The following is a 230,686-nucleotide window of genomic DNA, read 5'->3' as shown; positions in this document are numbered from 1 at the left end:
ACGCCAGAAGGCAATCGCAAATTCCTTACGATTGCCGAACTGGCAGAAACAGACGAAAAGCAGGACCGTTGCCGGGCGGTTCGCCGCCGTCTGGCTGCTCTGCCCCATTTCGTACGACGTACATATGCACAGAAGCTGGAGCAAGTAGACCGTAAAGGTAAAAAAGCAGCTGATGCCTGGCTGCTTAATACCTTTGAACGTTATGTATTGAGCCGCATCGATCAGGTTAACGAACAGTACCTGCCGAGGGGTAATTTCCCTGCGGTCTTGATGCCATTGCGAGACCAATTCTGGCGTTTATTGTGGTCAGGAAAGCGGGAGCTAAAACGACTGGCACATAGTCTTGCTGATGTTCTTTGCAGCGAGTTTATGCGCGAGTGTGATTTTCAGTTAAAACGAACCTCAGATCCGCACTTTTCTGCCCTATCCGGCTATGGCCGCATAGGGTTTCTGGCGTCCCATCTCAATACTCCGATTCCATGCTGGTCAGCCTATTGCAAGGAAGAACTGGAAGGCGAAGAGGCATTAAATGCAGTCGCTCGTCTGCAGTCGCCTCAATGGTGGCTAAATCGCCTTCGCCGCATACATGCGCGCTGGCGTGAGCATCTGATGATTGCTGCTGGTTATGTCCATAAAAAAGCCGCTGCATATTGCAGTGATCCCTGCCTTCAGGAATGGACGGCGCAGAAGAAAGCTAACCGCGAGTTTCTGAAAGCGTATGAACTGGAGGATGAAGACACTGGCGAGCGCATATCGCTAATCGACAAAGTGGCCGGAAGTGTTGCCAATCCAGCAAACCGTCGCCGCGAGCTTATGGCCAGAATGCGAGGATTTGAAGATATTGCGAATGAGAAAAACCTCGCAGGTGCCTTTTTCACCCTGACCGCACCATCGAAGTTCCATTCCATGCAGTACGACGGTCGTCGCAATAATAAATATTCAGGAGTGTCACCACGCGATACTCAAAAATATCTCTGCAAAGTCTGGGCGCGTACACGTGCTGCGTGGTTACGTCACGGAATTCGGGTGTTTGGCTTCCGCGTTGCAGAGCCTCACCATGATGAAACCCCGCACTGGCATTTGCTGCTGTTTATGCTGCCAGAGAACATTGAAATGGCTACCTCTATATTCCGGGGGTATGCCATGCAGGAGGATGGAAACGAGCCAGGTGCGGAAGAAAATCGCTTTGAAATGAAGCCAATAGATAAGGAAAAAGGCAGCGCCACCGGTTATATCGCGAAATACATCTCAAAGAACATTGATGGTTTCCAGCTTGATGATGAACTGGATGACGAAACCGGGAAGCCACTGAAAGAGATGGCTCGCCGCGTTAGCGCATGGTCATCACGCTGGTCTATTCGCCAGTTCCAGCAGATCGGTGGTGCGCCGGTAACAGTATGGCGTGAACTCCGCCGCCTGGGTAACCGTGAGTTGGTATTGCACCCTGAGATTGAACCTGTGCGACAGGCAGCTGATGGTAGTGCATGGGATCTATATGTAAATGCCCAGGGCGGTCCGCTGGTTTCCCGAGACAAGCTCCGAGTACGTCTTTGCTATGAAGTTACCGAAAACGGCAACATTTATGGTGATGATGTTTCAAAAATATCCGGCCTTTACTCTCCTGTTGTAGGTGCCGGTTCGCAGATCTACACCCGCACCACAAAATACAAAATTGTCCCGAAACGGCAAAACAATGACTCATCTGGTTTTGACGTTGATTTTTCAGGCGGCGCAGCCGCCCCTCGGAGTTCTGTCAATAACTGTACGCGGGAGCCGCGAACGGTGGAAAAAACGGCAGAACTCAATATTGAAAGCCTTGATCTCAGCTCTCTGAGCCGTAAAGAGAAGAAACTCATCGCCAGACGTTTATCTGATGAGGTTTCAGCTTCAGAACGGAGCCGTAAAGAACGTGCATTTTCCACAGAACGGCGCTATCAACATGGACAACCGGCAGAAAAAATCCGCGATTTTGCTCAGTCAATTGGCTGGGATATTGGGGAAACGGAAATAGGCCTGCTTCTTTCTGGCCAAAAAATCGCACTAGATGGCGTGTTCTACGAATCCACCAGTGACGGCACTCTCTATCGAATCCGGGGCAAGGCCCCTAAATCCAACATGACAACCATCAATACCTGGCTTGAACGGCTGGGGACTTCATATCGTTACAAAGGAATAGACAAATGAAAGCACAACAGGCTGAGGACTAACCCATGACAACCAATACCAATAACAGAATGAACACAGAAGAAGTAAAAGAACGCATCGCCGAAGGTAACGAAGATGCCTATGACTTGCTTTCTGACAAGGTTCCTACGGCATATCGCCGCTTTCACCGTCTGGAAGCTGCACTTGCAAAACTTCTTGAAGAAGTACGAGAGAGTTACCCGGATGCAAGGTATTACACAACTGGCGGCGATGGGTTCGCGCTATTGTTGGGGGAGTCACATAGCGGGCGCGGTGCTGCACCAAATAATGAATTAATGGCACTATCGGCGGCAAAGTTGACCGTTCAGGGCGGGGACTGGTAAATGACAACTAACAACCAAATCACAGACAGACAGCTTGAAGTATGGATTGATGACGCTAACAGCGTACTCAATGACGGCGGTGCAACGGTAGATGAAACCTCAGCGGCATCAACAATTTTAGCGTTATGTGAAGCATTACAGGCGTCCCGCAAGGCTGATAGTTCTGAGCCTGTTGGATATACCGACGCAGAAGAATTGCGGTCTGCCGATAATGATATCTGGATGTGGAAGAGTCCTCATGGATTTGGGAAGGATATTCCGCTCTACTCTGCCCAGCCAGCGCCATTAATGCCTGATGAAATGGCTATTTCTGACGACATGAATCTTTATCAAAAAAGCTTTGCGCAAGGTCATAACGCCTGCCGCGCCGCCATTCTCGCATCAGCACCGCCGCGGGAGGTGAAGCGTGGCTAACCTGCAACTGGCAGTTAACGGTGAATACTTCGACCAGATGAAGCGTGGAGAGAAAGTCGAAGAGTATCGACTGGTGAATCCATACTGGGGTCGCCGCATCCACGGCAAGGACTATGACAGACTGATCATCACCAGAGGATACCCGCGAAAAGATGACGCCAGTCGCCGGATTGATATCCCGTATGACGGGTATGAAATCAAGGTAATTACACACCCTCACTTCGGTACCGAGCCTGTGAAAGTGTTCGCTATCAAGGTGAATATCAATGGCTAAATCCGCAGCGGAGCGTAAAGCAGCTCAACGTGCCCGTCAGTCTGCCGCTGGCGAACGCAAGATTGAACTGGTGATGGACGAGCAGGAACTGGAGATGCTGGCGCGGAACTGCGCCGCCCGTCGCCCTGGTCGTGCGCCGTATGAAATGGCTGAATACATTGCGATGCTCATTCGCCAGGATGATGCGCGCGTTCGTGGTCGTATCAAATCAATCAGCGCCAACCAGTGCGGGAAATGCGGCGATACTCTGCCTGTTGATAATTGCTGCATGCAGGGTGATTCACAATGCTGGGTAACGAATGGCTGGCATCTGACGAAGTTATTACTGTGACATGTCACGAAAGTAATGTATCCAATAAGACCCTTAGGGGGCTTTTTTGTCATTGCATGATCGTTTTTAACGATCAATTTCATACCATCGATCTATTAAAGCGATTAATTAGTAAACGGAGGCAATCAACATTATTCCAACCTGTCACCCCTTTTGCTTCACATCCAGGCATGCATAATTGACATTGCGTGTCGTCAATTTTGATTATCTGACTGTGAAAGAAGCCTGAATCAAATAGTTAACTTCGTCACTTTTGCCACATGTGAGGTGTTAAATATAACGATCGTTTTTTACACATTGGTAAAGAGAAAAATTATTCAATATCAGTGAGATAAATGCCCTTGATTAACTATCGCGTTTTTGTGCATACTTGTTTCAAATGAATATTACTGTTTATTTATACAGTGCTTTGAAGTAAAATTTATGAACTGCCCAAATTAGTTCTAACTTTCTTCCGGCAAACCTATTAGGTTTTTTGAGCAATTTGGTAAATTGGCTTTATGTGGGGCCGTTCGCCTGTCGGTTGATTGATATTGTTGATAGCAAAGCATAGAGGGGGTTATGTGTCTGAAGGTGATAGTGCGCAAAAGATTATGGCCTGTGTCAGGTCGGTAGCCGAGAATGCGGTTATGGTGAGCAAGGTCCAGGATGAAAATACGTTAGCGCTGGAATCCATCATTTACATCGCCAATAACTTTCTTATGCAGGAAAAAATGTCAGAGTCCCAACACCAACAGGCCAGTATCCCCTCACCTATTGACGGTCCATGACCAGTGCATGTCTATGCTGCATGAATGCGCATGATCGTTTGAGGATCGTTTTACCAGTAGCCCGCCAGTAATGGCGGGCTTTTGCTTATATCAGGCACATGCATGAAAACTATTACATGAAGCGGGCAGGCGTGGCGGGGCTACGATTGCGCGCGCGCTGTTTTAGCCCTGCCGGAGGGGCAAAAAGGCGGTGGCAGGCTGCCGCTGCGCTTCGCTGTCGTGGTGTCGGTGTGCAGGATGAGAGAATGGTCAGGGTTTGGGTGAGGCGCACAGCGTTGCGCTGAGGAGCGCTGATGAGTGTAGGCATAAAAAAACCGCCCAGTGGGCGGTGAGAACAGGGTGAAATGCTTACGCTGTGGGCATATTAATCACGATGGGATTGTCACCCATCAGAGCATCCAAGCTATAGGGACTAAACCGGATCACATCCTCACCCAACCATTCGTTCAGTTCTGCCATTCGCAGTTGCAGTGTGGTCAGTTCGTTACGCACAAACACGACGCTCGCTTTACCAACATCACCAAACCCGCCAGCGTTCTGTGGAATGATGCCCATCATCTGCGGTGGCACGCGGTGGGCAGCCAGCATGTCATCGCGCGATACGTTCTTGATATTAAGGAACTCATCTTTAGCCGCTACCTCTGACAGTGGGATGATTTGGATACCATCCTTTTTCCCGTTCGGCGAATACATGAACAGGTTGCGAAAGTTGCCGGGTCCCTTTGACTGGCGCAGCGCTTCGCGAATGTTATCGACATCAGACTGATTCTGCGCCGGGTCGCTCATATACATAATGAATCCGGCATGTGAGCCATTGAGATAATATTTCCGCCGAAACAGCGTGGCCGACTCATTCAGCAACGTGGAGGGAATAGAGCTGAGGTACTCAGGAAGGCCATATACTTCCTGATTGAGATCAGGCTCCATCAGGTGGAATACCTTACCGGTTTCAAACTGATAGGGTTCGGTACCAAAGCCATACTGCACAAACCAGTAGGTATTAAAGTCGATACCGCGGCGTGTAAATTTGGCCAGTGTCGGTTCAAGTGACAGCGTCTGTCCAAGACGGTTGGTGCGGCGCTCAAGATAGGCATTGCCAAATACCAGAAAGTCCAGAGCAAAACGGCTGAATGCCTGCTGGCTCAGCAGCTTATGGGGAATGAATGTAGACGCCAGAATATTACGTTTTACGAACAACGCAGAGCTGTGATGCACGGCGGCACGGAATGTACGCGCCAGACCTTCAAAGCTGATTGGCGGTTCATACCAGCGATCCATCTGCGCACATTCCAGATAGTCGAGCATCTCGCGACGGTCCAGCACCGGCACCGGATCGCCAAATGAAAAAGCCTCAGCGCGTGTCTGTTCCGGTTGAGTGCGCAGCTGTGCTGGCTTGCTGTTTTTACGCTTGCCCATCAAAAAATCTCCACGATATTGGTATTACTGGCGGTAATTCCTTCCAGCGGTTCGTTGAATAATGCGTGCATGGTTGCCCATGCCAGGTCGGCGTGACTGGCTTCCTCACTACGGCTGGCTTCATAGGTCGGGCGGTTACCACTGGCGGTGGTGGATCTGCGAATGGCCATAAATGACTGGGCAATATCGGTGTGACCTGCATCAAACTCCAGACGGCGGTGACTGATAATGTCGTAGGCTTTCAGCACCAGGGCGTTTTTCACATTCGGGTTGTACACAAATTCACGCGCTGCTGGGAAAAAGCCTTTCACACTTTCATATACACCATGGCCAACGCCGGTCGAGTCAATCCCGATATAGGTCACGTTGTATTGTTTGGTCAGGTTCTCAATGGCTGCAGCCTGTGCACGAAAGTCCAGACCGCGCCACTGATGACGTTCAAGAATGCGGAACTTGCCACCGGGAACAATCGGAGGGGCGATCACCACGCATCCGGCACTGTCGCCATTTTGCGTCCCCTTGGCCGGGTCATAACCAATCCATACAGGACGCCAGCCAAACGGGCGAACCATCAGCGGTTCAAAGTCGTCCCACACTTCCCAGCTGTCCACCATGCATGCCTGCAAATCAGCCAGCGGAAATATCGACGCCAGATCGTCGATAAAGTCACACATCAGCAGGTTCTGGTATTCATCCGGGCTGTATTCGAGGCGCAGCTGGTCGAGGTCAAACAGATTACAGCCACCGTTGACCGCATCCTCCACAGTAACAATCTGGCGGTACTGCCCATCCGGGCACAGAATGCCACGAGCTAAATGTGTATGAGTCAGGTCGATATCAACACGGTCTGATTTGGCGCGCCCACGGTTATAGAGCGCACCTGACCAGAACGGATATGCACTGTGAGTCAGGCTGGACGGAGTGGAAAAATAGGTCTGGCGCCATTTTTTATGCAAAGCCATCCCTGATGCCACTTTTCGCAGTTCAAGGAACTTGGGTATCCAGAAGTATTCATCCAGATACAGATTGCCGTGATAGCTCTGTGCAGTACGGGCGTTGGTACCGAGAAAATACAGGCTGGCACCGTTGCTCAGCGTCATCGGGTCGCCTTTCAGCTCCACCCCAACTTCGCGCGCAAACTCCAGTATGTATGTTTTGAAGACATGCGCCTGGGCTTTACTGGCAGACAAAAAAATCTGGTTGCGGCCGGTGGTCAGCGCATCCAGTAGTGCTTCGCGGGCAAAGTAGAATGTTGCACCGATCTGACGGGACTTGAGCACGTTGCGAATACGGTGTTTATTACCCGCGTCCCACCAGGTGCGCTGATAATCAAACAGAGAATCGTGAAAAATCTCCTGCAGCTTTTCTATTTGCTCATCACTGAAAACGTTCTTTTCAGGGGGCTTGCGGGTGCCGCTGTTGCGATTGGCCACGTTCGGATTGAGGTCAGCTTCGTTGCCACCGTTGTTATATTTCCCGATGCGGGCATGCCGCTCAGCCTGGCGCGCCAGCAGGTCGATCTCTTTATAGTCTCGCCCTTCCTTTGCGGATTTCATTACGAGCTGACAGTACCGTGCCGCCGTGGTGAGCTGCATTTGATCCAGTGGTCCGTAACTGCTCCACTTGTCTCGCTTCTTCCAGCTGTGTACGGTTGCAGGCTTCTCTCCCAGCATTTCAGCAATGCGGGCAATGCGTAACCCCTGAAAGTACAGGAACATAGCCTGACGGCGGGGGTCGAGGTCCGGGTTTACAGGTGTCGTTGTCATGCCGTCAGACTACGGCCCGCCGCGCTCCCTTTCTGCCTCCCCCTGTTGTGCCAGCACTGGCACAATGGCAGTGCGTTGTCTCAGACTGCGGCGACCGCAAACATAAAGGCTCTGACGACAAACCGGAGCCTGAACAATGGCAAAGAAAGCAAAGCGTTTCCGTATTGGTGTTGAAGGTGCCACCACTGACGGGCGCAAGATTGAGCGCAACTGGTTAACCCAGATGGCCGCGAATTATGACCCCGCCACGTATACCGCCACCATTAACATGGAGCACATCAAAGGTTACACCGCTGACAGCCCGTTCCGGCGTTATGGCATCGTGGAAAAGCTGGAAGCCGAAGAAATCACCGAAGGCGCACTGGCCGGGAAAATGGCGTTATATGCCACGATCACCCCGACTGATGACCTTGTGGCCATGACGGCGAAAATGCAGAAGCTTTTCACCTCAATGGAAGTTAACCCGGAGTTTGCTGATACCGGCGAAGCCTATCTGGTTGGTCTGGCCGTCACCGATGACCCCGCAAGCCTCGGTACCGAAATCCTGCAGTTCAGCGCTGGCGCAAGCCGTAACCCGTTGGCCTCCCGCAAACTGGATGCCGGAAACCTCTTTTCTGCCGCAGAAGAAACCCTGATTGAATTCGAAGATGCCGCCGACCCAAAACCGTCGCTGTTCTCGGTCATTAAAGAACTCTTTGCAGGGAAACAAACTTCTGATGATGCCCGTTTTGGTGATGTGCATAAGGCTGTTGGCCTGGTTGCAGAAGAGCATCAGAACCTGTTCACGAAGGTTGGGGAACAGGAAAAAACGATCACCGGATTCGCTACCCAGGTAAAGAAACTGGGAGAGCAACTGTCTGCCACCCAGGACGAACTGGCTACCCTGCGCCAGGAATTGTCCACCCAGGACAATAACCCTGAACGCCGTAAGTTTGCGACTGGTGGTAAGCCGGGCGCAAGCGAACTTACCAACTGCTGATGGAGCATCTGCACAAATGAAAAAAGAGACCCGCTTTAAATACAATGCCTATCTGACGCAGGTGGCAAAACTGAACGACGTCGCTATCGATGATGTGACATCCCGTTTCACCGCTACTCCATCAGTTGCCCAGACGCTGGAGGATTTGATTCAGCAGTCATCTGCATTTCTGACCATGGTCAACGTGGTGCCTGTGGCTGAACAGGACGGGCAGCCGCTGGGGCTGGGTGTCGGTACGACTATCGCAGGTACCACCGATACGACCAGTAAAGACCGCACCCCGACCGATCCGACAGACCTTACTGGCGTAGCGTATAAATGTACGCAAACCAACTTCGACACCGCGCTGCCATACACAAAGCTCGACATGTGGGCGAAGTTCCAGGACTTCCAGGTTCGTATTCGTGATGCCATCGTGAAACGTCAGGCTCTGGACCGCCTGATGATCGGTTTTAACGGTACCAGCCGCGCCGCCACCTCAAACCGCACCACCAACCCGAAGCTTCAGGATGTGAACACTGGCTGGCTGGAGAACATTCGCGTCAATGCTGCTGCACATGTTATGGACAGCGTGACCAATGCGGGTACTCAGCGCAATGAGATCCACATCGGCAAAAAAGGGGATTACGAGAACCTCGACGCGCTGGTGATGGACGGTGTCAACGAACTGGTTGATGAGGTTTATCAGGACGATGACGGGCTGGTTGTGGTCTGTGGCCGTGACATGCTGGCCGACAAGTATTTCCCGATTGTCAATCAGCAGCAGGCTAATACCGAGGCGCTGGCCGCCGATCTGATTATCAGCCAGAAACGTATGGGCGGCCTCCAGGTAATCCGTGCGCCATTCTTCCCGACTGGCACACTGTTAATCACCCGCCTGGATAACTTGTCAATCTACTGGCAGGAAGGTACCCGCCGCCGTGCAGTGATCGACAACCCGAAACGAGACCGTATTGAGAACTTCGAATCGGTCAATGAGGCGTATGTGATCGAGGATTACCGCGGTGTGGCGCTGATCGAAAATATCAAGGTTAAAACCGACTGGAGCACAACGTAATGACTTCTCCCGCACGTGCACACCGCCTGCGGGTTGAAGCTGAACTGACTGCCCGAAAGGGCAGTCATCAGCAGCCTCTTAGCGGTTATAACCAGATGCTGTTGCAACTGTCGGAGGATTTGCGCCGCCTGAAAGGGGTGCAGTCCACTGAAAGAAAAGCTGAGCTTAAACGCGAAATTCTCCCGAAATATGAACCCTGGGTGACCGGGATTCTGACGGGTGACGGTTCAGGCCAGGACGATGTGGTCATGCACATCCTGATCTGGCGTATTGATGCCGGTGACTACACCGGCGCGCTGGATATTGGTCGCCATGCCCTGAAATACGGGTGGGTACTGCCAGCACGTTACAACCGCACCACCGCCACCGCGATTGCAGAAGAGTTTGCTGATGCCGCACAGCGGGCGTTCGTGGCAAAGCAACCTTTCAGTGCGGCTTTGCTGACGCAGGCGCTGGATCTGGTTGATGCTCACGACATGCCAGATCAGTCACGAGCGCGACTGCATAAGGCTTTGGGATATGCGCTGCGTGATAACGATCAGGCCGTGGCAGCCATGAACCACCTGAACCGGGCGCTGGAGCTGGACAATCGGTGTGGTGTGAAAAAAGACATTGAGCAGCTGACCCGTCAGTTGCGTAACGCCAGCAATGGCTGACAGGACGTGCACCCGCGCGGGGCGGCACGGGGTGGCGACAGGCTGTAGCCGCATCAAAACCCCGTCCACCGCCCAACTATAAGGGGGAGCCATGCAAGCGATGAAATTTGTTACACCAGAGCAGGCACCGGACAGCGGGAAAGACATCATCACCAATACCCCGTTCTGGCCAGACCTCGACATTACTGAGTTTCGGGCAGAAATGCGCACTGACGGCACGGTGACTCCGGCACGACTGAGGCAGGCGGTACTCACCGCTATTGCGGAAGTGAATGCCGAGTTACATGACTTCAGGCTGCGGCAGGTGTCAGCGGGTTATGCCTCGCTCGCTGAAGTTCCTGCTGATGAAATCGACGGAGAAAGCCAGCGCCTGCAGTTATACCGTCGCGCGGTCTGGTGCTGGACAAAAGCCACGCTGACCGAGCGTTACCGTGATTTTGATGCCACAGGCAGTGGTAACAAAAAAGCGGATGAACTGGTTACCACTGTGGACGATTTGTGGAGGGATGTTAACTGGTCACTCAGCCGGTTGCAGGATAAACCACGTATGACGGTGGAGCTTATCTGATGAAAGTACGGGCGCAGCAGTATGACACGGTCGATGCCCTTTGCTGGCGGCATTATGGCCGTACTCAGGGATTGACCGAACGCGTACTGGCTGCAAATCCGGGGCTGGCAGATATTGGCCCTGTTTTACCCCACGGTATGGAGATTGAGCTGCCGGACGTTGCACCGGCAGCCATCGCCCAGACCGTACAGCTTTGGGACTGACCATGACAATCGAAAAAGTCACGGCCTTCATTGTGTACTGGATAGCGGTATTTCTTGCCTGGCTGGGTGGATGGTCCATTCAGGATGCGGCGGCCGCAGTGGGTATGGCCCTCGGGGTGGGGATGTTTGCGGTGAGTACGTATTACCGCCGCAAAACCTTCCAGCTACTGGCAAAAGGGCAAATCAGCCAGGAGGTCTATGAACGCGCAAACCGTTAAACGCTGCATTGTCGGCGTAGTGCTGGCTCTGGCTGCACTGATGCCGGATTACCAGCTATTGCGAACGTCACCAGAGGGGCTGGCACTCATTGCCGATTTTGAAGGGTGTCGGCTTGAACCATACAAATGCAGTGCCGGGGTCTGGACCAGCGGAATTGGCCATACAGCCGGGGTGAAGCCTGGAAAATCCATAACCGAACGGCAGGCTGCTGACAATCTGATCAGCGATGTGTTGCTGGTAGAAAAAAGGCTTGATGCCTGCCTGTCTGTCAGGCCACCACAGAATGTCTGGGATGCGCTTGTCAGTCTGAGTTTTAACGTTGGAACGGGAGCGATATGCCGTTCAACGATGGTGGCATTTGTTAACCGTCAGCAGTGGTGGCAAGCATGTGATCAGCTACCTCGCTGGATTTATGTCAATGGTGTCAGGAGCACGGGACTTGAGAACCGCCGTATGCGGGAACGGGACTGGTGTTTAAAAGGGGCAGAAAAATGAAAAAATGGTTTAAGTGGATTTTTGATATTTCGTTACTGGTGATGATTTCACTGGGGTTTATGTACCCGCATAGTTTCGCCACGACAGTTGTTGCCATCTGGGCATGGTTTGGCGTCGGTGTCTGCGCGACATTGGTTTGTGTTGGTTTTGCCTGTCAGATTCTGTGGAAACACGCCGGGAAAACAGGCTTTTCGGATATTGCCCGAAAGGCTTTTGGTCTTGATGTTAAGGTCAGATTGCGCAACCAGTTGCGCTTCGTGGTAGTGACAGCGCTAATAACTGCATGCTTACTCAATGCCGGGCAATTATCGACCTCGTTGTGTTATCTGGCAGCAATGCTGAGTTTTCGTTTCCTGCGTTCGGTATTTCTGTTGCTGACAGGTAATCCACTATGTCGCGAATCCTCAGTGTAGCAATGATAGCTGTCATTGCGCTTTCAGCTGTTCTTGGCTGGCAGTTGCATAAACGCAATACCGTTATTTCCCAGCAGGATCGGGACATTGGGACACTTAACCAGCAGCTCTCAGACAAGACAGGCCAGCTACTGGCCGTTGACCTGATGGCGCGCGCCAATGACAGCCTGCAACTCAGGCTGCAACAGCGCAATGCGGAGCTGACTGCGGCAGTCGCCAGTCGAGACCAGAAAATAAAGGAGCTTATCAATGAAAATCCTGAAGTTAAACGCTGGGCTGATACTCGCCTCCCTGATGATGTTATCCGGCTGCAACAGCGCCCCGCCATCACCGGCGCTGCGGGTTATCACGCTTACCTGTCCGGCGATAACCCGCTGCACGCTGCCAGCAAGTCAGCCGGAAACAAACGGTGATTTACGGGCTGAAGTGGATGTAGCCGGTAATGCCTGGGCGCAGTGTGCCGCACGTGTCGATATGATTGTGGACTGTCAGGAGCAACAGCATGAAAAAGCCAGAATCACTGCGCCGAACGCTGACTGAAGCGATAAGCCATCTCCGCGAGAACCCAGACAATCTGCATATTTTTGTCGATGACGGAAGTCTGGTCAGTACGCTGGCACCGTCATTATCCTGGGAATATCGTTACACCCTGAATGTGATGGTGACTGACTTTGCCGGTGATCAGAACCTGCTGATGGCAACGGTTCTTGCATGGATGCGTGAACATCAGCCGGAGGTCATGGCCAATCCCGAACTGCGAAACAGCAGCATTTCGTTTGAAGCGGTGATCCTCAATAACGGCACCTGCGATCTGAGTATCGACCTGAAACTGACGGAACGCATCCTGGTATCGCCATCCGGTGAAAACATGGTGGTCTGTGCCGTTCCTGAACCAGAAACCCCGGAGTGGCGCGATGATTACTGGCTCACAGCAAAATGATGCACTGAATGTTGACCGCGCACTGGTAGCCCTGCTGGAGAAGCTGACCGGTCGTAGTCGTCGGCAGCTTGCCCGTGAAATTGCCCGCGACCTGCGCCGTACGCAGATAAAACGCATTGAGGCACAGAAAAACCCGGACGGAACCGCATTTACCAGGCGTAAAGCCAGATTTATCACTGTCCAGCAGGGTATGCGCTTTCTCTGGCGTGGAGAAGTGCGCAATCTTAAAAACTGGCAGTCTCGAAAGGGACGCCGGGGAGACATGATCACCGGCTATGATATCGAACGCAGCGCTGTACGCTCATTCTATAAACGCGATATTGACCGGTTTATTGAGATGAAAACAGCGCGTATCAGGACAAAGACCATAACGCGACAGACGAGGATGTTTAAAAAACTGGCGTCGGGTCGTTACCTGCTGGCGCAGTCAACTGCTGACGGAGCCGCTGTTTACTTTACCCCACAGGTACAGCGTATCGCGCAGGTTCACCAGTACGGACTGAAGGATCGCATACGTCCAAATGTGGAAGTGCAGTATCCATCACGTCAGCTACTTGGATTTACCCAAGCAGACATGCAACATATTGAATATCAAGTTATTTCTTGGTTAACTAGGGAATGATTTAAACACCATTCTCAATTAAAAGAGGATGGTGTTTAAAAATCACACTAATATAAAGAAAAAATCTCGTCAGCAGGAATGTTCTTTAATTTATCATGAGATGCAAGCAAAACAGATCTTCGTTCCTTAAACTGAGAGAATAACGCTATAAAATCAAGATCAGGCATTATTTTTTTTATTCCCACTAGCTTCTGAAATGCAATCAGTTAACGAAATATAGATTGAGGTCTGCATCATATACAACTCAAAACATTCACTAATTAAAAATGTCAGATCGTTACGATACTCAGTTTTATATTCTACTCGCCAACGATTAAGTGTGGAAGAGTTAGAGCTTGCAAGATAACTATAAGCAAGCCCTTTTTGTGTTTTATCTTTGTAGTCATCAAGGTATTTTTTAAATGTATCCGAGTTGAAATTACCACTAGGATAATAGGCATTTATTGTAACTAGTTCAATATAAACCCCCTCAATTTCTGATATTGCCATATCAAGATTAATCAATAAGTCATCTATTTTATTAACTGCTTTTTCATAAATTCGTTCTTTAAAAAACTTTCTATAAGCAAATATTGCGATGCATACCAAAGCACTATTTGTTGCGGCAATGATAATATCACTTGCTGTACCTGTAAACGCAGGGGTGCTTGTGTAGTGATTTAAAAGCACGTACAAAAAATCAGCAACAGCAAAAAATATCAACAGAAATACTAAAATCATTAATGCCTTATTGATTAATAGCAGTTTTTTCACGTTATCAACCTGTAGAAAAGAGTCCCAACCAGACATGAACCAAAGCAATTAAGCGTATTGTATTGTCTTTCATACAATAGATCACACTTTCATTTGCACGTAGTTCCGCGAACTATAAGCTAATGAACTCAAATCTGACTGAAATTTATCGCCTGCTTACCAACATTATCCGCACCGGAACGATTCTTGAGGTCGATCTCACTCGCGGGTTGTGTCGGGTACAGACGGGCGAACTACAGACTACCTGGCTGAACTGGCTTACGACCCGCGCCGGTCGCTCTCGCACGTGGTGGGCGCCATCAGTTGATGAGCAGGTTCTGCTGCTGAGCATTGGCGGCGATCTGACCACTGCATTTGTGTTGCCGGGTATTTTTTCCGATGACCATCCCGCCCCCTCAGCCTCTGCTGAAGCTCTGCACATCACGTTTCCTGATGGGGCAGTTATTGAGTATGAGCCGCAAACCAGCGCACTTTCCGTCAGCGGCATTAAAACCGCCAGTGTAACCGCATCAGAATCCATCACTGCCACCGTTCCCGTGGTGATGGTTAAAGCTGCCACGCGGATCACCCTGGATACGCCGGAGGTTGTCTGCACGAACAAGCTCATCACCGGCACGCTTGAGGTGCAAAAAGGCGGAACCATGAAAGGCAATATTTCCCACAGTGATGGTGAGCTGTCTTCAAACGGAAAAGTTCTGCACACCCATAAACACAGCAATGTGAAATCCGGCACTGATGAATCAGGAGGGCCTGTCTGATGCTTTATCTCGGCATGAATCAACAGAACGGTAAACGCATGACCGAACTTGACCATGTGCGCCAGTCTGTACGTGACATTCTGATAACGCCGGTTGGCAGTCGGCTTGTACGCCGTGATTATGGTTCGCTGATCCCGGAGCTTATCGACCGCCCACAGAATGATGCTCTTCGCCTGCAGATGATGGCGGCGACCTATGGCGCAATTTGTCGGTGGGAGCCGCGCATCAGGCTGAATAAAATCCAGATTGCCAGCGCAATGGATGGAACCATGACAGTGGATCTGACCGGCTCCCGCGTTGATGGTTCGCCTGTGAATATTTCTGTCGGACTGGGAGTAGCATCATGAATGCCGTTGATTTGTCACAGCTTCCGCCACCGCAGGTAGTGGATGTTCCGGTGTTTGAAACCCTGCTTGCCCAGCGTAAGGCTGATTTCATCGCGTTATATCCGCCCGAGGAACGTGCCGCCGCTGCAGCCACTCTGGAACTGGAATCTGAGCCGGTGGTGAAACTGTTGCAGGAAAATGTTTACCGGGAAATTCTGCTGCGCCAGCGGGTAAATGAAGCCGCGCAGGCAGTCATGGTGGCCTATTCACTGGGTTCTGATCTGGACCAGTTAGCCGCTAACTGTAATGTTAAGCGACTGATAATTACCCCAGAAGACCTCAATGCGATACCGCCAGTTAATGCCGTCATGGAAGACGACAGTGATTTGCGTCAGCGCATACCCGCCGCATTTGAGGGAATGAGTGTGGCCGGACCGTCTGCAGCCTATGAATTTCACGCCCGCAGTGCTGATGGACGTGTGGCGGATGCTTCAGCGACCAGCCCTTCTCCGGCCAACGTAACGATTACGGTTCTGTCCAGGGAGGGTGATGGCACAGCGCCATCAGACCTGATTGCTGCCGTAAACAGTGCGCTGAATGATGAGAATATTCGTCCGGTGGCTGATCGGGTTACCGTCCAGTCAGCCACTATCGTTAATTACACCATTGACGCAAAGTTATACCTCTACCCTGGACCGGAAGCCGAACCGATTAAGGCGGCGGCAATTGCTCGCCTGCAAAGTTATATCCAGGCACAGTCAAGACTTGGGCGGGATATCAGGTTGTCGGCTATTTATGGCGCCCTGCATGTGGAGGGTGTGCAGCGTGTTGAACTGACCGCGCCGACAGCAGACGTCGTTCTGGACAAAACAAAAGCTGCCTACTGCACCGCATCCACAGTCACTATCGGGGGAACGGATGAATAGTCTGCTTCCACCTGGTTCATCTGCACTTGAACGTCGCCTGGCGCAAACATGCGCAGGTATCAGCGATATCAGCGTCCCCCTGCGTGATTTGTGGAATCCGTGGACCTGTCCTGTTGTTTTTCTCCCGTATCTGGCGTGGGCCTTTTCGGTTGACCGCTGGGATGAGAAATGGGCGGAGAACGTTAAGCGCAAGGCGGTAGCAGATGCCTTTTTCATCCACCGCCGTAAAGGCACTATCGCAGCAATACGCAGTGCAATTGCTCCGCTCGGACGCATTATTTCCGTAACCGAATGGTGGGAAAGCAACACGACAGCGGGTTCATTCGAACTGGATATTGGCGTACCGGAAGACGGAATGACGCCGGATATGAATGCGGAAATGGACAGGCTTATAAGCGACGTGAAACCCGTCAGCCGCCACTGCTCAATCAGTATCGTTCAGGAAACCCCGGGCTGGTTGTTCACGGGAGGAGCTATTTACGACGGCGACATAATTACGGTTTATCCAGGGTAACAACATGCCAAAATTCAAAACAGTCATTACCACAGTCGGTGCCGCTAAAATTGCCGCCGTTCTGGCAGGAACAGGTAGCATCGTGCTGGACAGTAACGCCCGTATGGCAGTAGGTGACGGAAATGGCACCTTGCCCACGCCAGACCCGGCACAGGCTGCGCTGGTCAAAGAGGTATACCGTGCAGCACTTAACACCGCCAGTATTGATGCCAGTAACCCGAAAAATATCATCGCAGAACTCATTATTCCACCGGATAAGGGCGGTTTCTGGATGCGTGAAATGGCGCTTTATGACGCCGCGGGCACCCTGCTTGCTGTCGGAAATATGGCGGAAACCTACAAACCATCGTTGAGTGAAGGTGCTGGCCGTAAGCAGGTCATTCGAATGGTGATAGCTGTAAGTGATGTCACTGCGGTAACTATCACGATGGACAGCAGCACTGTGATGGCAACGCAGGATTACGTTGACAGTAAGCTCAGTGACCATGAAAAATCACGAAAGCACCCGGATGCCACGCTGACGGATAAGGGGTTTACGCAGCTCAGCAGTGAAACAGACAGCGTATCCGAAGCGAAGGCTGCGACACCAAAAGCGGTAAAGACTGTGATGGATGCAGTCACAACCAAAGCGCCGACAGCCAGCCCGGCGTTGACAGGAACGCCTACTGCACCAACTGCGCCATCCGATACCAACTCTACGCAACTGGCGACCACTGCATTTGTGGTGGCCGCACTCGCACGTCTGGTGAATTCATCCCCAGCAGTGCTCGATACGTTGGGCGAGCTGGCAGCGGCACTCGGTAACGATCCGAACTTTGCCACCACCATGACCAACGCGCTGGCAAATAAGCAGCCACTGGATGCAACCCTGACTTCACTGGCAGGATTGGTAAATGGTGCAAACAAGCTGCCATATTTCACCGGTACAGACCAGATGGCAACGGCAGACCTGTCGGCGTTTATCCGTACCATGCTTGGCAAGGGAGATGCTGCGGCCGTTCTGCAATACCTTGGATTAGATATAGCTCTTGCAGCAAAGCAACCACTGTCAACGCAGTTGACATATTTTGCTAACCACAGTGACACTGAAATTCTGCAATACCTTGGCGTACCTTCCGTAATTTCAGCGGCGATATCATCCCTTGTAGACTCATCGCCAGCCGCACTGGATACCCTTAATGAGCTTGCTGAGGCGCTGGGGAATGACCCGCATTTTTCGACAACGGTCATTAATGCATTAGCAGGTAAACAACCACTTGATGCCACGCTGACAGGACTGTCAGGAAAAAATGACGCAGGCCTGCGGGCGTATTTGTCCCTGAAATCGGCAGCTACGCGTGATGTCGGGAGCGTGAATGGGCAACTACCTGGAATGGATTTGTTCGCGTCAACGATTGCAGGGACTGGTGAAAAGGCACTTCCCGATTCCAGCACTGGAACTGGCATGTTCATACTGAAGTGGGGTGCTATTGCAGCTCCTACCACTTCTCAGGATATTACAACGCCGTTTCAAACCCCGTTTCCCAGCAAATGTCTGCGCGTGTTCGCTACAGCGGATTACGAGCCGGGAACAGGCAATGCAATGTACATTGCCGTTAATAACTCCACCCTCCAACGGGACCGATTTGTTGCCCGTTTTGCAGGGTCAGCGAACTATACATCTGGCGTTTATTTTGCCCTGGGGTACTGATGAAAAATTATATTTATTCAGCAAAAAATAACGCGTTTTTTGAGTTAGTAAAACGTGAACTGTACGACCGCGCCGACTGGGATTTGTCAGATGCTATTGAAGTTGATGATGCGGTGTTTAATGAGTTTACCGCGCTACCGCCGGCTGGGAAAACCCGCGCATCTGGAGCAGACGGAATGCCTTGCTGGGTTGATGTGCCACCGCCAACCCCGGAACAACTGAGGGCAGATGCTGACGCCAAAAAACTGGCATTAAAAAACGCAGCTGATTCAGAAATTGCGTGGCGACAGGACGCGGTTGATGCTGATATCGCGACTGCATCGGAAATCACAGCGCTCGCCGCCTGGAAAAAATATCGCGTGTTATTGATGCGCGTAGATACAGCAAACCCGGCGTGGCCAGATATTCCAGCAGAATAGGAACCTTTTGTAGAATTGTCGAAGCCTCCATAGTGAGGCTTTTTTCTGGATATTGTGTGGACGGTGGCACAATGGCAGGAACGTGAAGGTAGCAGGATTTGGCCGCAACATGCAGTGGTAACCTCATGAGGAGAGCCACTGCATGCCACAGGATTATCATCACGGTGCCCGCGTCATCGAAATCAACGAAGGTACGCGCACTATTCGCACCATTTCAACTGGCATTATCGGTATGGTCTGTACCTCCGATGATGCTGATTCTGATTTTTTCCCGTTAGATAAACCCGTCCTGATCACCAATCTGACCACAGCGATGGCGAAAGCCGGTCGCCAGGGGACGCTGTATAAATCTCTGAGTGCCATTAATGACCAGACCAGCCCTGTTGTCGTTGTCGTTCGTGTGGCCACAGGGTCAACTGATGCTGATACAACCAGCAATGTCATCGGCTCTGCCGTGGCCATTGCAGCAACACCTGCCACATCAGCTACTCTGACCGGTTCCGCACTGACTGCTGCAGAGCTGACGTTTGCTAAATTTAAAGCCGTGCAAAAGGGTATTCTCAAAGCCAGTATCGATGGCGTAGTGAAGACCTTTAATGATATCGACCTTTCGGCTATCGCCAGCGGAACTGATGCAGCCAATATGGCAGCGGTTGCATCCGCCATCACGTCAAAACTGACGGGTGCAACACTCACGTGGAACGGAACCCGTTTTGTTCTGGAATCATCTACCACCGGCATTCACTCCATGCTCAGCGTGGCGATGACAGTCAATGCAGTGACAGATACTGGCCCGTTGCTCGGCCTTGATACTGCTCATGCACCGGTTGCCGTGGCAGGTGTGGCGGCGAGTGGTAACGATCCGGCGACCGCAGGCACCCTGTCCAGCCCGGCGCTGACCTCAGCCGAAAAACAAATTGCCCGTTTTAATGCCGTTAAAAACGGCTCACTGAAGTTGACCATTGATGGCGCTCTCAAGACCATCACCGGCCTGGACTTCTCTGCATCCGCTGATCTTGCTGCTGTAGCCGCCGCAGTGACCGCAAAACTGACGGGTGCCACTGTGGCATGGGATCAGGCTGCCGGGAAATTTATTGTGACATCCGGCAGCACTGGCGCGAACTCGGCCATTGGTGTTGCGCAGGCGGTAGTCAGTGAAATCGATCTGGGGCCGTTGCTGGGTCTGGATGCTGCACATACCCCGGTGGTAAAAAATGGTGCGGCAGCAACACCTGCTGTCACCTCTCCGACCGGACTGAAAGCACTGCTGACAGCCCAGCAAAAACTTAATGTTAAGCCACGAATTCTGGGTGCTCCGGGTCTGGACAGCCAGCCGGTCGCGGCTGAACTGATCGCCACCGCGAAAAAATTACGCGGCTTTGCTTATATTTCTGCCTGGAATTGTGCCTCTGTCGTCGAAGCGATGAATTACCGCGACAACTTCGGTGACCGCGAGGGAATGCTCATCTGGCCTGATTTCCTGAGCTGGGATACCAGCACCAGTGCAGAAGAGACAACCTGGGCGACAGCGCGTGCACTTGGTCTGCGTGCGCTGGTCGATGAACAGACGGGATGGCACAAGTGCCTGTCAAACGTACCTGTTCAGGGGGTCACCGGCATTTCAAAAGAGGTGTTCTGGGATTTGCAGGACCCGAATACTGACGCCGGGCTGCTCAACGGTAAGGATGTGACGACACTTATCCGCCGCGACGGTTTCCGTTTCTGGGGCGTTCGCACACTGAGCGCCGATCCGCTGTTCCAGTTTGAGTGTTACACCCGCACCGCTCAGGTGCTTATGGACACAATGGCCGAAGCGCATTTCTGGGCAATGGACCAGACACTGACGCCATCTCTGGCCCGCGACATTGTCGAGGGTATCAATGCAAAACTGCGTGAACTGGTGACTCAGGGATACCTTCTGGGCGGTGAGGCATGGATCAGCGATGGCGCCAACAGCAAAGACACGCTGAAAGCCGGGAAGCTCACCATTGACTACGATTACACGCCGGTTCCACCGCTGGAAAATCTGATGCTGCGCCAGCGCATCACGGACAGCTATCTGATGGACTTCACCAGCCAGGCTAACGCTAAGGGGTAATACATGGCTCTGCCACGTAAAGTGAAATATCTGAACCTGTTTAACAACGGGATTAACTGGGTGGGAATTGTTGAGTCCCTCACGCTGCCGAAGCTGACCCAGAAATTTGAGAAGTACCGGGGCGGCGGTATGCCAGGTGCGGTGGATATCAGCCTGGGTCTGGATGATGGCGCTCTCGATACCGAATTTACCATCGGCGGTACAGAAGCACTGCTGTTTAAGCAGATGGGCACCGTGACCGCAGACGGCGTGATGCTGCGTTTCACGGCATCAATCCAGCGCGATGACACTGCTGAAGTGCAGGCGCTGGAACTGGTGACCCGTGGTCGCCATAAAGAACTGGACTCAGGGGAGTTCAAGCAGGGTGACAGCTCAACGACCAAGGTGTCATGCACCAACACGTACGCCAAGCTGACCATCAATGGTGAAGTGGTCTATGAAGTGGACCTCATCAACATGGTCTGGATCGTTGATGGCAAGGACTTGATGGAAGCACACCGGGCAGCCATCGGTCTGTAATCACCACGGGCGCGAACGCTGCGCCCGAACCCTATTTCTGATTTAAACGGATGACACCATGAAAGATGATATTGCGATTACCGAATCTGTACGCCCGCCAAAAACGGAGGCAACCATTACTCTGGATACCCCTCTGCACCGTGGCAATACCACCGTAACAGAGGTGACTGTGCGTAAGCCCAACTCTGGCGCGTTGCGCGGTACCCGTTTGCAGGCACTGCTGGATATGGATGTGGAATCCATGATGACCGTACTGCCACGTGTAACCACCCCGACATTGTCAAAAACTGAAATTATGCTGATGGAGCCAGGCGACCTTCTGCAACTTTCGGTGGAGTTAGTCACTTTTTTGTTGCCGAAGTCGGTGATGTCGGATTCCCCGCAGAACTGACAATTGAAGACCTGGTGGCGGACATCGCCACCATCTTTCACTGGCCGCCCGCTGTAACCGGTGAAATGTCACTGACGGAGGTTCTGGCGTGGCGGCATAAAGCAATCATGCGAAGCGGAGCCGCCACAGATGAATGACCGTAACCTGCGTTTGCAGGTCGTAATGAGTGCGATCGACAAACTCACCCGCCCTTTTAAACAGGCGCGCGCCAGCACACAGGAGCTGGCCGCGTCGGTCAAACAATCCCGCGATGCCTTAAACCAGCTCAACCAGACAACCGCTAAACTCGACGGGTTCAAAAAACTCCAGGCTGAAAACCAGAAACTGGGGGAGCGCCTCAACTATGCCCGCCAGAAAGCCAGTCTGATGAATCAGGAGCTGGGCGCATCAGGTCCACCGTCGCAGCGTCAGATTCTGGCACTGGAGAAGCAACGCCTTGCTGTTCAGCGACTGGAAGAACGTCAGGGTAAGCTACAGACGCGCACCGCTCAGGTTCGCGCTGAACTCTACCGGGCAGGGATTTCTGCAAATGACGGAGCCAGCGCCACCGCGCGTATTACGCGTGAAACCGAACGCTATAACCGCCAGTTAGCCGAGCAGGAGGCAAGGCTGCGTCGTGCCGGAGAACAGCAGCGGAAGATGACCGAAGCCCGCAATCAGTACAGTAAATCACTGGAAGTTCGCGACAGGGTTGCCGGAGCCGGGGCTGCCATGACTGGCGCGGGCGTTGCGATGGGAGCGCCGGTCGTTGCCGCAATTAAGGATTACGCAAGCCTGGAAGACGCAATGAAAGGGGTCGCCAAGCAGGTAAACGGCCTGCGTGATGCCAGCGGAAACCGGACGGCGCAGTTTTATGAGATGCAGGCCGCTATCAAAAGTGCCAGTGAACAACTGCCGATGCAAAACGGAGCCGTAGACTATGCGGCGCTCGTTGAAGGTGGTGCCCGCATGGGGATTGGTGCCACTGCGACATCTTGGCCAGAGCAGAAAAAGCAGTTACTGGATTTTGCTGCCACGTCAGCAAAAGCGTCAGTGGCGTTTGAGCTACCCGCTGACCAGCTGGCTGAAAGCCTGGGTAAAATTGCGCAGCTCTATAAAGTCCCAATCAGCAACATTGAGCAACTCGGCGATGTTATCAACTACCTTGACGATAACGCGATGTCCAAAGGTGCGGACATCATTGATGTGCTGCAGCGCATGGGCGGTTACGCTGATAAGCTGAATTATCAGAACGCTGCCGCACTGGGTTCCACGTTGCTATCATTGGGAACAGGTGCGGAGGTTGCAGCCACTTCCGCAAACGCAATGGTGCGTGCGTTATCCAGCGCGACTACTGGTGCTAAATCATTTCGGGAAGGTATTGCTACTCTAAAACTTGACCCTCTGAAGCTGCAAAAATCCATGGTCAAGGATTCCATGGGGACCATTATTCAGGTTCTTGAGCAGGCAAAAAAATTACCGGATTACATGCAAACCCCACTTCTGATGCAGATTTTCGGTAAAGAATTTGGTCCCGCCGCCGCCAAACTTGCCAACAATCTCCCTGAATTGCGACGCCAGCTTGAACTTACGCAGGGTCAGGTTGCAAAAGGTTCTATGCAGAAAGAGTCAGACATCAATAAGGACTCACTCTCAGCGCAGTGGATGCTGACTAAGGCAGGAGCTGAAAACGCGATGAGTGGCCTGGGTGAATCACTGCGCCCGCCCCTGATGGAGATTATGCGCAATATTCAGCCGGTCATCAGATCAATTCGACTTTGGGTGGAGCAGAATCCTCAATTGACCGCAACCATCATGAAAATTGTTGCAGCATTGGCTGCAATGGCTGTGGCACTCGGAACTGTGATGATCGGTGTCGCCGCTGTTATCGGTCCGTTGGCTGTGATGAAACTGAGCATACAGACACTCGGTATCAGACTTATCCCCACAGTGATCTCTGCAGTCAGCCGCTTAGGTGGGGCGCTGTCGTTTCTGCTGTCACCAATGAATCTGGTTCGCTCGGGACTGACCTTCATTGGTGGTGCTATGGGGTTACTGTTATCGCCTGTCGCACTGGTTATTGCTGCTCTGGCCGGTGTTGCTCTCGTTATCTGGAAATACTGGCAGCCAATCACCGCGTTTCTGGGTGGGGTCGTTGAGGGTTTTAGTGCAGCAGCAGCGCCTATTCTGGCCGCTTTTGCTCCATTGCAACCTGTGTTTGGCTGGATTGCCGATCAGGTAAAAGCTCTGTTTGGCTGGTTTGGTGATCTGCTGACACCGGTGAAGTCCACTGCTGCAGAACTGGATAATGCGGCAAATATGGGTAAGCGATTTGGACAGTTTCTCGCTGACGGCCTGGCCATGGTTATGAGTCCGCTGGATACACTCAAATCTGGCGTGTCGTGGTTACTGGAAAAACTGGGGATCGTTAATGCTCAGGCAGCATCGGCAAAATTGCCTGCCGCTACAGTTGGTAGTGCGGGCAATCCGGTGGCGTGGAGCGCCAGGCCTTATGGCATTCCAATGTTTGATTCAGGGGGATACATACCACGCGGACAGCTGGGAATTGTGGGGGAAAATGGTCCTGAACTGGTCAATGGCCCAGCTAATATTACCAGCCGCCGCCGCACTGCCGCGCTGGCGGGTGCCACAGCGCTGGCATTTGGCAGTCTGACTACACCTGTAGCGGCTAAACCGCTGCATCCATTCAGTCTGCCGGTTCAGGAATATCGTGATAATGCGCAGCCTGATTATCAGAGCGGAGGCACTACAGGAACGGGGACGCTGCCACCAGTCGTGATTAACATTCATCCAGCGCCAGCCCAAAGCCCGGCTGATATTGCCCGCGAAGTTGCACGACAGTTAGATGAGCTAAACCGTAAGGCGGCGGCCAGATCCCGCAGTAGTTTCAGAGACCAGGGGGGATATGACTCATGATGATGACATTGGGTTTTTTTGTTTTTATGTTGAAAACCGTGCCATATCAGGAGCTGCAATTGCAGCAACAATGGCGACATGCCAGCAACAGCCGTGTTGGATTTCGTCCGGTGTTACAGTTTTTGGGGCCTGATACCGATACGATAACTCTGTCAGGAGTGTTGATGCCATTTATCACAGGTTCAACCTTCTCAATGCTGACGCTACAGACGATGGCTGAAACAGGTAAAGGCTGGCCGTTGCTTGAAGGTACCGGGATGATTTACGGCATGTTTGTCATCGAAAGCATTAACCAGACAAAAAGTGAATTTTTCAGTGACGGATCACCACGCAAAATTGAATTTACAATCACCCTCAAACGTATTGATGAATCGCTGGCTTCGATGTTGGGTGATATGAGGGGTCAGCTAATTGAACTCAAAGATAGCGCATTAAATGAAGTGGGAGGGTTGTTGTCATGACGGACTTTAGCATGGTGACAGGCTCAGCGCTGATTCCGGCATTCAGGGTTTCGCTGGATGATAACGACATTACCACGTCACTTGAAAAGCGTCTGATTTCACTGACGCATACTGATAATCGCGGATTTGAAGCTGATCAGCTGGACATAGAGCTGGATGACTCTGATGGCCTGCTGCAACTGCCGCGTCGCGGAGCTGTGCTGTCGCTGGCTCTGGGCTGGAGAAATGAACCTTTAATCGTTAAAGGGGAGTTTACAGTAGATGAAGTGGAGCATAGCGGGAGCCCGGACAGGTTGACTGTTCGTGGCCGTAGCGCAGATTTCAGAGAAACATTGAATATCAAACGTGAACGTTCATGGCATGAAACCACTGTTGGCGCCGTGGTCAATGAAATTGCTGCCAGGCATAAGCTCACTGCAGCACTGGGGAAAGAGCTGGAAACAAAACAGGTGGAGCATTTCGACCAGACCAATGAATCTGATGGTAGCTTCCTGATGCGTCTGGCTAAAGAGTACGGTGCCATTGCTGCAATTAAAAATGGCAGCCTTCTTTTCATTCGACAGGGACAGGGTAAAACAGCCAGCGGGAAACCTTTGCCGGTGATGACCATAACCCGATCTGTTGGCGACGGGCATCGTTTTAGCCTGGCAGACCGTGGGGCGTATACCGGAGTGCAAACCAACTGGTTAAACACCCGGGAACCTAAGAAAAAAGAAAAGGTGAAGGTTACGCGCCGGCGCTATAAACCCAGAGCCAAAACAACAAAAGCACCGGAACCAAAGCAAGGGGAGTACCTTGTAGGTTCTGATGAAAATGTACTTGTGATCAGTAAGCAGTATTCCAGCCGCTTTTACGCAGAACGAAGAGCAAAAGCTGAATGGGAGCGCATACAACGGGGAGTTGCCTCGTTCTCCATCCAGCTCGCTAAAGGTCGTGCTGATTTATTCCCTGAATTACCCGTCAAGGTAACCGGGTTTAAGCAACAGATCGACGATGCGGCATGGATTATCACAACGGTCACAAATAGCATCAATGACAGTGGGTTCACGACAGCGCTCGAACTGGAAGTAAAAATTGAAGATTTAGAGATGGAATGACGATTCTGTTAGTTTTAATTCAATAAATCACGCATTTTGGTTATCATATCTTAAATATTTAAGATGGAGATTCGCAAAATGATGAATTGCCCGCTGTGCGGATACACCGCACACACGCGTAGCAGCTTTCAGGTTTCGGAGAAGACGAAGGAACGTTACAACCAGTGTCAGAACATCGAATGCGGTCATACATTCATCACTCATGAAACATTTGTCCGTTCAATTGCGATCCCGCAGAAGGTATGTGCCGCCCCACCACACCCGAGCACAGGCGGGCAATGCCATATGAACTACTGATAAAACCCCCGCCGTTGCGGGTGTTTTTTTATGTATGGTGGTCACTGTCCATAAAGTCGTGGGCATTTTATGGACATAATCAACAAAAAAGGGGTTAGCCATTGGCTAACCCCTTGTTTTCTAACACGCTTTGGATGTAGCGTGAAAGCGTTCTTAGTTAAGACGCTCTTTGATACGAGCAGACTTACCAGTGCGCTCACGCAGGTAGTACAGTTTAGCTTTACGAACAGCACCACGACGTTTAACAGCAATGCTGTCAACTACCGGAGAGTGAGTCTGGAAGACACGCTCAACGCCTTCGCCGTTGGAAATTTTACGAACAGTGAATGCAGAGTGCAGACCGCGGTTACGAATAGCGATAACCACGCCCTCGAATGCCTGCAGACGTTTTTTGGAACCTTCAACAACCCATACTTTCACTTCCACGGTATCACCCGGACGGAAGGAAGGTACGTCCTGCTTCATCTGTTCTTGTTCAAGTTGCTTAATAATGTTGCTCATAATTTAATCTCTTATCCTGGGTAAACTGATATTGGGGGCTTACGCCTGCCCATCATGTTTATGTTGCTGTTGTGCGTGTTCCTTTTTGAACTCCGCCAGCAACCTTGCTTGCTCTTCAGTCAGAGCCAGGTTTTCCAGAAGTTCAGGTCTTCTAAGCCAGGTCCGGCCCAGCGACTGTTTCAAACGCCAGCGACGTATCTCAGCGTGGTTCCCCGACAGTAACACTGCCGGTACTTCCATCTGCTCTAACACTTCAGGTCGGGTATAGTGCGGGCAATCCAGCAACCCATCAGCAAAAGAATCTTCGATTGCCGAAGCTTCATGACCCAGAACTCCCGGAATAAACCGGGAAACGGAGTCGATCAGCGTCATTGCTGGTAACTCACCACCGCTGAGTACGTAATCGCCGATTGACCATTCTTCGTCAATTTCGGTTTGAATCACGCGCTCATCTATTCCTTCATAGCGACCACATACCAGAATCAGCTTTTGATTCGTGGCCAGTTCGCTAACGCCCGCTTGATCAAGCTTGCGTCCCTGAGGTGACAGATAAATCACCTTTGCGCCTTCACCAGCCGCAGCTTTTGCTGCATGAATGGCGTCCCGTAAAGGTTGCACCATCATTAACATCCCCGGTCCGCCGCCGTAAGGACGATCGTCCACGGTACGGTGCCGGTCATGAGTAAAGTCACGAGGACTCCAACTCTGGATGTTCAGCAGGCCATTTTTTACTGCCCGGCCAGTTACCCCGTAATCGGTAATTGCGCGGAACATTTCTGGAAACAGGCTAACGATACCTATAAACACAAGCCAATCCCCATAACGCCGACTTTTACCGTTTATCCGGTGGTTTAAAAACCAGGATCCCAATCTACTTCGATAGTACGAGTAGCGAGATCGACTTTCTTGATAACCTGCCCATCGAGGAACGGCACAAGACGTTCCTTGATACCAAACGCATCTTTCAGGTTTGCCTTGATGACGATGACGTCATTCGAACCGGTTTCCATCATATCGACGACTTTACCGAGATCGTAGCCTTCAGTAGTCACTACCTGGCAGCCCATAAGGTCTTTCCAGTAGTAGGAACCATCTTCCAGCGCTGGCAACTGCGAGGAATCCACGACAATTTCGCAATTAGTCAGTAGATTCGCCGAATCACGATCGTCAACGCCTTTCAGCTTGATGATCAGATCCTGATTGTGGTGCTTCCAGCTTTCCAGCTGTACTTGCTGCCACTGACCCGCCTTCTGGATAAACCAGGGCTGATAGTCAAAAATGCTTTCGGCGTCTTCAGTGGAAGAAAACACTCTGAGCCAACCACGGATACCGTAAGAAGACCCCATTTTCCCCAAAACGATGGGTTCCACAGGAGCCTGTGCGGCGAGTTGCTTGCTCATCATGACCACCGTGACAGATTAAGCTGCTTTGTTTACTGCTTTGATCAGCGTAGCTACGCGATCAGAAATAGTCGCGCCCTGGCCAACCCAGTGAGCGATGCGATCCAGATCCAGGCGAGTGCCTTCTTCTTTTTCGCTAGCGATTGGGTTAAAGAAGCCAACGCGCTCGATGAAGCGACCGTTGCGTGCATTACGGCTGTCGGTAACAACAACCTGGTAGAACGGACGCTTTTTAGCGCCGTGACGAGCTAAACGAATAGTAACCATAACATCCTCTTGTGTGAATAAAACACCCAGGCCCCATCGAGGAACGGAGCCCGGGTGTCATATTAAAAGCCCGAAAATTTTACTGATTTCTGGGGAAAATGCAATCAGCAGTTGATAACTCTGCTATAAAAGGCCGTTGGCGGTGCCATCAGTTCGGCGCCGGCGTGCGCGCAGCCACCGGAGCGTACACGCAGTACGTGAGGATGGCGAGCACACCCCGGTGCCGAAATGGCAAACAAGCCAGGCCGATTAGCGGCCTGGGAATCCTGGGGGCATCATCCCCTTCATACCACGCATCATCTTCGCCATTCCGCCCTTCTTCATTTTCTTCATCATGCGCTGCATGTCGTCGAACTGTTTCAGAAGGCGGTTTACGTCCTGTACCTGCATACCGCAACCGGCAGCGATACGGCGTTTGCGGGAACCTTTGATAATTTCCGGCTTAGCGCGTTCTTTCATCGTCATCGAGTTGATGATGGCTTCCATACGCACCAGCACTTTATCGTCCATCTGCGATTTCACATTGTCAGGGATCTGACCCATGCCCGGCAGCTTGCCCATCAGGCTTGCCATACCGCCCATGTTTTTCATCTGGTTGAGCTGTTCAAGGAAATCGTTGAGATCGAATCCATCGCCTTTTTTCAGCTTGCTGGCTAATTTTTCTGCCTGCGCGCGGTCAACCTTGCTTTCGATATCTTCGATCAGCGACAGCACGTCGCCCATGCCGAGAATGCGCGAAGCAATCCTGTCCGGATGGAACGGCTCCAGTGCTTCGGTTTTCTCGCCGACGCCGAGGAATTTAATCGGCTTACCGGTAATATGACGAATAGAGAGCGCCGCACCGCCACGGGCATCACCATCAACTTTTGTCAGCACTACGCCGGTTAACGGCAGCGCTTCGTTAAAGGCTTTTGCGGTATTCGCGGCATCCTGACCGGTCATGGCGTCGACCACAAACAGCGTTTCTACCGGCTTGATAGAAGCGTGGACCTGTTTGATTTCGTCCATCATCGCTTCGTCAACGTGCAGACGACCGGCGGTATCCACCAGCAGCACGTCGTAGAATTTGAGTTTGGCTTCTTTCAGCGCGGCGTTAACGATATCGACCGGCTTCTGGCCGACATCCGACGGGAAGAAGTCGACACCGACCTGCTCGGCCAGCGTTTCCAGCTGTTTGATCGCCGCCGGGCGATAAACGTCCGCAGAGACCACCAGCACTTTCTTCTTGTGCTTCTCGCGCAGGAATTTACCCAGCTTACCGACGCTGGTCGTTTTACCCGCACCCTGCAGGCCCGCCATCAGCACCACGGCTGGCGGCTGTGCAGCCAGATTCAGAGTCTGGTTTTCTTCGCCCATTGCCGCAACCAGTTCGTTACGGACAATCTTGACGAACTCCTGACCCGGCGTCAGGCTTTTGTTAACTTCATGACCAACCGCTTTCTCTTTTACGCGATTGATAAACTCACGCACTACCGGCAGCGCTACGTCAGCCTCCAGCAGCGCCATGCGCACTTCGCGCAGCGTCTCTTTAACGTTGTCTTCAGTAAGGCGTCCACGGCCACTGATATTGCGCAGCGTGCGCGACAAACGATCGGTTAAATTATCAAACATTGTCTCTCGCCTGGGGTGGAAACGGTCGGTCGCGACAGCGACACATCAACAGAAATTTGTCGCAGTATAACATGAAGCCGCCTTTGTTGTTATGCAACGGTTGGAGCAGCGGTCACGTAACGCTATACTGCTTTTCTTTATCACTGGCCAACTGTCGACACCTATATGCCCGTTTTTGCTCTGCTCGCCCTTGTCGCCTACTCAGTCAGCCTCGCGCTGATTATTCCCGCTCTGCTGCAAAAAAACAGCGGCTGGCGGCGTATGGCTATTCTCTCTGCGGTCGTTGCGCTGGTAAGCCATGCTATCGCCCTGGAAGCGCGTATCCTACCCGGCGGTGAAAGCGGACAAAACCTGAGTCTGTTGAACGTCGGCTCGCTGGTAAGCCTGATGATCTGTACGGTAATGACCATCGTCGCGTCCCGCAATCGTGGCTGGCTATTGCTGCCCATTGTCTACGCCTTTGCGCTGATAAACCTGGCCTTCGCCACATTTATGCCTAACGAGTTCATCACCCATCTCGAAGCTACGCCAGGCATGATGATTCACATCGGGCTATCACTGTTCGCTTACGCCACGCTGATTATCGCCGCGCTCTACGCGCTACAGTTGGCATGGATCGATTACCAACTGAAAAACAAGAAACTGGCCTTCAGCAATGAGATGCCGCCACTGATGAGTATTGAGCGGAAGATGTTTCATATCACCCAAATTGGCGTGGTTCTGCTGACGCTCACCCTGTGCACTGGCCTGTTTTACATGCATAACCTGTTCAGTACCGAGAACATTGATAAAGCCGTTCTCTCTATCGTGGCATGGTTTGTCTATATCGTTCTGTTGTGGGGACATTACCATGAAGGTTGGCGCGGACGTCGCGTCGTATGGTTTAACGTCGCAGGCGCAGGCATTCTGACGCTGGCCTATTTCGGCAGCCGTATCCTGCAGCAGTTCGTGAGTTAAATCTTTAAGGAACCCTACGTGGAACACATCTCCACCACCACGCTCATTATCACGCTCCTCATCATGGTGGTCATTTCCGCCTATTTTTCCGGTTCTGAAACCGGAATGATGACCCTGAATCGCTACCGCCTACGCCATCGGGCCAAACAGGGAAATCGCCAGGCAAAACGCGTTGAAAAGTTACTTCGCAAGCCGGATCGCCTGATAAGCCTGGTGCTCATCGGTAATAATCTGGTGAACATTCTGGCCTCCGCACTCGGCACCATTGTCGGTATGCGCCTGTATGGCGATGCTGGCGTCGCCATTGCCACCGGGGTACTGACGTTTGTAGTACTGGTTTTTGCCGAAGTATTACCAAAGACGATTGCCGCGCTGTATCCGGAAAAAGTCGCCTATCCAAGCAGCGTCCTGCTGGCTCCCCTGCAGATTCTGATGATGCCCTTGGTATGGCTACTCAACACCATCACGCGGCTGCTGATGCGCATGATGGGCATCAAAACGGATATCGTAGTGAGCGGTTCGCTGAGTAAAGATGAACTGCGAACGCTGGTGAATGAATCGCGCTCGCAAATCTCACGCCGTAACCAGGATATGCTGCTGTCAGTGCTGGATCTGGAAAAAGTCAGCGTCGATGACATCATGATCCCGCGTAATGAAATCATCGGCATTGATATTAACGATGACTGGAAATCAATCGTGCGTCAGCTTTCGCACTCCCCGCACGGTCGTATTGTGCTGTATCGCGACTCGCTCGACGATGCCATCAGTATGCTGCGCGTACGTGAAGCCTGGCGATTGATGGCCGAGAAAAAAGAGTTCACCAAAGAGACCATGTTACGCGCCGCCGACGAAATTTATTACGTTCCGGAAGGCACACCACTCAGCACCCAGCTCATTAAATTTCAGCGCAATAAGAAGAAAGTGGGCCTGGTCGTTAATGAATATGGCGATATTCAAGGACTGGTTACGGTCGAGGATATTCTGGAAGAGATTGTTGGTGACTTCACGACCTCAATGTCACCGACGCTTGCCGAAGAAGTCACACCGCAGAATGACGGTTCGGTGATCATTGACGGTAGCGCCAACGTTCGTGAAATCAATAAGGCGTTTAACTGGCACCTGCCGGAAGATGACGCACGTACCGTGAACGGTATTATTCTTGAAGCGCTGGAAGAGATCCCGGTTGCCGGCACACGTGTGCGTATTGGGCAGTACGATATCGATATTCTCGACGTGCAGGACAATATGATTAAACAGGTGCAGGTGTTGCCCGTCAAACCGCTGCGGGAAAGCGTATCGGACCAGTGAGAGTAATCCAGACCGGGTAGCGCATCAGCATTACCCGGTCTGAGGCTAATTAGCCTTTGGCTTTCGCCACAGAGACCATCGCCGCACGGATGGTACGTCCGTTCAGGGTATAGCCTTTCTGCATAACCATCAGCACATTACCGGCAGCAACGTCATCAGACTCTACCATTGCAATCGCCTGGTGCACGTTCGGGTCCATCGGCACGTCGATATCTGCAACCACCTGTACGCCAAACTTCGCCACGACATCCAGCATTGACTTACGGGTCAGCTCAATACCTTCGACCATAGCCGCCATAGCGTCATTGCCTTTGTCCGCAACTTCCAGCGCACGGTCCAGGCTATCCAGCACCGGCAGCAGTTCGTTGACGAATTTTTCCAGTGCAAACTTATGCGCTTTTTCTACGTCCAGTTCGGTACGACGACGCAGGTTTTCCATTTCCGCTTTGATACGCAACACGCTGTCGCGCTCGCGCGTTTCGGCTTCAGCAAGCTGAGCTTCCAGATTCGCAATTTTTTCATCGCGCGGATCCACCTGCTCAGCAGAAGCGTCTGGTTCAACCGCCTCAACTTCTTCGTGCTGATCCATGATAATTTCTTCCGGGGCTTGCCCCTCAGGCGTTTTCTGTTCTTTACTACTCATGAATTTCTCCGCGTTTTTTTCGCATTCATCTCGCTAACTTGGCTTATTATGGGGATCAGATTCAGGGATTCAAGGGAAGTACTCACATTGTCACTAATCTTCGTTACAAGGACCTCGAGAAAATGAACAAACATTTCAAGTGTATTGGCATTGTGGGGCATCCACGTCACCCCACTGCACTGACCACACATGAAATGCTCTACCGTTGGCTGTGCGCCAAAGGTTATGAGGTTATCGTTGAGCAACAAATCGCCCACGAGCTGCAGCTGAAAAATGTGAAAACCGGTACGCTCGCAGAGATTGGCCAGCAGGCAGACCTCGCCGTGGTAGTCGGCGGCGACGGCAATATGCTGGGCGCCGCACGCACCCTGGCACGTTATGACATCAAGGTTATTGGCATTAACCGCGGTAATCTCGGTTTTCTGACCGACCTTGACCCAGACAATGCTCAACAACAGTTAGCTGACGTGCTGGAAGGCCACTACATCAGCGAAAAGCGCTTTTTACTTGAAGCCCAGGTGTGCCAACAGGATTGCCAGAAGCGTATTAGCACTGCGATCAATGAAGTTGTGTTGCACCCCGGAAAAGTGGCGCACATGATTGAATTTGAAGTCTATATCGATGAAATTTTTGCCTTCTCCCAGCGTTCGGACGGCTTGATTATTTCCACACCGACCGGCTCTACCGCCTATTCGCTCTCTGCCGGAGGTCCGATCCTGACGCCTTCGCTGGATGCTATTACGCTGGTCCCGATGTTCCCGCATACACTTTCCGCACGACCGCTGGTGATCAACAGTAGCAGCACCATTCGCCTGCGCTTCTCTCATCGCCGTAACGATCTGGAAATCAGTTGCGACAGCCAGATCGCCCTGCCTATACAGGAAGGTGAAGACGTATTAATTCGCCGCTGTGATTATCATCTGAACCTGATACACCCAAAAGATTACAGCTATTTCAACACATTAAGCACTAAACTAGGCTGGTCAAAAAAATTATTCTAATTTAACGCCAACCTCTTTACTGTATAAAAAACCAGTTTATACTGTATGTAATTACAGTTATGGTTTTTCATACAGGAAAACAGCTATGTTGGCACAACTGACCATCAGCAATTTTGCTATCGTTCGTGAACTTGAGATCGATTTCCAGAACGGAATGACCGTTATTACCGGTGAAACCGGTGCGGGTAAGTCCATTGCGATTGATGCTCTCGGTTTGTGCCTGGGCGGACGCGCAGACGCCGACATGGTACGTGCAGGCGCCACGCGAGCCGACCTCTGCGCACGATTCGCCTTAAAAGACACCCCCGCGGCTCTGCGCTGGCTGGAAGAAAACCAGCTTGAGGAAGGCCGTGAATGTTTGCTGCGTCGTGTTATCAGCAGCGATGGACGTTCACGCGGCTTCATTAACGGCACTGCCGTACCGTTGTCACAGCTGCGCGAGCTGGGCCAGTTGCTTATTCAAATCCACGGTCAGCATGCGCATCAGCTCCTGACAAAATCAGAACACCAAAAGTCTCTGCTGGATGGTTACGCCAATGAAGCGTCCCTGACTCAGGAAATGGCTGCGCGCTACCAGCTGTGGCACCAAAGCTGCCGTGACCTGGCGCATTATCAACAACAGAGTCAGGAACGAACAGCCCGGGCGGAACTGTTGCAATACCAGTTAAAAGAACTGAACGAATTCAACCCGCAGCCGGGTGAATTTGAGCAAATTGATGAAGAGTACAAGCGTCTGGCTAACAGCGGGCAATTGCTCACCACCAGCCAACAGGCGCTGGCTATCCTGGCGGATGGCGAAGACATCAACCTGCAAAGCCAGCTGTACACTGCAAAGCAGCTGGTCACTGAACTGGCAGGCATGGACGGCAAACTTTCCGGTATCCTGGATATGCTGGAAGAGGCCACGATCCAACTCAGCGAAGCCAGCGACGAGCTGCGCCACTATTGCGATCGTCTGGATTTGGACCCTAACCGTTTGTTCGAACTTGAACAGCGTATTTCCAAACAAATCTCATTGGCCCGCAAGCATCATGTTGCCCCTGAAGCGCTGCCACAGTTCTATCAGTCATTGCTGGATGAACAACAGCAGTTAGACGATCAGGCCGACTCGCTCGAAACCTTAACCCTGGCGGTGAGCAATCACCACCAGCAGGCTCTGGAAACGGCAAAAATGCTGCACAAACAGCGCCAGCATTATGCTCAGGAGCTGGGACAACTGATTACAGAGAGCATGCATACTCTCTCAATGCCGCACGGTGTCTTTTGCATTGATGTAAAATTTGAGGAACATCATCTGAGCGCAGACGGTGCCGATCGCGTAGAGTTTAAAGTGACCACTAACCCAGGCCAGCCGTTGCAGCCGATTGCGAAAGTCGCTTCCGGTGGGGAACTGTCGCGCATTGCACTGGCTATTCAGGTTATTACCGCACGCAAAATGGAAACACCGGCGCTGATTTTCGATGAAGTGGATGTCGGTATCAGCGGCCCGACTGCTGCGGTAGTGGGAAAAATGCTGCGTCAGTTGGGCGAGTCAACTCAGGTAATGTGCGTTACTCACTTGCCGCAGGTTGCTGGCTGTGGTCATCAACACTTCTACGTCAGCAAAGAAACGGATGGCGCGATGACCGAAACACACATGCAGCCGCTTGATAAACGCGCTCGCCTGCAGGAATTAGCCCGCCTGCTTGGCGGTAGCGAAGTAACGCGCAATACCCTCGCAAATGCAAAAGAACTGCTGGCGGCATAAACTTTTTTACCTTGTTAAGGTCTGAGTTCAACATAAAATCGCCGACCGACCCGACAGCAAAAGGTTTTAAAGTGGTGAAAGGTCTATTATCATCGGCATATTACATATGAGCCGCGTACTGCTCGGGCCCGAAAAGGAATCAAATCACTATGCGCTGTAAAACGCTGACTGCTGCTGCAGCAGTACTACTGATGTTGACTGCAGGCTGTTCCACTCTGGAGCGAGTGGTTTACCGCCCTGACATCAACCAGGGAAATTATCTGACACCTACCGATGTCGCAAAAGTGCGCACGGGTATGACGCAACAGCAGGTTGCTTATGCTCTGGGTACACCAATGATGTCCGATCCTTTTGGCACTAACACCTGGTTTTATGTGTTCCGTCAGCAACCTGGTCATGAAGGCGTAACCCAGCAAACACTGACGCTGACCTTTAACAGCAGCGGCATTTTGACGAACATTGATAACAAACCTGCTTTGACCGACAACAAGTAGGATTAACAGATCAAAAAAAGGTGCTCAATGAGCACCTTTTTTATTGTCTGCTATTTTTTAGCAGATTTCTCTGCTCGCTGTCTGCGCAGCTCTTTCGGATCGGCAATCAGTGGCCGGTAAATTTCCACCCTATCACCGTCCTGGAGAACATCAGCAAGCTTTACCGGACGGCTGTAAATGCCCACTTTATTTTTGCTGAGATCGATATCGGTACGTAATTCCAGCAGCCCGGAAGCTCGGATAGCCTCTTCCACCGTAGCGCCCTGTTGCAGCGTCACACGCTGTAGATACTGTTTCTCGGGCAGCGCATACGCCACTTCAACGACAATTTTAGCTGACGCTGACACTGTAAACCTCTTTCGCGCGGACCGTGAAGGCCTGCACCATGTTTGAAGCCAGCTCTTTAAAGATACGACCAAATGCCAGCTCGATTAACTTATTGGTAAACTCAAAATCGAGATGAAATTCAATGCGGCACGCTTCATGACTCAGTGGCGTAAACTTCCATCCGCCAATGAGTTTCTTGAACGGTCCGTCGACCAGATGCATCAGGATGCTCTGGTTACTGGTCAATTGATTGCGCGTGGTGAACGTTTTGCTAATCCCTGCTTTCGAGACATCCACCGCTGCGGTCATCTGTCCCGGAGTCGACTCCAGCACACGGCTACCGGTGCATCCCGGTAAAAACTGGGGATAGGATTTAACATCATTCACTAGCTGATACATCTGTTCCGCACTGTAAGGTACTAAAGCGGTCCGGCTAATCTGAGGCATAACAATTTCCATCAATATCAATCACACAAATAATACCATTTATCCCCCGCTAAAAAAAACGCTATAGCCTAACTCGTGCTAAGATAGCGCCTTGCGCCCCGCTGGATGAAATGGGGTGTTTTTCGATTCCAGATTACCTATACTGAGCGGCATTATGACGAAGAAAAAAGCACACAAACCTGGCTCAGCCACAATCGCGCTTAACAAGCGCGCACGACACGAATACTTTATTGAAGAAGAATTCGAAGCAGGACTCGCTCTGCAAGGTTGGGAAGTCAAATCCCTGCGGGCGGGTAAAGCTAACATCGGCGACAGCTACGTCATCCTTAAAGACGGCGAAGCGTTCCTGTTTGGCGCCAACTTCACGCCAATGGCTGTTGCCTCAACGCATGTGGTATGTGACCCCACCCGTACCCGTAAGCTGTTGTTAAACCAACGTGAGCTCGACTCCCTGTATGGTCGAATGAATCGTGACGGTTATACCGTTGTTGCGCTTTCACTGTACTGGAAAAATGCCTGGTGCAAAGTGAAAATTGGCGTCGCGAAAGGTAAGAAACAGCACGACAAGCGCTCCGATGTGAAAGAACGCGAATGGCAGTTAGATAAAGCGCGTATTATGAAAAATGCTGGTCGCTAAACGCTATTCTCCTGTGACCAGTCTCTCATCCTGAGACTGGTTCTTATTTTTTAGTTATTGAAACCCACTCAATACATTCATCAGGTTTATGGTTTATTTGTGCTGAATCGTTCAGGTATGAAATAAACTCCCCTGGCATTACCGTAGCGCCCCATAGTCTAATAAAATAAAACTTCAAGACCATGCCACCTATATTCAAACTTATTTAATAACACTATTATTACTGTTGTTTATTATATCACCTCTCATTTCGATTAAAATACAAAATCTTTAAATACAACAAGTTAACCAAAAACAAATCATTAAACACACACCGGAAAGTATACTTTTCAATTAGCTAAATATATTTTTAATATGGATAAGTTGCAGAATACATTCTTTCTGACTATATCATCTAATACGAAAGAACTATTCAGCTAACAGGGCCCGAACGTATTTGATAAGTAAATGAACCTCTGCATGACCTAATCAATGTAATTACCTGTGTAAATTCATCTTTATGGTGAACGGGGCCCCTGTCTGCTCATTTTCCCAGCGCGCTGTTGCGGATTAATACTCCCGACATGCCATCAGGAGTGAACATATGCGTCTACTCGCCGTTGTATCAAAATTAACTGGCGTTTCCACAAATGTTGAATCCTCTGAAGTTACGCTCAGTTCGCCTTCTATCGTGAAACTGTCGGTGTCACGTGAGGAGGTAAGTCAACTGACTCGCGTGAATCAGGATCTGGTTGTCACACTCCGCTCAGGTGAAACCATCACCCTTAAGAACTTCTATGTCGGAAAAGGTGATGCGCAAAACCAGCTTGTTCTGGAAGACAGTAATGGCGCGCTGTGGTGGGTTCAGGATACTGATGGGGCATTCCATTTCCAGCATCTGGACGATCTCACTCCGCTAATGACTGCCGAGGGAAGCCATGAAGGCGGCGCCGTCTGGCCGTGGGTTCTTGGTGGGATCGCGGTCGCAGGCGGAATTGGCCTCGCGGCGGGCGGTGGAGGTGGCGGCGGTGGTGGCGGCGGGAGTGATAATAACGCCGGCAACGGAAATGGCGGAAATGGCAACGGTAATGGCAACGGTGGTAATGGGGATGGTGGTTCACCGCCAACAACAACCCCTAACATGCCTGACGTACCCGTTATCACCAGCGTAATCGATAACCAGGAGCTGATTACTGGCCCTGTTAATCAGCAGGAATCCACCAACGATAATACGCCTACTCTCCAGGGCACCGGCCCCGCAAATGCCACATTGCATATTTTTGATAACGGCGTCGAAATAGGCCAGGTCACTATCGATGCCAACGGCAACTGGTCGTTTACGCCATCCTCTCCACTCGCAGACGGTACCCACAAGTTTACCGTCAGTGCATCAGACGGTACGGGCAGCAGCGACATGTCGGACAGTTGGGAGATTATTGTCGATACGCTTGCCCCCGACGCCCCTGTGGTCACAGAAGTAACTGACGATTCAGGTTCCATTAAAGGCTTGATAGGTAATAACGGTGTAACCGACGATGCCACGCCAACACTCACAGGCACTGGTGAAGCGGGCTCTTACATCAGCATTTCTGATAATGGCATTCTGATTGGCATGGTTCAGGTGGATGACAATGGTAACTGGACGTTTACACCTGACACGCCGCTTAGCGACGGTGTTCATAATCTGACGCTGACGCAAACTGACGATGCGGGTAACGTGAGCGCGGAAACGAGTGTACCGACATTCACCATCGATACTACCCCGCCTGAAGGCGCGGTCATTTCCTCCGTAAACCTGCAAGGCACCGAGGTAACCGGTAGTGCTGAGGTAGGAAGCCAGGTCATTATCATCGGTAGTAATAATCAGGTTTTGGGTTCAACTACCGTTGATCAAACCGGCAATTTCGTCATCGCGATTTCACCTTCACAGACGCACGGTGAAGCGCTGATCGCGAAGATTCAGGACCAGGCAGGCAACGTCGGGCCAGACACGTCCTTCAATGCCACCAACTCTGGCTACCCGGGCGTGCCTGTTATCATCAGCATTGTGGATGATGTTACCCCCTCAACTGGGCCATTGAACAATAATCAGGCCACCAACGACCCAACGCCTACGATCTCGGGTACCGCAGACGCCAACAGCACGGTTAACATTTATAACAACGGCGCGCTTGTTGTAAGCGTGCTTGCCGATTCCAGCGGCAACTGGACCTGGACCTCCAACACCAACTTGCAGGACGACTCATACTCCTTCACCACCACAGCAACCAACCACCTGGGCACGGGAGGAACGTCAGCGGCATTCAATATCACTATCGATACTCAGCCACCGTCAGCGCCGGACGATCTGAACGTATCTGCCGACGGCTCTGTCGTCACCGGTACAGCCGAACCAGGAAGTACCGTGACCATCAATAATAATAACGGTCTTCAGATCGGCAGCGGCGTCGCCGGAACGGATGGCTCATTTACCATCACCATTAACCCGCCTCAGACCAATGGTGAAACCATTACCGCTATCGCCACCGATCCTGCCGGGAACCCAAGCCTACCGGAAACCGCGCTCGCGCCAGACATCACGGCCCCGCTGCCGCCAGCTAATCTGGTGATTAATCCTACAGGCGATCAGGTTACCGGCATGGCGGAACCCAACAGTACGGTACATATTCTGGATCCTGGTGGCGCGATAATTGGAACAGTAACCGCCGGCTCGAACGGAGAATTCACCGCCACGCTGGTTCCGCCGCAGACCAACGGAGAACATCTTGTCGCCAACGCGACGGATGCTGCTGGCAATACCAGCGGCAACAGCGCGATTACCGCCCCGGATACCACGGCGCCTGACGCGCCAACCGGCGTCACCGTCGCCGGGGACGGTGGTTCTGTAAGCGGACATGCTGAAGCGGGAAGCACCGTCACTGTAAAAGACAGCAATGGTATTCAGATCGGCACAGGCCAGGCCGACAGCGGCGGCAACTTCACGGTGTCGATTACGCCGTCGAAAATGAACGGCGAAACGGTAAAAGTTACCGCAACGGACAGTAGCAATAACGAGAGTCAGCCAACTTCCGCGGTGGCTCCGGATATTACCGCCCCTGGAACGCCCATCATCACCGCCGTGACGGATGACCAGCCCATGTATCAGGGCCCTCTCAATAACGGCGATGTCACCAACGATAGCAAACCTAAGCTGGAAGGCACCGCCGAAGCAGGTTCTCAGGTCAAAATTTACGATAACGGCACCCTGCTGACGACCGTTGTCGCTGATATCAACGGTAACTGGAACTATACGCCAGTCTCGGCGCTAAGCGAGGGCGCTCACATCTTCACGGTGACCTCCACAGACGCCGCGAATAACACCAGCAGCGCGGCAAGCTGGAAAATAATTGTCGATACAATTGCGCCAACTGTTCCAGTGATAACGTTGGTTAACGATGACGTTGGCAGCATTACGGGCAGCGTTGCAAATAACGGTTGGGTCACCAACGACAATACGCCAACCATCTCGGGTACCGGTGAGCCAGGTTCACTGGTAAACCTGTACGATGGCATTCAGTTATTGACGGTTATTCTTGTCGACAGCTCGGGTACCTGGAGTTATACCGTTCCGGGGAATCAGGTGCTCAGCGATCGCACCCATCAGTTTACGGTATCGGCAACTGATGCCGCCGGTAATGTCATCACCTCACCCACAGTGGTCAGCGTTACCGTAGATACCCAACCGCCAGGCGCTCCTGTCATTTTGGCTGCTACCGACGACGTTGGGAATGCACCGATCGATCTGCCTACCGGAAGCCGTTCAAACGATACCTTGCCAGAGCTGAAAGGAACCGGAACAGACGGTTCTAAGATCACTCTTTATGATGGAGCTACGCCAATTGGAAGCACGACTGTTTTGCCCGGAGGCACCTGGAGTATTCAACTCGACCAACCGCTCAGTGAAGGAACACACAATTTATCCGCTATTGCCACGGACGTTGCAGGCAACGCCAGCAATGCCGGAAACTTTACGCTAACGATTGATACCACTCCACCAGCAGCCCCGGTTATCAGCTCCGCAGAAGGTCTGATTGGGACAAACCTACAAACGCTGAATAACGGCAGCAGTACCAAGAGCTCGAATCCCGAACTCTCCGGAACCGGCGAGCCCGGCGCGAAGATTACGATTTATGATAATGGTGGTCCTATTGGCACCGTCACCGTACAACCAGACGGCACCTGGACATTTACCCCAACCTCACTCGCCGACGGGTCGCATAAATTCACCGCCACGGCGACCGACGTCGCGGGCAACACGGGGATCCCATCAGCCGGCTTTACCCTGACGGTAGACAATACGCCTCCCGCACAACCAGCCGCGCCAATCATTACCGACAATGTGGCTCCGGTAACGGGTGTGGTCACTAACGGCAACACCAACGATACCACGCCAACCTTTAGCGGCACGGGGAATGTCGGGGATTTGATTACCGTTTATCTGAACGGCACTCCCCCTTTACAGGGAACCGCAACAGTAGGTGCAGACGGAACCTGGAGCTTTACTCCGCCAGCACCGGTTACTCCAGGTACTTACCAGGTAACCCTCACCGCAACCGATCCTGCAGGCAACGTCAGCCAGCCATCAACAGCTATAACACTGAACATCGACACGACGCCGTCTGCGCCGCCGGTGATTATCGCCGCCAATGATAACGTCGGCGATATCATGGGTGACCTTGCACCCAACGCCGTGACCGATGACACCACGCCAACCATTCGTGGTACAGGTGTCAATGGAGACATCATCACTCTGTATAACGGCGGTACGGTGATCGGTACTGCAACGGTGGCAGGCGGTACCTGGAGTATTACCCCCGGGACTGCGCTGGCAAACGGGAGCTACACATTAAGCGCTACCGCAACAGACCCCGCAGGTAACGTCAGCGACAATTCAAACAGCATTTCGTTTACGGTTAACAACACGAAGTTAACGTTGCCGCAGGTCACGGATATCCAGGATAACGTTGGCGTCTTTACCGGTTCGCTAACCAGCGGCAGCGTCACGGACGATACAACGCCAACCATTAGCGGTACCGGCACACCGGGCAGTACGGTTTTGATTTTCGATGGTAACAATCCCATCGCCATTGCGACAGCTACCGTTGCTGCTAACGGCAGTTGGAGTGTGGATGTCCCCCTCACGTCCAATATCACTCACACACTGACTTTCGGCGCCGTGGATGACGCAGGTAACTCACTGGCAGCAGATAACCCGCTGACGTTGATTGTCGATACCCTGCCGCCTGCAACGCCTACGGTTACCAGCGTAGACCCGAACGGTACGCTGGTTAGCGGCTCTGCCGATCCAGGCAGTACCGTCATCATTCGCAGCGGTACTTCGATCCTCGGCCAAGGGATCGCTGACGATTCAGGTAACTTCGCTGTCACAATTTCGCCAGCGCAAACAACCGGTCAGGCGCTCAACGCCATCGCTCAGGATCCCGCCGGAAATCAAAGCGACCCGACAACGTTTAGCGCTGCTACCTCCAGCGTTCCTCATCCACCAACGCTTGAGATCGTTGATGACATCGCGCCCATCATGGGGGTGATTGGCAACGGTAAAACCACCAATGACACCTTACCACTGCTGCAAGGGACTGCCACTGCAGGAGCGACTGTTAATATTTATGTAAATGGTGTTTTGCAAGTTCCATCGGTAATAGCCGACGTTGTTTCTGGCGCATGGAGTTATCAGTTACCCGCCCCACTAACTAACGGTGCAACTTATAACTTCACTGTGTCGCAAACCGTCGGTGGCATACCCAGCGGTCAGTCACCCAACTACGCTATCACCATCGACACGACGGCACCGCAAGCGCCAACGATCACCAGCATTATCGACGATGTTGCCCCCGGCACTGGATCGTTGGATAAAGGGCAAATTACAAATGATTCACGTCCGACGCTCAACGGAACTGGCGAACCCGGGGCAACCATTACCCTCTACGATAACGGTGTCGCTTATGCCACAACGACCGTAAACAGTAACGGATTCTGGAGCTTTACCCCGACAGCACCGCTGGGAGAAGGCGATCATCTCTTTACCGCCCGCGCAACGGACGCCGCTGGCAACCAGGGAGATCCATCCAGTGATTTCCGGATCATTGTCGATACCCTGGTACCGAATGCGCCATCTATTGTGACGGTCACGGACAACGTTGGTACGATCCAGCCCCTGACCTCCGGGCAGTTGACCAATGATAATACCCCAACGCTTGCTGGCGTTACCGAGGCGGATTCGGTTGTTACCATCCGTGATAATGGCACGGTAATCGGCACAACCACCAGCGACGAAAATGGCAACTGGAGCTTTACGCCTGCCCCTGCTCTCGGAGAAGGAAGCCACTCGCTGACTGCCAGCGTTACAGATAACGCGGGTAACATTAGCCCGACAACGCCACCATTTGTGGTCGTCGTCGACACGCTGGCGCCAGCCGCACCGAGCATTACCTCAGTAATTGACGATCAGCCCGGCAATACCGCGCTGACCAACGGACAGCTTACAAACGATGCGCAGCCTACCCTGAACGGCAAAGGCGAGATTGGCGCCATCATCACGATCCGTGATAACGGCGCTGAAATAGGTACAACTCAGGTGGACGAGTCAGGTAACTGGAGCTTCACTCCGGATGCTCCGCTGGGACAGGGGCAACATAATTTCACCGTCGTTGCCACAGATCAGGCGGGAAACACAGGCGGAGTATCATCATCGTTTACTATTGAGCTGGACTCTATTGCCCCGTCAATACCGGTCATCAGTTCGGTGCAGGACAATACTGCGCCGACAACCGGGCCTATCTCCAACGGGCAAATCAGCAACGAAAGTCGCCCGGCGCTCAGCGGTACCGGTGAAATTGGCGCGACGATTACCGTCCTGAGCGATGGTCAGCCCATTGGCACCACCATCGTCGGCGCAGGCGGAAGCTGGAGTTTTACGCCCTCCGCGGCATTGGGTAACGGCCAGCATACTCTGACCGTCACGGCTACAGATAGCGCAGGCAATACCAGCCTGCCTTCTGGTGGCTTTACCTACACCGTCGATACTCTGGCACCGACAGCACCAGTGATTACTCAGGTTGCAGATGATGTCGGCCCGCTGATTGGAAATCTGAACAACGGTCAGGCCACGAACGATCCACTCCCGACGCTTAGCGGTACGGCTGAAGCCAATTCCACGGTGAGAATTTACGATAACGGATCGTTTATCGGCTTTACCACAGCGGATGGTACGGGCGCCTGGACCTTCACACCGGGAACCCAACTTGGCAACGGTAACCACGCGCTGACGGTAACAGCCACCGACGCGGCTGGAAACGTCAGCCCGACGTCTGCGGGATTTAACATCGTTGTTGATACCGTCGCCCCGCTTGCGCCAACGATTATCCAGGCGTTTGATGACGTGCAGCCGGGAACCGGAACGCTATCGAACGGAGCCTTTACCAACGACACCCGTCCCGTACTCAGCGGTTCAGCGGAAGCCGGTGCCCGGGTAGCCATCTACGATAATGGCGCGCTGCTGGCAACGGTGACTGCGACGATAGACGGCACCTGGGAATATCTGACCACCACACTTGGCAACGGTCAGCATGTGTTTACCGCCATCGCCACCGACGCCGCCGGGAACGTGGGCCCTGTCTCAGACGGGTTTACGATTAATGTCGACACCATTGCACCATCCGTCCCGCTGCTGGTCTCGGTGGTGGATGATATTGCAGGCGGCGTGTTCAATGCAGCGCTCAGCAACGGACAGTTGACCAACGATGCACGCCCGACGCTGAACGGCACCGCCGAGGCAGGCAGCACCATCAGCATCTATGACGGAAGCACCCTGTTGGGTACCGCGCTGGTGCAAAGCAATAACAGTTGGTCGTTTACCCCAACCACACCGCTGGCTAATGGATCGCACACCTTCACAGTCACCGCCACTGATGCGGCGGGCAACACCAGCGGCGCGACGGCAGGCTTTAGCGTGGTGGTTGACACCACGGCGCCGACGCAACCTTCAATCAGCAGCATTATTGACGATGTCGGGCCAAACACCGGGCCGATTGGCAGCAATCAGCCGACCAACGACGCGCGCCCAACGTTAAACGGCATCACGGAAGCCAACGCGCGAGTTGATATTTATGATAACGGCAGCTTTGTCACCAGCGTAACGGCGGACGGCAGCGGCAACTGGAGCTACACCCCGACTACCGCGTTGGCACAAGGTACCCACTCGTTTACCATCACTGCAACGGACAGTGCGGGTAATACCAGTGGCATATCGTCTGCGGCAGCGATCGTGGTCGATACCGTTGCCCCGGGTATCCCAACCGGGCTGGCGGTAAACGCCAACGGCACCGCGCTCACCGGCGTTGCCGAACCAAACAGCACGGTCATTATTACCTCCAGCGGCGGAACGGTGCTCGGCACGGCAACCGCCAACGCCTCCGGTAATTTCACCTTCACTCTGAACCCACCGCAAATCAGTGGGCAAACTCTGATGGTCAGCGCACAGGATGCCGCAGGCAACATCGGTACGGCGGGTAACGTGCTGGCACCGTTTACCGGCGTACCACCTGCGCCTGTTATTGCCAGCGTGCTCGATGACGTCGGCACTATCATGGGACCCGTCGCTCCCGGTAAAACCACCAATGACACCCTGCCAACGCTCAGCGGAACGGCGCAGGCTAACGCCGTCATCAATCTGTACAACAACGGCGTGCTAATGGGCTTCACGACCGCAGACGGTAACGGGGTCTGGAGCTTTACCCCATCCGGTGCACTCAGCGAAGGTAACCATGCGTTTACCGCCACGGCAACCAACGCCAACGGCGCAAGTGGGTTGTCCGGTTCGTTCAGCGTGATCGTGGACACCACGCCACCGACCGCGCCAACGCTCCTGATCAGCGCCGATGGCGGTACCGTCAGCGGCGTCGCCGAAGCGGGAAGCACGGTCACCATTTCTCTGCCCGGCGGCACCAGCGTGACGGCAATCGCCAACAGCAGCGGTGTCTACAGCGTCAACCTGCCGGTTCGCCAGATTGAAGGGCAGTCGCTGTCCGCCACGGCGACCGATGCGGCGGGAAATACCTCATCGCCGACAAGCGCTCTCGCACCAGTATTGCCGCTGCTGGCTGAAGACAATATCACCAGCCTGCCGCTACAAACCGATGTCACCGTCAGCACCGAGCATCAAAGCGATTATGGTTTCCTGTTGGTCAATGCGCTGGGAAATGTCGCCAACGTGCTGGGGAACGATACGGCAAGCGTGAATTTCAGCATCGCTTCTGGCGGCAGCGGATCCATTACAATCAATGCCGCAGCGACCGGCGTGGTGCTGTCGCTGTTAAACACACTTGAAGTCGTCATCCAGCGCTTTGACACCGCGCTGAATGCCTGGGTGACGGTGGTGGATACCGGGAAACCAGACTTTGCCAGCCTCCTCACTCTGGGCGCCTCAGGCGTAACGCTCAATTACAGCGGACTGACTGGTGGTGATTACCGCGTGGTCAGCTACAACACCAACCTGCTGGCGACCGGGGCATACACCAGCCTTGATGTCTCAGTGGTAAAAGCCAGCGCAGGAACCATCACCGGCGGTACTACTGAGTCTGGCAATATCATCACCGATATCGATCCCGCCAACGGGCAGGATAATGCCCCTTCCGGCACGCTGGTTACCGCCATCACCGACGGTAACGGCAACGTCGTGAACATCCCGTCGGGCGGCATTGATGTGCAGGGGAAATACGGCATCCTGCATATCAATCAGAACGGTAGCTACACCTATACCCTGACCGATACGTCAATCTCGGTGTATGGCCGTTCTGAAAGTTTCACCTACACGCTGACACATGGCAGCGATCACTCCTCGGCAAAACTGGTGGTAACGCTCGGTCAGGCGCCAACCACCAGTACGGTAACCGCGGCAGACGATGTGGCTGCGCTGACTTACGGGACGCAGGTCATCGCGGTTGATCATGGCACATCACAGCAAACCGGCTTCACCCTCGCCAACATCGGACTGGGTAATGTGCTGGATGTCAGTCTGGTTAACGGTTTAACCAATCCGATCAAATTTAATGTGGATGATGGCGCAACCCGCACGCTGACCGTCAAGGCCAGCGTTCTCGGCGTCACGGTTGGCGGTTTTGACCTCTATGTTTATCGCTTCAACGAGTCCATTCAGCAGTATGAGCAGTTCCGCGTGAAGCCCAACTGGGTCACGGCGCTGCTAGGAGGTAGCTCAACGGATTACACCATCACCCTGCCTGGCGGTGACTATCTGTTCCTGCTTAACGCCTCCGGCGGTCTGACGCTGCTGACCAGCTATACCCTGAATATACAGGCCGATCACACCTACGCCGTCGACAGCCTGAGTGCGACAACCAATGGAAACCTGCTGGTCAACGACTCGGCTCCGGCCAATACCGTTATCACCGAAGTTAACGGTGTCACCATAAACGGAACGGGTACAACCACCATTAACGGGCAGTACGGCACGCTGACTATTGATGCGAAAGGGAACTACACCTACACGCTGAGAAGCGGACTGGGCGCAGACGGTATCAATACGCCGGACAGTTTCGTGTATAAGGTCAAAGCGCCAAACGGCGATACCGGCAGTGCATCGCTGAATATCAAACCAACCCCACAGGCGCTGGATGCAGTAAATGACGTCAGCAGCACGATGGCGGTTAGTACCCAGGCGGATACTTCCCGGTCGTTTACCGACGACAGCGTCGGGAACGCCAGCTGGAGTGCCCAACTCCTTTCACCCACCTCAAAAAGTGGTACTGGCGTCATTGAAATCGCTACGGGAACGGCGGTGCAAAACGCCATACTGCATTTTAACGTCGCGTCAGGTCTGACGCTGGGCGGGCTGACCGTCACCTGGGCGCTGTATGACAGCAACAACATCAAGATTGCCGGTAACTCTTTCAATGGCGGATTGCTGGTTGGTGGCAATATCGATATAGCCTTGAGCGGGATCGTACTGCACCCCGGCAACTATCGCCTCGACTATACCGGAAGCGTCGGGGGGCTGGGGCTGGGGAATATCACCATCACCCCCAGCGTGAAAGGTACGATAATCGACCTGCAAAACTTCGAGACTTCCACAGCGAACAGTGTCACCGGCAATATTTATGACGGAGACCATATTGCCAGCGTGCATACCTTGCTGACGGTGAACGGCACGGGCGGCAGTACCGTCACGCTTGATCCGCTGAGTAGCACGACCAGCGCCATCATTAACGGGTTGTACGGCAAACTGACCATTGGCATTGATGGTCATTACACCTATGCCCTCAACAGCGATGTCTCGCTCTCCACCATCGTCACCAAAGAGACATTTACCTACACCCTTAACGACCAGAATGGCCATACCGATACCGCTACGCTGACCATCAATATGAATCCGCAAGTGGTGAGTACCGTCGATGCCGATCGCCTGACTGGCAGCGCCTACGGCGATACGCTGATTTATCACCTGCTCAACGCCAACGACGCTACCGGCGGCAACATTAGCAATGGTGCTACCGACACCTGGACCAACTTCTCACTGGCCCAGGGTGACAAAATCGATATCGGCGACCTGCTGGTGGGCTGGAACGGGCAGAACGCTACGCTCGGCAACTACCTCACCGTAACCACCAGCGGTAACAACACGGTGATTGCCATCGACCGCGACGGTACGGGCAACACATATCACTCAACCAATCTCATAACGCTGGAGAACGTACACACCACGCTCGATGAGCTGGTGCAACAAAATCACATCGTGCCCTGACGTTAACGCAATGCGTTAAAGCGCCATAACTACAGCCCCGGATGCCATGACGTCCGGGGCAATAACAGTCGTCGCTGCCGTATTTTGTAAGGGATAAACTATGAGAAATGTCGCGCCTGTTGCATTACTTCTGGCATTAACGCTCTGTACCCTGCGGGTGAATGCCGAAGATGAACCGCAAATTATTACGCCGGAAGGACTGGCCACCAGCCAGATGCTTCCCTCGCTGGACGGCGCGGTTGCCGATCTGCCGCTGAGCGCTGCCGCCCCCGGCAACCTGATGCTCAACGACGCGGTAAGTCGTGCCGTGAGCTGGCATCCTTCTATTCGTGAATCGATCGGCAAACTGCTTTCGCAAAACGAACAGATCGACGTGGCGAAATCGAAATATTACCCGCAGGTTTCTGCCGGAATGAATAACGGTTACAGCAATACCTATACCGACCACGGCTTTAGCCCGGCGCTGGTTATTTCGGTGTCACAAATGCTGTACGACTTCGGCAAAGTGGCAAGCCAGGTCCGCGCCGAGACCGCCGGAGCCGCACAACAGCAGGCGAATGTGTTACTCAGTATTGATACCATCGCCCACGCAACCGCCAACGCGATAGTCCAGGTGCAGACGTGGCAGCAAATGGTGGACGCCGCCGAAGAACAGCTCACCGCCTTAAACGACATTGGTCGACTGACCCGACAACGCAATGATGAAGGGGCAACCTCGCTGTCCGACGTGGTGCAAACCGATGCGCGTATCGAGTCTGCACGTTCTCAGCTGGCGCAGTATCAGGCCAATCTCGACAGTAGTAAGGCCACATTGATGAGTTACCTCGGCTGGAACTCACTTAACGGCATCAGCAACGAATTCCCGGCCAAACTGGACAGCAGCTGCGATGTGGTCAAACCGGAAGATAAACTGGTTCCCGCGGTTCTGGCGGCCTGGGCGCAAGCGAATGTGGCACAGGCAAATCTCGATTACGCCAACGCGCAGATGACGCCCACCATCTCCTTGGAACCGTCGGTTCAGCATTATCTCAACGACAAATACCCCAGCCATGAGGTGCTCGACAAAACCCAGTACTCCACGTGGGTAAAAGTTGAGATGCCGCTGTATCAGGGGGGCGGACTCACCGCCAGGCGCAACGCCGCCAGCCATGCGGTAGAGTCTGCACAATACTCCATCCAGCGCACCCGACTCGAAGTACGACAAAAATTACTGGAGTCCCGCAGCCAGGCAATGAGCCTCGCCACCGCCCTGCAGATTCTGCGCCGCCAGCAGCGACTGAGTGAACAAACGCGCGAGCTTTATCAACAGCAGTATCTGGACCTCGGTTCGCGCCCGCTGCTCGACGTACTTAACGCCGAGCAAGAGGTGTATCAGGCCCGTTTTGCGGAACTCCAGACTCAAAACCAGCTGCGCCAGCTCCAGCTGAACTGCCTCTATAACACTGGCTCGCTTCGCCAGGCGTTCGCCTTAAATAATCGCAGCATTCAATCGGTGGAGATCAAGCTATGAGCGACCTCGATTCACATGCAAAAGATGCGATTAGCGAACACGCTCTTAGCCAGTGGGCGCAGGCGATGACGCATATTGCCAATCACTATCGCGTGGCCTGTTCTCCCGGCGCAATCCAGGCCAACGCCCCGTGGTTTGCGGGAAAAAGCCGGGCCACAGCCCTGTCGCAACTGGCGCGTCAGGCGGGACTGTCATTTCATGCGCTGAATACCGCCACGCAGGTATTCGGTCAGTGGCGTCTGCCGGTGGTGGCGGAACTGCGCGACGGCCAGCTAATGGTGATAGAACATTTCAACGGCGAAGATGCACTGGATGTGTTTATCATCGCCGAAGAGGGCCAGCGTAACCGGCTCACGGTCGCAGAGCTTCTGCCGGAGATCGTGAGTATTACCGCGATGCGCCCGCTGTCGGCGCTGAAGGACAGTCGGGTAGACCGCTATATTTCGCGCTTCAAGCCCGACTGGATGCGCGAACTGGTGTTAAAAGACATTAGTCCTTATCTGCCGGTCATGATTGCCGCCTTTCTGATTAACGTTCTGTCGCTCGCCGGGATTATCTTTTCCATGCAGGTTTATGACCGGGTGATCCCCGCCCAGTCTTATCCAACGCTGTATGTTCTCTCCACTGGCGTTCTGGTGGCGGTGCTGTTTGGCTTTTTGCTGCGCGAAGCGCGTACCCACATAATGGACCTGCTCGGCAAACGCGCCGATATGCGCATTTCCGATCGCGTGTTCAGCCATGCATTGCGCCTGCGCAACAGCGCCGTCCCCCGCTCGACGGGGAGCTTCATTTCTCAACTGCGCGAGCTGGAACAGGTTCGCGAGATGATCACCTCCTCGACCATGTCGACCATTGTCGATCTGCCGTTTTTCTTTTTGTTTATCGTAGTGCTGGCTTTTATCGCCCCGCCGCTGGCATGGATAGCGCCCGTCGCGGCCCTGCTGATGATCCTGCCCGGTTTGCTGTTACAGAAGAAGCTGGCGGTGCTCGCCAACCAGGCTGCCCATGAATCCACCCTGCGCAACGCGGTGCTGGTCGAGAGCGTTCAGGGGCTGGAAGACATCAAGCTGATGCAGGCGGAAAACCGCTTTTTACAGCAGTGGAACAGCTACATCCGCATTACCGGAGAGTCCGGGCTGCGCACGCGCAGGCTGACTCAGGGGCTGATTGGCTGGGGCATGTCGGTACAAAGCCTGGTCTACGCCGCGATCATTATGTTCGGCGCGCCGATGGTCATTGAAGGCACGATGACCACCGGCGCCGTGGTGGCCGCTTCGATGCTCGGTTCCAGAATGATTGCCCCAATGGCAAATCTGTGCGGCGTGCTGGCCCGCTGGCAACAGGTCAAGGCGGCGAAGATGGGGTTAGACAGCATCATGCAGCTTCCCACCGAAACGCAGTACGACGAAGACCGGGTGCATCAGGAGATTTTTCACGGCCATTATCTGTTTGAGAACGCACACTTTCGCTACCACAGCGACGATCAGCGCGTTCCGCTGCGCATCTCGCGCCTGGAGGTCATGCCCGGCGAGCGCGTGGCAATCCTCGGGCGTAACGGTGCCGGGAAATCAACCCTGCTGCAGGCCATGGCGGGCGGTGTGGAGATTATCCAGGGCGATGTCCGGCTCGACAACCTGAGTCTGTCGCAGATCGATATGGCTGATTTACGCCGCAACATCGGTTTTCTTAGCCAGAACGCGCGGCTGTTTTTCGGCACCCTGCGCGAGAATCTGACCCTCGGCGCACCGCACGCCAGCGACGCGCAGATCTTCGAAGCACTGGAGGTCAGCGGCGCGGCGGCTTTCGTTAAACAACTCGCCAAAGGGCTGGCACATCCCATTATGGAGGGCGGCAACGGTTTGTCCGGTGGACAACGGCAGTCGATCCTGCTGGCAAGAATGCTGCTGCGATCGCCCAATATCGTGCTGCTCGACGAACCCAGCGCCTCGCTGGATGAACATACCGAGCGGGAGTTTATTCAGCGCCTGAACCAGTGGCTGGGCAACCGCACATTGATTGTCGCCACTCATCGCGTACCGGTTCTGGAGCTGGTCGAACGCGTGGTGGTATTAAAAGAAGGCCAACTGGTTATGGATGCCCCGAAAGCGCAGGCATTAAATGCGAGCCGGGCACCCGCCCCAACTCACGGTCGGGAGTGGAAAAATGAAAACCAATCCGCATGATGCCGCCATGGACGACCTCGATATCCGCCGCGAGCACCGTTTTTCCGGGGCCAGCCGTATTATTCTGCTCAGCACGCTGCTGTTTGCCGTCCTGGGTATCTGGGCATATTTCGGCAAGCTGGATGAAGTCTCAACCGGCAGCGGGAAAGTGATCCCCAGCTCGCGAGAGCAAGTCTTGCAGTCGCTGGATGGCGGCATTCTCGCCGAGCTTACGGTACGCGAGGGAGATAAAGTGCAGGCCAATCAAATAGTCGCCCGCCTCGACCCCACCCGTTCTGAGTCCAATGTTGGGGAGAGCGCAGCCCGTTATCGCGCCTCATTGGCTTCCAGCGCAAGGCTTAATGCCGAAGTTAACGATCTGCCGCTGGTCTTTCCCGATTCACTGCGCGCCTGGCCGGATCTCATCGCCTCCGAAACTCGTCTGTATAAAAGCCGTCGCGCGCAGCTTGCGGATTCAATGGCAGAACTTCAGGATGCACTGGTCTCAGTAAATAAAGAACTGGCCATCACCCAACGGCTGGAGAAAAGCGGTGCCGCCAGCCACGTAGAAGTGCTGCGCCTGCAACGACAAAAAAGCGATCTGGGATTAAAAATCACCGACCTGCGCTCGCAATATTTCGTGCAGGCGCGGGAAGCGCTGTCAAAAGCTAACGCCGAAGTGGACATGCTGGCGGCTATTTTGAAAGGACGCGAGGATTCCGTCACCCGTCTGACCGTTCGCGCGCCGATGCGCGGTATCGTGAAAAACATCCAGGTCACCACCATTGGCGGCGTAATCCCGCCTAATGGCGAGATGATGGAGATTGTGCCGCTGGACGATCATCTGCTGATAGAAACTCGCTTGTCGCCGCGTGATATCGCGTTCATCCATCCTGGACAACGGGCGCTGGTGAAGATTACCGCCTATGACTACGCCATTTACGGCGGCCTGGAAGGCGTAGTCGAAACCATCTCTCCGGACACCATTCAGGACAAAGTGAAACCTGAAATCTTCTATTACCGCGTGTTTATCCGCACACATCAGGACTTCTTACAGAACAAACTGGGACGCCATTTCTCCATAGTACCGGGCATGATTGCCACAGTGGATATAAAAACAGGTGAAAAAACCATCGTCGACTATTTAATCAAACCGTTTAATCGCGCAAAAGAAGCGCTGCGCGAGCGCTAAATCCTTGAGGATTAGGGGTTGCGGGGGCTGGTCACGCGTGTCACAAGTCTGTTATACTTGCTCTAACACATTGGGGCTGATTCTGGATTCGACGGGATTCGCGAAACCCAAGGTGCATGCCGAGGGGCGGTTGGCCTCGTAAAAAGCCGCAAAAAAATAGTCGCAAACGACGAAAACTACGCTTTAGCAGCTTAATAACCTGCTCTGAGCCCTCTCTCCCTAGCTTCCGCTCTTAAGACGGGGATCAAAGAGAGGTCAAACCCAAAAGAGATCGCGTGGAGGCCCTGCCTGGGGTTGAAGCGTTAAAACTAATCAGGCTAGTCTGGTAGTGGCGTGTCTGTCCGCAGGTGCCAGGCGAATGTAAAGACTGACTAAGCATGTAGTGCCGAGGATGTAGGAATTTCGGACGCGGGTTCAACTCCCGCCAGCTCCACCAATCATGATTGGATAGTGCCAGGACAGCACTAGCAATAACAGGAAGTTAGCAGTCTCAGTTGGACACCGACCAGACGGTGAGGAGACAAAAAAGATACGCAAAGGAGCCGCGGCTCCCGAGTGACATAAAAGCCCGCTTATGCGGGCTTTTTTATGCTCTTTGCCCCGTCCTGAAAGTGTTGACACGTTCCAGACTTAGATCCGGAGAACGTGATGATAGCTGAATACGAACAGGCAGATTAATTTCCTGAGAACTCTTTTTATTTAACAGTGAACGACCATGGTTAAATAATATCCCTACAAGCTTAAAATCGTCACGATAAAAATAAACGTATTTTTTAAATACATTCGTCATTTAAACGTTCGACATCGTTAGCCAGCCCATAATGCCGCATAGTGTAAAAATATCCAGTTAACTTCTCCATGAACAACTCTTGAATTTTCCTACTAAATACATATATTACGCATCCCGTTCAGTACATGGAATAACCTTTGATTTTTTTAATTGATATTGGAGTTATAAATGTCAAATAAGAAAATTTCGCGGAGCAATGGGGCAACAGGCCCCGTTAATAAGGTTGTCGCATGGTCAACAATCGCTTTGCAGGCTCTGTATCCTGCCATTCTTAGCTTCACGCCAACCATCAGCCATGCGTCAGCCGTTAAGGCATCGCAGGCCGCCGCAGAACAGCAAGAACTGCGCGGCCTGTCTTCTCTCGCCGCGCAGGCTGGCAGAAGTATTGAAAACGGCCATGCGGGCAGTTTTGCTGCCAATACCGTCTCAGCACAGGCAACGAAGGAGGTGGTAGAGTGGCTACAGAAGTACGGTAATGCGCGTATTCAACTCAACGTCGATGACGCTTTCTCGTTGAAAGATTCGGCGTTCGATTTCCTTTATCCGTGGGTTGATACAAAGCAGCATGTTTTATTTAGCCAGACATCGCTTCACCGTACCGATGACAGAACCCAAACTAATATCGGTATGGGTTATCGCTACTTCACGGCGGATAATTCAATGCTTGGCGCAAACTTATTTTATGACTACGATTTAAGTCGTCATCACGCACGTATGGGTGCAGGCGTTGAGTATTGGCGAGATTATTTACGCGCAGGCGCAAATGCTTATTTAAGATTATCAAAATGGAAGAATTCCCACGATCTGGATGATTATCAGGAACGTCCGGCGGATGGATGGGATATCTATACCCAAGGTTGGTTGCCATCGTATCCGCAACTGGGCGCATCGCTTAAATATGAAAAGTATTACGGCAAGAATGTCGGCCTCTTTGGCAGCGATCATCTTCAGGAAAATCCGTACGCCTTTACAGGCGGGATCAGCTATACGCCGGTTCCGCTAGTTACGCTTTCCGCTGAACACAAGCAGGGGCAGAGCAATACTCATGATTCACGCTTCGGCATAGAGATTAACTATCGCCCCGGCATCCCGCTGGCGAAGCAGTTGAACAGCGACAATGTTGCGTTAATGCGCGAAGTTCAGCACGGACGCTACGATTTTGTCGAACGAAATAACAATATTGTTCTGGAATACCGCAAAAAATCGGTTCTGAAAATCCGCCTGCCTGAAAGCGTACAGGGGGAAGGTGGCGCCGTTATTCCGGTGACTATTTCGCTGGATAAATCCCACTGGGGCATTCAGTCGGTAGAGTGGAACGATAGCGCATTTACCGCCGCTGGCGGACGCATTTCCGGTAGCGGCACATCATGGCAACTGACGTTACCCGCTTATACACCAGGCGGCACTAATCATTGGCAAATCGGTGCAACGGCACGAGATGTTAAAGGAAATGTCTCTAACTATGCGGTGATGAACGTGACGGTGACGGGGAGTTCAGCCTCTGTCGGCACAATGGATTTTACATTGAACGGCGAGCAGCAACCGATCATCGCGGCTGACGGGAAGTCACAGCATCCGGTTACGTTGGTGCTTAAAGATACCAATGGTAATCCGTTAACAGGGCTTGCACATGACATTGAGTTGTCTTTAGCGTTTACGCCTGACGCACAGAGAAATCGTGAGCGTTCGGCACAGGCTCCAAAACTTGGTGAAGTGCAGGAAACCCGCTCCGGGGTGTATACCGCCACGCTGACGCCGGGTTTAACAGCGGGGACGGCACGCATCACCGCTAAAGTCCTGGGTAAAACAGAAACCCTGACGGTGAAACTAAAAGCGGTTTCCGCAGAGGCGGCAAAATCGACATTCACGGTAATGCCCATGGAGCAGGTCGTTGGACACCCGATTAGCCTGGCGTTAGAAGCAAAAGATAAAGACGGGAATGCCATCACCGGCGACGACAGCTTACGTTTTTATGCAGTTTCAGCCAGCGGCGAGGTCCGTTTTACTGCAGTAGAAGAGAAAGACGGCGTGTACAGCGCTAAGGCAACGTCTGAACTGGCTCAGGCGACACGCATTGGTGTGAAGTCACAAAAACATGATTTCTCTGGGCTGGAAAAACAAGCCAACTGGATTGCCGACAAAACGCAACCGGTGGTGCAGGCTTTTAACCTGACCAAGGACAATGCACTGGCGGATGGCAAACAGAGTAATATCGCGGTCGTTACCCTGACCGACCGTTATGGGAACCCGCTGTCCGGATACACGGTCACTCTGGCGTTACCGCCACAGGTTAAGATCGCGAATGGGGAGAACGTTGTGAAGACCGATGCCAAAGGTGAAGCAAGATTCTCACTGACCAGTTCAACGCCGGGAACTTATGATATTACGCTAAGCGCGGGGAACATCAGCTCATCGCTAAGCGTAACATTTGCCTCTGCAATGGAGGGGGCAACATTGTCTCTGGCGGCCAAAGACAATGGCGCAATCACCAATATTGCAGCAAACGGTCGCGATGGTGCCACGCTTGAGATCATGCTCAACAATACCGCCGCGTCGGTTGAAGGACAGAAAGTGGAGCTTATCGTAACGCCACAAGGGCTCGTGTACCCGGACAAAATCACCACCAATAAAGATGGTTACGCGACGGTAACGTTAACTACGGTTAAGGCAGGTCATTACACCGTTAATGCCAGGGTTACAGATGGGCAGCACAGCGTTGAGTCCTCAAGCGTTGACCTGGAATTCGTACCTGATATTAACAGCGCAGTGCTGAATATGACCGCACCGTCTGAGAGCATTGTGGCAAACGCATCAGCGGCACATGAAATTCAGGTACAGGTTGTCGACGGTGAAAACAACCCATTTAGTGGTGACGTGCACCTGACCAGTTCCCCTGCCAGTGGATTAAAACTGGGCCAGTCCGAACTCACATTGGATGAGAAAGGAATGGCATCAACAAACTTTATTGCCGCAGAAGCCGGGCACTATCAATTGCAGGCAACCTTCATCAAAGAGGGTAAACGCGTTACGGCGAGTAAGGCGATTGAGGTGGTATCGGATCTGCAAAATGCCGCGTTGACGATCGAACCGTCAACGACATCCGCCGTAGTCAGTGATGTGGATAACGTGGCGTTTACCCTGCATCTGACCGATACATCAGGGAACAGCGTCAGCAACCGTAAGCTGAAAATTACGGCTACAGGCCCATCGCCACGCGATCCTCTGGTGATTGACAATACGCTTGTCACCACCAATGGTTCCGGTACTGCGACTGTAAATGTCCACGGTAATAAGGCGGGTCGTTACACGCTGACCGCCACATTGGCTGAACACGGTAGCAATGTCTCGGCAAATGCTTCGCTAACGCTGAATGCCGATGCCCAGAATCCAGTACTCACTCTGGAGCAGGATCCTGGCTATGCCGTTGCCAACCTTGAGCCGGTAGGCTTTATGGCCCGGTTGCAGGATAAATTCGGTAACCCGTTAAACGGCAGTGTCGAATTTAGCGCAGGCAGCAAAGCCAAACCCGGTAGCGGAACCTTTACGATGACGCCGGATAAAACCAACTTTAAGTTAGGGAATGCTTACTCTGAACTGAGAACGGATACGGCCGGTGTAAGTTGGGTGAGAGCGAAGGCAACGATGGGAGATAAAACATTGGAAAAAGTACTCACCGTCTGGGTAGTTGAGAACCATCAACCAAATTCCTGATCGGGATATAAACAAAAGATAGCCGGGGTGTTTTCGAGAGCACCCCGGCAACTGCCATAACCTCAAATATATCGACGCTTGCATTATTCTCATGGCCAGGCGAGCTATGAGAATAATGAGCACTTAAATAGCGCCAACCGTCATCCCATTCTTCCCCCTTTTACTCATCAAAAGGAGGGAAAAAAACGACTCACTTTTAACAAAGCCATTCATGACCTTACTTATCAACCGGATAATCCCTGTTAATCCACGCATGTTCATCTTCCCAGGTAAACATCCATTTGCGAACCGGGCCGGCCATCACGTTAAGGTAGTAACTGTCATATCCCGCCAGGGTTGCCACCGGGTGATACCCTTTCGGCACCATCACCACGTCGCGGTTATAGACTGCCATACACTCGTCAAGTGACCGGTCGTCGGTGTACACCCGTTGCATACAGAATCCCTGCGGCGGGTTGAGGCGATGGTAGTAAGTCTCCTCCAGATAGGTTTCCTGCGGGGGATTATCTGTGTCATGTTTATGGCTTGGGTAAGAACTGGTACAACCTTCGTTGGTCCACACCTCCACCACCAGCAGGCTATCAGCGGGTTTATCTTCCGGTAAGATGTTGTGCACGTAGCGCTGGTTGTGACCTTTGCCGCGCGCTTCCCCGTCGATATCCTTAGGTGCGATCAGCCGTGTTGGGTGCGTGCCTTTCCCCGGCGCAGCGCAGACTGCCAGCTCCAGTCTGGTCACCGCCTGAACCTGTATGGTTTCACCAGCAGTGACATAAACCGCCCACGGTTTGATGCGTTCGAACGGGCTCATCCGCTCACCGATATCCGTAAAAGTTGCGCCCGGCGTGGTGATGGTCGCGCGTCCGGCGACCAGTACCAGGCAGCGTTCTTCGCTGACGGCGGGCAGCGTAAGCTGCTGCCCTTCCTCCAGTTCATACGCTCTAAAGCCAACATATCCCCAACCGGCGCTTTCCGGTGTCACTGACTGCGTACACCCTTGCGCGTCCGGCTGCTGCCAACGTGATAATAAACGTGACATATCACCTCCTCAGATAAGCCCGGCATCCCGCGCCAGACGGCTAAGGTTGTTATAGCCCAGACGCGCATACGTCAGCGGATGCGCGATGGCTGGATCCTGCTCCGCCTCCACCACCAGCCACCCCTGATACTGGTTCGCCTTCAGCAAGGCCATGATCGGCGGATAGTCAACGCAACCATCTCCCGGCACGGTAAAGACGCCGCTCAGCACCGCATCGAGGAAGCTGGTTTTGCGGTTTTTGACATCCGCCAGCACGTCGGCACGTACGTCTTTGCAGTGAACATGGTTGATACGTGATGCCCAGCGCTGCGCCACAGCTAACGGATCGGCACCCGCAAAGGTCAAATGCCCGGTATCGAGCAACAAGCCAACTTCATCACCGGTATTCGTCATCAGATTATCCACATCTTCAGCAGATTCAATCACCGTTCCCATGTGGTGGTGATAGGCAATCTGTACCCCCTGCTGCTGGGTGTAGCGCGCAAACTCGGTGAGTTTTTCACCGTACTCTTGCCAGCGCTCTTGCGGGAAGCGCGGACGCAGATGTACCGGCGTCTGCTGCTCGCCGTGAATGCAGCCACTGACTTCGGCAAAGACCAGCACCTTCGCTCCCAGTTCGCGCAGTAACGTCAGGTGCGATTGCACAGCGGCAATCTCCTCCTCCACGCTGCGTTCCAGCAGACGTCCGGAGTACCAGCCGGAAACCAGTTGCAGGTCGTGGCGCTGCAAAATGGGGCCGAGCAGTCGCGCCTCGCGCGGGAATTTATTACCCAGTTCGAAACCAGCAAATCCAGCCTCTTTGCCCTCGCTCAGACACGTATCAAGCGACGTCTCAGCGCCCAGTGAAGGAAGATCGTCATTCGTCCATGTCAGTGGATTAATACCTAATTGTACCGTCATCATCTTCTCCTGAATTATGCTTGTCCGCGCTCGCGCCACCAGGCGATAAGCTGCAGGTAGTTATCTTTAATGCGCGCCACCAGCTGCGCATCGTCAATATCGTGTTTCAACCACGCGCGGGAAGCGTCGCCGAACAGCGTGCGTCCCACGGCAAATCCTTTCACCACCCCATGACCCGCAGCCGCTTTAAAATCAGCACGCAGTTGCTCTGCCGGAGCGTCCAGACCCAGGATCACCACGCCACGGCAGTGCGGATCGCGCCGTTCGATAATGTCACTCAACGCCGTCCAGCCAGCAGACGTCAGCGGTGGGAGTTTCCACCAGTCGGGGTAGATCCCTAAGTTGTAGAAGCGGGAAATGGCGCGCAAATACAGTTCATCACTGCGCGGCATACTGGCCGGTAAAATCACCTCCAGCAGCAGCTCATGACCGGACTGGCAACAGGCGCGGTACACCTCAGCGATTTTTTGTTCTTGTTCCAGACGCAACGCGTGGGCATCTTCCGGATGGAAAAAGACCAGACACTTCACCACATGTTCCTGCGGCCAACTAATGAGCTGCGAGCCTATATTGCCGTGTTCCATCTCCAGCGGGCGTGACCCCGGCAGTTCGATAGGGCGACCTATCCACCAGCCCTCTCCGGTTATCGCATTCAGCGCATCCTGACCAAACGTACCATCGCACAGCAGCCCGGCCTTGCCCTCCAGCCCGGCACTGTTGGCCGCTTCACGGCTGGCCTGCAAAATAAGCTGTTTCAATGCCGGAATACGCTTCAAAGACGCGCCGCACTGCAACGCCATCTCTTCCAGTTGGCTACGGTGATCGAAGGCCATCACGCACAGTTCCGGCCATGTGCGGCGGCGAGTCGTCACGCGATGTAAATGGTTGAGATGCGGATCGAGATCCGGACGTGGAACCTCTGCAGCGCGAGAAAGATAATCATCAAGCTCAACTTTGCTCGGCATCGCCGGTGCACAGCCGTGACGTGATACCACCAGCGCGCCGCAGGCATTTGCATAGCGGCACGCCTGTTCCCACCCTTCATCGTTAAGATAGCCGCGCAGCAGACCAGACATAAACGCATCCCCCGCCCCCAGCACGTTCAGCACCTCTACGCGTACGCCGGTGACCGTCAGGCCATCGTCCAGCCGGGCCGGGATCGCGTCGGTATACACCGAACTGCCAAGCGCACCGCGCTTGCAGACCAGCGTCGCGTTACTCACGCCGCGAACCTGCGACAGCGCCTGCAGCGTATCGGTACTGCCGCCCGCGATATGAAATTCCTCCTCGGTGCCGACAATTACATCAAAAAGATGCAGCACCTCCTGCAACTGGCGGGTGACCTGATCGGCGGCGATAAAACGTGTTTCGCCGTCGCCTAAGGAAGTAAGTCCCCACAGCACCGGGCGATAATCGATATCCAGCGCCGTACGCACGCCGTGACGCCGGGCGTAAGTGAGCGCCGTCAACACCGCCTCGCGGGTTTGCGGATGAGAAAGATGCGTCCCGGTGATGGCAAGACAACGAGCAGAAGCGATGTACTGTTCATCAACATCGCTGGCGGTAATCGCCATATCCGCGCAGTTATCACGGTAAAAAATCAGTGGGAAGGTGTCCCGGTCTTTAATGCCGAGTAGCACCAGCGCCGTCAGGCGGTCTTTATCAGTGATCAGATGGCTGGTATCGCAGCCTACCTGGTTTAATTCTTCACGCAGGAAACGGCCCATATGTTCGTCGCCAACCCGCGCCAGCATTGAAGAACGCAGTCCCTGGCGTGCCGTGCCGTAAGCCACGTTGCCGGACGAACCACCAAGATATTTGGCAAAGCTCGACACATCTTCCAGGCGCGCGCCAATTTGCTGACTGTAGAGGTCAACCGCCACGCGGCCCATGCATATCACATCAAACTGCTTTTCCACGTTGATACCTCTTCAGACAATGTCGTTCACGTTCAGCCAGCGGCCTTCCTGGTGCGAGAGTGCGATAGCGTCAAGCACGCGCGACACCTTCCAGCCCTCTTCAAAGTCCGGCCACATCGGTGCATCAGCGGCAATGCCGTCCACCAGGTCGCGTACTTCCACAGTTTTCTGGTCGTTAAAGCCGATACCATGCCCGGCTCCCATGCAAAACGCGCCGTAGTCCGGGTGCGCCGGGCCAACCAGTAAAGTGCGAAACCCCTGGCGGTTGACCGGATCGTCATGCAGATATAGCTTCAGCTCTGCCATGCGCTCTTGGGTAAAACTGATGGTTCCTTTGGTCCCGGTAATCACATACGACAACCCCATCTTGCGGCCACAGGCAACGCGCGAGGTTTCAATCACCCCTTGCGCACCGCCCGCAAAGCGCACCATCGCGTGGGCCTGATCTTCGTTTTCTACCGTCACCATTTGCGAGGAACCGACCTGCGCCGGACGCTGTGGCACCACGATCTTCAGGTCGCCGCAGACCTGCTGAATATCCCCAACAAGGTACTGCGCCATATTGACGATATGCGCCGCCAGATCGCCAAGCGCACCAAGTCCGGCGGTCTCTTTAAAACAATGCCAGTGGATCGGCGCAAGCGGATCGGCCATGTAGTCTTCGTTGTGGGTGCCGTAGAAATGGATCACCTCACCAATTTCTCCGCGCTCAATGATCTCTTTCGCCAGCTGCGCCGTTGGGTTCTTCATATAGTTGAACCCCACCAGCGTTTTCACTCCTGCCCGCTGTGCAGCCTCAACCATTTCACGCGCGTCGTGGGCGTTCAGCGCCAACGGCTTTTCTGAGTACACATGCTTGCCATGGCGAATCGCTTCCAGCGCCATCTCTTTGTGCAGATGATTAGGAGAACAGATATCCACGACATCAATGGCCGGGTCAGCCACCAGCGCACGCCAGTCTCCGGTTGAGCGATTGAAGCCAAACGCCTGCGCCCGCTCGGCGGCCAGCTCTGGAGAGACTTCCGCCACCATTTCGCGCACCAGCTTGCCGCGCAGGTTAAACACCGTCGGGGCCTGGGCATAGGCGATGGCATGCGCCTTGCCGATATACCCGGTGCCAATCAATCCAATACGAACTTCTTTCATCATGATCCTCACAATGCGCCGCGACGGCTCTTGGCGTAGGTATCGAACGCCACCGCCAGAACGATAATTAAGCCGGTAATAATTTGTTGGTAGTAAGCCGAGACGTTCATCAGCACCAGACCGTTAATCAGGATGCCCATGATGATCGAGCCGATAATGGTGCCGCCAATACGCCCGTAGCCGCCCATCAGTGAGGTACCGCCAATGACCACCGAGGCGATAACGCGCAGCTCAAACGAGATCCCGGCGACCGCTTCTGCACTGCCCAACCGCGCGCTGAGAATGAAGCCCGCCAGCCCTGCCAGACAGCCAATTAACACGTAGACGCTCACCAGCACGCGCTTCACGTTAACCCCTGCCAGACGCGCCGCCTCCGGGTTGCCGCCGATGGCGTACACGAAGCGCCCCCAGCGGGTTTTATGTAGCGCCAGATAACCGCCTACCGCCACCAGCGCGAATATCCAGATTGGAATGGAGATACCAAGCAGTTCGCCGCGTCCCCACCAGCGGTATCCCGCGTCGAAACCGGCAATTGGTGCGCCGTCGTTAATCACCAGCGTCAGGCCGCGCCAGATCGTCATCCCGCCGAGGGTGACGATAAACGGCGGCAGACGCAGGCGGGTCACGCCGAGGCCATGCAGAAAACCAATCGCAGTGCCCATCGCCATACAGATTCCAAGGCCAATCAGCCAGCTCATGCCGCCCCAGGCGTTCGGGTCGACGGTGGTGAAGTTGTCCCCTTTAATCACATACGCCGCGGTCATGGCGCACACTGCCAGAATAGAACCTACGGAGAGGTCGATCCCGGCGGTCAGAATGACAAACGTCATACCGACGGCCATGATCCCGTAGATGGAGACTTCGGTCAGAATGTTGAAAATATTGCGTTCAGAAAGAAAATTGCTGTTCTGCAACTGAAAGAAAATCAGCAGCAGGATCATGAAAATCAGTACCCCAAAGCGCTCAAAAAAGGCAATGGGATCAAGACGTCCGCCGCGTTTGGCTGGAACCTGCGTTTTAGAAATAATCTGCGTCATGAATCACTCCGTTATGCCGCATTCAGGGCGTTGTGGTTGATGGCCATCATCGTCATTAGCCGCTCTTCGTTGGCGTCGTCGCCGTGGATCTCGCCGGTCACCCGGCCTTCACTTAGCGTGATGATCCGATCGGAAACCGCCATCACTTCCGGCAGATCGGAGGAGATCACGATCACCGCCACGCCCTTTTTCGCCATATCAAACAGCACCTGATGGACTTCTGATTTGGTGCCAACATCGATGCCGCGCGTTGGTTCATCCACGATCAACACTCGCGGATTAAGCGCCATGCAGCGCGCGAGGATCACTTTTTGCTGGTTCCCGCCGGAGAGCTTGCGCACCTCTTGCGCGCTGTTGACCATTTTGATCTGCAGCGCCTGGCGGTATGACTCGATCAGGGCATCCTCTTTGCGGGTATTCACGAACCAGCGCCAGTGCAGTAGTGACGAGAGGCTGGAGAGCGACAGGTTGTCGCGGATCGACAGCCCAAGCACCGCGCCCTCTTTTTTACGATCTTCCGGTACCAGCGCCAGCCCCTGATCCAGCGCAAACAGCGGATCGCGCGGCTGATATGGCACGCCATCAAGTTCAAAGCTGCCGGAAGTAAAACTGTCGGCGCCAAACAGGCAGCGGGCCACTTCGGTGCGCCCGGCACCCACCAGTCCGGCAATGCCTAACACTTCGCCAGCATGCACGTGAAAGCTAATGTCGTGCAGCGCGATACCATGCGGATCCAGCGGCGGTTTTTCGCGGCTAAGCCCCTTCACCGCCAGACGCACAGGTTTATCTTCATGGTGAGTTTCGCTGGCCGGACGGCGATTAAAGGCCACATCGCGCCCCACCATCAGGCGGATCAGCTGTTCTACGGTGGTCTGTGCAACTGCGCCATTCCCGGTGAATCGTCCATCCTGGAAAACAGTGAACTGGTCGCAGAGTTGAAAAACTTCATGCAGGCGATGGGTGACGTAGATAATGCTCACGCCACGCCCTTTAAGTTCCCGCACCACACGATGCAGGCTTTCTACTTCGCTGTCGCTCAGCGCGGCGGAAGGTTCATCCATAATGATGAGTTTTGCGTTCAGCGTCAGCGCTCGCGCAATTTCCACCATTTGCTGCTGCGCCACACTCAGTCGGGCCACGGCCGTGGTTGGCGCAACGTTCAGTTGCAGGTAATCCAGAATCACCTGCGCTTCCTGATTTACCGCCTTTTCGTCAACAATCAGATTGCGTTTGCGCGGTTCGCGACCGAGGAACATATTCTCGGCGACGGTCATATTGGGCAGCAGATTAAATTCCTGATAAATCGTGATAATGCCCTTGTTCTGCCGCTCAACCGGAGAGTCTTCTACCGGCAATGTTTCGCCGTTGAACCAAATATCCCCGCGTGTTTGCGGCTGTGCGCCCGCCAGCGCTTTCAGCAGGGTCGATTTTCCGGCACCGTTCTCACCTAACAGCGCATGAATTTCGCCTGCTCCGACAGTCAGCTGTGCGCTGCTCAGCGCCCAAACGCCGGAAAAGCTTTTCGCCAGGTCGGTCACTTTTAGTAAGGGTTGCGACATCGGTCTGCTCCTCCTCATAGAGAGCCGCCACTTGTGCGGCGGCTGCGGACATATCAGTTACCGGCCTCACTAATACGCTCGGCCTGCTGCAGGTTCTCTTTGGTGATAAGCGTTGGCGGGTAGTCAGCCCCGGTGATCGCCGTCTTCTCACGGACGTTATTCACCAACTGGCTCATAGCCGTTTTCACCGCAAAGCCAGGACGCTGATCCGCCGTCACTGCCAGCCAGCCATCGCGCACACGCGCCAGTGCTTCCGGCACGGCATCGAAGCCCGTGACCAGAACTTCACCCGGTTTCAGTCCTTGTCCCTGTAACGCTTCAATCGCGCCCAACGCCATATCGTCGTTAGCGGAGAGGATCACCTGCGGACGCTTCGGCAACGAAGGCAGAACGCTTTCGACAATGCGCATCCCTTCAGAACGCATCCAGTTACCGGTCTGATCGGCAACGATCTTGTACTTTTCACCACCCGCCTTCAGGCTGTCGCGAATGCCTTTAGTACGTTCAATGTTGGAGGAGGAGCCTGGCTGGCCGGTCAGCAGAATAATGTCTGCCCCGTCAGGGAATTTGGTTTTGACAAAGTCGCCAATCGCCTGACCGCCCTTGTAGTTGTTCGCGCCGAAGTGCGGCACTTTTTTCTGGCTGTCAACGGAGCGGTCGAGAGTAACAACGGGCAGTTTCGCATCCTGAATTTCATCTACCGCGCTGGACACCGCGTTGACATCGTTCGGTGAAACAATAAAGCCCTGTGCGCCACGAGTTATGGCGTTTTCCAGGTCAGCGACCTGTTTTGGCGAGCTACCCTGCCCGTCCAGGACCTGTAAATTCACGCCCATCTCTTTTGCGGCTTTCACCGCCGTGCGCTGCATGTGAACTTCAAATGGCATCGCCAGGTTTGGCGTACTGAAAACAATTTGCTCGTTTTCAGCAATGGCTGCCCCGGATGTCATGGCGATGAGGACAGCTAAGATCAGTTTTTTCATTATTATGTCTCTCTGTGTAGGGTAGGTTGTGGTGACAATCAGAGGAGAACTTCACGCTGGCTATGCAGTGACTCCAGCGCTTTATCCGCCAGATACAGCGCACGCTCGCCATCGTCCCCGCTGCAATCAGGGACCGCTTCGCCGCGCAGTACCGCAACAAAGTGTTCCCATTCCGCGGCATAGGCCGATTTATAACGCTGCAGGAAGAAATGTTCAGGTAACGCGCTGGTGCAGCCGGTCTTCGCGTAGTGCTGCACCTGATTTTCGAGAATGTTGCCCGCGCACAGCAGCCCTTCAGAGCCGTGCAGCTCAAGGCGCTGATCGTATCCGTAAGAAGAACGGCGGCTGTTGACAATGGTCGCCATCGCGCCGGAGGCATATTTCAGTACGATGAACGCGGTATCGATATCGCCCGCTTCGCCAATCGCCGGATCCACCAGATTGCTGCCCTGGGCATACACCGAAACCGGCTCTTCGCCCATGATAAAGCGCGCCATATCAAAATCGTGGATGGTCATATCACGGAACATGCCGCCGGACACACGCACGTATTCCGCAGGCGGCGGCGACGGGTCGCGGGAGATGATCAGCAGCGATTCCGGCTTTCCGATACGCCCGGCCAGTGCGTCAGTTTTCACACGGCGAAACTGTGGATCGAAGCGGCGGTTGAAACCGATAAACAACGGTACGTCGTACTCTTTGACTACTTTCAGGCAGTCGCGTACACGGGCCAGATCCAGGTGGACCGGCTTTTCACAGAAGATGGCTTTGCCGTGGCGGGCGGCCATTTCAATCAAATCCGCATGGGTATCGGTCGCGGAGGCAATCAGCACGGCGTGAACGTTAGGGTCCGTCATCGCCTCATCCAGGCTTTGCAAACGAGCCTGATACTGTGTGGCAAGACGGGTGGCAAATTCCTGATTCGGGTCGACGACGGACCAGAGGGTAGTGGCACTGTGACTGGCAATGTTAGCTGCATGTACCTGGCCAATTCGGCCAGCGCCCAGTAAAGCAATGTTAAACATAACGGCTCCCGGTGTTGGTGAATGCGATGAACTAACGACCCTTTAAATAAAACATTTATTTCATTTTTATAAATAGTGAAAATTATGTTTTTGGGTGCAAGTTAACACTTTTGAGATGAGTGAGATAAAATCTGTTATCAATATCACAACATAACAACAGGAAAGATGCAGGAATTGGCCCCCTTCCGTTCAGGAAGGAGGCGATGGATGAAGAGAAAGGAAAATGAAATGAAAATTTCGTTGTCGCAGGTTACCGGATGACAGCGCTAACGACTTATCCGGACTGGGGGTAGAATCCGCTGTAGGCCCGATAAGCGCAGCGCCATCCGGCATTAATCGCTTTTAGTACTGACGTGCGTTTTTCACCTGCTCAAACGTCTGCTCAGCCGCTTTTCGCACCGACGGAGATTCTGCCACCTGCGCATCGCCAGTGCGCCACCAGGAGGCATAGTCGTGGGTCATGGTTTTCGGCAGGACTTTGATATCCAGCAGCACAGGTCCCGAATGCGCACGCGAGGCTTCCAGCGCCGCCAGCAGGCTTTGCTCGTCATGTACACGCCATGCCCGACAGCCGTAGCTTTCCGCGTTTTTAGCAAAATCGACCTTCACCAACGGCCCATCCAACCGTCCGGTTTGCGGATTACGGTGACGGTTTTCCGTACCGAAGCTCCCCATCCCATGCCCCATCTGAAGGTTGTTAATACACCCGAAGCTGGCGTTATCAAACAGCAGGATAGTGACTTTTATCCCCTCCTGGACGGCGGTTTGTAGTTCGGAATGCAGCATCATGTACGAGCCATCCCCCACCATGGCATATACCGGCTGCTGCGGCTTCGCCAGCCTGGCTCCAATAGCAGCCGCAATCTCATAGCCCATACAGGAGTAACCGTATTCCAGGTGATAGCTGTCCGGGGTTTTGACCTGCCAGATACGCTGTAAATCGCCAGGTAGCGATCCGGCGGCCCCCACGACGATAGCGTTATCTTCAATGTGCTGATTGATAAGCCCCAGCACCTTCGTCTGGGTCAACCGGGTGTTTAGCGTGTTGCCATATTCCGCCAGCTGAGCGTCAAGATGCCCAGCCACTTCGGGTTCGTCGTCGGGACGCCAGTCGCGCTCCCATAAACGTTGGCACTCATCACGCCAGGCCTCTTGCGCCTTAGCGACCTCCTTCCCCCAATCGCTGCGGTAGTCTTTCAGTGTTTCAGTTAATGCCGTAAGCCCGGTACGGGCGTCGGCGATAAGCGCAGTGGCATCAAGCTTCAGTGCGTCAAACTCCGCCACGTTCAGCAGCAGGAACTCAACCTCCGGATGAGAAAACAGCGCTTTCGAACCGGTGGTAAAGTCGGTGAGGCGCGTACCAATGCCGATCACCAGATCGGCTTGCGGTGCGAGCTGATTCGCTGCCATCCCTCCAGTTACCCCAATGCCTCCGAGGTTAAGTGGGTGGTCACTAACCAGCGCTCCCTTTCCGGCCTGAGTTTCGGCAAACGGCAGTTGCAGCGTTTCAACAAACGTACGAAACGCCTCATGCGCGCCGGAATATCGTACCCCGCCGCCGCATACCACCAGCGGACGGCGTTTGCGGGCAATCAGCGCCCGCGCCATCGCCAGACGCTGCGGGTCGGGTGGTCGACGTTCGATCAAATGAACGCGGCGCGCAAAGAAGCTCTGCGGATAGTCCCAGGCTTCCCCCTGCACATCCTGTGGCAGGCAAATAGTTACGGCACCAGTATCTGCGGGGTCAGTAAGCGTTCGCATCGCGTTTAGCATCGCGCTCATTAACTGCTCCGGGCGGTTAATCCGGTCCCAGTAACGCGAGACCGGGCGGAAGCAGTCGTTGGTACTGATGCCAAGGTCATGGTATTGCTCAATTTGCTGCAATACCGGGTCCGGCTGACGACTGGCGTAGACATCGCCAGGCAACAGCAGCAGCGGAATACGGTTCGCCGTCGCGGTTGCCGCGGCGGTCACCATGTTTGCCGCTCCCGGCCCAACCGATGACGTCACGGCAAAAATACGCTGGCGCCGATGCTGTTTGGCGAATCCGGTCGCCATGTGCGCAATTCCCTGCTCATTACATCCCTGCATCACCTGCAAATGACCGGGTGCCTGCTCCAGCGCCTGGCCAATGCCAAGCACGTTACCGTGACCAAAGATGGTGGCGACGCCCTCGACAAAGGGCGTTTCCACGCCATCGACACAGATATATTGTTGATTAAGGAATTTGACCAGCGCCTGAGCCATGGTCATACGTTCGGTTTGCATAAACCCTCCTGTCAGCCCAGCGTTGGCATGGAGAACGCGGCCCCTGTGTCCTGCAGCATCTCCGGCCAGCGTGCGGTGACGGTTTTCATCCGGGTGTAGAAGCGCACGCCATCGTTACCATGAACGTTCAGCGCACCAAAAATGGACCGCTTCCAGCCGCCAAAACTGTGGAACGCCATCGGCACCGGAATTGGAACGTTTACGCCCACCATGCCCGCCTGCACTTCTTCGCAGAAGCGACGCGCACAGCCGCCGTCACGCGTGAAAATTGCCGTGCCATTACCATATTCATGACGGTTAATCAGTTCCACCGCGCTGCTGTAATCTGCTACGCGCACCACAGAAAGCACCGGTCCAAAAATCTCTTCTTTATAAATGGTCATCTCCGGCGTGACGTTATCAAACAGGGTCGGCCCGACAAAATAACCCTGCTCATGGCCTTTAACGCTAAAACGTCGACCATCCACGCGCAGGCTGGCCCCCTGCGATTCCCCACTGTCGATATAACCGAGCACTTTATTACGGTGTACAGAGGAGATAAGCGGCCCCATTTCATTTTCCGGTGTCTGGTCAAGACCAGGCCCGACACGCAGCGCCGCAATCTGTTTTTCCAGTCTCGAGCACAGCTCATCTGCCGTTTTATTCCCTACCGCCAGCACGACCGAAAGCGCCATGCAGCGTTCACCCGCCGCGCCGTAAGCGGCCCCCATAATGGCGTTGGTTGCCATATCCATGTCGGCATCCGGCATTAAAATGCAGTGATTTTTAGCGCCACCTAACGCCTGGCAACGCTTACCGTGGGCCGATGCCGTCTGATAAATGTATTCCGCAATCGGCGTAGAGCCGACAAAGCTCACGGCCTGCACACGCGGGTCAGTTAACAGCACGTCAACGGACTCTTTGTCCCCCTGCACGACGTTGAACACGCCGTCTGGCAATCCGGCGTCTTGCAGTAGTTTGGCCAGAGCCAGGGCGAGAGAAGGGTCTTTTTCTGAGGGTTTCAGCACGAAGGTATTCCCGGTTGCCAGCGCGATGGGGAACATCCACATCGGTACCATTGCCGGAAAGTTAAACGGCGTGATCCCGACGCAAACCCCGAGCGGTTGCATCAGCGAATGGCTATCGACGCCGGTCCCTACGTTGGCTGAGTGTTCGCCCTTTTGCAGATGTGGGATGCCACAGGCAAACTCCACCACTTCCAGGCCGCGGGTCAGTTCACCAACTGCGTCAGAGAATACCTTGCCATGCTCTTCGCTGATGATGCGAGCCAGCCTCTCCATGTTTTCTTCCAACAGCGCCTTAAAGCGGAACATCACTCGCGCACGTTTTAACGGAGAATGGCGCGCCCAACCGGGGAATGCGTCGTGCGCTGCCGCAATGGCCTGCTCGGTTTCCTGTGTCGTACTCATCACCACCTGGCGGATCTGCTCGCCGGTGGCCGGGTTGAAGATTGCCTGAACGCGCTGGCCTGAACCGGTGACACATTCGCCGTGGATAAAATTCGCTACTGTCTCCATCCTTAACCTCTCGCTGTTGATACGTGACTGTTACCTGAACACTGTTATCTGTGTACTATATATGAAACAAACATTCCATTTTAAGTTGAAATAAAATAAATAATGATTAATGTGATCAAGGATGGGTTTTTATGTTAACAAGCGGAATCGCATGATTAGCGTGCACTGGCATAACGTTTCAGCGGACGACAAGCCTGAAGCTTTTGTTTCGTTTTTACAGCCAGATGAATGAGTGACATTTCAAAGACGCGGTTTTGCGTTTAGAATCATAAAACTATGTACCAGGAGGTAAAATGACAACAGCAACCAGCCTGAACGAGCTGCAGCAGCAAATCCGCGATCGCTACGATAGCCTGAGTAAGAGGCTGCAGCAGGTGTCCCGCTATGTGCTGGATAATACCAATAGCGTGGCCTTTGATACGGTTGCCGTCATTGCTGAACGTGCCGGAGTGCCACCCTCTACGCTGATCCGCTTCGCCAACGCCTTTGACTTCACCGGCTTCAACGAAATGAAACAGCTGTTTCGTATGAACCTGGTAGAGGAAACCGCCAGCTACAGCGACCGCGCGCGCATGTTCCGTGAGATGGAAAGCGAAGCCGTACCGGAAACCCCACTCGATATCCTGCAGGAGTTCGCCCGTTCGAATACCCAGGCGCTCCAGCAGCTGGCAGCCCGTGCCGAACCTGAAATGCTGGAACGCGCCGTACAATTGCTGGCAGAAGCCGACACCATTTACATTGCAGGTCTGCGTCGTTCGTTTAGCGTAGCGGCCTATCTCACCTACGCCCTGAGCCATCTTGAGTGTCGCCCTATTTTGCTCGACGGAATGGGCGGAATGCTGCGCGAGCAGATTAACCGCATCAAAGCGCACGATATTGTGGTGTCGATTAGCTTCTCGCCTTATGCGGAAGAAACAGTGATGGTCAGCGAAACTGCGGCCAATGCCGGCGCGCGCCAGATCGTGATTACCGACAGTCAGATAAGCCCGCTGGCCACGTTCAGCGATCTCTGCTTTGTGGTGAAAGAGGCGCAGGTTGACGCGTTTCGATCCCAGTCTGCGACGCTGTGCCTGGTGCAGTCGCTAGTGGTGGCGCTGGCTTACCGTCTGGGTGACGGGAGTAATGAACGCGGTCATTCTGTCGGGTGATGAGCACCGCAAAAATTGACGTTCCGCTTTATTACATTCCCGCCAGCGTGACGTGAAACCGTGATGTCTGCCGTTACTTTCATGGTCGTTGAAAATATCGCCCTCATTCAGCGACCAGATAAAATACAATCCGTTATTACCATAAGCTACAATTATATTAATATTAGATAATCAACAATGCGCATGCTGACAATAATACGCAAAGGTTTACTATAGACCTGTCTTTTTTAAGCAGGAAAGTAAAATGAAAAATACAAAAGGGTTGATGATTATTGCCCTTGCTTTCACCCTGGCATCATGTGCTTCCATTCCTGAGAATATCAAAGGTAATAATCAACCCGATATCCAAAAAAACTTTATCTCCGTGCATAACCAGCCCGGTTTATATACCGGCCAACAGGCTCGCTTTGGTGGTAAAGTCATCAATGTGATTAACACCAAAAATGATACGTTGCTGGAAATCGCCGTTTTGCCACTGAACGACTCTGCTAAGCCACAAATAGACGCGAGCTATCAGGGACGTATTCTTGCCCAGCAGAAAGGTTTCCTCGATCCGGTAAACTACAGAAACCATTTCGTGACCATTTTGGGAACAATTCAAGGAGATGAGTCAGGATTCATCAACAAAGTCCCGTACAACTTTGTTAAAGTTGATTTACAAGGAATCCAGGTTTGGCATTTAACTGAGTCTGTCAACACCACCTATAACATGTGGGATTATGGTTACGGCGCATTCTGGCCTGAGCCGATGTGGGGAGCGCCTTACTACGCCAATACAGTCACTCAGGTAACTCCGGAGCTAGTGAAATAATCCCAGAGGTAAGATGGCGCGACTATATTCCGGAGTCAGGTGTTGGCAAACACCCCTTCTCATCACCCCGCGTTTATCTTATTGCGCCATCCTGCTTCATGAGATCCTTCGCTTAACATGCATTCTTCCTGTTACATATAATTTTTAACCGCTAATTCTTTAGCGAAGAAATGGGCTTTACCCTTCTCATGCCTGACCATCTTTTGTTATTTACCGACAACTCCCCCACCCTGCATGCAATAAAAGAACATTTGTGTTTATACATTATTCAGGGATTACTATGAACAGAAAATGCTTACTGTTGATACCATTATTCTTTAGTAGCGTCATCATCACCGCCTGCGATAATAAACCTGCAGTAAAAACCGCCATGGAGCCCGAGGTCGGCGTTGTTACCTTAGCGCCCTCCTCAGTAAATATTAAAAGTGAACTTCCGGGTCGCGCGCTTGCGTTCGAAATCGCCGAAATCCGTCCTCAGGTTGGTGGGATCATCATAAAACGCAACTTTGTTGAAGGCGATAAAGTCAGCAAAGGAGAATCACTGTATCAAATTGATCCTGCCCCGCTGCAGGCACGACTGGACTCAGCCAAAGGCGCGTTGGCAAAGGCACAGGCTACCGCCAATAATGTTCGTCTGACACTCAATCGGCAGTCAGCGTTAATAAAATCTAATTACATCAGCCGCCAGGACTATGACACGACGCGTTCACAGCTTAATGAAGCGCAAGCCAATGTTGCCGTCGCTAAAGCGGATCTTGAACAAGCCACCATCAATCTTCGATACGCCAATGTTACCTCGCCCATTGATGGCATTAGCGGCAAATCTTCCGTGACCGTGGGTGCCCTGGTTACTGCCAATCAGGAAAACGCGCTGGTCACCGTTCAGAGATTAGATCCGATTTATGTTGATTTAACCCAGTCAGTACAGGACTTCTTACGCCTGAAAGAAGAGAAAGCCAACGGACAAATCGCCCAGCAACAAGGCAAAATTCCGGTTGAACTGATGCTGGAAAACGGCAAGCCCTATCGCCATACCGGTACGCTTGAGTTTTCCGATCCCGCTGTTGATGAGACCACCGGTTCGGTAACCCTGCGCGCCGTATTTCCCAATCCTGAAGGTGAAATTTTACCCGGTATGTATGTCACGGCGTTGCTGGACGAAGGCAGTCAACAAAACGTGTTGATGGTCCCCCAGCAAGGAATTACGCATAACGAGCAAGGAAAAGCCACCGCGCTGATCCTTGACCAGGAAAACGTAGTGCAACTGCGTGAAATAAACGCAGTGAAGGCCGTTGGTAATCAATGGTTAGTGACCGCGGGATTACATCCTGGCGATCGGGTCATTGTGTCCGGATTACAAAGAATTCGTCCGGGAATCAAAGCCCGGGTCCTACCTTCAAAACTGAACACACCTGACACGGTAGCTGAACAGTAATATTTCAGGCATTAAGGACACTTTCTTCATGGCCAACTTTTTTATTGAGCGCCCGGTTTTCGCCTGGGTGCTCGCTATTATCATGATGTTTACGGGCGGTATCGCGATAATGAACCTGCCTGTCGCCCAATATCCACAAATTGCGCCCCCAACCATTACCATCAGCGCTGCCTACCCAGGGGCTGACGCAAAGACCGTTGAAGACTCCGTCACCCAGGTGATTGAACAGAATATGAATGGTCTTGATGGCCTGATGTATATGTCATCCACCAGCGATGCGGCAGGTAATGCCTCGATTATCCTGACCTTCAAAACGGGTACGTCACCCGATATTGCGCAGGTTCAGGTACAGAATAAACTGCAGCTGGCGATGCCTTCCTTGCCACAGGAAGTACAACAGCAAGGGATCAGCGTTGATAAATCCAGTAGCAATATCTTAATGGTTGCCGGTTTTATCTCTGATAATAACAGCCTGAGCCAATATGATATTGCCGACTATGTAGCCTCGAACATTAAAGATCCGCTAAGCCGCACTGCCGGGGTGGGGAGCGTACAGTTATTCGGTTCGCAATACGCCATGCGCATCTGGTTGGATCCACAAAAGCTCGACAAGTATAACCTCACTCCCGAGGACGTCATTACCCAGCTCAAAGTGCAGAATAATCAGATATCTGGCGGGCAGTTGGGGGGCATGCCTCAGTCAGCCGATCAGCAGTTAAATGCGTCGATAATCGTTCAGACGCGTCTGCAAACGACCGATGAATTTGGCAAGATTTTCCTTAAAGTTCAGCAAGATGGTTCTCAGGTTCTGCTGCGCGATGTCGCACGCATTGAGTTGGGTGCGGAAAATTATGCAACGGTTGCACGTTACAACGGCAAACCCGCCGCCGGGATTGCGATTAAACTTGCCGCTGGTGCCAATGCCCTGGCAACGTCCCAGGCGGTCAAACAAGAGCTGAACAGATTATCGGCCTGGTTTCCGGCCAGTATGAAAACCGTTTATCCCTATGACACCACGCCGTTTATCGAGATTTCGATTCAGGGTGTTTTTCATACTTTGATCGAGGCAATCATTCTGGTATTCCTCGTCATGTATCTGTTTTTGCAGAGTTTCCGTGCGACGCTTATCCCCACTATCGCCGTTCCGGTGGTTATCCTCGGAACCTTTGCAATACTCGACGTCGCCGGTTTTTCGATTAACACGCTCACGATGTTTGGCATGGTGCTGGCGATAGGGCTGTTGGTCGATGATGCCATCGTGGTGGTTGAGAACGTAGAACGTATTATTGCTGAAGAGCACTTGTCTCCAAAAGCAGCAACGCACAAAGCAATGGGCCAGCTCCAGAGGGCGCTGGTTGGTATTGCCGTCGTTTTATCCGCCGTATTTATGCCGATGGCGTTTATGAGCGGGGCAACGGGTGAAATTTTCCGTCAGTTTTCCATCACCTTAATCTCCTCCATGCTGCTGTCGGTATTTGTGGCAATGAGCCTGACGCCTGCACTTTGCGCTATGTTGTTGAAATCCCACGAAGGAGAAAAGGAAAACACACATTTTCTGTTTACCCGTTTCAATCACTTCATGGAGAAATGCACTCAGCACTACACGGACAGCACCCGTAGACTGCTACGTCGCACAGGCCGTTATATGGTCGTCTATTTAGTCATTGGCGCGGGCATGATTATGCTGTTTTTACGCACTCCGACCTCGTTTCTGCCTGAAGAAGATCAGGGGGTATTCATGACCACGGCACAATTGCCTTCGGGTTCAACGATGGTGAACACCAGTAAAGTGCTCGGGGAAATAACCGACTACTACCTGACGAAAGAGCAGAAAAACGTTGCTTCTGTTTTCACCGTCGGCGGATTTGGTTTCAGCGGCCAGGGACAAAACAACGGTCTGGCGTTTATCAGCCTGAAGCCCTGGTCAGAACGTGTTGGCGAAGAAAACTCGGTTACCGCCATCATTCGCCGGGCAATGATGGCTTTAAGCACCATTAATAATGCCGTCGTTTATCCGTTCAATTTACCGGCGGTCGCAGAATTGGGCACCGCATCAGGGTTTGATATGGAGCTGCTGGATAACGGTAATCTTGGGCATGAAAAAATGATGCAGGCGCGGAACCAGCTTCTGGCTTTGGCCAACCAGTCCTCCGGTGAGGTCGACGGGGTGCGTCCGAACGGTCTGGAAGATACACCGATGTTCCGCATTCACGTCAACGCCAAAAAGGCTGAAGCTATGGGCGTTGCGTTATCGGATATTAATCAGACCATCTCCACCGCGTTTGGTAGTCGCTATGTCAATGATTTCCTGAACCAGGGGCGCGTAAAAAAAGTGTATGTCCAGGCCGATACGCCGTTCCGTATGTTGCCGGACAATATCAACCACTGGTACGTACGTAACGCCTCCGGTTCCATGACGCCGCTCTCCGCCTACTCATCCACCGAGTGGACCTACGGTTCTCCTCGCCTTGAACGCTACAACGGTCAACCAGCAATGGAAATTCTGGGCCAGCCGGTTGAAGGGAAAAGCAGCGGTGATGCGATGAAATTTATGGCATCGCTGATTAATAAACTGCCCGCAGGCGTCGGCTATGCCTGGACCGGTCTGTCTTATCAGGAGGCGCTATCCACAAACCAGGCACCAATGCTGTACGGCATTTCGCTGATCGTCGTGTTTCTGGCGCTGGCGGCACTGTATGAAAGCTGGTCGATCCCGTTCTCGGTGATGCTGGTTGTGCCAATCGGGGTGGTCGGCGCTTTACTGGCTACCGATCTGCGTGGCCTGAGCAATGATGTTTATTTCCAGGTCGGCCTGCTCACCACCATGGGGCTGTCGGCTAAAAACGCCATTCTGATCGTCGAGTTTGCCGTCGAGATTATGCAGAAAGAAGGGAAAACGCCGCTTGAGGCTGCGGTGGAAGCCGCACAAATGCGCTTACGTCCAATTCTGATGACCTCACTGGCCTTCATCCTGGGGGTTATTCCGCTGGCAATAAGCAACGGCGCGGGCTCTGGTGCGCAAAATGCCGTCGGTACGGGGGTTATCGGAGGGATGCTGGCCGCGACGGTACTGGCAATCTATTTTGTTCCAGTGTTCTTTGTCCTCGTTGAAAATACGTTAGCGCGATTTAAAGCTCGACGTTGATCCCCTGCCCTATCCCTGGGTTTAGATTATTAAATTCCCAGGGATGGGGCTTCGTTTGTCAGGTCTACGGTTATTAGCGGGCACGGCTATCCAGCGAGTTTCTCGTGGATAGCAGGGTAAGCATTACGCGGATTTTTTATAAGGAACGACTGAGGGTAGGAACAGAGGTTGTCAATTCTAACTAAAGCCAGGCTATCAAAACGGTTAATCAATAGTGCAGACCGGAACCTTTCAGATTTACAGCCAGTTCACCCAGTTTTGTATTCGGATGCTGATGGCACATTTTAACCATTTTCGGTACAGCTTCCGTTTCCACCTCATGCAGGGGAACATAATCATCGCCTTTAAAGTCAGAATTTTTATTAACAATCACAAAGGCAATTGCCGTCTTGTATTGCTGACTCATATCAACAAATTCTTTACAGGTCATATCTTGTGGCGCAGCTTCCGTTGCCTGAGTAGCCAAAGCACGGGTCATTGGTGCCATAACAGAGGTCACAAGAATAGCCGCAGAAACCATCATTTTAATATTCACTATGCGCTCCAGAGTTAGCATTAATTTTTATCGGCGAGCTTATCAGTTTTAACCAGCGTCGCATTTCTACGCAGACTGATAAAAGCTAAAGAACTAAAGATCATCTCGACACCAATAAAAATTGAGGTAAATACATACGATCTGTCGGGATCCATATTCAGCCATACGCCGGCAATAAGCAGGTCAAAAATACCAATAAAAATGTTCCATCCATAACCCGGACTACGGAACAGTTTGACCCCAGAGGCGATACGAAAAATCCCCCCCAGAATAAACAGGCAGCAAAATACCATTGCCAGTGAATTCATGCCTATCACAGGATTCACGAGGAAACAGTAACCCAGCAGTAACCACGCGATAGCAAAAAAGGCATAGGTAAATTTGGCTTTCAATTGCTTTTTACCTGAACTAAACAGGCTATAAATAGAATAGAAACCACATACCAGGAACATAAAACCGGTTGCATAGCTTAAATAAACACCTGCAGCAATCGGATAAATCAAGCAGCAGATGCCACAAATCAACATCAACACCGCCATAATCGTCGCGTGCTTTTTATAATGAACGAGTGTTTTTTCATTAAACGCTCTCAGGCTACGCTGATTAAAAACAAACATACATCCTCCGTTATATATAAACGCAATGCAACCTGTTGACACAAGAATTATTACTCACTCAACATATGTTACTTACAGTGGAATAATAAGACTTCCACTAAGGAAGCGTATATAAGAACAAGAGAATGTCGCTATGCGTATATTCCTACACATGTCAGACATCTGACACTTGTAGGATTAAACGGTCATTATTCTATCTTGGCTCTGATTCCTCTCTTTAACATTATTTAATATGCTTATTGCGTTTGGTGACATATACCAAATTTATTCAGGAGAAAGTAATGAAAAAGATTATTCTTGCGGGTGTGCTTGCAACCATGATGGGTTCAGCACCAGTGATGGCTGCTACTGCTACCACAACCACTCCGGCGCAAGCTGCTACCGCAAATGTACAAAAAGAAGCTGCCGATGTTATGCAGGTCGCAGTGCAAGGCGCAAATGCGATGCGTGATATTCAGCTTGCTCGTCTGGCCCTGTTTCATGGACAGCCTGACAGCGCTAAAAAATTAACCGATGACGCGGCTTCCCTGCTGGCTGGCGACAGCAAAGATTGGGCGAAATTTGTAAAAGCTGCGCCTAAAGCCAAGATGATTGACGATCAGTACGTGGTTATTAACGCTACGGTCGCGCTGTCAGAAGACTATATTGCGACTCCGGCCAAAGAATCCGCTATCAAAACAGCGAATGGCAAAATGGCCAAAGGCGACTGGAAAGGTGCAGTGGATACTCTGCAACTGGCTGGTATCAGCGTGCTTCAGACCCAATACCTGATGCCTCTGAATCAGACTCGTAAAGCCGTTGCCAGCGCGCAAAAACTGCTGACTTCCGGTAAATACTATGAAGCAAACCTTGTGTTAAAAGGTGCTGAAGATGGCATTGTGGTCGATAGCGAGATGATCGGCGCAGGCCAGTAGTACTCAGCACTACGGAGTGTTGAACCAGGACTTTCTCTCCTGATCGGGCAGCTACAGCTACCCGATCAGGGGGATTAATGGCTAATCAGACTGTCTATCTCAATCTCAATTTCCCGCATAACAGCAATAATCTTCTGCAATGCCTCCTCGCGTTCTGACAGAGAAAGCTCGTCATGCCGTCTGGATTCGAAAGGTTCGCACAGGTTCTGTAGCGCAGTGATACCCAGAATTTGCGCCGAGCCATGCAACCGGTGAAGAGCTCGCAAAAACAGCTGAGGTTCATCTTGCAGAACGGCTTTCTCAGCCGCTTGTATATCATTCAGCGTTGCCTCGCGAAATGTCTCGAGAATCTCGTTCATCAGTGCGCGATCGCCGCCGGTATTTTCCGTCAACACATTGAATTTCAAATGCCGGATTGTACAAGGAGACGCATAACCGGTTTCGATTTTACTCAATTCATGGGTCAGTGTCTGAATCGACACAGGCTTGAACAGGCACAAGTTCATACCATTTTGCAGGCATCGATCGCGTGACTGTGGAAGTGCGCTGGCCGTCAGTCCCCATATTTGTAAATTCGGCTGTTGACGACGTAGCGAAGCCGCGAGATCAAACCCGTCTTTTTTCGGCATATTTACATCAGTTATCAGCAGATCGTACGATTTCTTCGCCAGTTTGGCTTCTGCTTCCTCCCCATCACACGCTTCATCCACGCTGTAGCCAATGGCATTCAACTGTCGCTTGAGCAGCAGGCGATTGGTTGGATTATCGTCAGCTATCAAAATAGACAGACACGGAAGCGGTAACAGAGTACCGGGCGCATCGCCATCCGATACAATCGACTGTCGAGCTGTTTCAACCGGCAGCGTTATGGTAAACGTGGTTCCTTGCAACGGGACGCTCATCAACTCCAGCGTGCCGCCCATCAACGTCACCAGTTCTTTGCAGATAAATAACCCAAGACCGGAACCGGTTTGTTGACGCCCGCAGCGTCCCTGAGCGTAACGCTGAAACAGCCCCGCCTGCTCCTCTTCACTAATACCGCAACCGGTGTCGCTAATGGCAATAGTCAGGGTACCGTGATTCTCCCCCTCAGGCATCAAACGGGCCGTCACATGAATGCTGCCCTGCTCGGTAAACTTCAACGCATTACCCACCAGGTTGGTGAGAATTTGCCGCAAAGCCTGCTGATCGACAAATACCCGCTCGTTCGCCGGCAACTGACTAACACAGGCAAGCGTAATGCCTTTCTGTCTGGCTAAGGCATCGAAAGAGTGGCACTGCAATTCAATGAGTTGCGAGAGATCCGTCCATTGAGGAACAACCTGGTATTTACCAGACTCAATCTTATCCACATCCAGAATCTTACCGATCAGCCCAAGCAATGACTGGGCCGTCGCCCCGGTAAGGGCAATCGCCTCTTTTCGCTGTGCCGGGCTGAGTTCTGAACTCGACAGTAATTCCACAAAGCCAACAATCGAACTTACCGGAGTACGTAATTCATGGCTCATACTCGCCAGAAAGCGACTTTTTGCCTTGGTTGCTTCAATCGCTTTATTCTTTTCGTTTTCCAGTTCTTGAGATAATGCTTCTTTGAGATGAAGCTGCTCTTCCAGTAGCCGCTGCGATTGTTTCCTTTTATTTACCTCACGGGAGAGTGAGATCCCCCAGATCAGGCTAATTGCTATCAGCAGCAGCGCGAATATCCCCAGTTGATAGAACTGTTTGCTATATCGACTCCAGAAATCGACCTGCGTATTGGAAATTTTCGACCACCTCTCCGTCATCTGCAAAATTTCACGTGGCGGTATGGCCTGTAGCGCTTTATCCATAACAGACTTCAACATCGGCTCGCGGGGAGAGATTGCAAAACTTACCGACGCACCAGGCATATCTGGAAGCCTAAAAAAGTGCATATTTTTCTGGTAGTAATGATCGACCATAAATCTTGCCGACAATTCGGTAGCGATTGCCGCATCAACGCTGCCCTCCTTGACCATGGCCATCGCAACACTGCCAGTATCCGCATTCACCCAGGTGGCCTGCGGATAGCGTTGCTTAAGCTCACTTTCCAGCACATGCCCGGCAGGCAAAGCAATGCGTATCGGCTTCTCCAGTAGCGATTCGGCGGTTTCCTCACGGGAAGTGATCATCACAAATGCCACATTCATCAGCGGATCGCTAAAGGCCGAATTGGGCGGGTTTTGATGAGTTAGCGTGATAGTGGGATACATATCCCACTGTTCGCCGCTTATTTGCTTTGTCTGCTCACTTTTAGAGCTAGCTAAAATGGGTTCAAAATCGAGCCCCGTTTGCAGATGAATAATATTCAGCAAATCACCAATAATACCGCGTAACTCACCACTGCGATCGACCAGCGTATAGGGCGAGTAATCTGGGTTGATTAAAATGCGGATAACATGCTTTTTCTTCAACCACGCTTTTTCCTGATCGGTGAAAGGAATAGGCGCATTCAGATAGGCAAGGTTGCCGCGGTTCAGCCAGTTCTGCATGACTTGCATATGAATTTCATTACTGATTGACGTAATGAAACCATCAAGAATATTTCTTAATACAGGCTGATCTTCGTTAACGACAAAATAATTATATTGTTCTTGCTTATCAAAGTAGTGCGTAATAACCAGTGATTGTGAGAAGTATCGAGAGATACAATGACTGCTGGTGATATTGTTACCAATATAATATTGGTTATCGCCATTCACTACCGACGCCATAGCCTGATACTCGTCGTCATAAAATGAGACTTTAGCCTCAGGAAAAGCCCCCTGGATAACATCGAGAAAAGGGCAATCCCGTACACACGCGACGCTAACCTGATGGTTCGAGGTCAGCGGCAGCAGAGTGTTTTTTAGCGATGTTACAAGCGTCGGCCACGTGGTCAGCAATGCCGAAGTGCGCAACAGATTTCCACCAACATCCTGGCGTCGGGACAGTTGGGTTATCAGCGTATCAACATCGTTATTGGCGAGCGCGGCCAGCGCCTCTTGCTCATTATCATACTGCTTTATAATGATTTTTAGATTGAGGTTCTTTTGCATTAACGCAAGGTAATCCGCGTTGACGCCCCGATAATATTCACCGCTATTTTGATAAACAATGGGGGAGACTTCCGGTAACCAGGTGCCAACAACCAAGGTTTTTTTATGCGCTAACCAGTTTGTTTCTTCCCTGTTCAAGCCGATATTTTGCACTGAGGTATTATAGTTACTTTTTAGCTCAACTTGCCGAGCTGAGCTTACACCCGTAGACAACCCGATGGTAAAGATGACCATCAAAAAAATAAAAAAGCGTTCCAGCATTACTCTATCCTATTTTATTTCTCTGCGCATAATCATAAATTTCCATTAATGATGAACAATCTAATTTTTCCATCAACCGGCTTTTATAGGTACTTACCGTTTTATTACTAATATTCATTTTGCTGGCAATTGTGCTGTAATCCATGCCATTAAGGATATAACGCAATACTCTCATTTCCTGGTTCGACAACGTATCAAGCTTATCCTGCTCGCTGACGGATGAACCAGTAAAATGCTCAAGGGAAAAGGGAAAATAGCTATAGCCATTTTTTGCTGCTTCGATTGCGGCAAGAATATTATTCATACCTTCTTTTTTGCTCACAAATCCGTTAGCACCGTATTCGGCGCTACGTTTGCCGTAAAAAAATTCATTTTTAGCTGAAATGATAATGATTACACCAGCATAGTGCCGCTTTCTCAGCTGCTCCAGCACTTCGATGCCACTGATACCCGGAATATCCACATCGATAATCAACAGCTCCGGTTTGGTTTTTTCAACGGTTTGAACCACTTGATCTCCACTGTCGAGTTCGGTGGTCACAGCGATACCATTGGTATCGAGTAAGTTGCGGATGGCAATGCGAGCCAATGGGTGATCGTCAACGATTATCGCGTTCATTGCGTATAAGAATCCCGATAAATAAAGAGAGGCGATGGCTATAGAGCAGATGAGTCTTCAATATTATGTTTTATAAACGCAAGACTTTAAGAGGAAAATTCTAGCATAGCCACGCGTATATTTTATTATTTTTTCATAATCCGAATGAATAAATCATAAAAATAACATTTCGATTTACAAAAATTAAACTTTGAACCTTTGTAAATATCAAATCATTAACACAACACAAAGGAAAATTCCTACACATGTAGGACATGCCTTTCATTTATTAGGGTTCATTCTTAACAAAGTTATTAATATCAATAGCGTAGTAAGCATTAGAACCGTAAAAATACGGAAAATGCCCCTCATTTGACGAACCTCCCGTTAGGGTGGCATGGTGGAAAACCGCCATCAAATGGCCGCTTACGTTGAACATTCCTATGCACATTTCTATGCCAGCAACTTTACATTAAAAACAAATATTGTTTTTCAATACGTTGCCTACGACAGTTTTTTGTTAATTTTATTTCTATATGAAATTATCCTACACTTGTCTTTATGCTTAAATAAAGCAGAAACAGCGCATATTCAAATTTCCAGGTTACATCGATGCGCTGATAAAAAATAAGATAGAGCATTTTTTCATACTTTCGGGTGATAACAATTTTACTAACCTGAATTTTGGAGAAACTGTAAACACAGAGGGATCGTACACTGGCACAACCTGGCGGGAAGAAAAACCGGCCAACGTTAATAGCACCACTTTCACATTCTAAGGAGAAAAATAGGTTACCAGAACAGCAAGTTACGCTTCTCTTCTGGTAGTAAGCAAAGCAATTGATTGATGGCGTATAGCAAAATGAATCAAATACGAGAATCATTAAACAATGTTGTATTCCCTGACACAATGCCTGACGCATGGCCTTATCAATCCTGGTGTTCACCTGAAAATATTGATACCGATATTACATGGTACTCATTTACTGAGCTGGATTTGATGATCGAAGCCTGGTTGGGTAAAGACTCTCTCATCCCGGTGAACAAAACCGTATGGGGTTTTGTGAACGAAAATGAACCATTAATCCAGATAGTTATCCACGAAGATATTGCATATATTGCAATTAATCACAGATTCTATTCATGGGTAATTATTGTTGCAGGAACATATAACTTAAACATCAGTCTCGATCTTGCCTCCATATTTAAACACACAGCCTTAGCCGATACAGCGCTATGTATTATAGCCAATCGCGTTGACATACATTCAGTAGAGGTATCTCTTAACACCGCCCGCTCTTTTATGAACTTCGTTTTCTTTCATGAATTGGTTCATTTGATGTGTTGCCAGCATCAATACATCAAGATGAATGGCAACCAACTTCCGTATATCAGGACCATGGAGTTTATTGCCGACTTTCTAGCGTACGAACATTCACTCATGCCTGTAACTTACGAATATACCGTACAAAAAGACAGCTGGGATCTGCAGATGAGTACCGCTCGATGCCTTGGCTTTGTCATCGCGTCCTATTTCATCATTAAGACGAAACAGATCAACAATTTAAATCTATATCCATCCATAAATGAAAGAACCACCTTATTGCTGAGTTATATATTATCGCCATCTTTAACGCGGAGTGAACGGGAGGGATTACTGCTAAAATATGAAGCCAGTGGAATAATGGATGCTTATATCCGGCGAGGAAAGCTAGGATTTAACATTGGCAATAATGATTCCCTCATCTCGACTGACTATTCTGCATGTCGTTGTAATTGCAGCAAATGCAGCGCATTCGCCAACGAGATATGTAACAAGGCCAAACCATTGAACAGCGAAGTATTAAACCATATGAGCATTTATACAGAATGCTTCCCTAAAAATAAGGTTTTTTACCCCTTTCCTATTATAGATAAAAGAGATAACAAAACATCTCATTTTTGTAGTTTACAAAACCCTATACTGTTTTCCTTAGAGAAAACGATTAAAAGATCCTCTGCATTTCTTTCAAACCGATTCCTGAGTTTCCACTAAGAGCCTAATGGGATAGGCTCTAAATCACTTATTTCCGTCATCCTTAATGTGGCTCTGGAACAGCAGAGCCACAAGAGAGAGACATTAATCAGGCTTTACTGGGCAACGCTCCCACTGCGTGCGAGCTTTTGACTGTCAGTGTAACGACAGCTGAGCACAACAGTGCAGCAATCATAAAGATAAAGGCGCTGTTATAGCTTCCGCCACTACTTTGGATAAGCCAGCCGATGATAGGCGCTGATACAACCCCCGCCATCTGGCCGCCAAAGTTAACAATACCGGATGCCCGCCCCATGATGTTGCTCGGGATCGTATCCATCAGAATGCCCCAGAACGTCGCCATGGCAAAGAACATGAACAGGGCTGAGACACACTGATAAACCACCGCCATATCTGCACTGCTCACGCTGAAAGTCAGATACAGGAATCCCGCGGCAATAACAGAGGTTACGACATACAGCGTTTTACGCTGGGGTTTGAATTTGTCTGAGCAATAACCGCCTAATAATGTTCCGCCTGCCCCGAACAGGAAGGGAATGGCCGCCATGACACCGGTCTTTGCCAGAGAAAACTCTCGTACGGTAATCAGGTAGCTTGGTAGCCAGGTTGAAAAACCCCAGAAGGTGATATCAAACAAAAACCAGATACTGGCCATTTGCCAGAGCACTGGCATTTTGAGTACGTCTTTAAACGCGATAGCGCTGGTGTTTTGCAGGCTCCCCTGATCGTCAGCAGCCAGCTCCGCCAGGTCTTGCTGCGTAATGGCAGGGTGATCTTTCGGGTTGTCACGCGTAAATAAGTAGATACCTGCCGCGATAAACAGACCGGGAATACCCAGCACGATAAAAACCATGTGCCAACCAAATGCCCCGATGATGCTTGCCGCCACAACTACCGCCAGCGCTGGGCCTAAGGTGTTAACCGTTGACTGAATCGCCGTGGCGCGACCACGCTCTTTCGACGGGAAATAGGTTGATATCATCTTCCATGAGGCCGACGGGAAACATCCCTCACCGATACCAAAGAAGAATCGTACTGCTAACATCAGCGGCAGCGTCAGCACAGCGCCGGTTAAGCTGGTGAACACAGACCACCATGCAATACCAATGGCCATGATTTTGCGCGAGCCAAATTTATCCGCCAGTAATCCACCGGGAATTTGAAACGCAGCATAACCAATAAAAAAGGCGCTAATAATTAAACCTTGTTGAGTCGTATCAAGATTTAAATCTTTGCCAATATAAGGGAGCGAAACGCTCATCACCATTCTGTCGAGAAAAGAGAGCAGCCACGCCAGCCAGATCAGGGTCAGGACGGTATATCTTGCTTTCCAGGTCTTGGGTTTACCTGAAGGTAAAGACGTTTGTAGGTTCATTGTGATGTCCTTAGGGTGTAGTGATCTACCGCGACCATAAATAGTCACGATAGATCCATGCGTGTTTAGCGTTATTTATTAATATTGTTTTCTAATAACCGTACCGCTACAGGCATAACTTTCCGTGCCATTGATTAAGGCAATGCGCCCATTAACCATGACAATTTCAATCCCTTCCGGGTACTGATTGGGTTCCACAAAAGTGCCTTTATCCGTAATTGTGTTCGGATCGAACATCACAATATCCGCTGCATAACCCACCTTCAGCAGTCCGCGATCCTGCAAACCCAATACTTCAGCAGGTTTCCCCGTCATCTTGCGGATTGCCGCTTCCCAGCTCAGACATCCCTCTTCACGGACATATTTACCGAGTACGCGAGGGAATGCGCCAAACACGCGCGGGTGCGGTTTGCCAGCCCCCATTAAGCCGTCGGTACAGACGTTTTGCTCAGGTCGACAGAGAAACTTAATCACGTGCTCTTCGGTACCGTAGAAGTCGACCATCCCCACGGCGTTTTCCTCTTCAAAGAGCAGATCGAAGGTGGCGTTGTACGGATCTTTTCCGCGCAGCTCGCCCAACTGGACGAGGTTCAAACCGACAGCATCCTGATTTTTTGCCGTTTTTACGCTGGTGACAAAAATCTGGTCCAAACCGGCAAAATCGATAAAGTTATCCCAGCCAGGAATACCCTGCTGAATATCATCAATCATTTTGGCGCGCAGTTCGGGCGAGGCGAGACGCTCAAGTAATTTGTCCGTACCACCGGAGTGAACCCAGGGCGGCAGGATCACGCCAAGCATCGTACTGCCCGCCACATACGGATACTGGTCGAAAGAGATACGAATTCCCTCTTCCTGCGCCTGTTCCAGCATGCCCAGCATCTGGTCGATCAGCCCCCAGTTTTTCTTGCCGCAAACCTTCATATGCGAAATATGTAGCCAGACGCCAGTGGCTTTGGCGATATCAATCAGTTCCTGGGTTGAGTTGATAATATCGTCAGCTTCACTGCGCTGATGCACCACAAAGATCCCGTCATATTTCGCCGTGACCTTACACAGTTCAATCATTTCGGCAGTATCACCAAAGGCGCAAGGCATATAGATAAGTCCAGTGGAAAGTCCAAATGCCCCAGCCTTTAGCTCCCGCTCAAGGACTTCACACATCTTCGCCACGTCTTCACGGGTCGAAGGACGACCATCCAGACCCATCGCTTCCATGCGCACGTTGCCATGAGGAACTAAATACGCGAGGTTTGTCGCCGGATGACGCGATGCCAGCAGATTGAGATAACCGTCTGTATTTTTATACTTCCAGTCAATTTTGTCGGTGTCACCGTCCAGCCCGGCGATATTTTTACGCCAGGCTGGAATATATTCTTCAGGTAGCGGTGCTAAGGCGACGCCATCCTGGCCCAACAGTTCGGTGGTGATACCCTGACGAATTTTTGCCGACAGCGCGGGGTTAATAATGGCCGACAGGTCAGAGTGCGTATGGGTATCAATAAAGCCAGGGCAAATAATTTTTCCTGTTGCATCAATTACCTGTTCATTGATGCCAACTTCAATTTGACCGATTTCGACAATACGTCCTTCATCAACCATCACATCGGCAATTCTGCCTTCACTGCCTGTCCCATCGATTACATTTCCGTTTTTGAAAATGGTTTTCATCGTTATTCTCCATGGCGGTGCTGCTGAGCGACACCGCCTGTAAGGTAAGAGGTGGTTATCTTTATTTTTATTGGCGATAGAGTGTCTGGATGATGCTGTAATAGCCGCTGGCTGAGCCGGTTAACTGATCGATCTCGATATACTCATCAATGGTGTGTGCCAGGTTTTCTCGTGAAGGACCGAAGCCGATGGTTTTGATTCCCGCTTCGCCCGCATAGTGGCTACCGTTGGTACAAAATGAGTACTGCGTAATGGTTGGATTAAAGCCAGCCTCGCGAACGCCCGCCAACGCTGCCTGCACGAATTCGTCGGACTCGTCGTACACCCAGCCGGGGAAGAAACGCTCTCCCTCAATCGTGGCGCCGGTATAGCAAGACTCCTGACCCACCGCGTAGGACACTCGGGCCTTAAACTGCGGATCCTGAGCAATAAGTTCAGCAAGCGCATTTTCCAGCGGAGCAATCACGCTTTCTTTGGTTTCACCCACCAGCAAACGGCGATCGTAGGTTGCGCGACAGTAATCCGGTACCACCGAGGCTCCCGGGTACGGCGAAGATTTAATGTCAGTCAGTTCCAGAATGCCAGGCCCCAGAACCGGATGCGTCGGCGGGGTGATCGTGCGAATTTTGTCGATCAATTGCGCCATTTTGTACACCGCATTAATCCCCGCCTGTGGGTTAGCGGAGTGCGCGGGCTTACCAAAGGTTTCGACCACAATCTCAGCGCGGCCACGCTGACCAATTTTCAGGTTTAACTCGGAAGCTTCACCGATGATCACGTAGTCTGGCTTATAGCGCTCGCTGACCAGGCGGGCAGCAATACCTTCAAAACACTCTTCATGCACGATGCACGCAACGTAGATTTTCCCGGCAAAATTTCGCTGATTGTCCTGACCGAAAAAGCCCACGGCGGAGATCATCGCCGCCACGGCGCCTTTCATGTCTGTTGTGCCGCGACCATAAATTTTGCCATCTTCAATATCGCCGCCGTATGGGTTGCGGGACCACTTCTCTTCATTCACCGGCACGGTATCGATATGTCCATCGAGAACCAGCGTTTTCCCCGGCTGGTTGCCGACAATGCCGCCAACAATGTTGCCGTACTTATCAACGTGGATGTCATCGAATTGGTAATGCTGCATCATTGTTTTTATGGCATTAACCACTTCCCCTTCCTGACCGGAATAACTTTTTTGTTGGATCAGCGCCTGACAGTTTTTAATGACTTCTTCAATGCGGTTTGCAGATAACATGGGTTTCTCCGTTATATCTCTCAATCAGGGAATTATTTGTTGATGCCCGGGTACTGACCGCCCCAGACAATATCCAGATATTGTTGCGGGTCGGTATCCCCTTCGGTGCTGACTAACAGCACACGAGAGTGCGCATCCAACCCCAGTTGCTCACGCGTTTGCGCCAGTTCAGGCGAGGTCATCAGCAGCGCCAGCAGACCGGTAGTAACCGCACCTGACTCACCCGAAATAATCTGTGGATCACCTGCCAGCGGGTTGCCCAACATGCGCATGCCCAACGCTGCAACTTCATCAGGACAGGAGGCAAATGCGTTGGCATAATCGCGCAGCAATTTCCAGCCGATACTGTTCGCTTCACCGCAGGCGAGACCGGCCATCACGGTTTGTAAATCACCGCCCACCGCAATGGCATCTCCCTCTTTCGAACGGGCTGAGCGGTAGAGGCAATCGGCAATTAACGCTTCGGCGACGATCACTTTCGGGCGATTCTCCCCCCAGGCTGCCGTCACCATTCCCTGAACCATTCCGGCAAACGAGCCGACGCCTGCCTGCACAAAAATGTGCGTCGGCGCAACCTGATGCAGCTGATCTATCGCCTCCAGCATTAGCGTGCCGTAGCCCTGCATAATCCACTGCGGGATCTTTTCGTATCCTTCCCACGCGGTATCCTGCACCACAATCCAGCCATACTTTTCGGCCTGTTCTGCGGTCATACGAACCGCATCGTCATAGTTCATATCGACGATCTCAGCGGTAGCGCCTTCGTTACGGATAGAGGTCAGACGTTGCTGCGAAGAGCCCTTCGGCATATACACCACGGCGTTTTGCTTCAGTTGGCGCGCCATCCATGCCACGCCGCGACCGTGGTTGCCATCAGTAGTGGTGGCAAACGTGACGGTTTGCAGATCGTGGCGTACCTCTTCGCTGGTCATCACGTCAAACGGCAGTTCGCTGATATCCTTACCAACTAATTCAGCGATATGGCACGCCATCGCATAGGAGCCACCCAGCGCTTTAAAGGCTTTCAGGCCAAAACGCTGAGATTCATCTTTGAGGTAGATATTTTTTACGCCCAGTTTTTGTGAAAGCGCCGGTAGCGTATACAGCGGCGTCGGCGCGTAACCCGGAATAGACCGATGAAAATTCAACGCTTTTACCAGTTCCTGGCGGCTAAACGGTGCCAACGGCGCGTTCGGATGTTCGGTAAACGGTGTCTGGTTAATAAAAAATGATAAGTTTTCCTGCATCATAAAACCTCATTGTCCTGGTATTTCATTCCCTGTAATCGGTGCAATACAGAGATATTTCCGTTATCGGTATTGGCAATAGAGCAAAATGCTTACCAGCTTTTTATTAACCGAGTAAATTCTTATGAATATTTTAATAAAGGCTTTAATTTCAATAAATTAAATAGAAATAAAAATTGACACCAAAAAATATCACGGCGTCAGTTTATCGCCTCATTTTGATAAATTCTCATTACTGATAAATAGTGTGATCGCTGAAGATAAAATAAGAAAAACATCCAAAAACAGCGTGATAGATTGATTTTTCGCAAATCATTTTTGCATTTCTTCGCCTATTTATCATTTTCCTTGAGAAATGCGACACACTGCCGGAGAAGTACCATGATTTCAGTACTCAGCAATATTCAGGATGATATATGCAATTATGCCGACGCTATTTCTGGCATAACGGGCACGGACGTTGAAATCATTGATGAATCTTTAATGCGCATCGCGGGTACCGGGAAATATCGGCATATGCTCAATGAGAACGTGGCCAAAAATGGCTACATCTATCGTCACGTTTTGCAGGTGCGAGAAACGGTACTGATCAAAAATCCCGGCGAGCATCCGCTGTGTCAGTTATGTGAAAAACACCACTACTGTTCTGAAATGCTGGATTTGAACGCACCAATTTTTCTCAATAATCGCGTGATTGGCGTGATCGGGATTATTTGCTCAACCCAGGCACAGCGTGACACGTTACTGAGCCAGATTGATAAATTTGTCACCTTTATTGAGCAAATCGCCGTAATGATCTCCAGTAAGGTCTTTGAATGCCTGGAGCGTTTACGCGCGCAGGAAACGCTTGGCGCATTTCGGCGTCTGATCGATGCTATGGACCGCGGCGTGGTGGCGATTGATGGCAAGGGTCTTATCTGGCATGCCAATCATTCAGCCGACCGCATCCTCAACCGTGAGGTTCAGGGATTACCACTGACCATTGAAACAACCGGGGATAGCCTGTATGGCGATGAAGAAGCGTGGCTGACGCTTGAAGGTCAGAAACATCATGTACTGTGCAAACAAATTTCGCTCTCCTCGCAGGATAACGATCGCTTAACCATGGTTATCTTTCGTGATGCACACGACTACCTGAGTAACCTTACTCCATCCCCTTATGAGTCCGACATGCAGGTGCGACTGATTGGTCACTCTCCCTCAATGGAGCAACTCAGAAGCACCATCGGTAAAATCGCCAACAGTTACGCCAGCGTGCTCATCACCGGGGAAAGTGGCTCGGGGAAGGAGGTCGTGGCTTTTGCCATTCACCAAAGCAGTCCACGTAAAGCCGCGCCTTTCGTGACAATCAACTGCGCGGCTATCCCCGAACAACTGCTGGAAAGCGAACTGTTTGGTTATGTTCGTGGCGCATTCAGCGGGGCCGATCCCAAAGGACGAATGGGAAAATTTGAACTGGCCAACGGCGGCAGCCTGTTTCTGGATGAGATTGGTGATATGCCGTTGCACCTGCAGGCCAAGCTGCTCAGGGTCTTGCAGGAAAAGGCGATCACCCGCGTTGGCTCTAATAACACCATCAATATTGATGTGCGCATTATTGCCGCGACCAACAAAAACATTAATGCGATGGTGGAGAATAATCAGTTTCGCGAAGATCTTTTCTATCGGCTGAACGTGGTCCCTCTGGTACTTCCTTCTCTGCGTGAACGCCGGGCTGATATCGCGGTCCTCGCACAGTATTTTGCCGATGAGTTCTCGGTCAGTTACCAGCGACCACCGCAAAAACTGCCTGATGACGTTATTAACCGCCTTTATGCCTGGCACTGGCCGGGCAACATTCGTGAATTACGCAACGTGATCGAATACATTTTTGTGATGCGCGGAGAAGCCGCCGGGATCAACGCCAGCCATCTTCCCCCTTACCTGCTCAGCGCCGCTGACGGTAGGAAAACGACGATGACCGCGCAACCCCGTCAGCTTGCCAGCAAAGGAAAACAGGCGGAAAGGGAAGCTATCGAAAACGTCATCCAGCGATTCGGCTCAAGCGTTGAGGGGAAAAAACAAGCCGCGACAGAACTGGGGATCAGCATTGCCACGCTCTATAGAAAAATAAAACTGTACGGTTTGTGAACCTCCCCCTCTTAACGAAGAGGCTCACGTAAAACCATACTGTGCAACCGAGTGCGTTACAGGGCCGATTGATTTCGATGCTGCTCGAAATAGCGTCTGGCCTTATCGTCAGCTTCTTTCAGGGCTGTCGGATTCAGGTTCTTCTGCGCGCTATCCAGTCCATTTTGTGCATCAGAATTCCCATTAGCAAAGGCCACCGCACTCCAGATATACGCCTGAGCATAATCCTGAGTTACCCCTTTGCCTTCAAGGTACATGGTTCCCAGCATCCCCTGAGCTTCTGCATTTCCCTTTCTTGCGGCCTGTTCAAACAACTCAGCGGCTTTTTTATCATCCTGAGCGACGCCATTACCTTCTAAATACATCAAGCCAAGATCTTTCTGCGAGCCTGCATCTCCCTGGGCCGCGGCTTTCTCCAGCCACTCCACCGCTTTTTTACTGTCCTGGGCCGTTCCCTCTCCTTTTGCGTACATCATGCCAAGCATGCCCTCGGCCAGCATATCCCCTTGAAGAGCAGCCTGATTAAACAGCTCAAACGCTTTTTTGTGGTCCTGAGCCACACCCCCCCCCTCACCAAGGTAATACATCGCGCCGAGCATGCTCTGGCCCAGCGCGTCCCCTTTGCTGGCGGACTGTTTAAACAGCGCGAAAGCTTTGTCAGTATCCAGACCGACACCATCACCTTCAAAGTACTTTCTGCCCAGTAATCCCTGCGCTTTGGCATCCCCTCGTTCAGCCGCTTTACTCAATGACTTAACGGTGTTGTAGCCCTCTAATAGCGACGCCTTACTTTCAAGGAAACGCTTTGCGTCAGGATTGCCCTTCTCAACCGCACGATGGAGCCACTCAATGGCATGATAGTTTCCGCGCTCGGCAGCAATGCTTAACCACTCGACGGCCTGCTTATTGCCTTTTCCGACTTCGTTGTCAAACCACTCAATGACCTTACCGTCATACCAGCGCGCGCCCTCACCATCAAAGTAGACTAAGGCGAGCAGATAACGCGCATCGAGATTGCCCTGCTCAGCCGCACGGGTCAGCCATTCAACAGCGTTCTTGTCATTCTGCTGCACGCCCTTACCTTCGAAATACAGCACACCGAGATAGTATTGGGCATCGACATTCCCCTGGGCCGCCGCTTTGCTAAACCATTCGGCCGCTTTCTTGTCATCTTTCAGGCCGCCTTTGCCCTCGTAGTACATCAGTGCAAGCAGATGCTGAGCACTCGCATTACCCTGCTCAGCCGATTTGGTCAGCCACTCGCTGCCTTTACTGAAATTCTGCTCTACCTCTTTCCCTTTTAAGTACACGGTTGCAAGCACAAACTGCGCCTGCGCATCCCCCGCCTCAGCACCCTGCTGTAAAACAGCCACAGGTTCTTTATTCCACTCTTTTGCTTGTCCCTGTGAAGATCCCGCACCCCACAATATTCCGATAAAAGTGAAGGCGAGGAGAGGCCGAATGTTCATAAAACGTAATCCTTGTTAAGAAAAGGCACATAATGGAGATGCTCCAACGGCAAGCCAACTTATTTAACTGCGATTGTGATCCATGTCAGAACTATCAGATATTAACTAGGAAATGTGCAAAATATAATTCTTTGATTATGCAGGTGATCCTTAGTGAATAATGCACAACAAAAAGGCCATGTTAATAACATGGCCTTTCGTCTGGACATGGCGTTGAAACTTAATCAAACACACCATTAATAACAGCGGTGACAATCGCCGTGCTCAGTGCAATCAGCACCAGATTATCGCCAATAACCTGCCATTCATAGCCCGGGTAATACGGAAGTTGATTCAACATTGATGGCGGAACGCTCTTCCTGGCGATCCCCGGAGGAAGCGGTTTTCCTCGCGCCAGATTTTTGGCAATACCTGGAGGCAGTGACTTATAGCCCGTTAGACCGTATGTGACGGCATACTGCCTGGCCACGTTATAGCTGATGTCACTATCGACATGGTCCGGCTTACCATAATTTTTACGCTGTTCTGATTGTGCGTTATTTTTTTGGTCCGCGTGTCCTTTCTGGCTATGACCACTATTCCCCTTGTTCCCGCTATTACCATGATTGCCACTGTTACCATTTCCGTTGCCATTGCCGGGGTTAGCCAACACAGGAGTGGCACACATCGTCATCGCAGCAACGGCAACTACCGCCGCGGCCAAAGTACGGAGCCTGGACATGATGATTCCTTAAGCTGTGGATACAAATAAAAATGTACGGTATTCGCTGAATACTGGCTATCGCTTCAACTCCGATTTATGGGCAAATAAACGATGTTGCTTTGCCATGGGCTCCCCAGATTGAGCGTTTTTGAGATTACAGCTCGCCATTCCCGCTATCTCAGATCGGCAAGCGACAGGCACAGGATCTGAGTTTTTGGGAATAACTTCGCGAAAATGGAGAGAAAACGACGTTTTTTTTCGGTTAAGCTATGTTCATGCTTTGGCGTTACCCCATGGCCGGAATCACTATCCAGGAACCCAACCATAATGGCAAAAAGTACCCCGCAGCTGCCGCTCGACCCCCATATGTGTCGCAGCTATGAGAAAAAGTCGCGAAGTCCGCTGGCGCTCTATTCCGAGTATCAGCGTATGGATGTCGAACTGCGGGCGCCGCTGGCTATGACCTACAGCCACTGGCATGGCCAGGTTGAGGTGAACGTGCCATTTGATGGTGATGTGGAGTATCTCTTTAATGACGAAGTGGTGAAGAGCAAACAGGGTTTTATCACCTTGTTCTGGGCCTGTACTCCCCATCAACTCACGGATGCCGGGCACTGTAAACAGATGGCCATCTTCAACTTACCGATGCATCTGTTTTTGTCCTGGCCGCTGGACAGGGAGCTGATTAATCACGTGACCCACGGGATGGTGATTACTTCGTTGGCTTCACAGCAACTGAGCGCGTTTGAAGTACAGCGTTGGCAGAATGAACTCAATAGCGATAACGAACAAATTCGCCAGTTAGCCATTGATGAAATCGCGCTAATGCTCAAGCGCTTTAGCCTCGCTGGCTGGCGGCCGGTACTGGGTAACAAAACGTCGCGCACCCAGAAAAACAGTATTTCACGGCATTCACAGTTTTACGTAAGCCAGATGCTGGAGTTTATTGCCGCCAACTGCGACAAACAGCTTACTGTCGATGCTATTGCCGAACACGTAAAGCTCAATCCCAATTATGCGATGGGTATTTTTCACCGGGTGATGCAACTGACGATGAAACAGTATATTACCGCGATGCGCATTAACCATGTGCGGGCTTTACTCAGCGATACGGATAAAACAATTCTGGATATCGCTACAATTGCAGGATTTCGCTCCAGCAGTCGATTCTACAGCTCGTTCCATAAATACGTCGGCATGCCGCCACAGCAGTATCGCAAATTGAGTCAACAACGCCGATATCATTCACCTTATGCCGAGGGGTAATTTATTCAACAAACGTTCTCTTACCTTACTACTAAAATATAAGCACCAGAATAGCAGGTCAAAAAAGATAATCTGCAGCAGTTAATAAAATAGGGTTCAGCCATGAGCTCTGGCAACTATGTTGCTCAGACATGAGTGACCTGTAGCAGGTATTTATTTGACGTGTTCAACCATTAACGATTGGGATGGAATTATGGAATCAAATAACTGCACCGCCAATAACAGAAAGCCATTGTCTTTCTTTTGGTCAGTTTTACCCATGGTAGTCATGCTGGGCGGGATTAGCATCGGATATTTTATCTTCAATATTCGTGCTGAACCCATGATCCTGATGGGAACGGCAACCGCCTCGTTTATCGCCATCGCTCACGGCTACACGTGGGATGACATTCTACAATCTATTTGCAATAAAATATCTGAAGCGCTGCCGGTCATATTAATTGTCGCCAGTATCGGTTTCTTAATTGGCGCATGGATGGTGTCAGGCACTATTCCAATGATGATTTATTATGGTTTGAAGTGGATTAACCCGCAGTATTTCTATATTTCGGCATTTATGCTGGGAGCACTAATCTCAGTATGCACCGGTACCTCCTGGGGTTCTATCGGGACCGTTGGTATTGCCATGATTGGCGTAGCGATTGGTCTGAATGTCTCGCTGCCCATTGCCGCTGGTGCCATTGTTTCAGGCTGCTGGTTTGGTGATAAGCTCTCACCGGTTTCTGATTCAACCAACATGGCTGCACTGGCTGCCGGGGTAAACCTGTACTCGCATATCGGCCACCTGCTGTGGACTACCGGCCCGGGTTTTATTATCTGCTGCGTCGTTTACAGCTATATGGGCATGGGCATTGATGCCTCGTCCAGCGCGCCAGAAAACATTACCAACTTGATGAATTCTATTGGTCAGATTTATCACTTTAATATTCTGCTGCTACTCCCGCCGATCATCGTTTTATATGGCTCACTGTCAAAAAGACCGCCCATTCCGATGCTCTTTTTATCTACGATAGTCTCAATGATTTTGGCGTTAGTCTTTCAGCAATTTACGGCATCCTCTGTCGGCGAATCCGTGGTCAGTGGCTTTAAGCTCGCAATGCTTACCGGAGATAATCTGCCGGCACTGTCTTCCGATGTTTCCCGCTTACTGGAGCGAGGCGGCGCTATTTCAATGTTTAGCAGCTTCGTTACCGTTTTCAGCGCCTTCAGCTTTGCCGGGGCAATGAGTGCAACAGGCTCGTTGCACACCGTGATAAACGCGCTGACAAAAGGCGTTAAATCCACATTCCGCCTGGTGGCTACCACGATTGTGACGACATTTACCATCTGTGCCTGCACGGCAAATGGGACCTTACCGTTGCTGCTGTGCGGTGATGCCTTTAAAGAGGAGTACAAAAAACGAGGGCTTGCGGCAAAAAACCTCTCGCGAACCACTGAAGATGCCGGAACCGTTGTCGAACCGATTATCCCCTGGTCTGCCTCAGGCGTTTATTGCGCCACTATGCTGGGCGTTGCCACGCTTGATTACTTGCCCTGGGCAATCCTCTGTTACAGCGGTGTCATCTTTGCCCTACTGTGGGCGGCAACCGGTATTGGCATTGCTAAATATGAGCCCAATGAAGCCACTGAGAATATGGTTGAGCAAAAATCATAAACGACTAAATAGCTAAATATTAGCTATCACCAGGGTAAATTAAATATTTCCATTAGATATACATAAACATTCTTCGCTTTTGCGTTGCTTACACTATTTTCAGAGACTTTCCAGGAGTCAACAATGTCTTTGTTTGATGATATTGTCACAAGGGATGTTAATTGTCGCAAATACGGGCAATTACAACAGATGTACGGTACCACCGATGTATTACCGCTGTGGATTGCAGATATGGATTTTGCGACACCAGAGCCAATCATGAGCACGCTGCGTTCGGTGGTGTCACAGCCTGTGCAAGGCTATAACCTGGATTATCCACAATGGAAAGAATCTGTTATTCATTGGTATGCACAACAGTATGATGCCGATATCAAGGCACACTGGTTACATTTTATTCCCGGTGTTATAAAAACTATCGTACTCTCTTTAATGGCGCTTACCCGTCCAGGCGATAATATTTTAACCTGTACGCCAATCTATGATCCCTATCCTAATCTGGTAAACACCAGCGGTAGGAATTTGATTCAGACGCGCCTCATTGAGAAAAACGGGCACTATGAATTTGACTGGCATGATTTCAGCGAGAAACTCAAGCAGTGCAAAATGTTTTTGTTCCCTTCACCGCATAATCCAGGTGGAATGGTGTGGTCGCGGGGAACGTTGGAAAAAATCAGCCACTATTGCCAGCAGGCTGGCGTCATCATTCTGTCTGATGAAGTGCATAGTGATTTAACCCTGCCAGGAAAGCGCCATTTGCCGTTTTTTACTGTTGATGAAGCACCAGATAGTCGGTCAATCGTGCTTACTTCCATCAGCAAGACCTTCAATACGGCGGCGATCCAGGGCGGAATCGCCATTATTAAGAATGATGAATTACGCCATCAGTTCTACCACTTTCTGGATAACTGCTACCTTGCCGAGACGCATTCATTGCAGCAGGCGGCCATTTATAGCGCTTTTACCCATTGCGCCGACTGGCACCAGAAATTATTGGCCTATCTGGCCGACAATGTAGCGTTTGTGAGAAGTGAAATTGAAAAGCACTGTCCTTTGATCTCAATAGTGTATGGCGGCGCGTCGTATCTGTTATTTCTGAATGCGGAAAAAATGGATCTCAGCGATGAGCAGCTAAGCGCTTTTTTTGTGCATGACGCCAGGCTTGGCCTGTCACCTGGGGCGCAATACGGTCCCGGTGGAGAGGGGCACATGAGACTCAACGTTGGCTGCCCGCGCCCGGTACTGGTAGACGCGATGAACAGGCTAAAAGCGGCATACCAGAAATGGCAGAACGCATAGCGTATATCACACGATTTGCCCTGCCACGGTGGGGCAAAATTATCCAAAGATGTTGCTGAACTGCTATAAAGTCTTTCCCTTCTGTCGGCTGGTGTTAAACTGGAAAGTGTGATCTTCATCATAACCTGCTTAAACAGAGACAAGAGACACTGCTATGCAACATATCATCGAGGGCTTCCTCAACTTCCAAAAAGAGATTTTCCCTCAACGCAAGGAACTCTTCCGCAGCCTGGCATCCAGCCAGAATCCTAAGGCACTTTTCATCTCCTGTTCCGATAGCCGCCTGGTACCAGAACTCGTTACTCAGCAAGATCCAGGACAGCTTTTCGTTATCCGCAACGCCGGTAATATCGTACCGTCATTTGGTCCGGAACCGGGTGGTGTATCCGCAACCATCGAATACGCGGTTGTCGCACTTGGCGTAACGGATATCGTCATCTGCGGTCACTCCAATTGTGGCGCGATGAAAGCCATTGCCGATAGCCAGCCCCTGGATCCGATGCCCGCTGTCGCTCACTGGCTGCACTATGCCGATGCCGCGAAAGCCGTGGTCGATAAAAAAACCTGGGATAACCCAATCGATAAAGTTAACGCCATGGTGGAAGAGAACGTTATCGCACAGCTTAACAACATTAAAACGCATCCTTGTGTCGCGGTTGGGCTGCGCAATAATGCGCTTCGTCTGCACGGTTGGGTGTATGACATCGAAAGCGGTGAAATCCGTACCCTGGATAAAAACAGCAAAACCTACGTTTCCCTTGCAGATAACCCGCAGGTGCATTTCGAGTAATTCCCCCCACTGGAGCAAGGATGCTCTGGACATCTCCTATCCCTATTTCTGTTAGTGGACAAAACAAGGGCTTGCGACTAGTTTTAAAGTAGCCACTGGTGTTCCACGCCGGTTTTCGCACATTTATACAACATTGCGACAGGCTCATTCACTGAGTCGCAAACAGCTGTTCATACATGGTGCAGGCGATAAAAAGGATCAGGTGCAGATGCAAACAAAAATAAAAAGAATAATGGATAAGTTATTTTATCATGAGTCGTGGGACATCATGCTTATTAAGGATAATGGTACACACTCATTCCCCGACAACACTCTGGAGATATTAAGCAAATCCACTGCGCAGCAGTTAAAAAAGAAATATACATTTCAGGCCGATCCTTTTCTGATTGAAAAAGACGATAAACTGTATGTTTTCTATGAAGCTCTTAGCTTCCGCAACTCAAAAGGCACGCTACGATGTCGCGTTCTTGACCGTGAACTGGTTGAACTTGAAGATATTAGGCTTGAAGGCTTTGACGACTTAAAGTGTCATTTGTCATTCCCTTATCTGATACATATCAACGATCAACTGTTCATGATCCCCGAGTCTTCAGAAAGAAAAGAGGTAATACTGTTTCAGTCAATTGAGTTCCCTGCACGCTGGAAGCAAGTTAAAGTTTTAATCTCTGATACCAAATTAACCGACAACGTATTTATCTCAATTAATGAAACCTGTTATCTGTTGTCCACAACGATGGATAACGAAATAATTATTCATTCAGCAGATCATATTTATGGACAATGGCAGCGGATTACCCCCTCATTGAAGGTGAGCAATCCTCATCATCGAGGTGCAGGTGCCTCCTATCTGGTCGAAAATAAAATGTACTTCCTTACACAGGAGTGCACGCCGAAAACTTATGGAAAATCAATCTATATCAAAGAATTAGTGACACTAAACGACGCTAATTTTGCTGAAACTCTGATCGAACAAATCAATTCGTCGATCAACCACAGTGACGGCGTCCACACGCTGAACTTCTCAAATAACTATATTGTTTATGATACAAAAATAAACAAATTCAGCTTTTTATCTATACTTAAAAAAATATCTTATAAATGCATGGTGAGGTATCGCAACTATTACCTTACCAAACGTAACCAATAACGCGTTCTCTATGGTACTGGCGTGAATCAATCCCCGTTTATCTGGAGTCTGTATGGCAATTCTTGTCACTGGTGGTGCAGGTTATATTGGTTCACATACTGTGTTAACGCTACTGGAAAGAGGCGATGATGTCGTAGTCATCGATAATCTGGCGAACGCCAGCAGAATCTCGCTGGACAGGGTCGCGGAACTCACCGGAAGAGAGCCCATTGTCTATATCGCCGATGTTCTCGACAGGCAGGCATTAAAAAACATTTTCGCCGACCATAACATCACCGATGTCATTCATTTTGCGGGACTCAAATCGGTTTCAGAGTCGATAAAAGAGCCCCTCGCCTACTATGAAAACAACGTTACCGGAACGCTGGTTTTACTGGATGAGATGCTGGCCGCTGGCGTTAATCGTTTCATTTTTAGCTCATCTGCCACGGTATATGGTAATCCAGAAAGCGTGCCGCTGAGCGAGCAATCGCGCACGGGTGGTACCACTAATCCGTACGGCACGTCTAAGTTGATGGTCGAACAAATTCTGGCCGATTTCTCACGTGCACAACCCGATTTTCGCATTACCTGCCTGCGCTATTTCAACCCGGTTGGCGCCCATCCATCGGGTCGGATTGGTGAAGATCCTAACGGTATCCCTAATAACCTGGTTCCGTATATCTCCCAAGTCGCGATTGGTAAGCTGAAAACCGTGTCGGTGTACGGTAATGATTATCCAACCCCTGATGGTACCGGTGTGCGTGATTATATTCACGTCATGGATCTGGCGACCGGTCATTTAGCCGCGCTGGATTGCCAGAGCAAAGGCGCGGCTTATAAGGTGATTAATCTCGGTACCGGTGTCGGTTATTCCGTGATTAATCTGATTGAGGCATTTGAAAAAGCAGCGCAGACAAAAATAAACTATCAGTTTGTCGCCAGAAGACCCGGAGATATTGCCGAATGTTGGTCTGACCCATCGCTGGCATACAAAGAGCTAGGTTGGAAGGCCATCTACAACCTTGATGAAATGATGCGTGACACCTGGAACTGGCAAAAAAATAACCCGAATGGGTATCAAATTTAATGTTCTCAGCAGCGAGCCTGACCGTCAGGCTCGCTGCTGTGTCTGACTAGCGTACCGTTATTGTTGATACCCGGTACCAGCCGCTGCTCTGTTTCCCTTCATTGGCAAAGTTAATTCTCGCCGCACCCGACTTATCCAGCATCGCAACCTCAATCGCGTATTGCCCTTTCGCCAGTCGGCCTGGCATAGATAACGCATAACTGACCTGATACTTACCGGGGAGCCAGCGGCGAATATCCTCCGCGGAATTCCCCTGTGCCACCACCTTATTGGCGCTGTCTACGACCCGGAATGCCAGTATGTAAGGCAGATAAATCGGTGCGATACCCTCATTGTACCAGGTACTGTTCAATATCAGCGTTTTCCCGCTGACCCACACGGACTCATGACTCAGGGACGCAAGGCGAAATCGATAGCCCAATTTGGTCAGCGCATTGTCGACAATCGGTCGATAGTCGCTGGGTATCGTTCTCGATTTCAGGTTAATGGTACTGGCGTGCTGCTTGACCGCCCAGTCAAAAATCCCCTGCACTTCAGAACGTGTATAGTGAAAGGTGTTCTTCCAGTCCTGCATATACGAGCAGATCTCCAGACTCACCGGCGCACGTTTCCAGGCATCGTTAAACCCTGAATAACTCTGCTGCGCAGCCAGCAATCGCTGGGGGTAATCATCAGCCATATGGTTCCAGGAGTCCGAAAATACGCGCAGGTCCCCCCAACAGTCCGCACGCCACCCAGCCCCACGCGCCACCGCATTCGCCAGACTTTGACCGCCGCTTATCAGCATGGTTTTTGGCGTCACCGGAAAAGCAGAAAAGTGCATCGCGACGTAGCGATCCAGTTGCGCCGTGGTGTATCGCTCCAGTAATGGCTTCAGGTTAGGGAAGTTGCTGTTATGCCATTCTCCCCACGATCCCACCATGCCAATATCAACAAACGCGAGATTCTCATTACCATCGTAGCGCTTACCAAATGCGTTCAACAGACGCTGACTGTATTGAATAAACAGAGGATCGTCTAAATCCGGGGCAAATGTCTTTTTATCCGGCGTCCAGGTTCCTTTCACGCCTTTTTTAATCAGCCAGTCAGGAATTTGCGAACCGCTTTCCGGCTCTGCCAGAGCCATAAATCGTAGCCCGACATTCATCGCAGGACGATGTGCCGCCGCGTATTTGAAGGCATCATCCACCAACGCAAAATTGTACTGGCCTTCGACTGGCTCCAGGTCCCGCCAGTAAAAACGCTCGTATTCAAATCCGGTATTGGGATAGTCCGCCAGCCCCAGCGTTTCACCGTATCCCTGATGAAAACTTGCCACGCCAATCCCCGGATTGGTTAACGGGCCCGTCAATGCTTTGGGGGTGACGGTCGTCAATGCGGCCATAACCGTCAGCGGGAAAAACATGCTCAACAACGCACAAACCCATTTACGCTTCATCGCAATGACGTCCTCCACCAATTTGTTAACGCTAGCGGTCTTTCAGGCTTAACCACCAGTCCCAGATACCTACGTGAAAATTTTGGAACACATCAATACCTAACGCGGATTTGATCATATACAGCGTCAGCAATATGCAGCAGGTGACGAATAGCACGGCAATCAGCAGCAAAAAAGTGAGTAACATTCTCGACAGGGTTGATTCCTGGCGATGCTGGCGGCGTAAATCTCTGCCAAATAAAAAAACCAGATAATAACGCTTACTGAAAAAAGGAAAGCTTCTGCGAATATCGATCTGATGCCGCGAAGTCAGGGTTGTAGCAAGGAGCGCTTTTTCCACCCCTTCTTTTTGTTCAGGGGTCAATTCCTCCGCTATCCGCTCATCAAGGTGAGCGTAAAACCGTTCGATGGCAGGAGGACGATTTTGAGGACTGGTCAAAATTAACCTATATCTTTATCAATGGAGTGGTAGACGTTAACCGTCTTTTTGGCGATTTCATGCCAATTGTAGTTTTGCAAATATACACCATAGTCCACGCTATTTGCTGTTGCCCCTTGGCCTAATTTTTCAGCCAGACCGGTTACATCTCCCACCTTAAAATAGGCCTCGGCGGGCAGTTGAACTTCAAGGTTAGCCGGAATATCACTGACGATGGCCGGAAGAGAAAATGACATTGCCTCCAGCAGCGCAATGGGCAATCCTTCATGGTATGAGGGCATCACAAACAATTTAGCCTGCGAAAACACCGCCTGAAGTTCGTCACCACGTAAAAAACCAGTCATCACAACACCTGGCGTGTCGGCGGCAAGCTTTTTGAGGCGCACGCTGTATTCGGTCGGATGATCCGCATCGCCAATTAACACTAACGGCATGGTCAAACCACTGCGTTGATAAGCGGCGATGGCATCATGCATCCCTTTTTCTTCCACAAACCGCCCAACCACCACGAGGTAGTTTTTCGGCTGCAGTCCAAAGCGGGAGAGCGTATTGTCGATGGTGAGCTGTGATAATAACCGCGGCTCGTTCACGCCATTGTGAATTAAATGCGCATCATAGCGACCGTGTTTTTTCTGGATCAGTTGATTAATAACGTCAGAAATCACAATCACTTCGTTGGCATATCTCACCGCCCAACGCTCACCCAGCAACAATATTTTTTTGGCTACAAATCCCCATTTCTGGCGATCGTAATCGGGCCCATGGTGGGTAAAAACCACCTTCTTACCCATCACGCGTAAGAGTGGGATCACAAGGCCAGGGCCGATAGCATGGACATGCACAATATCTGAATGGTCGATACGTGTCCTAAACGCCGCTATAACGGAATGGACAATCGCTTCCAGCGAGCGCTTTTTGGGTGCCCACAGCGCGTAGGTTTCGACTTTTTTATATACCGATCGTTTGTAATTTACATATGGCGAGCGAGCAATCACGCAAATATCCACGTCGAACTGCTGCTTAATGGCAGGATATAGATTCTGACAGTGTGTCTCCACACCGCCCAATACATCGGGAATACCACGTGTTCCAAAAACCGTTATTTTTTTACTCATACTATGGCCTGCTCAGCAGTTCTTTATACAGCGCCTGTAGGGTATCCATATGTTTACTCAGCGCATATTTTTCACTCAACCGCGCACGACCAAGTAAGCCCATGACCCGCGCTTTCTCTGGCGAGTCGGCCAGGGCATCCATCGCATTGGCTAACTCCTGCGCATTGCCCGGTTCGAATAAAATCCCTTCGATACCGTCACGAATTTGTTCCGGTATACCGCCGATGCGCGACCCGATAACCGGCTTGCCTAAGGACATCGCTTCTAATATCGCCATAGAACAGTTTTCATAGCATTCTGAAGGCAGGATCACCGCTCGCGCATGCTTAATAAGGTTGTCGAGGGCTTCCCCTTGTTGCACATAACCTAAAAACTCAACATCAGGGTATTTGGCGGCTAATTCATCATGCAACGGACCGTGCCCCACAACTTTCAGCGGCGCTTTGTTCTGCATTTTTTTATGCGCTGCCAACAACGTTGCCACGCCCTTTTCACGGCTCAGACGGCCAAAGTACAGCATATAGCCCTCATCGCTCACTTCAGCCAGGGGACGGCTGTCATCAACGCCATTGACGATGACATCAATGCGCGAATTTGGCAGCGTGCGCAGCAAGACACCGCGTAAAAAAACGCTTGGTGAAACAATCACATCCAGTGCCTGATAGTTTTGTGCAATGTACTGCCAGGTTGCCTCCAGGGAGAGCAGTAAACTTTTTGAGGCTGAACCTTCCTGACAACGATATCTGAAGGCATTGAAAACCGTTCCGGTAATACAGGAATCACACACCTTGCCGTCGCGCAGCATGGAATACGCGGGGCACACAATCTTATAGTCATGCGCAGTCAGCACCGTTTTGCAGCCAAAATTGCGCGCAACTTTAATCAACGCTGGTGTTAACTGATGGTAGATGTTGTGAAAATGGACGATATCCGGGCGCTCTTTTTCTAATAGCGCCAGCATTCTTTTGCAGGCCTGCGAATTATGAATAAAGTTAACCGCCGTTTTGATACCACCCAGCAGATTGCTCGCTTTGTGGTAGTCCACATTACTGACGAAATAATCCGCATAGTCCGAGGGGAAATTATTCTCATGCTGCATAGAGAAATCAATAACCCGCACTCCGGCCTGTTTCAGCATATCGCGCTCTTGAAAATAAACTGTTTCTGCGCCGCCTTTGATGAAAAAAAACTTGTTAACCAATAATACTTTCATGGCGCCTGCCCCGGTTATTCATGAATGATTTTACTGTTAGGCGGAGTCAGCGGATCGCGTACCGGATAAAAAATACCTTTGATCAGCCCCGCTGAGCGTACGATTAAATTAATAACGCTTTGCAGCCCATCTGTTAACGAGCGGTTTTGCACAATCTTCAACAAAGCAAACGCCAGTAATGGTAGAAGCGCAACGGCAAACACATTGATATTTAAACTGAGCAGCGCCACAAATAAGAGAATAAGGTAGAGCGCAAATACCGCCTCATTCTTCACGATGTTGAATGACTGGGAAAACCAGGGCTTCCCCCAACTACAACGCAAAAGCTCACCTGGCGCCTGGTAATAACCACTGGTCCAGCGCCGCGCCAGCATCTTAAACGTCGGCAGCGTATGTGACGTATGGCTGAAGTAAGGAATATCCAGACGCCGCAGTTTATAGCCTGCTTCGATTAAACGCAGGCCCAGTTCAGCCTCTTCATACGCGTGCAAATTACGGTTAGTCAGATAACCAATTTTTTCAATCGCCGACCGACGATACAGCCCACCGCCACCCAGATGATCGCTATCCCCGAGTGGATAGATTTTATTAATGCGTTGCTTACGCGATTTAAATTCATAGTTTACGGCATCGTCCATTTCAACGGTTCCCGCAACGCCTGCATATTCTGGTTCGGCCTGCAAAAACGCGACGGCCTGATCCACAAAGTCCTCCTCCAGCTCCATGTCGCCGTCCATCAGCAGCAGATATTCCCCTTCACTATACAGATAACCTAACTGGTGCCCGACGCCACAGCAGCGATCGCCAGGGTCAGTTAAGGACACTACGGTCACCCCTTTATCGATCGCAAGCTGTTGGGTGTTATCCGTTGACAGACTATCTGCCACAATAATTTTGTGTGGGTAATCAATAAGCTGCTTACGGATACTGTCAATCGTCTTCTCAATACATTTAGATTCATTGAGTGTTTTAATACTCACTGAAATAAACGGTTTTTGGTCCATACAATTACCCTACGCAGCGAAGGACGGTTCGACGAATCACTAAACTTGATCCTAGTGATAAATAGAACAGGAATTGTAACATCGGTGTAATCATCAGTATCTGGCTGTAAGGTAAGCTAATTAAGCAACTGATAGCAAAAGCGTTAAACGCCGGTGCAAAGCTCAATAACTGGAGATCCTGCTGGTCCAGTTGTTCAAGCGTCAGTAATGGCTTTGGCTGACAAACTTTCAGGATATAAATGAATAAGCTAATAAAGAGCAACGTGCCGATCACCCCAACTTCCCACAGCAGCATACTCAGGGAAGTCGAGTCGAGAATTAAGTTGTAGATAATATTCAAAAAGCCCGGCGACACCGTACTACCACTGTTAGTGGCATTGAGTCCGTAGCCAAATAACGTTCCTGAAAGCCCCCACAGATCGTTATTTTTCAACCAGAACAGGAACGTCGTAAAGCGCCCTAATTCACCGGTAGACATAATGTAGTTCGGATCAAAGATATAGCTTAAGGAGTCGATAAAAATACTTAACGAGCTTTTCGATGGATCGCCACCGAACGCTGTAGAATAATAGTACGCGAGGATCACAATCGACAGGCTAATAAGCAACAGCATTCCCGCCACAATAACCAACAACGTCTTCAGATTGACCTTACTAACGTCTTTGACGTAGCTCGGTGAAAGCCACACCCACGCCAGGAATATAGGCGATAGCAGGATGACAAACTTCACTTCACCAATGATGCATAACCCGATACCGAGAACAATATGCAGCGCCATGGATTTGAACGTGGTGAGTCCATGCTTATATTCTGAGACTTTTAACAACATAATTAACAGGCAAAACAGGCCCATTGCGGCAGTATTCCCGCCTCCCATTGGGTCACCGCCAAACGTGCCAACCACGGAGTCCCATTTCTCATCTTCGCCGCGCACCGCAACGCGCTGGGGAACAACCAGTAAAACCTGATAAATCATTACCGGAATCTGCGCGTAAAACACCCAATACAGATAGCGCGTTGCGCGGTAAATCTGTGATTCCCTGCAAAAGCCCAGCAGCAAACAGATCATCACCAGCGACAGCGCAATTTCGTTTTTAAATGCCACAATCGCGACGGTGATCCCGCCCTGAATCAGCGTCGATGCTCCAGCCAGCACCAGAAACGAAAAGTACAACGCCAGGACAATCGTCTCCTGGGCATCCAGATGTAAGGAGCCATCACGCGTCTGCATCACCAATAATCCCACCATCAACAGGGTCAGGAAAAAAGGTATCCACAGCACTGACTGCATGCCGGTAAAGTATTGCACCAGGCCACACAGGATCAGCGTGACAAAGGTATAAACCTGTAAATAGTATCCGGTATTCAGCGTCATAGTATCACCGGCTTGTCTTTCAGGAGATTGGCTCGCTTATTCATTTTCAGATAAATGAAGGCGTAGCGAATAAATGTCAGTGAAGAAAACAAGATGACCGACGTTGCATAATCTTTATAAAAATAGGGCGTCACAACAAAAGCGAAGAGTACAATCGCCAGCTGTTCCAGTTGGATACGCAGAAAATAGCGATGGGAACCAAAAATAAGCTCTATCACCGTCAGAGGGCTTATCGCCAGCGCCGGGAATAAATAGGGCAACATGTAGCGTGACGTCTCAATGGAGTTTATCCAGTCTTCGCTAAAGCCGAGGCGCATCACAATCGGATAGAAAATAAAAACCCCAAGGGTACAGATAGCCCCTAGTACCAGCAATAGCATACGTACCCTGGTATACTCCTGATAGTTGAAGGTATTATTTCTGAAGTCGATAGACCATTTAGAAAAAATAGTATTGCGCACCGCATTCCCGATGATCACCACCGGCGCCAGGCAAAAGCGGCTAACCACGGAAAAATAACCCGCCGTCAGCGCCGAGAACCAAAAGTTAATCAGCATAATAGGCAAATTGCTGCTGGCCATCGCCAGCACTTCCGCGCTGCCCACTTTGGTAATGTGATGAATATTCTGTTTGAAAAAATGCCAATTACTGGTGGGCCGCAGATGTCTGGCCGCCACCGAACGAATATCAAACGAATGCAAAATACAGCTTATGGTCAGCACCATCGTCGTACAGGCCCACGACCAATAAAATAGTTGTACATGGTGCGTAACCAGAACCGAAAGTAATACCACCACAGAGACAGAAATACGCTGGAAAATCAGAAAACGAAAGTTGGCCGTGCGTAGCGACAGGTTTTCCGAGATTAAAACCCACGCCGTTGCCAGCGTCAGCAAATAGAGAAACAGAATGTTCTGGTGAAACAGCCACGCGGTCAGCACAGCATACGGTAAGGCAATGATCGTGCTTTGGATCAGGCAAAACACAACATTCTGCACCAGTTCGTCATCCTGCTGTTTAGGAATTAACAGCTGTGATGCAAAGGTACACACCTGAGCGCCCACCACGGCGATGCTGTAGTTGAGCGCATAAAGTCCCACTTCAGCCATATCGTACTTGTGTGAAATCAACCAAATAGACAGTGCACCAATCAACTGCGAGATGACTGATGAACCGGCTATCGTGGAAGCGCTCTTCAGTAGACTCATACGCGGCCTGGCGTTGCCATCAGTTGATCGGTACTGAAGTTCAGTGAACGCAGACCCTCTTGCGTCTCAAGATCCTTTTCTTCAACTGCATTGAGCACCGCACCAATCACCACGCCGTTATTTTCCTCGATCTTATCCAGCGCGTTGGCGATTAGTCCCGCGGAGCCCGCCCCGGCTTTCACAATGAAAACAACGCCATCGACGGTACGTTTGATCAGTTGAACATCCTGGCTCTGATTCACGGCAGCAACATCAATAATGATGCGCTGATAATGCGATTTCAACTCACGCATTAAGAGTTCAACATGCTCCGACGACAGCATCAGTAAAGATGAGATGGTGTTCTTGCCGTGTGGAATAAAGTCGAGGTTATCACTGAGTTTGATCCTCGCCTGTTCAAGCTCTGTCTCCCCGCGCAGCAGTTCCGCTAAGCCTGCGGATGTAGCTGACGCCAGCTCGGATGTGAGCCCACCAGTGTTAAAGAAATCTGCATCAATAAGCAGTGTTTTCTGGTCGAAACTAAAAGAGTTCGCTAACAGATTCGCCAACAAAGAACGCCCATCGCCGTGCTCCGTCGACGCCACGGCGAGCGTCTGTAAAGGTCGATTATCCAGCATAATCCGGGTACGGATACCGTGCACAATATCGGCATTAAGCGGGTTCTTCATGATCATGTCCCGCACCTGTGCGCGCCCTGAGGTTCCGCTAAAACGACGAATTTCACCCAACGGAACAACATTGAGCCGTTTTTTCATGCGACTAAGGGTACCGATTGAGTTATCCATTGCCGCTTTGACAATGAAATACATGATGCTGAACACCACCACCAGCATGACCACCATCAGCAACAATAAAGATTTATTCGGTTTCGCCGGTTTTAACGCGGGTACCGCAGGGTCGTATAACACCGCATCGGCATTCACGCCGGACAGCGACAGCTCCTGAGTACGTTGATAAAGCGATTTATACAGGTCTTCCATTTTATCTAACGACAGCTTTTGACTGTTCCAGGCATCCCGTTTTGACGCCATTTTCTGGAAGATCTCTTTCTGCTCAATCACTTGCTGTTGATAGTTTTTTTCGTCCGCCAGCGCCGCCAGATATTGCTGACGTAAACCGACTTTCAGCTCGCCCAACACTCGTCCGGTCTGGCTTTGGATCGACTGAACATCGGCCTCGGCTTTTAAAATAGCGGGATTTTTTGGCCCATAGACTTTACGCTGTTCGGACAACGTTCGTTGCGCCTGAATCAACGCAATGCGCAAATCCTGGATCTGAGCGTGGTTAGAGACCGAAGGCAGCGAGATAACGCTCTCAAGGGACTTTCCTCCCCCGTTCACCTCGTTATAGACGGATTCAGCGGCAACCCGACGCTGGGTCGCATCGGCCAGGCGATTAGTTACGATACTTAACTGCTCGGTTTCAAAACCATCGATACCGCGGAAGGTCAGCAGCCCGGCATTTTTCAGATAGCTGTCCATCTCGTCTTTTTGCTTAGCTATCGACTTCTGAATCTCTTCCATTTTTTCAAAATTCAGTTCGCGAGCTTTCTCCACCTTCAGACGTTTCTGCTCCACCGTATAGTTGATGAAAGCCTGCGCGACGCCGTTGGCAATATCAGCCGCAACCTGAGGCGAAGTTGATTCATAGGTAATGGAAGCCAGGTTCGTCGTGCGAATACCGATGACATTCAGGTTTTTCGATAACGTTTTCAGCGCTTGCTCCATTCTCAGTTGCCGACTTTCATTGCTATCAGCCCCCTGAGCACCGGCTTTTTCCCCGGTAAACTCCGGGTTTTCATCCAGCTTCATATCACGTACGGCTTGCTCCAGCACAATACGTGAATGCATCAACGCATATTGTGTTTCGTAGTAACCACTGCGTGTTGAATCGAAACCATCAACCTGTGGAAACGGAGAAACGTTATCAGCCTGCGCCTTAATTAGCACCGTCGCCGTTGAAACATACTTTGAGGACATCATGCTGATTAACGGATACGCGACGACCCCGGCAACGATACCGGCCAGCGCGATTTTCCAGGCGTTCTTTTTCAGCTCTTTGGCAAAGCGGGAGAATTCGACACTGCTTTCTCGTTTTTTGCCGTTTTCCACTATTGATAGTTTCATCGTCAGAAGAACCCCATGCCAATAATCACGACATCCCCAGGATGAACAGAGTGCGTTAAATCGACATTCTCAAGCAGCTGATTGCTCCCTGACAGGCGAATGTTGATATCTTTTCGGTCAGCACGATCTGTAAATCCACCCGCCTGCGCAATAGATTTCTCGACGGTAAGCCCTGGCTCATAGGCGAAGCCATTTGGACTTTTTACCTCACCTGAAACATAGTATTTGCGGAACTCGGCAATACTCACCGTCACCATTGGAGATGTAAAATAATCTCCGGTCAGGCGTTGAGTTAATTCTTTAGTCACTTGATCAACGGTTTTATCTTGTAATTTAAGAGCACCAACAAACGGGAAATTAATTTCCCCGCTCTTATCCAAAATAAACCGCATCGTCATATCGGGTTGACCATGAACAGCGATATTGACCGTATCCCCCGCCCCAAGCCGGTAATCCTGCTGAACAGTAGCAGGATCGTCCATTAATCGCGGGCTGGACGCTGTGCATCCGACCAACAGGATACTGAATAGCAAAACCGCGCACAGTTCTATTATTTTCATTTTAGATCTGAACCTTAGCTTTAAGCATAATCATAGAATTATCATAACCCAACGTTCTAATGACTTCCTGATTGTCGTTGGGACCGATATAAAACGAGTCAGTATCCTTATTCGAATTTAATGTATCTATCTGATATTTAATCTCAAAATTAACCGACGGCGTGTAGTCATAGCTCATGGTGACGCTAAACACGCCATCTTTATCATGTCGATCCTTGTTCTGTTTTTTATAGTCTTCCGAAGTGAATGAGTAGTCCAATAAAGTAGAAAAACGAGTGCCTAACCAGAAATGCTGGTAAGAAAGGCCATACTGGGTCACTAAAATATATCCCCCAACTTCCGATGGGTCTTTAATGCTTTGCGCAGAGTGGGCCGTGAAAACAGACTGCTGTAACGGCTTCCACTCCGCTTTTATGTCCCAGTTTAGACCATTAAAATCATGCGAGTTTGCGTTGTTTTCAAATGTTTTATACAGCCATGAAATATTCATGTCGACATTGGTTTTCCCCGTCAACTGCGACTTCAGGCCATACAGTAAATAATACTCATTAGTGTCTTTATCTGAGTTGTTATCATAGCGACGCTGGTTAGTAATAAAGCTATAGCGAAAGCGCGTTCTGGATGAGTATTGGTCAAAAACTTCCGCTATCAGGCTATTTTCATGCCATTCCTGTTCCTGAATATAATTGTAGAAGTCCTCACTGCTGTCCCGAACATCAGAGGTGTTACCGAAAGTCAGTTTTTTGTATAACAACGCCAGTTCCGCTTTGCCGCGACCATCAGGCGCACCGTAGCTGTAGCGCAATTCGCTATTGATAAAATTCGTCGTCAGCGGAGATTTAATCCCATACTGCTCAAACTGACTCGGTAGAAACCCCTCGGTGATGTCACGACCGCGGGATTCATGCCCAAGCGAATCCTCCAGATTGAGGGTTAAGCCATGCTTGAGTCCATAACGCCAGGCACCGTTAAAACGGAAAAAATGATCGTTGTAGTTATCAGCAGAATCGCTTGAGTAATTACGATAATCCCCAGAGTACATCAGCAAATACTTATCCTGACCACGCTCTCCAATCATGCTCAGAACGGGCGCCGCACTCTGAAACGATGAACCGATAGCATCGCTGCTATGTGGCTGATAAGACACGTTATCATTATAACCATAGTCCACAGCGACCTTGCCCTGGAAGTCTATCCCCGCAAAGCCAATGTGTGATTTCGGTGTTAAATCAGCCCATGCGGACTGCGATATCACGATTCCGGTAATAACGAGTAATTTAGTATGCATTCTTACCGACAAATCCTTTGAAAATAGTTTTAATAATAATTTTTATATCCAGCCATAACGACCAGTTTTGAATGTACTCAATATCGTACTGAACCCTTTTTTCCATCTTATAAAGCGCATCGATCTCCCCGCGGAACCCGTTGATCTGCGCAAGCCCAGTGATCCCTGGCTTAACTTTATGGCGAATCATGTAATTTTCGACCTGTTTTCGGTACTGCTCATTATGCGTAACCGCATGAGGTCTGGGACCGACAATCGACATACTTCCCTGCAAAACATTAATAAATTGCGGAAGTTCATCCAGCGAAGTGCGGCGCAAAAAGCTCCCGAATTTGGTTACCCGCGGATCGTTTTTAGTGGCCTGAATAACCGTATCGGAATTCTCCATGACGCGCATAGAACGAAACTTCCAGACCTTAATTTTTTGCCCACTCAAGCCATAGCGGTCCTGTTTGAAAAAAACCGGCCCACGGGACGTGAGTTTGATACCAATGGCAATCGCCAGCATCAGGGAGGAAATCATCACCATAATGATGCTGCCAAGAACCAAATCTTCCGCCCGCTTAATAAACGAGCCCGCCCCTTCGAACGGTGAACTAAAGATACCGATAGTTTGCAGATTGTGGATGGAGCGTAACTTGGACATGTTGTTACTGTAGGTATAAAAGTCAGGGACAATATAGGTATCTACGGTGGTGTCTGACATCATGGCCAAAAAGTGACGAATGCGATGTAAAGCAACCATCGGTAAAGCAATATAGATTTCGTCTATGTTTCCCTTCTTGGCTTCCTCGACCAGATTGATCACCGGACCACGAAAGGGGCTTTTAACCTTATCAACAACATCGCCACAGCGAGATAAGGCGCGCTCATCATAAAAGGCCAGATCTAATGTGATATTGGCGTATTCATTCATTAGCGCGGTTTCTGCGGCCAGACCATTGTCGGTCAGACCAATAATCGCCACACGGATACTCTTTTTCGTTGAATACTTAAAAATAAAAAAACGAATGTAGTAAAGAAAAGGTAATGGAATGAAGTACCAGTAAATAATGGCTGAATAAAAAGGGGAAGGCAGTCTGTCTAAGTAGCCCAGTGACTCAGGTTCAGCCACCGTCATACTGACCAGTTCGTTAAAAAAAATCGCCAGCAGCGTACAAAAAACCAAGCGCTTTTGATTACGTAAACCGATCGTCTTAATCTTTTGCTGGTACATTTTAATGTATTCAGCAAACAGCAAGAAAAAGATTGAGAAGAGAAGACTCAAAATGGCAATGGTGTTAAAGGGCACCAAACCCAGCAGATGGGCGCTAAAAATTAACGTCACATTGATAACAATGAAATCGACCAGTTTTAAAAAGACTGGATATCCTTGGCTGCTAATCTTTAGCGATTTTTTAAGCATATCTCAGCCCATTATTTATTGATCTTTAATTGTTTTTTTCTCATTTCATGTTGCTAATTATATCACAAGTCTAAAAAACGCAATGGTACATTGTCAGTAAATGTAAAAAATAATACTCATTACTGTGACAACACTCCCCAGTGAAATCGTATCTATATGATTTTAATGCAGATAATATCAATAGAAGTTTTATCTACCTCAGCAAAAAAGATAACCTTTAACAACATTTTCGCTATTGACAGATAACATCCCATGGTCTATGAAAAAGTGTTTTATGTATGATAAATTGCACAAAAGTATTGTTTTAGTGACGTTGAATCACCTTAGAGGTGCTGTTTAATACAGTAATTAAAATAAAAACAGCTGCCTTACGACAACATTTCAAATGATATTAATAATACAATTAATTACCTTTTATTATAATTAAACAACAAATATCATCATCATGAATGCCTCATACGGTAACGCTTAAAAAGCGTACCCGAACCCTCAGCCCACCTAATGTCTCACTACGCGTTAGCTGAGGATGCGTGCGATGCAGACGAGCAATATCATTGACCAGCGCCAGGCCGATCCCGGCGCCTGGGACATTGCCTACGTTATCAAGACGATGAAACGGCAGCAGGGCCTGATGAACCATCTGCTCATCTATGCCCGGCCCGCTATCTTCGACCACCAGCACCACGGCCTCTCCTTCTCGTTGCAGCCGGGCGGTCACCATCCCCTGCGACGGCGTGTATTTCAGTGCGTTATCCAGCAGATTCCCACACAGCTCGCCGAGCAGCACTTCATCTCCCTCGACCCACACCGCGTCCTGTACCCCCTCATAGCCCAGATCGATCCCTTTACTACGCGACTGCGCCAGTCGGGTAAAACAGCTGGTTTGCACCACCTCATACAGATTAACCGGCGAGAAATGCCTTTCCCCCTGCTCTTTGCGCTTCACCGCAGACAGCTGCAACAGCCTCTCCGTCAGTTGAATGGTATTATCGAGCGTGCTACTCATGGCTTGTAAACTCTCATACCATTGCCGCGGTTCGGCGCTGGCGAGAGCCACCGATGCCTGAGTTTTCAGTACCGCCAACGGCGTTTTGAGCTGATGGGAAGCATCCGCGCTGAAGCGCTCCTGGCGAGAGATCAGACCGCGAAGTCGGTCCAGATAACGGTTGAATGCCACAATCAGCAGACGGGTTTCCGACCATGGCAGCAGCTCCGGCAGCGGCGTCAGCAGGCCTGGCTCACGACGCACCATCAGCGATGACAGCTGGCGCATCGGGCGTAGCACCCGGCGCAGCAGCCAGCCAACCAGCACCAGAGTCAGTAGCACCAGCAGCCCTTGCGAAACCCACGAGGAAAACAGCAGCTGTCGCGCCAGATAACGCCGCGATTGCAGCGTTTCAGCAACATAAATCTCCGCCATGCCGACAATGCCGCCTTCGTTGACGGGCTGCAGAAGACGTGCCACGCGGATTGCCTCACCGCGATATTCGGTGTGATAAAACCATGCCAGCGCCGGGTAAAGACGCGTGCGCGAGGTAGCAGGCGGCATCGCCGGTAAATCGTCATAACCAGAGATAACCTTCCCCGCCGGATCAACCACTTTGTAATACAGTCGGTCGTTCATATTCAGTTCAAAGCTGTCCAGCACCACCCATGGCACGTTCACTTCCAGCTGTTTATTGCGCACAACCAGCCGCTCGGAGACGGTCCTGGCGGATGAGAGTAGTGTCCGGTCATACGCCTGGGTCGCCGCCTGTAGCGCACTGACATAGCTGTTGAATGCCGACAGGCCCCACAGCAACATTAGCGGCAGGCCCAGAAACATCAGCAGTTGCAGGTACAACGATTGGGGTTTAACCCACTTCATCGCTACGCTCCAGCACATAGCCCAGACCACGCAGCGTAGCAATACGCACATCGCTTCCCTGTAGCTTTTTACGTAAGCGATGGATATACAGCTCAATGCTTTCAGGACTAACCTCATCACTCAGGCTGAAGACCTGCTCAAACAACTGCTGACGTGAAACCGGTCGCAACCGACGGTACATCAGCACCGTTAACAGCGCCTGTTCACGTGGCGTGAGCGCCAACGGCTGCCCCTGCAACAGAAAATAGCCTTCATCGTGAAACGCCAGCTCCCCCAGTTGCTGTATGCCTTGCACCTGTCCCGCACTGCGACGCAGCAAGGCCCGCAGTCGGGCATCCAGTTCCTCGATTTCAAACGGCTTTGCCAGATAATCATCGGCTCCGACGTTCAACCCTTTCACCCTATCGGCCACCGCGCTACGCGCCGTCAGCAGCAGGACAGGAAGCGTCTGCCCGCGCTTGCGCAGCCGCTGAACGACTTCCAGGCCATCCAGCCCCGGCATATTGATGTCGAGCACCGCCAGCGCATACGTTTCGCTATGTAAAAGATGGTCGGCTGCCAGGCCATCAAACACGCAGTCAACGGCAAAACCGTTTTGCACTAGCGCTTTCTCCAGCCAGTGAGCTAACTCACGGTTATCTTCCGCTAATAAGAGACGCATATCACATCCTGTAAAGTTTCTGCCGCATTGAAAGGGAATTGAAAGGTTAATGTTTTAACAATCACGCAACCGAACTGCTACACATCGGCTCACATAATCACAAAAATCTTCTTCCGTACCTGAAAATCCGGTTTTCCGGTGTGAGGATAAACAATGAAAAAACAGTTATTTCGTACCCTTACTGCAAGCATTTTACTGATGAGTACCTCTGTACTGGCAGAACAAGCGCCGTCGCGCACTGAATGTATCGCCCCTGCTAAACCCGGCGGTGGTTTCGATCTCACCTGTAAGCTGATTCAGGTGAGTTTGATGGAAACCGGCGCTATCGAAAAACCGATGCGCGTGACCTACATGCCCGGCGGCGTTGGCGCTGTGGCCTATAACGCGATTGTTGCCCAACGCCCGGCTGAAGCAGGCACCGTGGTGGCCTTCTCCGGCGGCTCCTTGCTGAATCTGTCACAGGGCAAGTTTGGTCGCTACGGCGTGGATGATGTCCGCTGGCTGGCCAGTGTGGGTACCGATTACGGCATGATTGCCGTACGTCAGGACGCGCCATGGAAGACGCTGAAAGATCTGCTGACAGCCATGGAAAAAGATCCCAACAGCGTGGTCATTGGTGCTGGCGCCTCTATCGGTAGCCAGGACTGGATGAAGTCGGCGTTGCTGGCGCAAAAAGCCAATGTCGATCCGCACAAGATGCGCTACGTGGCCTTTGAAGGCGGTGGCGAACCGGTTACCGCATTGATGGGAAATCACGTACAGGTGGTTTCCGGCGATCTCAGTGAGATGGTGCCTTACCTCAGCGGCGACAAAATCCGCGTGCTCGCAGTGTTCTCTGATGAACGCCTGCCGGGCCAGTTAGCCAACGTACCAACCGCTAAAGAGCAGGGTTATGACCTCGTGTGGCCTATCATTCGTGGCTTCTACGTTGGGCCAAAAGTCAGCGACGCCGAGTATCAGTGGTGGGTTGATGCCTTTAACAAACTCCAGCAGACCGATGAGTTTAAAAAGCAGCGCGATCTGCGCGGTCTGTTTGAGTTCAACATGAGCGGTAAACAGCTCGACGACTACGTGAAAAAGCAGGTCACGGATTATCGTGAGCAGGCGAAAGCCTTCGGTCTGGCGAAGTAAACGCAGAGGCAAAGATGATGAGCGATCGTATTTTCGCAGGTATCTGGCTGTTGCTCTGCATAGCCGGGCTGTTCGTGGCCTGGCAAATCAGCAGCGAATACAGCTATGAACCCGTAGGGCCGCGTCCCTTCCCGCTTGGCATTATCAGTCTGATGCTGGTCTGCGCCGTGGCGCTGCTGTTGCGCCATCCGGACACCATCAGTTGGCCCCGTCGCCACGTGCTGCAAAAGCTGCTGACGATGGTCATTGTTCTGTTGATGTACGCCTGGGGTTTTGAGTGGCTCGGTTTTCCCATCGCCACCGCCATTCTCACCGTGGTGATTGGCATGCTGTTCGGCGCAACCATCCCGGCTGCGGGTATTTCCGGCGCGGTGCTCGGCATTCTGCTGTGGTATGCCTTTGACCGACTGCTTGACGTCACCTTACCACTCGGCGCCTGGCTGGGTTAACGGAGAAACGATGGATACCTGGATTTATCTTTCTCAGGGTTTCGCGGTGGCAATGACGCCGGAAAACCTGGTCATCGCCTTGATAGGCTGTTTTGTCGGCACCATTGTGGGTTTGTTGCCTGGCCTTGGGCCGATCAACGGCGTGGCGATTCTGCTGCCGTTGGCCTTTGCGCTGCATCTGCCCGCAGAATCCGCGCTGATCCTGCTGGCTACAGTCTACATAGGCTGTGAATATGGCGGGCGCATCTCCTCCATTCTGCTGAATGTTCCTGGCGATGCGGCGGCGATTATGACCGCGCTGGATGGTTACCCGATGGCGCAGCAAGGACGCGGCGGCGTGGCGCTCTCTATCTCGGCGGTCAGCTCTTTCTTTGGTTCGCTTATCGCCATCGGGGGCATCATTCTGTTTGCCCCGGCGTTAGCCCAATGGTCGCTGGCCTTCGGTCCGGCGGAATACTTTGCCTTAATGGTTTTCGCCATTGCCTGTCTCGGCAGCATGATGGCGCAAAATCCGCTGAAATCATTTCTGGCAGCGCTTATCGGTCTCGGACTTGCGACCGTCGGCGTAGACGCCAACACCGGGGTTTATCGCTTTACTTTTGACAGTGTCCATCTCTCCGACGGTGTGCAGTTTATCGTGGTGGTGATTGGGCTGTTCTCTGTCTCTGAAATACTGTTAATGCTGGAACATACCAGCAGTGGCCAGACGCTGGTGCGTAAAACGGGCCGCATGTTGTTCAACGCCAAAGAAGGTGCACAGTGCGTAGGGGCCACCCTGCGTTCATCAGTGATTGGCTTTTTCGTCGGCGTTCTGCCTGGCGCTGGCGCCACCATTGCCAGTGCCATCACCTACATGACCGAGAAAAAGCTCAGCGGCAACAGCGACAGCTTTGGCAAGGGGGATATTCGTGGCGTAGCGGCGCCAGAAGCCGCCAATAACGCCTCGGCTTGTGGCTCTTTTATTCCGATGCTGACGCTCGGCGTGCCGGGCTCCGGTACCACGGCGGTGATGATGGGCGCGCTGACGCTGTACAACATCACCCCGGGGCCAGCCATGTTTACCGAGCAGCCGGATATCGTTTGGGGACTGATTGCAGCGCTGCTGATTGCTAACGTAATGCTGCTGGTGATGAACATTCCGCTGATCGGTCTGTTTACCCGCATGCTGACCATCCCGCTGTGGTTTTTGGTACCGGCTATCGCGGCAGTTTCCGCGGTTGGCGTGTACGCCGTTCACAGCACCACCTTCGATTTGGTATTGATGGTCGCCCTTGGCGTGCTGGGCTACATCCTGCGTAAAATGCACTTCCCAATGTCGCCATTGATTCTGGGCTTCGTTCTCGGGGAAATGCTGGAGCAGAACCTGCGCCGGGCGTTGTCTATCAGTAACGGCAGTATGGATATTCTGTGGGCCAGCGGCGTGGCGAAAGTGCTGCTGGTGATGGCGGTACTGGTTATCGTGGTCCCGCCGGTGCTGCGCATGATCCGTAAACGCAACAGCAAACCGCAGGTGGATATCGGTTAATAATATGCCGGATGGCGGCGCTATTGCGCCCTATCCGGCCTACAATTTGGCTCGGTTGTAGGCCGGATAAGTGCAACGCCATCCGGCATTTTTATTTTCCGCGCAGCCCCTGCGTTCCTTCCAGCACATGTTCAACAAACCGTGTCAGCTTAGGCAACGGACGCAAATCCTGTCGCCACAGCAAATGAATTGGCCGCGGCTGCGGCGTAAACCCTTCCAGGATCCGAATCAATTTCCCCGTAGCCAGTTCTTGCGCCAGCAGCACCTCAGGTTGCAATAACAGCCCAGCCCCCGCTACTGCCGCCATACGCAGGCCATGACCATCGTTACAGCGCAGGATCGCATCGCGCTTCCATCTGACCTCCCCCGTCACGCCAGGCAGTATCCACTCGTTTCGAGCCGTCCACACGGTATGAGACAGGCACAGATGATCCACCAGATCCACGGGCGTCCGGGGGGTGCCATGGCGGGCAAGATAATCTGGCGAAGCACAAATTGCCATACGGTAGGGACACAGGTATTTCGCCACCACGTCAGTCTGATGGATATCGCCAATGCGGATCGCCAGATCGACACCTTCATTCACCAGATCAACCATCCGGTTGGTGAGATCCAGTTCAATACGCACCTCTGGCCAGGTCTGTAAAAACGCAGCGGCCAGCGGCGAGATCACGCAAGCGCCAAAAGAAGTGGGCGCGCTAATGCGCAGCGTCCCCGCAGGTGCCAGCCGCAGACGCTCTACCGAACGTTCGGCTATCGATACCTGCTCCAGCACGCGACGGGCTTCTTCAAAATAGACGCGTCCGGCATCGGTCAGACTCTGGCGGCGCGTATTGCGCTCCAGCAAACGCGTGCCGAGCTGCGCTTCCAGTTGGGTGATATATTTTCCCACCATCACCGCAGACATCTCGAGCCTCGTCGCCGCAGAAGTAAAGCTCCCACTCTCCACCACGGCGACAAACGTTTCCATGCCGCGCAGTTTATCCATATTACAAACCCCTGGTTAGTAATCATCTAACTTTTAGCCAGTTTATCTGATTTCATTTTCATTAAAGAATAGCGGCTCACACTATTGCGGAGGTGGTTATGAAAATCGTCATTATTGGTGCCAGTGGTACAGTGGGTCGCGCAGTTACGCAAGCATTGAGCCGTAAACATGAGGTGGTCCGCGTGGGTCGCACTCAGGGTGATTACCAGGTCGATATCACCTCGCAGGAAAGTGTCGAGGCCTTGTTTGAAAAAGTCGGTCGGGTAGATGCGATCGTTTCCGCCACCGGTAATCTGTTCTTTGGGCCGCTGTCGACCATGACCGACCAGGACTTTAATCAGGGGCTTCAGGATAAGCTATTAGGCCAGATACGCCTGGCATTAACCGGGCAGCATTTCCTGAATGATGGCGGATCGATAACGTTAATTAGCGGCATTATCGCCCACGAGCCCATCGCCCAGGGGACAAACGCCGCAACGATCAATGCCGGGCTGGAAGGATTTGTTCGCGCCGCGGCCTGTGAACTGGGCCATGGTCAACGCATTAACCTGATAAGTCCGACCGTGCTGAGTGAGTCCGCCGAAGCTTACGACAGTTTCTTCCCGGGCTTTGAAAGCGTGCCAGCCACCACCGTCGCCAACGCCTACCGCCGCAGTGTGGAAGGCATCCAAACCGGGCGTATTTATAAAGTCGGTTACTGACTTTGCCGCTGCCGTTGACACATCACCAGCGGCAGCGTGATTAACCCACTGTTTTAAAATACTTTATCTTTTTCCTCGCATTAACCCACACCCTTCATAATGTTAAATAATTGTTGCTTTTGATCACAAATAATAAACAAACAAGCTCATTCTGTGCGCGTTTTTCAAAAATGTAGATATTTTTAATTTATGGCTACGAAACGAGCTGCGCCATATCTCCCTGACAATCTACTGAGAGGAACGATTTGATGAACGCACTGACTGCCGTAAAACCGAACGCTGAAGATCCAGCCCAGCACTACAGCGGTTTCACGCTGAAACCGTCAGCCCAATCCCCACGCCTGCTGGAGCTGACTTTTTCTGCTGAGACCACTGAGCAATTTCTGCAGGCCGTCGCGCAGTGGCCGGTTCAGGCGCTGGAATACAAATCCTTCTTGCGCTTCAAAGTGGGCAAGATCCTCGACGACCTGTGCGGCAATCAGTTACAGCCCCTGCTGCTGAAAACCCTGCTCGATCGTGCCGAAGGCGCACTGCTAATCAATGCCGTTGGCGTAGACGACGTGGCGCAGGCGGAAGAGATGGTCAAGCTGGCAACGGCGGTAGCGCACCTCATCGGACGCTCTAATTTTGATGCGATGAGCGGTCAATATTACGCACGTTTTGTGGTGAAAAACGTCGATAACTCAGACAGCTATCTGCGCCAGCCTCACCGAGTAATGGAATTGCACAACGACGGAACCTACCTCGAAGAAATCACCGATTACGTGCTGATGATGAAGATCGACGAGCAGAACATGACCGGCGGTAACTCGCTGCTGCTGCACCTCGACGACTGGGAGCATCTGGATCAGTACTTTACCCATCCTCTGGCACGTCGCGCCATGCGCTTTGCCGCACCGCCAAGCAAAAACGTCAGTCAGGAAGTGTTCCATCCGGTATTTGACGTTGACCAGCAGGGCCGCCCGGTAATGCGCTACATCGACCAGTTCGTCCAGCCAAAAGACTATGAAGAAGGCGTCTGGCTGAGTGACCTGTCCGATGCGCTGGAAACCAGCAAGAGCATTATTTCCGTTCCGGTTTCAGTGGGTAAATTCCTGCTGATCAACAACCTGTTCTGGCTGCACGGGCGCGATCGTTTCACTTCGCATCCGGACTTGCGCCGCGAACTGATGCGCCAACGTGGTTATTTTGCGTACGCGACCAACCACTACCAGACCCATCAGTAAGCGCGAAGGAAAAGCGGATGTATGATTTTGTGATTATTGGCGGCGGCATTATCGGCATGTCGACCGCCATGCAGCTGATTGATGTCTATCCGGACGCCAAAATCGCGCTACTGGAAAAAGAGTCCGGCCCGGCCTGTCACCAGACGGGCCACAACAGCGGCGTCATTCATGCCGGGGTCTATTACACCCCCGGCAGCCTAAAGGCACAGTTTTGCCTGGCCGGAAATCGCGCCACAAAAGCCTTTTGCGACCAAAACGGCATCCGCTACGACGTCTGCGGAAAAATGCTGGTTGCCACCTCCGCTCTGGAAATGGAGCGCATGCGCGCGCTTTGGGATCGCACCGCCGCTAACGGTCTGGAGCGCGAATGGCTAAATGCGCAGGAACTTCGCGAGCGTGAACCCAATATCACCGGACTGGGCGGCATTTTTGTTCCGTCGAGCGGGATCGTCAGCTACCGCGAAGTCACCGCCGCGATGGCGAAGATTTTCCAGGCCAAAGGCGGTGAAATTATTTACAACGCCGAGGTCAGCGCGCTGAAAGAGCATGCTGCAGGCGTGATTGTCCGTACCCGTCAGGGCCAGGAATATGAAGGCGCGACGCTGATTAGCTGTTCTGGCCTGATGGCGGACCGACTGGTGAAAATGCTCGGCGTTGAACCAGGCTTTATCATCTGCCCATTCCGTGGCGAATATTTCCGCCTGGCGCCAGAACATAACCAGATAGTTAACCATCTGATCTACCCCATCCCCGACCCGGCGATGCCGTTTCTCGGCGTTCATCTGACCCGGATGATTGACGGCAGCGTCACCGTCGGCCCCAACGCGGTACTGGCATTTAAACGTGAAGGCTACCGTAAACGTGACTTCTCGCTCAGCGATACGCTGGAGATCCTCGGCTCTTCCGGTATTCGCCGCGTGCTGCAAAACAACCTACGCTCAGGGCTTGGCGAAATGAAGAATTCGCTGTGCAAAAGCGGTTATCTGCGGCTGGTACAAAAGTACTGCCCGAGCCTGACGCTTAAGGATCTGCAGCCGTGGCCTGCGGGCGTACGGGCACAGGCGGTATCACCTGATGGCAAGCTTATCGACGATTTTCTGTTTGTCACCACGCCACGCTCAATTCACACCTGTAACGCCCCTTCTCCGGCAGCAACGTCGGCAATCCCTATCGGCGCACATATTGTCAGCAAAGTACATACGCTGCTGGAGAACCAGAGTAACCCCGGACGCACGCTGCGTGCGGCACGTAGCGTGGAGACATTACACGCCGCATTTACCCGTTAAACCGATTAAGACAGGAAGCAATCATGCAACTTAACGATCCAACATTATTTCGCCAGCAGGCACTGATCGACGGCAACTGGCGTGACGCCAACAGCGGCGAGACCATCGCAGTGACCAATCCCGCCAACGGTCAGCAATTGGGTAGCGTACCTAAAATGGGGGCAGATGAAACCCGCGAAGCGATTAACGCCGCTAACCGCGCCCTGCCAGCCTGGCGTGCGCTGACCGCCAAAGAGCGAGCCAATATCCTGCGCCGCTGGTTCAACCTGATGATTGAGCATCAGGACGATCTCGCCCGCCTGATGACCCTGGAACAGGGTAAACCGCTGGCGGAGGCCAAAGGCGAAATCACCTATGCCGCCTCATTTATTGAGTGGTTTGCCGAAGAGGGCAAACGCATCTATGGCGATACGATCCCTGGCCATCAGGCCGATAAGCGTCTGATCGTCATTAAGCAGCCGATCGGCGTTACCGCCGCGATTACGCCGTGGAACTTCCCCTCAGCGATGATCACCCGTAAAGCAGGTCCGGCGCTGGCAGCAGGCTGTACGATGGTGCTTAAACCCGCCAGCCAGACCCCTTACTCCGCACTGGCGCTGGCAGAACTGGCTAATCGCGCCGGGATCCCGGCAGGCGTTTTCAGCGTAGTGACCGGTTCTGCAAGCGAGGTTGGTAACGAGCTGACCGGCAACCCGCTGGTGCGCAAGCTGTCATTTACCGGCTCGACCGAAATCGGCCGTCAGTTAATGCAGCAGTGCGCCAAAGATATCAAAAAAGTATCGCTGGAGCTGGGCGGCAATGCGCCGTTTATCGTCTTTGACGATGCCGATCTCGATAAAGCCGTGGAAGGCGCGCTGGCATCGAAGTTCCGTAACGCCGGGCAAACTTGCGTCTGCGCCAACCGCCTGTACGTGCAGGACGGCGTGTATGAGCGCTTTGCTGAAAAACTCCAGCAGGCGGTGAGCAAGCTGCATCTCGGCGATGGTCTACAACCTGACGTCACCACCGGGCCACTGATCGACGAGAAAGCGATAGCCAAAGTGCAGGAACACATCGCCGACGCTCTGGATAAAGGCGCACGCATTATCGCGGGCGGTAAACCTCATGCGCTCGGCGGTAACTTCTTCCAGCCCACCATTCTGGTAGATGTGCCTGATAACGCGAAGGTCGCCAAAGAGGAAACCTTCGGCCCGCTGGCTCCGCTGTTTCGTTTTAAAGACGAAGCTGACGTCATCGCTCAGGCCAACGACACCGAGTTTGGTCTGGCCGCCTATTTCTATGCCCGTGATTTAAGCCGCGTCTTCCGCGTTGGCGAAGCGCTGGAGTACGGCATCGTCGGGATTAACACCGGCATTATCTCCAACGAAGTCGCCCCGTTTGGGGGGATAAAAGCCTCCGGTCTTGGCCGTGAAGGATCAAAATACGGCATCGAAGACTACTTAGAAATCAAATATATGTGCATCGGCCTTTAATAAAACAAATACTGGAGAACACCTGATGAGCACCAACAAAGAACTTATGCAACGTCGCAGCAACGCCGTTCCCCGTGGCGTAGGACAGATCCACCCTATTTTTGCCGAGCGGGCAGAAAACTGTCGGGTCTGGGACGTTGAAGGCCGGGAATTCCTCGACTTTGCTGGCGGTATTGCGGTGCTGAACACCGGTCACCTGCATCCGCAGATCGTCTCTGCGGTAGAAGCGCAGTTGAAAAAGCTGTCCCATACCTGTTTCCAGGTGCTGGCCTATGAGCCGTACCTGGAGCTGTGTGAAATCATGAATAAGAAAGTGCCGGGTGATTTCGCCAAGAAAACCCTGCTGGTGACCACCGGTTCTGAAGCGGTAGAAAACGCGGTGAAAATCGCCCGCGCCGCCACCAAGCGTACGGGGACTATCGCCTTTAGCGGCGCTTACCACGGTCGTACCCACTACACCCTGTCACTGACCGGGAAAGTCAATCCGTACTCCGCCGGAATGGGGCTGATGCCGGGCCACGTGTATCGCGCGCTTTATCCTTGCCCTCTGCACGGCATCAGTGAAGATGATGCTATCGCCAGCATTCACCGCATTTTCAAAAACGATGCCGCGCCAGAAGACGTCGCCGCCATCGTGATTGAACCCGTTCAGGGCGAAGGTGGCTTTTACGCAGCCTCTCCTTCCTTTATGCAACGGCTGCGCGCCATTTGTGACGAACACGGGATCATGCTGATTGCCGATGAAGTACAGAGCGGTGCGGGCCGTACCGGTACGCTGTTTGCCATGGAGCAGATGGGCGTTGCGCCCGATCTCACCACCTTCGCCAAATCCATCGCCGGAGGCTTCCCGCTGGCGGGCGTGACCGGACGCGCCGAAGTCATGGACGCAATCCCACCGGGCGGTCTGGGCGGTACCTATGCCGGTAACCCAATTGCCTGCGCCGCCGCGCTGGCGGTACTGAACATTTTTGAACAGGAAAATCTTCTGCAAAAAGCCAACGAGCTGGGACAAACCCTGCGCGAAGGCCTGCTGGCTATCGCGGAAACCCATCGCGAGATTGGCGACGTACGCGGGCTGGGCGCGATGATTGCTATCGAACTGTTCGAAAACGGCGACCACACGAAACCAGACGCCAAACTGACTGCGGAAGTGGTGGCGCGTGCACGCGAGAAAGGACTGATCCTGCTCTCCTGCGGACCTTACTACAACGTGCTGCGCATTCTTGTCCCGCTGACCATTGAAGATGCGCAAATCCGCCAGGGGCTGGACATTATCGCCCAGTGTTTTGCCGAGGCAAAGCAGGGTTAAACCCCCGAATAAAAACGGGAAATTGTAGGCCGGATAAAGCGCAAGCGCTGCCATCCGGCAATGTTGTGATGCCCGGTGGCGCTACGCTTACCGGGCCTACGGGTAAGGTGCAGGAAGCGACGTCAATAACAATAACGAGGTTTAAAGATGGGGCAAGTGTCACAATCACATGATTTAGGGGGCGGGCTGAAATCACGCCACGTCACCATGCTGTCTATTGCCGGGGTAATCGGCGCAAGTCTGTTCGTCGGTTCAAGTGTGGCGATTGCAGAAGCCGGTCCCGCAGTATTATTAGCCTATCTGTTCGCCGGATTGCTGGTGGTGATGATTATGCGCATGCTGGCCGAAATGGCCGTTGCCACCCCGGATACCGGTTCTTTTTCCACTTACGCCGATAAGGCCATTGGCCCGTGGGCGGGTTACACCATCGGCTGGTTGTACTGGTGGTTCTGGGTGTTAGTTATCCCTCTGGAAGCGAATATTGCCGCCATCATTCTGCACTCCTGGGTACCGGGCATTCCTATCTGGCTGTTTTCTCTGGTTATCACGCTGGCGTTAACCGGCAGTAACTTACTGAGCGTTAAAAATTACGGTGAATTCGAGTTCTGGCTGGCGCTGTGCAAAGTGATTGCCATTCTGGCGTTTATTACCCTCGGTGCGGCGGCGATTAGCGGTTTCTACCCTTATGCCGATGTTAGCGGAGTTTCACGCCTGTGGGATCAGGGCGGCTTTATGCCCAACGGTTTTGGCGCCGTGATCAGCGCGATGTTGATCACCATGTTCTCCTTTATGGGCGCAGAGATAGTTACCATCGCCGCCGCCGAATCCGATACCCCGGATAAACATATCGTTCGCGCCACCAACTCGGTTATCTGGCGTATCTCTATCTTCTATCTGTGCTCTATTTTTGTGGTGGTGGCGCTGATCCCGTGGAACATGCCGGGCCTGAAAGAAGTCGGTTCTTATCGCTCGGTGCTGGAGCTACTGCATATCCCGCACGCGAAATTGATCATGGACTGCGTCATTTTACTGTCGGTGACCAGCTGTCTTAACTCCGCACTGTATACGTCATCGCGTATGCTCTACTCCCTTAGCCGCCGTGGCGATGCCCCCGCCTTTATGGGTAAAACGAACCGCAGCAAAACGCCTTATGTGGCGGTATTACTGTCGACAGGTGCTGCGTTCCTCACCGTCATCGTCAACTATTACGCCCCGGCCAAGGTATTTAAATTCCTGATCGACAGCTCCGGTGCCATCGCGCTGCTGGTGTATCTGGTCATTGCCGTTTCTCAACTGCGGATGCGCAAAATCCTGCTGGCGCGAGGCGGTGAAATTAAACTGAAAATGTGGCTCTATCCGTGGCTTACCTGGCTGGTCATCGCGTTTATTATCTTTGTGTTGGTGGTCATGCTGTTTCGCCCGGCCCAACAGCTGGAAGTTATCTCTACCGGGTTGTTAGCCATAGGAATTATTTGCACCGTGCCCATTATGTCACGCTGGAAAAAACTGCTATCGTGGCAAAAAGCACCATTGCAAAATACGCATTAAACCTGTTCCCGGCGCAGGCCGGGAAATCCTTTCAGGAGTATGACCATGACCGCCATTCCCCAACCGACGGCCATTGATGGATACCGCTGGCTGAAGAACGACATCATCCGCGGTGTGTATCAGCCTGATGAAAAACTGCGTATGAGTCTGCTAACCTCCCGCTATGAGCTAGGCGTGGGACCGCTGCGCGAAGCGCTTTCGCAGTTAGTTGCCGAGCGGTTAGTGACAGTGGTTAATCAGAAAGGGTATCGTGTCGCCCCGATGTCAGAGCAGGAGTTGCTCGATATTTTCGATGCCCGCGCCAATATGGAAGCCATGCTGGTCGCGCTGGCCATTGAACGCGGCGACGACGCCTGGGAAGCTGAAATTCTGGCGCGCGCGCATATGCTCAGTAAGCTTGAAGCCATTGACGCCAGCGAACAGATGCTCGACGAGTGGGATCAGCGCCATCAGGCATTTCACTCGGCGATTGTCGCTGGCTGTGGTTCACAATATCTGCTGCAAATGCGCGAACGGCTGTTCTCTCTGGCGGCGCGCTACCGGTTTATCTGGCTACGTAAAACGGTGCTGTCGGTTGAAATGCTGGAAGACAAACACGATCAGCACAAGACGCTGACCGAAGCGATTCTGGCACGTGATGCCACGTGCGCCAGCGAATTAATGCGCCAGCACTTGCTGACGCCGATTCCGATTATTCAACAGGCTATGTCCGGTAAATTACTGACGCAATAAGCCTGAATAACATTACTGTTCCGGAATACGTAAAACCTGCCCAGGATAGATTTTATCCGGGCTTTTTAGCATTGGTTTATTCGCTTCAAATATCTGGTTATATAGGTTGGCATTACCGTAAACCTGTTTGGCAATAGCGCTCAGGGTATCCCCAGATTTCACGGTATAAAACTGGCTTTCGCTCGCGGGTGCAGAGGTTTTAACCTGATCATCTACGCTGGCGATACCAGAGATATTACCAATCGCGATCAGAATTTTTTCTTTTGCTTCCTGACTTAATCCATCACCAGAAACCGTGGCTTTGCCTTCGTTAATTTGCACGTCCACTTTATCCGCATCAGGGATGCCGGTTTTGTTCAGGTGTTCCTGCACTTTTTTTGCCAGATCGGCTGTGTCATGGTTTCCAGTGACCGCATCCCACAGTTTTTCACCTGCATCTTTTACAAAATTGAAGAGTCCCATATCCACCTCGGTAATTAACAATCAACACCCAAAAGTGTAGCAGAGGAGAAAGGGGCACAAAGAAAACGGCGCCAAAGCGCCGTAGTTGAAAGGAATTAATTACGCGTCTGTATCCAGAAGGCATGGATCAAACCAGGAATGTAGCCCAGCAGCGTCAGAACGATATTGAGGATAAATGCCCAGCCGAACCCCTTCCCCAGCAGCACGCCAAGCGGGGGCAGAATAATAGTAAAAACGATTCTCCAGAAACCCATGCACACTCCCTACAAGCAAAAATTAATCATTGTTTAAAAAGAGATTTTATCTCTAAGAGTAGCCATTCTACCCAACTCTGCCAGTATTCCGCGGCTGTTTTACCCTCCTTTACGCTCTTTACGCTGGCGTACGTTGGTTACTTATTTTAGAATACGCTTAATTTAGATAATGCTTAAATACATATGACTGAACTTGAACAACTCCAGGCCAGCGCTGAACAGGCTGCCGCCCTGCTAAAAGCGATGAGTAACCCGAAACGGTTGCTGATTTTGTGCATGCTCTGTGGTTCACCCGGTACCAGCGCGGGTGAGTTAGCCCGTGTTACCGGCCTTAGTCCTTCCGCCACATCCCAGCATCTGGCGCGTATGCGTGAAGAAGGTCTGATAGAAAGCCAGCGCGATGCCCAGCGCATCCTCTACTCCATTAAAAATGCGGCCGTGAATTCGCTGATCGCCACATTAAAAACACTGTATTGCCCATAAGGAGCCATCATGACTATTGGGACGATTTCCCCACGCGAGGCGCAGACACTGGTCGCGCAGGGTGCAAAACTGATTGATATCCGCGATGCTGACGAGTATCTGCACGAGCATATTCCTGAGGCACATCTGGCGCCATTACCCACGCTTGAGCAGGGATCGCTGCCAGCGAATTTACGCGCCGAGCAGGTGATTTTTCACTGCCAGTCAGGCAAACGTACACAAAATGCGGCAACAAAACTGAGCGCCATCGCCGCACCCACGCAGGTCTGGTTGCTGGAAGGTGGAATTGACGGCTGGAAAGCCGCAGGGTTGCCGGTGGCGAAAGACAGTTCACAACCGTTACCGCTGATGCGTCAGGTGCAGATAGCCGCAGGCAGCCTTGCCCTACTCGGCGTTATTCTGGGCTATAGCGTTAGCAGCGCCTTCTTCCTGCTGAGCGGTTTTGTGGGCGCCGGGCTGATACTCGCTGGCGTAACCGGCTTTTGCGGTATGGCGCGATTACTGGACATCATGCCCTGGAACCGACGTACTCATTAAGCGGTAATCATTGAAACAGCACTGTACCCGCCGGTTGACGTGATCTATGGTGAGTTCTGCGATAAATGATAAATAAAGGAGCGCAACAATATGTTTAAACCTGGCGATCTGGTTCAACCGCGTATGGGCGGTCCAAAACTGAAGGTTGTTGAAGTCAATGACGATCAAATTGTGGCGGTACAAGCGAGTAATGAAAGCGGTGATAAATTCACGCTGAAAGCAGCTGATGTCACGCGATATACCGAAGAGGGTGATTTCGGCGTTTGCTGAAAATAAGCGGTGGGATCTCCTCACCGCCTTCGCAATTAGATCAAAAAGTCATCAAGAGATTTGCCGGCCGCCAGCGCCTGGGCAATTGGCTTCGGTGTGCGACCTTGTCCGGTCCATGTTTTCGTTTCACCATTGAGATCGATAAAACGATATTTCGCCGGGCGCGGTTGGCGTTTTTTAACTGAACGTGCCGTCGCAGGTGTTATGCTCAGCAGCTCCTCCGGGCTGATCCCGTCTGCCTGCATCTGTGCCAGCAAGGCATTAATTTTTGCCTGCTGTTCTGCACGTTGGCGCTGTAGCTGTTCTTCTTCATCGCGCCGTTCTTTGGTCACTACCCTGAATTTTTCAAGCATATCTTCCAGTACATCAACGGAAAATTCACGAGCCATTGCACGCAGCGACCGGATATTATTTAAGTTTTTTAACATTGAACTCATATTAACAAAACCTCTTTAACGTAAAACATAAAAATGGTATTACGCTAAATATTGTATGCAACTGATTATTATAATTCCAGTCTAATTTATTCGTTTATCATTAAACAAATAGCCAACTCTGATATTTATAGCATCCATTCTGCTATCGCCTAGACAATATATTCTATTACCCTGATTACAGCTTTGAATATACCTGCAAGGTGTCTCAGCGCGTCACTTAAGAAACAAGCCACAGCATCTCGTGGAACCAACGAGTATACCTATTGCACATCAGTCAACATTCAGAAAAGGAGCGCAAAAAATTCAGAAAAACAAGCAACAATAACTCTTTGATCTAAAAAGACTTTAATTAACACAGCAACGAAAACACCAAAACGAACAAAAAACAAACCATTGCAGAGCATTTTATCGACAAAAAGACAATAAATAAAAATTTTCAGCTAGTTGCTAGTTGTTATCCAGGCAGATATCCTATTAAAACGCGAAAGCAGCAAGACAAATCACTAGCAGTTAAGATATTCAAAACCTTTTTTCCCCTTTTTACAAGGAGCATTAACATGTTCTCTCCGCAGTCACGCTTGCGTCATGCAGTAGCAGACACGTTCGCGATGGTTGTTTATTGTTCTGTCGTGAACATGTTGATCGAAATATTCCTTTCTGGAATGAGCTTCGAACAGTCGCTGTATTCCAGATTAGTCGCTATCCCTGTCAACATACTGATCGCGTGGCCATACGGCATGTATCGTGATTTGTTCATGCGCGCGGCCCGTAAAGCCACGCAGGCAGGATGGGCAAAAAATCTGGCGGATGTGCTGGCTTATGTCACCTTCCAGTCGCCGGTGTATGTGATTATTCTACTGACGGTTGGCGCAGACTGGCATCAGATTACGGCTGCAGTAAGTTCGAACATCGTGGTGTCAATGCTGATGGGCGCTGTCTATGGCTACTTTCTTGATTATTGCCGCCGCTTGTTTAAGGTCAGCAGCTATCATCAGGCTAAAGCCTGACACGCTTCTTCGCGACTGGCACTGCCAGTCGCGTTATTAGTTAGAATTAACGTCGCCAAACAGCCCGCTCAGATAACGTTCAAGCGCAATACGCGAGCTAAAGCCGTGCGGAATACCATAATGCTCATGAGTATCTCCGGCTAAATACAGCGGGAATTGCTGGTAATGATCGCAAGTTTTAATATCCGTTGCCGGTTCCGCCAGCGAAGAGCTACGCTCTTTCAACGTGGGATGGATAATTAATGCGGTACGCCCCATGCGAGCTTCACGATTAACATACACATAATTTTCGCCACGCCGATAGCCGTACGTTTTCTGCGTCACTACATCAACGGTAAAGCCCACTTTTTCAAGTACGCGCGCCACCTCATCAGGTCGTAAATACATATTATTTTCCTCGTTATCTTTTACTGCGGGCTTACCTTACCTGATTCAGCATTAGCAACGCTTTCAGAAAAGTCCATAAACGAGTGAACACGATGAGACGAATATCTTAAGAACCGTACAGATTTATGTCAGCGCCAACCGCAGTTGGTAGGCCGCCTGTTGCGCCATTTCCGCCGAGCTGATATTGGTAAATGACAGCAATATTCCCCCCTTTCCTTCTGACGTTATTCGCCAGCGGCTTAGCGCCTGAACCGCTAACCCGGCCTGATTCGCTTTGCGCACCAGCGCAATATCATCTCCGTCTACACTCATCACCAGTTGAATCCCACCGTCCTGAGGAATGACGCTAAATCCTTGTTCGGTCAGGGCGTTTTCCATCCATTGTCGTCGTGCGGCATAATGCTGTCGCATACGTTTTAAGTGTCGCCAGAAGTGGCCGTCTCGCATAAAATCCGCCAGCGTTTGCTGCCATAGAACCGGGACGCTACAGGCCGTTAGCGCCGCTTGTTGGCGAAAGCGTTCAACCTGGGTCAGAGGCACCACCAGCCATGCCGTACGCAAAGCCGGAAACATCGATTTGCTGAACGTTCCGGCATAAATCACCCGCTGAGGCGCATCCAGACTTTTTAGCGGCGGCAACGGCTTACCGTGGTAACGAAATTCACTGTCATAGTCATCTTCGATTACCCATGCCTGCGCGCGAGTCGCCCACTCCAGCAACTGGTGGCGACGGTCCAAAGACAGTGCTACCCCCAGAGGGCTTTGATGTGCGGGAGTGAGCAGTACAAAACGCGCCTGCGGGTAGTCGCGGATCCCGGCGCTGACATCCAGACCATCGGCATCCACCGCTACCGGCATCAATTCAATGCGTTCTTGAGCCACCACGGGCCGGATCAGCGGAAAACCGGGATCTTCGACCCACATTCCCTCACCGGGATACGCCAGAGCGCGCAGGATTAACGTCATTGATGCCGCATAGCCTGAAGTGATAAAAATCTGCTCTGGCTGGCATTCAATGCTGCGTGAAACGCGCAGATAATCAACAATTGCCTGGCGTAACACCCGTTCACCACATACATCGCCCACCGCCAGATCAAAACGCGTTTGGGTGCGTAAACGCCGTCCCATCACCCGTGCCCAGACTTCACGCGGAAAAAGATCGAGTGCGGGTAATCCCATCTGAAAAGGTTGCGGTCTGGGATTTTCTCCGGCGAAGATGGCAGGCGATGCAGGCGCCCTTTCTGGTCGCAGTTGCTCACTGACAAACGTTCCTGCCTGTCCACGCCGCGCGAGCCAGCCCTGCGCCACCAGCTCTGCATAGGCATTTTCCACCGTCGAGCGTGATACTCCCAGCTCCTGGGCCCAGGTCCGGCTGGAGGGCAATCTGGTACCGGGCTTGAGTTCGCCTTTCTCAATTGCGTTTTTTAACTGACGGGCGATTTGCTGATAACGTGGCATTTATGGTCTGCTTTTTTGGTAACAATATGGCTCTCTGTTGCAGTCCATTATAGTGCTACATTGCGGGTCATCCAAACGAGGAGAAATACCATGACAATGTTACGCCAGCCCTATTACGAACTCAGTCCCGAAATCTATAACGCTCTGGTTCAGGCAAGCCAAGCGCTGGAAAACTGCGCGCTGGAACCTACGTTGACGGAACTGATTTACCTGCGGGTCTCGCAAATCAACGGCTGCGCCTTTTGTCTGGAAATGCACAGTAAAGCACTGCGCAAATCCGGTGTTGCGCAGGCCAAACTGGACGCACTGGCAGGCTGGCGGGTGAGTCACCACTTCAGCGAGCAAGAACGTGCGGCGCTGGCGTGGGCCGAATCGGTCACCCAGATTGCCACTACTCACGCCGAAGATGACGTTTATCTGCCGCTGCTCGACCATTTCAGCGCGAAAGAGATTAGCGACCTGACATTTGCCATTAGCCTGATGAACTGCTTTAACCGTCTGGCGGTGGGGATGCGCATGTGATTTTGCGCTGCCGGATGGCGGCATAAATGCCTTATCCGGCCTACGTTGTGCTCTCCTGTTGCCCGTAGGCCCGATAAGCTTAGCGCCATCGGGCAATTTATAACCACCTGTTAGCCTTCCCCCGCCACGCTCATCACCCCGCTCATCATCAATCTAAAATTCCCATATCTTGTATGGTTGAATCTTTTTAAAACTACATCTAGTATCTTTCCTATCAGGACACACACAACCCGACGCCCTCTATCGCGCCGATCCTTTATTTTTAAATGGAAATACGAATCATGAGTATTATTATTTACACTCGCAATAACTGTGTTCAGTGCCACGCCACCAAACGGGCAATGGAAAGCCGTGGTTTTGACTTTGAGATGGTAAACGTCGATTCACAACCCGATTTGGCTGATAGCCTGCGCGATCAAGGGTTTCGCCAGCTACCGGTCGTGGTCGCGGGTGAAACCAGTTGGTCAGGGTTTCGCCCGGACATGATCAACCGTCTGCATCCGGAACACCGTGTGGCCAGCGCATGAGTCAGCTCGTCTACTTCTCCAGCAGCTCCGAAAATACGCACCGCTTTATGCAGCGTCTGGGGCTGCCAGCCATCCGCATTCCGCTTAACGAACGCGAGCGGATCCGGGTAGACGAACCTTACATATTAATCGTGCCGTCCTACGGCGGCGGCGGCACTGCTGGCGCGGTCCCAAGACAGGTGATCCGCTTTTTAAACGATACGCACAACCGGGCGTTAATCCGTGGAGTGATCGCTTCCGGCAATCGTAATTTCGGTGACGCCTACGGTCGCGCGGGTGATGTCATCTCACAAAAATGCGGCGTGCCGTGGCTCTATCGCTTTGAGCTGATGGGCACCCAAAGCGATATCGACAACGTTCGAAAAGGAGTGAGCGAATTTTGGCAACGACAACCGCAGAACGTGTAATGCAGCCAACGCTGGATTATCACGCCCTGAACGCCATGCTGAATCTGTACGATAAAGCCGGGCGCATTCAGTTCGACAAAGACCATCAGGCCGTGGAGGCCTTCTTTGCCGCCCACGTCCGCCCAAACTCGGTGGCGTTTGCCAGCCAGCAGGAGCGCCTGGAAACGTTGGTGGATGAAGGCTATTACGATGCCAGCGTGTTATCCCACTACGATCGCGCGTTCGTGCTGAAGCTATTCGATCACGCCCACGCCAGCGGATTCCGTTTCCAGACGTTCCTCGGCGCATGGAAGTTCTACACCAGCTATACGCTGAAAACGTTCGACGGTAAGCGCTATCTCGAAGACTTTGAGGATCGGGTCACGATGGTGGCGCTCACGCTGGCGCAGGGCGATGAAACGCTCGCGATGCAGCTGACCGATGAAATGCTCTCCGGGCGCTTTCAGCCCGCCACACCAACCTTTTTAAACTGCGGCAAACAGCAACGCGGTGAGCTGGTCTCCTGCTTCCTGTTGCGTATTGAAGACAACATGGAGTCTATTGGTCGGGCGGTCAACTCCGCACTTCAGCTCTCCAAACGCGGCGGCGGCGTGGCATTTTTGCTCTCCAACCTGCGCGAGGCAGGTGCGCCCATTAAGCGTATTGAGAACCAGTCATCTGGGGTGATCCCAGTAATGAAAATGCTGGAAGATGCGTTTTCTTATGCGAATCAACTCGGGGCACGTCAGGGGGCGGGGGCGGTGTATCTGCACGCACACCATCCGGATATTTTACGTTTTCTCGATACCAAGCGCGAAAACGCCGACGAGAAAATCCGTATCAAAACGCTCTCGCTTGGCGTGGTGATCCCGGATGTTACCTTTCAACTGGCGAAAGAAAATGCCCGAATGGCGCTGTTCTCACCGTATGACGTGGAACGGATTTACGGCAAACCGTTCGGTGATATCGCCGTGAGTGAGCGGTATGACGAACTGGTTGCCGACGAACGTGTGCGCAAAAAATTCATTAACGCCCGCGATTTCTTCCAGCGGCTGGCCGAGATCCAGTTTGAGTCTGGCTATCCTTACATCATGTTTGAAGATACGGTGAATCGCGCCAATCCGATTGCAGGTCGGATCAATATGAGCAACCTGTGCTCGGAGATTTTGCAGGTTAACAGTGCCTCCACCTACGATGAAAATCTCAATTACGCGCAGACCGGGCACGATATTTCCTGCAATCTCGGCTCGTTAAACATTGCCCATACCATGGATTCACCCGACTTTGGTCGTACCGTGGAAACGGCGATTCGTGGCTTAACCGCCGTTTCGGACATGAGCCACATCCGCAGCGTGCCCTCGATTGAGGCCGGAAACAGCGCGTCGCACGCGATTGGTCTTGGGCAGATGAATCTGCACGGGTATCTGGCGCGGGAAGGGATCGCCTACGGTTCGCCGGAAGGGCTGGATTTCACCAATCTCTATTTCTATACCATCACCTGGCATGCGCTGAATACGTCAATGAAGATCGCCCGCGAGCGCGGTCAAACCTTTGCCGGATTCAAACAGTCGCGCTACGCCAGCGGCGAGTATTTTAACCAGTATCTGCAGGGCGACTGGCAACCAAAAACCGCCAAGATTCGCACGCTGTTTGCCGCCAGCGGCATTACGCTGCCGACGCGCGAGATGTGGTCACAGCTGCGTGAAGATGTGATGCGCTACGGCATTTATAACCAGAATTTACAGGCGGTTCCCCCCACCGGTTCTATCTCCTACATCAATCATGCCACGTCAAGCATTCACCCGATCGTGTCGAAAGTGGAGATTCGCAAAGAGGGCAAAACCGGGCGCGTTTACTACCCTGCTCCGTTTATGACCAATGAGAATCTGGCCTTGTATCAGGATGCCTACGAGATCGGCCCACAAAAAATCATTGATACCTACGCAGAAGCTACTCGCCATGTCGATCAGGGGCTTTCACTGACGCTCTTTTTCCCCGATACCGCCACCACGCGCGATATCAATAAAGCGCAGATTTACGCCTGGCGTAAGGGCATCAAATCCCTGTACTACATCCGACTACGCCAGCTGGCGCTGGAAGGCACCGAAATCGAAGGCTGCGTGTCATGCGCGCTGTAAGGAGGAGAAAATGACATTATCCCGCGTGAGCGCCATCAACTGGAACAAGATTGAGGATGATAAAGATCTTGAGGTATGGAACCGTCTGACCAGTAACTTCTGGCTCCCGGAAAAGGTCCCGCTCTCCAATGACATTCCGGCCTGGCAAACGTTGAACGCCGCCGAACAGCAGTTAACAATCCGCGTTTTTACCGGGCTGACGCTGCTCGACACCATTCAGAATGTTGCCGGAGCGCCAGCGTTAATGGCTGATTCGTTAACGCCGCATGAAGAGGCGGTGCTGTCGAATATCAGCTTTATGGAGGCGGTGCACGCCCGTTCATACAGCTCAATATTCTCTACCCTTTGCCAGACCAAAGACGTGGATGCTGCCTACGCCTGGAGTGAGGAAAATACCCCGCTCCAGCGCAAAGCGCAGATCGTTTTGACACATTACGCCAACGACGAACCGTTGAAGAAAAAAATAGCCAGCGTGTTTCTGGAATCCTTCCTGTTCTATTCTGGCTTCTGGTTGCCAATGTATTTTTCCAGCCGCGGCAAATTGACCAATACCGCCGATCTCATTCGTCTGATCATTCGTGATGAAGCGGTTCATGGGTATTACATTGGTTATAAATATCAAAAAGGTCTGGAGCATATTTGCGAATCCGCACGCGAGGAGTTAAAGAATTTTGCCTTTGACCTGCTGATGGAATTGTATGATAACGAAGCGCGTTATACGGAAGAGTTGTATGCAGAAACCGGCTGGGTGGATGACGTCAAAGCCTTCCTTTGTTACAACGCCAATAAGGCATTAATGAATTTGGGATATGAGGCGCTATTTCCGCCTGAAATGGCGGAGGTTAACCCGGCAATCCTTGCCGCGCTGTCGCCCAACGCTGATGAAAACCACGATTTCTTCTCGGGTTCCGGTTCATCTTATGTGATGGGAAAAGCGGTCGAAACCGAAGATGACGACTGGAATTTCTAGCACTCATTTTCACGGGAAATACCGTACATTTTTCGCGGAAATATTTTAACAGGATCACACTTTTGTCGTGCAAATATAATTGTGTGATCTACACTCAATATCAGCCGCATTATTCGCCTGCATTCCAGCAATTCAGGCGATTTTTCATTGCCATTTACAAAAAATATTAACCCGTTCACATTCGCGCTCAGCCCTTATATCACGGGAAGTCCCGCCACTTGGCCTTTGGCAATATTCATGCCACAACCAAATTCAGGGTTGTCTCAGATTCTCAGTATGTTAGGGTAGAAAAAGGTCACTATTTCCATCAGGTAATATATCGATATAAACAAATAACAGGAATCATTCTATTGCATGGCAATTAAATTAGAAGTTAAAAATCTCTATAAGATATTTGGAGAGCATCCCCAGAGAGCCTTCAAATATATTGAAAAAGGACTTTCAAAAGAGCAGATTCTGGATAAAACGGGGCTATCGCTTGGCGTTAAGAACGCCAGTCTGGCCATTGAAGAAGGCGAGATATTTGTCATCATGGGATTATCCGGTTCGGGTAAATCCACAATGGTACGCCTTCTCAATCGCCTGATTGAACCCACCCGCGGACAGGTATTGATTGACGGCGTAGACATCGCCCGGATATCCGATGCTGAGCTTCGCGAGGTGCGCAGAAAAAAGATTGCGATGGTGTTCCAGTCCTTTGCCCTGATGCCGCACATGACGGTTCTCGACAATACGGCATTTGGCATGGAATTAGCCGGCGTAGGTGCGGATGAACGTCGTGAAAAAGCGTTAGATGCGCTGCGTCAGGTTGGTCTGGAGAATTATGCTCACGGCTACCCGGATGAACTTTCCGGGGGGATGCGCCAGCGTGTAGGCCTCGCCCGCGCATTAGCCATTAACCCTGATATCTTATTAATGGATGAGGCCTTCTCAGCCCTCGATCCATTAATTCGTACTGAGATGCAGGATGAACTGGTAAAACTACAGGCGAAGCATCAACGTACCGTGGTCTTTATATCGCATGACCTCGACGAAGCCATGCGCATTGGCGACAGAATTGCCATTATGCAAAACGGTGAAGTGGTCCAGGTCGGCACGCCAGATGAAATCCTGAATAATCCGGCCAATGATTATGTACGCACCTTCTTCCGTGGCGTCGATATTAGCCAGGTCTTTAGCGCGAAAGATATTTCACGCCGTAGTCCCGAAGGTTTGATTCGTAAAAACCCCGGGGTGGGTCCACGTTCTGCGCTGCAATTATTGCAGGACAAAGATCGCGAATATGGTTACGTGATCGAACGCGGCAATAAATTCGTTGGCGTTGTCTCTATCGACTCATTAAAAACAGCGTTAAGTCAGGCGCAAGGTATTGAAGCGGCATTGATCGATGAGCCGTTAGCCGTAGATGCACAAACCCCTCTCAGCGAGTTGCTTTCTCATGTCGGTCAAGCCCCGTGCGCGGTGCCGGTTGTAGATGAGGAACAGCAGTATGTGGGCGTCATTTCAAAACGCATGCTGTTACAGGCTTTAGATCGTGAGGGGGTAAACAATGGCTGATCAAACTAATCCGTGGGAAACCACACCAGCGGCCGACAGTGCCGCACAAAATGCTGATGCCTGGAGTACGCCATCAGGCGCACCCACTGACGGTGGTGGCGCGGACTGGCTGACCAGCGCACCCGCGCCGGCACCAGAGCATTTCAATATTATGGATCCGTTCCATAAAACGCTGATCCCGCTTGACAGTTGGGTCACAGAGGGGATCGACTGGGTCGTTACCCATTTCCGTCCGGTCTTCCAGGGCATTCGTGTCCCGGTGGATTACATTCTCAACGGCTTTCAACAGCTGCTGTTGGGTATGCCAGCGCCCGTGGCGATTATCCTGTTCGCGCTGATTGCCTGGCAGATTTCCGGCGTGGGAATGGGCGTTGCTACGCTGATTTCCTTAATTGCCATCGGTGCCATCGGCGCGTGGTCGCAGGCCATGATAACCCTGGCGCTGGTGTTGACCGCGCTGCTGTTCTGCGTGGTGATCGGTCTGCCGATGGGGATCTGGTTGGCGCGCAGTCCACGGGCAGCAAAAATTGTTCGCCCGCTGCTGGACGCCATGCAAACCACACCCGCGTTTGTCTATCTGGTGCCGATTGTCATGCTGTTCGGTATTGGTAACGTCCCGGGCGTAGTGGTGACGATTATCTTCGCCCTGCCGCCAATCGTGCGTCTGACTATTCTGGGGATTAACCAGGTGCCAGCCGATCTGATTGAAGCCTCGCGCTCGTTTGGCGCCAGCCCGCGTCAGATGCTGTTTAAAGTGCAGCTCCCGCTGGCAATGCCCACCATTATGGCTGGGGTTAACCAGACGCTGATGCTGGCGCTCTCAATGGTCGTCATCGCATCGATGATTGCCGTCGGCGGACTGGGCCAGATGGTTCTGCGCGGAATCGGTCGTCTGGATATGGGGCTTGCCACCGTCGGCGGGGTTGGGATTGTGATCCTCGCTATCATTCTCGACCGCCTGACGCAGGCCGTCGGTCGCGACTCGCGTAGTCGTGGCAACCGTCGCTGGTACACCACCGGTCCCATTGGGCTTATCACTCGCCCTTTCACGAAGTAATTCACCCGTTGCCCGGTAGCGCTGTGCTTACCGGGCCTACAATTCATTAACTTGCACAAAATCATTCAAGTTGCATCGCGGCGGTAAACGAATGTATCCCCAGGAGCGTACAAGTAGTACGTGACTGGGGTGCATGAGTGCAGCCAACAAAGAGGCAGCTTGAAGGATGAAGTGCAATAAGGAACAACGATGCGACAGAAAATAATTATTGCCACAGCGTTTGCCACCCTTGTCTCCACCAGCACTTTCGCTGCCGACCTGCCGGGCAAAGGCATCACCGTACAGCCAATCCAGAGCACTATCTCTGAAGAATCCTTCCAGACGCAGTTAGTCGCCCGTGCGCTGGAGAAACTGGGTTACACCGTTAACAAAACCAGCGAAGTTGACTACAACGTCGGCTATACCTCCATTGCCTCTGGTGATGCAACTTTTACCGCCGTGAACTGGCAGCCGCTTCATGATGATATGTACGCCGCTGCGGGCGGAGACAAAAAGTTTTATCGCGAGGGGGTATTCGTTACGGGTGCCGCACAGGGTTATCTGATCGACAAGAAAACCGCTGAGCAGTATAAAATCACCAATATCGCCCAGTTAAAAGATCCGAAGATCGCCAAAATCTTTGACACCAACGGTGACGGAAAAGCCGATATGATGGGCTGTTCACCGGGCTGGGGCTGTGAAGCAGTAATCAACCACCAGAACAAAGCTTTCGATCTGGAAAAAACCGTCGAGGTCAGCCACGGTAACTATGCGGCGATGATGGCCGACACCATTACCCGCTTCAAAGAAGGTAAACCCATTCTTTACTACACCTGGACACCGTACTGGGTGAGCGACGTAATGAAACCTGGTAAAGATGTGGTCTGGCTGCAGGTGCCGTTCTCTTCCCTGCCAGGTGAGCAGAAAGATATTGATACCAAACTGCCAAACGGCGCCAACTACGGCTTCCCGGTGAACACTATGCATATTGTCGCCAATAAAGCCTGGGCGGAGAAAAACCCGGCTGCGGCGAAACTGTTTGCCATCATGAAGCTGCCGCTGGCGGATATCAACGCGCAGAACGCAATGATGCACGACGGGAAAGCGTCTGAAGCCGACGTACAGGGTCACGTTGACGGCTGGATCAAAGCCCACCAGCAGCAGTTTGACGGCTGGGTGAACGAAGCGCTGGCCGCGCAGAAATAACCCACTCGCAGGCCTGATGAGTGTAGCGCCACCAGGCCAGTAACCGCATAAATGCCGGATGGTGGCGCGATGCGCCTAATCCGGCCTATCCTCCCTCCCCCAATCGCACAATCCATCACTCAACAAATCAGCAACATTTAATCACTTCCGTTATGATTGTTTTCTGCAACCCATTACTCAGTTGAAAACAATGACGAAAACTACTCAGGGACTTAGCCCTTCGCTGATCCTGTTAATGTCTATTGCCACCGGCCTCGCCGTCGCCAGTAACTATTATGCGCAGCCGCTGCTCGACACCATCGCGCGCAACTTTTCGCTATCTGCCAGTACCGCAGGGTTTATCGTCACCGCGGCCCAACTCGGCTACGCTGCCGGCCTGCTATTCTTAGTGCCGCTCGGCGATATGTTTGAACGTCGGATGCTGATTGTCTCCATGACGTTGCTCGCTGCTGGCGGCATGCTGATCACCGCCAGCAGCCAGTCGCTGGGTATGCTGATTCTCGGCACCGCTCTGACCGGACTGTTCTCGGTAGTGGCACAGATTTTGGTTCCGCTGGCGGCAACGCTTGCCACACCGGACAAGCGCGGGAAGGTTGTCGGCACGATTATGAGCGGCCTGCTGCTGGGTATTCTGCTGGCGCGCACCGTGGCGGGATTACTGGCGAATCTTGGCGGCTGGCGCACCGTATTTTGGGTCGCATCAGTATTAATGGCGCTGATGGCGGTTGCGCTGTGGCGCGGCCTGCCGAAGATGAAATCCGATACTCATCTTAACTATCCTCAGCTGTTAGGCTCGGTATTCAGCCTGTTTATTCACGATAAATTGCTGCGTACCCGCGCGATGCTGGGCTGCCTGACTTTTGCCAATTTCAGTATCCTGTGGACCTCGATGGCGTTTTTGCTCGCCGCGCCGCCGTTTAACTATTCGGAAGGAATGATTGGTCTGTTCGGTCTGGCGGGTGCCGCAGGGGCGTTAGGCGCACGTCCTGCGGGCGGTTTTGCCGATAAAGGTAAATCCCACCTGACCACAACCATGGGGCTGCTATTACTGCTGCTCTCCTGGCTTGCTATTTGGTTTGGGCACGCTTCAGTCCCCATGCTGATTATCGGTATTCTGGTGTTGGACCTTACCGTTCAGGGAGTACACATCACCAACCAGACGGTTATCTATCGCATTCATCCGGATGCGCGTAATCGCCTGACCGCCGGATACATGACCAGCTATTTTATTGGCGGAGCGGCAGGTTCGCTAATTTCAGCCTCCGCCTGGCAGCATGCTGGTTGGGCTGGCGTTTGTCTGGCGGGTACGACCGTTGCCGTACTCAACCTGGTGGTCTGGTGGCGAGGTTTTCACCGTCAGGAAGCCGTAAATTAAGCGTATAGTGCATGTTTACCGCTGATTGGGCTCCACAGGGTGTTAAGGAGCCCATCAGTCTGCTAAGGTTATAACTCATTGAGCCAAGTTATATTAATTTCGGTAATGAAACCTATAACCCTATGGAAAGCCCTGTACCCCAGTCTGAATCCTGTTCGGCAACGTTAACGGAAGGATTCAAAGACAGCCTGCCAATAGTCATCAGCTATATTCCGGTCGCTTTTGCATTTGGTCTCAATGCCACTCGCCTTGGCTTTACGCCGGTTGAAAGCGTCTTTTTCTCCTGCATTATCTATGCGGGAGCCAGCCAGTTTGTCATTACCACCATGCTCGCTGCGGGCAGTTCGCTGTGGGTCGCCGCCCTTACCGTCATGGCCATGGATGTCCGCCATGTTTTGTACGGCCCTTCCCTGCGCAGCCGAATAGCCCAGCGACTGAGTAAACCCAAAAGTGCACTGTGGGCTTTTGGCCTTACCGATGAAGTCTTTGCCGCCGCAACGGCAAAACTGGTCCGGGATAATCGGCGCTGGAGTGAAAACTGGATGATCGGCATCGCACTGTGCTCCTGGGCCTCCTGGGTGTTTGGTACGGTGATCGGCGCGTTTTCCGGCAGTGGTTTACTCAAGGATTACCCGGCGGTTGAAGCGGCACTGGGATTCATGCTCCCGGCGCTGTTTATGAGCTTCCTGCTCGCGTCATTCCAACGTAAACAAGCGCTCTGCGTGACTGCCTCCCTGGCCGGGGCGCTGGCTGGCGTCATGCTGTTTTCCATACCTGCCGCTATCCTTGCAGGTATTGTCTGCGGATGCCTGACGGCGCTCATCCAGTCATTTTGGCAGGGAGGTCCTGATGAGCTATGAGGTTCTGCTACTTGGCCTGTTGGTCGGCTGCGTTAATTACTGTTTTCGCTATTTGCCACTCCGTCTTGGGGTAGGCAATGTTCGCCCGACGAAGCGCGGCGCGACGGGCATACTACTCGACACTATTGGCATTGCATCTATTTGCGCCCTGCTGGTGGTGTCTACCGCACCAGAAGTTATGCACGACGCTCGTCGGTTCGTGCCTACGCTGGTGGGGTTTGTCATACTGGGCGCAAGCTTCTATAAGACCCGCAGCATCATCATTCCAACGTTACTGAGTGCTCTGGGCTATGGATTAGCCTGGAAAATGCTTGTTGGCTTATAGATAAAAACAATCATTTTAAAGAAATAATACATTTACTTTATTTGTCACTGTCGTTACTATATCGGCTGAAATTAATGAGGTTATACCCAAATGGATAGTTCGTTTACGCCCATTGAACAAATGCTAAAATTTCGCGCCAGCCGCTACGAAGAGTTCCCTTATCAGGAAGTGCTTCTGACTCGCCTCTGTATGCACATGCAGGGCAAGTTGCTGGAAAACCGCAATAAGATGCTGAAAGCTCAAGGGATTAACGAGACATTGTTTATGGCGTTGATTACGCTGGAGTCTCAGGAAAACCACAGTATTCAGCCTTCTGAACTGAGTTGCGCGCTTGGCTCGTCACGCACTAACGCTACCCGCATTGCGGATGAGTTAGAAAAACGTGGCTGGATCGAACGTCGTGAAAGCGATAACGATCGCCGCTGTCTGCATCTGCAATTGACCGAGAAAGGCCATGCTTTTTTGCAAGAGGTGTTACCGCCTCAGCATAACTGCCTGCATCAGCTCTGGTCGTCTCTTAGCACCACCGAAAAAGATCAGCTTGAGCAAATTACCCGTAAACTTCTGACCCGTCTTGATCAGATGGAGCAGGATGGCGCGGTGTTAGAAGCGCTGCGCTAACGCGCTGACTCGCTCAGAAATCCAGATTTATAAATGAAAAAACCGACAGGCCAGCACGCATACTGCTGGCCTGTCTGATAAACAGGTCGGCTCAGCCGATGTGAAAAAAATAAGATCGTGGAGAACAACATGAGCGCAAATGCGGAGACTCAAACCCCGCAGCAACCGGTCAAGAAGAATGGCAAACGTAAAAGTATGCTACTCCTTCTGACCTTGCTCTTTATTATCATTGCCGTGGCATATGGGATTTATTGGTTTTTAGTACTTCGTCATGTCGAAGAGACAGACGATGCGTACGTGGCAGGGAACCAGGTTCAAATCATGGCTCAGGTATCAGGCAGCGTGACGAAAGTCTGGGCTGATAACACTGACTTTGTAAAACAAGGCGATGTGCTGGTCACCCTCGACCAGACAGACGCAAAGCAGGCATTTGAAAAAGCCAAAACTGCGCTGGCTTCCAGCGTGCGTCAGACGCACCAGTTGATGATCAACAGCAAGCAGTTACAGGCAAGCATTGAAGTGCAGAAAACCGCACTGGCGCAGGCACAAAGCGACTTTAATCGCCGAGTCCCGCTGGGCAATGCCAACCTGATTGGCCGTGAAGAGCTGCAACACGCTCGTGATGCCGTCGCCAGCGCTCAGGCCCAGCTTGATGTCGCGATCCAACAATATAATGCTAACCAGGCGATGATTCTGGGTAGCAAGCTGGAAGATCAACCCGCTGTGCAACAGGCTGCCACCGAAGTGCGCAATGCCTGGCTGGCGCTGGAACGTACCAGAATTGTCAGCCCAATGACCGGTTATGTATCCCGTCGCGCCGTACAGCCTGGTGCACAAATTAGCCCAACCACGCCGCTGATGGCGGTTGTTCCGGCCACTAACCTGTGGGTAGATGCCAACTTCAAAGAAACACAGCTTGCGCACATGCGTATCGGCCAACCGGCGACCGTTATCAGCGATATTTACGGCGATGACGTAAAATATACCGGTAAAGTTGTCGGTCTCGATATGGGTACGGGCAGCGCCTTCTCCCTGCTGCCAGCGCAGAACGCAACCGGCAACTGGATCAAAGTCGTCCAGCGTCTGCCGGTACGTATCGAACTGGATGCGCAGCAACTGGCACAGCATCCATTACGTATTGGTTTGTCTACGCTGGTTACGGTAGATACCTCAAATCGTGACGGACAAATTCTGGCAAGCCAGGTTCGTACCACGCCGGTATCAGAAAGTAATGCACGTGAAATCAACCTTGCTCCGGTCAATAAGATGATCGAAGAGATCGTGCGGGCCAACGCGGGCTAATTCAAAGGTGCGTGTGATGCAACAGCAAAAACCGCTGGAAGGCGCGCAGCTCGTCATTATGACGATCGCGCTGTCCCTGGCGACATTCATGCAGGTGCTGGACTCCACCATTGCTAACGTGGCGATCCCCACTATCGCCGGGAACCTCGGCTCTTCACTGAGCCAGGGAACCTGGGTGATCACCTCATTCGGGGTGGCGAACGCTATCTCTATTCCGATCACCGGCTGGCTGGCAAAACGCTTTGGCGAAGTAAGACTCTTTATGTGGTCAACTATCGCCTTCGTCATTGCGTCATGGGCATGCGGGATGTCCACCAGCCTGAACATGCTGATTTTCTTCCGCGTAATCCAGGGTATTGTCGCCGGTCCATTAATTCCGCTGTCACAGAGCCTGTTGCTGAATAACTATCCACCCGCTAAGCGTTCCATCGCCCTCGCGCTATGGTCGATGACGGTGATTGTTGCCCCGATATGTGGTCCTATTCTTGGGGGCTATATCAGCGACAACTATCACTGGGGCTGGATATTTTTTATCAACGTGCCAATCGGGGCTGTGGTGGTATTGATGACACTGCAAACCCTGCGCGGTCGGGAAACCAAAACCGAGCAGCGGCGCATTGACGCCATTGGTCTGGCACTGCTGGTCATCGGTATCGGCAGTTTGCAGATTATGCTCGACCGCGGCAAAGAGCTGGACTGGTTCGCCTCGCAGGAGATTATCATCCTGACGGTGGTCGCCGTTGTCGCTATCAGCTTCCTGATCGTCTGGGAGCTTACCGACGAGCACCCCATTGTCGATCTCTCGCTGTTTAAGTCGCGCAACTTTACCATCGGCTGTCTGTGTATCAGTCTGGCCTATATGCTCTACTTCGGCGCAATCGTACTGCTGCCGCAGCTGTTGCAGGAGGTATACGGCTATACGGCAACCTGGGCTGGTCTGGCGTCAGCGCCGGTTGGGGTGATTCCGGTGATCCTGTCTCCGATTATCGGCCGCTTCGCGCATAAGCTGGATATGCGTCGGCTGGTAACGTTCAGTTTTATTATGTACGCCGTCTGTTTCTACTGGCGTGCGTGGACGTTCGAGCCGGGTATGGACTTTGGCGCATCGGCCTGGCCGCAGTTTATTCAGGGGTTCGCGGTAGCCTGCTTCTTTATGCCGCTAACCACTATTACGCTGTCCGGCTTGCCGCCCGAGCGTCTGGCGGCGGCATCCAGCTTGTCGAACTTTACGCGAACGCTGGCAGGTTCCATTGGCACATCGATTACGACGACAATGTGGACAAACCGCGAGTCGCTGCATCATGCGCAGCTAACGGAATCTGTTAACCCCTACAACCCAAATGCACAGGCTATGTACGATAAGCTGCAGGATTTAGGGATGACGCACCAGCAGGCTTCAGGTTGGATAGCTCAGCAGATCACCAATCAGGGGCTGATTATTTCCGCTAACGAAATCTTCTGGATGTCGGCGGGGATCTTCCTGGTCCTGCTTGGCCTGGTGTGGTTCGCCAAACCGCCCTTCGGTGCGGGCGGCGGCGGCGGTGGCGCACACTAACTATCTGATAAAAGGGATCTGCGGATCCCTTTTTTATTAGACCTACAATCAGAAGTAATATTTGAATCTCAGACGCCCGCCGTAACGCGCATCTTCGCTGTTATCACCATTATTCGGATTGGCCTCTACCCATGAAGCATAGGCACCGAGGTAGATGTTAAAGTTTTTCATATCCATCACATTGGGGAATAAATATGAGGCATGAATAGTGTGAATGTCATAATTGCCGGGATCGGTGATCCAGCAATCGTCCTCACAAACGGCATCGATATTGGTAGCATTGAAGGCTTCGATTTTGTTATGCGCATAGATATAACCCAGTTCAAATCGATGCCACAACGCATTCACCCCAGCGGTAAAATCTGTCTCATCGGTCGCATCCATATAGGCGGTATTCAGGTTAATCACTGCGCCATCTTCCGGGTCCGTTTTTTGACCATTCCAGGTCATGGTAAAACCATAGCCCGTACGATCTGACTGATCGATCCACGTCCCATTTTGGTAATAACCGTAGGCGTTGTTAACGACGTTACTTTCCATCGCTATCGCCGTTGAAAAACGCCCATTTTGCCAGGCGATAACCGGACGGACGTAAGCCACGTTTTTATCGTTGGTTAAATCCATTCCGTGGTACTGCTTCTCGGTATATAACGTACTGCCATTTTCCAGCAATGTGTTAACTTCGAAATACCAGTTGTCGATGGTTTTGCTCAGCAGGAAGTTACCCCCGCTGTCGCTACGTCCCCGTCCTTCTTTCATCATATAGATATAGCCGTAACCGTCACTGTAGAGATCGTTCGCTGTATTCCCCGAATATTCAACAAACGTATCCTGATTCAGCGGGAACATATCGTAGGCTTCAAAACGACCAACCTTAATTTTCCAGTCATTCTCATGACCAAAGAAGAAAACGGCATCATCGAGGTTCATTTTTCCGGTCAGGTCCGCCAGAGGCTGTACCGAGAACCCTGCAAAATTACCGTTGTCCCGCCGCTGGTAGCCATCAAAGCCCAGCAACAGGCGTCCGTTAATATCCCAGCGTTCATTGGTTCCTGGTGCCCAATCTTTATTCGCTGACGTTCTCGTCGATGTCAGGCTACCGGAACGGCTTGCCGCATCCATATTAAATTCGACATCGCCATAGAACTTAATATCGCTGAAGCCAGATAATGTCAGCTTAGGCGGAGTTTCACCTGCTGCAATCGGCTCGGCAGACTGGACATTCACCGTCGGCGTAGCGGCGACCTGCTGCTGCTTCAGCGAGCGAATTTGCGCCTCAGCATCGGATGCCCGTTTTTCGGCATTAACAACACGTTGCTCCAGTTCAGCCAGACGCTGCTCAATAGTGATATTATTTGCTGCCCAAAGGTTATGAGAAAAGCAAGCACCGATCATCAGCGCCAAATATTTAGCCTTCATTTTCATCCCTAAAGTTTAATGTATACCAGATAAGATTTGATAAAAACCCTATCTACCGGCTATTAAAAGAGTCTTGTTATTACCCGGATATCTGGCGCATTCCATTATGTTTTTCTATTAATCATTTATGTTTTTTAGTTTATGTGATCAATACACTCTGGCATCGTTAATTATCCACCGCTTTCTGCTTGCCAGATCACATTTTATTATTTAACAGGTCAGGCATCATTTAAATTAAAATATATTCTCGCCGCAAATACAATAAACACACATTATATTAAGCAATAAAAAACCCCGGACATAAACCGGGGTTAATTTAAATACTGGAACAGCTAATCAATAAGACTAAATATGCAGTTCCTGCAGTTTCTCTTTCGGTAGCGCCAGCTCTTCATTGCTGTTCACGCGTACATCACGCTCCAGAATATGACGCGCGATATCCTGTGCTTCGCTAAGAGAGTGCATCTGATACGTACCGCACTGGTAAACGTTCAGCTCCGGGATCTGGTTCTGATCCTGTACTTTCAGCACGTCCGCCATTGCCGCTTTCCACGCGTCGGCTACGCGCTGTTCGTCCGGCGTACCAATCAGGCTCATGTAGAAGCCGGTACGGCATCCCATCGGAGAGATATCGATAATCTCAACGCCGTTACCGTTAAGGTGGTTACGCATAAAACCTGCAAACAGGTGTTCCAGCGTATGGATACCTTTCTCAGGCATCACTTCTTTGTTCGGAATGCAGAAACGCAGATCAAACACGGTGATTGCGTCGCCATGCGGGGTGTTCATCGTTTTTGCAACCCGGACCGCGGGAGCTTCCATCCGGGTGTGATCGACAGTAAAACTATCTAACAACGGCATTTAGCCACCTCCGATAAATTTTTTAAAAATAATCTGAACTCTTTGTTCCGGGGCGAGTCTGAGTATATGAAAGACGCGCATTTGTTATCATCATCCCTGTTTTCAGAGATGAAATTTTGGCCACTCCCGGGTGGCCTTTTTCTTTTGTATCAAGCGTGCTTTTCCAGCCACACGCTAAACGGCTCAGTATCAGCCGCTTCGATCTCCTGCTGACGACGCTTTGAAGCCTCGGTTTCAGCAATAAATTCAGCTTCCTGCACTATTTCTAACGACTCTTCACGCAGCAGATTTCGGTAAGCCTCACCCAGCGCTTTGCCCGTGCCGCCAATGCCTTCATCAATCATAGACCGTAGGATCCGGGCAGAGAAAGTCAGTTCAGGATTGTCAAAACAGGCAACCAGTTCATCACAGACCTTCTGATACTCCTCTCCCCCATCGATGCTGTCCAGCGTTTGTGCCACGCGTTTCAGATCGCGGAACAAATCTTTCCCAACCTTCGGCAGCGGGAACTGGGCTGTTTCACAGCCAATACCTAACGTCAGCCCAGGCTTACGCCCTTCGAGAATCACGCGATTCCAGTTTTTACGCGTACACAGCAATTCATCGCTGCTCATTTCCGGGGCATCAGCCAGCGCACACCAGACCATAAACAGATCGAGGAAGCGCACCTGCTGCTCGTCCACGCCGATAGGCGAGAACGGGTTGATATCCAGCGAGCGTACTTCGATGTACTCGATACCGCCACGCAGAAGCGCATCTGATGGCGTTTCTCCACGACGAGTGACGCGTTTCGGGCGAATAGGCGCATACAGCTCATTTTCAATCTGCAGAACGTTGCTGTTGATTTGCAGACGCTTACCGTCTTTCTCCAGACCGATCGCCGCGTACTCCTCGGAAGGCGTCTTAATCGCGCGCTTTAATCCTGCCACATACTCATGCAAATCGTTAAACGTAATTCCGAGATTGCTTTGCGACTTATTGGTATAGCCCAAATCACTCAGACGCAGCGACGTTGCGTACGGCAGGTAATACATCCCACAGTCGGTTTTTTCAAACGGCAGAGTTGTTGGTTTTCCTTGCAGGAATGAGGAACAAATGGCCGGGGAGGCACCAAACAAATACGGGATCACCCAACCAAAACGGTAGTAGTTGCGGATCAGACGGAAGTAGCCCGCGGAGATTTTCTCTTTTGCATCCTCACCTTCGGTTACACCGCATTTCGCCTGCCAGAAAGCCATAGGCAGCGAGAAATTGTAGTGTACGCCCGAGATTGTCTGCATCAACGCGCCATAACGGTTTTTGAGGCCTTCACGGTACAGCGTCTTCAGGCGACCGGTATTCGACGTACCATACTGTGCCAGTTCGATATCCTGACCTTCGGCAATATAGCAAGGCATGCTCAACGGCCACATACGCTCGTCGCCAAGGTTTCTGGCGGTATAACGATGTAAGTCGCGCATGAACGTGAGCATTTTCTCAATGTCGTCACCGGGAGGAGTAATGAACTCCAGCAATGCTTCGGCAAAGTCAGTGGTTATCCACTTATGCGTTAGCGCTGAGCCTAACACCTCAGGATGGCCTGTCGTTGCTAATGACCCATCTGCATTAACACGCAGCGTTTCGCGCTCCAGACCACGTTGAATCCCCTTTAACGCCTGAGGATGGTTTTCCAGCCAGGCCAGCGCCTGTGATACGTCCGGGATCAAATTGACCTCCCGCCTGTCAAAATCGTTTTAATTAGCATAATGGTATTGGTTACCCTGAAGGCTATCCCACAACACAATTAGTGCCACCACATAATGCCTTGTGTCGTAACCGCTGCGACAACAACATAGCGCAGCGCCTTGCCAAGGCATAAGAAAAAGAGAACTGGGCCCCACGAGATGCGCATCCACCCGGCTAACAGGCACAGCAAATCCCCCACAACCGGCATCCAGCTTAATAATAGTGTGACAGCGCCATAGCGCCGCAGCCAGCCTGTGGCTTTTTCTTGCCAGCGCGATGTTTTACGCAATGGAAAGAAACGCCCAAGGATAACGTTAGTTAACCCTCCAAGGCTATTACCCATTGTTGCTGTTAAGACTAAGACCCAGGGATGACTGACCCCGGAAACCAACAAAGCAACCAGAACAACTTCAGAATTGCCGGGTAATAGCGTGGCACTGAGAAAACTGCTGGCAAACAGTGACAGGAGCGACAGTCCATCACTCACAATAACCGGACATCCACGGCATCCATTCCCGCGGCATGCGCCGCCTGTATTCCAAAATCGGCATCTTCAAACACGACGCAACGAGCCGGAACAACCCCCATACGTTCGGCACAAAGCAAAAACGTATCAGGAGCCGGTTTATGGTGTTGTACGTGATCGGCTGCGACTACAGCATCAAAATAGCGACGCAGACCAAGGTGAGCGAGCAGCGCTTCTGCAATTGCGCTTTCACTACCCGTACCTACCGACATAGGACGACGACCATGCCAGGCTTTCACGACATCAACCAACGGCAAAGGCTGGACGCTATCCAGCAGCATGCTTCTCACCTTGTCAGTTTTTTCACGTGCCAGTGCATGAGGATCAAGATCGGCATGGTTTAATTCAATTACCGATTGCGCAATACGCCACGTTGGGGAACCATTGAGAGCGACCATGGCATGTTCATCAAACCGTAGTCCATAATGCCCCAATACCTCATGCCACGCCTTACGATGCGTAGGCTCGGTATCCAGGATGGTACCATCCATATCAAAAATCAAACCCGCATAACGTTCGTACATCGTCTTCTCACAAGCCGAGTGACCAGACGTTATTTTATCGTAATTGATTGATTTTGTCGCTGACAGCGAATTGAGGGGTGTTCAGAGAGTATGTGGAAATGATTTAGAGGGAGGGAGAAGATGGTGCATCCGGGAGGATTCGAACCTCCGACCGCTCGGTTCGTAGCCGAGTACTCTATCCAGCTGAGCTACGGATGCATCGGGAATTGCTGATTACTACTGATACTGCGAAGAAGATGGTGCATCCGGGAGGATTACTCGGCTGCGCCTCGCCCTGCGGGCCATTGCTGAAGCAACGTTATCCTCCCTGGTGCTCGCGATTATCTCGCAGACCATGAAACAACAGTTTTGCTGTTATCTCGGAGAATATGGTGCATCCGGGAGGATTCGAACCTCCGACCGCTCGGTTCGTAGCCGAGTACTCTATCCAGCTGAGCTACGGATGCATCGGAAAACTTGCTTTACTGCCGATATTGATATCGTGATAAGCGATACCAAGTAAGAGATGGTGCATCCGGGAGGATTACTCGGCTGCGCCTCGCCCTGCGGGCCGTTGCTAAAGCAACGTTATCCTCCCTGGTGCTCGCGATTATCTCGCAGACCATGAAACAACAGTTTGCTGTTGCCTCGGAGAAGATGGTGCATCCGGGAGGATTCGAACCTCCGACCGCTCGGTTCGTAGCCGAGTACTCTATCCAGCTGAGCTACGGATGCATCAGGGAAACTTACTTTACTGCAGATTTGATGTCGCTGCTAAAGCGCTATCAAGTAATATGGTGCATCCGGGAGGATTCGAACCTCCGACCGCTCGGTTCGTAGCCGAGTACTCTATCCAGCTGAGCTACGGATGCAAATGGCGGTGAGGCGGGGATTCGAACCCCGGATGCAGCTTTTGACCGCATACTCCCTTAGCAGGGGAGCGCCTTCAGCCTCTCGGCCACCTCACCAACACGCCTCTTGCGAGTGCTTCGAAGAACTTGTTTCTGCTCATCGTCGCTGCGTGGCGCACATATTACTTTCTGGGACTTATAAGTCAAACAATTTTTCCAGAGCTTTTATCGTTTGCACATTTCACGCGCAATTAGTCTGCAAAAACGGCAAAAAGAGTGTTTTATCAACAGATAAATTGGCAATTTCCTGAAGGAGTGAACAAACGGAAACTTCGCAGGAAAAGGCATTACGCGCAGTGGAATCGAAAAAATGGGGAAGACGAAGAAGAAAAGAGAAGAAAAAGAGTAACTCAATCAGGTTGCGCCTCACCAGAAAGGTGAGACGCGAAAACCTTAGTAACTGGACTGCTGGGATTTTTCAGCCTGGATACGCTGGTAGATCTCTTCACGATGGACAGAAACTTCTTTCGGGGCGTTTACGCCAATGCGCACCTGGTTGCCCTTCACCCCTAAAACTGTCACGGTGACCTCATCGCCTATCATGAGGGTCTCACCAACTCGACGAGTCAGAATCAGCATTCTTTGCTCCTTGAAAGATTAAAAGAGTCGGGTCTCTCTGTATCCCGGCATTATCCATCATATAACGCCAAAAAGTAAGCGATGACAAACACCTAAGTGTAAGCAGTCACGGCATCACATTCTGTTAAACCTAAGTTTAGCCGATATACACAACTTCAACCTGACTTTATCGTTGTCGATAGCGTTGATTCAAACGCTGCGGATTGAAGTCCGCAGCGTCGACTTACGCTTATAATTATTACAGTTTTGCGCTGACCCAGCCTTTCACACTGGCTAACGCTGCAGGCAGAGCCGCTGCATCCGTACCACCGGCTTGCGCCATGTCCGGACGACCGCCACCCTTACCGCCGACCTGCTGAGCGACCATTCCAACCAGTTCCCCTGCTTTCACGCGATCTGTCACGTCCTTAGACACACCCGCAATCAGAGAAACCTTACCTTCCACTACCGTTGCCAGAACGATAACGGTAGACCCCAGTTGATTTTTCAGATCATCAACCATGGTACGCAACATTTTCGGCTCAACGTCCGCGAGTTCGCTGACCAGCAGCTTCACGCCGTTGATATCAACCGCTTTGCTGGAAAGATTTGCACTCTCCTGCGCCGCAGCCTGTTCCTTCAATTGCTGCAATTCTTTTTCCAGTTGACGAGTACGCTCCAGCACGGAACGAACTTTGTCACCGATATTCTGGCTATCGCCTTTCAGCAACTGCGCAACATCGCTTAAGCGATCGCTCTCAGCATGCACGGTTTGGATAGCACCTTCACCGGTTACGGCTTCAATACGACGAACGCCTGCCGCAGTACCTGACTCGGACACAATGCGGAACAGACCGATATCACCCGTACGGCTGGCGTGAGTACCGCCACACAGTTCGGTAGAGAAATCACCCATGCTCAGAACGCGCACATGGTCGTCATATTTCTCGCCAAACAGTGCCATTGCGCCTTTGGCTTTTGCCGCTTCGAGATCCATGATGTTCGTTTCAATCGGCAAGTTGCGACGGATTTGCGCGTTCACCAGATCTTCAACGGCACGGATTTCAGCAGGCTTCATTGCTTCGGTATGAGAGAAGTCGAAGCGCAGCAGTTTATCGTTAACCAACGAGCCTTTCTGTGCCACATGTGTGCCCAGAACCTGGCGCAGCGCTGCGTGCATCAGGTGCGTTGCGGAGTGGTTCAAACGAATACGCGCACGACGGGCTTCATCCACATCAGCCTGTACCGCATCACCAATTTTCAGAGAACCCGCAGACAGCTTGCCAATGTGACCAATGGCCTGGCCATATTTCTGCGTGTCGCTAACGGCAAACGCGAAGCCTGCGCCTTTCAGTTCACCCTTGTCGCCAACCTGACCACCAGATTCCGCATAGAACGGCGTCTGATCCAGTACGACAACGGCATCCTGACCTGCGTTAATTGCGTCTGCCGCTTTACCATCAACAAACAGCGCGGTCACTTTGCCGTTCAGTTCCAGGTGCTCGTAGCCTTTAAATTCAGAGGCGCCATCAACGCGAATCATTGCATTGTAGTCTGCGCCAAAACCGCTGGCTTCACGCGCACGACGGCGCTGTTCTTCCATTGCAGCTTCAAAGCCCGCTTCATCAACCTTAATGTTACGCTCGCGGCAAACGTCTGCCGTCAGGTCAACCGGGAAACCGTAGGTGTCATACAGACGGAATGCGGTTTCGCCATCCAGCGTATCGCCAGACAGTTTTGCCAGTTCTTCGTCCAGCAGCGCCAGACCACGCTCCAGAGTACGCGCAAACTGCTCTTCTTCGGTTTTCAGAACCTGTTCAACCATAGCCTGCTGACGCTTCAGTTCTTCACCTGCAGAGCCCATGACGTCCACCAACGGACCAACCAGCTTGTAGAAGAAGGTATCCTTCGCGCCCAGCATGTTGCCATGACGTACCGCGCGACGAATGATACGGCGCAACACATAGCCACGGTTTTCATTCGACGGCACAACGCCATCGGCAATCAGGAATGCACAGGAACGGATATGGTCGGCGATAACGCGCAGAGACTTGTTGCTCAGATCGGTTGCGCCAGTGACTTTCGCCACGGATTCGATCAGTGAGCGGAACAGGTCGATTTCATAGTTGGAGTTAACGTGTTGCAGCACGGCCGCAATACGCTCCAGACCCATACCGGTATCCACGGACGGTTTCGGCAGCGGTTCCATGGTGCCGTCAGCCTGACGGTTGAACTGCATGAAGACGATGTTCCAGATCTCAATGTAGCGATCCCCATCTTCTTCTGCGCTTCCCGGAGGTCCACCCCAGATATGGTCGCCGTGGTCGTAGAAAATTTCGGTACATGGACCGCAAGGACCGGTATCACCCATCTGCCAGAAGTTGTCTGAAGCATAAGCCGCACCTTTGTTATCACCGATACGGATGATACGTTCGCGCGGAATACCGACTTCTTTTTCCCAGATTTCATAGGCTTCATCGTCAGTTTCATAGACGGTTACCCACAGACGCTCTTTTGGCAGGGCAAACCAGTTTTCACCGGTCAGCAGTTCCCATGCATATTGAATAGCGTCGTGTTTGAAGTAATCGCCGAAGCTGAAGTTGCCCAGCATTTCGAAGAAAGTGTGGTGACGTGCAGTGTAACCGACGTTTTCCAGGTCATTGTGCTTACCGCCCGCACGTACACAACGCTGCGAGGTGGTTGCGCGGGAATAATTACGCTTGTCGAGGCCAAGGAAAACATCCTTGAACTGGTTCATCCCGGCGTTGGTAAACAACAAAGTAGGGTCATTGTTCGGTACCAGGGAGCTGCTGGCAACTACCTGGTGTCCTTTACTATGGAAAAAATCGAGAAACGCCTGACGGATCTCAGCGGTGCTCTTGCTCATAATTATCCTGAAGAAATCAAGCTAACGAAATGTCATTACCAGCATCGGCATGCAAACTGCGCCTCTGGCAATCGAAAAGTGGGAATAAGATAAGTTTTCTTTACTGGGAAGTAAAATCCCGTATGCGGTCAATCGTCAAAATTTCGCCATATTGCCTGAATATCTTCCATCAGATAGCCGCGATAGAGCAAAAAACGCTGGACCTTTACTTTATCTGAAAAATCGACAGGTAAAGGTTCACCGTACTTCCGAATGGCCTGCTCGCGTGTAAGCACTGCCCAGTCAATTTCGCACTCACGCATGGCCCGCTCGATAGCTTCACGTGCGATCCCTTTTTGGTTTAATTCCTGGCGCACTCGGGCTGGTCCATAACCTTTGCGGCTACGGCTGGCGATAAACTGCTGCACGAAACGATCATCATCCAGATAACGACTTTCAATACACCAGGCGATGACCTTGTCGTAATCCTCCGGCGTGGCATCAATTTCTTCTGGTCCATTTTTCCCCATCACCGGAGCGGCCAGCTTGCGCCGCAGTTCCTGCTCGCTGTGGTCGCGCATCGCCAGAATGCGTACGGCGCGGTCAAGCAGTCGGGAATAAGCGGAACGGCGGGAAGTTGCTTCTGTCATAGTAAGCCTTCAGAAATGAAAAAGGGCTGCATGATATGCAGCCCTTTACTATATGTGATTCACAACATGCGATTCAAAACAGATTATCAGAAATCTTCGTTCGTTTCTTTTACGTCTTCGCCGCTGTCATCAACGGAGAAATCAGGCGTTGAATCCTGGTTATTGAGCAGTAACTCACGTAATTTCTTCTCAATTTCTTTCGCAGTTGCCGGGTTTTCTTTCAGCCAGTTGGTCGCATTTGCTTTACCCTGACCGATTTTCTCACCGTTGTAGCTGTACCATGCACCGGCTTTTTCAATCAGCTTCTCTTTCACGCCCAGGTCAACCAGTTCGCCGTAGAAGTTGATGCCTTCACCGTAAAGGATCTGGAATTCAGCCTGTTTGAACGGTGCTGCAATTTTGTTTTTCACAACCTTAACGCGGGTTTCGCTGCCGACCACATTGTCGCCTTCTTTCACCGCGCCAATACGACGGATATCCAGACGAACAGACGCATAGAATTTCAGGGCGTTACCACCGGTGGTGGTTTCCGGGTTACCAAACATAACGCCAATCTTCATACGGATCTGGTTGATGAAAATCAGCAGCGTGTTGGACTGCTTCAGGTTACCGGCCAGCTTACGCATCGCCTGGCTCATCATACGCGCCGCAAGGCCCATGTGAGAGTCGCCAATCTCGCCTTCGATTTCTGCCTTCGGCGTCAATGCGGCAACGGAGTCGACAACGATAACGTCAACCGCACCGGAGCGCGCCAGCGCATCACAGATTTCCAGCGCTTGTTCACCGGTATCCGGCTGAGAACACAGCAGGTTGTCGATATCAACGCCAAGCTTACGTGCATAGACCGGATCCAGCGCGTGTTCCGCATCGATAAATGCACAGGTTTTACCTTCACGCTGTGCAGCGGCAATAACCTGCAGGGTCAGCGTTGTTTTACCGGAGGATTCAGGCCCGTAGATTTCGACGATACGGCCCATTGGCAAACCGCCCGCGCCCAATGCGATATCCAGAGAAAGCGAACCGGTGGAGATAGTTTCCACATCCATGGAACGGTCTTCACCCAGGCGCATGATGGAGCCTTTACCGAATTGCTTTTCGATCTGACCCAGCGCTGCAGCCAACGCTTTCTGTTTGTTTTCGTCGATAGCCATTAATTACTCCTGTCATGCCGCTTTCGGGTTAAACCGCGAAACGTGATAGATAATGTTCTGTTGAGGCAATTATACTGTATGCTCATACAGTATCAAGTATTTTGTAGAAATTGTTGCCACAGGGTTTGTAACGCGTAGACGGTCGCCTGTCGACGTACCGCGTCGCGATCGCCGCTGAAGCATTCCCGACGCGTAATCCCCTCGCCGCTCGCGCTGGCAAAGGCGAACCATACGGTACCTACGGGCTTTTCTTCACTGCCGCCATCCGGCCCGGCAATACCGCTGATCGAAACTGCGAAATGCGCGCGGGCAGCTTTTAGCGCGCCAATCGCCATCTCCACCACTACAGGCTCGCTCACCGCCCCATGCTGGGCCAGCGTCTCTTCGCGCACGCCTATCATCTGTGCTTTGGCTTCGTTGCTGTAGGTCACAAACCCGCGTTCAAACCAGGCGGAGCTTCCGGCAATATCCGTAATCGCTTTGGCCACCCAGCCGCCGGTGCAGGACTCCGCCGTCGTAACGGTCGCCCCACGCGCTTTCAGCGCCAGGCCAACCTGCTCACTTAACTGCATCAGTTCACTGTCGGTCATTTCAGCCTCTGTCAGTTAAAAAATATGCCGGACAAGATAGCACTTTCATAACCAATGTGGGGATGGAGAGAACGTTTTACGAGGGGGATTCCAAAAATTGCTCCGTTGCATTAATAAGACCTGCCGGATGACAATGTCAGGGCATCTTATCCGGCCTACAAGAGATTTCTTCCTGTAGGCCGGTGGAGCGATTACTGCACGCGCGCCAGCGCGACCGCCTGACCCAACTGCCACACGGCCATCGCGTAGTGGGTACTGTGGTTGTAGCGGGTGATGGTGTAGAAGTTCGGCAGCCCATACCAGTATTGATAGCCGGTACCAATATCCAGGCGCAGCAGGCTGGCCTGCTGATGATTACCCAACGACTGCTGTGGCGTCAGACCCGCCGCAGCAAGCTGAGAAATGCTGTACTGGGTTTTAAAGCCGTTCGCCAGCCCAGGTGCCTGACCATTTGCCGGCACCGCGACCGTATCGCCTTTCACCCAGCCGTGGCCCTTGAAGTAATTCGCCACGCTACCAATGGCATCAACCGGATCCCACAGGTTAATGTGGCCATCACCATTAAAATCAACGGCATATTGCTTATAGGAAGACGGCATAAACTGGCCGTAGCCCATCGCGCCGGCGAAAGAACCTTTCAAATCGAGCGGATCGTCGCTTTCATCTCGCGCCATCAGCAGGAAGGTTTCCAGTTCACCAGAGAAGTATTCCGCACGACGAGGATAGTTAAACGACAGCGTCGCCAGAGCATCCAGAATCCGCGTTTTACCCATCACGCGGCCCCAACGCGTTTCAACGCCGATAATGCCAACGATAATTTCCGGCGGAACACCATAGACCTGCCACGCACGGTTCAGCGCATCTTCATATTGATTCCAGAAGGTCACACCATTTTGCACGTTGTCAGGCGTGATGAACTGTTTGCGGTAGCGCAGCCATGCGCCGTTAGGACCGGCTGGCGGTTGAGTCGTCGGTGCCTGGCGGTCCATCAAACGCAATACCGAGTCCAGACGCTTGGCCTGCGACAAGATCTCCTGCAGCTGCTGGCGGTCAAAGCCGTGCTTGTTCACCATTTTTTCGATGAACTGCTGCGCGTTCGGATTATTGGCAAAATCACCGCCCGTTTGCATGACGTTGTGCTGTGGCTCAAGCAGGAAGCCGCCGGATGGCGCACCCGTAGTCGTTTGAGTCTCTGAAGGTTTAGGTTTGCTGCTACAGGCAGCGAGCAGTACGAAAAGGGGGAGTAACGCTACATAACGACGCTTGAACATGAGACATCCATTAAACAAATTCAGCCTGGGAGAAGTATGGTAAAGCATCCTCCGCCATACAAGGAAGCGGTAGTCGCTCTCCTTCACAGAATTTACATCCCCTTTCATCTCTGACCTTCACATTTGCGAGCTCTCACGCAATAACTTTCAAATTAAAATATTTATCTTTCATTTTGAGATCAAAATAACACTTTTATATCTTTCAATCTGATTAAAATTAGCCACCGTTTGGCAAGATAACTAAAATCCCTACAGGAGAGAATAATGATCGACACCATCACACTCGGTGCTGAGTGGTTTATCGGGCTGTTCCAGAAAGGCGGAGAAGTGTTTACCGGTATGGTGACCGGTATTCTTCCCCTGCTGATTAGCCTGCTGGTCATCATGAATGCGCTGATTAACTTTATCGGCCAGCAGCGTATTGAACGTTTTGCTCAGCGCTGCGCTGGAAATCCACTGTCCCGCTATTTGCTGCTGCCGTGCATCGGCACATTTGTATTTTGTAACCCGATGACGCTGAGTCTGGGTCGCTTTATGCCAGAAAAATACAAGCCTAGCTACTACGCCGCCGCCTCTTACAGTTGCCATTCAATGAACGGCTTATTCCCGCACATCAACCCCGGCGAACTGTTTGTCTATCTGGGGATCGCCAGCGGCCTGACCACGCTGGGGCTTCCGCTTGGCCCACTGGCGGTGAGCTACCTGCTGGTCGGTTTGGTGACTAACTTCTTCCGCGGCTGGGTGACCGATTTCACCACCACTATCTTCGAGAAAAAAATGGGCATTCAACTTGAACAGAAGGTGCATCTGGCGGGAGCAACATCATGACACGTATTCGTATTGAAAAAGGCACCGGCGGCTGGGGTGGCCCCCTTGAACTGGATGCCATTCCGGGCAAGAAAATTGTCTATATCACCGCAGGAACTCGCCCCGCAATAGTCGACAGGATAGCAAGCCTGACCGGTTGGCAGGCAGTTGATGGCTTCAAAGAGGGCGAGCCACCGGAGAACGAAATTGGTGTGGCGATCATCGACTGCGGCGGCACGCTGCGCTGTGGGATCTATCCCAAACGCCGTATACCGACGGTGAATATTCACGCTACGGGTAAATCCGGCCCGCTGGCTCAGTACATTGTCGAAGATATCTATGTCTCTGGCGTGAAAGAAGAAAACATCACGATTGTCGGCGAGGCATCCGCTGCGCCGCAACCTGCAAGCAGCACTATCGGTCGCGATTACGACACCAGTAAAAAGATTACCGAACAAAGCGACGGCCTGTTGGCAAAAGTGGGAATGGGCATGGGTTCAGCCGTTGCGGTTCTGTTCCAGTCCGGACGTGACACCATCGATACCGTACTGAAAACTATTCTGCCATTTATGGCGTTCGTCTCGGCACTGATCGGCATCATTATGGCTTCGGGTCTGGGAGACTGGATTGCCCATGGACTCGCGCCGCTGGCCAGCCATCCGTTGGGACTGGTTACTCTGGCGCTGATCTGCTCTTTCCCGCTGCTGTCGCCTTTCCTCGGCCCCGGTGCGGTTATCGCCCAGGTTATCGGCGTGCTGATCGGTGTACAGATTGGTCTGGGGAACATTCCTCCGCATCTTGCACTACCTGCCCTGTTCGCCATTAACGCCCAGGCTGCATGTGACTTTATTCCGGTTGGGTTGTCGCTGGCCGAAGCGCGTCAGGACACTGTTCGCGTCGGCGTGCCATCCGTACTGGTGAGCCGTTTTCTGACCGGCGCGCCTACCGTTCTCATCGCCTGGTTTGTTTCTGGCTTTATTTACCAATAAGGGGCACTCAAAAATGACCGTAATTTATCAAACCACCATTACCCGTATCGGCCAGAGCGCCCCGGATGCACTGTGCGACCAGATGCTGATTACCTTTCGTGAAGGCGCGCCAGCGGATATCGAAGAGTTTTGTTTCATCCATTGCCACGGGGACCTGAACGGCTCTTTACAAGCAGGGATCCAGTTTGAACTGGGCCAGCACCACTACCCGGTCACCGCCGTTGGCAGCGTGGCGGAACAAAACTTACGTGAACTCGGGCATATCACCCTGCGCTTTGACGGGCAGAGCGAAGCGGAATTTCCCGGCACTGTACACGTTGCGGGCCCCGTCCCGGACGGTATCACCCCGGGCTGTATTTTGAAGTTTGTTGCTTAAGATTGAAGGAGATCAAAATGAATCAGGTTGCCGTTGTCATTGGTGGAGGCCAAACCCTGGGGGCATTCCTTTGCCGTGGGCTTGCGACAGAAGGATACCGCGTCGCGGTGGTGGATATTCAAAGCGATAAAGCTGCCAACGTCGCGCAAGAAATTAACGCCGAGTTTGGCGAAGGTACCGCGTACGGTTTTGGCGCAGATGCCACCAGCGAACAGAGCGTGCTGGCGCTGTCGCGCGGAGTGGATGAAATATTCGGTCGTGTCGATCTGCTGGTTTACAGTGCGGGTATCGCTAAAGCCGCGTTTATCAGCGACTTTCAGCTTGGGGATTTCGACCGCTCGCTACAGGTCAATCTGGTCGGCTACTTCCTCTGTGCTCGTGAATTTTCACGCCTGATGATCCGCGATGGCGTGCAGGGACGCATTATCCAGATCAACTCAAAATCAGGGAAAGTGGGCAGCAAACACAATTCAGGCTACAGCGCGGCAAAATTTGGTGGCGTGGGCTTAACTCAGTCGCTGGCGCTGGATCTGGCGGAGTACGGGATCACCGTACATTCGCTGATGCTCGGCAACCTACTGAAATCACCAATGTTTCAGTCGTTATTACCGCAATATGCGACCAAGCTGGGCCTTAAGCCAGATAAGGTGGAGCAGTACTACATTGATAAGGTTCCGCTTAAACGCGGCTGCGATTATCAGGACGTACTGAACATGCTGCTGTTTTACGCCAGTCCAAAAGCCTCTTACTGCACCGGGCAGTCCATCAACGTGACCGGCGGTCAGGTGATGTTTTAATGTTGAATTGCCGGATGGCGGCTGCGCTTATCCGGCAAAATCAAAGGAGTACATAATGGTTTCCGCACTGATTACCGTCGCCGCAATCGCCTGGTGCCTGCAACTGGCGCTTGGTGGCTGGCAAATATCCCGCTTTAACCGGGCGTTTGATCAACTCTGCCAGCAAGGTCGGGTTGGTGTTGGTCGCTCCGGTGGGCGTTTTAAACCGCGCGTGGTGGTAGCCATTGCGCTGGATGAGCAGCAACGGGTGACCGACACGTTATTTATGAAAGGTCTTACGGTATTCGCCCGACCAGGCAAAATTGCCACGATAATGGGCAAACATCTTGATGATTTACAGCCTGATGTGATCTTTCCCCATGATCCGTTATCACAGAATGCACTATCATTGGCGCTTAAACTGAAACATGGGTAATTTCGTTGTGAATGCTAATAGCTTGCGAAATTATCATTTTGCAACTTATTAAGTCAGGGTAATCACGCCTATGAAACCTCGTCAGCGTCAGGCTGCCATACTGGAGCATCTGCAAAAGCAGGGCAAATGCTCGGTTGAAGAACTGGCCCACTACTTTGACACGACCGGCACGACCATTCGCAAAGACCTGGTCATTCTGGAAAATGCCGGAACCGTCATTCGTACCTATGGCGGCGTGGTATTAAATAAAGACGAATCCGACCCGCCAATCGATCACAAAACGCTAATCAATACGCATAAAAAAGAGCAGATTGCCGAAGCCGCCGTCCGTTTTATACACGATGGCGACTCTATTATTCTGGATGCGGGTAGCACCGTACTGCAGATGGTGCCGATGCTCACGCGCTTTAGCAACATCACCGTCATGACCAACAGTCTGCACATTGTTAACGCCCTTTCGGAGCTGGACAACGAGCAAACTATCCTGATGCCCGGCGGGACCTTTCGCAAAAAATCTGCGTCATTTCACGGTCAGTTGGCAGAAAACGCCTTTGAGCAGTTCAGCTTTGATAAACTCTTCATGGGCACCGACGGCATTGACCTTAATGCCGGCGTGACCACCTTTAATGAGGTGTTTAGCGTCAGTAAAGCGATGTGCAATGCCGCTCGCGAAGTGATTCTGATGGCTGACTCGTCAAAATTTGGGCGCAAAAGCCCTAATGTTGTATGCAGTCTGGAAAGCGTCGACAAGCTGATTACCGATGCGGGCATAGACCCTGCGTTTCGTCAGGCGCTGGAAGCAAAAGGGATTGAAGTGATCATAACCGGAGAAACCAATGAGTGATGCACTACTGAACGCGGGCCGTCAGACGTTAATGCTGGAACTACAGGAAGCCAGCCGACTGCCAGAACGCCTGGGCGATGATTTTGTCCGCGCCGCCAATACGATTATCCACTGTGAAGGCAAAGTCATTGTCTCCGGTATTGGTAAATCAGGTCATATTGGCAAAAAAATTGCGGCGACCCTCGCCAGCACCGGCACGCCCGCCTTTTTTGTGCATCCGGCGGAAGCGCTGCACGGCGACTTAGGGATGATCGAAAGCCGTGATGTCATGCTGTTTATCTCCTACTCCGGCGGTGCGAAAGAGCTGGATCTCATCATCCCACGCCTGGAAGACAAATCCGTCGCACTGCTGGCAATGACCGGAAAACCGACCTCACCGTTGGGTCTGGCAGCCAAAGCCGTGCTGGATATTTCCGTTGAGCGCGAAGCCTGTCCGATGCGCCTGGCACCGACGTCCAGCACCGTAAATACGTTGATGATGGGCGACGCGCTGGCGATCGCCGTAATGCAGGCGCGCGGCTTTAACGAAGAAGATTTTGCCCGCTCACATCCGGCAGGTGCGCTGGGCGCTCGTCTGTTAAATAAAGTGCATCATCTGATGCGCCGTGACGATGCCATACCTCAGGTGAAGCTCACCACCAGCGTTATGGACGCGATGCTGGAACTCAGTCGCACGGGTCTTGGCCTGGTCGCGGTCTGCGACGACCTGTCACTGGTGAAAGGGGTCTTTACCGACGGCGACCTGCGCCGCTGGCTGGTTGGCGGCGGAGCGCTCACCACCCAGGTTAGCGAAGCTATGACTCAGAATGGCATTACGCTACAGGCGCAGAGCCGCGCGATTGACGCCAAAGAGATCCTGATGAAGCGTAAAATCACTGCCGCACCGGTGGTCGATGAAAACGGTAAACTCACCGGTGCTATCAACCTGCAGGATTTCTATCAGGCCGGTATTATCTAATCCTTCAGACCCAGACGTTTCGCCAGCCGGTGCAGGTTGGCGACGTCTGTTTCCAGCGTCCGCGCGCTTGCCGCCCAACTATGATTATTTTGCGCCAGTGCCCGGCGGATCATCTCCCGCTGGAACGACTCTGTTGCTTCACGCAGATTGTGATGTTGCGGGATCTCCGCAACAACTTCCGCCGCCTGCGGAGCCGGACCTTCGTCCTGCAAGGCAAAATGCTGCGCCTCCAGCACCACTTCATCCCCAGCTCTGGTAGCCCTGGCCAGAACAACCGCCCGGTGAATGGCATGCTCCAGCTCGCGCACGTTTCCGGGCCAGCCGTAATTCAGCAGATGGCTACGCGCGCCGGGGCTTAGCACCACGCGGGAAAGACCCAGCCGCAGTCGGCATTGCTCGCAAAAATAGCCGGCCAGCAGCACCACATCTTCGCCGCGCTCACGAAGAGGCGGTACAAAAAGGGGGAAGACGCTCAGACGGTGGAACAAATCCGCGCGGAAATTCCCGGCCAGCACCTCTTCGCGTAAATCACGGTTCGTCGCCGCCAGCACCCGCACATCCACGCGCAGGCTGCGATCGTCACCCACGCGCTGAATATCGCCGTACTGCAATACGCGTAGCAGCTTAGCCTGTAGCGCCAGCGAGAGTTCGCCTATCTCGTCGAGAAACAGCGTCCCATTGTCGGCCATTTCAAACTTACCGCTACGATTGCTGATAGCCCCGGTAAACGCGCCTTTTACGTGACCAAACAGCTCACTTTCGGCTACGGTTTCCGGCAACGCTGCACAGTTCAGATACACCAGTGGATTCACTGCGCGCGGCGAACCTTCATGGATAGCTTTAGCCACCAGCTCCTTCCCGGTCCCTGTTTCGCCGCTAATCAGCACGTTGAGATCAGACCCCGCCACAATCTCAATTTCTTTTTTCAACTGCATCATATTGGGCGACAGGCCAATCATCTGGGTTTCCGTCACCTGCTCAAAGTTGGTTGACGAACCTGGCAGCATATTCTGGCTTTCCAGTTGTTCAATCAGCAGCGCATTGCTCAGCGCACCCGCCGCCAGCGCGGCAATCAGCCTAAGCTCCTCATCGCTGAAAACATCGAACTGATCGGGCTCCATGCCATCCAGGGTTAACGCACCAATCAAATTTTGACCGGCGAACAACGGCAGCCCAATACAGGCATGCACCTTCAGACTCTCCTGCCCCGGAATCAGACCATCATATGGGTCTGGCAAATCGCTGTCGGCAGGGAAACGAACCACGTCTCCGGCGCGGGCAATCGCCTCCAGACGTGGATGCCCTTCCAGAGTAAAGCGTCTGCCGAGAACATCCTGCGCCAGCCCATCGATCGCCAGCGGAATAAACTGTCGCGACTCGTAGCGCAGCAGTGCCGACGCGTCGCACTCCAGCACCTGACGCAAAGTGGTTATCAGACGTTGAAAACGGTCCTGATGTCCAATACCGCTTTGTAATTCAATGGCGATGCCCGCCAGCACGTCTACGGAAAAGCTCATGACTACCTCATTGTCATTTTGACAATTCATATTGTCATATTGACAATAAAATAAATAGTCATTTTGACTACCACTTAATAAGCATAAAACAATAAAAACATTAAAATCAATAAGATAAAGAGTTGGCACGCAACCTGCAATAAGCAAAACATCTTTTTTAGAAAAACGCTGAATTAATTACTGAGGTTGCTATGTCTATTCTGGTTAAAAATAACATTCATTGGGTTGGCCAACGTGACTGGGAAGTTCGTGATTTCCACGGGACTGAATACAAAACGCTGCGCGGCAGCAGCTACAACAGCTATCTCATCCGTGAAGAAAAAAATGTCCTGATCGATACAGTAGACCACAAGTTTAGCCGTGAATTCGTGCAGAACCTGCGCAGTGAAATTGACCTCGCGGATATCGACTACATCATCATTAACCACGCGGAAGAAGACCATGCAGGGGCGCTGACTGAGCTGATGTCCTGCATCCCGGACACGCCGATTTACTGCACAGCCAACGCCATTGACTCCATCAACGGGCATCACCATCACCCGGAGTGGAACTTTAACGTGGTGAAAACCGGTGATTCACTGGACATTGGTAACGGCAAACAGCTGATCTTCGTTGAAACGCCAATGCTGCACTGGCCTGACAGCATGATGACCTACATGACTGGCGACGCGGTGCTGTTCAGTAACGACGCCTTCGGCCAGCACTACTGCGACGAACGTCTGTTTAACGACGAAGTTGACCAGACCGAACTGTTCGAACAGTGCCAGCGTTACTACGCCAACATTCTGACGCCGTTCAGCCGTCTGGTTACACCGAAAATTACTGAGATCCTCGGCTTCAACCTGCCTGTCGATATGATTGCTACTTCCCACGGCGTGGTATGGCGCGACAACCCGACGCAAATCGTGGAAATGTATCTGAAATGGGCGGCGGATTATCAGGAAGACCGCATCACCATTTTCTACGACACCATGTCCAACAACACCCGCATGATGGCGGACGCCATAGCCCAGGGCATCAATGAAGTTGACCCGAACGTGGCAGTGAAAATCTTTAACGTCGCCCGTAGCGATAAGAACGAAGTTCTGACTAACGTCTTCCGCTCTAAAGGCGTGCTGGTCGGTACTTCGACGATGAACAACGTGATGATGCCAAAAATCGCCGGTTTGGTGGAAGAGATGACCGGCCTGCGTTTTCGTAACAAACGCGCCAGCGCCTTTGGCTCACACGGCTGGAGCGGCGGCGCAGTAGACCGTTTGTCTACGCGTTTGCAGGATGCTGGTTTCGAAATGTCGCTGAGCCTGAAAGCGAAATGGCGTCCGGACCTGGATGCGCTGGAACTATGCCGCCAGCACGGCCGTGAAATCGCGCGTCAGTGGGCGCTTGCTCCACTGCCGGAAACAACCGTAAAAGCCGCATCCAAAGAAGAAGAATGCGCTTGCGCCGCTGCGGCTGCCGCCGATCTTGGCCCTAGCATGCAGTGCAGCGTGTGCCAGTGGATTTACGACCCGGCAAAAGGTGAACCGCTGCAGGATGTTGCGCCGGGAACGCCGTGGAGCGACGTGCCGGATAACTTCCTGTGCCCGGAATGTTCATTAGGTAAAGACGTCTTCGACGTCCTGGCAACGGAGGCAAAATGAGCCGCGGAATTGTCATTATTGGTTCGGGCTTCGCCGCCCGCCAGTTAGTCAAAAATATCCGTAAGCAGGATGCAAATGTCCCGCTGACCCTGATTGCTGCGGACAGCATGGATGAGTACAACAAGCCCGATCTCAGCCATGTTATCAGTCAGTCACAGCGTGCAGACGACCTCACCCGCCAGTCGGCGGGGGAGTTTGCCGAACAGTTTAATTTGCGTCTATTTCCGCACACCTGGGTAACCGACATCGATGCTGATGCCCACGTAGTGAAAAGCCAGGATCAGCAGTGGCAGTACGACAAACTGGTGCTGGCGACGGGCGCTTCAGCCTTTGTACCGCCGGTTACCGGACGTGAGTTAATGCTCACATTGAACAGCCAACAAGAGTATCGCGCTTGTGAAACGCAGTTGCGTGACGCCCAGCGGGTGCTGATTGTCGGCGGCGGCTTGATTGGCAGTGAACTGGCGATGGATTTCTGTCGTGCAGGTAAAGCGGTAACGCTTATCGACAACGCCGCCAGCATTCTGGCTTCGCTGATGCCGCCGGAAGTCAGCAGTCGCTTACAGCATCGTCTGACCGATATGGGCGTACACCTGCTGTTGAAATCACAGCTTCAGGGGCTGGAGAAAACGGCGTCAGGTATTCGTGCCACGCTCGATCGTAGCCGCAGCGTAGAAGTCGATGCGGTGATCGCCGCCACCGGCTTACGCCCGGAGACCGCACTGGCGCGTCGTGCCGGATTGAACATCAATCGTGGCGTCTGCGTCGATAGCTACCTGCAAACCAGCCACCCGGACATTTATGCTCTCGGCGACTGTGCGGAGATTAACGGTCAGGTGCTCCCGTTCCTGCAGCCGATTCAGCTGAGCGCCATGTATCTGGCGAAAAACCTGCTCGGCGGCAATGCGCCATTGAAACTGCCAGCCATGCTGGTAAAAGTCAAAACGCCAGAACTGCCTCTGCATTTGGCCGGGGAAACCCAGCGCCGCGATCTAAACTGGCACATCGCCGCCGAAGCGCAGGGAATGGTTGCCAGAGGGATGAACGACGAGGGCCAGCTGTGTGCGTTTGTCGTCAGTGAAGACCGCATGAAAGAGGCCTTTGCGCTGCTGAAAACGTTGCCTGTGTAAGTCTGGGATGCCGGATGGTGCCGCTTCGCGTCTTACCCGGCCTGCGACTTTGCCCGGCAACGCTGCTACTGATTTATTAACCTCACGCACATGGATGTGCGTTGCCACTTGTCGGTATGCCCCGACATGTTTTTCTTGCCCCGCCAGTCCCGGGGCTTTTTTTATTTTTGCGCCAACGCTCGCGCTGCGGCAATCACGCCCTGCCCCAATGACAACCCGCCGTCGCCCGCCGGTAAACGCTGCGGGAACAGTAAGGTAAAATCACGCAGATAAAACGCCAGACGGGCCGACAATAAGCGGTTATGCATCACGCCACCGCTAAATACTAACGTCTTAATCCCGCGCGCTTCGGCCTGCATTCGCATCAGAGTGGCAAATCCACGCGCCAGCGCGTCGTGAAACGCCCACGCCCTTTCCGCTGGTTTGGCCTGCCAGTTCAGCCATTGCTGCCAAAAAACCGTTAAGTCCAGATGATTGTCATCAAGCGGCACCGTGACTGGGTGATCAACGCCATCACATTGCGATGCCATCGCCTCAAGCGCACAGGCCGCTTCACCTTCATAACTCAATGATTCCGGTGCACATTGCAACGCGGCAGCAACGGCATCAAACAGTCGTCCGCACGATGACGCCAGCGGAGCGTTAATTCCCCGTTCAATAGCGCGCGCCAGCACGTTCCAGTTTTGATGTTGCAGCACCGATGTTTCCGGATAACGCTGCCAGTCAGGAACAAAACGCAGGCACTGCGCGAGCAGATTACGCCACGGCTGTTTTGCCGCCAGATCGCCGCCCGCCAGCGCTACCGCCGGTAAGCCGCCAAGGTGTTCGCATTCACGATAGTTAACCCGCAAACACTCCCCACCCCACAGCGCGCCGTTTTCCCCCATACCGATACCGTCTAGCGTCAGAGCAATCACATCACCGCCATTGAGCGGCCAGCCGTGCTCCGCAAGACACGCAGCGGCATGCGCATGGTGATGCAGCACCGTTTCAGTTGGCAGCTCCATTTCACTGGCCCACTGGCTGGAAACATAGCCAGGGTGTGCATCATGCACGATACGCTGCGGCGTAAAGTCATAAATGTTCTGGATCAGGCGTAGCGCATCACGCCACTGTTGCTGAATGCCGTCATCGCTGAGATCGCCCAAATGCTGGCTGATAACCGCCTGCTCGCCGCGCACCAGACAGAAAGTATTTTTCAGATCCGCCCCTAAGCACAGCATCGGCGGCACGTCGCGAAATCCTGGTGGTAGTGCGACCGCATCCGGCACATATCCCCGGGAACGACGCAGCATTTCCCCACTGTCGCGCACCACGGAGTCATCCATCCGCTGCACAATTTCGCGATTATGCAGCAGGAAACCGTCGGCAATGTCGTGTAAATCTTCCAGCGCCTGGGCGTTGGTAATGGCCGGAGGCCTGCCGCTGAGGTTGCCAGAGGTCATCACCAGCGGACAATTCATCTCTTGTAAGAGCAAATGCTGTAACGGATTCGCTGGCAGCATGACGCCAACCTCCGTTAACCCCGGCGCAATGCCCTCGCTCAATGCAGCGACATAGCGTTTCTGCACCAGCACGATCGGCGCAGCAGGGGTAGTCAGCAAACGACGAGCGGGTTCAGGCAATCCTTCATCAGAGGGCAGCATCACTGCCAGAGGTTTCGCCGGACGGTGTTTGCGCAGCCTGAGTAGCGCTACGGCGTTATCATTTCGCGCATCGCACACCAGATGAAACCCACCAATGCCTTTAACCGCCACAATACCGCCTGCTTTCAGCCGCGATACCGCTGCCTGCAGCGCCACTTCTTTCTCCGCTCGCTCACCCGCACAGAACCACTCCAGATGAGGGCCGCATGCCGGACAAGCCACTGGCTGGGCGTGGAATCGACGGTCGTACGGATCGCGATACTCTTTGTCACATTGCGCGCAGAGTGGGAATGACGCCATTACGGTAAACGGACGATCGTAGGGCATCGCGCGGATAATCGTAAAACGCGGACCACAGTGGGTGCAGTTGATAAAGGGGTATCGGTAACGACGTTCACCGGGGGTGTTCATTTCAACAAGGCATTCGGGACAGGTCGCGGCGTCCGGAACGATTTGCGTATTCATCGTACCGCCAGCACTTTGACGAATCGAGAAATCGGCAGGCTGCTGCGTCCAGGCGAATGGTTCGCTCTCAACGCTGTCAATGCGCGCCAGCGGTGGGCAGTGTTGATGCAACTGCGCAATAAATTCCGCCGGATCTTCCTGTAAGCGCACAACCACACCGTCACCGTCGTTACACACATCGCCATGCAGTTGTAAGCGCTGCGCCAGTTGCCAGACGTAGGGGCGAAATCCGACGCCCTGTACTTTGCCGCGAATACGCAGCTGTACGCCGGAGTGGTTGTTTATTGTCATTAAGTCGTTCCCGCAGTCATCTATCCCGGTTTGCCTGATGGCGCTACGCTTATCAGGCCTACGTGGATGCGAACAGTAGGCCGGATAAGGCAAAGCCGCCATCCGGCATAAGTACTACCGTATTTTACGCGGATTTTCAGATATCAGAACAGCAAAGATGCGGTGGAATCCAGCGCGGCGCGACGACGTTTTTCCGCGCTCAGTTGCTCAAGCTTATTGCGATCCACATATATCAGCGCGTGAGTCGGGCACACTTCCATACAGGCAGGACCGGCCTCACGATGGTGGCACAGGTCGCACTTATTGGCTTCAGCTTTTTCTGCGCGGACGTTCAGACCTGCGCCGCTGTTACGCACGACCGGACGCACGACCACTTCCATTGCGCCGTAAGGACAAGCCACAACGCAGGTTTTACAGCCAATGCAACGTTCCTGCATTACATGAACAAAACCTTTATCACGGCTGATCGCACCGTTCGGACAGACGTTAGCGCACGGCGCGTCTTCGCACTGGCGGCACAGCGTCGCCGTGGAGACATTAACGCCTTTGATGACGTGAATGCGGGGTAAAAAGGTTTCAGGGGTCAGCGATGCGCAATCCTGGTTATCCTGATGGGATACCACGCAGGCCACTTCACAGGTACGGCAACCAATGCATTTATTGGCGTCTGCAATGATGAAACGGTTCATCAATTTCTCCAGCAATGACAGAATATCTGCCGAAGCATACACAAATCGTGCCAGAATTTAATTTGCTGTTTTTAAAGGTATTTTATTCTGAAGAACGCAAGAAGGGCGTGTCATCGTCACTAGTGACGATGACAAATGACAGCTGTCAGCGCGAAACGGGCGGCGCAACTGAGTCGCGCGCAATGAGTTCACCGGTGAAGGTCTTTGACGGCGTAAACGCCCCGTCACCTAACATAAAGATCAGGCGCCCAATCGTTTCCTGAATCATTTCTGTTACCGGAATTTTAACGCTGGAAAGCGCCGGAATAGTGTATGGCGCGAGGGCGATATCATCAAAGCCAATCACCGACACCTGTGCGGGAACGCTCACACCATGCTCGTGCAACTGCTTCATCGCGCCGATCGCCATATCGTCATTGCTGGCCACCAATGCGGTAAAATTGACCTTGCGCGAAAGCAAAGTTTTCACACCCGCTGCGCCGCAGGCTGGCGTCCATTTCCCTTTAACAATCAGATCATTATTTAGCGCGATACCATGATGTGCCAGCGCGTCTTTATAGCCTGAAAGTCGCTCCACGCCGGTTGGCGAATCCATCGAGCCGGTAATAAAACCAATCTCTTTATGCCCGGCGGCAATGAGCTGAGTAACGGCGTTAAAGCTGGTCTGCTTTTGATCGCACCATACGCTATGGCTACTGTTTTTCCGCAGGCGTCGATTAAGCACCATAATCGGCTGGCTGTGGGCATCGATGATGTCATCTATCTCATCCACGCTGAGAAAACGCGGATAAATCATAATCGCGTCACAGCGCAGGTCGAGCAGGTACTGGATCGCCTGGCGCTCTTCCTCAGCGCTATGCTTACCGTCAGCCAGTAACAGCTGGCGCCCTTTATCTTCCGCCATCCGCGCAGTATGAAACAGCAGTTCGCTGAAATAGACGCCGTGATAAAGGGTGTTTGTTACCACCAGACCCAGTGTCTGCGTGGTTTTCGCCGCGAGACTGCGCGCCAGCAAATTTGGGCGGTAACCACTCTCTTCAATGGCCTGAAACACGCGGTCTTTGGTTTCCTGGCTGACATAGCCGTTTCCGGAAAGCACCCGGGAAACCGTCGCTTTCGACACTCCGGCACGCTTCGCCACCTCCAGCATCGTGGTCATATTACTCATCCCTTTTCTCTCAATGTGACGCAGTGTACTGCACCGTTTTGCCGCTGTCCTTGCTGCTAAATCGCAGACGCTGACATCTGGTGATCGGAGTCACAATTACAAAAATTGATCAAAATTAAATCTTGATCAGTTAATGTAATTTAAACATGATTTTGTGGAACCGGTTTCCTATCTGCGTTTCATCAACCCAGAAAAGCGACCCACGTAAACGGATAAAAAATAACGTACTCTACTGATAAAACAGGATTAAATCCGATGTCCAAGAATTATGCAGCGCTGGCGCGCTCCGTTGTGACGGCTCTGGGAGGCGTCGACAACATCACAGCAGTGACCCACTGTATGACCCGTTTGCGTTTCGTTATCAAAGATGACTCGCAGGTCGACAGCGCGACGCTGAAAACCCTCACTGGCGTGCTCGGCGTGGTGCGCAACGAGAACCAGTGCCAAGTGATTATCGGCAACACCGTTTCGCAGGCGTATCGTGAAGTGGTCAGCCTGTTGCCTGCCAACATGCAGCCTGCTGAGCCGCAAATCAAACCCCGACTGACGCTGAAGCGGATTGGCGCGGGGATCCTTGATGCGCTGATCGGCACAATGTCGCCGTTGATCCCGGCGATTATCGGCGGATCAATGCTCAAGCTGCTGGCGATGGTTCTGGAAATGACCGGCGTGCTGGTGAAAGGATCGTCCACGCTCACCATTCTGACCGTCATTGGCGACGGTGCATTCTTCTTCCTGCCGCTGATGGTCGCCGCGTCGGCCGCTATCAAATTCAAAACCAACATGTCGCTGGCTATCGCCATCGCGGGCGTACTGGTGCATCCCAGCTTTATCGACCTGATGGCGAAGGCCGCGCAGGGTGAGCACGTTGAGTTTGCCCTGATCCCAGTGACGGCGGTGAAATACACCTACACGGTGATCCCGGCGCTGGTCATGACCTGGTGCTTGTCATACATCGAACGTTGGGTCGATCGTATAACTCCGGCGGTGACCAAAAACTTCCTCAAACCGATGCTGATCGTGCTGATCGCCGCCCCGCTCGCCATCGTCATCATTGGCCCGATCGGTATCTGGATCGGTAGCGCGATTTCAGCGCTGGTCTATACCATCCACGGCTATCTCGGCTGGCTGTCAGTGGCCATTATGGGCGCGCTGTGGCCGCTGCTGGTAATGACCGGTATGCACCGTGTCTTTACGCCAACCATTATTCAGACCATTGCCGAAACCGGAAAAGAAGGCATGGTGATGCCGTCGGAAATCGGTGCCAACTTGTCGTTAGGTGGTTCATCGCTGGCAGTGGCATGGAAAACCAAAAACCCGGAGCTGCGCCAGACGGCGTTGGCGGCCGCCGCCTCAGCCATCATGGCGGGCATTTCCGAACCCGCGCTGTATGGCGTGGCAATCCGCCTGAAACGTCCGCTGATTGCGAGCCTTATCAGCGGTTTTATCTGCGGTGCTGTTGCTGGAATGGCCGGGCTTGCAAGCCACTCCATGGCGGCTCCAGGTCTGTTCACCAGCGTCCAGTTTTTCGATCCGGCCAATCCGATGACCATCGTTTGGGTATTTGGCGTAATGGCGCTGGCGGTAGTGCTTTCTTTTGTATTAACGCTGATTCTCGGCTTTGAAGATATTCCTGTCGAAGATGCAGCCGCGCAGGCCAGAAAAAAACAGGCCGCACAACCGGGCAATATCAATGGAGCCAGCATTTGACTGGTATGAACTGAGGTTAATTATGTCTGTTTTTCCGCAAGGATTTTTATGGGGCGGCGCACTGGCCGCCAACCAGTCTGAAGGGGCATACCGGGAAGGCGGCAAAGGGCTGACTACCGTCGATATGATCCCCCACGGCACACACCGCATGCCCGTCAAACTGGGTCAGGAAAAGCGCTTTACGCTGCGGGATGACGAATTTTATCCCAGCCATCAGGCGATCGACTTTTATCATCGCTATAAAGAAGATATCGCGCTAATGGCGGAAATGGGGTTTACGGTTTTTCGTACTTCCATTGCCTGGAGCCGCCTCTACCCTAACGGCGACGAGCTGACGCCGAATGAAGACGGAATTGCGTTTTATCGGGCCGTGTTTGCCGAGTGTAAAAAATACGGTATTGAGCCATTAGTCACGCTGTGTCACTTCGATGTGCCTATGCATCTGGTCACCGAGTACGGCTCCTGGCGTAACCGCAAAATGGTGGAGTTCTTTACCCGCTACGCCCGTACCTGCTTCGAGGCCTTTGACGGTCTGGTGAAGTACTGGCTGACGTTCAACGAAATCAACATCATGCTGCACAGCCCCTTTTCAGGCGCCGGGCTGGTATTTGAAGAAGGTGAAAATCAGGATCAGGTAAAATATCAGTCCGCTCACCACGAACTGATAGCCAGCGCCCTGGCGACTAAAATAGCCCATGAAATTAATCCGCAAAACCAGGTCGGTTGTATGCTGGCTGGCGGTAATTTTTATCCTTACTCGTGTAAGCCGGAAGATGTGTGGACCGCACTGGAAAAAGACCGTGAAAACCTGTTCTTCATTGATGTGCAGGCGCGCGGGGCCTATCCGGCTTACTCTGCCCGCGTGTTTCGCGAAAAAGGCGTGGTAATCGAAAAAGCCCCGGAGGACGACGACATCCTGAAAAACACCGTCGATTTCGTCTCTTTCAGCTATTACGCATCGCGCTGCGCCTCCGCTGAAATGAACACGGGCAATACTAGTGCCGCCAACGTGGTGAAGTCGCTGCGTAATCCGTACATTGCCGCCAGTGAATGGGGCTGGGGAATCGATCCGCTCGGCCTGCGCATCACCATGAATATGATGTATGACCGCTACCAGAAACCGCTGTTTCTGGTGGAAAACGGGCTGGGAGCGAAAGATGAAATTGATGCCAACGGTGAGATCAATGACGACTATCGCATCAGCTATTTACGCGAACATATTCGCGCCATGGCAGACGCGATTGAAGATGGCGTGCCGCTGATGGGTTACACCACCTGGGGCTGTATCGATCTGGTTTCAGCCTCAACCGGTGAGATGAGCAAACGCTACGGTTTTGTATATGTGGACCGCGATGACGCGGGCAACGGCACGCTGGCACGTACACGCAAGAAATCATTCTGGTGGTACAAAAAAGTCATCGCCAGTAACGGTGCCGATCTGGCATGACGGATCTGCCGGAGGGGGTTACAGCCTTCCGGCAGAAGTACATATTTTCATTTCATTTATTACATTCCGGATTTGGAATCGTCCTTCCAGTTTCAGGTTTGCCCTCCCCCTTTTTTACTGGCATTTTATTCAGTAGTTTTTAATCCTGGCCGTTCACCACAAGGAAGCGTGCATGTTTGATAAAAAGGGCAAAACAGCGGTGGCAATCACCAAACCGGTACGTCGCTTGAAAGTCAGCTATGTCAGAAAACGCCATGAAGATCCAAAAACGGGATATACACGACGAATCAGTCGTCACGCCTCACTCACGCTGAACGGCGACTGGCTGGAACAAGCTGGATTTCCGACCGGTACGGCAGTGAATGTATCAGTGATGCAGGGGAAATTAATTATTGAGCAGGCAATTGAATGACGAGGATACACTGGGAAAACAGGCCGGATGTCGTTCACATCCGGCACTGATACGGTTTACTCTTCTGGTGCTTCCAGCTCGGAGAATCCACCGTGTCCTTCCCAACCGGCTAATCGCTGATAGACGGTATCAACCGCATCTTTGATCGGCTGTGTCATCGGGTAGTAAAAACCGACGATGTCCGGTTGAATGCCGAGGAAAATCACCTCACCAACATCGTCTTTCAGCTGATCTACCAGGTAGTTCAGCGGCATGTTGTGGGTGGTCATCATGAACATCTCGGCAATGTCATCAGGATCGATAATGCGGATTTCACCGGGGTTCAGCCCCATATCGGTGGCATCAACAATCAACAAACGTTGCGGACGCAGTTCACGGATGGCGACAATATCGTTCTCCGGCGCGCTACCGCCGTCGATGACAACCCAGTTGCCTTGAGGATTTGCAGCACACATTTCAGCCAGCAGCGGGCCCGCGCCGTCATCGCCCATCATGCTGTTACCCACACATAATAAAACGTCAGTCACGGTGTCTCCTCACCATCAGATAGATGGCGCTTTCCTGGTGTATGTCGTGCAGCATGCTAAGCATCAGCTTGCTCCACTCCTGCTGCTGCGGGGTCTGCACGGCACGCGCATCATCGAACGCGCGCGCCAGCATTTGTACATGGTTGAAATCGATAACGATCTCGCCGTATTTCGGCACGCCTTCCATTTTCCGGCGGGCTTCGCTTCCCTCAGCAAGGGTAGCAATCCATGCCAAATATTCGTCCCATGGACAAGTTAACGCCGCTTCCAGGCAATCGATGATCCCAAGGTGGTGACCAATCGCCAGGCTGTAATAGACAACCTGCTGCGCCTCAGCAGGCGTCGCATCGTTCTCATCAATAAACTTACGGCTCAGTTGACTGAACACCACCGTTTCACTCATCGGATACGCGCCTCTTCGACAACATGATTAAGATGCGTGACGATCTCGGTCAGACGCGGATCGTTTTCCGCTTCCAGCCAGCGCGCCACCTGATGCTCGCCCTGCCCTAACTGCGTCATATAGTCATCAGCAATCTGGCGACCATAGCGGTATCCCGCCAGGCGGCGAGCCTCGCGATCCACCTTCACGCGCAGCGGCTGAACCATGTCCGGATGCAGAATTTCCGCCGGCTGTTCGTCCAGTTCACCCGGCGCACGCGCGTGAATTTTTTGCTCCAGCAGACCCAGCGCCATGGCAAAACCATACAGCGTTGCCGCAGGCGTCGGCGGACAACCTGGAATATACACGTCCACCGGTACGATTTTGTCCGTGCCGCCCCATACGCAGTATAAGTCGTGGAAGATACCGCCGCTGTTACCGCAGGCACCGTAAGAGATACAAATTTTCGGATCTGGCGCAGACTGCCAGGCACGCAGCGCCGGAGAGCGCATGGCACGGGTTACCGCGCCGGTAAACAGCAGAATATCCGCATGGCGCGGTGACGGGACGACTTTGATGCCAAAACGTTCGGCATCAAACAGCGGAGAAAGCGTAGCAAAGATTTCGATTTCGCAACCGTTGCAGCCGCCGCAGTCCACGCGGTAAACATACGCTGAACGCTTGATGCTTTTCAGCAGCGATGCTTTCATGCTGGCAATGGATTCATCCACCGTCATCGGTACCGGAATACCGTTGGCGTCACGTGGGCCTAATAAATTGCTCATCAGCTGGCCTCTTTCATATGGCGAGTCAGTTCAATACGGTCAGACGGCACCAGGCATTTCTGGCGCTTACAGTCCGGGCAGGTCTCAAAGCTTTCACGGTGGTTTTCCGCGCGGGTATCACCGTTGTGCTTAAGCAGCGCAATGGCGTAATCAATCTCTTTTTGCACCGCAAACGGACGGTTACATACGCGGCAATTGCACAGCGCAAAACGAGACTGCTGCAAGAAATCATCTTTCTTCCACACCGCCAGCTCATACTCCTGCGACAGCTTGATTGCCGCTGTCGGGCAGACTTCTTCGCAGCGGGCGCAGAAAATGCAGCGCCCAAGGTTGAACTGCCACGCCAGCTCATTGGTGACCAGATCGGTTTCTACCGTCAGCGCGTTCGACGGGCACGCATTCACACAGGCCGCACAGCCGATGCACTGCTGCGGATTATGTTCCGGTTTGCCACGGAAGTTTTTATCGACCGCAATCGGTTCCAGCGGATACGACGACGTCGGTGCCCCGGTTTTGATGACTTTTTTGATAAAGGTAAACATGGCGATTCCTTATTTCAGCGGCGAGTTTTTACGCTCGATGCTGTAGCGCTCAAGTTCTTTGTACGGCACGACTTTGCTCTTCTTCTTACGCACATCGACCACAGTCATACGGTCAGTACAGGAGTAGCAAGGATCGAGGCTACCGATAATCAGCGGGGCATCGGAAACGGTATTGCCACGCAGCATGTAGCGCAGCGTCGGCCAGTTGGCGTAAGTCGCCGCACGGCAGCGCCAGCGATACAGTTTCTGGTTGTCGCCGGTCATGCTCCAGTGGATGTCATCTCCACGCGGCGCTTCAGCAAAGCCCAGTGCGAAACGGTGAGGAATATAGGTAAAGCCTTCCACCATCAGCGGGCCGCCCGGCAGGTTATCCAGACCAAAGTCGATCATATTCAGCGCGGTGTAGACTTCATTAATACGGACTTTCAGGCGAGAAATAACGTCGCAGCCCTGCTCGCTGTGAACTTCCATCGGCAGCAGACCATAGCCGACAAACGGGTGATCGGCGCGGGTGTCACGCGCGTGGCCGCTGGCGCGAACCATCGGGCCGACGTTACTGAAGTCACGGGCAATTTCCGGATCAAGACGACCAATACCAACGGTACGCTGTTCCATGTTTGGCGTGCTGAGCAGCATATCGACCAGTTCCTGCACGTCACGACGCATCTGCTGCGCCAGTTGACGGGTCTGGATCATATCTTCTTTCAGCAGATCACGACGGATACCGCCGATCAGGTTCAGACCGTAGGTTTTACGTGCCCCAGTGAGGATCTCCGCCATCTTCATCGACGTTTCACGCACGCGGAAGAACTGCATAAAGCCGGAGTCAAAACCGGTGAAGTGACAGGCCAGGCCGAGGTTGAGCAGGTGCGAGTGCAGGCGCTCAACTTCCAGCAGAATGGCGCGGATCATCTGCGCACGTTCCGGCACCACGATGCCCATCGCATTCTCAACGGAGGTGGTATAAGCGGTGCTATGCGCAAAGCCGCAGATGCCGCACACGCGATCTGACAGGAACGTCACTTCGTTATAACCCATACGGGTTTCCGCCAGTTTCTCCATGCCGCGGTGGACATAGAACAGACGGTAATCGGCGTCGATAATGTTCTCGCCGTCAACGAACAGGCGGAAGTGACCGGGTTCATCGGAGGTGACGTGCAACGGGCCAATCGGCACCACGTTATTTTTCTTGTCGCCCAGTTCGTTGATGAACTCGTAGGTTTCAGCATCGGTAGTCGGTGCCGGGCGCTGACGATAATCCATGCTGTCTTTACGCAGCGGATAGAGTTCGTCCGGCCAGTCATCCGGTAACACCAGACGGCGCTCATCCGGTAAACCAACCGGAATCAAACCGTACATGTCGCGCACTTCACGCTCGCCCCAGACCGCTGCTGGAACGCGCGGCGTGACGGACGGGAACTCCAGTTTATTGGCATCGACTTCAACGCGGACGGTTATCCAGCACTTGGTGCCCTGCTCCATCGACATCACGTAATAAACGGCGTAATGACCGCACAGCTGACGTTCGTCGTTACCAAACAGCACGGATAACCAGCCGCCCTGTTTGTAGTACAGGAACTCCACCACTTCCGGCAGGTAGTTCACCTTGACGGTGATCGTCAGCTGATCTTTGGTCTGCCAGGCTTCATCCAGCACCACGCCCGGAAAGGCCTGGTGCAGCGCAGCGAGATATTGTTGACCTAATTTTTCTTCAGACATGCTCAAACTCTCTTAAATCACGCCACCAGCAAGGAGACGAACGCTAAAAACGCAAACCCAAAACCGGCCCAGGTCACGCGTGAAGTGGCGCAAAAACGCAGACGCGCCATGCTGTTTTCGAACAGGGCGATGACCAGCACGCCGAGGACCGGCTTGACGACGGCAATCACCAGCGCCAGCAGCAGTCCACCGGCGGTGAAGGTTTCCATCTGTCCCCACGGCAGGAACACGCCAACGAACATTTGCAGAACGACCAGCTGTTTGAGGCTAATGCCCCACTTCAGCACGGCAAAACCGCTGCCGCTGTATTCAGTCAATGGACCTTCCTGCAGCTCCTGCTCTGCTTCCGCCAGATCGAACGGCAGTTTGCCCATTTCGATAAAGGTGGCGAAAGCACAGGCGCACAGTGCCAGAATCAGCGGGATGCTGCGCGCAGCAGGCCAGTGGTAAATGGTATCGGCGATATTGCTGATATGGGTTGAACCCGCAACCTGTGCCGCTACCCAAAGCCCCAGCAGCAGGATAGGTTCAACCAGCACGCCGAGCATCGCTTCACGGCTGGCGCCAATGGCGGTAAACGGGCTACCGGTATCCAGTCCCGCGATAGAGAAGAAGAAACGGGCGATGGCGAACAGGTAAATTAAGGTGATCAGATCGCCCAGTTGTGGCAGCGGCGAGCCAACGGTCACTACCGGCAACGCAGTGGCGATAGTCAGCATCACGCCCACCATCACAAACGGCGTCAGGCGGAAAACCCAGCTGGAATCCGCAGGCGCAATGCTCTGACGGCCCAGCAGTTTGATAATGTCGCGGTATTCCTGCAAAACGCCCGGACCGCGGCGATTGTGCAAACGCGCACGCGCCACGCGGGTAACACCGGACAGCAGCGGCGCAACGGCAAACAGCACCAGCGCCTGAATTAACGGATATAAAACACTCATTCTCAGGCTCCTCGTGAAACCACAATCACCACCAGCACCGCCAGCTCAATCAGCGCCAGGCGACGGAACAGCACCGGTGCAGCCGCATTCTGCCAGCCCGGAACCAGTGATACCGGGTTCAGCCATTTACGCAGTTTGAGTACCGGGGCAAAGGCTTCTTTCACCGGCATAGCAAAACCGTGCGCGGTAATCACCATTGACTGCTCGTGATCGTAACCACACACCCATGCCGCACCGCGTGAACGCGACGGCAGACGGTTGCCTTTGAAAATGGCCATGATGATGAACGGCAGCAGCGGACACGCGATCAGCAGCAGCGTGATCATTGGCTGAGAAACGGTGGTGTTCGCGGTTTCCAACGGCAGCGGAACGGCAGAGGAGATCATCGGCAGCAGCCACGGCGCAGCAACGCCGCCAATCACGCAGCAGATAGCCAGCGCGACGACGCTCACTCCCATCAGGATTGGCGCGCAGCAGGCATTTTCAGCTTCCTTCGTGCGCGGTGCGCCAAGGAACGTAACGCCATAGACTTTCGCCATACACATCACCGCCAGCGCGCCGGTAATTGCCAGCCCTACCGCCAGCAACGGTCCTAACAGGCTACCGACAAACGCGCCGCTGTTGCCAAGCTTAAAGAAGGATTGGTAGATAACCCACTCACCGGCAAAACCGTTCAGCGGCGGCAGTGCAGCCATCGCCATCAGACCAACCAGCATCGCCAGCGAGATAACCGGCATACGTTTACCGATACCGCCCAGTTTTTCGATATCACGATGACCGGTACGGAACCAGATGCTGCCTGCACCCAGGAACAGAACGCTTTTGAACAAGCTGTGGTTTACCAGGTGGTACAGACCGCCGGTCAAACCCAGCGCGATCAGCGCCGGTTGATTCAGGGAAATTCCGGTCACGCCAGCGCCCAGACCCAGCAGAATAATGCCGATGTTTTCCAGCGTGTGGTACGCCAGCAGGCGCTGGATATTGTGTTCCATTAGCGCATACAGACCACCAACAAACGCGGTGATCATGCCCAGCACCAGCAGCGTAATCCCCCACCACAGCGGCGCGTTACCGCCCAGCAGCGACAGGGAGAGAATACCCAGCAGACCAACCTTCATGACGACGGTAGAGAACAGCGCAGCAGCCGGTGCGCTGGCATTGGCGTGTGCCTGTGGCACCCAACCGTGGAGCGGAATAATCCCGGCCAGCAGGCCAAAACCTGCCACGCCCAGCAGCCAGATGTCAGATCCAAGCGGCAGCTCCTGGGTGCGCAGGTCTAGCAGACGCAGCTCCAGAGTGCCGTAACGTTGCCACACCAGGTAGCAGGCGACCGCCAGCAGCAGCGTACCAATACGCCCCAGTGCAAACCACAGTTTGCCTTCTTTACTGCATCCGGTAAGGAACACGGCACACAGCGCCATGATTTCCGCCATCACCACCAGCGTACCGAGGTTGCTGGCAACCACCGCACATACCGCCGCGGCCATCAGCAGATTCACCAGCAGGCCGTTAGCTTTCACCTGCTGATGACGATGCCAGTCAATGTTGTACAGGCTGACAAACAGGCCGCACAGGCCCAGTGTAATCAGCCAGATAGCATTAAGCGGAGTAATTTGCAGACTGTGACCAATAAACGGCATCACGCCGCTCACTGCCAGCGCATTAGTCAGAACGGTAAAACCCGCGGCTGCCGTACACAGGCTGCCGACTGCACCGCCAACCCCAGCAATCCAGCCGCTCAGCGATTTATGAAATGAAAACAGAAATGCCAGAACCGCCGCAGCCGTAAACCAGGCCACGCCGCTGTTAATCAGTGAAATTGCGCTCATTTTGCATCCCCACTCTGAGCCTGCTGAAACAAGGTGAGATCGCCGAAATCGGTATTGAAAGTCAGCTCACGCTTACGTTTGCTGGCGCGGGCGATATCCATGTTGCTCACCAGATGCAGGGCTTTGGTCGGACACATGCGCACGCAGGCAGGACCTTGCTCGTCAAAACTACACAGATCGCATTTCACCGCGATGGCACGAACGCCAGGAACCCAGTCCAACAGCGAACTCACGCGAGCAGGCGCTGGCGGAGCCGGAGGCGCTTTTGGCGTATTGGCGTTTGCCGGAATGTGTAGCGGACGGCTACCGGAAAACTCTATCGCGCCAAACGGACAAGCGATCCCGCACAGTTTGCAGCTTACGCACAGGCTTTCGTTCAGCTGTACGGCGCCATCAACGCGGTTAATGGCATTAACCGGACACACGGTGGCGCAAGGCGCATCTTCACACTGGTGGCAAAGCTGCGGCGCGGATTCTTTTTCATTTAACATCACTTTCAGGCGCGGCATTGACTGCAGGCCATGCTGGCGATGTGTCTCTGAGCAGGCGGCTTCACAGGTGTGGCAGCCAATACAAAGAGTGGAGTCAGCAATTACAAAACGATTCACCAGGCATTCCTCAGGTGATAGTCATTTTTGACGAAAACATGTCTACCAAATGTCATTTCGACATTTTTCGACATGCCCATTCCCTAAAACGTCGTGACGCAGTATGTAGACCGCACCATGACAAAGTGGGCAGCACCCGAGGCTTAAGCCGGGCTGTGTCCCTCAACCAGCTGGCTTAAATTCACCGGCATATTGTTCTCAACCGCGGTGTACAGGCTGTCGTAGACGGTGGCGATTTTTTCGAGATAGTGCTCCAGCACCTGCTCGCGATCGCGGTTGCTAATACGCTCATCGACCTTACCGTCGATAGTCAATTCTGCCTGTGCAATCAGCTGCTTATCATCACCGTCTTTCGTTTCGACGTAGTATTCGATGGTATGGCTGTTAAAGCCGTCCGCCAGCGTGACGTAGATAGTGAAGTGTTCAAAAAGGACGAAGCAGAGATCCTTGTCCGGTGCGCAGCTCATCGCATGATGCAAACGCGCTTTTGACAGGGTGATCCCCTGAACCAGCGAGTTGCAGTAAATACGCCACTGGTCCTGTAGGCGACGATGCCGTTCAGCGATGTAATCGGCTTTTTCGCTTATTTCCCAAATAGTCATGTCAGGTTACCCGTTTAGCAGAGATGAACAGCCTTAAGCACATTTCATGCCAAAATTAAATTACTTAATTTTCATATAGATAAAAAATCAAAGGCGGGTGACGACATGTCATTTCGTCATCGTCGTCATTGTCACGAATGAAAAAATTCAACCTGGCATGCTTATTGCTTTTAATACGGCAACTTCACAGGAGGCGGTATGCACGAAATAACCCTCTGCCAACGGGCACTGGAATTGATTGAACAACAGGCCACGCAACACGGTGCTAAGCGAGTAACTGGGGTCTGGCTCAAAATTGGCGCATTTTCTTGCGTAGAAACCAGCGCTCTCTCCTTTTGTTTTGATCTGGTATGCCGCGGGACCCTTGCAGAAGGTTGTAAACTCCACCTCGAAGAACAAGAAGCCGAATGTTGGTGCGAATCTTGTCAGCAATACGTCACGTTACTGACGCAACGCGTGCGCCGATGTCCGCAATGCCACAGCGATATGCTGAGAATTGTGGCCGATGACGGCTTACAGATTCGACGTATTGAAATAGATGAAACTCCAGCGCCGGATGGCGACGCTTAAGCGTCTTATCCAGCCTACAGAAACAGCTCGTTTGTAGGCCGGATAAGGCAACACAGCCATCCGGCAACAGATGTATCGCAAGTAAAAAGATCAGGAGTGAGCGATGTGTACGACATGTGGTTGCGCTGAAGGCAACCTATATATAGAGGGTGATGAGCATAATCCCCACTCGGCGTTTCGCAGCGCGCCATTTGCCCCGGCGGCTCGTCCGGCGCTGAATATTACCGGTGTGAAGACCTCAAATTTCACACCGAGCCAGACTGAAGAAGGCGATTTGCACTACGGTCACGGTGAGGCCGGAACCCACGCACCAGGTATGAGCCAACGCCGTATGCTGGAAGTGGAAATTGACGTACTGGACAAAAACAACCGCCTCGCCGAGCGCAACCGTGCCCGCTTTGCGGCCCGTCAGCATCTGGTGCTGAACCTTGTTTCAAGCCCGGGCTCTGGTAAAACTACCCTGCTGACCGAAACGCTGATGAAGCTGAAAGATAGCGTGCCGTGCGCCGTTATTGAAGGTGACCAGCAGACGGTGAACGATGCCGCCCGTATTCGCGCCACAGGCACACCCGCCATTCAGGTCAACACCGGTAAAGGTTGCCACCTTGACGCACAAATGATTGCTGACGCCGCGCCGCGTTTGCCGCTTGACGATAACGGTATTCTGTTCATTGAAAACGTCGGCAACCTGGTCTGCCCGGCCAGCTTCGACCTCGGCGAGCGCCATAAAGTGGCCGTGCTTTCAGTAACCGAAGGTGAAGACAAACCGCTGAAATACCCGCATATGTTTGCCGCCGCATCGCTGATGCTGCTCAACAAAGTGGATCTATTGCCGTACCTCAATTTTGACGTTGAAAAATGCATCGCCAGCGCCCGGGAAGTGAACCCGGGGATTGAGATTATCCTAATTTCCGCCACCAGTGGTGAAGGGATGGATCAATGGCTCTCCTGGCTGGAGACGCAGCGATGTGCATAGGTGTTCCGGGTCAAATCCGCACCATTGATGGCAACCTGGCCAAAGTCGACGTCTGCGGTATTCAGCGCGACGTCGACCTGACGCTGGTCGGTAGCTGTGATGAACATGGCCAACCGCGTCTCGGCCAGTGGGTACTGGTCCACGTCGGTTTTGCCATGAGCATCATTAATGAAGCTGAAGCGCGCGATACGCTCGACGCGCTGCAAAACATGTTTGACGTTGAGCCGGATGTCGGCGCGTTGCTGTACGGCGAGGAAAAATAAATGCGTTTTGTTGACGAATACCGCGCACCAGAGCAGGTGATGCAACTGATAGAGCACCTGTGTGAACGTGCCGCCCACCTCTCCTACACGGCTGAACGCCCGCTGCGGATCATGGAAGTTTGTGGTGGTCATACCCACGCTATCTTCAAATTCGGGCTCGACCAATTGCTACCGGAAAACGTGGAGTTTATTCATGGTCCGGGTTGCCCGGTTTGCGTTCTGCCGATGGGCAGAATCGACAGCTGTGTAGAAATCGCCAGCCATCCAGGAGTAATTTTCTGCACCTTTGGCGACGCTATGCGCGTCCCGGGTAAGCAAGGCTCCCTGCTGCAAGCCAAGGCGCGCGGTGCGGATATCCGCATCGTCTATTCACCGATGGATGCACTGAAGCTGGCGCAGGAAAACCCAACGCGTAAAGTGGTGTTCTTTGGCCTGGGTTTTGAAACCACAATGCCAACGACCGCTATCACCCTGCAACAGGCAAAGCAGCGTGACGTGCAGAACTTTTACTTTTTCTGCCAGCACATCACGCTTATCCCTACGCTGCGCAGCCTGCTGGAACAGCCGGACAACGGTATCGACGCCTTTTTAGCACCGGGCCACGTCAGCATGGTGATTGGCACCGACGCCTATAATTTCATTGCTTCAGATTTCCATCGCCCGCTGGTGGTCGCCGGTTTTGAACCGCTTGATCTCCTGCAAGGCGTAGTGATGTTAATTGAGCAGAAAATTGCAGCCCAAAGCCAGGTAGAAAACCAGTACCGCCGCGTGGTACCGGATGCCGGTAACGCGTTAGCGCAACAGGCCATTGCCGAGGTGTTCTGCGTCAATGGTGACAGCGAATGGCGTGGTCTGGGCGTTATCGAATCCTCTGGCGTTCACCTGACGCCGGACTATCAGCGCTTTGATGCCGAAGCACATTTCCAGCCAGCGCCGCAGCAGGTGTATGACGATCCGCGCGCGCGTTGTGGGGAAGTGCTGACGGGCAGATGTAAACCACATCAGTGCCCGTTATTTGGCAAAACGTGTAACCCGGAGACCGCGTTTGGCGCCCTGATGGTCTCCTCAGAAGGCGCATGTGCCGCCTGGTATCAGTATCGTCAGCAGGAGTGTGAAGCATGAGCAGCGTACAACTCGCCCACGGTAGCGGCGGTCAGGCTATGCAGCAGTTGATCAACAGTCTGTTTATGGAGGCTTTTGCGAATCCGTGGCTGGCGGAACAAGAAGATCAAGCGCGTCTGGAACTGGCACAACTGGTGGCAGAAGGCGATCGTCTGGCGTTTTCAACTGACAGCTACGTTATCGATCCGTTGTTCTTCCCCGGCGGCAATATCGGCAAGCTGGCCATCTGCGGTACGGCTAACGACGTAGCGGTCAGCGGGGCTATTCCACGCTACCTCTCCTGCGGTTTTATCCTCGAAGAGGGTCTGCCGATGGAGACACTGAAAACCGTTGTTAACAGCATGGCAGCAACCGCGCGCGAAGCAGGCATCGCCATCGTGACTGGCGATACCAAAGTCGTGCAGCGTGGTGCAGCAGACAAGCTGTTCATTAACACTGCCGGAATGGGGGCAATTCCCGCCAACATTCACTGGGGTGCACAGACTCTCAGCGTGGGTGATGTGCTGCTGGTCAGTGGCTCTCTTGGCGATCACGGGGCAACTATCCTTAACCTACGCGAGCAATTGGGTCTGGATGGCGAACTGGTCAGCGACTGCGCGGTGTTAACACCTCTTATCCAGACGCTGCGTGATATTCCTGGCGTGAAGGCGCTTCGTGACGCCACCCGTGGCGGCGTGAATGCGGTCACGCATGAATTTGCCGCTGCATGCGGATTTGGTATTGAGCTGTCGGAAGCTGCTCTGCCCGTGAAGCCCGCGGTGCGTGGCGTTTGCGAGCTGCTGGGTCTGGATGCGCTCAACTTTGCTAACGAAGGCAAACTGGTGATTGCCGTTGAACGCCAGGCCGCTGAAACCGTACTTGCCGCGCTGCGCGCGCATCCTTTAGGGTGCGATGCTGCAATGATTGGTGAAGTGGTTGAACGCAAAGGTGTTCGTCTTGCCGGACTCTACGGCGTGAAACGAACCCTCGATTTACCACACGCCGAACCATTACCTCGTATATGCTAGCAGCCGGTTGGCAGCATGCTGTAGGCCGGATAAGACGCATTAGCGTCAACATCCGGCGTTAATGCTGCATTATGCCTGATACCGCTTTGCTGATCGGGCCAACGGATTGTATATCCTGGCCAGTTCAGTAGCAGGCCATCCGGCAATAATTTACGACTTATACCTATAATTCATTTACCGTTTTCGCACCGTTCTGCGGTGCTTTCCCTGGAAAAGCAATATGTCGTATACACCGATGAGTGACCTCGGACAGCAAGGCCTGTTCGATATTACTCGTACATTATTACAGCAGCCCGATCTCCCGTCTCTTAGCGAGGCGCTTTCGCAGCTGGTCAAGCGTTCAGCGCTGGCCGACTGCGCGGCTATTGTCTTATGGCAGGCACAAACGCAACGTGCGCGTTATTTTGCAACGCGTGAAAATGGTAAACCCATCGATTATGAAGACGAAACGGTGCTGGCACATGGTCCGGTACGCCGTATTTTGTCTCGCCCTGATGCGTTGCACTGCAACTATCATGAGTTTACGGAAACATGGCCACAATTGGCTTCAGGTGGACTGTATTCTGAATTTGGCCACTACTGCCTGCTGCCGCTGGCGGCAGATGGGCGCATCTTTGGCGGTTGCGAATTCATCCGTAACGAAGACCGTCCGTGGAGTGAAAAAGAATATAACCGTCTACAGACCTTCACTCAGATAGTCGGCGTCGTTGCTGAACAAATTCAAAGCAGAGTCAGCAACAACGTCGATTACGATCTGCTGTGTCGTGAGCGTGACAACTTTCGCATCCTGGTCGCCATCACCAATGCCGTGCTCTCCCGACTGGATATTGATGAGCTGGTCAGCGAAGTCGCCAAAGAGATCCACCACTACTTCGACATCGATGCCATCAGCATCGTGTTACGCAGCGATCGCAAAAATAAACTCAGTATCTATTCCACTCACTATCTGGATGAACATCATCCGGCACACGAACAGAGTGAAGTGGACGAAGCGGGAACGCTCTCTGAACGGGTCTTCAAAAGCAAAGAGATGCTGCTGATCAACCTGAGCGAACGTGACATCCTTGCCCCTTACGAACGGATGCTGTTCGAAACCTGGGGCAACCAGCTACAAACCCTGTGTCTGCTACCGCTGATGTCCGGCAATACTATGCTCGGCGTACTCAAGCTGGCACAGTGCGAAGAGAAAGTTTTCACTACCGCCAACCTCAAGCTATTGCGCCAGATTGCCGAGCGTGTGGCAATTGCCGTGGATAACGCGCTAGCCTACCAGGAAATTCACCGCCTGAAGGAACGTCTGGTCGATGAAAACCTGGCGTTGACTGAACAACTCAACAACGTAGAGAGTGAGTTCGGCGAAATCATTGGTCGCAGCGAAGCTATGTACAGCGTACTCAAGCAGGTCGAAATGGTGGCGCAAAGCGACAGCACCGTCTTGATTCTGGGTGAGACCGGAACGGGTAAAGAGCTGATCGCACGAGCCATTCACAACCTGAGCGGACGTAACGCCCGCCGGATGGTGAAGATGAACTGCGCGGCAATGCCTGCCGGATTGCTGGAGAGCGATCTGTTTGGTCATGAGCGCGGCGCGTTTACCGGGGCCAGCACGCAACGTATTGGGCGTTTCGAACTGGCGGACAAAAGCTCACTGTTCCTTGATGAAGTGGGCGATATGCCGCTTGAGCTTCAGCCTAAGCTATTGCGCGTTTTGCAGGAACAGGAGTTTGAGCGTCTGGGCAGCAATAAGCTGATCCAGACCGATGTCCGTTTGATCGCCGCCACCAACCGCGATCTGAAGAAGATGGTTGCCGATCGCGAATTTCGTAACGATCTGTATTACCGACTGAACGTCTTCCCGATCCATCTGCCGCCGCTGCGTGAGCGCCCGGAAGATATTCCGCTGCTGGTAAAAGCCTTCACCTTTAAAATTGCTCGTCGGATGGGACGCAATATCGACAGTATTCCCGCCGAGGCTCTGCGCACGCTGAGCTGTATGGAATGGCCGGGTAACGTGCGTGAGCTGGAAAACGTGGTAGAACGTGCGGTTCTGCTTACCCGGGGCAACGTGCTGCAACTATCCCTTCCGGATATTGCCCCTTTGACGCCGTCTACGCCTCCGGTGGCAACCGAAGTCGCGCAGGACGGTGAAGATGAATACCAGTTGATTATGCGCGTACTGAAAGAAACCAACGGGGTGGTTGCCGGTCCCAAAGGCGCGGCACAAAGGCTGGGATTGAAACGTACAACGTTACTCTCACGCATGAAGAGATTGGGTATTGATAAGGATGCACTGGTTTAGCCAGTGTGGCTATACTGGGTGATATCTCAACGAAAGGAGGCAGTATGGCGGTATCAGCACGTAATCAATTAACCGGTACGGTGAGCGCAGTCGCTACGGGCGCAGTGAATGATGAAGTTGAACTGACGCTGGCTGGCGGCGCAAAACTGGTCGCGATTGTAACCCATAGCAGCCAGCAGGCGCTGGGTCTGGCGAAAGGGAAAGAAGCAATTGCCCTGATTAAAGCGCCATGGGTGACGCTGGCAACTGAAGACTGTGGTCTGAAGTTCTCTGCCCGCAACCAGTTTGCTGGCAGTGTTTCCCAGGTCACAGAAGGCGCAGTCAACGCCACGGTACATATCAAAACTGACGCAGGCTTCGAGATTGTTGCCGTCGTCACCAACGAAAGTCAGCAAGAGATGAAACTGAGTCAGGGAAGCCGTGTTGTTGCGCTGATCAAAGCCTCAGCTATTCTGATTGCCACCAAAGCGTAGTCGCCATTCATCACCACATGGCTAAGTTGCCCGATGGCGCAATGCGCATCGGGCCTACGCGACAGATGCACTTATTCTCGTAGGCCAGATAAGGCGCAGCCGCCATCCGGCGCACAGCGACCTTATTTTTTCCGTTGGTACTTCTCAGGTAACTCCGGCACTGGACGTTTGTCATCAATCAGGTGACGTACGGTCAGAATCGGGTGACGCCAGAGCATTCTCGGCCCAGCCCAACGCATAATTTGCTTCATCTCTTCGCGTTTAGCAGGTTGATAACAGTGCACAGGACACTGTTTACAGGCCGGTTTTTCCTCACCAAATACGCACTTGTCGAGGCGCTTTTGCGCATAGGTAAATAACGCATCGTAATGCCCCGGCTCGCCTGAAGCCTGCGGGCACTGGCTCTCGTAGAGCGAAATCATTCTCTGGATCGTCATTTTTTCACGTGCAATGCGTTTGCCGGACATGATGCCTCCACAATTAAGTTGCATAAATAATACACCTTAACTAAGCACAGAACTATTACCTGAAGGTGATACATCCTTAGCACCCTACGCAAATAAGAATTATTTTCATTTGTTTATGCCATGTGCTATATAACATAGCAAAGGCTATATTCGATGATAAATTAACCATTTTGTTGCGAGGGATACTATGCCGCATCTGCCCCATCTGAAGTCATTTCTCCTTGCCAGCGTGTTAACAGCGCTGACGCTGTCACCCGCCTGGGCGAAAGAAAAATTCAAAGTGGTAACCACCTTTACGGTGATTGCCGATATGGCAAGCAATGTAGCAGGTGACGCGGCGGACGTTAGTTCTATCACCAAACCGGGTGCTGAAATTCACGAATATCAACCAACCCCAGGCGATATTAAACGGGCGCAAGGCGCACAGCTTATTCTCTCTAACGGTCTAAACCTCGAACTATGGTTTTCCCGCTTCTACCAAAATTTGTCCGGCGTACCTGAAGTGATGGTCTCAAACGGCGTGCAGCCAATGGGCATCAGCGAAGGGCCGTACAACGGTAAACCAAACCCGCATGCCTGGATGTCAGCGGAGAACGCGCTGATCTACGTGGATAACATTCGTGATGCGCTGATCAAATACGATCCGGACAATGCCGCAACCTACCAGAATAATGCGCAGAATTATAAAGCGAAAATCCAGCAGACCCTGGCGCCATTGCATACAGAACTGGCAAAGCTCCCTGCTGATAAACGCTGGCTGGTCACCAGCGAAGGCGCATTCTCTTATTTAGCTCGTGATAACAATCTCAAGGAGCTGTATCTGTGGCCGATCAATGCCGATCAGCAGGGTACGCCCAAGCAGGTACGCAAGGTTATCGATGCGATCAGAGAGCATCATATCCCAACGGTATTTAGCGAAAGCACCGTGTCCGACAAACCAGCGCGTCAGGTTGCCCGTGAATCTGGCGCGCATTACGGCGGCGTGCTGTATGTCGATTCGCTCAGCGCTGCCGATGGTCCGGTACCGACCTATCTGGATTTACTGCGCGTCACCACGCAAACCATTGTTAACGGCATCAACAAGGGTCTGGAGAGCCAACCATGAGTCACTCTGCGATTACCGTAAATCAGGTTACGGTGACGTATCGCAACGGTCATACCGCATTGCGGGACGCCACTTTTCAGGTTCCGGGCGGCTCAATTGCCGCTCTGGTCGGCGTAAACGGTTCGGGAAAATCAACGCTTTTTAAAGCGCTGATGGGTTTTGTCCGCCTGGCGCAGGGGGAAATCTCAATTCTGCAACAGCCGGTAAATAAGGCGCTCAAACAGAATCTGATCGCCTATGTCCCCCAGTCAGAAGAGGTGGACTGGTCGTTTCCGGTACTGGTGGAAGATGTGGTGATGATGGGACGCTTTGGCCATATGGGCTGGCTGCGTCGACCAAAACAAATTGACCACGCCTGCGTAGATGCGGCGCTGGCGCGGGTTGATATGCTGGATTATCGCCATCGTCAGATAGGTGAACTGTCCGGTGGGCAGAAAAAGCGTGTTTTTCTGGCAAGGGCCATCGCACAGGACGGACAGGTTATTTTACTGGATGAACCCTTTACCGGCGTGGATGTAAAAACCGAGGCCCGGATCATCGACCTACTGCGTGAACTGCGTGATGAGGGTCGAACCATGCTGGTCTCTACCCATAATTTGGGATCCGTCACCGAGTTTTGTGATTACACGGTGATGATTAAGGGCACGGTGCTGGCAAGTGGACCCACCGAAACCACCTTTACCCCCGAGAATCTCGAACTGGCATTCAGCGGTGTACTGCGTCACGTTGCGCTGAGCGGCGGTGAACAGCACGTAATTACCGATGATGAACGCCCGTTTATTTCGCGACGCACGGCAAACGAGGGGGAATAACCATGAACTGGCTAACGGAGCCGTTTGGCTACCAGTACATGCTCAACGCCATGTGGGTCTCGGCGATGGTCGGTGGCCTGTGTGCGTTTCTCTCCTGCTATCTGATGCTCAAAGGCTGGTCGCTGATTGGCGATGCACTGTCGCACTCTATCGTGCCGGGCGTGGCAGGCGCTTATATGTTAGGGCTTCCCTTCGCGCTTGGCGCATTCCTTTCCGGCGGACTGGCGGCGGGCAGTATGCTGTTTCTTAATCAACGTTCGCGCCTGAAGGAAGATGCGATTATCGGACTGATTTTTTCGTCTTTTTTCGGTATCGGGCTGTTTATGGTGTCGCTCAATCCGATGTCGGTGAACATTCAGACCATCATTCTCGGCAACGTGCTGGCGATTGCGCCAGAAGATATTCTGCAACTGGCCATCATCGGGGTTATTTCGCTAACCATCCTGTTTTTGAAGTGGAAAGATCTGATGGTGGTTTTTTTTGATGAAAACCACGCGCGCTCTATCGGTCTGAATCCGGGCCGGTTGAAGCTGTTATTTTTTACGCTGCTCTCCGTTTCCACGGTCGCCGCGCTGCAAACCGTCGGCGCATTTCTGGTGATTTGCCTGGTGGTTACGCCCGGTGCAACGGCCTGGCTGCTGACCGATCGTTTTCCACGCCTGCTCACTATCGCCGTAGCTATTGGCAGCCTGACCAGCTTTTTCGGCGCCTGGCTGAGCTACTGGCTGGACGGTGCAACCGGCGGAATTATTGTCGTTCTGCAAACGCTGCTGTTCCTGCTGGCATTTGTCTTCGCACCAAAACACGGTCTGCTGGCGAATCGCCGCCGCGCCCGTCTGGTGAACAAGGAGTCAGTATGATCTTAACAACGCTGCTGGAACCCTTTCAGTTTGGTTTTATGGTCAATGCGCTGGTCATCTCCACCATTGTCGCCGTGCCCTGCGCGCTGCTGTCTGTATTTTTAGTACTCAAAGGCTGGGCGCTGATGGGCGATGCAATGAGCCACGCGGTTTTCCCGGGAATTGTACTGGCGTGGATTACGGGCATCCCACTGGCAATTGGCGCATTTATCGCCGGGCTGTTCTGTGCGGTGGCGACGGGTTATCTCGACGATAACAGCCGCATCAAACGCGATACCCTGATGGGAATCGTCTTTTCCGGCATGTTTGGCGCAGGGCTGGTGCTGTACGTCTCTATCCAGTCAGAGGTCCATCTCGATCATATTCTGTTCGGCGATATGCTGGGCGTATCGTTCAGCGACATCATACAAACCGCGGTTATTACGCTTGGGATAGCGCTTATTATTGGGCTTAAGTGGAAAGATCTGCTGCTGCATGCGTTCGACCCGCATCAGGCAAAGGCCAGTGGGCTTAACACTGCACTGCTACATTACGGCCTGCTGTGCATGATCGCCCTGACGATTGTCGCCACGCTAAAATCAGTAGGGATTATTTTGTCGATCTCCTTACTGATTGCGCCTGGCGCCATTGCGATTTTAATGACGCGGAAATTTTCCCACGCCTTGTGGCTGGCGGTGATTATGTCGGTCGTTACCTCGTTTATGGGCGTGTACCTGTCTTTTTTCATCGACAGTGCACCGGCCCCCACCATCGTCGTACTATTTTCACTACTGTTTGTGATGACCTTTATTTATTCCACCCTGCGCGACCGTCGTTTAGAACGGCGACGCCAGCAATACGACCTCTAACGGAGTGGGCAGTGATATGCCCACTATCGTAATTAGAATACGTAATGACAATATTCCCAGCGTCCTGAACAAATGCCCCGTTCTGAAACCATGCCATATTTACCAGCGCTATTTAATAATCAGATAGTCACTATCACATTAGATAAAAATACAGGTAAATTTTATGAGCAAGATGAGCATGTCAGAAATCTATTCTGAACCAGAGGCCTATGGCTTACCACGCAAAGGTATAACACTTAATAATAAGGAAGCTGCGTTGGTGGTAGTCGATCCACAGATCGATTTTTTAAGTCCTCAGGGTATTGGCTGGGAGGTTTTTAAAGACAGCATTATTGAAAATAATACTGTAGAAAACCTCGAGACGTTGTTCAAAATGGCAAAAGAAGCACAAATGCCTGTTTTTATTTCTCCACATTATTACTTTCCGCACGACCATAAATGGCAATCTACCGCACCGGGAGAAACATTTATGCACGGCACTGGAATGTTCAGTCGTAAAGGTCCACTGACGATGGAGAATTTTGAAAATTCCGGCGCAGACTTTTTACCGCAGTTTAAGCCATATATTTATGATGGCGAAACGGTCATTGCCTCACCGCATAAGATTTTCGGACCAGAAACCAACGACCTGGTACTGCAATTAAGAAAACGCGGTGTCTCACAGGTCATTCTCGCCGGTATGGCTGCCAATCTGTGTATTGAATCCCATATGCGTGAATTGATTGAGCAAGGTTTTGAAGTTGTCGTCGTTAAAGATGCGACAGCGGGTCCGCGCATTCCGGAAGGTGACGGTTATCTCGCCGCTCTAACCAACTACCGCATCATTGCCAATGATTTATGGGACACCGACACCACGGTTGAAAAGGTAAAGGCAGCAGCTAAGTAATAGCTATGAGTACGGTTACCGAGGGTAATTGTATGTACAACATCGCTCATCCATTAGCCATCAAAATAAATTTCATTAAGCGCGGAGCTTTTCCATGAATCTTAAGTTTAAGGTTATTTCGGCATGTATTTTACTTTCCATGTCAGTTTCAGCTAATCAGGTGTTGGCCGCTGCCAATACAAATGAGACTACTTACTTAGTTAACCGTGGTGATCCACAATTAAAGGTCAACGGCAAATATATCGATCAGATCATTGCCGAAGTAATGGCGAAAAATAATCTGCCGGGTTTATCCATGGCGATTGTTCAGGCACCTTATATTCCGCGCTCAGCGGGATACGGTCTGGCAACGGCAGCCAATGATGAGCTTGCTTCCACCAAAACCATGTGGGGAATTGGCCCTATCACGCAGGCTTTTACTGCAGTCGCAGTAATGCAACTGGTAGAGCAAGGCAAATTGGATCTTAATACTCCTGTGAGTGTTTATTTGCCTGGCCTGCCGGAAAGCTGGCATAACATTACGATTCTGGAATTAATGCAGCACTCATCCGGGATCCCTGATTTCAGATCTTTCGGCTATAAACAAGAGCAAAAATATACACCTGCGCAGCTGGTGGATCTTGTTAAAGATAAACCGCTCGAATTTAAAAACGGCACGGATATCAACTCCAGCGCAACTGACTTTATCCTGTTAGGTTTGGCTATCGAGAAAGTCAGCGGAATGAGTTACGTAGACTTCGTCAACAAATACCAAATTGCGCCGTTAGGTCTGCAAAGCACCATGTTCGCAAAAGACATGCCAACGAAAGCATTCCTTGATCGCCCGACGCCTGATAAGCAACATAATCAGCATTCGAAATTTAAGTCAGAAATTGACTGGATCAACCCTGTTGAGCCTGCAACAGGTTACGTCGCAGCGGGTGACAAACTGGCGCCTGTCAGCGCGATCGCCACTGATAATCTGTTCGCCTACGGTGGTCTGTGGTCGTCAGCGGAAGACATCAGTAAGTGGGATATCGGTCTTGCCGGCAGCACGCTGGTTAAAGACAAAAAGCTACGCGACATTATCTATAGCCCGGCAAAACTGAAAAATGGCAAAGTCGTGCCTGCCATGGCCGGCTGGGAATTTACCCGCCATCCTGGTTTTCTGGAAATCAAAGGAACCACAGGTGGCTTTAGTGCCTATCTGAGCCGCTTTACCGCCGGTGATGAACTGGTTTGCGTGACAATGCTGACCAACAAAGAAGGCGTAGACATGACTCAGGTGGCTCGTGATATCGCTGAAGCCTATAAAATAGGGCTGGGTTCTGGGTTAAATTCAGAGAAGGTCAAAAACCAGGAAAGTAAATTCTCTGTCGATGAGACGGTCTCCCGACTGAAAGCCATTCTGAAAAGCGAAGGCGTTCCGGTATTCACTGAAATTGATCACGAGAAAAATGCCGAGGGCGCAGGAATGAACCTGAGGCCAACAAAAGTCCTGGTATTTGGTAACCCTAAAGTCGGCACAAAACTGATGCAGGATAAACAGGGTGTCGCGCTGGATCTGCCGTTACGTGTCTCCGTATGGCAGGATAAGATCGGGCGAGTTTGGGTCGGTTATGAAAACCTGGATGACGTAGCAAAAACCTACGATCTTCAGGACAAGCAGACCATTGATAAGATTGACAACTTTATGACTAAGCTGGTCAGTCGGGCTGTTGATGCTTATATCCAGTAACGGGATATAGCACTCCCAGCCTTCTCATGCTGCGGGACCGTTAAAGCTCCCGCAGCGTGTCAGCGCCAGCTTAATAGCGGGCTAAACGCCTCGCGGCCCACCAGGGCACGAAGCGCAGGCAGATGACAGTTACGCGCCAGAAGCGGAGGTACGGCAAAAATAATGTCGCCGGAGAGCATCACATTCTCAAGTTGTCCCCATAGGTACCAGCCAGTTACAACGCCACTGTCCGGGACGCGCAAATGCAAATGCCATCCCTCCTGCGGCTCATCCGCAATCCCCAGCCACTGGCTAAATCGGGGGATTTCAGGCACAACCTGAGTCACTAACGAACACACACCAACCTGGTTTGCCGGTATATACAACGTTAGCGCTCCCAAAGTAATACGTACCGCCGCCAGATTAGTGGGTGCCGTCATAACCGCTGGTCTCCTGATAACGCTCAAAGACCAGATTCAGATCGAGCAGCGTGTACCAGGTTTCTATCACGTTAACCACCCCCACAGCGATGCTTTGTAACGCCGGGGGCAATGAATCTCCTGGCAAATGAATCTGGCTTTCGGCGACTTCCAACACATCAATCAGTTTATCTATCAGGATCCCACTTTGCATTTTCTCGGCGCAACCAATCAGAATAGTGCGCTTACCTGCCGAATTAACGATAGGTTTATCGATCAGGCTGTCCAGTCTCATCACCGATTCCACCCGTCCACGATAGTTGATGACCCCTTCAAGCATTGGCGCGCAACAGGGAACCCAGGAGATCGGGCGCTCTGCAAGGATCTCTTTAATTTGCGCCCCATAGAAGGCAAAATTTTTACCCGCCAGTTGAAATAACACCAGCGTGCGCTGGGGTTCATCAACGTTTTCACACTCCGGTTTTTCACCATGGTTCAGCGCAAGAATCTGCTCCAGCTGTTGGCTCATATTGACTCCTTTTACTCGGCAATGCAGAAAGTGTTACGGCCATTTTGTTTCGCGGCATACAGCGCCTGATCGGCACGTTCGCGTAGCGTTTCAATCCGATCGCCAAACTGCCACTGGGCAATACCCGCGCTGAACGTACTGTGAAAGCTGGCGTCGTTAACGGAAAACGTGACCTGCTCGTAATCCCTGCGCAATCGTTCGACCACGCGCGCGGCCTTGTCACTGCTGGTGTTGGGCATAATGATGACAAACTCTTCACCACCGTAACGGCCAACGATATCGGTGCTGCGTAAGCGATGGGAGAACAACTGCGAAATACCGACAATTACCTGGTCACCGACCGCATGACCGTAGGTATCGTTAACGCTTTTGAAGCGATCCAGGTCCACCATCACCATACAAAACGGGTTGCCACTGTAGTTCGACTCGGCAATCGCGCTTTTGAGAAAATGGGTGGTCGTTGAGTGGTTATATAACCCGCTCAGACTGTCCTGCGACATGCGTGCACGCAGGACGCGCATTCTCTCCGCGCGGATCGATACGGCGCGGATCAGCTCCTCAGGGTCGCTCTGTTTGAGGATAAAATCCTCCGCGCCGATGCTCATTGCTCCCAACTGCGCATGCTTGTTGGTCTCGCTGGAGAGATAGGCGATAGGCAGGCCAATATGCTGCGGTATTTGGCGAATCAGTTTTGTCAGTTCCTCACCGCTGAATTCCGGCATGTGGTAATCCATCAACACCAAATCGATCGGCTGCGCATTGAGTACATGCAGTAGATAGTGAGGTTTTTCCAGCACATGCACTTCCATGCCCGCCAAGCGCAGCATCTCCGCGTTGTATTCAGCCACCGCCGGTTCGTCATCGATCAACAATACCTGGTAAGGCTTTTTCAGCGACGGTTGAGTCAGGCGATGAAGTTCCTGGACTAAATCGGTGATAGACGCAGGTTTTACGTAGTAGCCATCGCAGCCAGATTTGATGGCGTTGACGCGGGCATTGAAATCGCTATGACACGAGAGGAACAGCACAGGGAAAGGTTTGCCCACTTTTTGTTTCAAATCCGACATCGCCAGCGGTCCACCGTAGGCGTTGTCCGGAAAGCTAACATCCATAATCACCACCGCGGGCGGTTGCGACAATACGGCCTGAGTGAAATCCTGCGTGTTCGCGAACACATGGCAGGTAAAACCAAAACAGCGCAGTTGGGTCGCGAGAAGCTCGACCTGGTCAATATCATCATCACACAGGTAGATAGGCTTACTGGCCCGCCGAACATATCCCTCTTCCGGGCGCTGTGCGGCGATCGGTAATGTGAACTCCGTATCGCTGATACGATGTTCAAGATTGAGCTGCTCCTGAGTCAGGGTGTACAACCACCTGATGATTCGCCGCAGCTCATCGTAATGCAATGTGCTTTGCTCTGTTTCCGGTTCTGTTAGTAAACGCTCACCTTCTGCTGAGGCATTCGCCAGCGGGCTAAAGCCAAAGGACCCTGCCGAACCGTGAATACTGTGCAGCAGGATATGTAGCTGTTTGCGACAGGCTTCGCTAGGCTCTGCGACCAGTTGAACGAGTAATCTTTCCGCTTGTGCCAGCATGTCGGGAATTCGGCGTAGAAACCCCTGCCGCAAACGCGCTATTTTTTCCTGCGCTGCCGCCATCGCTATATGCTTATTTTCTTGTTTCATCAAACACGTAGGCTTATTCAGTTAATCGCAGATGGTTGCAGTAGCGCATTGACAGCAGCCCCCAGATTTTCCGCGAGGTTTTCATCTTTTTTCACCCAACGGTCGTACAGAGCGTCGCTGCCCGTTACTTCATTGGCACTCAGTAAAATAAAAGGCTTAGCCCAATCCTGAGCGCGTAACAGCGCCAGCAAATCCAACCCACTGATCTCTGGCATATGCAGATCGCTAATCACCAGGTCGATGTTGTTATCCGAGTCCAGGCACGCCAGGGCGGAAATCGCGCTTTCCACAATCACCACATCGTAGCCGTCCATTTGCAAAAATATGGATGCCAGTTCAGCCGCAAAAAGATCATCATCAACTAATAAAATTCGCATTTTCTCTCTCGATTTTGCGCCATCAGCACAAAAGCATTTTTAATGTTTTTATCAAACTGTCCTGCTCGAAATCGCCCTTGGCGATGTAGGCATCCGCGCCCACCTGAATCCCCCGTCGCCGGTCCTCTTCCTTCGCGCGGGACGTCACGATGATGATTGGCGTATGCTGGTAGTTTTTCTCCCCACGCAACGATTTGGTGAAGGTGAAACCATCCATAAACGGCATTTCGACATCCGTCAGTACGGCATCAAACTGGGTCAGTTTCGCTTTTTGCAGCCCCGACAGCCCGTCTTCTGCCAGAGTCACCTGATAGCCGTGCGCTTCCAGCACGTTCTTTTCTATCTCACGGGTATTCAGTGAGTCATCGACCACCAACACATGCCAGGCATCCTGCGTTACGCTCGTGGCGGGCGCTGGTGTACTGGTTTGCCGTGATTGTTGCGCCATCGCCATCAGCGCGGGAACGTGCAGGATGCTGACCAGTTGGTTATCCGGTGTTTGTACCATCCCGGAGACCAGCGACTGCTGTTGCATATGCTTCGGTAACGGTTTGATCATCATCTTGCGTTCATCGAGGAGCTTATCCACTTGCAGCGCCATTTTGCTGTACTGGTTCTGCACCACGATTAATCGCTGTCCGGGCGTTGAAAAGCTGCTCTGGCGTTCATGAATGCCCAGTAAGCTACCTACGCAAACCACCGGGATAAACTCGTTATGCAAGATAATTGCAGGACGTCCGGCGATATCGCTGATCCCCTGTGGCGTGCATTCCACCACCTCAACCACATACTGCGCAGCCAGTCCAAAAAGGTGCCCCTGCTCTTCAAATTGCAAAATCCGCATCATGGTTAACGAAACAGGCAACCGCAGGTTAAAGCTGGTTCCGACTCCCGGACGGCTATAAACCTGCAAATCGCCTTGCAGGTCGGTCACCACCGTTTTGCGCACCACATCAAGACCAACACCGCGACCAGAAAGCTCGGAGACTATCTTGCTGGTCGAAAAGCCGGGATGAAAAATCAGCTCATTACATTCTTGCTCGGAGAGCTGCCCGACCATTGAAGCGGGAACAAGACCTTTACTGACCGCCTTCGCGCTGATGGCCTCATAGTTCAGACCACGGCCATCATCTTCGATACGCAGTAGTATCCCGCTGCCGTCCTGCTGAGTAGTGATGGTAATCGTGCCGCGAGTGGATTTACCGAGCGCCAGACGTTCGTCGATCTCACCAATCCCGTGATCGACGGCATTACGCAGTAGATGCGTCAGCGACTCCGAAAGCCGATCAATGAGCTGGCGGTCGATTTCCACTTCTCCGCCAACAAAGCGGCACACCACCTGCTTGTTCAGTGTGGAAGCCAGTTCGCTGACCTGCAGCGAAATGGGTTCAAACAATGTTGAAAGTGGCAGCATACGGATCCGCGCCGCCACATCGTACAGTTCAAACATCTGCAAATGCTGGAGCTGAACGCTTTCTTTTAACTGGGCGCTAAAGTCGTGGATCTGCTGGCGAAGCTGCTCAGCACTCAATCCCGGTAACCGTGGTACCAGTTGACTCAGGTTTTGTATCTGCTGTTCCAGGCGATCATGTCCGGCGAGCACCTCCCCCAGAATGTCGATCAGTCCATCGAGCTTGTTCAGCTTTACCCGAACGAAATCCGCCTGCTTAATACCGGCATCCATGCTGGCTGGCGTCGCGGGCGCAGGGACTACCGGTTTTTCTGTTGCCCCGGCAGTTTCGACAGCCAGCGTGATATCCTCTCCCCGACTGGCGCGGGCAAGGCGTTCGCACAGCCCGGCATCCGCCGGTGGCAACTGATTATCCCCTTCGCTGACAAAAAGCTGGGTAAGCTGACCAGAAAGATACTCCACAGACTCATGGATCAGATTGCCCAGCGCCCTGTCCGGCGTCAGTTTGTTGTCACGCAGTTCACTCAATACATCTTCAAGATGATGCGTGACATCGGCAATACTTTGCAGCTTCAGCATCCGCGCCCCCCCTTTCAGGGTATGCGCAGCGCGAAACATCTCACCTATCCAGGCGTCGGTATGCTCATCAGCGGAGAGGAGAAACGCCCCTTCGCTGATCGTCTGCAAATGACCTCTCCCTTCATCAATAAAGCGCAGAACGAATTTTTTCAGATCGATAGCCATAATCGCTCTTATTAGCCACTTTGGTGGGCGAATTGCGCCAGTTGATGTTCACACAAGAAACGAAACGTATTGCCAGGAAATACCATTGGCAAACGCAGACGACAAACCGAGGACGGATTGTTTATCTCGTCGTTCAGTAACTGCATCACCACACGATAAGTCCGTTGAGCAGGCTGGTATAACTCGCTTTGCCGGTACATTTCAGCCAGATAATAGTGTGCAGGCCAGTAGCCAGGTTCCTGATAAACCACCTGTTTGAACCAGGCGATGGCCTGCTGGGTCTGGTGTTGCCACATCATCGCCAGGCCGAGCAGCATTTTGGCCTCTGCCGACCACTCATCCTGCGCGAGGATCTGCTGTGCGTTTCCGGCTGTTTGAGAAAACTCACGCTGTTCGAGGGCAATAACGCCCTGGATCAAAAGCGCATCCTGATTACGGGGATCGTCGCGTAATATACAGGCGATACACTTTTCAGCTTCAGAAAAACATTTTTCATCGAGACTGGCGCGCGCTTTCTTCAGCCAGTCATTACTCTGCTGCGCCGTGGGCACCAGAGGAACCTGTTCAACCACCGCTCTCGACTGCGGAATGCGCACCGCAACTCTGGGGACAGGCACAACCCTTGCCGCTTCACGATGGTGGCAAAAATAGAAAATCCCCTCTTCCTGCTCCAGCTTCAGAATGTCGAAATTGTTAGCCAGCGTTTCCGCATTGCCAAAAAATAAGGCTCCCTGCGGTTGCAATATCTTCAGCAAATTACCGTGCAGCTCGCGACGCGTTGGCGTATCAAAATAGATGGACACATTGCGCAGCAAAATGATGTCCACTTCCGGCAGTAACTGTTCTTTTATAATGTTGGTGCGATGGAAGGTGACCTTCTCACGGATCTCATCATGCAGCCGGTAGAGGTTTCCCGAGCGGGTAAAGTAGCGTTGCTGAATACTCGGGTCGACGCCGCGAAACGAGTAGCTTGAATAGCAGGCGTTGCGGGCTTTTGCCAGGATTGCCGGGTCAATATCACAGCCGTAAATTTCGATGCGCTGGGCCATCCCGCCGAGGTATTTCTCATGCAGCTTGATCGCCAACGAGTAGGCTTCCTCTCCGGAAGAGCATCCGGCACTCAGAATACGCACCGGGCCGCTGCGCTGTTGCAACAGACGCGGGATCCATTTATCGCAGATTAAATCCAGCGTATCGCTTTCACGGAAAAAATAGGTTTCGTTAATCGTAATCAGCGTGATGAAACTATCAAACTCATTCTGCGAGCTACGCAGTTGTTCATAGTATTCATAGTAATCATTGATTTTTCGCTCGGACATTCGCCGACCCAGCGCCGTTTTCAGCAATGCTTCCATGGCGTTATCGAAGTGCAAACCGACCCGTTCTTTGATCAGGCGAGCATAGTCAGGAAGATTAGGGATCATGGCAATTTACTCTCAACATGCCCGTGGCAAGCCATCGAAAGCAGTACCGCAGCAAGGCCATCCAGAGGGATCGTGCGGTGTATTAGCTGCTTGTCGATCGCGTTCTTATTCATACCGAATACCACCGAACTTTCTTCGTCCTGCGCCAGCGTTGTACCACCACGGCGGACAATAAGCTCAATGCCGCGGCAGCCATCGCTGCCCATGCCGGTCATAATCAGTCCGACGGCTTTTTCGCGAAACACCTCAGCCACCGACTCCAGCAACAGGTTGCAACTGGGATGGTAAACGTCGCTTTCCTGTCTTGGGATCGCCGCTAAACGCTGGTTGTTTTTGACGATCAGGTGCTGCTCCGGCGGCAATATATACACATACCCCGCTTCCACCCGATCGTCCTCCTGCGCCAGTCGCACCTTCAGATCGGTCACGCTATCCAGCCAATGCACCATATTTTTCGCGAAGCCATCGGCAATATGTTGGGCAATAAGTACCGGGCACGGGAACGTACCGGGCAGATCCTGTAACAGCTTACTTAGCGCCTGCGGCCCGCCCGTCGAACAGGCAATCGCCAGCACAAAAGGCCAGTCTTGTGGCGTTTTTACAACGTCTATCATCGGTCGTGTAGTGGGGATTACCGGTTCGCTTGGATAGCGTAATCCCTTGATATGTCGAATGACTTTTACACCGACCAATAATTCTACTTTACGATGCAAAGCATCCGTTGAGAGTGGTGAATCACTGCTATGGTGCAACACCGCCAACGCACCACGGGAAATGTAGTCATCATCCCATTGATTCTCTGGACAAAATCTCATGACAAGGATCGGGATTGCGCTGGTTGCCATGATCGTTTCCACGATCTCGACGTTATCGGCGCTCGAGACATCCAGCGTCAGAATCAGCAGGTCCGGCATCAGCTGTTGCAACAGTCGGATCGCCTGTCTGCGATGGGCTGCTTGCCCCACCACCTTAATGTGCGGGTGATCCTCCAGTTGCCTGACCAGCTCATTACGCGATGCGCTGCCCAGGTCGAGGATCAGCACCCGAATGTTGCTGCTATTCATGCATCTGTTTCCGTCAGTGTGAATGAGGACGAAGCCTCTTTCAGCGCTTTCGACAGTTGTGTCATATCCTGACTGACAACCAGAATGTCTTTGATAGATTGCGAGGTATAGTTACTGGCAACAACGATCTCACGTAGCGCCATGACCACCTGATTACTCGCCGTTTTCTGTTGCTGTGTTGATAGCGATATTTGTAGCGCCGCCGTCGAGGTTTGCTCAGCCGTAACAACGATATCGTTCAGATGTTCAGCACTGACTTTACAGGCTATTGCGCCCGCTTTAATGCTCTCGCCGCCTTTTTCCGCGTTCAGCACCAGACGATTAATCGCGTTTTGGATCTCGTTGATCTTATTTTCAATTTCAACCGTCGATTCCGTCACCGAATCCGCCAGACGGCGGATTTCAGCCGCCACCACCGAGAAACGCTTACCGGCTTCCCCGGCGCTGGCAGCTTCGAGCGCTGCGTTAAAGGCGATAAGTTTCGTCTGATCCGCGACGCTGTTAATGATCACCATCACGCGACTGATTTCCGTCGACTTATTACCAAGCATCATGATTTCACGCATATTTTGCTGATTGTCGGTATCAATATCCGTCATACGCATCAGCAATTGCGACATCGACTCGGAGCCTTTATTGCAGTCCTCGAGCGTCTGGTTGGCAATATCCACAACCGCCCGTGAGTGTTCGGCTATCTGTGTCGATGAGGCAGACAGCTCTTCCATGGTGGAGGTAATTTCAGCCACTGAAGATGAGGTTTCCACGCTGGTTGATGCCTGCCCATCGACCGCTTCGGTAATATGCAAAGATGCCTGATGTACCGAATTTGCATGAGAAACCATACCGCCTACCAACGAGTGCAGACGCTGACGCATCATCTCCACCGCACTCAGCAGTTCGCCGATCTCATCGTGGTGATCGACCTGAACATCCACCGTTAAGTCGCCTTCGGCAATGGTTTGTGCAATCCCCAGGACACGATTTAAGCGCCGGGAAATCAGGAAACGGCTGGCCACAGCAATCAGCAGTAAAATGATGGGCAGCAGCAGCGCGGTAAACAGCAGCAGACCGTTACGCACCAGATTGCTGCTCTTGGCGACATCATCAACATAGTTGGTGGTGGCGATTATCCAGTTTATCCCTTCAACGTATTCATAAACGGCAACTTTGGTCTTCGGCAATGCGCCATAACCGCTCACCCAGTTGTAGTAAGTGATGCCATTCTTGTGTTCGAGCATGTCGGCAAACAGCTTAAAACCATTGGCATCGGTAATATTAATTGCCTGCTGGTTGCTCAACGAGGGGTGGACCAACATACGACCAGGTTCAAATCCGGCATCCAGCACATAGGCGTAGCCATCTTTACCAATATGCACATTCAACAAACGCTGAATGATCGGTTGCAAACTCTGTTTGACGTCGAAACCCACCGCGACGGCCCCCACGACCTGACCATATTTGTCGGCAATCGGTTCGTAGTGACTAATAAACTGTTTACCGAACAGTGTGACCACACCGGAAAAGGGTTTATTTTTCAAAAGCAGCGGCAACGCAGGATTATCATGCCCTAGCGCTGTTGCTGTTGCCGTATTGCCTGAACTCGCCAGTAACGTACTGCTGACACGTACAAATTGCTCGCCTTGCAGAATAAACGTACTGGCAAATACGCTGGTTAATTCGGTGAAGTGCGCGTTGGTGTTCGGGTTGCTCAGCACCGCTTTTAATTCAGTAGAGTCCATATAACGCAGCGGTTTATTGGCAACGTTTTGATAATTATTAATATAAACATTGCTGTAATGTTCCGCATCACGAGTCACACGCTGAAACTCGTTAGAAATACTGTTGTGGAATATCCGCGTGTTGGTTTTAATCATCTCCAGCGCATTGACCTGCAATTCTCTGGAAAGATAAGACGATAATATAAAAGAGGCGCCAATCAGCAACGTTGCGATACAAACAACCAAAATCATACCGAGCTTCATCGCCACACCGGGATGGATGTTGTGCAGCCAGGACAATAGTCGAGCGCGCGGTCCCTCACTGGTGGTATTCGCCGTTCGATTTTTTACTTTAATAATGTCACTCATGATTTTTATTCTCTACCTGAGAAGAAATTACTCTTTTTTTGGTCATCAGGAGCTAGCGCCCTGTGATTCGAGCGTGAACAGCGGCGTAGGTTTGCCAATGTGATATCCCTGTAACCAGCCCACATTCATTTTTTCCAGACAGGCCTGAATAGTGGCGTTCTCGACAAATTCAGCGACCACCTGCATTTTTTTCATTTCAGCAACGCGGCAGAATGACTCAACGATGTAGTAACTAATTTCACTTTCGGTGATCCGTCGAATAAAAGAGCCATCTATTTTCAGGATATCTGCTTCGATATTCATCAAGCGCGCATGACTCGCAAACCCGGTGCCAAAGTCATCAATTGCCACCCGACATCCCAGCTGACGTATTAAACGTAGCGTTTCCACGGTTTGTTCTTTGTCTGATAACGTATCTGCTTCCGTTATTTCAAAAATAATCCGCTGTGGCTCCACCGCGTAGTCGTGCAGGAGTTGGGTGATCTTCATGACAATATTTGAACGACACACCGTCACCGGTGCCAGGTTAATAGAAAAACAATGCTGCGGGTGGTTACGCATAAATTTGAGGGTATTTTCGATAACCCAGAGATCGATATCCGGTGCCAGCCCCGCATCATGAGCAACCGGCAGGAAACTGTTCGGTGGAATAAATTCTCCCCGTTCGTTAAGCATACGGATCAATATTTCATGATACGGCGCTTCACCGTGGGTACTAACTATTGGCTGTGCCATCAGGACAAACGCATTGTTATCCAGCGCATTTTGCAGCGCAGTGCGAATTTCCGTTTTATCAACAATGTGGTTGCCAAGGATCCGGCTATGCTGCGCCTCAAGGTTTTCCGGCCTGCCGTTGGTGAGTGATAAACCCGCCACCATGCCCAGTTTCCCCACCAGCTGATAAATGTCATCACTTAGATCGTTAATCAGGCAATAGCCCAAACCACTGCGAAAACCCAACCGATGGTTGTTGTAAAAGAGACGAAAACTGTTGGCGGCCTGATACAGATCGCATAGCCGCTCCCAGGTGCCATTTTCCAGCCGGATGAGCAGATCATAACCCGCGTGGTAATAGACTTTCTCGCTTTTCACCAGATGTCTGCGCAAATGCTCAGCAAGGATCTTCTGGTAGCGGGCGCGGAAATGAAAACCATAACGACGCGAAAAAAGCTCCAGCTCGGGGATCTGTATCAGACATACAGTCGCGCGTTCAGTGGTAAATAGCTCCGTCTTCAGCGCCCGTAAATTTGCCATGCCTGTCATCGGGTCAGTCAGCCCCAGCAGCAGCGCCTGGTTAAAGCGCTGACGGGTAAATTTTGCCAGTACCCCCATGATCACAATGGTGAGTGAAAAGACAAAGATCAACGTCGAAACCAGCGCCTGATGCAGCATGAAGTTAACATCGCTGGCGATATAGCTGTCGTTATGTTTGCCTAAGATGATTAATACGATCGTCCACACCAGCATTGTGAACAAGTGGCCAATCTTGATTGCTCCCCACAACATCAACGGAAATAACAGGATCAGGCTATAGATAGAGAAAAAAACATCCAAATTATCCGGTGATGTTAAGAAGAACATCAGAAAAAACAGCAAGATGCACCAGGATATAACGCCGTAGACACCGATATTGCCTTTACACTGTTCGGCAATGGCCCGCAGAAAGGTCAGCAGGAAAGACGGTCGACGAATGATGCGGTAAATCTTGTAAAATAAAGGGATCCCCGTCAGGCAACCGTTGATGATCCCCTGAATACGTACCAGCATGCCCAGACTCAACGCCGGAATGTTATCCACATCGGGACGTTGTCCGTGGGCGACAAACATTGCAAAGAGTTTGCTGAACACCAGATACAGCAGGACGTTGTAGCCACAAAGCCAGAGCAGACGATTAAAGCTAATTTTGATGCGACCAAAGCTAACGCAGCTGCGTCTGCCGGTGAATTTGCGGTACGCGGCATAACTTAAGGTCGACGCGATGATCAGGCACAACGCATCTACCCGTTCATTTTGCGGACCGACCACAAACATGACCGTCAGGAACAGAAGAAACCCCGGCAACACCCGAAAACCGAACAAGACCAATGCGGCAGAAAATACGGCTAGCTTGAGATCGTAAACTGTTAAAATAGTATTATTGAGAATGCTATAACCGTTAAGATATTGTGCCAGCGGGTAAAAAAGGCCAGGTAAGACAAGTGGCAGGCACCATTCCCGAATGTTTTTTATCGTGTTTGAATTTATTATTGCGTCCAAATCAATTTATCCGCTATGCACTATACCAATAGGACTTTAATCCAGACTCGAATGTCACAAACAAATCCTTTTGGGTCAGCCGATGAACCATAGCAAAATTGTCAACATTGACCGCGCACTGAGAAAATAAAATAAGGTTCTATAATGAAGAGAGCATGTTATTCATATCAAATCAGGAAATAAATACCCATTTATAGACAAAAATGGACATCCGGTGAGGATGAAATCGCTAAAATGCCTGTCCAAAAAACTGCTAATTCATTGATGTTTAGTAAAAAACAAAAAAGCCTTTGTCAGTTTCCCAACACCTCCAACCAGTACGTATAAAAAATCTTCTCAAGCACCATGAATGTCAACATTAATATCCTGAAAGGGGCATTCAGAAAATGTATTTTTATGTACACTTTTGCCTATTGACGAAAAGAGCAGCGTTATCTATATTCGCATACCGTTATTTTTGTCATTACTCACCATGGTTCAATGTTAGTTATTTGTTACGTCATTACGTTTCACATCTTTCATCTACTTATTTGCAACAATAATATTCCATCAAGTAATAACAGAAATTAATTTTAGTATCGAATAATCTTTTCAGGAATTAACATAATCCGTGGCAAAGTCTCTGTTTTCCCTTAAAGCAATAAAAGGGTGGCAACATTCAATCACTGGCAAAATAACGCAATTCTTGCTGGCGGGTATCGTTATTGCGTTTAGTGCTGGCGCGTTTACCAACTGGAGCCTGATAGATAACTTTTCTTATCAGCAGTGGGTACAGCGGGCTGAAGCGAATGCACAGATTATGACCTACATCATCCGCAACGTGTATACCACCGTTTCGGTCGAAACCAGCGATGCAGGGCAGATATCCCGCATTGTCTCCGACAGACAGATTGGTGACACCGACTCTATTATGCAAACCGGTTATAACCCGGTTGACGTTCTGGCACTGGCATCAGTACAGACGCATAGCCCCACCTGGTTGTTTCTGTATACGCCGGAGAAAGGGTTTGTTGGCATCAACAACAAGTCAGAAGAGGGTGATGGGATCATCTCTTTCCCCGGTCGTCTGCCGCGCGATGTGCTGGGTAACTACTATGTTGGCTTCGCCCAGATTAATGGCGAAGAGTGCTTTATCAGCGCAGTTCCTATTTTGACGCCTTCAGGTGAGATCCTCGGTAGCCTGATTAGCAGCATTGGAAAAAAAAGCGATCTCTACGCCACCTACGATGCGATGCTGAAAAAAAGCAGTATCATTTTTGTCCTGATTTTGCTGGTAACGCTGGCACTGGTCACGATGTTTATGCGCCGTTTATTCCGTCCGGTTCCGCTGCTGATTAACTCCCTTACCCGCATCGCCCATGAAGAGACGGACTGTATAACGCCCTATCTTGATCAGGACGATGAGATTGGACATCTGGCCGGGGCGATTGAAAAATTGCGCGTCGCCATGAAAGAACGCGGCTATCTGCAACGAATGCATGAAATGTCGCAAAAGATGGAGCATATGGCCCATCATGATTCACTGACCGGATTGCCCAACCGCGTTTCGTTTGGCCAGGCGTTAGATAAACGCGTCAGTGAAATCCATCAGGACGAAAAACCATTTAACCTGCTGTTGATTGACCTCGACAACTTCAAACCAGTAAACGACACCTTTGGTCATAAAGCGGGCGATGAGCTGTTAATCAGCGTTGCCCAGCGCCTGCAGCTCTTGCTGGGACCTAACGATATCGCAGCGCGTCTGGGCGGTGATGAATTCGCCATTCTGCAACATGTCAGCGATAACGCCATCAAAGAAGCGAATCGGCTGGCGAAGCGGATTATTCGTGCGCTGAGCACCCCGTTTACCTGGAGCACGCATACTTTTTCCATCAGCTGCAGTATCGGTATCACCACCGCGCCGTATCAGGGCAATAATACCTCGACGTTGATGATCAATGCCGACCTTGCCATGTACGCCTCAAAACATCATGGCCGGGGTTGCTTCCATTTCTTCGAAGACGGCATGGTGATGAAGCATACCCACAGTCTGTTTATTAATCAGGAAATCATCGATGGTATTGATAACAAGGAATTCGAGCTTCATTACCAGCCGATCATCAATCTGGAAGATGAAAGCGTATATGGCTACGAATCGCTGATACGCTGGAATCATCCCACCAAGGGTCTGATTTACCCTGATTATTTTATCAACATCGCCGAGAACTCCGGTCTGATTGTCCGTTTGGGCGAATGGATTATTCGTCAGTCCTGTGAAGCCGCTGCCAAATGGCCGGAACGTATCAGGGTAGCCGTCAATATATCGGCCTACCAGCTGCACAGTCCGGGGCTGGTTGACGTTATCAAAGATGCGTTACGCATCAGTCAACTTTCAGCCGAGCGCCTTGAAATAGAAATTACTGAATCCGAAAAGCTGGATAAGTCGATTGCCTTACCCGTGCTGCAAGAGATTCGCTCTCTGGGCATTGAAATCGCGATGGATGATTTAGGCACCGGCTACGCGGCACTGGATTATCTGCTGATCTATCCTTTCACTCGCATCAAGATTGCGCGCACGCTGGTCGACAAGCTTCAGCAAGATAATGCCAGTCAGTATTTGATTGTGATGCTGATTCAGTTTGCCCATAAGTACAATATGTCGGTCACCGCTGAAGGGGTAGAAACCGCGCAGCAGCGTGACATTCTGCGCGACATTGAGTGCCAGAATGTGCAAGGCTATTTCTTTAGCTATCCGCTGCGCGAGCGTGAAGTGCTTTCCGCATTTGCCAAAGAGGTCATTGAAGAAGGACTGTGCAATGTCTGACTTCTTTCGCCCGGTAAAGCGCATGCTGACGATTTTTGCCCTGTTAATTGTTTCAGCAACGCCATGCTTAGCAGGCTCAGCCCTGCCGTTGCACACGCTGGAGCAAATCGCCAGCAAGAAAAGCATTACCCTTGGTTATCAGGATGATGCGTTTCCTTTCTCCTGGCAGAATGGCAACGTACCTGCCGGCTATTCCATTGATATTTGCAACAGTATCGTCAGCGCGCTCAAGACAAAACTTCAGCTTAAAAACCTGAAGGTTGAGTGGGTAAAAGCTAACTCGGCATCGCAGTTTGTCCTGATTAAAAATCACATGGCAGACATCATGTGTATCCCGGCCTTTTATTCGAAAAGTCGCCACAGCATTAGCGAGTTCTCGCTGCCGTTTTATTTTTCAAGTACCCGCTTCGTCATGCGTAAAAATGAAAGCAACGACAATCTGGCAGAGCTTTCCGGACATAGCGTACTGGTAAAAAGCGGCACGATTTACGTTGAGCAACTGCAAAAAGTGAATGCCGCCAATGACCTGGATATTAATATTCAACTCGATACCAACAACATTACCGCCTTCAATGAACTGAAGAATGGTGAGTATTCTGCACTGATCTCCAGTACGGTTTTACTCAAAGGGATGATCGCGCAAACGCCTAATCCTGGAGACTATAAACTTTCCGACATTGCGCTCAGCGCCCCGCTACCGGCCGGCTTGTTACTCCCGTTACACGATAAAGAATTTAAAGAATTTGTTGATGGCACTCTCTCCTCGCTGATGGCCAGCAACGAATTTACTGCGCTGTATAATAAATGGTTTCAGTCACCGATCCCGCCGAAAGCCATTAATTTAAACATTCCCATGTCAGATAACCTGAAAGCATTAACGTCTGCTAAAAAGAAGATCAGTTTTGATTATGAAAAATATAATTAATCGTGAGATGACAAGGGTGAACCGCATAGTGCAATGGCTGTTTTTACTGGCAGGCATCGGTATCACCCCCGCGCTGATGGCGCAGCAGAACGCCGCGACGCTCGATCATATTCAGAACAGCAGCGTGCTCAACGTGGGTTATCGCCAGCTGCCACCGTTTTCTTTTACTGACCACAATGGCAAAGTCACGGGTTATACCATCGCGGTATGTAACATGATTGCCGATAAGTTGCGCCAGTATTTGAAGCTCAACAGCTTAACCATTCATTATATTCCCGTGAATTTTGCAGAACGCTTCTCCGCATTAAACACACGGAAAATAGATATGGACTGTGGTGTAAATACTAACGCACCGGAGCGGACCTCCAGCGTTTCATTTTCGCTCAACTACTACACCGCGAAAATGCGCATCATCTCTTTGCGTAAAAATAATATAAATTCAATTGCCGATCTAAAAGGACGCACGGTAAGTCTGACCGGTAGCTCTAAAGATTTGCTGGAATTTAATAAAGCCAACAGAGAGCAACACCTTAATATTTCAACGATTACCACCACCACTATAAACGGCGCATTTGAGAAAATGGCGCATAATGAATCCGCCGCTTTCTTTGTCGATGACATTCTGGCCTGGCCGCTGATTAATCATAGCGAGCAACCTGAACTGTTCAGCGTCTCTTCTGAGAGCATCGGCAATGAGATGCACTATGCCATTATGATGAGGAAAAACGATCCGCAGTTTGTGACGTTTGTTGACAGTACGCTGAAAGATTTTTTTGCCTCGCCGGCCAACGTGCAATTACGTAAAAAGTGGTTGTCCCCCTGGTCCTGCGAAAAGCTGAAAAACCCGTCACCGGGCAGTTGCCAGCATAGCCATTGAACATTATCCGCCGCTGCTTACGCCACCGCCTGCTACGCCTGTGGAAAATCCCCGGGGCGCTGCTGCTATTGCTGTCAGTCCATTCGCTGCGCGCGGCCTGGGATTTTGCCAATATTCAACAAAAATCCGATGCGCTTTATGGCCCGGCAACGCCAGAAGCGCAGCAACGGATCCACGCCTGGCAACAGCTTCTGCTCCAGTTGCGTAATGCTGACGAGCAAACGCAATTACGCGCTGTAAATCAATTCTTTAACGATAAGATCCGCTATACCGAAGACATTGATGTCTGGCATAACGTCGATTACTGGGCAACCCCTATCGAGTCGCTGCGCAAGGGTGAGGCAGATTGTGAAGACTACGCGATCGCCAAATATTTCACCCTCCGCCAGTTGGGAGTATCAGAAGACAAACTTCGCATCACCTATGTTAAAGCCCTGCGTTTAAACCGCGCGCATATGGTGCTGACCTGGTACGCCACCCCTGAGGCGATTCCTCTGGTACTCGACAGTCTGACCAGCACTATTTCTCCTGCGACGCAGCGCATGGATCTATTACCCGTCTACTCCTTTAACAACACCGGCCTTTGGCTTCCCGGCAATCAAAACAATAAACGCGTTGGGGACAGCAAGAGGCTTTCTCGCTGGCAGCAAGTTTTCACCAAAATGCGGGAAGAAGGCTTCCCGATGGATAAATAGGAATCGCCCGTGTCTCTTTTTAAACAGTTACTTCTGGCAATCTCTCTCTTTATGATGGTTGTGTTCAGCGGCAATTTTATTGTGACGCTGGAGAGTTCTCGCAATCAGTCCAATAACCAACTCCTTTCACATGCCCAGGATGCCGCAACGGCGCTAGGCGTTTCGCTAACGCCCAACGTCAACGACCCGGCAATGATCGAGCTGATGGTCAGCTCCATTTTCGATAGCGGTTACTACAAAAAAATCCGCATCGTCGATCTGGCAAACGGCAAAATAATGCTTGAGCGTAGCGCGGTAGCGACAATTCCCAACGTTCCCGGTTGGTTCGTCGATCTGGTGGATGTCACCCCGCAAACCGGTGAAGCAACGATTATGCGCGGCTGGCAGCAGGCAGCTCGCGTGGAAGTGACCAGCGATCCTATCTTTGCCGTGCAGCGTCTGTGGGACAATACCTTAGGCAACCTGCTGTGGATGCTGTCCTGTAGCCTCGCCAGCTTAATCGCCGGTATTCTGCTGCTGCGCAAACTGCTGCGCCCACTCAATTACATGGCAAAACAATCCGAAGCTATTACTCGTCGCGAGTTTCTGACGCTCCACGAGTTACCCAAAACGCCGGAATTACGCCGCGTTGTAGGCGCCATGAATTTAATGGCCGCAAAGCTTAAATCGTTATTTGAAGAACAAGCTATCTATAGCGAGCGCCTGCATAATGAAGCTTATCTCGACAGCCAAACCGGAATTGCCAATCGCCGGGCTTTCGATATGCAGCTCCAGGCGCGGTTAAGCGATGCCGATACCGCACCGGGATATCTGATGCTGGTCCGCGTTCAGGATTTAGGCGGTCTGAATCAGCGCTTTGGCGGACCGCATACTGATAAGCTGTTGCTCAACATCGCCAACCTGCTGAACGCGCACAGAGAAAAGTATGCCCCTCTCGACAGCACGCTTGCCCGCATTCGCGGCGGTGAGTTCGCCCTACTCTGCCCTGGCGTCACACATGGTGAGATGTTGGATTTGTGCAATTCGCTGTGCCAAAAACTGACAGCCTTTTACGCCACCGGAATGTCAGACCAACAGCCGGTGGCCTATACCAGCATGGTGCCGTTTAGCGCCGGAGATAATGCTCAATCATTGCTGATCCAGGCCGATCGCCTGCTGGTTGAAGCGGAAACACACACCGACCATCAGGTGGTTCCCACCACTGAAGTTCCTGCGAGTACAGAAGATCAGCATTTGTGGTTTGTTCGCCTGGAGCATGCGCTGACAAATCAACAGTTCCAGCTGGTTTATCAGCCGGTAGTCGATTGCCGCCAGCCGGACAAAATCCTGCATTACAAGGTGCTGTCGCGCATTTTTGATGAGCAGGGTAACGCCATTACCGCGGGACGGTTCCTGCCCTGGATCCACCGCTTTGGCTGGAGTCATCGCCTCGATAAAGTCATGTTGAAGCTCACATTGAACCAGTTGAAAACCGCGCCCGGAAAACTAGCGTTGAGTATTTCTGGCAGTTCTGTCGCCAGCGCAACCGCCATTGCAGACCTGCTCAATCCGTTACGGTACTCACCGAAATTAGCCAGCAAACTGATTCTGGAACTGGATGAAAATCAGTTACCAGGCCCCCATCAGATGGCGGCATTTGTTAAAGCCGTAGGTCAGCATCGCTGCGCGCTGGGACTGCAACACTTCGGTAGCCGTTTCGATATGATCGGTCATCTGTCGCAATGGGGTCTTGCCTATCTGAAAATCGACAGCAGCTATATCCGCAATATTAATGAAGAAAACGATAAACGGTTATTTATTGAAGTATTGTGCAGTGCCACGCGCAGTATTGATTTGCCGCTCATTGCTGAACGTGTTGAAACGAAAGGTGAGCTTATGGTGCTGCAAGAATTAGGGATTGATGGTGCAATGGGGCAATTATTAGGTGAGCCCGCACCATTGTGATAAAACTGGCGTCTTGATACGCCTTTGTATAGCCGGATAGCGCTGCGCTTATCCGGCCTACAAACTGCCTGCATCAGCTAAAATATACGATCATCGTTGCCAAGCAGTTGTTCTAACCCGCCAAGTTCCTGGCGCGCGTTCGCGCGATTCATTAATTTAACCTGCGCCATCGCTGGAAGATCGGTAATAGCAATCACGCCTTTACGGATCAACAGGTAAATCAAATCGTCGAGCACGCGAACCATCTCCAGGTCGCTTTTTTGCAGCATCGCTAAAGCCTGCTGGTTGTCATTTTCAGGACTTTTTGCCACGCCTTCTGTCTGCACGTTTGCAGCAGATGAATCAGAGTTCATATCAGTGCCTTTTCATTTTGCATGATGCTGCTGCCCTGTTTACACAGGGCAGCAGGCAATCGTTAGTGAGTGTGGTTTTGATCGGGTTTAGCAATCAGGTGATCCAACGAGTAGGTCGGAGAATGCAGATCGCCGCTTGCCGGAGTAGACAGCGCGGTATCTATTCCATGCGCCACTTTTGCCGGACTGGCGATCAGGTGATGATCGCCGCCGCTTTGAATGTACTTCGCAATATCCACGCCTTCATGCAGTTCACGCGCCAGATCGCTGAGATCGACTTTTTCGAGCACGCCCTTCGCCTTATCGTCAGCACTGAGCACCGCTGTCGCCTGACCGTGTCCGGTCGCTGCTGGTGCATAAGACAGAGATAATGCGTTATCGTCGAACAGGTTATGCAGCGCATGCTGTATCGCAGCATGATTCCCTTTATCCACCGTATGCCCTTTCACTGGTGCAGGCTCGTCCATCGTCACGTTCAACGTTTGGCTATAAGGCGTAATATTACCGTGGTTATCATGCGCCTCGACCAATACGTTCACGCGGTTATGACCGGCACGGAATGCGGAGGTATCGGCCTCAATGTCATAGGTCAACCCATTAATGCCCTGATGAAGAATGGCATCGTACTGATGACCATTTACCAGCGCTTTAATATGATCGCCATCATTCACATCACCGCTCACGCTGCCGGTAATATGCGTGACGGCATCCTGTGATTCGGCACGTGAAATATGGTTATCGCCGGTAACCTTATCTACGATAAGCGTGGCGTCTGCCTGTTGATCAACCGAATAGCTGTGGGAAGTTGTCTTTGAATACGGGTTGCCCGGCGCATCATGCCCTTTAACCTCAACCGAAAATGTGGTGTTCACTTCCATGACATGACTGTCCACATCAACATGCCAGACCCGATCGCCATTGCTCAGCGTATCTACCGAACCGGTAAACTCCTGACCGCCAATTTTTAATTTGATCGAATCCCACACATCCACATCACCGCCAAGAGGCCCGGTTACCCTCACCGTCGCTCCCTGGAGTTCCTGATGATTAAGCACGTTATCTTGGGTGACATTATCAATATCCATCGTTCCCGCAGCGGTTCTGTCGATGGTGATGATCTTACTGGTATCGATTCTTCCATGGTTGCCGGAATCATCGTGGGCGATGACATGTGCGGTAATATTTTGATCGTGGAGCAGGTCGGCCGTACTGGCCTCAACGCTGAACACCTTGCGACCACCGCTGTCTTTCACATAGGCAACCAGATCTTTACCGTTAACCGTGACAGTCACCTGATCGCCAAAGTCTACATCTCCCGTCACATAACCGCTGATGATGGTTTTCGCTTGCTGCGTTTCTACATTATTCAGCACGTCGTCTGCCGTCACATCATCCAGCATAATGGTGGCATTCAGTTGCGTGTCGATAGTGACCGTTTTGTCGTTCTCGGCGCGCATTGGGTTCAACGCCGAATCCTGCCCTTCCACGCTGACATGAATAGTTGGATTATTTTGCAGCCCGGTCGTACTCACCAGCGTTGTGTAACCCAGTTGACCATTCATATGCGGTAGCTCAATAACTGTCGTATCGACTGTTACGCCATCGACCGTCACTGAAACTTTATCGCCGACATGTACATCCCCATCAACTCTACCGCTGACCTCGACGGTACCGGCCGCCACTTCATCGGCATTGATAATATCGTCACCGCCGACGGTATTGATGGTAATGCTGCCAGTTGTTGTTGTATCAATCTTATAGTTTTGAGTGAAGCTGCCCGGTTGAAGGTTACCGTGATCGTCGTATCCGGTTACTTTCGCAACAATAGCGGTGTCAGCTAATAAATCATGCATATCGATATCAACAGAATAGTGTTTATTAGCATCAACTGTTGCCGAATAATCGTGTCCGTTTACCTTCAGCATCACACTGTCCCCAGGATGGACATCTCCTGATACCGAACCGGTCACAGTCATTTTACGCGGCTGTGATTCAAGCTTATTCAATATATTGTCATTGGCAATTTTATCTATTGTGACGCCAGCTTCAGCAATCAGATCAACCACAATATGGCTGCTGGCAGAGGCACTTCCCTGGTTGCCGTGATCATCTGTCGCCGTTACCGTCGCGACAATATCCGGGTTATTGTGCAGATCGTTAATACTGACCTCTTTCGACCAGCTCAAGTGACCGTGTTTATCATCATGCACTACCGCAGTCAGCGTATTGCCATTGACCTGCAGGCTCACCACGCTGCCGTCATGGATCCCTTCACCGCTGACCGTACCGCTGATAGTGGTTTTACCGCTTTGCGCCTCGGCAGCATTGATAACATCATCACCAGCAACCTTATCCATCGTTATCTGCAGCAGGTTATCCGTATCGACAGTGATGGTTTTCTGCACCGAATCTGTCGCTGTTCCCGCCTTGATGGAGACATCAAACGTTGGATGCGCCTGCAGTTCACTCGTCGGCACATCCACTTCGTATGCCAGTTGTCCCGGCATCGTTGGGATAGTCATGACGTGCCCTGTGTACTGCACATGATTTATGGTGACAATAACATCGTCCCCGGCCTGAACGTCGCCGGTGACCAGACCACGAATTGCCGTCGTTCCTTTTTGCGCTTCATCGTGGTTGAGAACGTCATCGCCCGCCACTTGATCAACGGTGAGATGCACGGTCGGTTGGTGAGGTTGTGTGGTTCCGGTGTCCGGTGTTGTCGGCGGGTTGTGCATACCATAAGGAGTGTTGGCTGGAATAGCGATATTGCCTAACCACGGAAGGTCAATAAACTTATGTTCTACCGCAGTTGCTGTATTGCCATGATCATCATGTGTGGTGATGGATACCGTGATATTACCGTCATCATGCCAGCCCCCTGAAACAACATTAAACGTGTAACCCAGCTTTCCATCCGGCAGAGTGATCACATTTGTTTGCAGTTGGCTACCGCCGACATCGACCGTAACCACATCGCCAGACTGTGCATCTGGAGCAACATGTCCCGTTACCGTGACGAATTCGGGGCGGCTTCCGGGATCCAAGGCTTGGTTGCCCTCGGAAACAGCAGAATCAATCGTTATCCCGGCATCAGCAACGGTATCAACCAGCACCGGCATATCATCGTACCCACGCGCGATGTTACCTGCGTCGTCTTTAGCCGTTACTTCAGCATGAATATTCGGATCCATGAGCAGATCTAAGGTCGAAACCTTTGTACTGAATACATGCTGACCGTTTTGATTTTCCACCCGCGCAAAATAGGTCTGATGGTTGATGGTCAGTTCAACCATATCACCGATTTTGACATCCCCGCCTACCGTCCCCGTAACCGTCGTTTGCTGCTTCAGGGCCTCGTCGTGGTTAATCACCTCATCACCGCTATCGGTGACAATCGGATCAATATGCACAATCGCGTCAATCTTTTCATCAATGACCACGGTACTGTGCGCATCTGCCGTCGCGTTATTACCCGCCGCATCGGTAGTGGTGATTGTTGCAGTAATATGCGGATCGTTTTGCAGCCAATGCGTATCCACCTTGATGGAGTAACCCAACGTTCCCAGATTCGGCAGGTCCACCACTATAGCATCAACCATATGGCCACCAATATTCAGGTGCACCACATCATCAATTTTCGCATCGCCACCGACTGTACCGCTGACAACTGTCGTCGTTTGCCCCAATTCAATCTTATTCAATATATTGTCGCCCGTTACCGGATCGATGGTGATTGAGGCCAGGGCTTCCGCATCCAGATTAACATCATGGTGCGCGACAATCTTTGCATGGTTCTTCGCAGCATCCGTCACATCCATTGAGACTTCAATATGCGGGCTGACAACCAAATCGGCCGTAGCAACGGGAACGTGGAAGCCCATCTGCTGATTACCGCGATCCTCCACCACGCCGGAATAGTTGTGGCCGTTGATGGTCATGGTGAACGGATCGCCAGGATGAACTTCACCGCTCACCGTACCGCTCACTATCGTATAGCCATGCATTTGCTCAGCAAAGTTCAGCGTATTATCCGGCGTCACGGCATCAATGGTTATCTGCGCATCCACACGGGTATCGATAATAACGGTGGTTTCTGCATTGGCCGTGGCTGGGTTGCCCGCACCATCGGTAGTGCTCACCGTCGCGGTTAAATGCGGATCGGAGATCAGGTCTGCGGTGCTGACTTTAATGCTGTAGCCGAGAACCCCGCCCCCCACATCATGCACTTTTCCCGTCAGGACGTGACCATTAACGGTGAGATAAACGACGTCATTTACATGAACATCCCCAGCCACTTTCCCAGTTATATACGTGAATGGTTGTTTTGATTCATCGCCATTGACCATGTTATCGCCAGTAACGGGATCGATCGTCAGCATTGCCTTAGCATGTAAATCAACCACCAGGTCGTGCGTTATTTCCGCTGTCTGGAAATTATGCACATTATCTTCGCCGACAACGCGAGCAACGATATGCGGGTCTTTGACCAGATCGCGGCTCAGAACGTCCAGCTTATATCCCAGCGCATTATTATGTTCCGGGAGTCGCTGAACAGTTGTGTCGTAAGTATGGCCGTTGACGATAACCTGAACTTTAGTCCCTACATGCACATCGCCCGAAACCGTCCCCATGATCTCAGTGAGGTGTTTCGCGGCTTCTGCGCCGTTCAACTTGTCATCGCCCGCCACCGTATCAACGGTGATTTTAGCCGCGGCATGGTTATCAATATGTACATCATGGGTTGCGGTGGTAATGACCTCATTTTCCACCGCATCGTGGGAGATAACCGTGACACTCACGGTCACATTTTTATCCTGGTTGCCTTTGTTATCGCTGAACGCCGTTGAGTTGACCGGGACCTGATAGCCTAAATGACCGCCTCCAAGATCAATCACCTTGCCGTTAAACGTCTGGTGATTGATTTCTACGATCACCGCATCGCCAATCTGCGCGTCACCACCCACCTTACCGCTGATGAGCTGCATCGGCGTATCCAGCTCAAGATGGTTAAGTTTGTCGTCATCAGTGACGCTATCAATAGTGACAGTACTTTGCGCCTGGGTATCCAGCGTAACGGTTCGATGCTCCACCGCCACCGCCTTATTGCCCGCTGCATCGTGACTGACCAGCGTCACCATCACGTCGTTGCTGCCTTCCTGCAAAACACCTGTTGGAACAAACACTTCGTAGCGCAGAACGCCGTGATCGTTAACCACCGTGCCGCTAAAGTCCTGTGTTTGCCCCTGTACGTGGACGGTAACCACATCGCCCGCTTTGGCATCCAGGCCTTTTGCGATACCGCTAATCAGCGTCGGCATGCGGTTTTCAATGGCGTTCACCACATCATCCGACGCGACGATATTCGTCGTCACCACGTTTTTGGCAAAGTTATCAATATGAACTTTATGGCTATCGGTAGCGATGGCAAGGTTACCCGCCACATCATGCGAGGTGACAGTGACGTGCACATCGACATCCGTCAACACATGGACGCTATTGTTCGCAAAGGCCGATGAGTCCACATCAATGCTGTAACCCAGATGCCCGTTACCAAGGTCAATGACCCGGCTATCGTACTGATGACCATTAACTTCCAGTTGAATGGGATCGCCGACCTTCGCATCTTCACCATCAACGATGCCGGTAACGCGCTGTGTCGCCGCGGACAGTTCCTGGTAATTGATAACATTGTCTGTAGCAATGTTATCTAGCGAGATGGTGTTTTGCGCATGAGTATCAAGAGTGATAATACGGTGCGACTCACTGGTCACTTCATTGCCCAGCGCGTCATGGCTGACCAGCGTCGCGACCACCGCGTTCTTTCCTTCATGCAAGGTTCCATGCGGCAGAACCACTTCATAGCGTAACTGACCGTTATCGTTGATCACCTTGCCGTCAAAGTCTTGTCCACGAACCCTGATAGTTACCGCATCACCCTCCCGGGCATCACCACCGGCTACGATGCTAATAATCGTCGGCATCCGGTTTTCATTGGCGTTCACCACATTGTCCGTCGCCACTGCGTCAATCTTAATGGTGTTTTCCGCGTAGTTATCGATATGAACTTTATGGGAATCAGTCGCGATCGCCAGGTTTCCCGCTGCGTCATGAGATGTGACCATCGCGGTAATTTTCACATTCGTCAGAACATGGCCGCTGTTATCAGCAAATGCTGAAGAATCTACATCGATGCTATAACCCAGCTTACCGCGGCCAAAATCAACCACCTTACCGCTGTACTGATGGCCATTTATCTCCAGTAAGACAGGATCGTTGACCTTCGCATCCTCACCGCCAACAAAACCGGTAATCGTCTGCTTCGCCGCCGACAGCTCCGTGAAATTCAGGGTGTTATCGGCGGTGACATCATGAATATTGACGTTGTTATGCGCTTTGGTATCCAGTACCACGGTACGGTGCGCCAGTGCGGTCACTTCGTTACCCACCGCATCGTGGCTGACCAGCGTCACCACCACCGCATTTTTACCTTCCTTCAGCGTGCCAACCGGCACTGCCACTTCGTAGCGCAGTTCGCCGTTATCATCGACCACCGTTCCGGTAAAATTCTGCCCCTGTACACTGACGGTAACGGCATCCCCCGCTTTGGCATCGCCGCCTGCCATGCCGCTTATCAGCGTGGTCATGCGGTTTTCAATGGCGTTGACCACATTGTCGTTCGCGACGGTGTCGATATGTACCGTGTTTTCCGCGAAGTTATCGATATGCACGTTGTGGTCGCTGGTGGCGATCGCCAGGTTGCCCGCCGCATCGTGGGAGGTGACGCTGACATGGACCGTCGCCTCTTTCAGCACATGACCGACGTTGTCAGAGAACGCGCTCGAATCCACCTCGATGCGATAACCGAGGGTATTTTTCCCGGTATCAATCACCTGGCCGTGATACTGGTAGCCGTTAATCTCTACCAGCACCGGGTCGCCCGCTTTCGCGTCTTCCCCGCGAACGTTTCCGGTAATCACCTGCTTCGCCGCCGACAGCTCAGTAAAGTTCAGGGTGTTATCGGCAGTGACATCATGAATATTGACGGTGTTATGCGCTTTAATGTCCAGCACCACGGTACGGTGCGCCAGCGCGGTCACTTCGTTACCCACCGCATCGTGGCTGACCAGCGTCACCACCACCGCATTTTTACCTTCCTTCAGCGTGCCGACCGGCACCGCCACTTCGTAGCGCAGTTCGCCGTTATCCTCGACCACCGTTCCGGTAAAATTCTGCCCCTGTACACTGACGGTAACGGTATCCCCCGCTTTGGCATCGCCGCCTGCCACGCCGCTTATCAGCGTGGTCATGCGGTTTTCAATGGCGTTGACCACATTGTCGTTCGCGACGGTGTCGATATGTACCGTGT

198 protein-coding genes, 5 tRNA genes, 1 other RNA gene and 3 pseudogenes (1 of these 207 cut by a window edge) are annotated in these 230,686 nt (G+C 51.9%); 116 read left to right on the top strand and 91 right to left on the bottom strand.

Going from position 1 to position 230,686, the window contains the following annotated elements:
* The 6 genes from OGY04_RS15095 to OGY04_RS15070 form a co-directional block, all read left to right on the top strand.
* A protein-coding gene (locus tag OGY04_RS15095; protein ID WP_286585504.1) for a replication endonuclease crosses the window boundary here: on the top strand, positions 1–2,184 show its 3' portion. The gene continues 90 nt to the left of window position 1, outside the view; only the last 2,184 of its 2,274 coding nucleotides appear in the window; its start codon lies off the left edge, out of view; its stop codon occupies positions 2,182–2,184.
* Between the two features lie 26 nt (positions 2,185–2,210).
* Complete coding sequence (locus tag OGY04_RS15090) at positions 2,211–2,528, top strand: hypothetical protein (protein ID WP_286585503.1); 318 nt, start codon at positions 2,211–2,213, stop codon at positions 2,526–2,528.
* Positions 2,529–2,942 carry a hypothetical protein gene (locus OGY04_RS15085; protein WP_286585501.1) on the top strand — a complete coding sequence of 138 codons (414 nt, stop codon included), beginning with the start codon at positions 2,529–2,531 and terminating at the stop codon, positions 2,940–2,942.
* A complete protein-coding gene (locus tag OGY04_RS15080; RefSeq protein ID WP_286585498.1) occupies positions 2,935–3,216 on the top strand; it encodes an ASCH domain-containing protein in 282 nt (93 codons plus the stop codon). The genes OGY04_RS15085 and OGY04_RS15080 overlap by 8 nt, the downstream gene beginning before the upstream one ends.
* Positions 3,209–3,547 carry a hypothetical protein gene (locus OGY04_RS15075; protein ID WP_286585496.1) on the top strand — a complete coding sequence of 113 codons (339 nt, stop codon included), beginning with the start codon at positions 3,209–3,211 and terminating at the stop codon, positions 3,545–3,547. Before OGY04_RS15080 ends, OGY04_RS15075 begins: the two co-directional genes overlap by 8 nt.
* A gap of 563 nt (positions 3,548–4,110) precedes the next feature.
* Positions 4,111–4,317 carry a hypothetical protein gene (locus tag OGY04_RS15070; protein WP_286585494.1) on the top strand — a complete coding sequence of 69 codons (207 nt, stop codon included), beginning with the start codon at positions 4,111–4,113 and terminating at the stop codon, positions 4,315–4,317.
* 348 nt (positions 4,318–4,665) lie between these two features.
* On the opposite strand, the gene OGY04_RS15065 is transcribed toward OGY04_RS15070, so the two are convergent.
* Both OGY04_RS15065 and OGY04_RS15060 read right to left on the bottom strand, forming a co-directional pair.
* Positions 4,666–5,733 carry a phage portal protein gene (locus OGY04_RS15065; protein ID WP_192474719.1) on the bottom strand — a complete coding sequence of 356 codons (1,068 nt, stop codon included), beginning with the start codon at positions 5,731–5,733 and terminating at the stop codon, positions 4,666–4,668.
* Positions 5,733–7,499, bottom strand: a complete 1,767-nt coding sequence (locus tag OGY04_RS15060) for a terminase ATPase subunit family protein (RefSeq protein WP_286585493.1) — start codon at positions 7,497–7,499, stop codon at positions 5,733–5,735. Before OGY04_RS15060 ends, OGY04_RS15065 begins: the two co-directional genes overlap by 1 nt.
* A gap of 136 nt (positions 7,500–7,635) precedes the next feature.
* Between OGY04_RS15060 and OGY04_RS15055 the strand changes: the two genes are divergently transcribed.
* The 12 genes from OGY04_RS15055 (at position 7,636) to OGY04_RS15000 (ending at position 13,651) form a co-directional block, all read left to right on the top strand.
* The gene (locus OGY04_RS15055) at positions 7,636–8,478 is read left to right on the top strand and encodes a GPO family capsid scaffolding protein (protein WP_286585492.1); all 843 of its coding nucleotides are present in this window, start codon (positions 7,636–7,638) and stop codon (positions 8,476–8,478) included.
* A 16-nt stretch (positions 8,479–8,494) separates the two neighbouring features.
* Positions 8,495–9,535, top strand: a complete 1,041-nt coding sequence (locus OGY04_RS15050; RefSeq protein WP_286585491.1) for a phage major capsid protein, P2 family — start codon at positions 8,495–8,497, stop codon at positions 9,533–9,535.
* A complete protein-coding gene (locus OGY04_RS15045; protein WP_286585489.1) occupies positions 9,535–10,191 on the top strand; it encodes a phage terminase small subunit in 657 nt (218 codons plus the stop codon). The genes OGY04_RS15050 and OGY04_RS15045 overlap by 1 nt, the downstream gene beginning before the upstream one ends.
* Before the next feature lie 100 nt (positions 10,192–10,291).
* The gene (locus tag OGY04_RS15040; RefSeq protein WP_286585538.1) at positions 10,292–10,759 is read left to right on the top strand and encodes a head completion/stabilization protein; all 468 of its coding nucleotides are present in this window, start codon (positions 10,292–10,294) and stop codon (positions 10,757–10,759) included.
* Positions 10,759–10,962, top strand: coding sequence for a tail protein X (locus OGY04_RS15035; RefSeq protein WP_192474724.1), 204 nt, complete (start codon positions 10,759–10,761; stop codon positions 10,960–10,962). Before OGY04_RS15040 ends, OGY04_RS15035 begins: the two co-directional genes overlap by 1 nt.
* Before the next feature lie 2 nt (positions 10,963–10,964).
* Complete coding sequence (locus tag OGY04_RS15030) at positions 10,965–11,180, top strand: HP1 family phage holin (protein ID WP_192474725.1); 216 nt, start codon at positions 10,965–10,967, stop codon at positions 11,178–11,180.
* Positions 11,161–11,676: a lysozyme gene (locus OGY04_RS15025; RefSeq protein WP_286585485.1), complete on the top strand. Its 516-nt coding sequence runs from the start codon at positions 11,161–11,163 to the stop codon at positions 11,674–11,676. The genes OGY04_RS15030 and OGY04_RS15025 overlap by 20 nt, the downstream gene beginning before the upstream one ends.
* Positions 11,673–12,089, top strand: a complete 417-nt coding sequence (locus OGY04_RS15020) for a DNZ54_00345 family protein (protein WP_286585484.1) — start codon at positions 11,673–11,675, stop codon at positions 12,087–12,089. The genes OGY04_RS15025 and OGY04_RS15020 overlap by 4 nt, the downstream gene beginning before the upstream one ends.
* Complete coding sequence (lysB, locus tag OGY04_RS15015) at positions 12,068–12,502, top strand: Rz-like lysis system protein LysB (protein WP_286585482.1); 435 nt, start codon at positions 12,068–12,070, stop codon at positions 12,500–12,502. Before OGY04_RS15020 ends, lysB begins: the two co-directional genes overlap by 22 nt.
* Positions 12,384–12,629, top strand: coding sequence for an Rz1-like lysis system protein LysC (gene lysC / locus OGY04_RS15010; RefSeq protein ID WP_353655331.1), 246 nt, complete (start codon positions 12,384–12,386; stop codon positions 12,627–12,629). Before lysB ends, lysC begins: the two co-directional genes overlap by 119 nt.
* Positions 12,592–13,029 carry a phage tail protein gene (locus OGY04_RS15005; protein ID WP_286585481.1) on the top strand — a complete coding sequence of 146 codons (438 nt, stop codon included), beginning with the start codon at positions 12,592–12,594 and terminating at the stop codon, positions 13,027–13,029. Before lysC ends, OGY04_RS15005 begins: the two co-directional genes overlap by 38 nt.
* Positions 13,004–13,651 (top strand): phage virion morphogenesis protein, encoded by a 648-nt coding sequence (locus tag OGY04_RS15000; protein WP_286585480.1) that lies wholly within the window; start codon positions 13,004–13,006, stop codon positions 13,649–13,651. Before OGY04_RS15005 ends, OGY04_RS15000 begins: the two co-directional genes overlap by 26 nt.
* A gap of 159 nt (positions 13,652–13,810) precedes the next feature.
* Here the strand turns inward: OGY04_RS15000 and OGY04_RS14995 are convergent, their stop codons facing one another.
* Positions 13,811–14,404 carry a hypothetical protein gene (locus OGY04_RS14995; protein WP_286585478.1) on the bottom strand — a complete coding sequence of 198 codons (594 nt, stop codon included), beginning with the start codon at positions 14,402–14,404 and terminating at the stop codon, positions 13,811–13,813.
* 122 nt (positions 14,405–14,526) lie between these two features.
* Here OGY04_RS14995 and OGY04_RS14990 point away from each other — a divergent pair, with 122 nt between their 5' ends.
* From OGY04_RS14990 to OGY04_RS14915, 15 genes and pseudogenes are all read left to right on the top strand, one after another.
* Complete coding sequence (locus tag OGY04_RS14990) at positions 14,527–15,162, top strand: phage baseplate assembly protein V (protein WP_286585477.1); 636 nt, start codon at positions 14,527–14,529, stop codon at positions 15,160–15,162.
* A complete protein-coding gene (locus OGY04_RS14985) occupies positions 15,162–15,509 on the top strand; it encodes a GPW/gp25 family protein (RefSeq protein ID WP_502872416.1) in 348 nt (115 codons plus the stop codon). The genes OGY04_RS14990 and OGY04_RS14985 overlap by 1 nt, the downstream gene beginning before the upstream one ends.
* Positions 15,506–16,414 carry a baseplate assembly protein gene (locus OGY04_RS14980; protein ID WP_286585476.1) on the top strand — a complete coding sequence of 303 codons (909 nt, stop codon included), beginning with the start codon at positions 15,506–15,508 and terminating at the stop codon, positions 16,412–16,414. Before OGY04_RS14985 ends, OGY04_RS14980 begins: the two co-directional genes overlap by 4 nt.
* Positions 16,407–16,922, top strand: a pseudogene (locus OGY04_RS14975) (phage tail protein I); the annotation flags it as partial. The gene OGY04_RS14980 and the pseudogene OGY04_RS14975, both read left to right, overlap by 8 nt.
* 10 nt (positions 16,923–16,932) lie before the next feature.
* A complete protein-coding gene (locus OGY04_RS14970; protein ID WP_286585475.1) occupies positions 16,933–18,618 on the top strand; it encodes a phage tail protein in 1,686 nt (561 codons plus the stop codon).
* Entirely contained in the window at positions 18,618–19,037 is a 420-nt protein-coding gene (locus tag OGY04_RS14965) for a tail fiber assembly protein (protein WP_286585473.1), read from the top strand. The genes OGY04_RS14970 and OGY04_RS14965 overlap by 1 nt, the downstream gene beginning before the upstream one ends.
* Before the next feature lie 142 nt (positions 19,038–19,179).
* Positions 19,180–20,223, top strand: a pseudogene (locus OGY04_RS23235) (hypothetical protein); the annotation flags it as partial.
* Positions 20,224–20,286: 63 nt separating this feature from the next.
* Positions 20,287–21,135 (top strand): annotated as a pseudogene (locus OGY04_RS14950) (phage tail sheath subtilisin-like domain-containing protein); the annotation flags it as partial.
* A 3-nt stretch (positions 21,136–21,138) separates the two neighbouring features.
* On the top strand, positions 21,139–21,654 hold the full coding sequence (locus OGY04_RS14945; RefSeq protein WP_286585472.1) for a phage major tail tube protein: 516 nt from the start codon (positions 21,139–21,141) through the stop codon (positions 21,652–21,654).
* Positions 21,655–21,712: 58 nt separating this feature from the next.
* Positions 21,713–22,045, top strand: coding sequence for a phage tail assembly protein (locus tag OGY04_RS14940; RefSeq protein WP_286585471.1), 333 nt, complete (start codon positions 21,713–21,715; stop codon positions 22,043–22,045).
* 14 nt (positions 22,046–22,059) lie between these two features.
* Complete coding sequence (locus OGY04_RS14935; protein ID WP_074388356.1) at positions 22,060–22,182, top strand: GpE family phage tail protein; 123 nt, start codon at positions 22,060–22,062, stop codon at positions 22,180–22,182.
* The gene (locus OGY04_RS14930; protein ID WP_286585469.1) at positions 22,175–24,961 is read left to right on the top strand and encodes a phage tail tape measure protein; all 2,787 of its coding nucleotides are present in this window, start codon (positions 22,175–22,177) and stop codon (positions 24,959–24,961) included. The genes OGY04_RS14935 and OGY04_RS14930 overlap by 8 nt, the downstream gene beginning before the upstream one ends.
* Positions 24,958–25,422 (top strand): phage tail protein, encoded by a 465-nt coding sequence (locus OGY04_RS14925; protein WP_286585468.1) that lies wholly within the window; start codon positions 24,958–24,960, stop codon positions 25,420–25,422. The genes OGY04_RS14930 and OGY04_RS14925 overlap by 4 nt, the downstream gene beginning before the upstream one ends.
* Entirely contained in the window at positions 25,419–26,519 is a 1,101-nt protein-coding gene (locus OGY04_RS14920; protein WP_286585467.1) for a phage late control D family protein, read from the top strand. The genes OGY04_RS14925 and OGY04_RS14920 overlap by 4 nt, the downstream gene beginning before the upstream one ends.
* 78 nt (positions 26,520–26,597) lie before the next feature.
* On the top strand, positions 26,598–26,816 hold the full coding sequence (locus tag OGY04_RS14915) for an ogr/Delta-like zinc finger family protein (protein WP_267457669.1): 219 nt from the start codon (positions 26,598–26,600) through the stop codon (positions 26,814–26,816).
* Positions 26,817–26,969: 153 nt separating this feature from the next.
* Here the strand turns inward: OGY04_RS14915 and rplS are convergent, their stop codons facing one another.
* From rplS to ffh, 5 genes are all read right to left on the bottom strand, one after another.
* Positions 26,970–27,317 carry a 50S ribosomal protein L19 gene (gene rplS, locus OGY04_RS14910; RefSeq protein ID WP_002914145.1) on the bottom strand — a complete coding sequence of 116 codons (348 nt, stop codon included), beginning with the start codon at positions 27,315–27,317 and terminating at the stop codon, positions 26,970–26,972.
* Positions 27,318–27,356: 39 nt separating this feature from the next.
* Entirely contained in the window at positions 27,357–28,124 is a 768-nt protein-coding gene (trmD, locus tag OGY04_RS14905) for a tRNA (guanosine(37)-N1)-methyltransferase TrmD (protein WP_003031232.1), read from the bottom strand.
* Between the two features lie 44 nt (positions 28,125–28,168).
* Positions 28,169–28,717 (bottom strand): ribosome maturation factor RimM, encoded by a 549-nt coding sequence (rimM, locus tag OGY04_RS14900; protein ID WP_003031230.1) that lies wholly within the window; start codon positions 28,715–28,717, stop codon positions 28,169–28,171.
* A gap of 18 nt (positions 28,718–28,735) precedes the next feature.
* The gene (rpsP, locus tag OGY04_RS14895; RefSeq protein ID WP_103285659.1) at positions 28,736–28,984 is read right to left on the bottom strand and encodes a 30S ribosomal protein S16; all 249 of its coding nucleotides are present in this window, start codon (positions 28,982–28,984) and stop codon (positions 28,736–28,738) included.
* 249 nt (positions 28,985–29,233) lie between these two features.
* A complete protein-coding gene (gene ffh, locus OGY04_RS14890; protein ID WP_003031226.1) occupies positions 29,234–30,595 on the bottom strand; it encodes a signal recognition particle protein in 1,362 nt (453 codons plus the stop codon).
* A 165-nt stretch (positions 30,596–30,760) separates the two neighbouring features.
* On the opposite strand from ffh, the gene OGY04_RS14885 reads away from it, so the two are divergent.
* Entirely contained in the window at positions 30,761–31,552 is a 792-nt protein-coding gene (locus tag OGY04_RS14885) for a cytochrome C assembly family protein (RefSeq protein ID WP_003031224.1), read from the top strand.
* A gap of 18 nt (positions 31,553–31,570) precedes the next feature.
* Positions 31,571–32,860: an HlyC/CorC family transporter gene (locus tag OGY04_RS14880; RefSeq protein ID WP_008785520.1), complete on the top strand. Its 1,290-nt coding sequence runs from the start codon at positions 31,571–31,573 to the stop codon at positions 32,858–32,860.
* A 49-nt stretch (positions 32,861–32,909) separates the two neighbouring features.
* Here OGY04_RS14880 and grpE read toward each other — a convergent pair whose 3' ends face one another.
* Positions 32,910–33,503, bottom strand: coding sequence for a nucleotide exchange factor GrpE (grpE, locus tag OGY04_RS14875; RefSeq protein WP_008785521.1), 594 nt, complete (start codon positions 33,501–33,503; stop codon positions 32,910–32,912).
* A 122-nt stretch (positions 33,504–33,625) separates the two neighbouring features.
* Here grpE and nadK point away from each other — a divergent pair, with 122 nt between their 5' ends.
* From nadK to bamE, 3 genes are all read left to right on the top strand, one after another.
* On the top strand, positions 33,626–34,504 hold the full coding sequence (gene nadK, locus OGY04_RS14870; protein WP_032944608.1) for an NAD(+) kinase: 879 nt from the start codon (positions 33,626–33,628) through the stop codon (positions 34,502–34,504).
* Between the two features lie 85 nt (positions 34,505–34,589).
* Positions 34,590–36,251, top strand: a complete 1,662-nt coding sequence (gene recN / locus OGY04_RS14865) for a DNA repair protein RecN (protein WP_286585463.1) — start codon at positions 34,590–34,592, stop codon at positions 36,249–36,251.
* Between the two features lie 149 nt (positions 36,252–36,400).
* Positions 36,401–36,745, top strand: a complete 345-nt coding sequence (gene bamE / locus OGY04_RS14860; RefSeq protein WP_008785524.1) for an outer membrane protein assembly factor BamE — start codon at positions 36,401–36,403, stop codon at positions 36,743–36,745.
* A 50-nt stretch (positions 36,746–36,795) separates the two neighbouring features.
* On the opposite strand, the gene OGY04_RS14855 is transcribed toward bamE, so the two are convergent.
* Positions 36,796–37,092, bottom strand: a complete 297-nt coding sequence (locus OGY04_RS14855) for an RnfH family protein (RefSeq protein ID WP_008785525.1) — start codon at positions 37,090–37,092, stop codon at positions 36,796–36,798.
* Positions 37,076–37,519, bottom strand: coding sequence for a type II toxin-antitoxin system toxin RatA (gene ratA, locus OGY04_RS14850; RefSeq protein WP_003826396.1), 444 nt, complete (start codon positions 37,517–37,519; stop codon positions 37,076–37,078). The genes OGY04_RS14855 and ratA overlap by 17 nt, the downstream gene beginning before the upstream one ends.
* A gap of 154 nt (positions 37,520–37,673) precedes the next feature.
* Here ratA and smpB point away from each other — a divergent pair, with 154 nt between their 5' ends.
* From smpB to OGY04_RS14815, 7 genes are all read left to right on the top strand, one after another.
* Positions 37,674–38,156 (top strand): SsrA-binding protein SmpB, encoded by a 483-nt coding sequence (gene smpB / locus OGY04_RS14845; protein WP_003031211.1) that lies wholly within the window; start codon positions 37,674–37,676, stop codon positions 38,154–38,156.
* A gap of 583 nt (positions 38,157–38,739) precedes the next feature.
* The gene (locus OGY04_RS14840) at positions 38,740–49,950 is read left to right on the top strand and encodes a BapA/Bap/LapF family large adhesin (protein WP_286585461.1); all 11,211 of its coding nucleotides are present in this window, start codon (positions 38,740–38,742) and stop codon (positions 49,948–49,950) included.
* A gap of 100 nt (positions 49,951–50,050) precedes the next feature.
* Complete coding sequence (locus tag OGY04_RS14835; RefSeq protein WP_008785529.1) at positions 50,051–51,460, top strand: TolC family outer membrane protein; 1,410 nt, start codon at positions 50,051–50,053, stop codon at positions 51,458–51,460.
* Positions 51,457–53,643: a type I secretion system permease/ATPase gene (locus tag OGY04_RS14830; RefSeq protein WP_286585460.1), complete on the top strand. Its 2,187-nt coding sequence runs from the start codon at positions 51,457–51,459 to the stop codon at positions 53,641–53,643. The genes OGY04_RS14835 and OGY04_RS14830 overlap by 4 nt, the downstream gene beginning before the upstream one ends.
* 7 nt (positions 53,644–53,650) lie before the next feature.
* Positions 53,651–54,814 carry a beta-barrel domain-containing protein gene (locus OGY04_RS14825; protein ID WP_085951585.1) on the top strand — a complete coding sequence of 388 codons (1,164 nt, stop codon included), beginning with the start codon at positions 53,651–53,653 and terminating at the stop codon, positions 54,812–54,814.
* 72 nt (positions 54,815–54,886) lie between these two features.
* Positions 54,887–55,250, top strand: a transfer-messenger RNA (tmRNA) gene (gene ssrA, locus OGY04_RS14820).
* A 522-nt stretch (positions 55,251–55,772) separates the two neighbouring features.
* Positions 55,773–59,315 carry an inverse autotransporter beta domain-containing protein gene (locus tag OGY04_RS14815; protein WP_286585459.1) on the top strand — a complete coding sequence of 1,181 codons (3,543 nt, stop codon included), beginning with the start codon at positions 55,773–55,775 and terminating at the stop codon, positions 59,313–59,315.
* A gap of 217 nt (positions 59,316–59,532) precedes the next feature.
* Here OGY04_RS14815 and iolB read toward each other — a convergent pair whose 3' ends face one another.
* From iolB to OGY04_RS14765, 10 genes are all read right to left on the bottom strand, one after another.
* Positions 59,533–60,351, bottom strand: coding sequence for a 5-deoxy-glucuronate isomerase (gene iolB, locus OGY04_RS14810; RefSeq protein ID WP_136392259.1), 819 nt, complete (start codon positions 60,349–60,351; stop codon positions 59,533–59,535).
* 9 nt (positions 60,352–60,360) lie between these two features.
* On the bottom strand, positions 60,361–61,251 hold the full coding sequence (gene iolE, locus OGY04_RS14805) for a myo-inosose-2 dehydratase (protein ID WP_060683363.1): 891 nt from the start codon (positions 61,249–61,251) through the stop codon (positions 60,361–60,363).
* Positions 61,252–61,265: 14 nt separating this feature from the next.
* Complete coding sequence (locus OGY04_RS14800) at positions 61,266–63,170, bottom strand: bifunctional 5-dehydro-2-deoxygluconokinase/5-dehydro-2-deoxyphosphogluconate aldolase (RefSeq protein ID WP_071444942.1); 1,905 nt, start codon at positions 63,168–63,170, stop codon at positions 61,266–61,268.
* A 12-nt stretch (positions 63,171–63,182) separates the two neighbouring features.
* Positions 63,183–64,316, bottom strand: coding sequence for a Gfo/Idh/MocA family protein (locus OGY04_RS14795; RefSeq protein ID WP_071444943.1), 1,134 nt, complete (start codon positions 64,314–64,316; stop codon positions 63,183–63,185).
* Positions 64,317–64,324: 8 nt separating this feature from the next.
* Positions 64,325–65,353, bottom strand: coding sequence for an ABC transporter permease (locus tag OGY04_RS14790; RefSeq protein WP_003826102.1), 1,029 nt, complete (start codon positions 65,351–65,353; stop codon positions 64,325–64,327).
* An 11-nt stretch (positions 65,354–65,364) separates the two neighbouring features.
* Positions 65,365–66,912, bottom strand: a complete 1,548-nt coding sequence (locus tag OGY04_RS14785) for a sugar ABC transporter ATP-binding protein (protein WP_008785559.1) — start codon at positions 66,910–66,912, stop codon at positions 65,365–65,367.
* Between the two features lie 53 nt (positions 66,913–66,965).
* On the bottom strand, positions 66,966–67,895 hold the full coding sequence (locus tag OGY04_RS14780; RefSeq protein ID WP_003839787.1) for a sugar ABC transporter substrate-binding protein: 930 nt from the start codon (positions 67,893–67,895) through the stop codon (positions 66,966–66,968).
* 38 nt (positions 67,896–67,933) lie between these two features.
* Positions 67,934–68,920, bottom strand: coding sequence for an inositol 2-dehydrogenase (iolG, locus tag OGY04_RS14775; RefSeq protein WP_003826096.1), 987 nt, complete (start codon positions 68,918–68,920; stop codon positions 67,934–67,936).
* A gap of 342 nt (positions 68,921–69,262) precedes the next feature.
* Positions 69,263–71,188, bottom strand: a complete 1,926-nt coding sequence (gene iolD, locus OGY04_RS14770) for a 3D-(3,5/4)-trihydroxycyclohexane-1,2-dione acylhydrolase (decyclizing) (RefSeq protein WP_286585458.1) — start codon at positions 71,186–71,188, stop codon at positions 69,263–69,265.
* A gap of 11 nt (positions 71,189–71,199) precedes the next feature.
* Positions 71,200–72,705 (bottom strand): CoA-acylating methylmalonate-semialdehyde dehydrogenase, encoded by a 1,506-nt coding sequence (locus OGY04_RS14765; RefSeq protein WP_286585457.1) that lies wholly within the window; start codon positions 72,703–72,705, stop codon positions 71,200–71,202.
* Between the two features lie 293 nt (positions 72,706–72,998).
* Between OGY04_RS14765 and OGY04_RS14760 the strand changes: the two genes are divergently transcribed.
* The 4 genes from OGY04_RS14760 to OGY04_RS14745 all read left to right on the top strand — a co-directional run bounded on the left by OGY04_RS14760 (position 72,999) and on the right by OGY04_RS14745 (position 79,244).
* A complete protein-coding gene (locus OGY04_RS14760; RefSeq protein ID WP_048225153.1) occupies positions 72,999–73,853 on the top strand; it encodes a MurR/RpiR family transcriptional regulator in 855 nt (284 codons plus the stop codon).
* A 244-nt stretch (positions 73,854–74,097) separates the two neighbouring features.
* Entirely contained in the window at positions 74,098–74,664 is a 567-nt protein-coding gene (locus tag OGY04_RS14755; protein WP_003826090.1) for a Slp family lipoprotein, read from the top strand.
* A 280-nt stretch (positions 74,665–74,944) separates the two neighbouring features.
* On the top strand, positions 74,945–76,099 hold the full coding sequence (locus tag OGY04_RS14750; protein WP_191226888.1) for an efflux RND transporter periplasmic adaptor subunit: 1,155 nt from the start codon (positions 74,945–74,947) through the stop codon (positions 76,097–76,099).
* A 28-nt stretch (positions 76,100–76,127) separates the two neighbouring features.
* Positions 76,128–79,244, top strand: a complete 3,117-nt coding sequence (locus OGY04_RS14745; RefSeq protein WP_079934250.1) for an efflux RND transporter permease subunit — start codon at positions 76,128–76,130, stop codon at positions 79,242–79,244.
* 208 nt (positions 79,245–79,452) lie between these two features.
* On the opposite strand, the gene OGY04_RS14740 is transcribed toward OGY04_RS14745, so the two are convergent.
* Positions 79,453–79,800 carry an HdeA/HdeB family chaperone gene (locus OGY04_RS14740; protein ID WP_020996283.1) on the bottom strand — a complete coding sequence of 116 codons (348 nt, stop codon included), beginning with the start codon at positions 79,798–79,800 and terminating at the stop codon, positions 79,453–79,455.
* Positions 79,800–80,396, bottom strand: a complete 597-nt coding sequence (locus OGY04_RS14735; RefSeq protein ID WP_003826082.1) for a DUF308 domain-containing protein — start codon at positions 80,394–80,396, stop codon at positions 79,800–79,802. Before OGY04_RS14735 ends, OGY04_RS14740 begins: the two co-directional genes overlap by 1 nt.
* 281 nt (positions 80,397–80,677) lie before the next feature.
* Between OGY04_RS14735 and OGY04_RS14730 the strand changes: the two genes are divergently transcribed.
* Complete coding sequence (locus OGY04_RS14730) at positions 80,678–81,310, top strand: YfdX family protein (RefSeq protein ID WP_003826081.1); 633 nt, start codon at positions 80,678–80,680, stop codon at positions 81,308–81,310.
* Between the two features lie 74 nt (positions 81,311–81,384).
* Here the strand turns inward: OGY04_RS14730 and OGY04_RS14725 are convergent, their stop codons facing one another.
* Positions 81,385–84,627 (bottom strand): ATP-binding protein, encoded by a 3,243-nt coding sequence (locus OGY04_RS14725; protein ID WP_286585456.1) that lies wholly within the window; start codon positions 84,625–84,627, stop codon positions 81,385–81,387.
* Between the two features lie 4 nt (positions 84,628–84,631).
* Entirely contained in the window at positions 84,632–85,246 is a 615-nt protein-coding gene (evgA, locus tag OGY04_RS14720; RefSeq protein WP_008785570.1) for an acid-sensing system DNA-binding response regulator EvgA, read from the bottom strand.
* A gap of 841 nt (positions 85,247–86,087) precedes the next feature.
* Here evgA and OGY04_RS14715 point away from each other — a divergent pair.
* Positions 86,088–87,260 (top strand): hypothetical protein, encoded by a 1,173-nt coding sequence (locus OGY04_RS14715; RefSeq protein ID WP_286585455.1) that lies wholly within the window; start codon positions 86,088–86,090, stop codon positions 87,258–87,260.
* A gap of 88 nt (positions 87,261–87,348) precedes the next feature.
* Here OGY04_RS14715 and OGY04_RS14710 read toward each other — a convergent pair whose 3' ends face one another.
* The 4 genes from OGY04_RS14710 to dpaL all read right to left on the bottom strand — a co-directional run bounded on the left by OGY04_RS14710 (position 87,349) and on the right by dpaL (position 92,805).
* Positions 87,349–88,635, bottom strand: a complete 1,287-nt coding sequence (locus OGY04_RS14710; protein ID WP_003826074.1) for an MFS transporter — start codon at positions 88,633–88,635, stop codon at positions 87,349–87,351.
* 78 nt (positions 88,636–88,713) lie between these two features.
* Positions 88,714–90,306, bottom strand: a complete 1,593-nt coding sequence (locus tag OGY04_RS14705) for an N-acyl-D-amino-acid deacylase family protein (RefSeq protein WP_008785573.1) — start codon at positions 90,304–90,306, stop codon at positions 88,714–88,716.
* 67 nt (positions 90,307–90,373) lie between these two features.
* Positions 90,374–91,558: a YgeY family selenium metabolism-linked hydrolase gene (locus OGY04_RS14700; RefSeq protein WP_071445418.1), complete on the bottom strand. Its 1,185-nt coding sequence runs from the start codon at positions 91,556–91,558 to the stop codon at positions 90,374–90,376.
* A gap of 32 nt (positions 91,559–91,590) precedes the next feature.
* Positions 91,591–92,805 (bottom strand): diaminopropionate ammonia-lyase, encoded by a 1,215-nt coding sequence (gene dpaL / locus OGY04_RS14695; protein ID WP_020996285.1) that lies wholly within the window; start codon positions 92,803–92,805, stop codon positions 91,591–91,593.
* A gap of 381 nt (positions 92,806–93,186) precedes the next feature.
* On the opposite strand from dpaL, the gene OGY04_RS14690 reads away from it, so the two are divergent.
* A complete protein-coding gene (locus OGY04_RS14690; protein ID WP_100272000.1) occupies positions 93,187–94,935 on the top strand; it encodes a sigma-54 interaction domain-containing protein in 1,749 nt (582 codons plus the stop codon).
* 56 nt (positions 94,936–94,991) lie between these two features.
* Here the strand turns inward: OGY04_RS14690 and OGY04_RS14685 are convergent, their stop codons facing one another.
* Entirely contained in the window at positions 94,992–96,404 is a 1,413-nt protein-coding gene (locus OGY04_RS14685; protein ID WP_286585454.1) for a tetratricopeptide repeat protein, read from the bottom strand.
* A gap of 220 nt (positions 96,405–96,624) precedes the next feature.
* Positions 96,625–97,125, bottom strand: coding sequence for an anti-virulence regulator CigR family protein (locus tag OGY04_RS14680; protein ID WP_048236605.1), 501 nt, complete (start codon positions 97,123–97,125; stop codon positions 96,625–96,627).
* A 309-nt stretch (positions 97,126–97,434) separates the two neighbouring features.
* Between OGY04_RS14680 and melR the strand changes: the two genes are divergently transcribed.
* The 6 genes from melR (at position 97,435) to galE (ending at position 104,329) form a co-directional block, all read left to right on the top strand.
* Positions 97,435–98,373, top strand: a complete 939-nt coding sequence (melR, locus tag OGY04_RS14675) for a transcriptional regulator MelR (protein ID WP_286585453.1) — start codon at positions 97,435–97,437, stop codon at positions 98,371–98,373.
* 193 nt (positions 98,374–98,566) lie between these two features.
* The gene (gene nhaC, locus OGY04_RS14670; RefSeq protein ID WP_286585452.1) at positions 98,567–100,027 is read left to right on the top strand and encodes a Na+/H+ antiporter NhaC; all 1,461 of its coding nucleotides are present in this window, start codon (positions 98,567–98,569) and stop codon (positions 100,025–100,027) included.
* 123 nt (positions 100,028–100,150) lie between these two features.
* The gene (locus OGY04_RS14665; RefSeq protein ID WP_057067647.1) at positions 100,151–101,323 is read left to right on the top strand and encodes a MalY/PatB family protein; all 1,173 of its coding nucleotides are present in this window, start codon (positions 100,151–100,153) and stop codon (positions 101,321–101,323) included.
* 154 nt (positions 101,324–101,477) lie between these two features.
* Positions 101,478–102,113 carry a carbonic anhydrase gene (locus OGY04_RS14660; protein WP_003826059.1) on the top strand — a complete coding sequence of 212 codons (636 nt, stop codon included), beginning with the start codon at positions 101,478–101,480 and terminating at the stop codon, positions 102,111–102,113.
* Positions 102,114–102,321: 208 nt separating this feature from the next.
* Positions 102,322–103,260: a glucosamine inositolphosphorylceramide transferase family protein gene (locus OGY04_RS14655; RefSeq protein WP_008785582.1), complete on the top strand. Its 939-nt coding sequence runs from the start codon at positions 102,322–102,324 to the stop codon at positions 103,258–103,260.
* 52 nt (positions 103,261–103,312) lie between these two features.
* Entirely contained in the window at positions 103,313–104,329 is a 1,017-nt protein-coding gene (gene galE, locus OGY04_RS14650; protein ID WP_286585451.1) for a UDP-glucose 4-epimerase GalE, read from the top strand.
* A gap of 46 nt (positions 104,330–104,375) precedes the next feature.
* Here the strand turns inward: galE and OGY04_RS14645 are convergent, their stop codons facing one another.
* The 13 genes from OGY04_RS14645 to tctD all read right to left on the bottom strand — a co-directional run bounded on the left by OGY04_RS14645 (position 104,376) and on the right by tctD (position 120,028).
* Positions 104,376–105,767 carry a DUF4832 domain-containing protein gene (locus OGY04_RS14645; RefSeq protein WP_286585450.1) on the bottom strand — a complete coding sequence of 464 codons (1,392 nt, stop codon included), beginning with the start codon at positions 105,765–105,767 and terminating at the stop codon, positions 104,376–104,378.
* A 31-nt stretch (positions 105,768–105,798) separates the two neighbouring features.
* A complete protein-coding gene (locus OGY04_RS14640) occupies positions 105,799–106,206 on the bottom strand; it encodes a hypothetical protein (protein ID WP_003826052.1) in 408 nt (135 codons plus the stop codon).
* A gap of 2 nt (positions 106,207–106,208) precedes the next feature.
* Positions 106,209–107,321 carry a glycosyltransferase family 4 protein gene (locus OGY04_RS14635; RefSeq protein ID WP_286585449.1) on the bottom strand — a complete coding sequence of 371 codons (1,113 nt, stop codon included), beginning with the start codon at positions 107,319–107,321 and terminating at the stop codon, positions 106,209–106,211.
* A 1-nt stretch (position 107,322) separates the two neighbouring features.
* Positions 107,323–108,534 (bottom strand): glycosyltransferase family 4 protein, encoded by a 1,212-nt coding sequence (locus tag OGY04_RS14630; protein WP_286585448.1) that lies wholly within the window; start codon positions 108,532–108,534, stop codon positions 107,323–107,325.
* 14 nt (positions 108,535–108,548) lie between these two features.
* Positions 108,549–109,538 (bottom strand): glycosyltransferase family 2 protein, encoded by a 990-nt coding sequence (locus OGY04_RS14625; RefSeq protein ID WP_100271992.1) that lies wholly within the window; start codon positions 109,536–109,538, stop codon positions 108,549–108,551.
* A 4-nt stretch (positions 109,539–109,542) separates the two neighbouring features.
* A complete protein-coding gene (locus tag OGY04_RS14620) occupies positions 109,543–110,913 on the bottom strand; it encodes a hypothetical protein (protein ID WP_008785587.1) in 1,371 nt (456 codons plus the stop codon).
* Positions 110,910–112,121 (bottom strand): lipopolysaccharide biosynthesis protein, encoded by a 1,212-nt coding sequence (locus OGY04_RS14615; RefSeq protein ID WP_286585447.1) that lies wholly within the window; start codon positions 112,119–112,121, stop codon positions 110,910–110,912. The genes OGY04_RS14620 and OGY04_RS14615 overlap by 4 nt, the downstream gene beginning before the upstream one ends.
* Positions 112,118–114,247, bottom strand: a complete 2,130-nt coding sequence (locus OGY04_RS14610; protein WP_286585446.1) for a GumC family protein — start codon at positions 114,245–114,247, stop codon at positions 112,118–112,120. The genes OGY04_RS14615 and OGY04_RS14610 overlap by 4 nt, the downstream gene beginning before the upstream one ends.
* A 2-nt stretch (positions 114,248–114,249) precedes the next feature.
* Entirely contained in the window at positions 114,250–114,807 is a 558-nt protein-coding gene (locus OGY04_RS14605) for a polysaccharide biosynthesis/export family protein (RefSeq protein ID WP_003826038.1), read from the bottom strand.
* Between the two features lies 1 nt (position 114,808).
* Entirely contained in the window at positions 114,809–116,095 is a 1,287-nt protein-coding gene (locus OGY04_RS14600) for an outer membrane beta-barrel protein (RefSeq protein ID WP_045899700.1), read from the bottom strand.
* On the bottom strand, positions 116,085–117,500 hold the full coding sequence (locus OGY04_RS14595) for an undecaprenyl-phosphate glucose phosphotransferase (protein ID WP_008785590.1): 1,416 nt from the start codon (positions 117,498–117,500) through the stop codon (positions 116,085–116,087). The genes OGY04_RS14600 and OGY04_RS14595 overlap by 11 nt, the downstream gene beginning before the upstream one ends.
* A gap of 454 nt (positions 117,501–117,954) precedes the next feature.
* Positions 117,955–119,367 carry a sensor histidine kinase gene (locus tag OGY04_RS14590; RefSeq protein ID WP_267442151.1) on the bottom strand — a complete coding sequence of 471 codons (1,413 nt, stop codon included), beginning with the start codon at positions 119,365–119,367 and terminating at the stop codon, positions 117,955–117,957.
* A complete protein-coding gene (tctD, locus tag OGY04_RS14585) occupies positions 119,354–120,028 on the bottom strand; it encodes a transcriptional regulator TctD (RefSeq protein WP_003826032.1) in 675 nt (224 codons plus the stop codon). Before tctD ends, OGY04_RS14590 begins: the two co-directional genes overlap by 14 nt.
* Before the next feature lie 153 nt (positions 120,029–120,181).
* Here tctD and OGY04_RS14580 point away from each other — a divergent pair, with 153 nt between their 5' ends.
* From OGY04_RS14580 to OGY04_RS14570, 3 genes are read left to right on the top strand one after another with little or no spacing between them, the layout of a single operon-like run.
* Entirely contained in the window at positions 120,182–121,159 is a 978-nt protein-coding gene (locus tag OGY04_RS14580) for a Bug family tripartite tricarboxylate transporter substrate binding protein (RefSeq protein ID WP_008785593.1), read from the top strand.
* Positions 121,160–121,173: 14 nt separating this feature from the next.
* Positions 121,174–121,608, top strand: coding sequence for a tripartite tricarboxylate transporter TctB family protein (locus OGY04_RS14575; RefSeq protein WP_008321484.1), 435 nt, complete (start codon positions 121,174–121,176; stop codon positions 121,606–121,608).
* Between the two features lie 10 nt (positions 121,609–121,618).
* Positions 121,619–123,133, top strand: a complete 1,515-nt coding sequence (locus tag OGY04_RS14570) for a tripartite tricarboxylate transporter permease (protein ID WP_003826025.1) — start codon at positions 121,619–121,621, stop codon at positions 123,131–123,133.
* Positions 123,134–123,224: 91 nt separating this feature from the next.
* On the opposite strand, the gene OGY04_RS14565 is transcribed toward OGY04_RS14570, so the two are convergent.
* Positions 123,225–124,121, bottom strand: coding sequence for a LysR substrate-binding domain-containing protein (locus OGY04_RS14565; protein WP_048215709.1), 897 nt, complete (start codon positions 124,119–124,121; stop codon positions 123,225–123,227).
* A gap of 98 nt (positions 124,122–124,219) precedes the next feature.
* Here OGY04_RS14565 and OGY04_RS14560 point away from each other — a divergent pair, with 98 nt between their 5' ends.
* The 7 genes from OGY04_RS14560 (at position 124,220) to csiR (ending at position 132,395) form a co-directional block, all read left to right on the top strand.
* Positions 124,220–124,822: a short chain dehydrogenase gene (locus OGY04_RS14560; RefSeq protein WP_008785596.1), complete on the top strand. Its 603-nt coding sequence runs from the start codon at positions 124,220–124,222 to the stop codon at positions 124,820–124,822.
* A 248-nt stretch (positions 124,823–125,070) separates the two neighbouring features.
* Complete coding sequence (glaH, locus tag OGY04_RS14555) at positions 125,071–126,048, top strand: glutarate dioxygenase GlaH (protein WP_003037221.1); 978 nt, start codon at positions 125,071–125,073, stop codon at positions 126,046–126,048.
* A gap of 17 nt (positions 126,049–126,065) precedes the next feature.
* Positions 126,066–127,334, top strand: a complete 1,269-nt coding sequence (gene lhgD / locus OGY04_RS14550; protein WP_234096574.1) for an L-2-hydroxyglutarate dehydrogenase — start codon at positions 126,066–126,068, stop codon at positions 127,332–127,334.
* A gap of 23 nt (positions 127,335–127,357) precedes the next feature.
* The gene (gene gabD / locus OGY04_RS14545; RefSeq protein WP_103285675.1) at positions 127,358–128,806 is read left to right on the top strand and encodes an NADP-dependent succinate-semialdehyde dehydrogenase; all 1,449 of its coding nucleotides are present in this window, start codon (positions 127,358–127,360) and stop codon (positions 128,804–128,806) included.
* A 25-nt stretch (positions 128,807–128,831) separates the two neighbouring features.
* Entirely contained in the window at positions 128,832–130,115 is a 1,284-nt protein-coding gene (gabT, locus tag OGY04_RS14540) for a 4-aminobutyrate--2-oxoglutarate transaminase (protein ID WP_008785600.1), read from the top strand.
* 147 nt (positions 130,116–130,262) lie between these two features.
* Positions 130,263–131,663 (top strand): GABA permease, encoded by a 1,401-nt coding sequence (gene gabP / locus OGY04_RS14535; RefSeq protein WP_003839698.1) that lies wholly within the window; start codon positions 130,263–130,265, stop codon positions 131,661–131,663.
* A gap of 45 nt (positions 131,664–131,708) precedes the next feature.
* Positions 131,709–132,395: a DNA-binding transcriptional regulator CsiR gene (gene csiR, locus OGY04_RS14530; RefSeq protein ID WP_032944692.1), complete on the top strand. Its 687-nt coding sequence runs from the start codon at positions 131,709–131,711 to the stop codon at positions 132,393–132,395.
* A 12-nt stretch (positions 132,396–132,407) separates the two neighbouring features.
* Here the strand turns inward: csiR and lysM are convergent, their stop codons facing one another.
* Entirely contained in the window at positions 132,408–132,857 is a 450-nt protein-coding gene (gene lysM, locus OGY04_RS14525) for a peptidoglycan-binding protein LysM (protein ID WP_003037241.1), read from the bottom strand.
* Between the two features lie 95 nt (positions 132,858–132,952).
* On the bottom strand, positions 132,953–133,111 hold the full coding sequence (locus OGY04_RS14520) for a YqaE/Pmp3 family membrane protein (RefSeq protein ID WP_003037242.1): 159 nt from the start codon (positions 133,109–133,111) through the stop codon (positions 132,953–132,955).
* A gap of 183 nt (positions 133,112–133,294) precedes the next feature.
* On the opposite strand from OGY04_RS14520, the gene OGY04_RS14515 reads away from it, so the two are divergent.
* From OGY04_RS14515 to OGY04_RS14505, 3 genes are all read left to right on the top strand, one after another.
* The gene (locus OGY04_RS14515) at positions 133,295–133,594 is read left to right on the top strand and encodes an ArsR/SmtB family transcription factor (RefSeq protein ID WP_003037247.1); all 300 of its coding nucleotides are present in this window, start codon (positions 133,295–133,297) and stop codon (positions 133,592–133,594) included.
* 9 nt (positions 133,595–133,603) lie between these two features.
* Complete coding sequence (locus tag OGY04_RS14510) at positions 133,604–134,131, top strand: rhodanese family protein (protein ID WP_286585445.1); 528 nt, start codon at positions 133,604–133,606, stop codon at positions 134,129–134,131.
* Between the two features lie 90 nt (positions 134,132–134,221).
* A complete protein-coding gene (locus OGY04_RS14505) occupies positions 134,222–134,401 on the top strand; it encodes a GDFGVC terminal motif YodC-like protein (protein WP_003825999.1) in 180 nt (59 codons plus the stop codon).
* Positions 134,402–134,436: 35 nt separating this feature from the next.
* Here the strand turns inward: OGY04_RS14505 and stpA are convergent, their stop codons facing one another.
* A complete protein-coding gene (gene stpA, locus OGY04_RS14500; protein ID WP_008785604.1) occupies positions 134,437–134,838 on the bottom strand; it encodes a DNA-binding protein StpA in 402 nt (133 codons plus the stop codon).
* A 557-nt stretch (positions 134,839–135,395) separates the two neighbouring features.
* On the opposite strand from stpA, the gene alaE reads away from it, so the two are divergent.
* A complete protein-coding gene (gene alaE / locus OGY04_RS14495) occupies positions 135,396–135,845 on the top strand; it encodes an L-alanine exporter AlaE (protein WP_003037259.1) in 450 nt (149 codons plus the stop codon).
* 36 nt (positions 135,846–135,881) lie between these two features.
* Here alaE and OGY04_RS14490 read toward each other — a convergent pair whose 3' ends face one another.
* Together OGY04_RS14490 and pdxR are read right to left on the bottom strand one after the other, a co-directional pair.
* Entirely contained in the window at positions 135,882–136,232 is a 351-nt protein-coding gene (locus OGY04_RS14490; protein WP_044699663.1) for a DUF2002 family protein, read from the bottom strand.
* Positions 136,233–136,355: 123 nt separating this feature from the next.
* Entirely contained in the window at positions 136,356–137,690 is a 1,335-nt protein-coding gene (gene pdxR, locus OGY04_RS14485; RefSeq protein WP_286585444.1) for a MocR-like pyridoxine biosynthesis transcription factor PdxR, read from the bottom strand.
* A gap of 90 nt (positions 137,691–137,780) precedes the next feature.
* On the opposite strand from pdxR, the gene OGY04_RS14480 reads away from it, so the two are divergent.
* From OGY04_RS14480 to emrB, 14 genes are all read left to right on the top strand, one after another.
* Positions 137,781–138,212 (top strand): carboxymuconolactone decarboxylase family protein, encoded by a 432-nt coding sequence (locus OGY04_RS14480; RefSeq protein ID WP_003825991.1) that lies wholly within the window; start codon positions 137,781–137,783, stop codon positions 138,210–138,212.
* 281 nt (positions 138,213–138,493) lie between these two features.
* Positions 138,494–138,739 (top strand): glutaredoxin-like protein NrdH, encoded by a 246-nt coding sequence (gene nrdH / locus OGY04_RS14475; protein WP_071445448.1) that lies wholly within the window; start codon positions 138,494–138,496, stop codon positions 138,737–138,739.
* On the top strand, positions 138,736–139,146 hold the full coding sequence (nrdI, locus tag OGY04_RS14470) for a class Ib ribonucleoside-diphosphate reductase assembly flavoprotein NrdI (protein ID WP_003825987.1): 411 nt from the start codon (positions 138,736–138,738) through the stop codon (positions 139,144–139,146). The genes nrdH and nrdI overlap by 4 nt, the downstream gene beginning before the upstream one ends.
* Positions 139,119–141,263, top strand: a complete 2,145-nt coding sequence (gene nrdE / locus OGY04_RS14465) for a class 1b ribonucleoside-diphosphate reductase subunit alpha (RefSeq protein ID WP_258736422.1) — start codon at positions 139,119–139,121, stop codon at positions 141,261–141,263. The genes nrdI and nrdE overlap by 28 nt, the downstream gene beginning before the upstream one ends.
* Before the next feature lie 10 nt (positions 141,264–141,273).
* Positions 141,274–142,233, top strand: coding sequence for a class 1b ribonucleoside-diphosphate reductase subunit beta (gene nrdF / locus OGY04_RS14460; RefSeq protein ID WP_100271984.1), 960 nt, complete (start codon positions 141,274–141,276; stop codon positions 142,231–142,233).
* Between the two features lie 354 nt (positions 142,234–142,587).
* A complete protein-coding gene (proV, locus tag OGY04_RS14455; RefSeq protein ID WP_003825980.1) occupies positions 142,588–143,790 on the top strand; it encodes a glycine betaine/L-proline ABC transporter ATP-binding protein ProV in 1,203 nt (400 codons plus the stop codon).
* A complete protein-coding gene (gene proW, locus OGY04_RS14450; RefSeq protein WP_258736421.1) occupies positions 143,783–144,847 on the top strand; it encodes a glycine betaine/L-proline ABC transporter permease ProW in 1,065 nt (354 codons plus the stop codon). The genes proV and proW overlap by 8 nt, the downstream gene beginning before the upstream one ends.
* Before the next feature lie 189 nt (positions 144,848–145,036).
* Positions 145,037–146,032: a glycine betaine/L-proline ABC transporter substrate-binding protein ProX gene (proX, locus tag OGY04_RS14445; RefSeq protein ID WP_043017315.1), complete on the top strand. Its 996-nt coding sequence runs from the start codon at positions 145,037–145,039 to the stop codon at positions 146,030–146,032.
* A 190-nt stretch (positions 146,033–146,222) separates the two neighbouring features.
* Positions 146,223–147,407: an MFS transporter gene (locus tag OGY04_RS14440; protein WP_128612135.1), complete on the top strand. Its 1,185-nt coding sequence runs from the start codon at positions 146,223–146,225 to the stop codon at positions 147,405–147,407.
* A gap of 122 nt (positions 147,408–147,529) precedes the next feature.
* Complete coding sequence (locus tag OGY04_RS14435) at positions 147,530–148,267, top strand: AzlC family ABC transporter permease (RefSeq protein WP_003825971.1); 738 nt, start codon at positions 147,530–147,532, stop codon at positions 148,265–148,267.
* Positions 148,257–148,592 (top strand): L-valine transporter subunit YgaH, encoded by a 336-nt coding sequence (gene ygaH / locus OGY04_RS14430; protein ID WP_003825969.1) that lies wholly within the window; start codon positions 148,257–148,259, stop codon positions 148,590–148,592. Before OGY04_RS14435 ends, ygaH begins: the two co-directional genes overlap by 11 nt.
* A gap of 90 nt (positions 148,593–148,682) precedes the next feature.
* Positions 148,683–149,213, top strand: a complete 531-nt coding sequence (emrR, locus tag OGY04_RS14425) for a multidrug efflux transporter EmrAB transcriptional repressor EmrR (RefSeq protein WP_003037300.1) — start codon at positions 148,683–148,685, stop codon at positions 149,211–149,213.
* Between the two features lie 129 nt (positions 149,214–149,342).
* Entirely contained in the window at positions 149,343–150,515 is a 1,173-nt protein-coding gene (gene emrA, locus OGY04_RS14420; protein ID WP_003825968.1) for a multidrug efflux MFS transporter periplasmic adaptor subunit EmrA, read from the top strand.
* Between the two features lie 16 nt (positions 150,516–150,531).
* Positions 150,532–152,070: a multidrug efflux MFS transporter permease subunit EmrB gene (emrB, locus tag OGY04_RS14415; protein WP_003825966.1), complete on the top strand. Its 1,539-nt coding sequence runs from the start codon at positions 150,532–150,534 to the stop codon at positions 152,068–152,070.
* A 48-nt stretch (positions 152,071–152,118) separates the two neighbouring features.
* Here emrB and OGY04_RS14410 read toward each other — a convergent pair whose 3' ends face one another.
* The 16 genes from OGY04_RS14410 to mltB form a co-directional block, all read right to left on the bottom strand.
* Positions 152,119–153,489: a carbohydrate porin gene (locus OGY04_RS14410; RefSeq protein WP_208743805.1), complete on the bottom strand. Its 1,371-nt coding sequence runs from the start codon at positions 153,487–153,489 to the stop codon at positions 152,119–152,121.
* A gap of 345 nt (positions 153,490–153,834) precedes the next feature.
* Complete coding sequence (luxS, locus tag OGY04_RS14405; protein ID WP_003037312.1) at positions 153,835–154,350, bottom strand: S-ribosylhomocysteine lyase; 516 nt, start codon at positions 154,348–154,350, stop codon at positions 153,835–153,837.
* Positions 154,351–154,499: 149 nt separating this feature from the next.
* Positions 154,500–156,056 (bottom strand): glutamate--cysteine ligase, encoded by a 1,557-nt coding sequence (gshA, locus tag OGY04_RS14400; protein ID WP_286585443.1) that lies wholly within the window; start codon positions 156,054–156,056, stop codon positions 154,500–154,502.
* A 77-nt stretch (positions 156,057–156,133) separates the two neighbouring features.
* A complete protein-coding gene (locus OGY04_RS14395; RefSeq protein ID WP_003825961.1) occupies positions 156,134–156,562 on the bottom strand; it encodes a YqaA family protein in 429 nt (142 codons plus the stop codon).
* A complete protein-coding gene (yqaB, locus tag OGY04_RS14390; RefSeq protein WP_003825960.1) occupies positions 156,559–157,125 on the bottom strand; it encodes a fructose-1-phosphate/6-phosphogluconate phosphatase in 567 nt (188 codons plus the stop codon). Before yqaB ends, OGY04_RS14395 begins: the two co-directional genes overlap by 4 nt.
* A 121-nt stretch (positions 157,126–157,246) precedes the next feature.
* Positions 157,247–157,323 (bottom strand) — tRNA-Arg (locus OGY04_RS14385).
* A gap of 171 nt (positions 157,324–157,494) precedes the next feature.
* Positions 157,495–157,571: transfer RNA gene (locus tag OGY04_RS14380), tRNA-Arg, on the bottom strand.
* 191 nt (positions 157,572–157,762) lie between these two features.
* Positions 157,763–157,839 (bottom strand) — tRNA-Arg (locus OGY04_RS14375).
* Positions 157,840–157,899: 60 nt separating this feature from the next.
* Positions 157,900–157,976: transfer RNA gene (locus OGY04_RS14370), tRNA-Arg, on the bottom strand.
* A gap of 3 nt (positions 157,977–157,979) precedes the next feature.
* A tRNA-Ser gene (locus tag OGY04_RS14365) sits at positions 157,980–158,072 on the bottom strand.
* Positions 158,073–158,408: 336 nt separating this feature from the next.
* Complete coding sequence (csrA, locus tag OGY04_RS14360; RefSeq protein WP_000906486.1) at positions 158,409–158,594, bottom strand: carbon storage regulator CsrA; 186 nt, start codon at positions 158,592–158,594, stop codon at positions 158,409–158,411.
* A 238-nt stretch (positions 158,595–158,832) separates the two neighbouring features.
* Positions 158,833–161,460, bottom strand: a complete 2,628-nt coding sequence (alaS, locus tag OGY04_RS14355) for an alanine--tRNA ligase (RefSeq protein WP_286585442.1) — start codon at positions 161,458–161,460, stop codon at positions 158,833–158,835.
* Between the two features lie 128 nt (positions 161,461–161,588).
* Positions 161,589–162,089 carry a recombination regulator RecX gene (recX, locus tag OGY04_RS14350; RefSeq protein ID WP_191215476.1) on the bottom strand — a complete coding sequence of 167 codons (501 nt, stop codon included), beginning with the start codon at positions 162,087–162,089 and terminating at the stop codon, positions 161,589–161,591.
* 86 nt (positions 162,090–162,175) lie between these two features.
* Positions 162,176–163,240 (bottom strand): recombinase RecA, encoded by a 1,065-nt coding sequence (gene recA / locus OGY04_RS14345; RefSeq protein ID WP_003037330.1) that lies wholly within the window; start codon positions 163,238–163,240, stop codon positions 162,176–162,178.
* Positions 163,241–163,332: 92 nt separating this feature from the next.
* Positions 163,333–163,830: a nicotinamide-nucleotide amidase gene (gene pncC / locus OGY04_RS14340; RefSeq protein ID WP_048225249.1), complete on the bottom strand. Its 498-nt coding sequence runs from the start codon at positions 163,828–163,830 to the stop codon at positions 163,333–163,335.
* A gap of 191 nt (positions 163,831–164,021) precedes the next feature.
* Positions 164,022–165,101, bottom strand: coding sequence for a lytic murein transglycosylase B (mltB, locus tag OGY04_RS14335; protein WP_185757624.1), 1,080 nt, complete (start codon positions 165,099–165,101; stop codon positions 164,022–164,024).
* A 264-nt stretch (positions 165,102–165,365) separates the two neighbouring features.
* Here mltB and srlA point away from each other — a divergent pair, with 264 nt between their 5' ends.
* The 7 genes from srlA (at position 165,366) to gutQ (ending at position 170,287) form a co-directional block, all read left to right on the top strand.
* Positions 165,366–165,929 (top strand): PTS glucitol/sorbitol transporter subunit IIC, encoded by a 564-nt coding sequence (srlA, locus tag OGY04_RS14330; RefSeq protein ID WP_003037339.1) that lies wholly within the window; start codon positions 165,366–165,368, stop codon positions 165,927–165,929.
* Entirely contained in the window at positions 165,926–166,897 is a 972-nt protein-coding gene (srlE, locus tag OGY04_RS14325; RefSeq protein WP_008785620.1) for a PTS glucitol/sorbitol transporter subunit IIB, read from the top strand. The genes srlA and srlE overlap by 4 nt, the downstream gene beginning before the upstream one ends.
* A gap of 13 nt (positions 166,898–166,910) precedes the next feature.
* A complete protein-coding gene (gene srlB, locus OGY04_RS14320; RefSeq protein ID WP_008785621.1) occupies positions 166,911–167,273 on the top strand; it encodes a PTS glucitol/sorbitol transporter subunit IIA in 363 nt (120 codons plus the stop codon).
* A 17-nt stretch (positions 167,274–167,290) separates the two neighbouring features.
* Positions 167,291–168,070 carry a sorbitol-6-phosphate dehydrogenase gene (gene srlD, locus OGY04_RS14315; RefSeq protein ID WP_286585441.1) on the top strand — a complete coding sequence of 260 codons (780 nt, stop codon included), beginning with the start codon at positions 167,291–167,293 and terminating at the stop codon, positions 168,068–168,070.
* 55 nt (positions 168,071–168,125) lie between these two features.
* On the top strand, positions 168,126–168,485 hold the full coding sequence (gutM, locus tag OGY04_RS14310; RefSeq protein WP_008785622.1) for a transcriptional regulator GutM: 360 nt from the start codon (positions 168,126–168,128) through the stop codon (positions 168,483–168,485).
* A gap of 70 nt (positions 168,486–168,555) precedes the next feature.
* On the top strand, positions 168,556–169,329 hold the full coding sequence (srlR, locus tag OGY04_RS14305) for a glucitol operon DNA-binding transcriptional repressor SrlR (protein WP_003037350.1): 774 nt from the start codon (positions 168,556–168,558) through the stop codon (positions 169,327–169,329).
* On the top strand, positions 169,322–170,287 hold the full coding sequence (gutQ, locus tag OGY04_RS14300) for an arabinose-5-phosphate isomerase GutQ (RefSeq protein WP_137377669.1): 966 nt from the start codon (positions 169,322–169,324) through the stop codon (positions 170,285–170,287). The genes srlR and gutQ overlap by 8 nt, the downstream gene beginning before the upstream one ends.
* On the opposite strand, the gene norR is transcribed toward gutQ, so the two are convergent.
* The gene (gene norR / locus OGY04_RS14295; RefSeq protein ID WP_286585440.1) at positions 170,284–171,804 is read right to left on the bottom strand and encodes a nitric oxide reductase transcriptional regulator NorR; all 1,521 of its coding nucleotides are present in this window, start codon (positions 171,802–171,804) and stop codon (positions 170,284–170,286) included. The genes gutQ and norR overlap by 4 nt on opposite strands.
* Positions 171,805–171,995: 191 nt before the next feature.
* Here norR and norV point away from each other — a divergent pair, with 191 nt between their 5' ends.
* Together norV and norW are read left to right on the top strand one after the other, a co-directional pair.
* On the top strand, positions 171,996–173,444 hold the full coding sequence (norV, locus tag OGY04_RS14290; protein WP_008785624.1) for an anaerobic nitric oxide reductase flavorubredoxin: 1,449 nt from the start codon (positions 171,996–171,998) through the stop codon (positions 173,442–173,444).
* Positions 173,441–174,574: an NADH:flavorubredoxin reductase NorW gene (norW, locus tag OGY04_RS14285; protein WP_048215690.1), complete on the top strand. Its 1,134-nt coding sequence runs from the start codon at positions 173,441–173,443 to the stop codon at positions 174,572–174,574. The genes norV and norW overlap by 4 nt, the downstream gene beginning before the upstream one ends.
* 161 nt (positions 174,575–174,735) lie before the next feature.
* On the opposite strand, the gene hypF is transcribed toward norW, so the two are convergent.
* The 3 genes from hypF to OGY04_RS14270 form a co-directional block, all read right to left on the bottom strand.
* On the bottom strand, positions 174,736–176,976 hold the full coding sequence (hypF, locus tag OGY04_RS14280; RefSeq protein ID WP_204192322.1) for a carbamoyltransferase HypF: 2,241 nt from the start codon (positions 176,974–176,976) through the stop codon (positions 174,736–174,738).
* Between the two features lie 143 nt (positions 176,977–177,119).
* On the bottom strand, positions 177,120–177,665 hold the full coding sequence (gene hydN / locus OGY04_RS14275) for an electron transport protein HydN (protein WP_003037366.1): 546 nt from the start codon (positions 177,663–177,665) through the stop codon (positions 177,120–177,122).
* 145 nt (positions 177,666–177,810) lie between these two features.
* Positions 177,811–178,824, bottom strand: a complete 1,014-nt coding sequence (locus OGY04_RS14270) for a LacI family DNA-binding transcriptional regulator (protein WP_286585439.1) — start codon at positions 178,822–178,824, stop codon at positions 177,811–177,813.
* A gap of 264 nt (positions 178,825–179,088) precedes the next feature.
* Here OGY04_RS14270 and ascF point away from each other — a divergent pair, with 264 nt between their 5' ends.
* The 3 genes from ascF to OGY04_RS14255 all read left to right on the top strand — a co-directional run bounded on the left by ascF (position 179,089) and on the right by OGY04_RS14255 (position 182,402).
* Complete coding sequence (gene ascF, locus OGY04_RS14265) at positions 179,089–180,543, top strand: PTS cellobiose/arbutin/salicin transporter subunit IIBC (protein ID WP_286585438.1); 1,455 nt, start codon at positions 179,089–179,091, stop codon at positions 180,541–180,543.
* A gap of 22 nt (positions 180,544–180,565) precedes the next feature.
* Complete coding sequence (locus OGY04_RS14260; RefSeq protein ID WP_032945485.1) at positions 180,566–181,990, top strand: 6-phospho-beta-glucosidase; 1,425 nt, start codon at positions 180,566–180,568, stop codon at positions 181,988–181,990.
* A gap of 172 nt (positions 181,991–182,162) precedes the next feature.
* A complete protein-coding gene (locus OGY04_RS14255; RefSeq protein WP_008785630.1) occupies positions 182,163–182,402 on the top strand; it encodes a SymE family type I addiction module toxin in 240 nt (79 codons plus the stop codon).
* Between the two features lie 56 nt (positions 182,403–182,458).
* Here OGY04_RS14255 and hycI read toward each other — a convergent pair whose 3' ends face one another.
* The 9 genes from hycI to hycA form a co-directional block, all read right to left on the bottom strand.
* The gene (gene hycI, locus OGY04_RS14250) at positions 182,459–182,929 is read right to left on the bottom strand and encodes a hydrogenase maturation peptidase HycI (RefSeq protein WP_003037382.1); all 471 of its coding nucleotides are present in this window, start codon (positions 182,927–182,929) and stop codon (positions 182,459–182,461) included.
* Entirely contained in the window at positions 182,922–183,332 is a 411-nt protein-coding gene (locus tag OGY04_RS14245) for a formate hydrogenlyase maturation HycH family protein (RefSeq protein ID WP_003037385.1), read from the bottom strand. The genes hycI and OGY04_RS14245 overlap by 8 nt, the downstream gene beginning before the upstream one ends.
* Positions 183,329–184,096 carry a formate hydrogenlyase subunit HycG gene (gene hycG, locus OGY04_RS14240; RefSeq protein WP_003037388.1) on the bottom strand — a complete coding sequence of 256 codons (768 nt, stop codon included), beginning with the start codon at positions 184,094–184,096 and terminating at the stop codon, positions 183,329–183,331. Before hycG ends, OGY04_RS14245 begins: the two co-directional genes overlap by 4 nt.
* The gene (locus OGY04_RS14235) at positions 184,096–184,638 is read right to left on the bottom strand and encodes a formate hydrogenlyase complex iron-sulfur subunit (RefSeq protein WP_032944742.1); all 543 of its coding nucleotides are present in this window, start codon (positions 184,636–184,638) and stop codon (positions 184,096–184,098) included. Before OGY04_RS14235 ends, hycG begins: the two co-directional genes overlap by 1 nt.
* Before the next feature lie 9 nt (positions 184,639–184,647).
* A complete protein-coding gene (hycE, locus tag OGY04_RS14230; RefSeq protein WP_003037393.1) occupies positions 184,648–186,357 on the bottom strand; it encodes a formate hydrogenlyase subunit HycE in 1,710 nt (569 codons plus the stop codon).
* Positions 186,358–186,374: 17 nt separating this feature from the next.
* Positions 186,375–187,298 (bottom strand): respiratory chain complex I subunit 1 family protein, encoded by a 924-nt coding sequence (locus OGY04_RS14225; protein ID WP_286585437.1) that lies wholly within the window; start codon positions 187,296–187,298, stop codon positions 186,375–186,377.
* A gap of 2 nt (positions 187,299–187,300) precedes the next feature.
* A complete protein-coding gene (gene hycC, locus OGY04_RS14220; protein WP_286585436.1) occupies positions 187,301–189,127 on the bottom strand; it encodes a formate hydrogenlyase subunit 3 in 1,827 nt (608 codons plus the stop codon).
* Positions 189,124–189,735 carry a formate hydrogenlyase subunit HycB gene (hycB, locus tag OGY04_RS14215; protein ID WP_003825909.1) on the bottom strand — a complete coding sequence of 204 codons (612 nt, stop codon included), beginning with the start codon at positions 189,733–189,735 and terminating at the stop codon, positions 189,124–189,126. Before hycB ends, hycC begins: the two co-directional genes overlap by 4 nt.
* A 143-nt stretch (positions 189,736–189,878) precedes the next feature.
* Positions 189,879–190,337, bottom strand: a complete 459-nt coding sequence (gene hycA / locus OGY04_RS14210) for a formate hydrogenlyase regulator HycA (RefSeq protein WP_008785633.1) — start codon at positions 190,335–190,337, stop codon at positions 189,879–189,881.
* Between the two features lie 198 nt (positions 190,338–190,535).
* On the opposite strand from hycA, the gene hypA reads away from it, so the two are divergent.
* The 7 genes from hypA to OGY04_RS14175 all read left to right on the top strand — a co-directional run bounded on the left by hypA (position 190,536) and on the right by OGY04_RS14175 (position 197,047).
* Positions 190,536–190,907 (top strand): hydrogenase maturation nickel metallochaperone HypA, encoded by a 372-nt coding sequence (hypA, locus tag OGY04_RS14205; RefSeq protein ID WP_267448821.1) that lies wholly within the window; start codon positions 190,536–190,538, stop codon positions 190,905–190,907.
* Positions 190,908–191,010: 103 nt separating this feature from the next.
* Positions 191,011–191,883, top strand: a complete 873-nt coding sequence (hypB, locus tag OGY04_RS14200; protein WP_003037409.1) for a hydrogenase nickel incorporation protein HypB — start codon at positions 191,011–191,013, stop codon at positions 191,881–191,883.
* The gene (hypC, locus tag OGY04_RS14195) at positions 191,874–192,146 is read left to right on the top strand and encodes a hydrogenase 3 maturation protein HypC (RefSeq protein WP_234103230.1); all 273 of its coding nucleotides are present in this window, start codon (positions 191,874–191,876) and stop codon (positions 192,144–192,146) included. Before hypB ends, hypC begins: the two co-directional genes overlap by 10 nt.
* Positions 192,147–193,268 (top strand): hydrogenase formation protein HypD, encoded by a 1,122-nt coding sequence (gene hypD / locus OGY04_RS14190; protein WP_286585435.1) that lies wholly within the window; start codon positions 192,147–192,149, stop codon positions 193,266–193,268.
* Positions 193,265–194,275, top strand: coding sequence for a hydrogenase maturation carbamoyl dehydratase HypE (hypE, locus tag OGY04_RS14185; protein WP_032944749.1), 1,011 nt, complete (start codon positions 193,265–193,267; stop codon positions 194,273–194,275). The genes hypD and hypE overlap by 4 nt, the downstream gene beginning before the upstream one ends.
* 220 nt (positions 194,276–194,495) lie before the next feature.
* Entirely contained in the window at positions 194,496–196,574 is a 2,079-nt protein-coding gene (gene flhA / locus OGY04_RS14180) for a formate hydrogenlyase transcriptional activator FlhA (RefSeq protein ID WP_032944751.1), read from the top strand.
* Between the two features lie 44 nt (positions 196,575–196,618).
* A complete protein-coding gene (locus OGY04_RS14175; protein WP_003825890.1) occupies positions 196,619–197,047 on the top strand; it encodes a TOBE domain-containing protein in 429 nt (142 codons plus the stop codon).
* A gap of 122 nt (positions 197,048–197,169) precedes the next feature.
* Here OGY04_RS14175 and OGY04_RS14170 read toward each other — a convergent pair whose 3' ends face one another.
* The gene (locus tag OGY04_RS14170; RefSeq protein WP_286585531.1) at positions 197,170–197,514 is read right to left on the bottom strand and encodes a nitrous oxide-stimulated promoter family protein; all 345 of its coding nucleotides are present in this window, start codon (positions 197,512–197,514) and stop codon (positions 197,170–197,172) included.
* 187 nt (positions 197,515–197,701) lie between these two features.
* Here OGY04_RS14170 and OGY04_RS14165 point away from each other — a divergent pair, with 187 nt between their 5' ends.
* The 6 genes from OGY04_RS14165 to OGY04_RS14140 all read left to right on the top strand — a co-directional run bounded on the left by OGY04_RS14165 (position 197,702) and on the right by OGY04_RS14140 (position 203,742).
* A complete protein-coding gene (locus OGY04_RS14165; protein ID WP_008785641.1) occupies positions 197,702–198,619 on the top strand; it encodes a metal ABC transporter substrate-binding protein in 918 nt (305 codons plus the stop codon).
* The gene (sitB, locus tag OGY04_RS14160) at positions 198,616–199,431 is read left to right on the top strand and encodes an iron/manganese ABC transporter ATP-binding protein SitB (RefSeq protein WP_003825870.1); all 816 of its coding nucleotides are present in this window, start codon (positions 198,616–198,618) and stop codon (positions 199,429–199,431) included. Before OGY04_RS14165 ends, sitB begins: the two co-directional genes overlap by 4 nt.
* Positions 199,432–199,433: 2 nt before the next feature.
* Positions 199,434–200,291, top strand: coding sequence for an iron/manganese ABC transporter permease subunit SitC (sitC, locus tag OGY04_RS14155; RefSeq protein ID WP_008785642.1), 858 nt, complete (start codon positions 199,434–199,436; stop codon positions 200,289–200,291).
* The gene (gene sitD / locus OGY04_RS14150; RefSeq protein ID WP_286585434.1) at positions 200,288–201,139 is read left to right on the top strand and encodes an iron/manganese ABC transporter permease subunit SitD; all 852 of its coding nucleotides are present in this window, start codon (positions 200,288–200,290) and stop codon (positions 201,137–201,139) included. The genes sitC and sitD overlap by 4 nt, the downstream gene beginning before the upstream one ends.
* Before the next feature lie 163 nt (positions 201,140–201,302).
* Positions 201,303–202,025 (top strand): cysteine hydrolase family protein, encoded by a 723-nt coding sequence (locus tag OGY04_RS14145; RefSeq protein WP_008785644.1) that lies wholly within the window; start codon positions 201,303–201,305, stop codon positions 202,023–202,025.
* A 94-nt stretch (positions 202,026–202,119) separates the two neighbouring features.
* A complete protein-coding gene (locus tag OGY04_RS14140; RefSeq protein ID WP_286585433.1) occupies positions 202,120–203,742 on the top strand; it encodes a serine hydrolase in 1,623 nt (540 codons plus the stop codon).
* Between the two features lie 59 nt (positions 203,743–203,801).
* Here the strand turns inward: OGY04_RS14140 and OGY04_RS14135 are convergent, their stop codons facing one another.
* The 9 genes from OGY04_RS14135 to OGY04_RS14095 are packed head-to-tail and all read right to left on the bottom strand — an operon-like array spanning position 203,802 to position 215,720.
* The gene (locus OGY04_RS14135; RefSeq protein WP_128612147.1) at positions 203,802–204,161 is read right to left on the bottom strand and encodes a hypothetical protein; all 360 of its coding nucleotides are present in this window, start codon (positions 204,159–204,161) and stop codon (positions 203,802–203,804) included.
* The gene (locus OGY04_RS14130) at positions 204,145–204,669 is read right to left on the bottom strand and encodes a chemotaxis protein CheW (RefSeq protein WP_286585432.1); all 525 of its coding nucleotides are present in this window, start codon (positions 204,667–204,669) and stop codon (positions 204,145–204,147) included. The genes OGY04_RS14135 and OGY04_RS14130 overlap by 17 nt, the downstream gene beginning before the upstream one ends.
* An 11-nt stretch (positions 204,670–204,680) precedes the next feature.
* A complete protein-coding gene (locus OGY04_RS14125) occupies positions 204,681–206,357 on the bottom strand; it encodes a diguanylate cyclase (protein WP_057068091.1) in 1,677 nt (558 codons plus the stop codon).
* A gap of 17 nt (positions 206,358–206,374) precedes the next feature.
* Positions 206,375–206,734, bottom strand: coding sequence for a response regulator (locus tag OGY04_RS14120; protein ID WP_008785648.1), 360 nt, complete (start codon positions 206,732–206,734; stop codon positions 206,375–206,377).
* Positions 206,735–206,756: 22 nt separating this feature from the next.
* On the bottom strand, positions 206,757–208,889 hold the full coding sequence (locus OGY04_RS14115) for a hybrid sensor histidine kinase/response regulator (protein ID WP_286585431.1): 2,133 nt from the start codon (positions 208,887–208,889) through the stop codon (positions 206,757–206,759).
* An 11-nt stretch (positions 208,890–208,900) separates the two neighbouring features.
* Positions 208,901–210,313: a CheR family methyltransferase gene (locus OGY04_RS14110; RefSeq protein WP_286585430.1), complete on the bottom strand. Its 1,413-nt coding sequence runs from the start codon at positions 210,311–210,313 to the stop codon at positions 208,901–208,903.
* Positions 210,310–211,377 carry a chemotaxis protein CheB gene (locus tag OGY04_RS14105; protein ID WP_286585429.1) on the bottom strand — a complete coding sequence of 356 codons (1,068 nt, stop codon included), beginning with the start codon at positions 211,375–211,377 and terminating at the stop codon, positions 210,310–210,312. The genes OGY04_RS14110 and OGY04_RS14105 overlap by 4 nt, the downstream gene beginning before the upstream one ends.
* Positions 211,374–213,464 carry a methyl-accepting chemotaxis protein gene (locus tag OGY04_RS14100; protein WP_008785652.1) on the bottom strand — a complete coding sequence of 697 codons (2,091 nt, stop codon included), beginning with the start codon at positions 213,462–213,464 and terminating at the stop codon, positions 211,374–211,376. The genes OGY04_RS14105 and OGY04_RS14100 overlap by 4 nt, the downstream gene beginning before the upstream one ends.
* Before the next feature lie 45 nt (positions 213,465–213,509).
* A complete protein-coding gene (locus tag OGY04_RS14095; protein WP_008785653.1) occupies positions 213,510–215,720 on the bottom strand; it encodes a sensor domain-containing phosphodiesterase in 2,211 nt (736 codons plus the stop codon).
* 610 nt (positions 215,721–216,330) lie between these two features.
* Here OGY04_RS14095 and OGY04_RS14090 point away from each other — a divergent pair.
* The 5 genes from OGY04_RS14090 to OGY04_RS14070 are packed head-to-tail and all read left to right on the top strand — an operon-like array spanning position 216,331 to position 222,964.
* Complete coding sequence (locus tag OGY04_RS14090; RefSeq protein ID WP_003825843.1) at positions 216,331–218,523, top strand: putative bifunctional diguanylate cyclase/phosphodiesterase; 2,193 nt, start codon at positions 216,331–216,333, stop codon at positions 218,521–218,523.
* Positions 218,516–219,448, top strand: a complete 933-nt coding sequence (locus OGY04_RS14085; RefSeq protein ID WP_032941732.1) for an amino acid ABC transporter substrate-binding protein — start codon at positions 218,516–218,518, stop codon at positions 219,446–219,448. Before OGY04_RS14090 ends, OGY04_RS14085 begins: the two co-directional genes overlap by 8 nt.
* 7 nt (positions 219,449–219,455) lie before the next feature.
* Positions 219,456–220,325 carry a transporter substrate-binding domain-containing protein gene (locus tag OGY04_RS14080; protein ID WP_225280790.1) on the top strand — a complete coding sequence of 290 codons (870 nt, stop codon included), beginning with the start codon at positions 219,456–219,458 and terminating at the stop codon, positions 220,323–220,325.
* 2 nt (positions 220,326–220,327) lie between these two features.
* Positions 220,328–221,020, top strand: coding sequence for a cysteine protease LapG (lapG, locus tag OGY04_RS14075; RefSeq protein WP_071446384.1), 693 nt, complete (start codon positions 220,328–220,330; stop codon positions 221,018–221,020).
* Between the two features lie 9 nt (positions 221,021–221,029).
* Entirely contained in the window at positions 221,030–222,964 is a 1,935-nt protein-coding gene (locus OGY04_RS14070; RefSeq protein ID WP_286585428.1) for a bifunctional diguanylate cyclase/phosphodiesterase, read from the top strand.
* Positions 222,965–223,041: 77 nt separating this feature from the next.
* Here the strand turns inward: OGY04_RS14070 and OGY04_RS14065 are convergent, their stop codons facing one another.
* Both OGY04_RS14065 and OGY04_RS14060 read right to left on the bottom strand, forming a co-directional pair.
* Positions 223,042–223,317: a hypothetical protein gene (locus tag OGY04_RS14065; RefSeq protein WP_048236656.1), complete on the bottom strand. Its 276-nt coding sequence runs from the start codon at positions 223,315–223,317 to the stop codon at positions 223,042–223,044.
* A 62-nt stretch (positions 223,318–223,379) separates the two neighbouring features.
* On the bottom strand, positions 223,380–230,675 hold the full coding sequence (locus OGY04_RS14060) for an Ig-like domain-containing protein (RefSeq protein ID WP_286585530.1): 7,296 nt from the start codon (positions 230,673–230,675) through the stop codon (positions 223,380–223,382).
* Positions 230,676–230,686 lie beyond the last annotated feature (11 nt).

The sequence above is a fragment of the Citrobacter sp. Cpo091 genome (genome assembly GCF_030332645.1).
In the GTDB taxonomy this organism is placed as follows: Bacteria; Pseudomonadota; Gammaproteobacteria; order Enterobacterales; family Enterobacteriaceae; genus Citrobacter; species Citrobacter portucalensis.
The sequence above is the reverse complement of the archived record's forward strand: the minus strand, read 5'-3'. Positions and strand labels throughout refer to the sequence as shown.

What these genes read in the sequence shown, in the direction of transcription:
- lysC (WP_353655331.1), top strand. Translation starts at nt 12,384, where the DNA reads ATGATGTTATCCGGCTGCAACAGCGCCCCGCCATCACCGGCGCTGCGG.
- OGY04_RS14660 (WP_003826059.1), top strand. Translation starts at nt 101,478, where the DNA reads ATGCAACATATCATCGAGGGCTTCCTCAACTTCCAAAAAGAGATTTTC.
- ygaH (WP_003825969.1), top strand. Translation starts at nt 148,257, where the DNA reads ATGAGCTATGAGGTTCTGCTACTTGGCCTGTTGGTCGGCTGCGTTAAT.
- gabD (WP_103285675.1), top strand. Translation starts at nt 127,358, where the DNA reads ATGCAACTTAACGATCCAACATTATTTCGCCAGCAGGCACTGATCGAC.
- norW (WP_048215690.1), top strand. Translation starts at nt 173,441, where the DNA reads ATGAGCCGCGGAATTGTCATTATTGGTTCGGGCTTCGCCGCCCGCCAG.
- OGY04_RS14735 (WP_003826082.1), bottom strand. Translation starts at nt 80,396, where the DNA reads ATGTTTGTTTTTAATCAGCGTAGCCTGAGAGCGTTTAATGAAAAAACA.
- OGY04_RS14605 (WP_003826038.1), bottom strand. Translation starts at nt 114,807, where the DNA reads ATGAAAATAATAGAACTGTGCGCGGTTTTGCTATTCAGTATCCTGTTG.
- OGY04_RS14930 (WP_286585469.1), top strand. Translation starts at nt 22,175, where the DNA reads ATGAATGACCGTAACCTGCGTTTGCAGGTCGTAATGAGTGCGATCGAC.
- hycA (WP_008785633.1), bottom strand. Translation starts at nt 190,337, where the DNA reads ATGACTATTTGGGAAATAAGCGAAAAAGCCGATTACATCGCTGAACGG.
- luxS (WP_003037312.1), bottom strand. Translation starts at nt 154,350, where the DNA reads ATGCCGTTGTTAGATAGTTTTACTGTCGATCACACCCGGATGGAAGCT.
- sitB (WP_003825870.1), top strand. Translation starts at nt 198,616, where the DNA reads ATGAGTCACTCTGCGATTACCGTAAATCAGGTTACGGTGACGTATCGC.
- sitC (WP_008785642.1), top strand. Translation starts at nt 199,434, where the DNA reads ATGAACTGGCTAACGGAGCCGTTTGGCTACCAGTACATGCTCAACGCC.
- OGY04_RS15050 (WP_286585491.1), top strand. Translation starts at nt 8,495, where the DNA reads ATGAAAAAAGAGACCCGCTTTAAATACAATGCCTATCTGACGCAGGTG.
- OGY04_RS14570 (WP_003826025.1), top strand. Translation starts at nt 121,619, where the DNA reads ATGGATACCTGGATTTATCTTTCTCAGGGTTTCGCGGTGGCAATGACG.
- hypE (WP_032944749.1), top strand. Translation starts at nt 193,265, where the DNA reads ATGAGCAGCGTACAACTCGCCCACGGTAGCGGCGGTCAGGCTATGCAG.
- OGY04_RS14920 (WP_286585467.1), top strand. Translation starts at nt 25,419, where the DNA reads ATGACGGACTTTAGCATGGTGACAGGCTCAGCGCTGATTCCGGCATTC.
- OGY04_RS14510 (WP_286585445.1), top strand. Translation starts at nt 133,604, where the DNA reads ATGACTATTGGGACGATTTCCCCACGCGAGGCGCAGACACTGGTCGCG.
- OGY04_RS15025 (WP_286585485.1), top strand. Translation starts at nt 11,161, where the DNA reads ATGAACGCGCAAACCGTTAAACGCTGCATTGTCGGCGTAGTGCTGGCT.
- OGY04_RS14170 (WP_286585531.1), bottom strand. Translation starts at nt 197,514, where the DNA reads ATGTCCGGCAAACGCATTGCACGTGAAAAAATGACGATCCAGAGAATG.
- OGY04_RS15065 (WP_192474719.1), bottom strand. Translation starts at nt 5,733, where the DNA reads ATGGGCAAGCGTAAAAACAGCAAGCCAGCACAGCTGCGCACTCAACCG.
- flhA (WP_032944751.1), top strand. Translation starts at nt 194,496, where the DNA reads ATGTCGTATACACCGATGAGTGACCTCGGACAGCAAGGCCTGTTCGAT.
- lysM (WP_003037241.1), bottom strand. Translation starts at nt 132,857, where the DNA reads ATGGGACTCTTCAATTTTGTAAAAGATGCAGGTGAAAAACTGTGGGAT.
- OGY04_RS14490 (WP_044699663.1), bottom strand. Translation starts at nt 136,232, where the DNA reads ATGTATTTACGACCTGATGAGGTGGCGCGCGTACTTGAAAAAGTGGGC.
- gutM (WP_008785622.1), top strand. Translation starts at nt 168,126, where the DNA reads ATGGTTTCCGCACTGATTACCGTCGCCGCAATCGCCTGGTGCCTGCAA.
- hypB (WP_003037409.1), top strand. Translation starts at nt 191,011, where the DNA reads ATGTGTACGACATGTGGTTGCGCTGAAGGCAACCTATATATAGAGGGT.
- ratA (WP_003826396.1), bottom strand. Translation starts at nt 37,519, where the DNA reads ATGCCTCAGATTAGCCGGACCGCTTTAGTACCTTACAGTGCGGAACAG.
- melR (WP_286585453.1), top strand. Translation starts at nt 97,435, where the DNA reads ATGGCAAAAAGTACCCCGCAGCTGCCGCTCGACCCCCATATGTGTCGC.
- OGY04_RS14065 (WP_048236656.1), bottom strand. Translation starts at nt 223,317, where the DNA reads ATGAACTCTGATTCATCTGCTGCAAACGTGCAGACAGAAGGCGTGGCA.
- OGY04_RS14765 (WP_286585457.1), bottom strand. Translation starts at nt 72,705, where the DNA reads ATGGAGACAGTAGCGAATTTTATCCACGGCGAATGTGTCACCGGTTCA.
- OGY04_RS14755 (WP_003826090.1), top strand. Translation starts at nt 74,098, where the DNA reads ATGAAAAATACAAAAGGGTTGATGATTATTGCCCTTGCTTTCACCCTG.
- OGY04_RS15005 (WP_286585481.1), top strand. Translation starts at nt 12,592, where the DNA reads ATGAAAAAGCCAGAATCACTGCGCCGAACGCTGACTGAAGCGATAAGC.
- OGY04_RS14130 (WP_286585432.1), bottom strand. Translation starts at nt 204,669, where the DNA reads ATGAGCCAACAGCTGGAGCAGATTCTTGCGCTGAACCATGGTGAAAAA.
- OGY04_RS14725 (WP_286585456.1), bottom strand. Translation starts at nt 84,627, where the DNA reads ATGCTGGAACGCTTTTTTATTTTTTTGATGGTCATCTTTACCATCGGG.
- tctD (WP_003826032.1), bottom strand. Translation starts at nt 120,028, where the DNA reads ATGCGTCTCTTATTAGCGGAAGATAACCGTGAGTTAGCTCACTGGCTG.
- rpsP (WP_103285659.1), bottom strand. Translation starts at nt 28,984, where the DNA reads ATGGTTACTATTCGTTTAGCTCGTCACGGCGCTAAAAAGCGTCCGTTC.
- OGY04_RS14620 (WP_008785587.1), bottom strand. Translation starts at nt 110,913, where the DNA reads ATGACGCTGAATACCGGATACTATTTACAGGTTTATACCTTTGTCACG.
- OGY04_RS14700 (WP_071445418.1), bottom strand. Translation starts at nt 91,558, where the DNA reads ATGTTATCTGCAAACCGCATTGAAGAAGTCATTAAAAACTGTCAGGCG.
- srlA (WP_003037339.1), top strand. Translation starts at nt 165,366, where the DNA reads ATGATCGACACCATCACACTCGGTGCTGAGTGGTTTATCGGGCTGTTC.
- OGY04_RS14080 (WP_225280790.1), top strand. Translation starts at nt 219,456, where the DNA reads ATGACAAGGGTGAACCGCATAGTGCAATGGCTGTTTTTACTGGCAGGC.
- bamE (WP_008785524.1), top strand. Translation starts at nt 36,401, where the DNA reads ATGCGCTGTAAAACGCTGACTGCTGCTGCAGCAGTACTACTGATGTTG.
- srlE (WP_008785620.1), top strand. Translation starts at nt 165,926, where the DNA reads ATGACACGTATTCGTATTGAAAAAGGCACCGGCGGCTGGGGTGGCCCC.
- emrA (WP_003825968.1), top strand. Translation starts at nt 149,343, where the DNA reads ATGAGCGCAAATGCGGAGACTCAAACCCCGCAGCAACCGGTCAAGAAG.
- OGY04_RS14575 (WP_008321484.1), top strand. Translation starts at nt 121,174, where the DNA reads ATGATGAGCGATCGTATTTTCGCAGGTATCTGGCTGTTGCTCTGCATA.
- OGY04_RS15085 (WP_286585501.1), top strand. Translation starts at nt 2,529, where the DNA reads ATGACAACTAACAACCAAATCACAGACAGACAGCTTGAAGTATGGATT.
- sitD (WP_286585434.1), top strand. Translation starts at nt 200,288, where the DNA reads ATGATCTTAACAACGCTGCTGGAACCCTTTCAGTTTGGTTTTATGGTC.
- OGY04_RS14520 (WP_003037242.1), bottom strand. Translation starts at nt 133,111, where the DNA reads ATGGGTTTCTGGAGAATCGTTTTTACTATTATTCTGCCCCCGCTTGGC.
- hycG (WP_003037388.1), bottom strand. Translation starts at nt 184,096, where the DNA reads ATGAGCAATTTATTAGGCCCACGTGACGCCAACGGTATTCCGGTACCG.
- hydN (WP_003037366.1), bottom strand. Translation starts at nt 177,665, where the DNA reads ATGAACCGTTTCATCATTGCAGACGCCAATAAATGCATTGGTTGCCGT.
- OGY04_RS14255 (WP_008785630.1), top strand. Translation starts at nt 182,163, where the DNA reads ATGTTTGATAAAAAGGGCAAAACAGCGGTGGCAATCACCAAACCGGTA.
- OGY04_RS14435 (WP_003825971.1), top strand. Translation starts at nt 147,530, where the DNA reads ATGGAAAGCCCTGTACCCCAGTCTGAATCCTGTTCGGCAACGTTAACG.
- srlR (WP_003037350.1), top strand. Translation starts at nt 168,556, where the DNA reads ATGAAACCTCGTCAGCGTCAGGCTGCCATACTGGAGCATCTGCAAAAG.
- iolB (WP_136392259.1), bottom strand. Translation starts at nt 60,351, where the DNA reads ATGTCACGTTTATTATCACGTTGGCAGCAGCCGGACGCGCAAGGGTGT.
- OGY04_RS15035 (WP_192474724.1), top strand. Translation starts at nt 10,759, where the DNA reads ATGAAAGTACGGGCGCAGCAGTATGACACGGTCGATGCCCTTTGCTGG.
- gutQ (WP_137377669.1), top strand. Translation starts at nt 169,322, where the DNA reads ATGAGTGATGCACTACTGAACGCGGGCCGTCAGACGTTAATGCTGGAA.
- iolG (WP_003826096.1), bottom strand. Translation starts at nt 68,920, where the DNA reads ATGTTTAACATTGCTTTACTGGGCGCTGGCCGAATTGGCCAGGTACAT.
- yqaB (WP_003825960.1), bottom strand. Translation starts at nt 157,125, where the DNA reads ATGTACGAACGTTATGCGGGTTTGATTTTTGATATGGATGGTACCATC.
- OGY04_RS14785 (WP_008785559.1), bottom strand. Translation starts at nt 66,912, where the DNA reads ATGTCGCAACCCTTACTAAAAGTGACCGACCTGGCGAAAAGCTTTTCC.
- OGY04_RS14655 (WP_008785582.1), top strand. Translation starts at nt 102,322, where the DNA reads ATGCAAACAAAAATAAAAAGAATAATGGATAAGTTATTTTATCATGAG.
- OGY04_RS14085 (WP_032941732.1), top strand. Translation starts at nt 218,516, where the DNA reads ATGTCTGACTTCTTTCGCCCGGTAAAGCGCATGCTGACGATTTTTGCC.
- glaH (WP_003037221.1), top strand. Translation starts at nt 125,071, where the DNA reads ATGAACGCACTGACTGCCGTAAAACCGAACGCTGAAGATCCAGCCCAG.
- lysB (WP_286585482.1), top strand. Translation starts at nt 12,068, where the DNA reads ATGTCGCGAATCCTCAGTGTAGCAATGATAGCTGTCATTGCGCTTTCA.
- OGY04_RS14715 (WP_286585455.1), top strand. Translation starts at nt 86,088, where the DNA reads ATGAATCAAATACGAGAATCATTAAACAATGTTGTATTCCCTGACACA.
- nrdF (WP_100271984.1), top strand. Translation starts at nt 141,274, where the DNA reads ATGACATTATCCCGCGTGAGCGCCATCAACTGGAACAAGATTGAGGAT.
- OGY04_RS14565 (WP_048215709.1), bottom strand. Translation starts at nt 124,121, where the DNA reads ATGGATAAACTGCGCGGCATGGAAACGTTTGTCGCCGTGGTGGAGAGT.
- OGY04_RS14105 (WP_286585429.1), bottom strand. Translation starts at nt 211,377, where the DNA reads ATGAATAGCAGCAACATTCGGGTGCTGATCCTCGACCTGGGCAGCGCA.
- OGY04_RS15045 (WP_286585489.1), top strand. Translation starts at nt 9,535, where the DNA reads ATGACTTCTCCCGCACGTGCACACCGCCTGCGGGTTGAAGCTGAACTG.
- OGY04_RS14225 (WP_286585437.1), bottom strand. Translation starts at nt 187,298, where the DNA reads ATGAGTGTTTTATATCCGTTAATTCAGGCGCTGGTGCTGTTTGCCGTT.
- OGY04_RS14710 (WP_003826074.1), bottom strand. Translation starts at nt 88,635, where the DNA reads ATGAACCTACAAACGTCTTTACCTTCAGGTAAACCCAAGACCTGGAAA.
- hycE (WP_003037393.1), bottom strand. Translation starts at nt 186,357, where the DNA reads ATGTCTGAAGAAAAATTAGGTCAACAATATCTCGCTGCGCTGCACCAG.
- OGY04_RS14885 (WP_003031224.1), top strand. Translation starts at nt 30,761, where the DNA reads ATGCCCGTTTTTGCTCTGCTCGCCCTTGTCGCCTACTCAGTCAGCCTC.
- alaS (WP_286585442.1), bottom strand. Translation starts at nt 161,460, where the DNA reads ATGAGCAAGAGCACCGCTGAGATCCGTCAGGCGTTTCTCGATTTTTTC.
- OGY04_RS14260 (WP_032945485.1), top strand. Translation starts at nt 180,566, where the DNA reads ATGTCTGTTTTTCCGCAAGGATTTTTATGGGGCGGCGCACTGGCCGCC.
- OGY04_RS14270 (WP_286585439.1), bottom strand. Translation starts at nt 178,824, where the DNA reads ATGACCACGATGCTGGAGGTGGCGAAGCGTGCCGGAGTGTCGAAAGCG.
- OGY04_RS14175 (WP_003825890.1), top strand. Translation starts at nt 196,619, where the DNA reads ATGGCGGTATCAGCACGTAATCAATTAACCGGTACGGTGAGCGCAGTC.
- recA (WP_003037330.1), bottom strand. Translation starts at nt 163,240, where the DNA reads ATGGCTATCGACGAAAACAAACAGAAAGCGTTGGCTGCAGCGCTGGGT.
- OGY04_RS14165 (WP_008785641.1), top strand. Translation starts at nt 197,702, where the DNA reads ATGCCGCATCTGCCCCATCTGAAGTCATTTCTCCTTGCCAGCGTGTTA.
- OGY04_RS14440 (WP_128612135.1), top strand. Translation starts at nt 146,223, where the DNA reads ATGACGAAAACTACTCAGGGACTTAGCCCTTCGCTGATCCTGTTAATG.
- OGY04_RS14740 (WP_020996283.1), bottom strand. Translation starts at nt 79,800, where the DNA reads ATGCTAACTCTGGAGCGCATAGTGAATATTAAAATGATGGTTTCTGCG.
- proW (WP_258736421.1), top strand. Translation starts at nt 143,783, where the DNA reads ATGGCTGATCAAACTAATCCGTGGGAAACCACACCAGCGGCCGACAGT.
- OGY04_RS14235 (WP_032944742.1), bottom strand. Translation starts at nt 184,638, where the DNA reads ATGTTTACCTTTATCAAAAAAGTCATCAAAACCGGGGCACCGACGTCG.
- OGY04_RS14680 (WP_048236605.1), bottom strand. Translation starts at nt 97,125, where the DNA reads ATGTCCAGGCTCCGTACTTTGGCCGCGGCGGTAGTTGCCGTTGCTGCG.
- gabT (WP_008785600.1), top strand. Translation starts at nt 128,832, where the DNA reads ATGAGCACCAACAAAGAACTTATGCAACGTCGCAGCAACGCCGTTCCC.
- hypA (WP_267448821.1), top strand. Translation starts at nt 190,536, where the DNA reads ATGCACGAAATAACCCTCTGCCAACGGGCACTGGAATTGATTGAACAA.
- iolD (WP_286585458.1), bottom strand. Translation starts at nt 71,188, where the DNA reads ATGCAAACCGAACGTATGACCATGGCTCAGGCGCTGGTCAAATTCCTT.
- OGY04_RS14145 (WP_008785644.1), top strand. Translation starts at nt 201,303, where the DNA reads ATGAGCAAGATGAGCATGTCAGAAATCTATTCTGAACCAGAGGCCTAT.
- OGY04_RS14245 (WP_003037385.1), bottom strand. Translation starts at nt 183,332, where the DNA reads ATGAGTGAAACGGTGGTGTTCAGTCAACTGAGCCGTAAGTTTATTGAT.
- OGY04_RS14515 (WP_003037247.1), top strand. Translation starts at nt 133,295, where the DNA reads ATGACTGAACTTGAACAACTCCAGGCCAGCGCTGAACAGGCTGCCGCC.
- recN (WP_286585463.1), top strand. Translation starts at nt 34,590, where the DNA reads ATGTTGGCACAACTGACCATCAGCAATTTTGCTATCGTTCGTGAACTT.
- OGY04_RS14630 (WP_286585448.1), bottom strand. Translation starts at nt 108,534, where the DNA reads ATGAAAGTATTATTGGTTAACAAGTTTTTTTTCATCAAAGGCGGCGCA.
- OGY04_RS14990 (WP_286585477.1), top strand. Translation starts at nt 14,527, where the DNA reads ATGAACTCAAATCTGACTGAAATTTATCGCCTGCTTACCAACATTATC.
- OGY04_RS15000 (WP_286585480.1), top strand. Translation starts at nt 13,004, where the DNA reads ATGATTACTGGCTCACAGCAAAATGATGCACTGAATGTTGACCGCGCA.
- evgA (WP_008785570.1), bottom strand. Translation starts at nt 85,246, where the DNA reads ATGAACGCGATAATCGTTGACGATCACCCATTGGCTCGCATTGCCATC.
- recX (WP_191215476.1), bottom strand. Translation starts at nt 162,089, where the DNA reads ATGACAGAAGCAACTTCCCGCCGTTCCGCTTATTCCCGACTGCTTGAC.
- OGY04_RS14835 (WP_008785529.1), top strand. Translation starts at nt 50,051, where the DNA reads ATGAGAAATGTCGCGCCTGTTGCATTACTTCTGGCATTAACGCTCTGT.
- proX (WP_043017315.1), top strand. Translation starts at nt 145,037, where the DNA reads ATGCGACAGAAAATAATTATTGCCACAGCGTTTGCCACCCTTGTCTCC.
- OGY04_RS14980 (WP_286585476.1), top strand. Translation starts at nt 15,506, where the DNA reads ATGAATGCCGTTGATTTGTCACAGCTTCCGCCACCGCAGGTAGTGGAT.
- srlD (WP_286585441.1), top strand. Translation starts at nt 167,291, where the DNA reads ATGAATCAGGTTGCCGTTGTCATTGGTGGAGGCCAAACCCTGGGGGCA.
- OGY04_RS14780 (WP_003839787.1), bottom strand. Translation starts at nt 67,895, where the DNA reads ATGAAAAAACTGATCTTAGCTGTCCTCATCGCCATGACATCCGGGGCA.
- OGY04_RS14925 (WP_286585468.1), top strand. Translation starts at nt 24,958, where the DNA reads ATGATGATGACATTGGGTTTTTTTGTTTTTATGTTGAAAACCGTGCCA.
- OGY04_RS14590 (WP_267442151.1), bottom strand. Translation starts at nt 119,367, where the DNA reads ATGAAGTGGGTTAAACCCCAATCGTTGTACCTGCAACTGCTGATGTTT.
- OGY04_RS14940 (WP_286585471.1), top strand. Translation starts at nt 21,713, where the DNA reads ATGAAAGATGATATTGCGATTACCGAATCTGTACGCCCGCCAAAAACG.
- grpE (WP_008785521.1), bottom strand. Translation starts at nt 33,503, where the DNA reads ATGAGTAGTAAAGAACAGAAAACGCCTGAGGGGCAAGCCCCGGAAGAA.
- OGY04_RS14665 (WP_057067647.1), top strand. Translation starts at nt 100,151, where the DNA reads ATGTCTTTGTTTGATGATATTGTCACAAGGGATGTTAATTGTCGCAAA.
- rimM (WP_003031230.1), bottom strand. Translation starts at nt 28,717, where the DNA reads ATGAGCAAGCAACTCGCCGCACAGGCTCCTGTGGAACCCATCGTTTTG.
- OGY04_RS14970 (WP_286585475.1), top strand. Translation starts at nt 16,933, where the DNA reads ATGCCAAAATTCAAAACAGTCATTACCACAGTCGGTGCCGCTAAAATT.
- OGY04_RS15075 (WP_286585496.1), top strand. Translation starts at nt 3,209, where the DNA reads ATGGCTAAATCCGCAGCGGAGCGTAAAGCAGCTCAACGTGCCCGTCAG.
- srlB (WP_008785621.1), top strand. Translation starts at nt 166,911, where the DNA reads ATGACCGTAATTTATCAAACCACCATTACCCGTATCGGCCAGAGCGCC.
- OGY04_RS15020 (WP_286585484.1), top strand. Translation starts at nt 11,673, where the DNA reads ATGAAAAAATGGTTTAAGTGGATTTTTGATATTTCGTTACTGGTGATG.
- OGY04_RS14745 (WP_079934250.1), top strand. Translation starts at nt 76,128, where the DNA reads ATGGCCAACTTTTTTATTGAGCGCCCGGTTTTCGCCTGGGTGCTCGCT.
- OGY04_RS14915 (WP_267457669.1), top strand. Translation starts at nt 26,598, where the DNA reads ATGATGAATTGCCCGCTGTGCGGATACACCGCACACACGCGTAGCAGC.
- OGY04_RS14595 (WP_008785590.1), bottom strand. Translation starts at nt 117,500, where the DNA reads ATGCTTAAAAAATCGCTAAAGATTAGCAGCCAAGGATATCCAGTCTTT.
- OGY04_RS14690 (WP_100272000.1), top strand. Translation starts at nt 93,187, where the DNA reads ATGATTTCAGTACTCAGCAATATTCAGGATGATATATGCAATTATGCC.
- nadK (WP_032944608.1), top strand. Translation starts at nt 33,626, where the DNA reads ATGAACAAACATTTCAAGTGTATTGGCATTGTGGGGCATCCACGTCAC.
- pncC (WP_048225249.1), bottom strand. Translation starts at nt 163,830, where the DNA reads ATGACCGACAGTGAACTGATGCAGTTAAGTGAGCAGGTTGGCCTGGCG.
- OGY04_RS14505 (WP_003825999.1), top strand. Translation starts at nt 134,222, where the DNA reads ATGTTTAAACCTGGCGATCTGGTTCAACCGCGTATGGGCGGTCCAAAA.
- emrR (WP_003037300.1), top strand. Translation starts at nt 148,683, where the DNA reads ATGGATAGTTCGTTTACGCCCATTGAACAAATGCTAAAATTTCGCGCC.
- hypF (WP_204192322.1), bottom strand. Translation starts at nt 176,976, where the DNA reads ATGACAATAAACAACCACTCCGGCGTACAGCTGCGTATTCGCGGCAAA.
- OGY04_RS14790 (WP_003826102.1), bottom strand. Translation starts at nt 65,353, where the DNA reads ATGACGCAGATTATTTCTAAAACGCAGGTTCCAGCCAAACGCGGCGGA.
- emrB (WP_003825966.1), top strand. Translation starts at nt 150,532, where the DNA reads ATGCAACAGCAAAAACCGCTGGAAGGCGCGCAGCTCGTCATTATGACG.
- OGY04_RS14840 (WP_286585461.1), top strand. Translation starts at nt 38,740, where the DNA reads ATGCGTCTACTCGCCGTTGTATCAAAATTAACTGGCGTTTCCACAAAT.
- OGY04_RS14135 (WP_128612147.1), bottom strand. Translation starts at nt 204,161, where the DNA reads ATGACGGCACCCACTAATCTGGCGGCGGTACGTATTACTTTGGGAGCG.
- stpA (WP_008785604.1), bottom strand. Translation starts at nt 134,838, where the DNA reads ATGAGTTCAATGTTAAAAAACTTAAATAATATCCGGTCGCTGCGTGCA.
- OGY04_RS14705 (WP_008785573.1), bottom strand. Translation starts at nt 90,306, where the DNA reads ATGAAAACCATTTTCAAAAACGGAAATGTAATCGATGGGACAGGCAGT.
- OGY04_RS14645 (WP_286585450.1), bottom strand. Translation starts at nt 105,767, where the DNA reads ATGAAGCGTAAATGGGTTTGTGCGTTGTTGAGCATGTTTTTCCCGCTG.
- rplS (WP_002914145.1), bottom strand. Translation starts at nt 27,317, where the DNA reads ATGAGCAACATTATTAAGCAACTTGAACAAGAACAGATGAAGCAGGAC.
- OGY04_RS14625 (WP_100271992.1), bottom strand. Translation starts at nt 109,538, where the DNA reads ATGGACCAAAAACCGTTTATTTCAGTGAGTATTAAAACACTCAATGAA.
- OGY04_RS14825 (WP_085951585.1), top strand. Translation starts at nt 53,651, where the DNA reads ATGGACGACCTCGATATCCGCCGCGAGCACCGTTTTTCCGGGGCCAGC.
- OGY04_RS14600 (WP_045899700.1), bottom strand. Translation starts at nt 116,095, where the DNA reads ATGCATACTAAATTACTCGTTATTACCGGAATCGTGATATCGCAGTCC.
- OGY04_RS14635 (WP_286585449.1), bottom strand. Translation starts at nt 107,321, where the DNA reads ATGAGTAAAAAAATAACGGTTTTTGGAACACGTGGTATTCCCGATGTA.
- smpB (WP_003031211.1), top strand. Translation starts at nt 37,674, where the DNA reads ATGACGAAGAAAAAAGCACACAAACCTGGCTCAGCCACAATCGCGCTT.
- hypD (WP_286585435.1), top strand. Translation starts at nt 192,147, where the DNA reads ATGCGTTTTGTTGACGAATACCGCGCACCAGAGCAGGTGATGCAACTG.
- dpaL (WP_020996285.1), bottom strand. Translation starts at nt 92,805, where the DNA reads ATGCAGGAAAACTTATCATTTTTTATTAACCAGACACCGTTTACCGAA.
- OGY04_RS14615 (WP_286585447.1), bottom strand. Translation starts at nt 112,121, where the DNA reads ATGAGTCTACTGAAGAGCGCTTCCACGATAGCCGGTTCATCAGTCATC.
- alaE (WP_003037259.1), top strand. Translation starts at nt 135,396, where the DNA reads ATGTTCTCTCCGCAGTCACGCTTGCGTCATGCAGTAGCAGACACGTTC.
- pdxR (WP_286585444.1), bottom strand. Translation starts at nt 137,690, where the DNA reads ATGCCACGTTATCAGCAAATCGCCCGTCAGTTAAAAAACGCAATTGAG.
- csrA (WP_000906486.1), bottom strand. Translation starts at nt 158,594, where the DNA reads ATGCTGATTCTGACTCGTCGAGTTGGTGAGACCCTCATGATAGGCGAT.
- ascF (WP_286585438.1), top strand. Translation starts at nt 179,089, where the DNA reads ATGTCCAAGAATTATGCAGCGCTGGCGCGCTCCGTTGTGACGGCTCTG.
- csiR (WP_032944692.1), top strand. Translation starts at nt 131,709, where the DNA reads ATGACCGCCATTCCCCAACCGACGGCCATTGATGGATACCGCTGGCTG.
- OGY04_RS14110 (WP_286585430.1), bottom strand. Translation starts at nt 210,313, where the DNA reads ATGATCCCTAATCTTCCTGACTATGCTCGCCTGATCAAAGAACGGGTC.
- OGY04_RS15090 (WP_286585503.1), top strand. Translation starts at nt 2,211, where the DNA reads ATGACAACCAATACCAATAACAGAATGAACACAGAAGAAGTAAAAGAA.
- OGY04_RS14100 (WP_008785652.1), bottom strand. Translation starts at nt 213,464, where the DNA reads ATGAGTGACATTATTAAAGTAAAAAATCGAACGGCGAATACCACCAGT.
- OGY04_RS14750 (WP_191226888.1), top strand. Translation starts at nt 74,945, where the DNA reads ATGAACAGAAAATGCTTACTGTTGATACCATTATTCTTTAGTAGCGTC.
- gabP (WP_003839698.1), top strand. Translation starts at nt 130,263, where the DNA reads ATGGGGCAAGTGTCACAATCACATGATTTAGGGGGCGGGCTGAAATCA.
- OGY04_RS14985 (WP_502872416.1), top strand. Translation starts at nt 15,162, where the DNA reads ATGCTTTATCTCGGCATGAATCAACAGAACGGTAAACGCATGACCGAA.
- nhaC (WP_286585452.1), top strand. Translation starts at nt 98,567, where the DNA reads ATGGAATCAAATAACTGCACCGCCAATAACAGAAAGCCATTGTCTTTC.
- proV (WP_003825980.1), top strand. Translation starts at nt 142,588, where the DNA reads ATGGCAATTAAATTAGAAGTTAAAAATCTCTATAAGATATTTGGAGAG.
- iolE (WP_060683363.1), bottom strand. Translation starts at nt 61,251, where the DNA reads ATGACGGTACAATTAGGTATTAATCCACTGACATGGACGAATGACGAT.
- mltB (WP_185757624.1), bottom strand. Translation starts at nt 165,101, where the DNA reads ATGTTCAAGCGTCGTTATGTAGCGTTACTCCCCCTTTTCGTACTGCTC.
- OGY04_RS14760 (WP_048225153.1), top strand. Translation starts at nt 72,999, where the DNA reads ATGACAACAGCAACCAGCCTGAACGAGCTGCAGCAGCAAATCCGCGAT.
- OGY04_RS14560 (WP_008785596.1), top strand. Translation starts at nt 124,220, where the DNA reads ATGAAAATCGTCATTATTGGTGCCAGTGGTACAGTGGGTCGCGCAGTT.
- lhgD (WP_234096574.1), top strand. Translation starts at nt 126,066, where the DNA reads ATGTATGATTTTGTGATTATTGGCGGCGGCATTATCGGCATGTCGACC.
- galE (WP_286585451.1), top strand. Translation starts at nt 103,313, where the DNA reads ATGGCAATTCTTGTCACTGGTGGTGCAGGTTATATTGGTTCACATACT.
- nrdI (WP_003825987.1), top strand. Translation starts at nt 138,736, where the DNA reads ATGAGTCAGCTCGTCTACTTCTCCAGCAGCTCCGAAAATACGCACCGC.
- OGY04_RS14965 (WP_286585473.1), top strand. Translation starts at nt 18,618, where the DNA reads ATGAAAAATTATATTTATTCAGCAAAAAATAACGCGTTTTTTGAGTTA.
- norV (WP_008785624.1), top strand. Translation starts at nt 171,996, where the DNA reads ATGTCTATTCTGGTTAAAAATAACATTCATTGGGTTGGCCAACGTGAC.
- OGY04_RS14115 (WP_286585431.1), bottom strand. Translation starts at nt 208,889, where the DNA reads ATGGCTATCGATCTGAAAAAATTCGTTCTGCGCTTTATTGATGAAGGG.
- ffh (WP_003031226.1), bottom strand. Translation starts at nt 30,595, where the DNA reads ATGTTTGATAATTTAACCGATCGTTTGTCGCGCACGCTGCGCAATATC.
- OGY04_RS14830 (WP_286585460.1), top strand. Translation starts at nt 51,457, where the DNA reads ATGAGCGACCTCGATTCACATGCAAAAGATGCGATTAGCGAACACGCT.
- OGY04_RS14125 (WP_057068091.1), bottom strand. Translation starts at nt 206,357, where the DNA reads ATGAAACAAGAAAATAAGCATATAGCGATGGCGGCAGCGCAGGAAAAA.
- OGY04_RS15030 (WP_192474725.1), top strand. Translation starts at nt 10,965, where the DNA reads ATGACAATCGAAAAAGTCACGGCCTTCATTGTGTACTGGATAGCGGTA.
- OGY04_RS14140 (WP_286585433.1), top strand. Translation starts at nt 202,120, where the DNA reads ATGAATCTTAAGTTTAAGGTTATTTCGGCATGTATTTTACTTTCCATG.
- OGY04_RS15040 (WP_286585538.1), top strand. Translation starts at nt 10,292, where the DNA reads ATGAAATTTGTTACACCAGAGCAGGCACCGGACAGCGGGAAAGACATC.
- OGY04_RS14480 (WP_003825991.1), top strand. Translation starts at nt 137,781, where the DNA reads ATGACAATGTTACGCCAGCCCTATTACGAACTCAGTCCCGAAATCTAT.
- norR (WP_286585440.1), bottom strand. Translation starts at nt 171,804, where the DNA reads ATGAGCTTTTCCGTAGACGTGCTGGCGGGCATCGCCATTGAATTACAA.
- nrdH (WP_071445448.1), top strand. Translation starts at nt 138,494, where the DNA reads ATGAGTATTATTATTTACACTCGCAATAACTGTGTTCAGTGCCACGCC.
- hycC (WP_286585436.1), bottom strand. Translation starts at nt 189,127, where the DNA reads ATGAGCGCAATTTCACTGATTAACAGCGGCGTGGCCTGGTTTACGGCT.
- OGY04_RS15060 (WP_286585493.1), bottom strand. Translation starts at nt 7,499, where the DNA reads ATGACAACGACACCTGTAAACCCGGACCTCGACCCCCGCCGTCAGGCT.
- OGY04_RS14945 (WP_286585472.1), top strand. Translation starts at nt 21,139, where the DNA reads ATGGCTCTGCCACGTAAAGTGAAATATCTGAACCTGTTTAACAACGGG.
- OGY04_RS14410 (WP_208743805.1), bottom strand. Translation starts at nt 153,489, where the DNA reads ATGAAGGCTAAATATTTGGCGCTGATGATCGGTGCTTGCTTTTCTCAT.
- OGY04_RS14795 (WP_071444943.1), bottom strand. Translation starts at nt 64,316, where the DNA reads ATGAAAGAAGTTCGTATTGGATTGATTGGCACCGGGTATATCGGCAAG.
- OGY04_RS15055 (WP_286585492.1), top strand. Translation starts at nt 7,636, where the DNA reads ATGGCAAAGAAAGCAAAGCGTTTCCGTATTGGTGTTGAAGGTGCCACC.
- OGY04_RS14685 (WP_286585454.1), bottom strand. Translation starts at nt 96,404, where the DNA reads ATGAACATTCGGCCTCTCCTCGCCTTCACTTTTATCGGAATATTGTGG.
- OGY04_RS14815 (WP_286585459.1), top strand. Translation starts at nt 55,773, where the DNA reads ATGTCAAATAAGAAAATTTCGCGGAGCAATGGGGCAACAGGCCCCGTT.
- hypC (WP_234103230.1), top strand. Translation starts at nt 191,874, where the DNA reads ATGTGCATAGGTGTTCCGGGTCAAATCCGCACCATTGATGGCAACCTG.
- OGY04_RS14120 (WP_008785648.1), bottom strand. Translation starts at nt 206,734, where the DNA reads ATGCGAATTTTATTAGTTGATGATGATCTTTTTGCGGCTGAACTGGCA.
- OGY04_RS14610 (WP_286585446.1), bottom strand. Translation starts at nt 114,247, where the DNA reads ATGAAACTATCAATAGTGGAAAACGGCAAAAAACGAGAAAGCAGTGTC.
- OGY04_RS14580 (WP_008785593.1), top strand. Translation starts at nt 120,182, where the DNA reads ATGAAAAAACAGTTATTTCGTACCCTTACTGCAAGCATTTTACTGATG.
- OGY04_RS14730 (WP_003826081.1), top strand. Translation starts at nt 80,678, where the DNA reads ATGAAAAAGATTATTCTTGCGGGTGTGCTTGCAACCATGATGGGTTCA.